214 protein-coding genes, 8 tRNA genes, 3 rRNA genes, 3 pseudogenes and 1 riboswitch (2 of these 229 running past the window's edge) are annotated in these 230,686 nt (G+C 38.8%); of the genes and pseudogenes, 52 read left to right on the top strand and 176 right to left on the bottom strand.

What is annotated here, in order from left to right; genetic code table 11:
- From ELX58_RS02620 to ELX58_RS02605, 4 genes are all read left to right on the top strand, one after another.
- Positions 1–127, top strand: partial view of a hypothetical protein gene (locus tag ELX58_RS02620; RefSeq protein WP_133441617.1) — the 3' portion only. 68 nt of this gene lie to the left of the window's left edge; the window shows 127 of its 195 coding nt (coding positions 69–195); the start codon falls outside the window, past its left edge; the stop codon is at positions 125–127.
- A gap of 166 nt (positions 128–293) precedes the next feature.
- Positions 294–659, top strand: a complete 366-nt coding sequence (locus ELX58_RS02615; protein WP_133441616.1) for a hypothetical protein — start codon at positions 294–296, stop codon at positions 657–659.
- A gap of 2 nt (positions 660–661) precedes the next feature.
- Positions 662–1,093, top strand: a complete 432-nt coding sequence (locus ELX58_RS02610) for a MarR family winged helix-turn-helix transcriptional regulator (RefSeq protein ID WP_133441615.1) — start codon at positions 662–664, stop codon at positions 1,091–1,093.
- Positions 1,094–1,187: 94 nt separating this feature from the next.
- The gene (locus tag ELX58_RS02605) at positions 1,188–2,060 is read left to right on the top strand and encodes a GRP family sugar transporter (protein WP_133441614.1); all 873 of its coding nucleotides are present in this window, start codon (positions 1,188–1,190) and stop codon (positions 2,058–2,060) included.
- 65 nt (positions 2,061–2,125) lie between these two features.
- On the opposite strand, the gene ELX58_RS02600 is transcribed toward ELX58_RS02605, so the two are convergent.
- Positions 2,126–2,200, bottom strand: a tRNA-Val gene (locus ELX58_RS02600).
- 71 nt (positions 2,201–2,271) lie between these two features.
- On the opposite strand from ELX58_RS02600, the gene ELX58_RS02595 reads away from it, so the two are divergent.
- The 8 genes and pseudogenes from ELX58_RS02595 (at position 2,272) to ELX58_RS02560 (ending at position 6,692) form a co-directional block, all read left to right on the top strand.
- The gene (locus ELX58_RS02595; protein ID WP_133441613.1) at positions 2,272–2,802 is read left to right on the top strand and encodes a hypothetical protein; all 531 of its coding nucleotides are present in this window, start codon (positions 2,272–2,274) and stop codon (positions 2,800–2,802) included.
- On the top strand, positions 2,792–3,154 hold the full coding sequence (locus tag ELX58_RS02590) for a hypothetical protein (protein WP_133441612.1): 363 nt from the start codon (positions 2,792–2,794) through the stop codon (positions 3,152–3,154). Before ELX58_RS02595 ends, ELX58_RS02590 begins: the two co-directional genes overlap by 11 nt.
- 12 nt (positions 3,155–3,166) lie before the next feature.
- Positions 3,167–3,613, top strand: coding sequence for a GAF domain-containing protein (locus ELX58_RS02585; RefSeq protein ID WP_133441611.1), 447 nt, complete (start codon positions 3,167–3,169; stop codon positions 3,611–3,613).
- Between the two features lie 152 nt (positions 3,614–3,765).
- On the top strand, positions 3,766–4,551 hold the full coding sequence (murI, locus tag ELX58_RS02580; RefSeq protein ID WP_133441610.1) for a glutamate racemase: 786 nt from the start codon (positions 3,766–3,768) through the stop codon (positions 4,549–4,551).
- 4 nt (positions 4,552–4,555) lie between these two features.
- Positions 4,556–5,120 (top strand): annotated as a pseudogene (locus ELX58_RS02575) (DNA-3-methyladenine glycosylase I).
- A gap of 70 nt (positions 5,121–5,190) precedes the next feature.
- Complete coding sequence (locus ELX58_RS02570; protein WP_133441609.1) at positions 5,191–5,643, top strand: DUF805 domain-containing protein; 453 nt, start codon at positions 5,191–5,193, stop codon at positions 5,641–5,643.
- 83 nt (positions 5,644–5,726) lie between these two features.
- On the top strand, positions 5,727–6,365 hold the full coding sequence (locus ELX58_RS02565; protein ID WP_236747697.1) for an MgtC/SapB family protein: 639 nt from the start codon (positions 5,727–5,729) through the stop codon (positions 6,363–6,365).
- A gap of 72 nt (positions 6,366–6,437) precedes the next feature.
- Entirely contained in the window at positions 6,438–6,692 is a 255-nt protein-coding gene (locus tag ELX58_RS02560) for a hypothetical protein (protein WP_133441607.1), read from the top strand.
- Here ELX58_RS02560 and ELX58_RS02555 read toward each other — a convergent pair.
- Positions 6,689–7,429, bottom strand: coding sequence for a C39 family peptidase (locus tag ELX58_RS02555; RefSeq protein ID WP_133441606.1), 741 nt, complete (start codon positions 7,427–7,429; stop codon positions 6,689–6,691). The two genes, ELX58_RS02560 and ELX58_RS02555, sit on opposite strands and share 4 nt — an antisense overlap.
- Before the next feature lie 34 nt (positions 7,430–7,463).
- Positions 7,464–7,937, bottom strand: a complete 474-nt coding sequence (locus ELX58_RS02550) for a CHAP domain-containing protein (protein WP_133441605.1) — start codon at positions 7,935–7,937, stop codon at positions 7,464–7,466.
- 130 nt (positions 7,938–8,067) lie between these two features.
- A riboswitch (Lysine riboswitch) is annotated at positions 8,068–8,244 on the top strand.
- A gap of 143 nt (positions 8,245–8,387) precedes the next feature.
- Between ELX58_RS02550 and yjeM the strand changes: the two genes are divergently transcribed.
- Positions 8,388–9,881 carry a glutamate/gamma-aminobutyrate family transporter YjeM gene (gene yjeM, locus ELX58_RS02545; RefSeq protein ID WP_133441604.1) on the top strand — a complete coding sequence of 498 codons (1,494 nt, stop codon included), beginning with the start codon at positions 8,388–8,390 and terminating at the stop codon, positions 9,879–9,881.
- 78 nt (positions 9,882–9,959) lie between these two features.
- Here yjeM and ELX58_RS02540 read toward each other — a convergent pair whose 3' ends face one another.
- The 3 genes from ELX58_RS02540 to ELX58_RS02530 are packed head-to-tail and all read right to left on the bottom strand — an operon-like array spanning position 9,960 to position 11,491.
- Positions 9,960–10,871: a DMT family transporter gene (locus ELX58_RS02540; RefSeq protein WP_133441603.1), complete on the bottom strand. Its 912-nt coding sequence runs from the start codon at positions 10,869–10,871 to the stop codon at positions 9,960–9,962.
- A gap of 17 nt (positions 10,872–10,888) precedes the next feature.
- Positions 10,889–11,170, bottom strand: a complete 282-nt coding sequence (locus ELX58_RS02535) for a zinc-ribbon domain-containing protein (RefSeq protein WP_133441602.1) — start codon at positions 11,168–11,170, stop codon at positions 10,889–10,891.
- Positions 11,171–11,173: 3 nt separating this feature from the next.
- Entirely contained in the window at positions 11,174–11,491 is a 318-nt protein-coding gene (locus tag ELX58_RS02530) for a hypothetical protein (protein ID WP_133441601.1), read from the bottom strand.
- Between the two features lie 315 nt (positions 11,492–11,806).
- Here ELX58_RS02530 and ELX58_RS02525 point away from each other — a divergent pair, with 315 nt between their 5' ends.
- Entirely contained in the window at positions 11,807–12,976 is a 1,170-nt protein-coding gene (locus tag ELX58_RS02525; RefSeq protein WP_133441600.1) for a tyrosine-type recombinase/integrase, read from the top strand.
- A gap of 17 nt (positions 12,977–12,993) precedes the next feature.
- Positions 12,994–13,290, top strand: a complete 297-nt coding sequence (locus ELX58_RS02520; RefSeq protein ID WP_133441599.1) for a helix-turn-helix domain-containing protein — start codon at positions 12,994–12,996, stop codon at positions 13,288–13,290.
- 2 nt (positions 13,291–13,292) lie between these two features.
- Here ELX58_RS02520 and ELX58_RS02515 read toward each other — a convergent pair whose 3' ends face one another.
- Positions 13,293–13,685: a hypothetical protein gene (locus tag ELX58_RS02515; RefSeq protein WP_133441598.1), complete on the bottom strand. Its 393-nt coding sequence runs from the start codon at positions 13,683–13,685 to the stop codon at positions 13,293–13,295.
- A gap of 96 nt (positions 13,686–13,781) precedes the next feature.
- Between ELX58_RS02515 and ELX58_RS02510 the strand changes: the two genes are divergently transcribed.
- From ELX58_RS02510 to ELX58_RS02500, 3 genes are all read left to right on the top strand, one after another.
- Entirely contained in the window at positions 13,782–14,042 is a 261-nt protein-coding gene (locus ELX58_RS02510; RefSeq protein WP_133441597.1) for a hypothetical protein, read from the top strand.
- Positions 14,043–14,137: 95 nt separating this feature from the next.
- Positions 14,138–14,851, top strand: coding sequence for a gamma-glutamyl-gamma-aminobutyrate hydrolase family protein (locus tag ELX58_RS02505; protein WP_133441596.1), 714 nt, complete (start codon positions 14,138–14,140; stop codon positions 14,849–14,851).
- A 69-nt stretch (positions 14,852–14,920) separates the two neighbouring features.
- Positions 14,921–15,328: a hypothetical protein gene (locus ELX58_RS02500; protein ID WP_133441595.1), complete on the top strand. Its 408-nt coding sequence runs from the start codon at positions 14,921–14,923 to the stop codon at positions 15,326–15,328.
- On the opposite strand, the gene ELX58_RS02495 is transcribed toward ELX58_RS02500, so the two are convergent.
- Both ELX58_RS02495 and ELX58_RS02490 read right to left on the bottom strand, forming a co-directional pair.
- The gene (locus ELX58_RS02495) at positions 15,329–15,658 is read right to left on the bottom strand and encodes a hypothetical protein (RefSeq protein WP_133441594.1); all 330 of its coding nucleotides are present in this window, start codon (positions 15,656–15,658) and stop codon (positions 15,329–15,331) included.
- Between the two features lie 53 nt (positions 15,659–15,711).
- A complete protein-coding gene (locus ELX58_RS02490; protein WP_162614601.1) occupies positions 15,712–16,482 on the bottom strand; it encodes a Cof-type HAD-IIB family hydrolase in 771 nt (256 codons plus the stop codon).
- A 145-nt stretch (positions 16,483–16,627) separates the two neighbouring features.
- Between ELX58_RS02490 and ELX58_RS02485 the strand changes: the two genes are divergently transcribed.
- From ELX58_RS02485 to ELX58_RS02460, 7 genes are all read left to right on the top strand, one after another.
- Positions 16,628–16,715: transfer RNA gene (locus tag ELX58_RS02485), tRNA-Ser, on the top strand.
- Between the two features lie 300 nt (positions 16,716–17,015).
- Complete coding sequence (locus tag ELX58_RS02480) at positions 17,016–17,255, top strand: hypothetical protein (protein ID WP_133441592.1); 240 nt, start codon at positions 17,016–17,018, stop codon at positions 17,253–17,255.
- A gap of 12 nt (positions 17,256–17,267) precedes the next feature.
- A complete protein-coding gene (locus ELX58_RS02475; RefSeq protein ID WP_133441591.1) occupies positions 17,268–17,618 on the top strand; it encodes a hypothetical protein in 351 nt (116 codons plus the stop codon).
- A 12-nt stretch (positions 17,619–17,630) separates the two neighbouring features.
- Entirely contained in the window at positions 17,631–17,792 is a 162-nt protein-coding gene (locus ELX58_RS07815) for a hypothetical protein (RefSeq protein WP_162614600.1), read from the top strand.
- Between the two features lie 97 nt (positions 17,793–17,889).
- Positions 17,890–18,171, top strand: coding sequence for a hypothetical protein (locus ELX58_RS02470; protein WP_133441590.1), 282 nt, complete (start codon positions 17,890–17,892; stop codon positions 18,169–18,171).
- A 521-nt stretch (positions 18,172–18,692) separates the two neighbouring features.
- Positions 18,693–19,118, top strand: coding sequence for a hypothetical protein (locus ELX58_RS02465; protein WP_133441589.1), 426 nt, complete (start codon positions 18,693–18,695; stop codon positions 19,116–19,118).
- An 18-nt stretch (positions 19,119–19,136) separates the two neighbouring features.
- The gene (locus ELX58_RS02460) at positions 19,137–19,412 is read left to right on the top strand and encodes a heavy metal-binding domain-containing protein (protein ID WP_133441588.1); all 276 of its coding nucleotides are present in this window, start codon (positions 19,137–19,139) and stop codon (positions 19,410–19,412) included.
- Between the two features lie 312 nt (positions 19,413–19,724).
- Here ELX58_RS02460 and msrA read toward each other — a convergent pair whose 3' ends face one another.
- On the bottom strand, positions 19,725–20,261 hold the full coding sequence (msrA, locus tag ELX58_RS02455) for a peptide-methionine (S)-S-oxide reductase MsrA (protein ID WP_133441587.1): 537 nt from the start codon (positions 20,259–20,261) through the stop codon (positions 19,725–19,727).
- A 274-nt stretch (positions 20,262–20,535) separates the two neighbouring features.
- Here msrA and ELX58_RS02450 point away from each other — a divergent pair, with 274 nt between their 5' ends.
- From ELX58_RS02450 to ELX58_RS02440, 3 genes are all read left to right on the top strand, one after another.
- Positions 20,536–21,081: an RNase H family protein gene (locus ELX58_RS02450; RefSeq protein ID WP_162614599.1), complete on the top strand. Its 546-nt coding sequence runs from the start codon at positions 20,536–20,538 to the stop codon at positions 21,079–21,081.
- Between the two features lie 372 nt (positions 21,082–21,453).
- Entirely contained in the window at positions 21,454–22,614 is a 1,161-nt protein-coding gene (locus ELX58_RS02445; protein WP_133441585.1) for an aminotransferase class I/II-fold pyridoxal phosphate-dependent enzyme, read from the top strand.
- 34 nt (positions 22,615–22,648) lie between these two features.
- Complete coding sequence (locus tag ELX58_RS02440) at positions 22,649–23,992, top strand: APC family permease (RefSeq protein ID WP_133441584.1); 1,344 nt, start codon at positions 22,649–22,651, stop codon at positions 23,990–23,992.
- Between the two features lie 81 nt (positions 23,993–24,073).
- On the opposite strand, the gene ELX58_RS02435 is transcribed toward ELX58_RS02440, so the two are convergent.
- The 4 genes from ELX58_RS02435 to parE form a co-directional block, all read right to left on the bottom strand.
- Complete coding sequence (locus tag ELX58_RS02435) at positions 24,074–24,715, bottom strand: hypothetical protein (RefSeq protein WP_133441583.1); 642 nt, start codon at positions 24,713–24,715, stop codon at positions 24,074–24,076.
- 203 nt (positions 24,716–24,918) lie between these two features.
- Positions 24,919–25,857 (bottom strand): manganese-dependent inorganic pyrophosphatase, encoded by a 939-nt coding sequence (locus tag ELX58_RS02430; protein ID WP_133441582.1) that lies wholly within the window; start codon positions 25,855–25,857, stop codon positions 24,919–24,921.
- A gap of 67 nt (positions 25,858–25,924) precedes the next feature.
- Positions 25,925–28,357: a DNA topoisomerase IV subunit A gene (gene parC / locus ELX58_RS02425; protein WP_133441581.1), complete on the bottom strand. Its 2,433-nt coding sequence runs from the start codon at positions 28,355–28,357 to the stop codon at positions 25,925–25,927.
- A gap of 16 nt (positions 28,358–28,373) precedes the next feature.
- Positions 28,374–30,341 (bottom strand): DNA topoisomerase IV subunit B, encoded by a 1,968-nt coding sequence (parE, locus tag ELX58_RS02420; RefSeq protein WP_133441580.1) that lies wholly within the window; start codon positions 30,339–30,341, stop codon positions 28,374–28,376.
- Between the two features lie 157 nt (positions 30,342–30,498).
- On the opposite strand from parE, the gene plsY reads away from it, so the two are divergent.
- Positions 30,499–31,143 (top strand): glycerol-3-phosphate 1-O-acyltransferase PlsY, encoded by a 645-nt coding sequence (gene plsY, locus ELX58_RS02415; protein WP_335878648.1) that lies wholly within the window; start codon positions 30,499–30,501, stop codon positions 31,141–31,143.
- 76 nt (positions 31,144–31,219) lie between these two features.
- Here the strand turns inward: plsY and ELX58_RS02410 are convergent, their stop codons facing one another.
- The 25 genes from ELX58_RS02410 to ELX58_RS02290 all read right to left on the bottom strand — a co-directional run bounded on the left by ELX58_RS02410 (position 31,220) and on the right by ELX58_RS02290 (position 60,503).
- Positions 31,220–32,098: an aldose 1-epimerase family protein gene (locus tag ELX58_RS02410; RefSeq protein ID WP_133441578.1), complete on the bottom strand. Its 879-nt coding sequence runs from the start codon at positions 32,096–32,098 to the stop codon at positions 31,220–31,222.
- 101 nt (positions 32,099–32,199) lie between these two features.
- On the bottom strand, positions 32,200–33,621 hold the full coding sequence (hslU, locus tag ELX58_RS02405) for an ATP-dependent protease ATPase subunit HslU (RefSeq protein WP_133441577.1): 1,422 nt from the start codon (positions 33,619–33,621) through the stop codon (positions 32,200–32,202).
- Positions 33,622–33,711: 90 nt separating this feature from the next.
- Positions 33,712–35,844, bottom strand: a complete 2,133-nt coding sequence (gene topA / locus ELX58_RS02400) for a type I DNA topoisomerase (protein WP_133441576.1) — start codon at positions 35,842–35,844, stop codon at positions 33,712–33,714.
- Positions 35,845–35,920: 76 nt separating this feature from the next.
- Positions 35,921–36,529: a DNA-processing protein DprA gene (gene dprA, locus ELX58_RS02395; RefSeq protein ID WP_257791758.1), complete on the bottom strand. Its 609-nt coding sequence runs from the start codon at positions 36,527–36,529 to the stop codon at positions 35,921–35,923.
- 316 nt (positions 36,530–36,845) lie between these two features.
- Positions 36,846–37,616 (bottom strand): ribonuclease HII, encoded by a 771-nt coding sequence (locus ELX58_RS02390; protein ID WP_133441575.1) that lies wholly within the window; start codon positions 37,614–37,616, stop codon positions 36,846–36,848.
- The gene (gene ylqF, locus ELX58_RS02385) at positions 37,616–38,470 is read right to left on the bottom strand and encodes a ribosome biogenesis GTPase YlqF (RefSeq protein ID WP_133441574.1); all 855 of its coding nucleotides are present in this window, start codon (positions 38,468–38,470) and stop codon (positions 37,616–37,618) included. Before ylqF ends, ELX58_RS02390 begins: the two co-directional genes overlap by 1 nt.
- A gap of 18 nt (positions 38,471–38,488) precedes the next feature.
- A complete protein-coding gene (locus tag ELX58_RS02380) occupies positions 38,489–38,731 on the bottom strand; it encodes a YozE family protein (RefSeq protein WP_133441573.1) in 243 nt (80 codons plus the stop codon).
- Between the two features lie 23 nt (positions 38,732–38,754).
- Entirely contained in the window at positions 38,755–39,246 is a 492-nt protein-coding gene (locus ELX58_RS02375; RefSeq protein ID WP_133441572.1) for a dihydrofolate reductase, read from the bottom strand.
- A gap of 24 nt (positions 39,247–39,270) precedes the next feature.
- Positions 39,271–40,239 (bottom strand): thymidylate synthase, encoded by a 969-nt coding sequence (locus ELX58_RS02370; RefSeq protein WP_162614598.1) that lies wholly within the window; start codon positions 40,237–40,239, stop codon positions 39,271–39,273.
- 14 nt (positions 40,240–40,253) lie between these two features.
- Positions 40,254–42,173 (bottom strand): ABC-F family ATP-binding cassette domain-containing protein, encoded by a 1,920-nt coding sequence (locus tag ELX58_RS02365; protein ID WP_133441571.1) that lies wholly within the window; start codon positions 42,171–42,173, stop codon positions 40,254–40,256.
- 20 nt (positions 42,174–42,193) lie between these two features.
- Entirely contained in the window at positions 42,194–43,399 is a 1,206-nt protein-coding gene (locus ELX58_RS02360; protein ID WP_133441570.1) for a CCA tRNA nucleotidyltransferase, read from the bottom strand.
- A 63-nt stretch (positions 43,400–43,462) separates the two neighbouring features.
- Positions 43,463–44,722, bottom strand: a complete 1,260-nt coding sequence (locus ELX58_RS02355; RefSeq protein WP_133441569.1) for a tetratricopeptide repeat protein — start codon at positions 44,720–44,722, stop codon at positions 43,463–43,465.
- Positions 44,723–44,896: 174 nt separating this feature from the next.
- Positions 44,897–46,204 carry a ribosome biogenesis GTPase Der gene (gene der, locus ELX58_RS02350; protein ID WP_133441568.1) on the bottom strand — a complete coding sequence of 436 codons (1,308 nt, stop codon included), beginning with the start codon at positions 46,202–46,204 and terminating at the stop codon, positions 44,897–44,899.
- A gap of 114 nt (positions 46,205–46,318) precedes the next feature.
- The gene (rpsA, locus tag ELX58_RS02345) at positions 46,319–47,590 is read right to left on the bottom strand and encodes a 30S ribosomal protein S1 (RefSeq protein WP_133441567.1); all 1,272 of its coding nucleotides are present in this window, start codon (positions 47,588–47,590) and stop codon (positions 46,319–46,321) included.
- Positions 47,591–47,661: 71 nt separating this feature from the next.
- Positions 47,662–48,339 (bottom strand): (d)CMP kinase, encoded by a 678-nt coding sequence (gene cmk / locus ELX58_RS02340; RefSeq protein WP_133441566.1) that lies wholly within the window; start codon positions 48,337–48,339, stop codon positions 47,662–47,664.
- A 15-nt stretch (positions 48,340–48,354) separates the two neighbouring features.
- Positions 48,355–48,918: a hypothetical protein gene (locus tag ELX58_RS02335; protein ID WP_133441565.1), complete on the bottom strand. Its 564-nt coding sequence runs from the start codon at positions 48,916–48,918 to the stop codon at positions 48,355–48,357.
- A gap of 45 nt (positions 48,919–48,963) precedes the next feature.
- Complete coding sequence (locus tag ELX58_RS02330; RefSeq protein ID WP_133441564.1) at positions 48,964–50,424, bottom strand: RecQ family ATP-dependent DNA helicase; 1,461 nt, start codon at positions 50,422–50,424, stop codon at positions 48,964–48,966.
- Positions 50,417–51,463 (bottom strand): helix-turn-helix domain-containing protein, encoded by a 1,047-nt coding sequence (locus tag ELX58_RS02325; protein WP_133441563.1) that lies wholly within the window; start codon positions 51,461–51,463, stop codon positions 50,417–50,419. Before ELX58_RS02325 ends, ELX58_RS02330 begins: the two co-directional genes overlap by 8 nt.
- 36 nt (positions 51,464–51,499) lie before the next feature.
- Complete coding sequence (locus tag ELX58_RS02320; RefSeq protein WP_418620993.1) at positions 51,500–52,210, bottom strand: pseudouridine synthase; 711 nt, start codon at positions 52,208–52,210, stop codon at positions 51,500–51,502.
- A 39-nt stretch (positions 52,211–52,249) separates the two neighbouring features.
- Entirely contained in the window at positions 52,250–52,759 is a 510-nt protein-coding gene (scpB, locus tag ELX58_RS02315) for an SMC-Scp complex subunit ScpB (RefSeq protein WP_162614597.1), read from the bottom strand.
- A 14-nt stretch (positions 52,760–52,773) separates the two neighbouring features.
- Positions 52,774–53,478, bottom strand: a complete 705-nt coding sequence (locus ELX58_RS02310) for a segregation and condensation protein A (RefSeq protein WP_133441560.1) — start codon at positions 53,476–53,478, stop codon at positions 52,774–52,776.
- Positions 53,468–53,836, bottom strand: coding sequence for a hypothetical protein (locus ELX58_RS02305; RefSeq protein WP_133441559.1), 369 nt, complete (start codon positions 53,834–53,836; stop codon positions 53,468–53,470). Before ELX58_RS02305 ends, ELX58_RS02310 begins: the two co-directional genes overlap by 11 nt.
- Positions 53,837–53,862: 26 nt before the next feature.
- A complete protein-coding gene (locus tag ELX58_RS02300) occupies positions 53,863–54,753 on the bottom strand; it encodes a CvfB family protein (RefSeq protein ID WP_133442557.1) in 891 nt (296 codons plus the stop codon).
- A gap of 122 nt (positions 54,754–54,875) precedes the next feature.
- Positions 54,876–56,639 (bottom strand): pyruvate kinase, encoded by a 1,764-nt coding sequence (gene pyk, locus ELX58_RS02295; protein ID WP_133441558.1) that lies wholly within the window; start codon positions 56,637–56,639, stop codon positions 54,876–54,878.
- A 150-nt stretch (positions 56,640–56,789) separates the two neighbouring features.
- Positions 56,790–60,503 carry a DNA polymerase III subunit alpha gene (locus ELX58_RS02290; RefSeq protein ID WP_133441557.1) on the bottom strand — a complete coding sequence of 1,238 codons (3,714 nt, stop codon included), beginning with the start codon at positions 60,501–60,503 and terminating at the stop codon, positions 56,790–56,792.
- 186 nt (positions 60,504–60,689) lie between these two features.
- On the opposite strand from ELX58_RS02290, the gene ELX58_RS02285 reads away from it, so the two are divergent.
- From ELX58_RS02285 to ELX58_RS02275, 3 genes are all read left to right on the top strand, one after another.
- Positions 60,690–60,890: a DUF2929 family protein gene (locus ELX58_RS02285; protein ID WP_133441556.1), complete on the top strand. Its 201-nt coding sequence runs from the start codon at positions 60,690–60,692 to the stop codon at positions 60,888–60,890.
- A gap of 146 nt (positions 60,891–61,036) precedes the next feature.
- Positions 61,037–62,476 carry a C69 family dipeptidase gene (locus ELX58_RS02280; RefSeq protein WP_133441555.1) on the top strand — a complete coding sequence of 480 codons (1,440 nt, stop codon included), beginning with the start codon at positions 61,037–61,039 and terminating at the stop codon, positions 62,474–62,476.
- 46 nt (positions 62,477–62,522) lie between these two features.
- Positions 62,523–62,882 (top strand): DUF4097 family beta strand repeat-containing protein, encoded by a 360-nt coding sequence (locus ELX58_RS02275; RefSeq protein WP_133441554.1) that lies wholly within the window; start codon positions 62,523–62,525, stop codon positions 62,880–62,882.
- Here ELX58_RS02275 and ELX58_RS02270 read toward each other — a convergent pair whose 3' ends face one another.
- Entirely contained in the window at positions 62,883–63,725 is an 843-nt protein-coding gene (locus tag ELX58_RS02270) for a DegV family protein (RefSeq protein ID WP_162614596.1), read from the bottom strand.
- A 114-nt stretch (positions 63,726–63,839) separates the two neighbouring features.
- On the opposite strand from ELX58_RS02270, the gene uvrC reads away from it, so the two are divergent.
- A complete protein-coding gene (gene uvrC / locus ELX58_RS02265; protein WP_133441552.1) occupies positions 63,840–65,663 on the top strand; it encodes an excinuclease ABC subunit UvrC in 1,824 nt (607 codons plus the stop codon).
- Between the two features lie 190 nt (positions 65,664–65,853).
- On the top strand, positions 65,854–67,164 hold the full coding sequence (locus ELX58_RS02260) for an MFS transporter (RefSeq protein WP_133441551.1): 1,311 nt from the start codon (positions 65,854–65,856) through the stop codon (positions 67,162–67,164).
- A gap of 76 nt (positions 67,165–67,240) precedes the next feature.
- On the opposite strand, the gene ELX58_RS02255 is transcribed toward ELX58_RS02260, so the two are convergent.
- From ELX58_RS02255 to ELX58_RS02190, 14 genes are all read right to left on the bottom strand, one after another.
- On the bottom strand, positions 67,241–69,655 hold the full coding sequence (locus ELX58_RS02255; RefSeq protein ID WP_133441550.1) for a Xaa-Pro dipeptidyl-peptidase: 2,415 nt from the start codon (positions 69,653–69,655) through the stop codon (positions 67,241–67,243).
- A gap of 150 nt (positions 69,656–69,805) precedes the next feature.
- Positions 69,806–72,409, bottom strand: a complete 2,604-nt coding sequence (locus ELX58_RS02250; RefSeq protein WP_133441549.1) for an ATP-dependent Clp protease ATP-binding subunit — start codon at positions 72,407–72,409, stop codon at positions 69,806–69,808.
- Between the two features lie 109 nt (positions 72,410–72,518).
- The gene (locus ELX58_RS02245; RefSeq protein ID WP_133441548.1) at positions 72,519–73,322 is read right to left on the bottom strand and encodes a Nif3-like dinuclear metal center hexameric protein; all 804 of its coding nucleotides are present in this window, start codon (positions 73,320–73,322) and stop codon (positions 72,519–72,521) included.
- Entirely contained in the window at positions 73,323–74,015 is a 693-nt protein-coding gene (locus ELX58_RS02240; RefSeq protein ID WP_133441547.1) for a tRNA (adenine(22)-N(1))-methyltransferase, read from the bottom strand.
- A gap of 69 nt (positions 74,016–74,084) precedes the next feature.
- Positions 74,085–75,194 (bottom strand): RNA polymerase sigma factor RpoD, encoded by a 1,110-nt coding sequence (gene rpoD, locus ELX58_RS02235; protein ID WP_133441546.1) that lies wholly within the window; start codon positions 75,192–75,194, stop codon positions 74,085–74,087.
- A complete protein-coding gene (gene dnaG / locus ELX58_RS02230; RefSeq protein ID WP_133441545.1) occupies positions 75,187–77,025 on the bottom strand; it encodes a DNA primase in 1,839 nt (612 codons plus the stop codon). Before dnaG ends, rpoD begins: the two co-directional genes overlap by 8 nt.
- A gap of 80 nt (positions 77,026–77,105) precedes the next feature.
- Positions 77,106–79,184, bottom strand: coding sequence for a glycine--tRNA ligase subunit beta (glyS, locus tag ELX58_RS02225; protein WP_133441544.1), 2,079 nt, complete (start codon positions 79,182–79,184; stop codon positions 77,106–77,108).
- 1 nt (position 79,185) lies between these two features.
- On the bottom strand, positions 79,186–80,130 hold the full coding sequence (gene glyQ / locus ELX58_RS02220; protein WP_133441543.1) for a glycine--tRNA ligase subunit alpha: 945 nt from the start codon (positions 80,128–80,130) through the stop codon (positions 79,186–79,188).
- Positions 80,131–80,437: 307 nt separating this feature from the next.
- Positions 80,438–81,199 (bottom strand): DNA repair protein RecO, encoded by a 762-nt coding sequence (gene recO / locus ELX58_RS02215; protein ID WP_133441542.1) that lies wholly within the window; start codon positions 81,197–81,199, stop codon positions 80,438–80,440.
- An 18-nt stretch (positions 81,200–81,217) separates the two neighbouring features.
- Positions 81,218–82,126: a GTPase Era gene (gene era / locus ELX58_RS02210; protein ID WP_133441541.1), complete on the bottom strand. Its 909-nt coding sequence runs from the start codon at positions 82,124–82,126 to the stop codon at positions 81,218–81,220.
- 21 nt (positions 82,127–82,147) lie between these two features.
- Positions 82,148–82,540 (bottom strand): diacylglycerol kinase family protein, encoded by a 393-nt coding sequence (locus ELX58_RS02205; RefSeq protein ID WP_133441540.1) that lies wholly within the window; start codon positions 82,538–82,540, stop codon positions 82,148–82,150.
- Positions 82,524–83,012 (bottom strand): rRNA maturation RNase YbeY, encoded by a 489-nt coding sequence (gene ybeY, locus ELX58_RS02200; protein ID WP_133441539.1) that lies wholly within the window; start codon positions 83,010–83,012, stop codon positions 82,524–82,526. The genes ELX58_RS02205 and ybeY overlap by 17 nt, the downstream gene beginning before the upstream one ends.
- 11 nt (positions 83,013–83,023) lie before the next feature.
- Positions 83,024–83,992, bottom strand: coding sequence for a PhoH family protein (locus tag ELX58_RS02195; protein WP_133441538.1), 969 nt, complete (start codon positions 83,990–83,992; stop codon positions 83,024–83,026).
- A 125-nt stretch (positions 83,993–84,117) separates the two neighbouring features.
- A complete protein-coding gene (locus tag ELX58_RS02190; protein ID WP_133441537.1) occupies positions 84,118–84,561 on the bottom strand; it encodes a GatB/YqeY domain-containing protein in 444 nt (147 codons plus the stop codon).
- Between the two features lie 202 nt (positions 84,562–84,763).
- On the opposite strand from ELX58_RS02190, the gene ELX58_RS02185 reads away from it, so the two are divergent.
- On the top strand, positions 84,764–85,567 hold the full coding sequence (locus ELX58_RS02185; RefSeq protein WP_133441536.1) for a pyruvate, water dikinase regulatory protein: 804 nt from the start codon (positions 84,764–84,766) through the stop codon (positions 85,565–85,567).
- A 36-nt stretch (positions 85,568–85,603) separates the two neighbouring features.
- Here the strand turns inward: ELX58_RS02185 and ELX58_RS02180 are convergent, their stop codons facing one another.
- The 6 genes from ELX58_RS02180 to hisS form a co-directional block, all read right to left on the bottom strand.
- On the bottom strand, positions 85,604–86,830 hold the full coding sequence (locus tag ELX58_RS02180; protein ID WP_133441535.1) for a CDP-glycerol glycerophosphotransferase family protein: 1,227 nt from the start codon (positions 86,828–86,830) through the stop codon (positions 85,604–85,606).
- Between the two features lie 21 nt (positions 86,831–86,851).
- Positions 86,852–87,610 (bottom strand): ABC transporter permease, encoded by a 759-nt coding sequence (locus ELX58_RS02175; protein WP_418620992.1) that lies wholly within the window; start codon positions 87,608–87,610, stop codon positions 86,852–86,854.
- A 52-nt stretch (positions 87,611–87,662) separates the two neighbouring features.
- Positions 87,663–88,748, bottom strand: a complete 1,086-nt coding sequence (locus ELX58_RS02170) for a CDP-glycerol glycerophosphotransferase family protein (protein ID WP_236747694.1) — start codon at positions 88,746–88,748, stop codon at positions 87,663–87,665.
- A gap of 216 nt (positions 88,749–88,964) precedes the next feature.
- A complete protein-coding gene (locus ELX58_RS02165; protein WP_162614595.1) occupies positions 88,965–94,022 on the bottom strand; it encodes a bifunctional glycosyltransferase/CDP-glycerol:glycerophosphate glycerophosphotransferase in 5,058 nt (1,685 codons plus the stop codon).
- A 199-nt stretch (positions 94,023–94,221) separates the two neighbouring features.
- Entirely contained in the window at positions 94,222–96,015 is a 1,794-nt protein-coding gene (gene aspS, locus ELX58_RS02160; protein WP_133441531.1) for an aspartate--tRNA ligase, read from the bottom strand.
- 21 nt (positions 96,016–96,036) lie between these two features.
- Positions 96,037–97,332 (bottom strand): histidine--tRNA ligase, encoded by a 1,296-nt coding sequence (gene hisS, locus ELX58_RS02155; RefSeq protein WP_133441529.1) that lies wholly within the window; start codon positions 97,330–97,332, stop codon positions 96,037–96,039.
- 372 nt (positions 97,333–97,704) lie between these two features.
- Between hisS and ELX58_RS02150 the strand changes: the two genes are divergently transcribed.
- Positions 97,705–98,553 carry a fructosamine kinase family protein gene (locus ELX58_RS02150; RefSeq protein ID WP_133441527.1) on the top strand — a complete coding sequence of 283 codons (849 nt, stop codon included), beginning with the start codon at positions 97,705–97,707 and terminating at the stop codon, positions 98,551–98,553.
- Here the strand turns inward: ELX58_RS02150 and dtd are convergent, their stop codons facing one another.
- Both dtd and ELX58_RS02140 read right to left on the bottom strand, forming a co-directional pair.
- Positions 98,554–99,000: a D-aminoacyl-tRNA deacylase gene (gene dtd, locus ELX58_RS02145; protein WP_133441526.1), complete on the bottom strand. Its 447-nt coding sequence runs from the start codon at positions 98,998–99,000 to the stop codon at positions 98,554–98,556.
- 61 nt (positions 99,001–99,061) lie between these two features.
- On the bottom strand, positions 99,062–99,382 hold the full coding sequence (locus ELX58_RS02140) for a hypothetical protein (RefSeq protein WP_133441523.1): 321 nt from the start codon (positions 99,380–99,382) through the stop codon (positions 99,062–99,064).
- A 165-nt stretch (positions 99,383–99,547) separates the two neighbouring features.
- Here ELX58_RS02140 and ELX58_RS02135 point away from each other — a divergent pair, with 165 nt between their 5' ends.
- Positions 99,548–100,528, top strand: coding sequence for a LacI family DNA-binding transcriptional regulator (locus ELX58_RS02135; protein ID WP_133441521.1), 981 nt, complete (start codon positions 99,548–99,550; stop codon positions 100,526–100,528).
- Positions 100,529–100,607: 79 nt separating this feature from the next.
- Here the strand turns inward: ELX58_RS02135 and ELX58_RS02130 are convergent.
- From ELX58_RS02130 to ELX58_RS01990, 29 genes and pseudogenes are all read right to left on the bottom strand, one after another.
- Positions 100,608–101,350: pseudogene (locus tag ELX58_RS02130) on the bottom strand (DUF6198 family protein).
- Positions 101,351–101,650: 300 nt separating this feature from the next.
- Positions 101,651–103,954: a bifunctional glycosyltransferase family 2 protein/CDP-glycerol:glycerophosphate glycerophosphotransferase gene (locus ELX58_RS02125; protein ID WP_236747693.1), complete on the bottom strand. Its 2,304-nt coding sequence runs from the start codon at positions 103,952–103,954 to the stop codon at positions 101,651–101,653.
- A gap of 22 nt (positions 103,955–103,976) precedes the next feature.
- Positions 103,977–106,259: a bifunctional glycosyltransferase/CDP-glycerol:glycerophosphate glycerophosphotransferase gene (locus ELX58_RS02120; protein ID WP_133441519.1), complete on the bottom strand. Its 2,283-nt coding sequence runs from the start codon at positions 106,257–106,259 to the stop codon at positions 103,977–103,979.
- Positions 106,260–106,284: 25 nt separating this feature from the next.
- Entirely contained in the window at positions 106,285–107,199 is a 915-nt protein-coding gene (locus ELX58_RS02115; RefSeq protein WP_133441517.1) for a hypothetical protein, read from the bottom strand.
- 57 nt (positions 107,200–107,256) lie between these two features.
- On the bottom strand, positions 107,257–109,095 hold the full coding sequence (gene lepA / locus ELX58_RS02110) for a translation elongation factor 4 (RefSeq protein WP_133441516.1): 1,839 nt from the start codon (positions 109,093–109,095) through the stop codon (positions 107,257–107,259).
- Positions 109,096–109,197: 102 nt separating this feature from the next.
- Positions 109,198–110,373, bottom strand: coding sequence for a molecular chaperone DnaJ (dnaJ, locus tag ELX58_RS02105; RefSeq protein WP_133441514.1), 1,176 nt, complete (start codon positions 110,371–110,373; stop codon positions 109,198–109,200).
- Positions 110,374–110,483: 110 nt separating this feature from the next.
- The gene (gene dnaK, locus ELX58_RS02100; protein ID WP_133441513.1) at positions 110,484–112,349 is read right to left on the bottom strand and encodes a molecular chaperone DnaK; all 1,866 of its coding nucleotides are present in this window, start codon (positions 112,347–112,349) and stop codon (positions 110,484–110,486) included.
- Between the two features lie 50 nt (positions 112,350–112,399).
- Positions 112,400–112,999: a nucleotide exchange factor GrpE gene (gene grpE / locus ELX58_RS02095; RefSeq protein WP_133441512.1), complete on the bottom strand. Its 600-nt coding sequence runs from the start codon at positions 112,997–112,999 to the stop codon at positions 112,400–112,402.
- A gap of 18 nt (positions 113,000–113,017) precedes the next feature.
- The gene (gene hrcA, locus ELX58_RS02090) at positions 113,018–114,061 is read right to left on the bottom strand and encodes a heat-inducible transcriptional repressor HrcA (protein WP_133441511.1); all 1,044 of its coding nucleotides are present in this window, start codon (positions 114,059–114,061) and stop codon (positions 113,018–113,020) included.
- Positions 114,062–114,173: 112 nt separating this feature from the next.
- On the bottom strand, positions 114,174–115,118 hold the full coding sequence (gene ribF / locus ELX58_RS02085) for a riboflavin biosynthesis protein RibF (protein ID WP_133441509.1): 945 nt from the start codon (positions 115,116–115,118) through the stop codon (positions 114,174–114,176).
- Positions 115,119–115,132: 14 nt separating this feature from the next.
- Positions 115,133–116,038, bottom strand: coding sequence for a tRNA pseudouridine(55) synthase TruB (truB, locus tag ELX58_RS02080; RefSeq protein WP_133441508.1), 906 nt, complete (start codon positions 116,036–116,038; stop codon positions 115,133–115,135).
- A 76-nt stretch (positions 116,039–116,114) separates the two neighbouring features.
- Entirely contained in the window at positions 116,115–116,471 is a 357-nt protein-coding gene (rbfA, locus tag ELX58_RS02075) for a 30S ribosome-binding factor RbfA (protein ID WP_133441507.1), read from the bottom strand.
- Positions 116,472–116,491: 20 nt separating this feature from the next.
- The gene (gene infB, locus ELX58_RS02070; RefSeq protein WP_133441506.1) at positions 116,492–118,759 is read right to left on the bottom strand and encodes a translation initiation factor IF-2; all 2,268 of its coding nucleotides are present in this window, start codon (positions 118,757–118,759) and stop codon (positions 116,492–116,494) included.
- A 7-nt stretch (positions 118,760–118,766) separates the two neighbouring features.
- Positions 118,767–119,051: a L7Ae/L30e/S12e/Gadd45 family ribosomal protein gene (locus ELX58_RS02065; RefSeq protein WP_162614594.1), complete on the bottom strand. Its 285-nt coding sequence runs from the start codon at positions 119,049–119,051 to the stop codon at positions 118,767–118,769.
- Positions 119,052–119,082: 31 nt separating this feature from the next.
- Positions 119,083–119,382: an RNase P modulator RnpM gene (rnpM, locus tag ELX58_RS02060; protein ID WP_133441504.1), complete on the bottom strand. Its 300-nt coding sequence runs from the start codon at positions 119,380–119,382 to the stop codon at positions 119,083–119,085.
- A gap of 13 nt (positions 119,383–119,395) precedes the next feature.
- The gene (gene nusA, locus ELX58_RS02055) at positions 119,396–120,610 is read right to left on the bottom strand and encodes a transcription termination factor NusA (RefSeq protein ID WP_133441503.1); all 1,215 of its coding nucleotides are present in this window, start codon (positions 120,608–120,610) and stop codon (positions 119,396–119,398) included.
- Positions 120,611–120,624: 14 nt separating this feature from the next.
- On the bottom strand, positions 120,625–121,101 hold the full coding sequence (gene rimP / locus ELX58_RS02050) for a ribosome maturation factor RimP (protein WP_133441501.1): 477 nt from the start codon (positions 121,099–121,101) through the stop codon (positions 120,625–120,627).
- A gap of 120 nt (positions 121,102–121,221) precedes the next feature.
- Positions 121,222–121,836 carry a PolC-type DNA polymerase III N-terminal domain-containing protein gene (locus tag ELX58_RS02045; RefSeq protein WP_133441500.1) on the bottom strand — a complete coding sequence of 205 codons (615 nt, stop codon included), beginning with the start codon at positions 121,834–121,836 and terminating at the stop codon, positions 121,222–121,224.
- Between the two features lie 38 nt (positions 121,837–121,874).
- The gene (locus tag ELX58_RS02040; RefSeq protein ID WP_133441499.1) at positions 121,875–123,590 is read right to left on the bottom strand and encodes a proline--tRNA ligase; all 1,716 of its coding nucleotides are present in this window, start codon (positions 123,588–123,590) and stop codon (positions 121,875–121,877) included.
- 34 nt (positions 123,591–123,624) lie between these two features.
- Entirely contained in the window at positions 123,625–124,899 is a 1,275-nt protein-coding gene (rseP, locus tag ELX58_RS02035; protein ID WP_133441498.1) for an RIP metalloprotease RseP, read from the bottom strand.
- A 21-nt stretch (positions 124,900–124,920) separates the two neighbouring features.
- Entirely contained in the window at positions 124,921–125,709 is a 789-nt protein-coding gene (locus ELX58_RS02030; RefSeq protein WP_133441497.1) for a phosphatidate cytidylyltransferase, read from the bottom strand.
- Between the two features lie 19 nt (positions 125,710–125,728).
- The gene (locus ELX58_RS02025; protein WP_133441496.1) at positions 125,729–126,472 is read right to left on the bottom strand and encodes an isoprenyl transferase; all 744 of its coding nucleotides are present in this window, start codon (positions 126,470–126,472) and stop codon (positions 125,729–125,731) included.
- Positions 126,473–126,497: 25 nt separating this feature from the next.
- Positions 126,498–126,917, bottom strand: a complete 420-nt coding sequence (locus tag ELX58_RS02020; RefSeq protein WP_133441495.1) for a hypothetical protein — start codon at positions 126,915–126,917, stop codon at positions 126,498–126,500.
- 31 nt (positions 126,918–126,948) lie between these two features.
- Positions 126,949–127,512 carry a ribosome recycling factor gene (gene frr, locus ELX58_RS02015; protein WP_133441493.1) on the bottom strand — a complete coding sequence of 188 codons (564 nt, stop codon included), beginning with the start codon at positions 127,510–127,512 and terminating at the stop codon, positions 126,949–126,951.
- A gap of 15 nt (positions 127,513–127,527) precedes the next feature.
- Positions 127,528–128,244 (bottom strand): UMP kinase, encoded by a 717-nt coding sequence (gene pyrH, locus ELX58_RS02010; RefSeq protein WP_133441492.1) that lies wholly within the window; start codon positions 128,242–128,244, stop codon positions 127,528–127,530.
- 134 nt (positions 128,245–128,378) lie between these two features.
- Entirely contained in the window at positions 128,379–129,203 is an 825-nt protein-coding gene (gene tsf / locus ELX58_RS02005; RefSeq protein WP_133441491.1) for a translation elongation factor Ts, read from the bottom strand.
- A gap of 162 nt (positions 129,204–129,365) precedes the next feature.
- A complete protein-coding gene (rpsB, locus tag ELX58_RS02000; protein ID WP_133441490.1) occupies positions 129,366–130,142 on the bottom strand; it encodes a 30S ribosomal protein S2 in 777 nt (258 codons plus the stop codon).
- Positions 130,143–130,364: 222 nt separating this feature from the next.
- On the bottom strand, positions 130,365–131,366 hold the full coding sequence (locus tag ELX58_RS01995; RefSeq protein WP_133441489.1) for a D-2-hydroxyacid dehydrogenase: 1,002 nt from the start codon (positions 131,364–131,366) through the stop codon (positions 130,365–130,367).
- Positions 131,367–131,453: 87 nt separating this feature from the next.
- Positions 131,454–132,206: a tRNA1(Val) (adenine(37)-N6)-methyltransferase gene (locus ELX58_RS01990; protein WP_133441488.1), complete on the bottom strand. Its 753-nt coding sequence runs from the start codon at positions 132,204–132,206 to the stop codon at positions 131,454–131,456.
- 69 nt (positions 132,207–132,275) lie between these two features.
- On the opposite strand from ELX58_RS01990, the gene ELX58_RS01985 reads away from it, so the two are divergent.
- On the top strand, positions 132,276–132,923 hold the full coding sequence (locus ELX58_RS01985; RefSeq protein WP_133441487.1) for a lysophospholipid acyltransferase family protein: 648 nt from the start codon (positions 132,276–132,278) through the stop codon (positions 132,921–132,923).
- A 56-nt stretch (positions 132,924–132,979) separates the two neighbouring features.
- Here ELX58_RS01985 and ELX58_RS01980 read toward each other — a convergent pair whose 3' ends face one another.
- From ELX58_RS01980 to rpsO, 13 genes are all read right to left on the bottom strand, one after another.
- Positions 132,980–133,198 carry a YneF family protein gene (locus tag ELX58_RS01980; protein ID WP_133441486.1) on the bottom strand — a complete coding sequence of 73 codons (219 nt, stop codon included), beginning with the start codon at positions 133,196–133,198 and terminating at the stop codon, positions 132,980–132,982.
- A 59-nt stretch (positions 133,199–133,257) separates the two neighbouring features.
- Positions 133,258–133,503, bottom strand: coding sequence for a DUF896 domain-containing protein (locus ELX58_RS01975; RefSeq protein ID WP_133441485.1), 246 nt, complete (start codon positions 133,501–133,503; stop codon positions 133,258–133,260).
- Between the two features lie 18 nt (positions 133,504–133,521).
- Positions 133,522–133,908, bottom strand: coding sequence for a hypothetical protein (locus ELX58_RS01970; RefSeq protein ID WP_133441484.1), 387 nt, complete (start codon positions 133,906–133,908; stop codon positions 133,522–133,524).
- Positions 133,909–133,933: 25 nt separating this feature from the next.
- Complete coding sequence (locus ELX58_RS01965; protein WP_133441483.1) at positions 133,934–134,452, bottom strand: adenine phosphoribosyltransferase; 519 nt, start codon at positions 134,450–134,452, stop codon at positions 133,934–133,936.
- A 16-nt stretch (positions 134,453–134,468) separates the two neighbouring features.
- Positions 134,469–136,784, bottom strand: a complete 2,316-nt coding sequence (recJ, locus tag ELX58_RS01960; RefSeq protein WP_133441482.1) for a single-stranded-DNA-specific exonuclease RecJ — start codon at positions 136,782–136,784, stop codon at positions 134,469–134,471.
- Between the two features lie 18 nt (positions 136,785–136,802).
- Positions 136,803–137,756 carry a ribonuclease Z gene (rnz, locus tag ELX58_RS01955; protein WP_133441481.1) on the bottom strand — a complete coding sequence of 318 codons (954 nt, stop codon included), beginning with the start codon at positions 137,754–137,756 and terminating at the stop codon, positions 136,803–136,805.
- Between the two features lie 133 nt (positions 137,757–137,889).
- Positions 137,890–139,182, bottom strand: a complete 1,293-nt coding sequence (obgE, locus tag ELX58_RS01950; protein ID WP_133441480.1) for a GTPase ObgE — start codon at positions 139,180–139,182, stop codon at positions 137,890–137,892.
- A gap of 25 nt (positions 139,183–139,207) precedes the next feature.
- Entirely contained in the window at positions 139,208–139,801 is a 594-nt protein-coding gene (gene yihA, locus ELX58_RS01945; RefSeq protein WP_133441479.1) for a ribosome biogenesis GTP-binding protein YihA/YsxC, read from the bottom strand.
- Positions 139,802–139,864: 63 nt separating this feature from the next.
- Positions 139,865–141,145 carry an ATP-dependent Clp protease ATP-binding subunit ClpX gene (gene clpX, locus ELX58_RS01940; RefSeq protein ID WP_133441478.1) on the bottom strand — a complete coding sequence of 427 codons (1,281 nt, stop codon included), beginning with the start codon at positions 141,143–141,145 and terminating at the stop codon, positions 139,865–139,867.
- 164 nt (positions 141,146–141,309) lie between these two features.
- Complete coding sequence (tig, locus tag ELX58_RS01935; protein WP_133441477.1) at positions 141,310–142,641, bottom strand: trigger factor; 1,332 nt, start codon at positions 142,639–142,641, stop codon at positions 141,310–141,312.
- Between the two features lie 160 nt (positions 142,642–142,801).
- Entirely contained in the window at positions 142,802–143,728 is a 927-nt protein-coding gene (locus ELX58_RS01930) for a hypothetical protein (RefSeq protein ID WP_133441476.1), read from the bottom strand.
- 5 nt (positions 143,729–143,733) lie between these two features.
- Positions 143,734–145,419 carry a ribonuclease J gene (locus ELX58_RS01925; protein WP_133441475.1) on the bottom strand — a complete coding sequence of 562 codons (1,686 nt, stop codon included), beginning with the start codon at positions 145,417–145,419 and terminating at the stop codon, positions 143,734–143,736.
- A gap of 165 nt (positions 145,420–145,584) precedes the next feature.
- Positions 145,585–145,851 (bottom strand): 30S ribosomal protein S15, encoded by a 267-nt coding sequence (gene rpsO, locus ELX58_RS01920; RefSeq protein WP_133441474.1) that lies wholly within the window; start codon positions 145,849–145,851, stop codon positions 145,585–145,587.
- Positions 145,852–146,068: 217 nt separating this feature from the next.
- On the opposite strand from rpsO, the gene rpsT reads away from it, so the two are divergent.
- Positions 146,069–146,323, top strand: coding sequence for a 30S ribosomal protein S20 (rpsT, locus tag ELX58_RS01915; RefSeq protein ID WP_133441473.1), 255 nt, complete (start codon positions 146,069–146,071; stop codon positions 146,321–146,323).
- A gap of 48 nt (positions 146,324–146,371) precedes the next feature.
- On the opposite strand, the gene holA is transcribed toward rpsT, so the two are convergent.
- From holA to typA, 10 genes are all read right to left on the bottom strand, one after another.
- Positions 146,372–147,406 (bottom strand): DNA polymerase III subunit delta, encoded by a 1,035-nt coding sequence (gene holA, locus ELX58_RS01910; protein WP_133441472.1) that lies wholly within the window; start codon positions 147,404–147,406, stop codon positions 146,372–146,374.
- 15 nt (positions 147,407–147,421) lie between these two features.
- Positions 147,422–149,440 carry a DNA internalization-related competence protein ComEC/Rec2 gene (locus tag ELX58_RS01905; protein ID WP_162614593.1) on the bottom strand — a complete coding sequence of 673 codons (2,019 nt, stop codon included), beginning with the start codon at positions 149,438–149,440 and terminating at the stop codon, positions 147,422–147,424.
- A gap of 200 nt (positions 149,441–149,640) precedes the next feature.
- A complete protein-coding gene (locus ELX58_RS01900) occupies positions 149,641–150,126 on the bottom strand; it encodes a ComE operon protein 2 (RefSeq protein WP_133441470.1) in 486 nt (161 codons plus the stop codon).
- A gap of 44 nt (positions 150,127–150,170) precedes the next feature.
- The gene (locus tag ELX58_RS01895; protein ID WP_133441469.1) at positions 150,171–150,842 is read right to left on the bottom strand and encodes a helix-hairpin-helix domain-containing protein; all 672 of its coding nucleotides are present in this window, start codon (positions 150,840–150,842) and stop codon (positions 150,171–150,173) included.
- A gap of 93 nt (positions 150,843–150,935) precedes the next feature.
- On the bottom strand, positions 150,936–151,985 hold the full coding sequence (locus ELX58_RS01890; RefSeq protein WP_133441468.1) for a SepM family pheromone-processing serine protease: 1,050 nt from the start codon (positions 151,983–151,985) through the stop codon (positions 150,936–150,938).
- Entirely contained in the window at positions 151,975–152,463 is a 489-nt protein-coding gene (gene coaD, locus ELX58_RS01885) for a pantetheine-phosphate adenylyltransferase (protein WP_133441467.1), read from the bottom strand. The genes ELX58_RS01890 and coaD overlap by 11 nt, the downstream gene beginning before the upstream one ends.
- Before the next feature lies 1 nt (position 152,464).
- Complete coding sequence (rsmD, locus tag ELX58_RS01880; RefSeq protein WP_133441466.1) at positions 152,465–153,022, bottom strand: 16S rRNA (guanine(966)-N(2))-methyltransferase RsmD; 558 nt, start codon at positions 153,020–153,022, stop codon at positions 152,465–152,467.
- 2 nt (positions 153,023–153,024) lie between these two features.
- A complete protein-coding gene (locus ELX58_RS01875) occupies positions 153,025–153,297 on the bottom strand; it encodes a DUF2129 domain-containing protein (protein WP_162614592.1) in 273 nt (90 codons plus the stop codon).
- Positions 153,298–153,303: 6 nt separating this feature from the next.
- Complete coding sequence (locus ELX58_RS01870; RefSeq protein WP_133441464.1) at positions 153,304–154,533, bottom strand: FtsW/RodA/SpoVE family cell cycle protein; 1,230 nt, start codon at positions 154,531–154,533, stop codon at positions 153,304–153,306.
- A gap of 120 nt (positions 154,534–154,653) precedes the next feature.
- Positions 154,654–156,501 carry a translational GTPase TypA gene (gene typA, locus ELX58_RS01865; protein ID WP_133441463.1) on the bottom strand — a complete coding sequence of 616 codons (1,848 nt, stop codon included), beginning with the start codon at positions 156,499–156,501 and terminating at the stop codon, positions 154,654–154,656.
- A gap of 199 nt (positions 156,502–156,700) precedes the next feature.
- Here typA and def point away from each other — a divergent pair, with 199 nt between their 5' ends.
- Positions 156,701–157,264, top strand: a complete 564-nt coding sequence (gene def, locus ELX58_RS01860; RefSeq protein ID WP_133441462.1) for a peptide deformylase — start codon at positions 156,701–156,703, stop codon at positions 157,262–157,264.
- 64 nt (positions 157,265–157,328) lie between these two features.
- Here the strand turns inward: def and ELX58_RS01855 are convergent, their stop codons facing one another.
- Complete coding sequence (locus ELX58_RS01855; RefSeq protein ID WP_133441461.1) at positions 157,329–157,805, bottom strand: hypothetical protein; 477 nt, start codon at positions 157,803–157,805, stop codon at positions 157,329–157,331.
- A gap of 156 nt (positions 157,806–157,961) precedes the next feature.
- On the opposite strand from ELX58_RS01855, the gene ELX58_RS01850 reads away from it, so the two are divergent.
- The 3 genes from ELX58_RS01850 to ELX58_RS01840 all read left to right on the top strand — a co-directional run bounded on the left by ELX58_RS01850 (position 157,962) and on the right by ELX58_RS01840 (position 160,868).
- Entirely contained in the window at positions 157,962–158,177 is a 216-nt protein-coding gene (locus tag ELX58_RS01850) for a DNA-directed RNA polymerase subunit epsilon (protein ID WP_133441460.1), read from the top strand.
- 31 nt (positions 158,178–158,208) lie between these two features.
- On the top strand, positions 158,209–159,894 hold the full coding sequence (gene rnjA / locus ELX58_RS01845) for a ribonuclease J1 (protein WP_133441459.1): 1,686 nt from the start codon (positions 158,209–158,211) through the stop codon (positions 159,892–159,894).
- Positions 159,895–159,974: 80 nt separating this feature from the next.
- The gene (locus ELX58_RS01840) at positions 159,975–160,868 is read left to right on the top strand and encodes a diacylglycerol/lipid kinase family protein (protein WP_162614591.1); all 894 of its coding nucleotides are present in this window, start codon (positions 159,975–159,977) and stop codon (positions 160,866–160,868) included.
- Positions 160,869–160,939: 71 nt separating this feature from the next.
- Here ELX58_RS01840 and ELX58_RS01835 read toward each other — a convergent pair whose 3' ends face one another.
- The 23 genes from ELX58_RS01835 to ELX58_RS01725 all read right to left on the bottom strand — a co-directional run bounded on the left by ELX58_RS01835 (position 160,940) and on the right by ELX58_RS01725 (position 185,809).
- Positions 160,940–161,941, bottom strand: a complete 1,002-nt coding sequence (locus ELX58_RS01835; RefSeq protein ID WP_174919236.1) for an aldo/keto reductase — start codon at positions 161,939–161,941, stop codon at positions 160,940–160,942.
- A gap of 77 nt (positions 161,942–162,018) precedes the next feature.
- Positions 162,019–164,520, bottom strand: coding sequence for an SF1B family DNA helicase RecD2 (gene recD2, locus ELX58_RS01830; RefSeq protein ID WP_236747692.1), 2,502 nt, complete (start codon positions 164,518–164,520; stop codon positions 162,019–162,021).
- 30 nt (positions 164,521–164,550) lie between these two features.
- Entirely contained in the window at positions 164,551–165,309 is a 759-nt protein-coding gene (locus ELX58_RS01825) for a tetratricopeptide repeat protein (protein WP_133441456.1), read from the bottom strand.
- A gap of 17 nt (positions 165,310–165,326) precedes the next feature.
- Positions 165,327–165,983, bottom strand: coding sequence for a histidine phosphatase family protein (locus ELX58_RS01820; protein ID WP_133441455.1), 657 nt, complete (start codon positions 165,981–165,983; stop codon positions 165,327–165,329).
- Between the two features lie 74 nt (positions 165,984–166,057).
- Positions 166,058–167,188 carry a tRNA 2-thiouridine(34) synthase MnmA gene (gene mnmA, locus ELX58_RS01815; RefSeq protein ID WP_133441454.1) on the bottom strand — a complete coding sequence of 377 codons (1,131 nt, stop codon included), beginning with the start codon at positions 167,186–167,188 and terminating at the stop codon, positions 166,058–166,060.
- 63 nt (positions 167,189–167,251) lie between these two features.
- The gene (locus ELX58_RS01810; RefSeq protein ID WP_133441453.1) at positions 167,252–167,575 is read right to left on the bottom strand and encodes a cysteine desulfurase; all 324 of its coding nucleotides are present in this window, start codon (positions 167,573–167,575) and stop codon (positions 167,252–167,254) included.
- Entirely contained in the window at positions 167,572–168,744 is a 1,173-nt protein-coding gene (locus ELX58_RS01805) for a cysteine desulfurase family protein (RefSeq protein ID WP_133441452.1), read from the bottom strand. The genes ELX58_RS01810 and ELX58_RS01805 overlap by 4 nt, the downstream gene beginning before the upstream one ends.
- 17 nt (positions 168,745–168,761) lie before the next feature.
- On the bottom strand, positions 168,762–169,430 hold the full coding sequence (locus ELX58_RS01800; protein ID WP_236747710.1) for a 5'-methylthioadenosine/adenosylhomocysteine nucleosidase: 669 nt from the start codon (positions 169,428–169,430) through the stop codon (positions 168,762–168,764).
- A 348-nt stretch (positions 169,431–169,778) separates the two neighbouring features.
- Positions 169,779–169,994 carry a cold-shock protein gene (locus ELX58_RS01795; protein WP_133441450.1) on the bottom strand — a complete coding sequence of 72 codons (216 nt, stop codon included), beginning with the start codon at positions 169,992–169,994 and terminating at the stop codon, positions 169,779–169,781.
- 71 nt (positions 169,995–170,065) lie between these two features.
- Positions 170,066–172,876, bottom strand: coding sequence for an isoleucine--tRNA ligase (ileS, locus tag ELX58_RS01790; protein WP_133441449.1), 2,811 nt, complete (start codon positions 172,874–172,876; stop codon positions 170,066–170,068).
- 293 nt (positions 172,877–173,169) lie between these two features.
- On the bottom strand, positions 173,170–173,787 hold the full coding sequence (locus ELX58_RS01785) for a DivIVA domain-containing protein (RefSeq protein ID WP_133441448.1): 618 nt from the start codon (positions 173,785–173,787) through the stop codon (positions 173,170–173,172).
- Positions 173,788–173,802: 15 nt separating this feature from the next.
- Positions 173,803–174,585, bottom strand: coding sequence for a YlmH family RNA-binding protein (locus ELX58_RS01780; RefSeq protein WP_133441447.1), 783 nt, complete (start codon positions 174,583–174,585; stop codon positions 173,803–173,805).
- Positions 174,582–174,866 (bottom strand): YggT family protein, encoded by a 285-nt coding sequence (locus ELX58_RS01775; RefSeq protein ID WP_236747691.1) that lies wholly within the window; start codon positions 174,864–174,866, stop codon positions 174,582–174,584. Before ELX58_RS01775 ends, ELX58_RS01780 begins: the two co-directional genes overlap by 4 nt.
- Positions 174,867–174,884: 18 nt before the next feature.
- Complete coding sequence (gene ftsZ, locus ELX58_RS01770; protein ID WP_133441446.1) at positions 174,885–176,144, bottom strand: cell division protein FtsZ; 1,260 nt, start codon at positions 176,142–176,144, stop codon at positions 174,885–174,887.
- A 27-nt stretch (positions 176,145–176,171) separates the two neighbouring features.
- The gene (gene ftsA, locus ELX58_RS01765) at positions 176,172–177,518 is read right to left on the bottom strand and encodes a cell division protein FtsA (RefSeq protein ID WP_133441445.1); all 1,347 of its coding nucleotides are present in this window, start codon (positions 177,516–177,518) and stop codon (positions 176,172–176,174) included.
- A 126-nt stretch (positions 177,519–177,644) separates the two neighbouring features.
- The gene (locus ELX58_RS01760; protein WP_162614590.1) at positions 177,645–178,460 is read right to left on the bottom strand and encodes a cell division protein FtsQ/DivIB; all 816 of its coding nucleotides are present in this window, start codon (positions 178,458–178,460) and stop codon (positions 177,645–177,647) included.
- A 21-nt stretch (positions 178,461–178,481) separates the two neighbouring features.
- Positions 178,482–179,594 carry an undecaprenyldiphospho-muramoylpentapeptide beta-N-acetylglucosaminyltransferase gene (gene murG / locus ELX58_RS01755; protein ID WP_133441443.1) on the bottom strand — a complete coding sequence of 371 codons (1,113 nt, stop codon included), beginning with the start codon at positions 179,592–179,594 and terminating at the stop codon, positions 178,482–178,484.
- Positions 179,595–179,597: 3 nt separating this feature from the next.
- Entirely contained in the window at positions 179,598–180,980 is a 1,383-nt protein-coding gene (murD, locus tag ELX58_RS01750) for a UDP-N-acetylmuramoyl-L-alanine--D-glutamate ligase (RefSeq protein ID WP_133441442.1), read from the bottom strand.
- A 23-nt stretch (positions 180,981–181,003) separates the two neighbouring features.
- A complete protein-coding gene (mraY, locus tag ELX58_RS01745) occupies positions 181,004–181,960 on the bottom strand; it encodes a phospho-N-acetylmuramoyl-pentapeptide-transferase (protein WP_133441441.1) in 957 nt (318 codons plus the stop codon).
- A gap of 26 nt (positions 181,961–181,986) precedes the next feature.
- On the bottom strand, positions 181,987–183,963 hold the full coding sequence (locus ELX58_RS01740) for a penicillin-binding transpeptidase domain-containing protein (RefSeq protein ID WP_133441440.1): 1,977 nt from the start codon (positions 183,961–183,963) through the stop codon (positions 181,987–181,989).
- On the bottom strand, positions 183,963–184,370 hold the full coding sequence (locus ELX58_RS01735; protein WP_133441439.1) for a hypothetical protein: 408 nt from the start codon (positions 184,368–184,370) through the stop codon (positions 183,963–183,965). The genes ELX58_RS01740 and ELX58_RS01735 overlap by 1 nt, the downstream gene beginning before the upstream one ends.
- Before the next feature lie 20 nt (positions 184,371–184,390).
- Positions 184,391–185,332, bottom strand: a complete 942-nt coding sequence (gene rsmH / locus ELX58_RS01730) for a 16S rRNA (cytosine(1402)-N(4))-methyltransferase RsmH (protein ID WP_133441438.1) — start codon at positions 185,330–185,332, stop codon at positions 184,391–184,393.
- A 120-nt stretch (positions 185,333–185,452) separates the two neighbouring features.
- A complete protein-coding gene (locus ELX58_RS01725) occupies positions 185,453–185,809 on the bottom strand; it encodes a DUF3397 family protein (RefSeq protein ID WP_162614589.1) in 357 nt (118 codons plus the stop codon).
- Positions 185,810–185,941: 132 nt separating this feature from the next.
- Here ELX58_RS01725 and ELX58_RS08110 point away from each other — a divergent pair, with 132 nt between their 5' ends.
- Entirely contained in the window at positions 185,942–186,034 is a 93-nt protein-coding gene (locus ELX58_RS08110) for a hypothetical protein (protein WP_418620990.1), read from the top strand.
- A 15-nt stretch (positions 186,035–186,049) separates the two neighbouring features.
- On the opposite strand, the gene ELX58_RS01715 is transcribed toward ELX58_RS08110, so the two are convergent.
- The 4 genes from ELX58_RS01715 to ELX58_RS01700 form a co-directional block, all read right to left on the bottom strand.
- The gene (locus ELX58_RS01715; protein ID WP_133441436.1) at positions 186,050–186,565 is read right to left on the bottom strand and encodes a tRNA (cytidine(34)-2'-O)-methyltransferase; all 516 of its coding nucleotides are present in this window, start codon (positions 186,563–186,565) and stop codon (positions 186,050–186,052) included.
- Between the two features lie 12 nt (positions 186,566–186,577).
- The gene (locus ELX58_RS01710) at positions 186,578–187,381 is read right to left on the bottom strand and encodes an RluA family pseudouridine synthase (protein ID WP_162614588.1); all 804 of its coding nucleotides are present in this window, start codon (positions 187,379–187,381) and stop codon (positions 186,578–186,580) included.
- 83 nt (positions 187,382–187,464) lie between these two features.
- Entirely contained in the window at positions 187,465–188,271 is an 807-nt protein-coding gene (locus ELX58_RS01705) for an NAD kinase (RefSeq protein ID WP_133441434.1), read from the bottom strand.
- Between the two features lie 14 nt (positions 188,272–188,285).
- A complete protein-coding gene (locus ELX58_RS01700) occupies positions 188,286–188,891 on the bottom strand; it encodes a GTP pyrophosphokinase (protein WP_133441433.1) in 606 nt (201 codons plus the stop codon).
- 177 nt (positions 188,892–189,068) lie between these two features.
- Here ELX58_RS01700 and ELX58_RS01695 point away from each other — a divergent pair, with 177 nt between their 5' ends.
- Complete coding sequence (locus ELX58_RS01695; protein ID WP_133441432.1) at positions 189,069–189,671, top strand: DsbA family protein; 603 nt, start codon at positions 189,069–189,071, stop codon at positions 189,669–189,671.
- Here the strand turns inward: ELX58_RS01695 and ELX58_RS01690 are convergent.
- The 3 genes and pseudogenes from ELX58_RS01690 to ELX58_RS01675 all read right to left on the bottom strand — a co-directional run bounded on the left by ELX58_RS01690 (position 189,668) and on the right by ELX58_RS01675 (position 192,161).
- The gene (locus tag ELX58_RS01690) at positions 189,668–190,765 is read right to left on the bottom strand and encodes a competence protein CoiA (protein WP_133441431.1); all 1,098 of its coding nucleotides are present in this window, start codon (positions 190,763–190,765) and stop codon (positions 189,668–189,670) included. The genes ELX58_RS01695 and ELX58_RS01690 overlap by 4 nt on opposite strands.
- 44 nt (positions 190,766–190,809) lie before the next feature.
- A pseudogene (locus ELX58_RS08005) lies at positions 190,810–191,400 on the bottom strand (adaptor protein MecA).
- A gap of 14 nt (positions 191,401–191,414) precedes the next feature.
- Positions 191,415–192,161 (bottom strand): MBL fold metallo-hydrolase, encoded by a 747-nt coding sequence (locus ELX58_RS01675; protein WP_133441429.1) that lies wholly within the window; start codon positions 192,159–192,161, stop codon positions 191,415–191,417.
- Positions 192,162–192,230: 69 nt separating this feature from the next.
- On the opposite strand from ELX58_RS01675, the gene ELX58_RS01670 reads away from it, so the two are divergent.
- Positions 192,231–192,707, top strand: coding sequence for a hypothetical protein (locus tag ELX58_RS01670; protein WP_133441428.1), 477 nt, complete (start codon positions 192,231–192,233; stop codon positions 192,705–192,707).
- A 53-nt stretch (positions 192,708–192,760) separates the two neighbouring features.
- On the opposite strand, the gene ELX58_RS01665 is transcribed toward ELX58_RS01670, so the two are convergent.
- From ELX58_RS01665 to ELX58_RS01600, 14 genes are all read right to left on the bottom strand, one after another.
- Positions 192,761–192,835 (bottom strand) — tRNA-Asp (locus tag ELX58_RS01665).
- Positions 192,836–192,859: 24 nt separating this feature from the next.
- Positions 192,860–192,933: transfer RNA gene (locus ELX58_RS01660), tRNA-Met, on the bottom strand.
- An 8-nt stretch (positions 192,934–192,941) separates the two neighbouring features.
- Positions 192,942–193,014: transfer RNA gene (locus ELX58_RS01655), tRNA-Glu, on the bottom strand.
- A 9-nt stretch (positions 193,015–193,023) separates the two neighbouring features.
- Positions 193,024–193,113: transfer RNA gene (locus ELX58_RS01650), tRNA-Ser, on the bottom strand.
- An 8-nt stretch (positions 193,114–193,121) separates the two neighbouring features.
- A tRNA-Asn gene (locus ELX58_RS01645) sits at positions 193,122–193,194 on the bottom strand.
- 6 nt (positions 193,195–193,200) lie between these two features.
- Positions 193,201–193,317, bottom strand: a 5S ribosomal RNA gene (gene rrf / locus ELX58_RS01640).
- A 69-nt stretch (positions 193,318–193,386) separates the two neighbouring features.
- Positions 193,387–196,311, bottom strand: a 23S ribosomal RNA gene (locus ELX58_RS01635).
- A gap of 231 nt (positions 196,312–196,542) precedes the next feature.
- A 16S ribosomal RNA gene (locus ELX58_RS01630) occupies positions 196,543–198,118 on the bottom strand.
- Together the 16S, 23S and 5S rRNA genes with 5 tRNA genes alongside form the textbook arrangement of a ribosomal RNA operon.
- A 421-nt stretch (positions 198,119–198,539) precedes the next feature.
- Complete coding sequence (locus tag ELX58_RS01625) at positions 198,540–200,594, bottom strand: LTA synthase family protein (protein WP_133441427.1); 2,055 nt, start codon at positions 200,592–200,594, stop codon at positions 198,540–198,542.
- A gap of 26 nt (positions 200,595–200,620) precedes the next feature.
- Complete coding sequence (locus ELX58_RS01620; protein WP_133441426.1) at positions 200,621–201,634, bottom strand: lysylphosphatidylglycerol synthase transmembrane domain-containing protein; 1,014 nt, start codon at positions 201,632–201,634, stop codon at positions 200,621–200,623.
- A gap of 3 nt (positions 201,635–201,637) precedes the next feature.
- A complete protein-coding gene (locus tag ELX58_RS01615; protein ID WP_133441425.1) occupies positions 201,638–202,660 on the bottom strand; it encodes a glycosyltransferase family 4 protein in 1,023 nt (340 codons plus the stop codon).
- Between the two features lie 23 nt (positions 202,661–202,683).
- The gene (locus ELX58_RS01610) at positions 202,684–203,850 is read right to left on the bottom strand and encodes a glycosyltransferase family 4 protein (RefSeq protein WP_133442550.1); all 1,167 of its coding nucleotides are present in this window, start codon (positions 203,848–203,850) and stop codon (positions 202,684–202,686) included.
- A gap of 119 nt (positions 203,851–203,969) precedes the next feature.
- Positions 203,970–205,724, bottom strand: a complete 1,755-nt coding sequence (gene ptsP / locus ELX58_RS01605; RefSeq protein ID WP_133441424.1) for a phosphoenolpyruvate--protein phosphotransferase — start codon at positions 205,722–205,724, stop codon at positions 203,970–203,972.
- A 2-nt stretch (positions 205,725–205,726) separates the two neighbouring features.
- Positions 205,727–205,993 carry a phosphocarrier protein HPr gene (locus tag ELX58_RS01600; protein ID WP_133441423.1) on the bottom strand — a complete coding sequence of 89 codons (267 nt, stop codon included), beginning with the start codon at positions 205,991–205,993 and terminating at the stop codon, positions 205,727–205,729.
- A 313-nt stretch (positions 205,994–206,306) separates the two neighbouring features.
- On the opposite strand from ELX58_RS01600, the gene ELX58_RS01595 reads away from it, so the two are divergent.
- The gene (locus ELX58_RS01595) at positions 206,307–208,547 is read left to right on the top strand and encodes an ATP-dependent Clp protease ATP-binding subunit (protein ID WP_133441422.1); all 2,241 of its coding nucleotides are present in this window, start codon (positions 206,307–206,309) and stop codon (positions 208,545–208,547) included.
- A 75-nt stretch (positions 208,548–208,622) separates the two neighbouring features.
- Here ELX58_RS01595 and ELX58_RS01590 read toward each other — a convergent pair whose 3' ends face one another.
- From ELX58_RS01590 to ELX58_RS01575, 4 genes are all read right to left on the bottom strand, one after another.
- The gene (locus ELX58_RS01590; RefSeq protein ID WP_133441421.1) at positions 208,623–210,047 is read right to left on the bottom strand and encodes a C69 family dipeptidase; all 1,425 of its coding nucleotides are present in this window, start codon (positions 210,045–210,047) and stop codon (positions 208,623–208,625) included.
- A 14-nt stretch (positions 210,048–210,061) separates the two neighbouring features.
- Positions 210,062–211,648 (bottom strand): peptide chain release factor 3, encoded by a 1,587-nt coding sequence (locus ELX58_RS01585; RefSeq protein WP_133441420.1) that lies wholly within the window; start codon positions 211,646–211,648, stop codon positions 210,062–210,064.
- Positions 211,649–211,736: 88 nt separating this feature from the next.
- Positions 211,737–212,150, bottom strand: a complete 414-nt coding sequence (gene tagD, locus ELX58_RS01580) for a glycerol-3-phosphate cytidylyltransferase (protein WP_133441419.1) — start codon at positions 212,148–212,150, stop codon at positions 211,737–211,739.
- A gap of 65 nt (positions 212,151–212,215) precedes the next feature.
- On the bottom strand, positions 212,216–213,331 hold the full coding sequence (locus ELX58_RS01575) for an AI-2E family transporter (protein WP_133441418.1): 1,116 nt from the start codon (positions 213,329–213,331) through the stop codon (positions 212,216–212,218).
- A gap of 105 nt (positions 213,332–213,436) precedes the next feature.
- On the opposite strand from ELX58_RS01575, the gene ELX58_RS01570 reads away from it, so the two are divergent.
- On the top strand, positions 213,437–213,892 hold the full coding sequence (locus ELX58_RS01570) for a flavodoxin (RefSeq protein WP_133441417.1): 456 nt from the start codon (positions 213,437–213,439) through the stop codon (positions 213,890–213,892).
- A gap of 47 nt (positions 213,893–213,939) precedes the next feature.
- On the opposite strand, the gene ELX58_RS01565 is transcribed toward ELX58_RS01570, so the two are convergent.
- Together ELX58_RS01565 and wecB are read right to left on the bottom strand one after the other, a co-directional pair.
- Entirely contained in the window at positions 213,940–214,791 is an 852-nt protein-coding gene (locus ELX58_RS01565; protein WP_162614586.1) for a YihY/virulence factor BrkB family protein, read from the bottom strand.
- 10 nt (positions 214,792–214,801) lie between these two features.
- On the bottom strand, positions 214,802–215,926 hold the full coding sequence (wecB, locus tag ELX58_RS01560) for a non-hydrolyzing UDP-N-acetylglucosamine 2-epimerase (protein WP_133441415.1): 1,125 nt from the start codon (positions 215,924–215,926) through the stop codon (positions 214,802–214,804).
- 157 nt (positions 215,927–216,083) lie between these two features.
- On the opposite strand from wecB, the gene ELX58_RS01555 reads away from it, so the two are divergent.
- From ELX58_RS01555 to rbsU, 3 genes are read left to right on the top strand one after another with little or no spacing between them, the layout of a single operon-like run.
- Complete coding sequence (locus tag ELX58_RS01555; RefSeq protein ID WP_133441414.1) at positions 216,084–217,022, top strand: glycosyltransferase family 2 protein; 939 nt, start codon at positions 216,084–216,086, stop codon at positions 217,020–217,022.
- Between the two features lie 10 nt (positions 217,023–217,032).
- Positions 217,033–217,530 (top strand): GtrA family protein, encoded by a 498-nt coding sequence (locus ELX58_RS01550; protein WP_133441413.1) that lies wholly within the window; start codon positions 217,033–217,035, stop codon positions 217,528–217,530.
- Between the two features lie 28 nt (positions 217,531–217,558).
- Positions 217,559–218,437, top strand: coding sequence for a ribose/proton symporter RbsU (gene rbsU / locus ELX58_RS01545; RefSeq protein ID WP_133441412.1), 879 nt, complete (start codon positions 217,559–217,561; stop codon positions 218,435–218,437).
- A gap of 64 nt (positions 218,438–218,501) precedes the next feature.
- Here the strand turns inward: rbsU and ELX58_RS01540 are convergent.
- The 4 genes from ELX58_RS01540 to ELX58_RS07810 all read right to left on the bottom strand — a co-directional run bounded on the left by ELX58_RS01540 (position 218,502) and on the right by ELX58_RS07810 (position 220,635).
- A tRNA-Arg gene (locus tag ELX58_RS01540) sits at positions 218,502–218,574 on the bottom strand.
- Positions 218,575–218,616: 42 nt separating this feature from the next.
- The gene (locus ELX58_RS01535) at positions 218,617–219,900 is read right to left on the bottom strand and encodes a DEAD/DEAH box helicase (RefSeq protein ID WP_133441411.1); all 1,284 of its coding nucleotides are present in this window, start codon (positions 219,898–219,900) and stop codon (positions 218,617–218,619) included.
- 19 nt (positions 219,901–219,919) lie between these two features.
- A complete protein-coding gene (locus ELX58_RS08035) occupies positions 219,920–220,408 on the bottom strand; it encodes a GH25 family lysozyme (RefSeq protein WP_257791767.1) in 489 nt (162 codons plus the stop codon).
- Between the two features lie 56 nt (positions 220,409–220,464).
- On the bottom strand, positions 220,465–220,635 hold the full coding sequence (locus tag ELX58_RS07810) for a hypothetical protein (protein ID WP_162614585.1): 171 nt from the start codon (positions 220,633–220,635) through the stop codon (positions 220,465–220,467).
- A gap of 150 nt (positions 220,636–220,785) precedes the next feature.
- Between ELX58_RS07810 and gntK the strand changes: the two genes are divergently transcribed.
- Positions 220,786–222,321 carry a gluconokinase gene (gene gntK, locus ELX58_RS01525; protein ID WP_133441409.1) on the top strand — a complete coding sequence of 512 codons (1,536 nt, stop codon included), beginning with the start codon at positions 220,786–220,788 and terminating at the stop codon, positions 222,319–222,321.
- A gap of 82 nt (positions 222,322–222,403) precedes the next feature.
- On the opposite strand, the gene rlmD is transcribed toward gntK, so the two are convergent.
- From rlmD to pcrA, 7 genes are all read right to left on the bottom strand, one after another.
- On the bottom strand, positions 222,404–223,771 hold the full coding sequence (rlmD, locus tag ELX58_RS01520; protein ID WP_133441408.1) for a 23S rRNA (uracil(1939)-C(5))-methyltransferase RlmD: 1,368 nt from the start codon (positions 223,769–223,771) through the stop codon (positions 222,404–222,406).
- A gap of 79 nt (positions 223,772–223,850) precedes the next feature.
- Positions 223,851–224,864: a diacylglycerol kinase gene (locus tag ELX58_RS01515; protein ID WP_133441407.1), complete on the bottom strand. Its 1,014-nt coding sequence runs from the start codon at positions 224,862–224,864 to the stop codon at positions 223,851–223,853.
- Positions 224,865–224,875: 11 nt separating this feature from the next.
- Entirely contained in the window at positions 224,876–226,300 is a 1,425-nt protein-coding gene (gatB, locus tag ELX58_RS01510; protein ID WP_133441406.1) for an Asp-tRNA(Asn)/Glu-tRNA(Gln) amidotransferase subunit GatB, read from the bottom strand.
- Positions 226,300–227,766, bottom strand: a complete 1,467-nt coding sequence (gene gatA, locus ELX58_RS01505; protein WP_133441405.1) for an Asp-tRNA(Asn)/Glu-tRNA(Gln) amidotransferase subunit GatA — start codon at positions 227,764–227,766, stop codon at positions 226,300–226,302. The genes gatB and gatA overlap by 1 nt, the downstream gene beginning before the upstream one ends.
- A gap of 10 nt (positions 227,767–227,776) precedes the next feature.
- Positions 227,777–228,091, bottom strand: a complete 315-nt coding sequence (gene gatC, locus ELX58_RS01500; protein ID WP_133441404.1) for an Asp-tRNA(Asn)/Glu-tRNA(Gln) amidotransferase subunit GatC — start codon at positions 228,089–228,091, stop codon at positions 227,777–227,779.
- A gap of 45 nt (positions 228,092–228,136) precedes the next feature.
- Positions 228,137–229,246, bottom strand: coding sequence for a CamS family sex pheromone protein (locus ELX58_RS01495; RefSeq protein WP_418620989.1), 1,110 nt, complete (start codon positions 229,244–229,246; stop codon positions 228,137–228,139).
- A gap of 42 nt (positions 229,247–229,288) precedes the next feature.
- Positions 229,289–230,686 carry the 3' portion of a DNA helicase PcrA gene (pcrA, locus tag ELX58_RS01490; RefSeq protein ID WP_133441402.1) on the bottom strand. It continues 864 nt past the right edge of the window, so 1,398 of the gene's 2,262 nt are visible here — the last part of the coding sequence; its start codon lies beyond the right edge, outside the window; the stop codon is at positions 229,289–229,291.

Genomic DNA, 230,686 nt, shown 5'->3' with positions numbered 1-230,686 from the left:
TCGGACAACCCGATATTTAATAAACGCGATCTTTTATTTACCAAAAGAAGTCTGTGAAAATATTAAGCACATTTCAAATAACTTTAAGCGTGACTATGGCCAAAGACGAGGCAACCAAATCAATTGAAGAAATGGAATAGAAGTAAAATATAACGATCATCAACCGTTGCTTAAAAAGCAACGGCATTTTTTGTCAGCGTCTTAAAATGACATATGTTATAATTAAATTGCGTAACAGGCAAGCAAACGACACCTCTTGAGGTGCCTTATTTTTGCTATAAAGGAGCTTTTTAATGAAACCTAACAAGAAAACAGTTAAAAAGATGCTTCATAAACCCGCTATTAACCCTAAAGTTCAAGCGAATATCAAACATTTCGATTTAGGCGCTAATCTCCGTTCTCATCAATATAAAGCATTAAAGAGTGATCGTTATGACGCTTTGTCTTTGTTAAAGGAATTAGTTAATGAATCTAATTACGACTGGCGTGTTTCAACAAGCCAGAGTCATTTAATCAAAATTCTAAAAACTAACCAAAATTCCTTAAACTTTGACTTACTGTCATTAGATCGACTTGGCTTAATTCATATTGATATTACTCAATTAGCATCGGGACACGATAATTTCAACTGTGAAATCATTCCTCATAAGGTCTTTTAAAAATGTTACGAATTAAAGATCGTTATAAATTGATCTCATTACTTTTAAAAATCGCGAATTCGATTAACCGAAACCGGAATTCACATCTCCGTAAAGTTGGTTTAACTTCACGTCAAGCAGACGTTTTGTTTTACACCAATAAGTACCCAAACAGTACTATGACGGACCTAGCCATTTTCATGGGCTGTGCTCATCAGACCATTCAGGAAGTCGTTAAGAAAATGGTTAAAAAGGGTTTATTAGAAATGAAACGCTCAAAACGTGATGGACGTTGCCAAATTATTAAACTGACCAAATCCGGTAAAACCTATTTATCAGCTTACCGAAAGAAAGGCTTAATTACGGGGACTGAACTCTTAAAAGGAATGAGTAATCAATCCCAGAGAATTCTTTTAAAGCTCTTAATTCAGGGCTTTAATAACCTTGATAACTAAGATTTTATTTATTTCTTAATCAGGTAATATACTTCATAACAGTGTAATATTGGACCTATTCGAACCCAATTAAACACCAAGGAGTGATTGACAAATGAATATTTTAATTGCGTTGTTACCAGCGTTCTTCTGGGGCTGTACACCACTATGGACGCATATATGTAGCGGTAAACCAATTCAACAGTTAGTTGGAACCACTTATGGTGCTTTAGTCGTTGGGATTTTGATCTATTTAATCAAACAGCCGCTGATGACACCATCAATTTTCTGGTGGAGTTTCTTAGGTGGTGTGGGCTGGTCATTAGGTCAATTAGCCCAATACCGAGCATTCATTAATTTAGGTGTTGCCACCACATCCCCAATTACCGCGGGAATTCAACTACTTGGCGTTAATTTTATTGGTGTTGCATTCTTTGGTAGTTGGAAAAGTGCAATCGCTAAGACCATTGGTGGAATTGCGATTGTCCTAATTATCCTTGGAGTCTTTCTAACGACCCGCACCGGTAAAAAACACCAATCCATTAAAAATAAAAAGAAGTTCATCAAGTATGTTCTGGAACTAATTATTGGAACGGGAATTGGTTACACTGCTTGTTCCACGTTGCCAAGAATCCCAGATGCTTCGGGCTGGTCAACGTTTCCTGGCCAAACGGTTGGTATGATTATCAGTGCTGTATTGATCGCTTTAATCTTTTACCCACGTTCCCATGCTGTTTTGAGTAAAGCAACGTTTACTAACGTTTTAACTGGATTTAACTCTGGCTTTGGAACGTTATCGTACTTGATTTCAATGATCTTAAACGGTGTCTCAACTGGATTTACGTTATCTCAGATGACAACTGTCGTTGCGACATTCATCGGGTTAGTGGTTCTCCGTGAGCACAAGAGTGGTAAATCGCTTGCATACACCTTATCAGGTGTTGCGTTAGTTGTTCTCGGTGGTGTTATGACCGGATTTATTCATTAATCAAAATAACGAGATAAGAAAAAGACTTATCATAAAAAATGATAAGTCTTTTTTACTAACTGTTATGGCGGATGTGGGATTCGAACCCACGACCCCTTGCGTGTGATGCAAGTGCTCTGGACCAACTGAGCTAATCCTCCATCGATTTGACAAATTAATTATAACATAAGATATTAAGGACAGAAGATACTTTACTTTAAAGGAGACTACAATGCTAAATCTCGAGAATTTAACGGATGACATGAAGAAACAACCTTACGGATTGAACGTAAGGTTATTACCTCTAGACGCATATCATTACGTCGTTACGTTAGTCAATTTTGCTCATCTTCAGGTTAGCGACACTAAGGCTTTAGGCTTTAGCATCAATTTACACTTTACTGTTGATGATCACAATGATATTCATTTTAACGATGACGGTAATTTACTAAAAGTCGCTGTTGAATCCGTTAAAATCATCTATAATTTACAGCTCAAACAAACCAAGCTTCAAAAAATTAACGTGATCCCAATTTACAGTGGCGGGCTAGTTCGATACATGAATAATCCTCACAGTATGTTCAGCTATTTAAAGCCGATTAATAAACGGGGAACCATCGTTCAGCATTTCAAAACGCACGGTTACCCGAATTTAAAGAAAGCGATTGCTGAATATGCCGTCATGGCTTTAAGCATCATTCATTACGCAGAAGTGGTAATCAAGAATAAAGCCTTAGAAAGTGGTAATCACCATGAGAATTAGCAGAAAACAATTAAAACGAATGGCCAAGAAGCCCAAAATTCGACCTCGAATCGTCAACAGTTTAACGAATTTTGATGAAAACATTAACGACGACCAGAACGCTAAATTAACGGAAAAGACCCAGACTTCGGATACATTGGGTTTGCTTAACTTTTTAATTAAACATATGGATGACCAAGATCATTTTAAAGTTTCTAAAGCAGCAGTTGTTAAACAGTTCATGTTTAACAAGCCATCATTAAACTTTAATTTTGCCGCATTACACCAACTAAAGTTAGTTGATGTAGACTGGAAGATTTTTAAAACGACTCCAGACGTTCAGGGCACCATTAATAAAACGACCGTTTTTTAAAAGGTGATTATTATGGATTCAATTTTAATTTCTCAAGCCAACGCATTAACGACCAGCGTTGACAACGTCGTCACTAATTTAGCTAACGTTGCGGCGTTATTAATGCAAACTAACGATAAAGTAAGCTGGGCAGGGTTTTATAAGTACCGTCCCAAGACTAACGATCTTTTATTAGGACCATACCAGGGCAAATTAGCTTGCAACATCATTCCGAATGGAAAAGGTGTTTGTGGAACCGCTGCTCAGACTAAAAAACCACAATTAGTAAAGGACGTTAGCCAGTTTCCTGGTCACATTGCTTGTGATAGCGCTAGCCAATCTGAAATTGTGGTTCCGTTATTGAAAGCTGATCAAGTTCTCGGTGTTCTCGATCTTGATTCTAACCAACTAAATGCATTCACCGCACAGGATCAAAAGATTCTTGAAAAAATCGCGAACGTTTTAGTAAAGAATTGTTAAACAACTAAATTGATTATGTTTACCGGCCGTTCACTAATAAAACGGCTTTTCTTTTCATTTAATTACATTCGTTATTTAACTATAATAAGGAATTGAACCAAATAATGGTTATTTCTAAGTTATCGAATTTACTTTACTAAGGAAGTAATTATATGAATAAGAATCAAGAACCAATCGGTGTTATGGATTCAGGTGTTGGTGGTACTAGTACGCTTAAGACATTAGCTAAGATGCTACCTCACGAAGACTTTGTCTTTTATGGTGACTCTAAGAACGCACCGTACGGTGAACGCAGCAAGCAAGCTGTCGTTCACTTGACCAACAATGTCTTTAACGATTTAACTAAGCATCATCACATTAAGGCGTTTGTAATTGCCTGTAATACAGCAACTAGTTCAGCTAAGAGTGAATTAGTTAAAATGCATCCCAATTTACCGATCTTTGGGATTGAACCCGCTTTAAAGCAAGCTGTTGACAATGGTGGTCAGAACATTGCCGTAATGGCAACGCCGTTGACAATGAGTTTACCAAAGTACAATCGTCAGTTAGATAAGTATCAGTCATCCCACCGGATCTTCTCAGTTCCTTGTCCTGGTTTAGCCGGTTTAATCGAAGGTGGCTCCAAGAACTTACCCCAGATTAAAGCACTCGTTCATAAGTTACTGGACCCACTTAAAAAATATCATATTGATTCGGTCGTTCTAGGCTGTACCCATTACCCGTACATCCGCTCAATCATCAGTCATGAATTTAATGATCAACCCGCGATTTACACCGGATATGATGGCTTAGCTCGCTACGTTGGTTACCAGTTAAAGGCTAAAGGCTTAGCTGCGCCAAAAGATCAGAAGCAGATCATTAAATTTACCAGTAGCAATAATACTCCGCAGCAGATTAAGTTCTACTCGGACATGTACCATGGCAAAATTTTGAAGTGATTTGATGTCAACTAGACTTAACCGATGTGCATGGGCAAACGTTAATGATCCATTGATGCGACATTATCACGATCATGAATGGGGACATCCGTTGCATGACAACCGAAAGCTATTTGAATTATTGTCATTGGAAATCATGCAAGCGGGCTTGAGCTGGCGAACCGTTTTACATAAACGGCCGGCGTTTGAAGTTGCCTTTCATAATTTTGACTATCAGAAAGTTATGAAAATGACTCCAGAGTTACCTAAATTACTTAATAATCCCAAAATTATTCGTAACCAGATGAAGTTAAAAGCAATTATTAATAACGCCAAAGTAGTTAATCGATTAAATCAACGATCCATTGACTTAAATCATTACTTATGGCGTTTTGTAAATAATCGACCGGTCATTAATCATTATCAAAATCATGCGGAAGTCCCAACCCAGACCGCACTTTCTAAAAAAAATCAGCAAAACCATGAAACGAGACGGTTTTAAATTTACCGGTCCCGTCATCATTTATGCATTTATGGAAGCTAGCGGAATGGTGAACGACCACACGATGGACTGCTTTTTAAGGAACTGATTTGAAAATTGATTTTGGATAATCTAATCTAAAGTTATTGATGTTAAAGGTTAAAGGATGATAATTACTAATGAGTACAAGACACGTAAATTTATTTAAAGCATATCAATTATTCTGGAAAAATTACTTTAATTTTAAAGGTAACAGTAGTCGAACCGAATACTGGTGGCCATTTATGTGGAACTGGTTAATTCGATTTGTATTTCTAATCTGGGCATTAGTGGGACATCTAAAGGGTGAACCGCACGTTGAATTAACTGGATTGGTATTATTACTGGCCTACTGTTTAGTAGCTCTAATCCCGTGTATCAGTATTACGATTCGTCGATACCGCAACGCCGGGATTAGTGTTTACTGGATTTTCTTAACTTATGTCGCACCGTGGGTTCTACAAGCCATCGTTCATGAATCGGTTGGTAAGACTTGGCCACGGATCATCATCGAAAACACCAGTGCGTTTCTTGAATTTATCTGTTTCATCTGTGCCATTGTTTTGGCATTATTTCCTACGAAGCATGATTAATTTATAAAACGTAAAAGTGAACGGGGAGTGATAATATTTCAGCGTCAACTGAAATTGAATGGATTGTCCGTCTGCTAGTCGCATTGCTATGTGGTGGTGCAATTGGTTATGAACGTTCTCGACAATTCAAGAGTGCCGGAATTAGAACCCATATTGTAGTGGCTGTCGGTGCCGCGCTAACAACACTAGTTTCTAAGTACGGCTTTTATGATGTCTTAGCTATGCATAACATCAGCCTTGATCCATCACGTATTGCCGCGCAGATCATCAGTGGTGTTGGATTCCTGGGTGCCGGAATGATTTTAACCGGCCATACGAAAGTCAGTGGCTTAACCACCGCCGCCGGTATCTGGGGTACTGCTGCTATTGGTATGACCGTTGGTGCCGGGATGTACATCATTGCGATTGCCGCAACGATCATCATCGTAACGATTCAGTTTATGTTCCATGATGACTCAATCGCTGAATGGCTAGTTAACAACGTCAGTATTAAAATGCAGATTAGAGCCGTTAATAAATCTGATTCGCTAGATCACATCAAACGGATCCTTAAGAATAATCACATTGTTCATCCGCAGTTAGAAGTAACGGCCATTAACGAAAAACATATGCTAATCCAGGCCGAAGGAATGATGAATCATCGTAAAACTTCAGTTACCAAAATTATCTTGGATTTAAACCGTTGTAAAGCCGTCGTTCGGGCTCGTCTAAGCAGAAGATAACTTAAAGATAAAAATAAAGGACTTAATTTATAAATTAAGTCCTTTATTTTTTATGTAAAGAAGGTTACTAATATGGAATACGTTAATTTAACTAATCACAACCGTGACTTACAAGCTCATCCCATTGCAAACCGAATTAATGAAATCATGCACGATGGCTCAGATAATTCATGTATCAATTACTTAGATCAAAAAACGCTATTAAATCGTCTTGGCCATATAAAAGCAAATCAATTTAATAACGCCATTCATTATCTCGTTAAACACAAGTACCTCGAAGTCCAAACCAATCATGGTCTAACTTTCTATAGTTTAGGATCTCGTTAATGATAACTAATCGTTCGCATGCCATCTTTACTTCGACGTTTACGAATAAACGATAATGAACGTTTAATTCGGGCGTTTGCCCACGGGTCATTTAAAAACAGGTGATGTTTATCGTATCCATAAACCGTTAAGGCGTGCGTTGGAAAGCCATCGATGTCAGTCATCCAGATGACAACGGGATGATTACGATCAATTTGCTTTTTAATATCAGTAATTGTGCATCCCGTCATGTTCCATGCTTTATCATGGGTATATTGATTTACAACGCTCATCAAGCCACCAGGATATACACACCAACCACTGGTCTTATAAGGGCTACCGACAAAACCTCTATTAGGGTTAGTACTCCTTGGCATTTCACGAACTAATTTCATCTTATCTAATTTTTTACCAGTTGCATATTGAAGCATCATGGTGGCGGCAACTAATTCACATCCCGTGGGTAATTCCGGGCGTTGGCAAATTAGTGGGACACCTTTAAACCAGCGAACATCGTGATCAAGACCATCATAATTAATCCAGCCAGAAATCTTACCATCAATTTTAGCCCAAGTTTGATGAGTAGATTTAACCATCTTAGTAACATGGACGATTTGATTACGATATTGGTGTTGAGTGGCAATTACTTTACCTGAAGCACTCTGTTTTGGATAGGTTGCATAAATGGGTGTACCGACATGCTTACCCGAATTAGCAATTACCGTATAAAAATCAGTTAGCTTTGAATTAATAGTCATTATTTCACACCTTTATTATATTTTTATAAATTAATTAAGGCTTAGTTGGGTGATAGAACCGAGTTTTACCGCCAGCTAAATCAGCAAAGCTAGGCCCAAATTCTTTGACGTTAACGTTCTTAAGATCATGATAAACACTTTCCTGAAGAACCTTAGTATGTTTCCCGTACTTTTTCCAAGGCTGTAATAAAAAGGCGGTGTGACCATTCGAATTATATCCATCACCCTTATTAACGATAACGACATCACCAACCGTTGCTTCATCGGGTTTAATTCGCTTTAAACCTGGTTCAGCATCCATAGTGGGTGTACTGGCTTGATGAACTTTATAACCATCATGTGCTAAGACACCTAATACGAAGGCACTGCAGTCACCTGATGCTGGTTTCTTTCCAGCCTTCAATTTATGATAACAATCAGCGTGTCCAGCCATGCTATAAGGGATGTTGCCAACCCATTTTTTAGCATATGACAAATATTTTTTTGTATCAGGACTTAATTTACTCATAGTAATTGCTCCTTTAAACGAACATTAGTTAAATTTACGTATAATTTAACTATATAAAGTTAAACATTGATAGTCAATATCAATAAATTGGTTTGACAAAAATACCATAAAGTTATAATATATTTAATATAAAAATCAAAGAGGTTGCAACTGACAAGAGTAGGTTAATTGAACTACTACTTTAGTGAAGAAGTTAGCTGAAAGGGAAAGTTGCCGAGGTGCTAGTAAAAGTGGTTACTGGTGATCTGGGGCGTGATTCAATAGATCGCGAACTGTCGTAGATAAACTGCGGAGAGCTTTGAACGTTGGACTATATGTTAAGTAGGTAAAATTGATGCCATCGTTTTAAGCTATCTTAAAATGATGGCTTTTTAGTATATAATTCAACAAATAAATGATTTGTGTCTCTAACCTCTTTGAATTAATAAAAGTTGGAGGCTTCATTTTATTATGTCAAAAGATGGCAACATTTCTTTGACTAGCTTAGTTCTAATGATTCTTGCTACCGCATTTGGCTTTGTTAATACCGCTACGGCATATGAACAAATGGGCTACGCTAGTATTATTTGGTATTTAGTTGGTGCGTTCTGTTTCTTCATCCCAACATCATTTATGTTTGCTGAATATGGTTCTGCTTTAAGTGATAAAAGTGGTGGAATCTATTCTTGGATTAAAGTGTCAATCGGTGAACGTTGGGCATTTATTGGAACGTTTATTTGGCTATTAGCTTGGATCATTACCAATATTTTCTGGATTCCCAATAGCTGGATTTCCTGGTCTGCTATGATCTTTGGGAAAGATACCACTCAACAATGGAGTATTTTGGGACTAGATAGCACCGAAACTTTAGGTATCTTATCCATTATTTTTCTAATCTTTGCTACATGGTTAGCAATTAAAGGTTTAAAGTCAATTACATGGATTGCTTCCATCGGTGGCTTTATGGCAACTTTATTAGTGGTAATCTTTTGTACTTTATCAATCATTTTGATTTTTACTAACCATGGCCATTTAGCTCAACCAATCACGGGTTTCAAGAGTTTTATCGTTCCACCGAATCCACAGTTTAGACACACCGCTTCAATGATTTCGTTCGTTGTATACGCGATCTTTGCTTACGCTGGAATTGAATCATTATGCGGTGTTATTAATCATTTAAAGAACCCTAAGAAGACTTTCCCGCGTGCAGTTATGATCTCCATGGTCATCATGGTTGTTCTATATACAGCATCTATTCTTCTCTGTGGTGTAAGTATCAATTGGGCTCACATTATGGGTCGCAAGTCAGTTACTTTAGGTAACGTTATGTATGTTTTAATGGCCAACGTTGGCTTCGCTTTAGGTCGTAGTTTAAACTGGGCTCCTGGAACCACATTAGCCTTTGGTCATTTCTTAGTTCGTTTTGAAGCTTTTGCTACCTTAGCTGGTGGAATTGGTGGTTTCTTCGTTCTACTTTATTCACCAATCAAATCATTTATGTTTGGGTCATCAACTAAATTATGGCCTAAGTGGGCATTGCATCTTAATAAGCATGGGATGCCAAACCATGTTATGTGGATTCAGACGGCTTTAATGAGTGTTGTACTATTCTTCACTTCATTTGGTGGCTCAAGCGCTAAGATGTTCTATCAGATTTTGACAGATATGAATAATGTATCCACGACGTTGCAATACGTATTAATTGTTTTTGCATTCCCATTCTTTAAGAAGATTATTAACATGAACCGACCATTTGAAATTTATCACAGTAAGAGGGTCATTTGGTCATCAACCGTTATGGTCTTGATTGTCTTAATCTTTGGAATTGTCTTTAACTTTATCCAGCCATTATTGACACACGACTATATTGATGACTTCTGGACATTCATCGGACCCGTATTATTCGGTGGGTGTGCTTGGATCTTCTATGATTATGATCTCAAGAAGCATCGTGTTGAAGATTAACGTTAATAAATCTGAATAAACTAAAAGGCTCTTCACAGATATTATGTGTGAAGAGCCTTTATTTTACTCAGATCAATTTTAAAATAATTTAATCAATATTACTCCGCATATCATAATCACGAGGCCTAGATACTGACGCCAGCCGATTTCTCGTTTTGGCGTCCCAATCAGGCCGAACTTATCGATTACGACGCTACCGGCAACATTACCTAAAATCGTTAAGACGATCGTGGTTCCAGCACCAATAATCGGTGCCAAGCTAAGGTTACAGAAAGCGTAGGTAGCACCAAGCGGACCGCCAATCCAGATCCACCAGCGAGTGCCGTAGCCAACAGCTCTTAGATAATGACCAAAGTCATGTTCAAAGATACCCACGGCCAAAACTAAAATAATGGATCCACTGGTGAATGAATAGACTCCGGCACTAATCGGTGCGTGAATCGTCCGACCTAAGGCGCCGTTTGATGACGTCTGAATAGCTAACGCAAAACCAGCAATAATTCCTAGTAATTGCCACGGAATTGGGTTACCTTTCCGAATTTTATCTTCACTTTTCTGGTAAATTACGGCTAAGACTCCACTTAGCAATAACAGAACTCCGAATAAACGAACGATGTTAAAATGGTTGACCGGTAGATTAAACCAACCGAAGTTATCAATACTCATGCTCATGATGATCTGGCCGATTAGCGGCATAATGATCGTTTGGACAGCACCTAAGTGCGGCAACAATAAAACGTTAATCGTAAAGGCAATGGCACCCATTAAACCACCAAGGCCTAACCACCAGTGATCATCATCAAAAACAGATAACGATGGTAATAATTCCTGACCAAACAGGCAAGCGATGACCATTAAAAATAGCATCCCAGTCACCATCGATGCCGTAGATGCTAAATAGGGCGAACCCACTTTAAACCGCAACTTTGAATTGATCGATGTCTGAATCGGTAATAGTAAGCCCGCACCGATTCCAATCAAAAATATCATGATCGAGCTTCCTTTACTTATTGATTTTTCAGCATGTCATACCCGCAGTAGTTACAATACCGGTTGGTGCCACTAATTTTATGATGACATTTTGGGCACGTCTGGGTATCCCTCATGGTCGGAAAGCTGTGCTTACCAGCATCCACCACGGCGCAACGAGCGTGCTTCATAAAGTTCAATCCGCAGTGATAACAATACCTTTCGTGAACAGGTACGATGTAATGACAGCTGGGGCAGACTTTACCCAACGTTAATTTCTTAACGTTCGTGACGTTTTTTAAGTTCGGATTTAATTTCATCGATTAAGCCTTCTTGCTTAATAATTTAGCGATGACGTTTCTCAAATCAGCTGGAGTTGATAAATCACGGCCGTTTTGACGCAATAATTGCCACTTCTGGTTCTGATACAAATATACATACGGAATCGGGTACTGATTAAGAAATGACTTCAAATCTGTAAACGCTATGGATAATCGTTGTTTACTTAGATCCCTTGAAAACGAGATCGTGCAGTCCTGGATTTCACCAGTTAAGTGTTTCTTCGGTTTAGTCGGTAGTTTCTGAAATTTAGGATTATTCTCGAAATCACGACCGTATTTTAAAGCACGGGGTGCCTGCAAGTAATGGGCTACTGACAGGCAGTCACCCAACTGACTCAGTTTTTCAACTTTAGCTGAATTTGCATAGTAACCCAGTAAAATGATTCCAAGATTAATTAATTCCGGTATTGAGCAGCGTGTTTCACGATGATCAATGCTTTGGGCTTCAACTTAGTTATGTCTTGGGTTAATAATTCGTTTAATTTCATAAATGTCACTTTCTGATGTAAAAAGGTTATTCAGCTACATTTTATAAGATAATTCCGTCATTTAAAAATTGGTTTCGTCGTTATGATAAAATGAAAATAGATTAATTTTGGTTTTGAAGGTTTTCGCATGGCAAAAACGTATCATTTAAAAAGCTATCCGCACATCTTTTATGTCCATAAGAACGGGCATAAACGCTTTGGATTTCGCTATACTTACATTGATAGTAGTCATAAACGCCACGAGATCTCACGGCGTAATTTTGGTTCGGTTCAGGAAGCTAACCTGGAGTTAGACCAAGTTCGTCGTCAAGTCATGAAAGGTAACGCTAATTCGCTGAAGTTTATTAATCTAACAATCAGCGAATGGGTTCATAGCTTTATTGAAGCTAACCGTTCCCGGTGGAAGGTATCAACTTACCACACGTATCTATATACGTTTCGTAATTTCATTATCCCGACCATTGGCAACGTGAAAGTCCAGCAGATCAACAAAAATATTTACCAACGGTTATGCATCAATAAGCTAATCGATAAGGGGTTGAAGCACAGCAGTATCGTTAACGTTCATCACCGCATGATTACGTTAATGAATTCAGCGGTCGATAACGACATCGTCAGCCGGAATAAACTGAGCGGAACCAAGATTCCCACTATCACTGGTAAGCTAAAAAAGCGGTTGATGACGGCTGATGAACTGGCTAAGTTTAATCGTCAACTAAAACATGAACCAATTCTGTACCAGACGATTTTTCATGTTCTGGAAGACACCGGGATGCGTGAGGGTGAACTCTTAGGTCTAACGTGGCAGGATATTATCCTAACTAAATTACGGATTCATATTAATCATACCCGTGACAACAACGGTTTACGGACACCAAAGACACCGCACAGCCGTAGAAGTATCGGAATCTCAAAGCAATTAGCTCAATTATTAATCAAATACCAGACTTGGCAAGTTAAACTTTTTAAGCACCTGGAACAGCCATGGAACGAAAAGACGTTTGTTTTCACGACGCATAAGGGTGTTCCCATGTCGAATACCACCATTTCCAGAAATTTATCAAAGATTTTAAAGCAAGCTGGGCTTGGTTACTTAAGCGGTCATTTTACGGCCCATACGTTTAGACATATGTTCGCCAGTTATCTATTGAATAACGGGATGCCATTAACCGAGGTGTCACATGCGTTAGGCCATGCCAACCCGCAGATTACGTTGGCAATTTACACTCAGCGTAATCCAGCTAGTAATAAGAATCTCGGTAGTAAAATTGAACAAATTTATCATAATAAGAAGTAAGCAAAGGAGCTTATATCATGAAATTTAGTGATTTACTTAATAAAAACACCGTCAACAACATGAAGAACAAATCCGTCAAACACGCTAAGCATCAAGCTAAACATGCCCAGGGCGCTCGTTCTAAATTAGCTGACCGTCGAATGGCCAACATGTGGACATTATATGAAGCCGCTAAGGAATGCGGCGTCACCCAGGGTGTAATTCACCGTTGGGAAACGACAGGAACGACGCCAAACGATACCATGTATTCCATTAAAAAGTACGCTAAGGTCTTAAAGATGAACGTCGACGACCTATTAAAGATTTTAAAGTAAACTCAGTAAACGTACTTAAAGGTCATTCCGGTGTCACACAGCTTTCTAATGAAATGAATGTAATCCATAACTGCTGAATTGAGTTCCTTTTTAGTGGGATGCTTAGTGAATATTAAGTTAGCTAAGTCAGTTCCGCTAAGGATTTGGAGATTATTATGCTGAGTAATGGCGTATTTATTTAAGCCATGCCGATAAACGGGTGGATTAATCCGGCTTCGGGTCTGACTGATCGATTTAAAGATCTCGCCATTATCGTGAAAAAGGACGTAAGTCGGCTTGGTAACTCGTGTTAAAACCAGGCAGTTATCAGGAAAACCGTATCGTTTCGGCACCGCGACATGAAGGTTAACCCGGTTGTGATAAAAACTATTTCCATAAGTTCGAATTTTTAACAAAGTTTGGCCCCTTTAAATATTTTATTAATCAGGTGTGAATTATATAATTTTGGCTTATAATTGTAAATGAAATAAGCAAGCAGGAGGCGCTTGAGTATGTTCATGTTAGCTGTGGCTAAAGTTCCAGCTTTATTTGGTAAATGGCTTCCATTTATGGAAGGTTTAACTCCTGGAGTCAGCGTCAGCGTTATTTTAGGTTTCTTTATCTTCGCTGCTGGTTTCGTCATGACCTTAATTTCAACCTTAAAGGTTCAATGGGGTTGGAGCAAATCCGGAGAAGGTAAATTTATCATTTCTGGTGTTGCATTACTAGTACTTAGCTTCTTAGTAATCGGAATCAGTTCCGGAGTTTGCTAAGATATTACTAACCGATAATTTAATTAAGGAGGGAATGTTATAGAATATTCTCTCTTTAATTTTAGCTGAAAGAACATTATTAAGGAGAGTCTTAATTGAAAATTGGCGTTACGATGTACGAGACTTCATTCCCGACATCGAAGACTAATATTCGCATTCCGCATTATGGCGCTTACCCGTTAACCGATGCTTTGATTTATAATCATGTCACACCATTATTATTGCCATCGGTAATTAATCCATCCCAACGCTTAATTAAGCAGATGGTGAGCCAGTTTAACGGTTTAATTTTAGGCGGCGGTGACGACATCGATCCCGGTACCTATGGCGAACCAGCCATCATGCCGGAATTAACGTATCCAGAACGTGACCAGTTTGAACTAGCAATCATTCACGAGACGATCCATGAACGTAAACCGATCCTGGGTGTTTGCCGGGGCAGTCAAATGATTAATGTCGCTTTAGGCGGTAAATTATACCAAAACATCTATACCCAAATTACTGATCGTCAGTTAATCGATCATGAAGGCAGTTTTCATTCGGTGACCATTAGTCCAAAAAGTCGCCTTTATCGTGTCTTAGGTCCTAAACAGATCGTCAACTCACGTCATCACCAAGCAATTAAGACGCTTGGTCATAATTTAAAAGTTGTTGCCAGGGCCAGTGATCAGATCATCGAAGGCATCGAAAATCATGACGCTTCAATCCAGGGTGTTCAATGGCATCCTGAAAACCTCTGGCAGTCTAAACTCGCTCAGAATAACTTATTCAAGGACTTCTTTAAGCGGGTTAAAACGAGAATGCAGTAAAAAGACTTGCTTTTAACAATATTTTACTTATCATTGTAGTTATCTATAATGATTTGAGGAGGCAATATTATGAAAACGCTATACAAGATCATTTTCGATCAACTATCGACCTTTAAAAAGAAGCCCATTAACGAACAGACCATCATTCAGATTTATTGGTTAACTAACATGGCTTGTAAGATCGTTTATATCGATAATCATTACCACTTAGGTGAAGCTAAACAGCTTGATTATTTCGTTAAGATTTACAACAGTATCATCACGTCTAAAGTTGTTGATCTCCAGAATTACATCGCATACAAAAATAGCTTCCGAACGGAAAATTCCACGTCCGGAAGCTTTATCAATAGTACGACGTTTGATATTAACACGATTAATACCATCCGTGGTGTCTTTCAAGTTTATTACCAGCAGACCGGTAATAAATTAAAGGTCGTTAACATTCCGAAGATTAGCATCAACGGGATGTCAATCTAATTAGAGTATAAAAAGTAAGAAAAAGATTAAAGCGATTAGGCCGATTACTAAAATTATGGGTAGGATAAATCCAATAAATAAGAACAGGAATACACATACTGCGATAAAAACAATCAAGCCTAAAACGAATAATCCGATCATTGCCAACACATCCTCGAAGTAATTGCTGAACCGCATTAAATGCATCCAGCGGAATGGAAATTCAAACGTAAACACTTGATGACCAATCTGCCACCGAATGGTCTGAGGGTGCTTAAATTGGTAAGCACGTAAGATTATTAAACCAATTACGATGACTAATAACACCGCAATCGTTATTGTAAGTCCCATCTAAATCAATCCTTTTAATGATGACTAATTAATTTAGTCATTTTTATTTTACTTTATTTTACTAAGCCAAAATGAGCTAAGCCTTTAAAGATTCCGCCACGGTCATTCGTATCGGTAACGAATTCACTACGTTCCTTACATGGCTTTAAACCTTCGCCCATGGCAATCGGGTGATCGACCTGATCGAACATCTGAACATCGTTTAAACCGTCACCAAAGGCATAGGTTGGAATCCCTGCAATATGTAACTTTTTAAGTAAGATCTTAATCCCAAGCTGCTTACTGACACCAGCCTTAGTAACGTCTAAGCATTTGGTACTGTTACAAACGATCGTTAACTGATTCTTAAACTGGTTGACGTAATAGTACCCATGATTAGTTGTGAACAGATTAATAAAGTTAATCGGGTGGGTTCGGTAGAAATCAGGTCGAACCGTTGGATTAACACTGTGGTGTAAATAGGCGGCATGCGTTAACGGATTAGCTCGGTTTAATACGATATGATCACGAGTCTGAAAGGCTAAGGCCTTACCGTTTTGACCCGAGAGTTTGATTAAGCGTTCAATTATGTCGGTCGGAATTGGGATAATATTCAATGGTTCATTCTTATACTGAATATAACTTCCGTTGGCACAAATGGCCGTGTGAATCTGGGTCTTAGTCATGATTGATCTGATCATTAATAGGCTTCTGCCAGTTGAAATAACGGGCAGGATATGATTAGCCCTTAATTCCTGTAAAGCCTTTAAACTACTGCGTTGAACTCGTTTATAAGAATCCAATAGGGTTCCATCTAAATCAAAAAATACGACTGCTCGATACATAGATTTATTCATTCCTTTAATTAATAACTACGTAAAAGGTAACCCGGAAACTCAGTCAAAGTCAAGAAATTTTTGGCAACCCCTAGACAAATCCCAGAATAACGTATTAAAATAATAAGTGTCGAGTGATATAAATATCAATTATGGAGAGTTACTCAAGTGGCTGAAGAGGCGCCCTTGCTAAGGGTGTAGGTCATCAATTTGGCGCGAGGGTTCGAATCCCTCACTCTCCATCGACCCACCAAAAAGTCATCTTTAGTTAGATGGCTTTTTTTAGTGTCGTAATTACAATCTTTTGTAATTAAAAAGGGATTAGTTTATCATAATAACTGAAACAGTAGAAAGCCATACCATAATAGATTTTATTGTACGCATTTTATGTAGATACAATATAGGTAGAGTTTTGTCATCTTATAGATATTGACAAAAATTTATTTAATAGAACACTTATGGCAGTTTCGGGCCAATGTAATTCGCATTGGTCTCTTTTGTTATCCGTTAGATTATCGAAAATGAAAAGGTTGGATATTATTATGCAAAAAGAAATTCATATTAATTCACACATTTTTAGCCGGAATTTAGCTGCTAAGTTATCTGAAAATGACTACGTAATTTTTAACTTATTAAACGTAAAAGGACAACCAACGTTTGAAGTCACTAAAACCAATAGCGATGTCTTAAAGAATTTCTGTAAAGATCATGGTACTAAATTCGATATCAGTAAGCAGCGAATTATTAACATTAATGACCAGTTCAATTTAGTTTTCGACTAAAAGAGGGATCAAATGCCAAATCGCGCTTTTCGATTATTATTAAGTTTGAGCAGTGTGTACCTTTGCTGCGTAACGTTATTCAATATCTATGTCGGCAGTTTTAGTAATTCGATTAATATTTCTTTATTATCAACGGGATTATTGACAGCACTTCAATTACTTAATTTATTATTAATGTACAAGTATAACGCTAAATTATTGAAATTATCTCTTGTGGGCGAAGGTTTATTAATTATCAGTTCCATCTGGACCATGATCGTATTCCCATATTTGTTGGGACAGTTAATTTTTGGTTTAGTAATTACGTTATTAACGAGTGGTCTGATTTACGTCGCCAATAAAGATCTAGCAAAAAATAATTAAGGATGATTATAAATGTCGAAAATTTTATGGTGGACCAGTACGATTTTCTGGATTATTATGTTTATTATTGGTTTTTCATTCTTCAGTAATCATTTATTAAGAATTGGCTTGATTATTTTATTAATTATTATTGCTGGATTACAAATTACGTTATTCAAAGCTATTCATCAGTAATCTTTTTATTTTGTAATTAGAAATATGACTGAGTAGCAATTAAAATTTTGCTGCAATATATAACGGATTACAAGTTAAGATCAGAAAGGTCAAAAATATGGATGATTTAAGCGAATTCCAAAAAAGCTTGGTCGATAATAGCATCGAACAAGTTAAAGAAGTTATCGATAATGATTATTCAATCGGTAAAATGCATAACGCATTAGCTAGCTTGCATGAAGAATTAACAATTTTACCAAAGTATCATAAATACGCCGTTGATAAAATTCATCAAGTTGCTCAGCATTACCGAAATTTAGATAAAGAATATTATCGTCGGTTTAAGAAAATGGATCCGAAGTTTATTGAAATTACGCTAAATCTGGGTAATTTTAAATGATTCAATGTGTAAATAATGCACATAACTCAATAGGTTATGTGCATTAGTAGTAGTATTGCCATTATATAGGCATTTATAGCGTATATCTATTTATGGTACACCACATTTACACCACAGATTAGCAATTACTTGAAAACGTAACGTTGCTTAGTATAAATTTATGAAATAATTAAATTTTTAGAATTGATTTTATGTTTATTATCAAATATCGACAAAATCCAATCCAATATCATAATTTAGATTCCACTGAAATCAATCATGCTAAAAAACAAATTATTAAAAGTTTGCACAATATTAATTATAGAATAATTTGTCTTCGTAAACATCGATCATGCCATCTTAATGTTGATAAAAATTACCGACGAATAATCCGTGGCTTAAGTTATATTTATGGATTTAAACCTAGATCATTTATCAATGATAATTTTGTTACACGTAATCATCATACATATCTAAAAGCAACTCATAAATTATTAACGATTGCATCCTGGCTTCAAGTCATTCATGAAATATCCGTTCAATTGAAACGAATCTGGTCAGTTGATGATCTTAAACAAATTCATGCAATATATCATGGATTTGTATTTATAAGTGGAATTCACGTTAAGAATAATTATCAGCTTGTTGATCACGCTCGAAAACGATTAGCACAACTTGGCAATAATCAACGTTATCAATTTATTGGTGATTACGCTCGATTTGGTCGTAAAAGTAATGGCCAACTATCATTATTACTAAAACACATTACATATCGTGGTAAGGAAATTACTGGTCATTTATGGTTCAGTTATACGCAAGGCTTTCGTAAACTTGGTCATCTAAAAGATCATCAAAAAATTAAATTCGAAGCTCGTGTCAAAAAATATCATAAAGGATACGTACCAACCGATTTTGTTAAACACTATGATTACAAACTTAGTTATCCTAGCAAGATTGCTAAGGTCTAATTTATTGGAGGTTTCATTATGAAGGTTCTCAATAACAATCTACCTAAACAGGCATACAAGATTCTAGGTCACGTTAAAGGCGCTAAGTCTGGTAAATTAAGCGATGCTTATAGAATCGCTAAAAATGAAATGATGCAGCAAGCTAAAGATATGCACGCTGACGCCCTGCTTGGTGTTCGCTATTCACAGACACCTACAGATAAGAATCAATGCGCAACTGTAACCACTTCTGGTGTTGCCATTAAGATTACCAATCAAAAATACGTTGACGAACTTTTTAAAGGTGTTTGTTAAATATCAGAAAAATAATTTATAATTAATTATTTATTCAGTTTATAAAAAAGATACCCTAAATATTACGTTTAGAGTATCTTTTTAATTTTAAGGATAGATGTTATTAGTTTATTAATTATTGAGATCTTATTTACACTCAACATTTGATATACAATTGTTATTATATTCTTAATCTTAATTATGTCAACTTATTATCAAATTAATTTGAATATGTTTCTATATCTATAGAATATCACTTAAATTAGCCACGTTAGTTACTTTTGTTAATATATAACTGTATATTTATCGCTATAGAACGCTCTTTAGCAAAAATTATTTATTCTGGTTATGCTTCCAGTATTTATCAATAAACTGTTTACGGCCGCCTAATTCTTCCATTGCATCCCTAAGCGGATTCTTCTTGTAGAATTCCTGATGATAATCTTCGGCAGGATAAAACGGCTTAGCAGGTTTAATCTGGGTTACGATCGGTTTATCAAATAACGGACTAGCCTGTAACTTGGCTTTGGACGCTTCAGCAACCTTTTTCTGTTCAGGACTATTAACGTAAATTACCGGGCGGTAGCTACTGCCACGATCCTGAAACTGGCCTGAAGCGTCAGTTGGATCGGTCTGCTGCCAGTAAATCTGGACTAATTTATGGTATGAAATCTTACTGGGATCATAAGTAATCTTAACGGCTTCAGTATGTCCCGTTTTACCTGAACAAACCTGTTCATAGGTTGGATTCGGAACGTGACCACCGGTATATCCAGAGACCACCTTCTCAATTCCTGGAATGGTATCAAATGGTTTAACCATGCACCAGAAACAGCCACCAGCAAAAATAGCGGTATCAAACTTTGCCATGCTATCACCTTTCCCTTTACATTAAATCAGCAACATATCTTACACGATATATTTTAATCAGATTAATCAAGTTTGCAAGTTACATCACAATAATTTAGACGTGCGTTACTCGCATTCTATATAATAAACGTGGAGGTGTAATTACATGGCTCCCTATTTCGCAGTTAGGTCAGGTTCAGTGATTAAAATTGATCGGACATCATCCCTCCCGAATCATCTATACCCTGAGTCTCAGCTTCATTATTTTAAGACCTATCAAAGTGCATATCGTTATGTGTTTCGTCCCACCTTTGCGACCTTATCAGAACGACGCTTGATTAAACACCATCGCCTTAACTTGGTTGTATATACCGACGGTGGTCAACGGAACTCTAACGACGGCGCTTGGGCATACAGTATTAACGATGCCAGTCATCAATTAGCATTCAATTCAGCCTACTTTAACACCAAAAATAATAACTACTGCGAATTAGAAGCCGTGATTCAGGTCTTAAAATTCTTGATTAATCATCGGATGTATAATCACAAAATTAGGCTAAACACTGATTCAGTATCGGTTAAAAGCATTACCCATAACGTCAGGCACAGTATCTCCATTCAATCGATCGCCCGAAATACTGACTGGAAGATCGGTCAGCTTAGAGTCCTTAAGCAATACTTACATCGCTTTACTAATCTCCACATTCGACAAATTAAAGGCCATTCTGGAATCCTCGGTAACCAACTGGTTCACGAACTCTGCAGTAAGGCGATGTGCTTCCGATATAAAGATAGTTATGATCCCTTCAAGATTAATCCAAAAGATTTAAAGTACCGATAATTTCACCTAAATCAGCACATTCTTTAGGAAATTTCCAAAATAATTTTATATTTATTGGCACAACCTATTTACAAGTCGTTAATTATGTTTATAATTTTTAGGTGAAAGGAAGTTAATGATGGTTAACATGTATTGCGTAGAACACGTGAATATTCAGGCGGCTGCGCTAGCTATTGCGGCAAATAGCTATCGTATGCCTGTGCGAATATCTTAATCATCATTGATGATATCCACACGGGAATTATTAACTGTGTGGATTAATCCAATTAGACTCGAAAATTAAATCGGTAGCCAAATCCTCACGGTTAATAATTAATCGTGAGGATTTTTTAATGCCAATTATTCTATAAAAATGAAAAGGGATTGATATTTATGGATTTATCTAATCGTATGAACACATACGTTAATCAAAAATGGCCTTTAGGCATTTATAGTTTTAACGATGACATTGCTAACATCCCGGACGTCGTTAAATTAACCGTTGGCGAACCGGGTTTTCATACTCCCGCTCATATCAAAGAAGCTGCGATTAAAGCGATTCAAAATGACGACAGCCATTACACTAACCCGCGTGGCCTATTGTCCCTTCGAATCAACGCGAGCAAATTCTTCAAATCTCACTATGGATTAAACTACGATCCAAAATCGGAAATGCTCGTTACGACCGGTGTCAGTGAAGGCCTAGGTTCTGTCTTAGCCGCCATTATCAACCCTGGAGATGAGGTTATCATCCCAACCCCAATTTATCCATTCTATATCCCGAACGTATTAATCCACGACGCTAAACCCATCTTTATCAATACCGATAGTACTAACTTTAAATTATCACCGAAAGTGTTAGCTAAGACTTTAAAGACACATCCTAAAGTTAAGGCCGTCATTCTTAACGACCCTAATAACCCCACTGGAGTCGTTTACTCGAAAGCAGAACTCCAGCAGTTAGCAGACGTTATCAAACAGTACCCAATTTTCTGTCTATCCGACGAAATCTACAGTGAATTAACCTATGGATGCAAACATTATTCCATGGGCACAATGATTCCAGATCAAGTCATCATGTTCAACGGTGCATCCAAGACTTTTGCCATGACTGGTTGGCGGATCGGCCTCGTTTGTGGCCCTAAGAAAATTATTGATAAGATTAATAAGGTCCACACCATCACCATTACAGCCGCTACGACCTGTTCCCAGTACGCCACTAACGAAGCCTTTAAGAACGGTGCTGATGACGCTCTACCAATGAAAAGAGCTTATCGACATAACAGCCAGGTCCTATGTCACGGCTTAGATAAACTCGGCTTTAAATGCCCAAAACCCGAAGGTGCATTCTATACCTTTGCTAAATTACCGAAAAAGTATCAGAATGATAGTGTCGGATTTGCTTTTACACTAGCTAAAAAGGCCCACGTCGGCGTCGTTCCCGGAAGCGTCTTTGGCCCCGGTGGCGAAGGCTACGTAAGGGTTAGTTATGCTGCTAGTCTAAGTGATATTAAGGAAGCTTTAAAACGGATCCGACAATTTATGCAAAAATAACTAATTAATCATTTTAATACGAGGTAATTTTCAGATGCATAATGATCGGAAAAAATTAACGTTGCTGGGTCTCTTTGCTTTGGCAATTTCAGGGATGGCACCCACAGATTCACTAGCCTACACCACTGCGGCCACGACTAAATTTGCTGGGTACAACATCCCCGTTTCTTTTCTATTGGGCGGTTTAGGTATCCTCTGTGTTGCTGTTTGTTTTGCGGCAATGGCGAAATACATTGCCGGTGCCGGATCCGTGTACGCCTACAACCGAAAAGCGTTCGGTGAAAAAGGTGGCTTCATCACCGGCTGGATCCTGATCCTGGCGTACGTGGCAATCATGCCGGCCCATGCCGGACTAGTCGGGAATTTCGCAAACGTCTTTCTAAAGCATTTCGGGCTTCACATCTCAAACCGGATTTTACCATTCATCCTAATCCTAATTATTTGGATTATTTTAAGTCTGGGAATCCGGTTCACCAGTAAAATTGCGCTAGTGACAGAATTAGTATCGTTACTAATCCTATTAATTCTATCGGTTACAATCTTCGTTAAGGTTAGTGCCGCTGGTAATTTAACGTTAAAACCGTTTATGCCGAAGCATAATAATTGGAGCGGGATTGGCCAAGGAACCGTCTTTGCGGTCCTGTCCTATTCTGGATTTGAAGAAATCTGTTCAGTATCCGAAAAGTCCAACGTGCCGAAGAAGACCATTCCAAAGGCTTTATTATGGACGGTCGTTCTAGCACCAATCTTCTTTGTCTTCGTTACCTTTATCCAGGTCAACGGTTTTGGTTTAGGCAACATGAGTGAATTTGCTAATTCGGCATCCCCGTTAGATGCCCTATCCGTTAAATATCTGGGCCAGCCGATGGCAATGGTCATGGACTTTGCAATCCTATTGAGTGCCTTTTCAGCATTTCTAGGCTGTGGTAACGCTTGTGCCTATATGCTATACGCTTATAGTGAACAGCATTATTTACCGCATCAGTTAAGTAAGCTTAGCCATAAATTTAACGGTCCTGAAAATGCGTTTACCTTTACCGCGATTTTGACGGCCGTAATCTACGCAATCTTTGGTTTGCCGTATGGCTACCGAACGGTTTACATCAATGCGTCGACATTAGGAACGTTAGGCATGTTGATTACATACATTATGATCTGTATTGGTTGCTCAACGTTCTTTGCTAAAAACAAAAAGTACAGCCATTCCGCTTTTCACATGATTATCGGAATCCTTGGGGCTTTGATTTTAGTCTTTCCGTTTATCAGTAACGTTTATCCAATCCCTAAGTTCCCGGCTAATCTATATCCATACTTGATCGTTGCTTGGATTATCATCGGCTTTGTAATGCAGCACCATAGTCAAAAGGCAATTCGATAGTTATATCTTTAGATAATAAAAAACACTCGATAATAATTAGATTTTATAATCTAACTATTATCAGGTGTTTTAATTTTGGGCTTAATTTAATTTATTAACTAGTTTATCGAGACGCTGGAAGTTCTTCATCTGGAAATGTTTAGCTTGCCATACTTTAGGCACTTTAAACTTCATCTTTTGCTGATCGTTAACGTTCATGACCAGTTTCTGATTTGACGGGTCACCCTGTAAATCAGCTTTCTTAATCTTCGATTTTGGAATGAAGCGATTATGATGGGTAAAGTGGAAGTTATAATCGTTAAAGTCGTACTGACCGTTTTCTTTATAAATGGCCTGACGAACGAATTCTACGACACCCATAATCAATAGTCCACTGTCTTCAAACGACAGAATGTATTCATTCTTTTGTGGAATGGTCGTATCATTTTCAGACTGGTAAACATTCTTCAACGGGTCTGGTAAATGATCATACTGAAGATCCGGGTTCCGTTTCGAAGCGTGAACGATGTTCTTTTCGTTAAATGGAAAGCCCATTGCGTATTTGTAACGGGCAATGTATCTAGCACCCATTCGTGATTGTAATTCCGGTTTCACTGGTAACTTGGCGTCCAAACGATAACCTAAATTATCATTCGAATTAGTTTTCCCGTGCAGCTGATACCCACAATTCGGGCAATAAACATCGTGACCAAAGATAACATTATAGCAATTAGGACAAATCATGGGAATCCCCCTCCTTAAACACTTAAACATTAGTAACGTGTATTCATTTATCAGTGAACACAACTCTTTATCTTAATCATTCCTCATGCTTCATTATGTGGATATTTCAGAAAATTATGGTTCATTTATCAGGTAAAACAAAAAGACATGATTCTGAATAATCATCAGAACCATGCCTTAAATTAATGGTTAATAAATTTAAATTACTTATCGAAAGCTTTGTTTAACGGTGGTACGACCTGCTTCTTACGGGATACAACACCAGGTAAGTTAACGGAACCATCAGCACCTAAAGGCTTACCAAAGGCGGTGTCCATAACGCTGACGTCACCAGTAGCAATTAACGTGGAATTGGTGTCTAAAACGTTGGTAACCATAACTAAGAATAAGTCATAGCCTTTAGCTTTAGATTCGTCTTCCATAGCCTTCTTGACTTCGGATTCACGCTTCATAACGTCATCTAAGTCAACCACGTTGATCTGGTCAATGCGAACGTGCTTGCCATTCATAACGTATGACTTGGCATCATTATCGATTAAGTGCTTAGCACTCTTACCGGCAACGTTGGTACCAGCCTTTAATTCTTTAATACCATAAGTCTTGTAATCAACGCCACAAATCTTTGATAATTCCTTAATGGCTTTGACATCATACTTAGTGGTGGTTGGTGACTTTAAGAGTAAAGTATCAGAAATGATAGCTGACATCATTAAACCAGCTAACTGTTTAGGAATTTCAACGTTATGATGATGGAACATAACGGTTAAAATCGTGCTGGTACAACCCCAAGGACGAGCCGTGTAATAAATTGGGGCTAAAGTGTCAAAGTTAGCGATCCGGTGATGGTCAACTACGTGAGTAACGGTAACCTTCTTGATGTCTGGAATCGTCTGCTGAGGTTCGTTATGGTCAACTAACATAACCTTTTTAACTTCTGGATAAGCGTGGGTAATTACACGTGGTGCCTTATGGTTAAAATACTTTAATACCCAGCTAGTTTCTTCATTTGGATGACCTTGGGCAACGGCTTCAGTGTTATAACCTAACTTATTCATTAAGTATGAGTAAGCAATTGCAGAATCAATGGCATCCGTATCTGGATTACGGTGACCAAAGACTAATTGTTTATCTTTATCAATCATATAAAATTCCTCTTTCGCATAGGTTTTCTATCTGTACATTTTATCATGCTTCAAAAACATTGTGAACTTAATACATCATGAGAATTGGCGTACCCTCTTGAGCGGTCTTAACCACAAACTCACCATTTGAGGTCAAGTTGTTCATCGGGTAATCACTTGGTACGATGACGTGTTTGCGACGGTGATCCGTATAAATCTTAATTGGTTGATCCGGATTATCTGGGTTTAATTTGATAAAGTCGGCCAGGTAATGCGGATTACTCTTTAATTTCTTAAGGACACGGGTTCCACGACGGTCACGACTGGTAACCGGGATTTCATTAACGGGTTGCTTCTTAAAGGCGCCACGCTGGGTAATCATCCCTAAAATATCGTTATCATTAACCAACTGAACGTTGACGACCCGATCGTGATCCTTAAGATTTATTCCGCGAACACCGGCACTTCGTTGACCACTGACCGAGACCTGAGCTAAATCAAATCGATCGGCATAGCCAAATTTCGAGATCATCATGACAGTACATTTCGGCAAGTCATCAGGTAAGTAACTAACGTTAACAACTCTCGATAACGGTGTCTTGAGATTAACGACTGGTGATGCATGACGACGGTAATTACGGCCTGGTTTCAAAGTCTTAAAGAGACTGCGTTTGATGTAACCATCACTGGTGGCAATCATAAACATCCCGTTGGCCTTTAATGACTTGAACGGATAAATCGCAATGATGTGTTCATCTAAGTCAAGACCAATCGCCTGTGAAATGTGCTGTCCAGTATCCTGCCAACGAGCGTTCGTAATTTCATTGACCGGTCGATAGATCATGTGGCCTTTATTAGTGAACATCAATAAATGATTACGCGTATTCAGTTGCTTTTCGAAAATTGGGTAATCACCCGGCTTTAAACCGTTCTTGTTTTTCGGTGAAGCTTTATAGGAACGTAAGCTGGTTCGCTTTAAGTAGCCATCGTGACTAACTAATACCACAACGTCTTCGTTTGGCACGGTAACTTTTTGAGAAATGTGTAAATTCTGAATATGCTGCTGGATTGTCGTTCGACGTGGTGAATTAAATTCTTTCTTAATGCCTAATAATTCATGCTTTAAAACGGCATCCAATTTCTTATGACTATCCAAAATGGAATGGAAGTAATTGATGTTATGAGTTAATTCCTTATTTTCGTTGTTTAGTGCCGTTACGTCAGTATTAGTTAAACGGTATAACTGTAAAGCAACGATTGAATCGGCTTGGCGCTGAGTAAAACGAAAGGCTTTCTGTAAATTACGGCTAGCGTCAGCACGGTTTTTACTAGCACGAATCGTCTGAATGACCTGACTTAAAATCGACATGGCTTTAATCAAGCCCTTGACGATCTCTTGACGTTGACGAGCCTTCTGCAGATCAAAATTAGTTCGACGGTAAATAACCTGGCGCTGGAATTCCAAGTAAGAATTCAGAATGGTCTTTAACGGTAAGCGCTTTGGTTCCATGTGATCAATCGCAACCACGTTAAAGTGATAAGCAATCTGGAGATCCGTATTCTTATAAAGATAATTCAAGATCCCTTTAGCATCGGCATTCCGTTTTAATTCGATCACGATCGTCAAACCACTGCGGTCGGTTTCATCACGGACTTCAGCAATTCCGTTAATCCGTTTATCTAAACGAATAGCGTCAATCTGTTTAACCATCTGCATCTTGTTAACGCCGAACGGAATTTCAGTAATCTTTAATTCTTTTCGACCGCCACGAACTGGCACGATTTTAACTCGAGAACGAACAATAATCCGGCCTCGACCAGTCTGATAAGCCTTCTTGATTTCATTTAAGCCCTGAATAATTCCACCGGTTGGGAAATCAGGCCCCTTAATGAAGTGCATTAATTCGTCTAAAGTGGCGTCGGGATGACTCTGGAGATAAATAATGGCGTCGATGACTTCACCTAAATTATGCGGCGGAATCTGGGTAGCGTAACCGGAAGAAATCCCACTTGCACCGTTAACTAGTAAATTAGGGAAACGGGATGGTAAAACGGTTGGTTCGTATTCAGTATCATCAAAATTTAGAACCCAACTGACGGTATCCTTGTTGATGTCACGAAGCATCTGACCAGCAATCTTACTGGTACGAGATTCGGTATATCGCATGGCGGCAGCTGGATCACCATCCATTGAACCGTTATTACCATGAAGTTCAATTAACGGTTCACGCATCTTCCAGTCCTGGCTCATATGGATTAAGGCTTCGTAAATGGAACTATCACCATGGGGATGGAAATTACCCATAACGTTACCAACGGCCTTGGCAGACTTTCTGAAGGCTTTATCATAGGTGTTACCATCCTTGTTCATAGCATACAGGATTCTTCGTTGAACCGGCTTTAAACCGTCTCGAACGTCCGGAAGCGCACGCTGCTGAATGATCGATTTAGAATAGCGGCTAAACCGTTCACTCATCACGGTTTCCAGATTTAAACGTTTAATCTTTTGTTTATCTTTCAAGCGGAGTCCTCCTTAATTAATTATCCGATTTCGTGTTATCCAGGATACTGCCGTTGGCACCCATCGTGAACTGAATGTGATGATCGATCCAATTACGACGTGGGGCAACTTTATTGCCCATTAACGTCGCGACTCTGCGTTGAGCTAACTGGGCATCGTTAATCGTAACCTGAATGAGGGTTCGTTTATTTGGATTCATCGTGGTTTCCCATAACTGGTCAGGGTTCATTTCCCCTAATCCTTTAAATCGTTGCAAAGTATAGTTCTTACCAAAGCTCTTGACCTTCTGATCAAGTTCGCCTTTCGTCCAGGCGTAGGCAATCTTGGTCTTCTTACCATGTTTAGTCTGAAGTTTATATAACGGTGGTAAGGCAATGTAAACCCGGCCGTGCTCGATCATCGGGCGCATGTAATTATAGAAGAACGTCAGTAACAAAATTTGGATATGAGCACCATCATCATCGGCATCGGTCATGATAATGATCTTATCATAATTGGCCTTTTTAATGTCGAATTCGGTTCCGGCGCCGGCCCCAACGGTATAAATTACGGTACTTAATTCTTCGTTCTTCATAACGGCAGGTAACTTAGCTCGTTCGGTGTTCAAAACCTTGCCTCGCAACGGCAAAATTGCTTGGTGACGACGATCACGGCCCTGCTTGGCCGATCCACCGGCAGAATCACCTTCGACTAGGAACAGTTCATTTTCGCTGGTGTCTTTCGACTGAGCCGGCGTTAACTTACCGGACAGTAACCATTGCTGCTTTTTACTCTGTTTATTACCACGACGGGTGGCATCCCGAGCCTTTCGAGCGGCTTCACGAGCCTGCTTAGCCTTCGTTGACTTCATAACTAACTGCTGGGCAAACTTACCGTGTTCCATTAGGTAGTAACCGAGTTGTTCAGTAACGATCTGATCAACAACCGATCGAGCTTCGGGCGTCCCTAACTTTTCCTTAGTTTGACCTTCGAATTCCAGTAATTCTTCAGGAATCCAGAGTGCAATTACCACGGATAAGCCTTCACGAACGTCACTGCCACTTAAAGCTTTCCGCTTGGATCGGATCAAACCAACTTTTTTACCGTATTCATTAAAGGTCTTCGTCCAGGCGTTTCGGAAGCCGATTTCATGAGTTCCACCTTCAGGTGTTCGAACGTTATTAACGAACGACAAAATGTTTTCGGTGTAGCCATCATTGTATTGAGCGGCAACTTCAACGGTAATTCCCTGTTTCTTACCTTTGAAGTACATCACGTGGCCTAAAGTATGTTTACCTTCGTTTAGATATTGAACGAATTCACGGATTCCTTGATCATATTTAAAAACGTCCTGACGCTTTGGTTGCTTACGTTCATCGGTCAGAATGATCTTAATGCCTTTAAGCAGAAAGGCTTCTTCACGTAAATGTTCACGAATGATTCCATAATTTAAAACGGTCGTGGTAAAGAGGCTGGCATCTGGTTTAAAGGTGACGGTCGTTCCAGTATGAGCACTGGTTGGACCTAAATCTTTTAAAGTACCAACGGGATGACCACCATTTTGGAATTTTTCTTGATAGCGATGACCATTACGAACGATCGTAACGGTTAGATGAGATGACATAGCGTTGACGACACTGGCACCAACACCATGTAGACCACCTGAGGTCTTGTAGCCACCGTTTTCAGTAAATTTACCACCGGCATGAAGAACCGTGAAGATGACTTCTGGAGTTGGTTTACCAGAGGGATGCATCCCCACCGGAATTCCACGACCGTGGTCGACGACGGTGACACTGTTATCTTTATGAATCGTGACGCGGATTTCTTTACCGTAGCCCGCTAAAGCTTCATCAACGGAGTTATCAACGATTTCATAGACCAATTGATGAAGTCCGGAACTATCGGTGGACCCGATATACATTCCAGGCCGTTTACGAACCGCGTCTAATCCCTTCAGGATTTTAATTGAAGACGCGTTATATTGTTGTGTATCTTTCGCCATTGTGTTGACTCCTTTTTCTAACATACTTATTTTAATCAAATTATTAACGGGACGCTAATTTTATTTTGAAATGCTAAGTTCATGCAAGTTTGGAACGGATTGGGCATTCAAAGCAAAAACTGATAAAATTAATTTGGATTTCATTTCAACTTCGAAGGTGAATATTTTGAAAATTACAATTTTTTTAGTGATTGCGTATCTTTTAGGCGCAATCCCGAATGGCCTGTGGATCGGTAAATTATTCTATCACAAGGACATTCGTAACTACGGTTCGCATAATATTGGTGCGACCAACGCTTTACGTGTTCTAGGTGTCTTCCCTGGTGTTGTTTGTATGATTCTGGATATTGCTAAGGGTAGTATTGCAACGCTCTTACCCATCTGGTTCAACATTGATTTCTGGAACATCAAACCAACGATGCTAATCTTCGGAATCATGGCAATCCTTGGTCATTCCGCATCGATCTTTGATCATTTCCATGGTGGTAAAGCTGTGGCAACCAGTGCCGGGATGCTATTAGTATATAGTCCCTGGCTTTTTGTATATTGCTTTAGCATGATGGTGATCATGACGTTATTAACCAGTATGGTTAGTTTTGCCAGCCTATTTTCTTTTACGACTGTTACCATCATTATTTTATTAATTCATGACTGGTACTTGTTCCCACTAGCCGTAATTTTAACGATCTTTGTTTATTATAAACATCGAAGTAACATCATTCGGATGGTTCATGGCCATGAAAATCTCATCCACTACGGATTAGTATATTGGCACATGAAGAAAAAGCATGCCACTAAATAAAGATTAAAATTAACGTCAATAAAACTCCCTAATTAAATTAATTGATTAGGGAGCTTTTTATTATTCTGAATTAGCTTTAAAAAACGGTAATGTCAAAACGAGCGGTAAAGTCCTGATGAGAACTCAACTTATTAATTGCGGTCTTCTTCGTAAATTCACCGTGATGATAATAATTATCAGCTAAGCCCCACCAAGGTTCAATACAAGCAAATGGTGCTCGCTTCGGATATGGTGACCAGACACCAACGTATGGACAATTATAGACCGTAACGGCAACTCCATTGTTATCCTTAAACGTAGACAACATCAATGTTGTCTGGTGTCCATGTAATGATAACACAAATGCATCATTGTTAAATAATTTATGGGTTAGATTAAGTGGTGTCCGCATGTCCGCTTTAATTGGATGCTGAACATCGTTCAATGAATTCTTAAGAATGATTCGTGGATAAACTTTCTTAGGCGCAACTGTTAAATGATAATCTTCAAAGGTGGCTCCATCGTGACGAAGCGGTAAGTTAAAGCCGGGATGAGAACCGGTTGAGAACCATAATTCTTTATCACTGACGTTGTTGACCTTAATCTGAACCTGAACGGTGTGGGCAACTAATTTGTAGCTAACTTTTAGGTCAAAATCAAATGGATATAACTTATGGGTCCTTGTTGATGACTTTAATTCAAACGTCACCTGAGTGTCAGATGCACTATCGACTTTGAATTGACTCTGTCGAGCAAAACCATGTTGATGCATTTGATACGTGTGGCCTTGATAACGATACTGATTATTGACTAAACGACCCACGATTGGAAACAAAATAGGTGCGTGCCAGCCCCAATAATCAGAATCGGCTTGCCATAGGTATTCCGTCTGGTTAGGTCCCTTGATACTGTTTAATTCGGCACCTTTAGTATTATCGACAACGTTTAAATAACGATTATGTAAAGTTACCCTCACTGTTATCAGTCCTCAATTTATGTTCATCTTTATTTTAGCAAAAAAGAGCTGGTGATATTAATAAAATCACCAACTCTTTTTGGTTTTATATTCTTTTCTTTTTAAAGCAGGAAACGCATCCACTTCTTATTCTTGGCAAGATTACCGACCTTGTCATCGACATACTTCCGGGTAATCGTAATGTTGCCCATTTCCATGTCAGGACCTTCGTACAACAGATCTTCCAATAGCTTTTCAAGAACGGTCTGTAAACGACGGGCACCAATGTCTTGAGTATTCTTATTAACGTCATAGGCAATCTTAGCGATTTCTCGAATTGATTCGATGGTGAACGTAACCTTGATGTTATCCGTACCAATCAAAGCAATGTACTGTTTAACCAGTGAATTCTTCGGTTCGGTCAAAATCTTAACGAAATCGTCCTGTGATAATGAATTTAATTTGACACGAATTGGGAAACGGCCCTGTAATTCAGGCATTAAGTCACTCGGTTTACTGTCAGCAAAAGCACCCGCGGCAATAAATAGAATGTGACTGGTGTCCACTAAACCATACTTGGTCTTAACTTGCGTTCCTTCAACCAGTGGTAATAGATCTCGTTGAACACCCTGACGTGAAACTTCAGCTTGGTTCTTGGCTTTGGTACCACAGATCTTATCAATTTCATCAATAAAAATGATTCCTGAATTTTCGGCCTTTTTAATGGCATCATGATATAGATCAGCCGTATTAATTAATTCATCAGCCTGCTGACGGGTTAAGACTTTCCGTGCTTCAGAAACTTTCATACTACGCGGAACCTTTCGCTTTGGCATAATGTCATTCAAGTTGATTCCCATCTGGCTCAAAGCATTGTTTTGCGGGCTAACAGCTTGATTTGGATCGTTTACCCAAACTTTAACCACGTCGTTTTCTAAAAGGCCCTGGTTAAGTTTCTGGGAAACGTTCATCCGTTTTTCTTTCACGTCATCACTAACGTGAGGAGATTGCGCATCATTATTCATCTTAGAATAATCCGGCATTTTACCTTTCTGGAGATCTTTAAACATCCCCATTAGATCATTAAGGCCCTGTTGCTTAGTCTGTTGCTGCTGAGCTTTTGACTGAGCTGGTACCAATAATTTTACTAATTCATTATTAGCACGACGAACGGCTTCATCATGGACCTTTGCGTAATATAACTTCTTTTCGTTATGAACCGCCTGATAGACTAAATCACGAATCATCGATTGAACATCGTTACCAACGTAACCAACTTCAGTAAATTTAGTGGCTTCAACCTTGATAAACGGCGCCTTAACAAGTCGAGCTAATCGTCGAGCAATTTCAGTCTTCCCAACACCGGTCGACCCGATCATTAATAAATTTTTAGGAGTGATGTCTTCTTGAATTGACTTAGGCAATTGTAATCGTCGGTAGCGGTTACGCAATGCAATTGCAACGGCTTTCTTTGCTTCAGTTTGGCCCACAATATACTTATTTAATTCCTTAACGATTTCACGAGGGGTCATCATATTATCCATATTAATAGCAGCCTTTCTTAAATTCGATTTCTTGTAAACAAAAGCAGCATCCCTTAAAAACGATGCTGCTTTTATTAAATCATATTTAGCTTATTTCTGTAAAGCTTCTTTATAATCATGGTTCGGACATACGACCTGATAACCACCACGGGTTCGCTTTTCAACTAAGAAGTGACCGTCTTTAGGACACTTTCGGCTAATCGGCTTGTACCAGCTGACGAAATCACATTTTGGATAACGTGAACAGCCGTAGAACTTTCGGCCACGCCGAGATCGACGAACGATGACCTGACCTTTCTTACATTTTGGACAGGTTACGCCGATCTTCTGAACAATGGCTTTGGTGTTTCGACAAGCTGGAAATCTCGAGCAAGCATCAAACTTACCGTAACGACCCATCTTGATGACCATTGGTGCACCACAGATTGAACAATTGAAACCAGCTAATTTATCCTTGACCTGAACATCTTTTAACTGCGACTGGGCATGATCAACTTCTTTAGAGAATGGTTGATAGAATTGGTCCACAACTCGGACCCAGTTCCGTTTGGCAGCCGCAATCTGATCCAGCTTATTTTCTAAATCAGCTGTAAATTTGATGTTAACGATGTCAGGGAAGTACGTTTCAACGATCTTATTAACGATTTCACCTAATTCGGTTGGTACAAATCGACGAGCTTTCAAACGAACGTAATAACGACGCTGAATAGTACTCAAAGTTGGTGAATACGTTGATGGACGACCCACACCGTTCTTTTCTAAAGTATGAATAAGATTAGCTTCACTGTAACGTGCCGGCGGCTGAGTAAAATGCTGATCAGGATTGATACTGTCAATCTTAACGGTATCATTAGCCTTTAAATCAGGCATCAAGTTACTATCTTTGTTGCTCATTCCGTATACCGTTAAAAATCCAGGGAAGATTAAACGAGAACCGTTGGCACGAAAGTCAACGTGATTCTGTTCCATACTTAACGTCATGGTGTTAATCTTGGCCGGAGTCATTTGACTGGCGACGAAATGGATCCAAATCAAAGCATAAAGACGGTACTGATCACGAGTCAGATAACGCTTAATACTACTAGGGGTCCGGAAAACCGAAGTTGGTCGAATAGCTTCATGAGCATCCTGTTCACCCTTGGATTCTTTACCCTTAGCCGGTGGATTAGCTACATATTCTTTACCAAACTGATCATGAATAAATTTAGCGGCATGGTGTTCGGCCTGAGTTGCAATTCTAGTCGAGTCGGTACGCATATACGTAATTAGACCTTGATTACCGTGACGGCCAATCGTAATTCCTTCAAATAACTGTTGGGCAGCCATCATAGTACGACCCGTTCGGAAGTGTAAACGACGGTTAGCAGCCTGTTGCATCGTACTGGTCGTGAATGGTCGAGTTGGCCGACGATGACGAATGCGTTTCTTAACATCGGTAATCGTTAACGACTGTTTAGCGTTGACGTTCTTCATAACTTCCTGAACGTCATGATTGTTATGCAATTCACGTTTCTTACCGTTAACACCCCAGAAGCTACCCTTAAATTTAGAGTTAGCTTTACTAAGATTTAAATCAATCGTCCAATATTCTTGTGGCTTAAACTTCTTAATGGCACGTTCACGTTGGATAACCAGCCATAAGGCAATTGATTGGACACGGCCGGCACTTAGGCCTTTCTTAACCTTACGCCACAAGACTGGTGAAATGGAATAACCAACTAAACGGTCAAGGATTCGACGGGCCTGTTGAGCGTTTACCAAGTTCATGTCAATGGTTCGCGGATGTTTAAATGAATCACGAACGGTGTCTCGAGTAATCTGATTAAAAGATACTCGGTTCTTATCCTTAACGTTTAACTTCAATAAATGTGCTAAATGCCAAGAAATGGCTTCTCCTTCACGATCAGGGTCCGATGCTAAGTAAATTTTTTTAGCCTTTTTAGCTTCGGACTTTAGCATCCGAATGGTGTCACCCTTACCACGAATTGAAATGTAGTGAGGTTTGTAATTATGTTTAATGTCGACACCCATCTTACTCTTTGGTAGATCTCTAACGTGGCCCTTACTGGCAACGACCCGGTAAGTTCGGCCTAAAAATTTACCAACGGTTTTAGCTTTCGATGGTGATTCGACAATTACTAATTTTTTACGGTTACGACGTCGAGTCCGTCGACGCGTTGTCCGCTTCTTTCTGGTTTTAGTTGTTTTTGTTTTTGTAACCATTACAAAAATCGACCTTCAATCAAATTCAGGTTAAAATCTCTGATTAATATCGGTCAACATAATAGGGCACATAATCCTATTTTGTCAAATTATAGAACTCTTCCAATATATCTTTTGCGCAACAAACGGGTTTGGCACCCTCCTGAATCAACTCGTTACACCCGTTTGATAAAGGACTCATGATTGAGCCTGGAATCGCCGTCACGTTACGGTTATCTCGCAACGCCAAATTAGCAGTGATCAAACTCCCTGATCGCTGCTTTGCTTCCACGATCGTAATCGTTTCGACCAGTCCAGCAATAATTCGGTTCCGAGCTGGGAAATGAAAGCCACGTGGTCCCTCACCCAACGGATACTCGGTAATTAACAATTGATACTTTTCAATATATTTCTGCAGATCATGATGAAAACGTGGATAAATCTGGTCAAGACCGGTTCCAATCACCGCAATCGTATTGCCTTGATTAGCGATTGCGCATTGATGACCTAACGTATCAACGCCTTCGGCTAATCCCGCCACAATGGTAATGCCCTTTTTAATTATAGCTGGCAAAACTTTACCAATCGCTTCAATTGAATACTGACTGTTTTTACGGGCACCGACAACACCCAAACACCGTGACTTCAATAACTCAATCTGACCACGGTAAAACAAGATGTTCGGTGGGCAACTCGACTCCCTCAACCGTTATGGATATTTATCATCTAAAATGCAAAGCCATTTCTCCTGTTGGTTCTGCTTAATTCGATCTTTTAAACCTTGGCTAGCGTAATCCTGCTTAAACATCGTTTTAAAACGAGTTGATATCTTTGCGATTTTAATAATATCCTTCACGGATAAATCTATCAGTTGTTTATTCTTTATCAAAGATTTAATTTTTAAATAAACGTTGTGTTCACCGTTAATCCCAATTCCATGACACAACCTCAACTTAAACAAAAAATTTCGTATATTCACTTTAAAGTCACCTCTAAAGTTATATACGAAAAATTTCGCTAATTTATTTTAAATATTTTGGAACTGGGTTAAAAGTTCGTCGATGAATTGGTGTTGCCCCATACTTTTTCAAAGCCATTAAATGTTCATGAGTACCATAACCCGCGTTATGTTTAAAATCATACTGGGGATATAACCGGTCATATTTATTCATTAAATGATCTCGATACACTTTCGCAACGATGCTAGCAGCACCAACGGAAACACTCTTAGCATCCCCGTGATACAGCTTTAACTGTGGAATGGACACGGCAATGTGCATGGCGTCCACAATTAAACAATCTGGTTGCGGATCTAGTGTTAAGACAGCATGCTTCATGGCAACTAAATCAGCTTGATAGATATTAATCTTATCAATTAGTTCGCGTGACCCAATTCCGATGCTGTAGTCCAAAGCTTCATCCAAAATTCTGGGATATAAAGATTCCCGTTCTTTTGGTGTCAGCTGCTTTGAGTCATTGACTTTAATCAAATTAAAGTCGGTTGGTAACACGATGGCACATGTAACAACGGGTCCCGCTAAAGGACCTCGACCAACTTCGTCAACACCGGCAATTCGTCGGTAACCCTGTTTACGTAAATGATGTTCATACGATTCTCGAACGTGAAACGATTTGACCATCTGTTGGCGTCGTTTAGACTTTCGTTGCCAGGTCTTTAACACTTGACGAACACCTTTACGTGAATCAGTAGCGAGACGTGTAACCATTTCATCTGATAAGTGACGAGTGGCCTTTAATTCCTGTCGAATGACCTTAATCGACTTGCGTGCCATTATGCTTCGACCTTAGCAACGTCATCTAACGTGAAACGACCTAACTTTTCCTTTCGAGTATCGAGAATCACCCGTAAGGAAGCCCGATCGTAATCATCGCGCATCCCAACATTTTTAGTAATCTTAAGCAATAAATCAACGTCATTTAAATTAAAATCAGCCTTCGTTAATCGGTAACGTTTAGCCAATTCATCGGGATGATGATTACGGAAAAATTTTAGAGCGTATAGAGCTACATCATCGTTATAGTATTGCCCTGCTTTAACGGAGCCAACCAGTGAAATCTTATCCGCAATCGTCTGGTTCTGGAACTTATGCCATAAAATACCTGGCGTATCCAGTAATAATAAACCGTTTCCGGAACGTAACCATTGAGTTCCTTTAGTAACACCAGGTGTGTTACCAACCTGAGCGGCTCGACGATGGACTAACTGGTTTAATAACGTTGATTTACCGACATTTGGGATACCTACACAGATGGCCCGAACGTTATTACTCTTGATCCCTCGTTGATGACGATGTTCGAGTTGACCACCTAAAATTTGGCGAGCCGCTTTAGCAATCTTGCCTGATTTTACGTGCTGCTTGCTATCGATTGCAATCGCCGCGTAACCATGATGACGGAAATAATGTAGCCAACGTTGAGTCATCTTAGGGTCAGCTAAATCGGATTTGGTAAGGATCAATAAATGTGGTTTATCTTTACTGATCTTTTTGATTTCTGGGTTAATGGAACTGTATGGGCACCGAGCGTCGACCAGTTCAAAGACGATGTCGACCTTTGGCAAGTTTGCTTTGAACTGCTTTAAAGCCTTAGCCATATGTCCCGGAAACCATTGAATATTTACGGGCATTTCATTCACTTCTTTTCCTTAATGAATGTTATCTTGATATTGCTGCCAAACCTTATCAAAAATGGTCATGTTTGGTAGATAACTCCCATATTCTTCTAGATAATTTGAGATTTTATTATAGTTCTTAGATTGCTTCGGAAACGATTCATCATAAAAAGCGTTGTTCGCAAAATTTGCGATTGGGTCATCAACTTTTTTAAGGTTCCGACGCGACATCAAATACTGGTAAAAACTTTCCTGCGGTTCATTTTTCCGTAGCATATTTCACCTCATCCTAACAAGCCTTAAATTCGGCGATAGGTTTCAAAACGGTATGCGTAGTGATTCTTTTGATCCGGTTGACCATTAACAGCTTTAACTAGTTCAAATTTACTATAATCAATCTTTGGCATCTTTGTATCACCGTCGAAAGTACCGTTAATTACAGTTCGGCACAGAAAATCAACGTATGGTAAAAAGAGCTTAAAGATCTGGGCACCACCAACGATACAGATCTTATCGTCAGGATGGGCGTCTGCATACTTCAAGAAACTGTTTGGCGTGTTAAAGACCGTTACGTTATCTGGAAAATCTTTTTTGGGATGACTAGTCAAAACCATGTTTTTCCGGTGCGGAAGCGGCCGGCCAAAGCTTTCAAAGGTTGTCCGGCCAGCTAACATGGCGTGGCCCGTCGTCAATTTCTGAAAATGATGCATATCAGCTGGTAAATGCCACGGTAGACCACCGTTTTTACCAATGGTACCGTTTTTATCCTGAGCCCATACATAAGTTAACATTTCAATTTTCCTTTCGAAATTCGATTAAATTGCGACAGCGCCCCTGATTTTGGAGTGATGATGATAATTTTCGATTTTAATATCATCCATATCGTAATCAAAGATACTGCGCTTCTTCGGGTTAAGCCATAATGTTGGTGCCTTATAAGGTTTCCGGTTTAGTTGTTCCCTGATCTGACTGATGTGATTCAGGTAAATATGCGCATCACCTAAGTCATGAATAAAGTATCCTGGCTTTAGTCCACATTCTTTAGCGATTAAGGACGTTAATAAAGCGTAGCTGGCAATATTAAATGGTACGCCTAGGAAGATGTCACCACTTCGTTGATATAGCTGACAGCTTAATTTTCCATCGTTTACGTATAACTGCCATAAAGTATGGCAAGGTGGTAAAGCCATACTTGGGACATCTTCTGGGTTCCAGGCACTGACTATCATTCGTCGGGAGAACGGTGTCTTTCGAACCTTATTAATGACCCACTTCAACTGATCAATCTGGCCACCGTTGCGTTTTTGCCAGTGACGCCACTGAGCACCGTAAACGTTGCCTAAAGTTCCCCACTTTTTAGCAAAGGCCTTGTCATCAATAATCCGTCTGCAGAATAAATGCTTTTGGTGTAAGTAAACCTTTCTAAAGTCAGGATCAGTTAAACGCCGCTTTTCAAAGTTCGTCATATCAGGACCCTGGTATGCGTCAGATTCAACATAGCGCTTGAATGGCCATTCAACCCAGATGTGGTTATTCCGCTGTAAGAGATAACGAATGTTAGTTCCACCATGAATGAACCATAATAATTCACTCTTAATTAAACGGAACGGAACGAATTTCGTGGTCAATAACGGAAAGCCTTTGCTTAAATCAAAACGCATCTGATAACCAAAGGTACTGATGGTTCCCGTTCCGGTTCGGTCGGCCTTTTTATGACCGTGATGTAATACGTAACTGGCTAATTTTAAATATTGTTCTTCGTTTGGATTAATTTGGTCTGACATTCGTTAGATCTCCTTTAATTATTTTCAGCGAGTTCACCTAGCTGCATCCACTTGTCCATCTTCTGATTACCCGATTGATTAAGTTGATCAAACTGTTTCTGAAGTTTAGCTAATTTGGTGTAATTATCACCGTTTTTAGCCATTTCTTTTTGCAGCTGACTCTTCTTTTGGTCAATCTGATCGATTTGCTTGCCAAGTTTATGGTATTCAATCTTTTGAGCATACGTCATGTGCTTATGCTGTTTAGGCTGCGTCTTTTTCTGCTTGGTTTGGTTATTAATCTTTTCGGCCTGAACATGAGCTTTATGATCAGCTAATTTTTCTTTCCGAGCCTTTTTCTTGCGGTTAACTAAAATGGTCGTAAATTTACCAACGTGCTGCTCAATCACTCCGTCACCATCAAAAATCAGAATTCGATCAGCGACTTGATCCAAGAAGTAACGATCATGTGAAACCGTAATCACGGTCCCGTTAAAGTGCTTAATGTAATTCTCTAAAACGGTTAATGTACTAATATCTAAATCATTGGTTGGTTCATCAAGTAATAAGACGTTGGGTTCCTGCATCAATAACTTTAATAAGTAAAGTCGACGCTTTTCACCACCAGATAGTTTACGGATTAACGTCCCATGCATAAACCGCGGGAACAGAAACTGTTCCAATAATTCTGAGGTACTGATCCGGTTACCATCTTTATCGGTAACGCTGTGACCGACTTCATCTAGATAGTTAATAATCCGTTTATCGCCAGGAATCGGTTCAGTCTGTTGGGTATAATAACCAATCTTGACTGTGGGCCCGATAATGACTTGTCCAGAATCTAACGGCAATTTTTTAGCAATTACATTTAATAAACTGGTCTTGCCGGCACCGTTTTGACCACTGATTCCGATCCGTTGGCCACCCTGAACCAATAGGTTAAAGTCATGCAGGATCCGATGATGGCCTAACGTTAGATTAGCGTGCTTTAACTGAATAACTTTTTTACCCAATCGTTTCTGACCAAGTGAAATATTAACGTTCTTATGGACCTTTAAGTTACCCACATTTTTCTTGGTCTCGTTAAATTGGTTAATCTTAAAGTTCTGACGGGTCCCTCGGGCTTTAACACCCTGGTGCATCCAAGCTAATTCTTTCTTGTACTTTCGTTCTTCTTTGTGTTCACCGGTTACGGCACGACGAACCCGTTCGTTTTTCTCACGGACGTAGTCACGATAATTACCTTGATACTGGTAAATTTTACCAAATGACAATTCCCAAATATTATTAGCAACTTCGTCCAAGAAATAACGATCATGAGTAACAACAACTAAAGCGCCATGATATTGGGCTAAGTACTTCTGTAACCAGTCAACCGAGTCAAAGTCTAGATGGTTAGTCGGTTCATCAAGTAATAATAAGTCTGGCGATTGAATCAAGACCTGAGCCAAACCAACTCGACGCTTCTGACCACCGGATAAAGTCCCAACTTTTTGTTTCATGTCATGGACTTTTAACTGAGTTAAAATCGTTTTTACTCGATTTTCGGCATCCCAGGCGTCTTCCTTATTCATCTGAGCCGAAATTCGTTCGTACTGATCCTGAACCTTTTTATCCAGCGGGTGTTTTGAATATCGCTTCAAAATTGTTTCATATCGACGAATCGTCTTAAAGACGGTCTGCTGGCCAGCAAAAACCGCATCCAGAATCGTTAAATCATCGTTTAAAACTGGATGTTGTTTTAGGTAGCCGATTGTATATGAATTTGATGTAATGATTTTGCCCGTCGAATCATGGTCTAATCCGGCTAACATGTTCAGAAGTGAACTCTTACCACTCCCGTTAACACCGATTAAACCGATTCGGTCGTGTTCCTTAATAATAAAATTAAGGTCGCTAAACAGTGTTTTCTCACCATAGCTCTTGTTTAGATGCTCAGCTCTCAGAGTTTGCATTACTAGTTATCACACTTTCGTTATTTCGATAATTTTTTCGCTGCGGTTAACAAAGCCGGTTCCTGGTTCGGAATCTGACGGTTAATGACCATTAATTCTAACTGATTAATAACCTGCCCTAATTTAGGTCCAGGGGCTAAGATATGACCTTTGATTAAGATACCTCCATTAATCTTAAGCTGGTTCTTTCTAGCGATCGGAATCTGCTTAAATTGTTTCTTTAAATCAGCATCCTGATCACCAAAGCCCAATAATATAGCTAAATGATTAGCGTCCATTAATCTAGTCAAACCCGCTTTAAAAATCACGATCGGAGTTAACTTATGATCGTGAATTGCACGTAACGTTCTGGTCGTAGTGATGGTATCGTCAATAACCTTATCGGCTGATTTCCACTGCCGAAGTAAATGATTAATCTGATGACGATTTAAGCCAAACTCATAGCTAATTAATGACCAAACCTGACATTCATTAGTTAATTTCAAGTGCGGAATTTTGCTAATTCGTTTTAAAGCATCTAATTGATCTTTAAATTCGGGAACGTATCGATACAGATTAGTTTCAATCATGTAATCAAGGCCCATCCGTGGCTTTAGGCCCATCATCATTTTGACAAATTCTGAATGTACCCGTTCGATTGCAATCTTCGTTAATAAGAAACTGTATTTCTTAATTGCTTCTAACGTCTTCGGTTCAATTTTGAAATCTAATTTACTAGCGAACCGAACCGCGCGCATCATTCGCAACGCGTCTTCGTGGAAACGACGATCCGGATTGCCAACGGCCTTAATGACTTTTCGTTTAATATCACCTAAGCCATCGAATAAATCTGTCACTTCACCGTTTTCACGCATCGCTAAAGCGTTAATCGTAAAATCACGACGCTTTAAATCCTTTGGCAATGATCTAACAAAGGTAACGTGATCAGGTCGGCGATAATCCTGATATCCAGATTCCGTTCTGAACGTCGTGATTTCGTAACCATGGCCATGATAAAGGACCATGACAGTTCCATGCTTAATTCCGGTATCAACGGTTCTCGGGAATAACTGCTTAATTTCCTGCGGGTACGCACTCGACGTAATGTCCACATCGTGAATCGGCACCCCGATAATGGTGTCCCGGACACTGCCACCAACGAAATAAGCTTGATATCCAGCTTTTTCAATTCGTTGAAGAACCGGTCGTGCTTTTTTAAATTCAACTGGTAAGTTTGTTAATCGCATTCGATCATCCTGTTTTATTTTTGATCTAATTTAATTCTAGTGGAAATCACTTGATTTGGCTAGTTAATGCCGATACTCGTCCAACAGGTTAGCCATCTCGATATCGTTTGGAACTTGTTTAACGTATAATTTCAATAGACGATATGATTCCTTCATGTTACCAGCTTCACGGTAGAATAATCCGGCTTCCTTTAAGAAGCTTGGAACATCAGCAAAGTATGATTCAGCATGATGGTAATAACCGCTGGCGTTCTTAAAGTCATGTAAGTAACGGTAAGAAGTTGCTAAATTCCACAGTAAGCGGGGATCTAAATTATCATCCTTAACGTAACTGGATAAGAATTTAACGTTATCACGATACCGACGAGCTTGAACCAATAGATTCGAGTACTTAACGGCAATGATTAAGTTATCCGGTGCAATATGATGACCCTTTAGATAGTACTTTTCAGCTAACTTCGGCTTTTCTTTACGAATAGCGGCATCCCCAGCTTTAGACCAGAGATTTTCGTTGTATTGGTCGACCCGTAAACCTTCTTGGTAAATCTTTAAAGCTTCGGTATCCCGGTGAAGATGCGTTAATGCGTCACCCCAATATGGGTATAACGTTGCGTATTGATCATCACGCTTATGTAGTTGCTTAAAGCCATGGACGGCTTTTTCATAATCACCTAACTGAAGATACGTAAAAGCAGTTTCAAATTGGGTATCAGGCGACGAATGTTTCATGTCAATCTGTTTTAAGTAACCGATGGCATGGTTAAACATCCCGGCATTTGCGTAGGCGACCCCAATTCGTTGAACTAAATTAACTTCAGCGTATTCTGGGATTCCTTTTTTAATTAAATGTAAATATAACGGGATGGCATCGTTATAACGACGCATCGTGAAGTAAAGTTCGGCCAACGCAAATGTAATTACGTTTTCGTGCGGTGCGATCTTCTTAGCCGTCAACAGTTTCTGTAGACTGACCCCTAATAATCCTTGAGTTTGATACAAATCTGCAGAAACCATTAAAGATTGAACATAATCAGGTGAATTCGGTTTGACCTGGCTAAGGTAATTTAAAGCTTTATTATCCTGCCCATCATCAATGGCAATTTCTGCTAAATCACTCTTCAGTTCATCTTCATCAGGATACTTTTTTAATAATTTCTGATAGATCTTTTTAGCCTGAACTGAAAAGCCAACGTTATATAGCTGTGAAGCTAAGGCATATAAATCATCATCACTGTCATGACGTAAAGCTAAAATATAATTAGCTTTAAAGCCCTTCAGCTTTTGATGATGTAATGCGGCTAATGCTTTTTGGGAATAGTTCATATTAAGCTCCTTAATTGATAAAAAAGACCAGCCGACTATTAAGCCGCACTGATCTTTTACATTCAATTCTTGTTTTTCTTTAACGATACTTGTGAATTAACGGTAAAACTGCCAATGCGGCTAATTACCATTTTAAATTTATCACATGGATATTGTTAAATCAATCATTCAATTTTAACTACGACGGCGACTGATAAAATGAATCGGCGTTCCCATAAAGTCAAAATGCTCACGAATCTGATTTTCTAGATAACGAGCGTATGAGAAATGCATCAGATGGGGGTCATTTACGAAGAATACGAACGTCGGTGGACCAACGGCAACTTGAGTAGCGTAATAAACACGTAAACGTTGGCCTTTAATCGTCGGCGTCGGCGTTAATGAAATGGCATCGGTAATCACATTGTTCAAAACTGATGACTTAATTCGAATATTTTGGTTATGGTAAACACGTTTAATTAGATCAAGTAACTGACCTAAATGGAGCCGTGTCTTTGCAGATACAAAGATTACCGGAGCATAACTTAGATATTTAAATTCGTTATAGAAATTAATTCGGAAATTATGCTGGCTGGACGTCGTCTTTTTAACGTCATCCCATTTATTAACGGCAACGATAACACCCTTCCAGGCATTATGTGCATATCCAGCAATTTTTTTATCTTCTTCACGAATTCCTTCGTCAGCGTTTAATACGACCACCACAACGTCACTGTTATCAATGGCCTTCATGGCGCGAAGATCACTGTACTTTTCGGTACTTTCGTAAACCTTGCCACGTTTTCTTAGACCAGCGGTATCAGCAATCGTAAAGACATCGTGTTTACGTTTAAATGTCGTATCAATGGCATCACGTGTAGTCCCAGGAGTTTTCGATACGATAACTCGATTTTGGCCTAAAATGGCGTTAACGATTGATGATTTACCAACGTTAGGACGACCAATTAAACTGAAGTGAATACTATTGTCCTTATGATTATCCATTCCCGTTGGGAATTTACGGAGAACTTGATCCAGTAAATCACCTAAGCCTAAACCATGTGATCCAGAAATTGGAAATGGCTTGCCAAAGCCTAACGAGTAAAAATCATAAATGTTAGCTTTATATTTAGAATTATCCATTTTATTAACGGCTAATACCACAGGCTTATTAGTATGATATAGAATTCTGGCAATCTGATCGTCACCACTGGTGATACTCTGACGGCCATCGACCATGAAAATGATTACATCAGCTTCGTCCATCGCAATTTCAGCTTGCGCCGTAATTTGCTTAGCAAACGGAGCATCGCCCATCGTAATCCCACCGGTATCAATGACGTTAAATCTAGTTCCTAACCAATCAGCATGGGCATAAATTCGATCTCTGGTAACACCGGGTTCATTATTAACGATTGAAACTCGGTGACCAACCAATCGGTTAAAAATGGTGGACTTACCAACGTTGGGGCGACCAACGATTGCGACTGTGGGTTGACTCATATATTACATGCCTCACTTTCGTTTTAAAAACATTAGATAAAAAATTATCCCTCAACTGTAACGAAGACAATTGAAGGATAATTGAAAATTAATTAAAATTATTTGTTATTTTAATTATTTGTTGTTACGTAACTTCTTAGCAGCTTCTTTTAAGGCTTGACCAGCTTCACCAGTGTCACCAACGGAGAATCCTTTGTCTTCGCTAGGTGCGTTACGAGTGGAGTTGTCGTTAACTGCGTTACGGTTACGACGATGACTTGCGCCACCATTGTTATTACCATTACGGTGAGCAGGTGCCGGTTCTAAGGCTCTCATTGATAATGATAAACGATGGTTTTCAGGTTGTACGTCTAAGACTTTAACCTTAACTTCTTGACCAACTTTTAATACGTCGCTAGGAGTATTGATATGTTTGTGAGAAATCTGGGAAATATGGAGTAATCCTTCAACACCAGGATATACTTCCACAAAAGCACCAAAATCAACTAAACGTTTTACAACACCTTTAACGATACTACCCTTAGGGGCCTTTTCTTCAACCTGTTCCCAAGGAGATGGTAAGGTCTGCTTAATTGATAAAGCAATTCGGTTACGGTCTGGGTCAACATTTAAGACTTTAACCTTAACTTCTTGGCCAACCTTTAATACATCTGAAGGTTTGTCAACATGCTGGTATGAAATCTGAGAAATGTGAACTAAACCATCAATGCCACCTAAATCAACGAAGGCACCAAAGCTTACTAAACGAACGACCTTGCCTTTAACAACATCGCCGGCCTTTAAGGTAGACATAACTTTGTCTCTAGCAACTTTGCGCTTGTCTTCAACGATTGCTCGGTGAGATAAGATTAAGCGGTTCTTCATTGGAACTACTTCAACAATCTTACATTCTAAGGTCTTACCTTCGAACTGCTTTAAGTCACGAACAAAATGATCAGTGATCATTGATGCAGGAATAAAGCCACGAACACCAGCGTCAACAACTAAGCCACCACGTACGGCACGCTTAACCGGAACTTTAATGGTTTCTTTGTTCTTAGCCTTTTCCTGAATCTTAGCCCATACTTTACGAGCCTTAAGACGACGGATGGACAGTAAGAAACTGCCACCTTCGTTATCATCACCAATATGTTCTAAGACAACTACCTTTACGGTGTCACCTTTATGGAATTTCTTATGAACATCATCAATCGGCTGCGTAGATAATTCACGGCGAGGGATAACACCTTCAACACCGGAATCTTTAATGCCAACAACAACTTGGCCACTGGCATCAATAGCTAAAATGTCACCTTCAACAACATCACCAACATGAACAGTCTTGATGCTGTTAAGAGCTTTCATTAATTGTTCGTTCTTATTTCCATCAGTATTTTCTTCACTCATCCAATACTTCCTCCTTGCGACAACACTGGTTATTATTTTATACTATAAATTCGCTAAATGCTAGTTTTAAATTACTTTAATTTTTTATCTATGATTTCCGCGATCTTGTCAACGACACCTTGGATTGAAACATGAGTCGTATCAATCCGGATTGCATCCTTTGCTTGAGTCAGTGGTGAAATCTTTCGATGAGAATCTTTATAGTCTCTAACTTCAATTTCATGAGCTAACTTCTTAATCGGGGTATGAATACCCTTTTGAGCGTTATCTTTAAAACGACGCTTAGCACGTTCTTGAACGCTGGCAACCAAAAAGATTTTAACTTCGGCATGAGGCAATACGGTCGTTCCAATGTCTCGACCGTCCATTACGATGCCACCATTTTCAGCAATTTCACGCTGACGGTTACTAAGGTCTTTACGGACATCTAGTAGTGCCGCAACGGTGGATACTGAATTAGTAACGGCTTCACTTCTGATGGCGTTCGTTACTTCATGACCATCAATAAAGACCTTTTGCTGTGGTTTACCAGGTGCAAAACTGATGTCAGTATGCTTCATCATCTTCATGATGCGAGCTTCATCAGTTAACGGAATGTTATTACGCATGGCTTTTAACGTTACGGAACGGTACATTGCACCGGTATCACAATAAACGTACGAAAACTTTTTGGCAATTAATTTAGCTACGGTACTTTTACCGGCCGATGCAGGGCCATCGATTGCAATTTGTAATCCATTTTTATGCATTATTAGATAATCTCCTTATTGATTATTACCAGATTTTTGAGAATCTGAACTTGGCGTAGTGGATCCTGATTTAGCACCTGACTGTTGACTAGATGGCTTACTGGATGCTGAACTAGCAGAACTACTAGCACTTGAATTTGAAGATTTTGAACCGTTATTACTATCACTGCTACTGTCTTTCGAGCTAGCGTGACTAGAGTCACTGTCTGAACTAGTGGCCGGCTTACTAGACTCACTGGTACTAGTACTAGATTCACTGGTAGCTACGTCAGTGTCACTAGATTTTTTATCTTTATGTTCATGATGCTTTTTAGCATGGTGTTTATGGTGCTTATGTGAAGTGCTGACCCGGCTAATTCGAGTTGCATGATGACTAGCGTTGTCATGGCCAAACGTATTACTGGCTAAGCCATAGATCAAAGCAAAGACCGCAATTAAACCAATAATAACAACCAAGATTACGGTAATTACGTTGTTATTATGATTTTGACGATGAAGTTTCGTTCGTGATAAGTGTCCGGACGAATCACGGTCGTCACTAAAAGTCTCGTTCCATGGCTGTTTTTGATTTCGTTTCATCAATAATACCCTCCTGAATTCCAGCAATAATTATAACATTCATGATCATTTTTTAACATTGAACAATTGATCGAGAATCGGTTGCCAATCAAAAGTAATCAACGATCGTTTGGAGTGATGATTAACATATAACCCTAATGACTTTAGATTAAGCGCATTTTTAAAGTCACAGCATTTCTGATTATGGCCGTTAAATTTTTGGCCAAAATGATGAAGTAAATACTGCCTGCGACAGGTTTTACAATGTACATATTTCACCATTATTTTTAGCTGCAAACTTTTCTCACGTCGACGTTTAGTAAATATCGATAACGTTTGTGGTGGTGAAAAATGATGTTCAAAATAATAGCTAAGGACGCCAATCTGTAGTACGTTCCGACGATACTTCATCAATTGATGCGGATTACGATAGAATTCTTCGATCATCGCCCGATTAGGAATCTCGCCAACGGCTAGGGTATACGGTAAATCTTCATCATGATCCTGATAAAGAATAATGGCGATACTCTGCTTACCATCCCGTCCAGCACGGCCAATTTCCTGGGTATACTCACCTAAATCAGCTGGTAAATGGTAATGAATTACAAAGCGAATGTTATCTTTATTGATCCCCATTCCAAAAGCACTGGTTGCACAGATAACGTCAATCTGATTATTCATGAATTGATGCTGAATTTTGTAACGTGACTCCTGATCCAAGCCAGAATGATACGCCTCAACCCGTAAATTACAATTTTTCTGTAAATAATCAGCAAGCTGATTAGCCTGCTTCTTACTGGATAAATACACAACACCTGGTAACTTCAAATGATTAATCAAATTTACCAGTTGCTGATCCTTGTCTTTTTGATTATCAACCTGTTTAACGGCTAAAAAGATGTTGGGGCGATCAACCGAGTAATCAACTCGTTTAACCAATCTTGGATCTAAGCCCAGTTTATGCAAAATATCGTGCTGAACCGCTTGAGTAGCGGTCGCTGTAAGCATCAACGTTAACGGATTACCCAGTTGACTTAAAACTCGTTTGAGGTTTAAATATTCAGGACGAAAATCGGGTCCCCACTGTGAAATACAATGAACTTCATCAATCACAAACAGGCCGATTGACAGTTGCTGTAACCGCTGAATTAATTCATCGTTAGCGAGCATTTCAGGTGACACATACAAGTAGTGATATGACGATAAATGATGCATGACAAAGGACTTTTGCCGATAATTTAGCAATGAATTTAGAGCAACCGCACGCTTAATTCCTAAATACTGCATTCGACTAACTTGGTCCTGCATCAGCGACAAAAGTGGTGAAACGATAATAATCAGGTTTTTCTGCAGATAGCCATACATCTGATAAATCAGACTTTTCCCCGATCCAGTCGGCAAGACTGCTAAGACATTATGATGATCCAGTAATTCATCAAGAACCGTTTCTTGGCCTTCTCTAAAACAAGTAAAGCCGAACCGTTTTTTCAAAATGGCTATCAATTGTTGATGACGTTGATCATTCATGCTGCTTGCTCCTTAAGATCTGAAAAAGCCGAAAGTAAAAGAAATCTAAATGTTGCCCGGTTACAGACTGATATTTAGAATAATCCCATTTATCAGGATTACCTTGATATAGCTGATTTAAAGATTTCATCATTGGTTCTGAAATAAACGCTTGATACGGAAATGATGCTCGTTTAATAAAAACGGCAACACCTAATAAGTGCTCCTTTACTGTCGATAACCGAAGTCTCTGAATATTACAGATCTGATTAAAATGACAATGCTGCTGAGCTAGTTGATACGTCCGAATGGCGCTATCACTTATCGGTGAATTCCGTAATTGAAATAGCAACGGCGAAAAAACGTTATTTTTCTGATTAAGCATTGCTACAAAAGCACACAAAATATCAAGCTGTCGAAAAAGCATTTCAGTAACGGGCTGATGAAGCTTACGGCCCTGTTGATCCAGGGTTTGGCCAGGATCATTATGGCCAACTAATAAATTAGCGGCTTGCCATCCCAATGTCGGATCCAATTGATTAAATTGCTGAAACGCATTCACTAAAAATTGATAGCATCGTTTCGTTAAATAATGATCACGATAATGATAAAACCACTGTTTAACGAATTCAGCGTCCCGATAATCAATTTGCACCGGATAGTAATTTCGGTTGTGATAACTATATTCAGAAGCTACCTGGACAGCTAATAATAACCGAGCTTTAAATCGTGGTAAATCATAATTCAAATGATACTTTAGATATTTAGGGACGTACCATTTATTCCGTAATTTAACGGCTTTCTGGTAGCCCCTAGGAGTTAATGAATACTCCCGATAATCTGGAGTAATGACATCACCGTTATTAATTAATTGCTGTAAAGCGTTTTGATCAGTTTGTTTATTAACTGATTTTAAAGCTCCCAAATAGTCCAGAATACCGTAGCGCATTCCCCAATATAAATTGGACACCGTCTTATGCCCCACCAAAACATTTTCAATCACCCGAATTCGTCGGGGCTGGCGTAATGATAAGAATAGCAATAACGACTGTGGATCCATATGGAAATACTCCTATAGCAACGATCTAATTAAACGTTAATGTTCACGTGGTTTGCCAGCTAACGTCTTTAATTTATTGACTTCGGCTTTCCGTAAGAAACGGTACTGACCCGGTTTCAATTTGCCAATGGTTAAGAAACTGTATTGGGTACGAGTCAACGTTTTAACTGGATGGCCAATATATTCGAATAACTTCTTAACTTCATGGTTACGGCCTTCATGAACAGTAAGCTGAATAACGGCATTTTTGGTCTTAGGTGCTGATGCAAGAATCTTAATGTGGTCAGGGACAACCTTTCGACCACTGACTTTGGTTCCCCAGCGAAGGTGTTCCAATTCAGAATTATTTGGAATTCCTTCAACTTTAGCAACGTAAGTCTTCGGGACTTCATATTTAGGATGGGTCAAGCAATTATCTAATTCACCGTCATTGGTTAAGATGATTAAGCCAGAAGTATCATAATCTAAACGACCGACGGGATAAATTCGCTGGGTAACGTCAGGGAAGAAGTCAACGACGGTCGTCCGATGCTTCTCATCCTTAACCGATGAAATTACCCGACGCGGTTTGTAAAAGAGATAATAAACCTGACGTTCTTTAGTAATCGGAACGTCATTAACTTCGATTTCGTCACTGTTTTTCACTTTAGTACCTAATTTAGTGACGACTTTACCGTTCACCTTTACGTGACCGTCTAAAATGATTTTTTCTGATTTTCGCCGTGAAGCAACTCCAGCATGAGCCATAACTTTTTGTAATCTTTGCAAATTATATCTTCCTCGATCTTATTTTTTGATTTTAGGTAATTGTTTAATGTTCTTTAGGCCAAAGAGATTAAGAAATTCATCAGTAGTCTTAAACATGATTGGGTTTCCTAACGTCTTTTTACGACCGGCCTTTTTAATTAATTTTTGTCGTAATAATTTTTCAATCGTTACCGAACTGTTAACGCCCCGAATATCATCGACCTCAATTCGGGTCACCGGTTGATTATAGGCAATAATGGTTAACGTTTCTAGAGCAGCCGACGTCAGAATTGACGTATGAGTATTTTTAAAATACCGCTGAATATCAACGTTTAATGCCTTTTTAGTGATTAATTGGTATCGACCATGAATATTTAGAAGTTGAAATGGGCAATCATCGTCATTACTAAAACGTTGATTAAGCTTCTTAAGGCTTAACTCAATTCGATTCTTTGATAAGCTCGTTACGGAAACTAATTGATTAACGGTTAATCCCGTATCACCAGTAACGTAAAGTAAGCCCTCAACTCTAGCACATTTAGTAATCACAAGACTGTCCTCCCTCATTTATTTAAAACGACTATATAATCACAGTTAATTCGAATTCGTTGTTCCTTAATTAAATCTAAAAGCGCCAAAAAATTAGTAATTAGTTCTTCTAAATCATTATTTAACAAAAAAAGCGCGTGTAACTTTAAACCGTGACGAAGTTTAATTGCTTGAAGAATCTTAGTTCCTTGTCTCTTTACGGAATAGTGCCATTCCGTCACGTTCTCACTGATCGGCTTTTGTTCAACCCGGCGTTTAATAACGTTTTGAAAAACTTTTCCCAGGATTTGTGAACTCAATTGATCATGTAAATTAATTAAGTGATTACTTTTGCTAGGAACGATTGCTGGCCGAGTATAATATTGTTTTCGGTTCAGTTCTAAATCCTGGAGCTGGTTAGCCGCTCGTTTATACTTCTTATATACAACCAGTTGATGGACTAGGCCCTTTCGTGGATCAGATTCATCATCGTTAGTCTTTCGTTTTGGTAAGAGCATTTTTGATTTAATGGCCATCAGCTTAGTTGCCATGATTAAAAAATCACCGACAATATCTAAATCTAAGGACTTTAATTGATGAACATACTTAAGGTATTGACTCGTAATTGCCGAGATCTTAATATCATAAATATTCATCTTATTTTTTTGAATCAACTTAAGAAGTAATTCTAAAGGCCCGCTAAATTTATTTAAATGAACGTTTGGTTCATCATTTACCAACCGAATGACTTCTTTCCCATACCTGGCAAATGGCCGTCGTTTCAAAATCACCCATGAACCGTTGCTTTGAGTACCGCTGTCTTAAATCATCAAGCATTTGAAAATAACTAAGGCTTCGGTCATTAATTTCAGGAACTAACACTAGCTGCCGAATGATGATTAACTTTGGTCTGACTTCGACCCCGATCAAACCTAACCAATTATTGGAATGACGTTTCCATAAGTATAAATGTCGGTTACTGGCATCGTGATACCACTGAAACGTTTGGTTAATCCGGGAAATCTGACCCATTTCCGGAAGTAACGACAGCATATCGAAAACGATTTTTTTATAACGATCCTGAAATTTCAGCAGCATGTTCACACGCTTCCTCTAATTCGTTATTAATCTCCCGGATGGTATTGCTGACCTTTAGCAGTAACGTCAAGGCCATCCTTGGTTTCTTTAATTAGATCATACTTAAGCAAGTGACCAACGCCACGCTTGAAGCGACCTTTACTGATTCCAAAGAATGTCTTAATCTTTTCTGGATCACTTTTATCAGTAAAGTTCAAATGATGGGTTGGATCATGCTGAAGCATTGCTAGTAACATTAAGGCATCCCCGTCAATCGCTTCATAAGCTCGTGGTCGTAAAGAAAAGTTAAAGGAACCGTCATCATGATAGCCAATTACACGGGCGTTAACGACTTCACCTAGTCGTGGTTCAACATCACGCTGACTAGGATCGATAAAACCAATGTGATAATGATTGGTTATGACTTTGGTCCCAGCCTTCATAACCCGAAAGACCAATGCTTTAGCGTTATTATTAAGCATTTTTCTCTGACCAGGAACCGCTAACGTTTCATAAATTTCTTCATCCGCAAGATGACCCCAAAGGCGGTGCTTTTTATCGGTCGTTAAATCGATCATTAATTTATCACCGCGTTTTGGCCATAAAGCATGAATTAACGGTAAATCATCCATTGATACAGCAATATCCTTATTTGGCAAGCCAATGTCGACAAAGACACCTAAATTATACTTACTGCTGACTACGGTTCCGAAGCCATAATGATCAACCTGAACCTTAGGTGCGTCACGGGTGATCTGTAACTTATGATTTTCATTAATATAAGCGAAACCTTCGAACTGACTACCGATATGCATCGGCTTTTTAATTTCTGATTTATCTAATTCAAAGGTAATTCCTTTGATCTGAACATAGTAATTTTTATCGTTCTGATCAGTAACTTTACCAGGGACGACCCGGCCTAATACGTTTCTTAAAATAGAGTTGGTGTCCAATACAAAGACCCTTTCGTTCAACTACTCTAGATAATATTGTACACAAAAAGAGGTACGCTTTAAAAGGCGTACCTCTTAAAAACAAGTATCTAGATTTTTAATTTAAATTATTTTGAAGCACCATGATAAACGACACCACGACGAGCATCAACGGTGATTAAATCACCATCTTTAATGTGCTTAGTGGCATCGGTAGCTTCAACGATGACTGGGATATTCATCGAAATGCCGACGACAGCAGCATATGAAGTTAAGCCACCATTTTCAACGACCAAGGCACTAGCTTTCTTAATGGCTGGTAAGTAATCTTTGTTGGTGTCTTTAGCAACCAGAATACCACCTTTAAAGGCTTTCTGATTAGCTTCCTTAGCGTTATTAGCTAAGAAGGCTTTACCAATAATGGCTTTATCACCGATTCCTTGACCTTGAGTCATCTTGGAACCGATTAACTGAACCTTGACTAAGTTAGTCGTACCCTTTTGAGCAGCTGGAGCACCACCAACAATCAATATCATGTCACCTTCCTTAGCTAAGCCCGTTTCAACAGCCTTATTTGAAGCTTCTTCAAATAATTCGTTAGCGTTGTTCGGACGGTTAACTAAGATTGGCTGAACGCCCCAGTTAATGGTTAAACCACGACGAACACGATCATCAAAAGTCATTGCCAAGATATCAGCATCCGGACGGTATTTAGAAATCATTCGAGCGGTGTAACCAGATTCAGTTACACAAACGATAGTATGAATACCCAAGTCCTTAGCTAAGATAGTTACGGTGTGGCCAATTGCTTCGGTAACATCACCGTTCTTAAATTCTGGACGTGAGTAAGCATACTTATCGTATGCTGATTCAGCTTTTTCATCGATACGTGCCATTGATGCAACGGCATGGACGGGCCAGTCACCATTAGCGGTTTCACCAGAAAGCATCGTAGCATCGGTGCCATCAAAGACGGCATCAGCGACATCGGATACTTCGGCACGGCTAGGACGTGGGTTCTTAGCCATGGAAGCTTCCATCTGGGTAGCTGTAATAACCGGTTTGCCTAAACGGTTACATACGTGAATCATGTGCTTTTGTACTAACGGTACGTTTTCAAACGGAATGTTAACGGCCATGTCACCACGGGGTACCATGACACCATCAGCAAGCTTCATGATTGGCAGAAGATTATCAATACCTTCCTGGTTTTCTAACTTAGGGAAGATCTGAACGTCTTCCATATGTTCATCCTTTAAAATCTTACGGATGTCACGAACATCCTGTGGCTTACGTAAGAATGATGCGGTAATGAAGTTGATATGCATATTTTCACATGCAAATCGGATATCATTTTCATCTTTTTCGGTAACACCTGGTAAATGAACGATGGCACCAGGAATATCAGCGGTCTTACGTGAACCTAATGTAGCGGTGTTTTGAACCTTAACGTGTAACTGACGTTTGGAACTATCTTTGCTGATACAGATCGTATCTAAGATCCCGTCATCAAAGAGAACGTGACCACCAATGTGAACATCACCGAACAGTCCATCATAAGTAGACTGAACTAAGTCCTTAGTGGTTTCTTTCTTGCCATCGGGATCCATAGCGATATTAAAGGTATCACCAGGATGATAAGTAAAGTTCTTACCGTCTTTGTTAGCAGTCGTTCGAATTTCGGCACCTTTAGTATCACAGTCAATTCCAACTGTCATTCCAGTCTGCTTTTCAGCCTGAACGACCATCTTGTAACGCTTTAAGTGTTCAGGATGGCTTCCGTGTGAGAAGTTGAAACGGAAAACATTAGCGCCCGCTTTAATTAACTTTGCAATTTTCGGAACTGTAAAGCTGGCAGGCCCTAAAGTACTTACGATCTTAGTTTTTTTCATAAGCAAAATCTCCCCTTTAATAAAGGCATTAAGCCGCTACAATCCGCAACGGTTGGAACGTATATCTTGCGAAACTTTAATAAGCGATAACTTACCGATGGCTTCGTGATTTCATCAGTTATTGTATCACGTCCCGATTTGGATATTCTACTATTTGTATATTACGTTATGATTTCCAAGTAACTTGATTAACTGATTCTGAGCTTGCCTCGACACGGTATATCGACTGCTCAACAGAAATTTGTTCCCGTTAGCGACGTTAAAAATTAAGATCGGGTATGGACCCCGATTTTGATTAATCACTCGATACAACGACTGAAGAATATCTTGATTATTAATTCTGATGTAACAGCAATGTTGTCTCCAGTTATACCGTTTATATTGACGAGTCCTTAACTGATACTGACGCATTAGATTGGCAGCCGGCCAGATATGATCAGCGACCAGCTGCAACTTCGGTGATTTTTCAACCCGACCGTTAACAACAATAATTCGGCTAAACTTTAGAAGGTTTTTAACGGATTCATATACTGACGGGAAAATCACGATGGATATATTATCAATTCCATCAGTGACGTCCGCAAAGGCCATTAATTTACCGTTTTTTGTTCTGACTTCGTGAACCCGTTTAATCGTCGCCATAATCCTGGCAAACTTCTGAACGGATTTTAGTCCTGAAATTGGAATTAAATTAAGCGGTTCAACCAATGATGAATATAAATTCATCGGGTTGAAATTCAAATAATAATACTCAGCTCGTTTCAAATCCAACGGACTGTGCCGAACGTCAGGCGTAATCTTCAGACCAAGACTTTCAAAGGTCTTGATTTTCTGTCGAATCAGTTCAATGTGTTTTTGTAAACCCTGTTGGGCATGAATTTTAAAGACCTTTACAGCTTGTCGATATTTTAAATAGTCGGAATACTTAATTTTATCAGCCGTTTTCTGATAAGTTTTAGCATTCTCACGATATTTCTGAACAGCATGATATTCCTGACTATATGTCTGTGATCCAGAAAAGCGCTGGTAATAAACGTTAATGGTGTGAAAAATACGGTAGCATGCACTTCGTAATTCATATCGAGGTAAACGATCTCGATCAGTGGCATTGATTTTATTAATTCTGTCCAACGCCCCTGAATAAATCAACGGGAATAACGAAGGTGTCGGATCATCTGACCCTAACAAATCACGTCCGGAATCACCCTTTTGGTTAGGTGCTCGGTTAGATTTAGCTTCTAGTAACAAATATGGGTACGTTTTAAAGATAAAATCATTTAAATCGGCAAAACAGTTTCCGCGATTTTGCTCAATCGTATTGACTAATTCCGTTGAGATGTCGTGCAGGAAATTTAAGCCTAACTGTAATTTGCCATTTTTAACGGTACAACCTTTCGATCCTGAATTAATATCTGGAGCAACTATTTTAACACCCAAACGATGAGCGCCAGCTAAATAGCGTTTCGTCTTTTTAATGTTACCCATCACGGAATTCAATAATGCCGCGAAGAATGCCGTACTGTAGTGAGCTTTTAAGTAAGCTAATTGAAAAGCTAATTTACTGTAAGCCACCGCATGTGATTTATTAAAGCCGTAACTAGCAAACCGGTTCATGTAATCAAACATCATCTTGGCGACCGATTCTTTATAACCCTTTTTCTGAGCACCAATAATAAACTTAGTTCGTAAGCCACTCATCAAGGCGTGGTTCTTTTTACTCATTGCTCTTCGGAAGATATCGGCTTCACCTAACGTAAAGCCACCCATAACTTGGGCAATTAGCATAACCTGTTCTTGATAGACGATGATCCCATAGGTTGGCGCTAAGATTTTTTCGACGGCTTTACTTGGGTAACGACTTTGTTTTTGCCCGTTTTTACGTTCAATAAAGGTATCAATATTATGAATCGGTCCTGGACGATATAAAGCGTTAACCGCTACGACTAAGCTAAACCGATCGGGATGTAACTTTCGGAGAACCTGGCGAATTCCACTGGATTCAAACTGGAAGACCCCGTCGGTATCACCTTTCTGGAATAGTCGCAACGTCCTAGGATCATTTAAATTAATCTTACGGATATTAAATTTGGGATTAACATGATCTCTAACTAAACGTAAAACATTACCTAATAACGTCAGGTTTCTAAGGCCTAAAAAGTCGATCTTTAATAACCCGACCTGTTCAGCATAATTCTTGGAATACTGTGTCATTAATAAATGTTCGTTACCGTTTTGAAGTGGCGATAATTTAACTAACGGTTGATCACTCAAAATCAAGCCGGCAGCGTGAGTTGAATAGTGCCTGGGTAGACCTTCAACTTGGTGAGCCGTCTTTAACAATAACTGATTTAACGGTGCACTAGGATTTTCGGGAGTCCCTGAATTATATAGATTTCGTAACATCTGGGATTGCCGATAAGCTTCACGTAACGTAATTCCCGGAACGCTTGGGATTGCTTTACTCCATTGGCGTAACTGATGACTATTAAGACCAAACACTCGACCCACGTCCTGAACCGATTGCTTAGCGGCCATTGTATCAAAAGTAATGATCTGTGAAACGTGTTCATGTAACGGATCATTACGATATTTAGGATCTGAGTCCTGATATTTATCATGAACGTACTGTAAAACTTCATCCCGTCGAACGTCCGGGATATCCAAATCGATATCAGGCATCTGAGCTCGTTCTTTATTCAAAAATCGGGCAAACAATAAATGATATTGAATTGGATCAACATCGGTAATATATAACACGTAGGCGACTAACGAACCGGCGGCAGATCCACGTCCGTCACCTGTTGTAATGTGACGACTGCGAATAAAACGAACAATGTCCCACACAATCAAGAAATAATCATCAAAGCCCATATCACGAATAATTGATAATTCATGATCCAGACGTTTTTGATACTTAACGGGTGTCTGTTCATACTTGTTAACGTGAAAACGATTTGCTAAGCCTTTTTCACTTAAGTATTTCAGATATTCTCGAGAACTCTGGCCGTGGCCCGATTTAGCTTCAGCTTCGTCATAGAAATGCGGCAAACGCATTTGCTGTTTTTTAATGATAAAACGACAATCATTAGCAATATTTGCCGTTTCCTGAGCAGCTCTAGCAAGACCAACCCTAGTAAAAGCCTCGGCCATATTAGCTTCGCTCTTTAGCCACTGTCGGCCTAGGTTTTGGCTGTGGTATTCCTTAACTGGGCTAGGGATTTGCTGACCCTTTTGAATGGTGTCCAACACTTTTAAGGCAAAAGCTTGGTCAGAACTTAAATATTTTACGGGTGATAACGCTAGTAAGTTGACCTGAGTCTGTTTGCTGATTAATTTAAGTAGTCGCAGATACTTATCATTGTTAACTACCCCAACACCAATCTTTAACTGATCCTTAGGGATAAACTGCGTTAAATTATCTAGATAACGTTCGGCTAGAGTTTGCTGACCGATTTGAACCAATTTACTAAATTCCTGATTCAACGGTGTAATCAAGTAGAGGCCCTTTAAATGTTGGTGGATCTGGTCCCAGGTTAACTGCTGGTGTTCACCAACCGTTCGTTTAAGGGTCGAAATTTTCATCAAATTACGGTAGCCAAGCAAATCTTTGGCCAACAAAATGACATCGTAATTCTCGTCAGTATTAATAACGCCATTAATGGTTAACGTTAAACCAATCACTGGATGAATACCGTGGGCTTTGCAGAGGTTATAAAAACGCACGGCACCATACATGACGTCGTGATCAGTCAAGGCCAGTGATTTATAACCTAGCTTTTTAGCTTGGGTAACTAATTTCGGTACCGCAATGGTACTCTGTAGTAAGCTATATGCACTAATGACCTGTAATGGAACGAAGCCCATTGAGATTCACCCTCCTTTAAGATAATTATAACAAACTATAGATACGCAAAATATCTTGGTATTCAATCTTTAGAAATTAGGTTATAATGAATTTGTAATCTAATGATTACGATTCATTACACTAATTAATTTGCATGCAGTTAATTACGAACCGTTAGTTAGGTTAAAGAATGCGAGGTGGATAAAATGCGTTTTATTGCTGCAAACTTAACCGTAATCGTCTGGGCATTTATCTTCGGCATGATTATTGGCTACATCGGTAGTGCCTTGGTTGGTACACCGTTAGTAATGCCAGTATTCATTAAAGCTGGAATTATTGCCGTCATTGTTGCGGTTGTCGCTACTAATGGACTTCAATGCTTTATCAATAAGTCCAAGAATTCTTAAATCTCGTGAATTAATTTAAATTCATCGGTCGCGAATAATTTCGTGACCTTTTTTATTACCAAAATTACCTAAATTTTCTGTAAAAAGTGTACTATACTTATGTATTGTAAGTAAAACGTTAACTTATAGTACAGGAAGTCGAGATAATGTTAAAGAAACGTTCATCATGCACATCAATTTTAGTTGGAAAAGACGCGTCGCTTGACGGTTCAACCATGATCGGCCGAGACGAAGACAGTTCTTATCCAGTTGGACCACAGGCATTTACCGTCCGCCCCGCATTAGATAAGAAACATAATTTCTTAGTATCAAAATTAACTGGATTAAAATTACCAGTTCCGGAACACACCCAACGCTACACCTGTGAGCCAAACGTTCCCGCTAGTGCTCGCGTTTCTGAAGAAGGTGGCTTCAACGAACATAACGTCGCCATGAGCGCTACCGAAACTCTTTATAATAATTCGCATTTTTTAGGCTATGATCCATTAGTTAAGAAGAACAGTATCAATGAAGATTTGATGCTGTCTTCTACTTTGCCGTACATTACTAGTGCTCGTGAAGGTGTTCAGCGCTTAGGCCATTTAATTGAAAGGTATGGCACAGGCCAAAGTAACGGCATCGCCTTTGCTGATAAAAACGACCTTTGGTATATGGAAACTGCGGGTGGTCATCACTGGGTTGCAGTTCGAATCCCGGATGACTGTTACGCGATTGCGCCTAATCAGATCAGCATTCGGAAAATCGATTTTACTGATACTCAGCATAAGAACTACATGTGGTCAACCGGCTTTAAAGATTTCATCGTTAAAAATAATTTAGATCCTCACCATGGCAATCATAATCAAATTAACTTCCGTGAAATTGTTGGCACCCATACCGAAGCCGATTCGCACTACAATACGCCCCGAGTTTGGTACGGTCAAAAAATGTTCAATCCTGAAATCAAACAGTCACCGTTTAGCCAACATTTACCATTCTTCAGAAAACCTAATCATAAACTATCGGTTGAAGATGTCGAACATTTTCTGGCATCCCATTATCAACGAACCCCTTACGATCCATTTGCTAATAAGCAAGAACACATAAAGCCGACCCTACGCTCCATCGCAATGGCACGAAACCAAATCTCTCATATCTTACAACTTCGAAACAACGTTGACCCTAAGTATGCCGCTTTAGAATGGATTTCATTCGGCTTTACTAACTATAGTCCTTATGTTCCGTTCTACGCTAACATCAACGCAGTCCCTGAGAATTACGAAAATATTAGTAATACGGTCAACCTAAATAATGCATATTGGCTTTACCGCTTATTGGACGTTTTAATTGCTCCGCACTACAGCAAATTTATCAACGAAGTCAATGTTTATCGCAAGCATTGCCAAACTTACGGCATTCATCGAATTCGAGAAATTGATGTGAAAGCTAAATCGTTAACCGGTAAATCATTAATTAAATTACTAACTAAACAATCGACTAAGACTGCTAACCACGTCACTAAAACTACTTGGACATTAATTCACAAATTAATTAAGAAATCACTAAATCTCTCTCACATCGATTTAGCTAAGTATTATCCCTATTAAATCTTTTTTCAAAGAGAAATTCCGCTAAGAGAAAGTATTAAAAATAATGAAGGTGAAAGCCATAAAGACCAAAACACTCACACTTACCCAATCGATTAATAACCTCAGAATTAACCTCGATAATTTTGACATCACCATTAAACTTGGCAACAAGCCCAAAATCAAATATTCAGCGAATGAAAATGATGTCCCGATCATCCAAACGAACGATGATCAATTAATGGTTAAAAGTCCAAAGCATCACTTTAGTTTATTTAACTTCGTTAAAATTAATCGAATCTGGCGCAATAACAAGTTATTACTGGTTCTGCCTAAAACAACGCATTTAACGGACGCTAAACTTAATTTGGATACCGGTAATTTATCAGTTAACCACTCAAATATTCAAAAAGATATTAAGAAATAACTATTTAGTACACGTCATAACTGCGTAGGCGTTTTCACCGGTATGACAGGTAATCGTTGCTGAAGTGTGACGTAAAATCATCGGTACCTTTGGGAACTGATGTTGCATTTTTTGAGCTAATAATTTTGGAAATTTGACGTCACCGGTATAGCTAATTCCCATATATTTAATTGACTCACCCTTCAGTGAATTCAGGTATCTAGGCATCCAGCGTAAGAACGTCTTTTTGCCACGACCCTTTGCGGCGATGTGCAACTTCTGGTTAATGTCCAAGTTAACCACAATGTATAGATGAAAGATAAACGACAGGACACTCGCAAACATGTGAATTCGGCCGTTTTTTCTTAGATTACGTAAGGTACTAACACCCATGTATAAAGTACTGTGCTTCCGGATGTCATCAACTTTATTAATGATCTGATCTATGGAGTACTTTTGACTGTTGGCCATTTGAGCAGCGGAGACAACCATATGTCGAAGACTCTGGTCGGTAGTTTTACTGTTGATGACATTGATGTTCCCTTTAACCATTTTACTGGCTTTACAAACGACGTTGTAAGTTCCGCTGAAGTTGTCACCGATCATGATTGCTAATACTGAGTCACCGTTTTTAGTTAACTTCTTAAAGGCTTCAACAAATTTACCAATCGGTGGCTGACTGGACCGTGAAATATCATTTCGGTGGGTATCATTATAGTGATCCACTAGATCACTATCAGCGGTTACACCATCTAAATAGGATTTATTACCTAAAGCAATCGTTAACGGAATTACCGTGATACCGTATTTTTTAGCGTCAGCTTGATTAACAACGGATGTGGAATCAGTTAAGATTTTGATCATGATTAAAAGCACTTCCTTAAATTTCATAATAGTTATTATTGTTGACAAAGTACAAATGAAAGCTATAATTATCGTGCTAAATTTATTATCATTTAATCGTAAAGGTGGGATTTAATGGCCGTACCGTTGGTCGAACACAAATTAAAATTACTTCTTGATAAACCTGGCTGCTACGAGATGAAAAATTCCCACGACAAAATCATCTATGTTGGTAAATCCAAGGATTTAAAACATCGAGTTCGTTCTTATTTTAAAGCTCGACACTATGGTAAATGGGGTAAATTAGTCTCTGAAATCAGAGATTTCAACGTCTTTTATTGTGCTAACGATAAAGAAGCCTTTTTACAGGAAATCACGCTGATCCAGAAATATCGACCGTACTTCAATATTCAACTGAAGCAAGGTCGTGAAACCTACCCGTATATCGCAATCACTAAGCAACGGGATCCCCACATGAAAATGACCCGTGATCCCAAGCCGAAAAAGGAATGGGTCTTTGGTCCCTACCCAAACGAAACGGCCGCTCATAAAACTTTAGACTTCTTACAAAAGTTATACCCATTGCGTCGTTGTCACGGTCGAACTAACGGTCGTCCTTGCCTGTATTATCATATGGGCGAATGCTTAGGGGCTTGCTTCAAAACAATCCCAAAGAGTGTTTACGCTCGTCAGATTAAACGGATTAAAACGTTCTTAAGCGGAGATCTAACGCCTGCTAAGCACATCTTGATTAAGAAAATGAAGGATGCCGCCCATGACCTTCGCTTTGAAGATGCGGCTAAATACCGTGATCTCTATCGGTTCATTAAGATCACTGTTGAACCACAGAAGATTATTTCGAATGATTACACGACCCAGGATATTTTTGCTTACTACGCTAAAAATAGCTGGATGTGCATCAGTGTCTTCTACATTCGTCAAGCTCGTTTAATGAAACGAATTAAGCGATTCTTCCCAATTATTCAGTCACCGAAGGACACGATGCTAAGTTACATCGTCCAATTCTATCGGGTTAGTCATAACATCACGCCACAAACGATCTTAGTACCAAAAGACATCCCTAAACATATTTTACGTGATGCCTTACATACCGAAGTTAAGACACCTCAACGTGGTCAGAAGCGTGGTTTGTTACTGATGGCCCAGAAAAACGCTAAGATTTACCTTCGTGATCGTTTCAGATTACTTGAATTAAATAACCGTAAAACTAAGGGTGCTGCTGAAGAACTTGCAAAGGCAATGCACATCCCCTATCCAAAGCGAATTGAAGCCTTTGATATCGCTGATATTCAAGGCTTTGATAATACTGCTGCGGACGTTGTCTTTGTAGACGGTCGTCCAAATAAGGATTTGTACCGCAAATATAAGCTACACACAAAGCATGCTGATGAAAATGCCGGAATGCACGAAGTTATTCGCCGTCGTTATACTCGACTATTAAAGGAACATAAGAGTATGCCCGGTTTAATCCTTATGGATGGTGGCAAAATTCAGGTCAACGCTGCTTTAGACGTTCTGCACAATGAATTAAACTTAAACATCCCGGTTGCCGGAATGGTCAAGGATAATAAGCATCGAACCAACCATTTAATTCAACGAATTCATGGCGTTTTCTACAGGGTTCCACTGAATTACCGTAGTGAAGGTTTTTACCTAATCACCCGAGTCCAGGACGAAATCCACCGTTTTGTAATCGGTTATCATCGTAATGTTCATTCTCGTCACGAAATCCATTCTGAATTGACCGAAATTCATGGTGTCGGTCCGAGAACCCGTAACAAACTCTTCCGTCATTTTGGAACTTTAAGTAAAATTCAAAAGGCTCCCATTAAATCAATCTGTGATTTAGGCATCCCTCATAAGACCGCTGTTAACATTAAATTATCGTTTGTTCATACCAATACCGAGAAAAAGCGACATCCGTATATTAAAGGTTAAAAATATAAATTATTTTGAGGCATAATTGATTTTATGCCTTTTTTCTTCACCCAATTTTGCGAATTTTCTTTACAGAAACATCAAAAAAAAAACTATAATTAGTCATGTTATTTACAATAATGTTAAGAATATAAACAAAATATGTATAAATTATTAATTATTGTTACCAATTATGGAAAAGAACTGACCTATGCAAACTGTAAAAATCTCTGATCATCAATCCAATCAGCAAATTATAAAAGCAGTTATCAGTGATATCGTGAGTTCACTAAGTGGCACAATGCTCGGCTATGGAATGGGTTTTATGTTACTACACAATACTCACTCGCCATTAAGCTTCGGTTTGGACGTGGCAATCGATCCAATTATTGATTTCTTGTTATTTATTCCGATTGGTAACTATGTTGATCGCCATAATCATAAACATATTTTAATTGTAAATTACATCATGAGATTACTTTTATTAGTATTCTTCGCAATGCTTTTACCAATGTTTGCTAAAAGTCAGGAATTAATCCCGGTTATGATCTTCGTAGCTTTTTCTGAACTATTTAGTAACGTGTCTGGAACTACCTATACGGCTTCAGTTCATGAATTAGTAAATCAACACAAAATTGCATCTCTAAATTCTTACGAACAAGCCTGCAGTGCTGGCGCCAGCTTCTTTGCTCCAGTCTTCGATGCTGTCCTGTACAGCTTAGTTAGTATCAATACTTTCATTACGATTGACTTTTTAGCAACGGCTTTCGCATTTAGCATGATGTTAACGATGCACTTCTTTATTAAAAAAGAGCCTGCTAAAGCAAAAGCTAAACCGATTAAGCATCAACAGTTACATGACTTTAAAGTTGGCCTCAACTACATCAAGAAACGGAAATTAATTCAGGATTTAATGATCATTGCCTGTGTGGCCAATTTATTAGGTAGCCTTTTGACAGTTGCTCCGTCATACGTAATCGTTGAAAAACTGCACTTACCTAATGAAGTCGTAAGTTTTCTGGATTCTGGACTGATCTTTGGTATCGTTATCGGTAGTATTTTAGTTAATATAATTATCAAGAAAACAAGCTCATTGTCAAAATTATTAACTTTATCCAATATGCTTGGAATGAGTGCGATTGGAATGTGTACGATTGCCTTAGGATTTATATTTAATTATGTAACCGGATTCTGGATGGTAACTATTTTAGGTATTCTGATTGCGTTAATCATTGGTCTATTTTTAGGTGTGATGAATGTTTCAACCGGTGTCAGAATGCAATCCACCATCCCAACTAAATTGATGGGCCGTGTATCTTCAGCTAGTTCCGCTGTCAATACAATCTTTATGCCAATTGGTACAATTATATTCAGTTTCTTACTTAAACACTTTACCAATGATATTTATATTTTTGTTATCACTGGAGTATTATTAATTGTTTACTTTATGCTCTATACCCATAAGTTTTCCAAAGATGTCAAAATTAACGATAAATTTGTCGCCAGTGCTGAAAATAATTAATATTTATTAACAATTCAAAAAAGAGCACAATTTCATTTCTCTGAAGTTGTGCTCTTTTTAAATTTAGTTTATTCTATTATTTCTTATACACCGGCAAAATCAACTGTGAATGTTTTGGATCAATAGTGTACCGAATCTTCTGATTGCCACGAATCGTCCACACAAAGTCAGTTGCACAGATTACTAAACCAACCCGATGATTTGGCAAAATGTGGAAAAATGTTGGTTGAAATTCTAAATCAACATCAACATATTGATTAGGCTTAAGGTCATCAACTCGATAATAATTATGTCGATTCTGCATATTAAGGTGTGCCGTAACGATCTTTTTATACGGTGTCGGGTGTTCTTGATACTTATAATCTTTAACGACCATCTTTTGGTATTGATAATTCATGGTCGTTCGCTGTGGTTGTAAATATTGTGGTGCAGTTGTCAGACGTTTAGCCTTTCCATAATCCACTAAGAATGCTGTTAACAAGCCAACATCAGAACTACTCTTGACCCGTAATTTCAAGTGTGCTGCGCCGTCAATGATTAGATTAGACTTTAACTGATCACTTGTGAATAATAAGCGGTTATTTGACATTGGGTTTAGCTTTTCACTAAAGACATCATGATGCCAAGCACTATGATAATCACAATAGTGTTTGAACGTCTTTTTATCTAAATGATCTTGAAAAGATAACGGTAAGGACGATGATTCCCCAACGACGAGTTGATTATTATTTAGCTGATAAGTAACCTTCTGACCGCTATGACCCCAGTTACCATAAGTATTCCAGGTCTGAGGCTTGGTATTATCCTGAATCAAAACCTTTGGCAGAACTTGGTCAGCGTGATTATCAACGTCATAAAGCTTATTACTAAAAAATAGATTGGCCATATCAATAAAATCAAGCGATTGTAAATCATAAACATACATGTGCTGGCCTTGATGCAATAATAGTTTTTTATTTGTCGGAACATTTTGCAGGTGCTGCCACAGATTCCAAGCGTTGCGTGGTTTAACGTTCCAATCATTCAAACCCTGAACGATCAACATGCTAGCTTTTGTATTATGAACGTTCTTTAAGTAATTTCGATTATCCCAGAATTGGTTGTAATCACCAGTCTGACGATCTTCACCCTTTAAGAGATGTTTTAACTGGTGATGCCAAAGCACTTTGGATCGATGATACTGACCGGCACTCTTACGGCGACTGAATGTATATTCGGCCAATAGATCACAATCTTCACCACCGATTACTAATCCACTATCTCGGTAATAATCATAATAATTAGAAATGCCAGCTTCGGCAATTCCAGCCTTAAAACCTTTAACACCCGTTCCAGCAACGGCTTCGGTTAGAGTTCCTAAATATGAAATTCCGGTCATCCCAACGTTATGGTTAGACCACCAGGCTGGAATTGCGATGTTATCCACGGGATTAGTAAACGCAGTTCGATTACCAGCTAACCATTCAATGACTGCTTCAGCGCTTACGACTTCTGATTGGGCACCGGTTGATCGAACGCCTTGTGAATCAAAGGTCCCCACACCGGATGAATAAACAACCGCAAAGCCGCGAGCAAGAAAATAGCGGTTCAATTCGTAAGTCAGGCCACCTGCATAGCAATTAGCTTCCGCGACTTTACTTGTCTTTCTAATCTTTCGGGGTGCAGGAATGTTCTTGGTGGGATCAAAATGAGATTCAACATCCTTATATGTATAATGATTAGGCTGTTTATGCTTTAACGGAACGTTAACATTATGGATCATTTTGTTATAGATACGGTCGTTAGTTCCTAAATTATAAGGGTTAGCAGTAAATAACGTGGGAACTTTCACACCTTGATTAGTTTCACTTGGTCGAATTACATCGGTTCGTAAAAGGTCACGTTTACCGTCATGATCTGTGTCTAGCGGTGCTTCAACATAAACGACTTCATGGATCATGTGTCGGGTGTCAAAAACTGGCTGGGCTTTACCATTAAAGAACAACGGCTTCGGCAAATCTGAGAATTGGGTATAATAACCCGCACTCGCTAGTTCATCTAAGTACGTCTGGCCTAATTTAGTGTGCGTATTCAGGAGTAAGTACCAAGCTTTTAGAACTTCTTCTGCAGTTAATTTAGCTTTATTCTTAACATGAATATATGGAAGATTACTCTTCTTTAAACATTTCAGCGGATCCGATAACTTAAAATCGTAATCAACATCAAAACGCAACAATTCTAAAGCAACGTTATAGAATACGTTAAACGACAAGTTGTCATGCTGATCTAAATATTCATCAGCTTCTTGATTTGGCGTTGCCATATAATCATGAAGTCGGACCAACTTCATGGTTTTACTGTGCTCATTAGCGAATGCTCTTAGTAACAATTGTTTAAATAATTTAGCCGGCTTTAACTTCGCTAATTGATCATTATAAAAATGAATCGTTTTCAGTTCTTTTAACATCTGTGAAAATTTAGTGGGCTTGATAGCAAATTGATGGTCTTTCATAACGATTACCTCTTCATAATTAGAAACATAATTTAATTATATCATCTATAAGTTTCTAGTACATATCTATTTTATAAGATATAAAATAAAAAAGCGATAATTTCAGCATTAACTGAAACTATCGCTTTTTAAATTATTTTAAAGGTTTAATTATGCATTTACAGTCTCTTTAGCCGGCACGGCGTTAAAGGTTAAGTGATCATCCTTTAAGCCAACGATGATCTGCTGATGAGCCTTAGCCTTTTCAGCAATAATCATCTTAGCGATCGGCGTTTCGACGTAGTTGGTAATGAATCTCTGAAGTGGACGAGCACCATACTGTGGACTGTAACCACCCTTAGCAATCCATTTACGAGCGTCAGACTGAATATGAATACTCATGTCCTTAACTTCTAGACGAGCGTTAACTTCGTTAATTAACTTGATGACAATGTGTTCAATATTATCAAGAGTTAATGGCTTAAACATGATCTTTTCGTCAATTCGATTCAAGAATTCAGGCTTGAAACTACGCTTTAGAAGCATTTCGACTTCTTTCTTACACTTTGGTGTAATATTGCCTTTGTCATCAATGCCTTTGAGCAGTAAGTCTGAGCCTAAGTTAGACGTCATAATGATGATAGTGTTCTTAAAGTCAACCGTGTGGCCTTGACCGTCCGTTAAACGACCATCATCTAAAACCTGTAACAGGATATTGAAGACGGCTGGATTAGCCTTTTCAATTTCATCTAGTAAAACGATCGAGTATGGATGACGACGAACAGCTTCGGTCAACTGACCACCTTCCTGGTAACCAACGTAACCAGGTGCAGCACCAACTAAGCGTGATACCGAAGCTTTGGACATGTATTCAGACATATCGATTCGGACCATTTCACGATCAGAGTCAAACAGATTCTGAGCCAAAGCCTTAGCCAATTCAGTTTTACCAACTCCAGTGGGTCCTAAGAACAGGAACGACCCAAGTGGACGGGTTGGATCTTCCAAGCCGGCACGAGCACGCATTACGGCATTAGATACAGCTTGAACGGCCTGATCTTGACCAATTACTCGTTTATGCAAGTTTTCTGGTAAGTGAAGTAACTTTTCACGTTCACCAGTAACTAAACGAGTAACCGGAATCCCGGTTTCTTCACTGACAACCGATGCAATTTCGTTGGCGGTGACCGATTGACTTACTAACCAGTCTTTAGAGTGATCCTGGTTAGACATCTTCTTTAACGATTCTTCGATCTTTGGCATAGTTCCATGTTTTAAGACGGCAGCCTTGTTGTAATCGTAATTACTTTCAGCCTGCTTCAAATCGTTCTTAGCTTGACGTAATGCTTTCCGTTCTTTACCAACCCGGTCAATGACCTGGCGTTCGTCTTGCCAACGAGCGTTTAAGTTATTAACTTTTTCCTGCGTGTTGGCAATGATTGGCTTTAACTTCTTCAAACGCTTCTTAGAAGCATCATCGGTTTCACCTTCCAAGGCTTTACGTTCAACCTTTTCACGGAAAAGTTTACGGTTAGCCTGGTCTAACGAAGCCGGCTTCGAGTTCATCTGAACACTGATGGTGGCACAAGCTTCATCAACTAGGTCAATCGCCTTATCAGGTAAATAACGGTCAGTGATATAACGGTTTGACATCTTAGCGGCTGCGACGATGGCGTTATCATGAATTTTAACACCATGGTGAACTTCAAAACGTTCCTTTAAGCCACGAAGAATCGTAATGGTATCTTCAACTGAAGGTTCTTTGACCATTACCCGTTCGAAACGACGATCCAATGCCGGATCTTTTTCCATGTACTTATGGTAATCATCTAAAGTTGTGGCACCGATCAAATGCAATTCACCACGGGCTAACATTGGCTTCAAGATGTTACCGGCATCCATACCACCGGCACTGCTGCCAGCACCAACGATGGTATGAATTTCATCGATGAACATGATGATTTTACCCTTAGACTTACGAACAGCTTTCAAAACAGCCTTTAAACGACCTTCGAACTGGCCACGATATTTGGCACCGGCAACTAACGAACTCATATCTAATTCATAAAGTTCTTTATTCTTTAAGTTGTCTGGAACATCATTAACAGCCATTCGACGAGCTAAGCCTTCAACGATCGCAGTCTTACCAACACCAGGGTTACCTAAGAGTAATGGGTTATCTTTAGTCATTCGAGAAAGGATTCGAATTACGTTTAAGATTTCCTGATCACGACCGATGACCGGTGCTAATTTACCTTCACGAGCCATTTTAACTAAATCAACACCGTAACGTTTTAAGGCGTTGTAACCTTGTTCTTGGTTTTTAGAAACCACTTTTTCACCCCCGCGGATCTGCTTCATAATCTTTAATAGTTTGGCGTACGTTACACCTTGTTTTTTCAAATAATCAGTTAACGGATCATCAATCTTCATTAAAGCTAGCGCTAAAGTATCAATGGCAACGTATTCGTCACCTAACTTAGACTTGATCTGGCTAGCAGCTTGGAGTAACTTATACAGATTTTGCGAAATCGTTCGGCCATAAGCTACGCCACTGACAACCGGAATTTCATCCAGTCGTTTATCTAGGAATTGATCCAATCCGTTTAAATCAACGTTTAATTTGCTGTACATCTGACGAACCAGGTTACCCGGCTGAATTAAAAATTTAAATAGTTGAGTAACGCCGATTTGTTGCTGCTTACGGTTAACACAAATTTGTTGTGCTTGACCTAAAGCCTGTTCAACAGCATCTGTTAAATCGTCTGGATTCATATTTTTATCACCTGATTAAATTTTCGTTTACTTAGATATCGATCAATTAGTATATTAGCAAAAATTTAACCTTAAGTGAAATAGTTTGACCATTATTGACCAATTAATTTTAAATAAATGTAAATGGGTCCGTATTGACTTTAGATTCAACAACTTTCACGTTCCAGCCGTATTGATGATTCCATTGATCAAACAATTTAGCGAGGTGCGGAATACAGATGGCTTCGATATGATGACCTGGGTCAACGACCGATAAACCGTTGGCCAACATGTCATGTGCAGTATGGTAATAAACGTCCCCAGTCACGTACAACTGAGCCTTAGTGCGCAAGGCATCATGATAGAAGTCGTCACCGCTGCCACCTAAAATCGCAACCCGTTGGATCTTTCGGTCTGGGTGTAACGTAATCAGGCGTAAACCACTAACGTTAAAGTACTTCTTACACTTTTTAGCAAATCCCATTACCGAAATCGGCTGACTTAAATTACCGACTCGACCCATGTAATAGGAATGCTGATCATCATGGTACATTGGCACTAAGCCTTTTACATCATGGAGATGAATGCGTTTAGCCAACCAATCGTTCATCCCACCGTTAGCACTATCTAAATTACTGTGAGCCGCGTAGACCGTAATGTGATGTCGAATTATTTGGGCATACATTTCATTTTGTGGAACCGATAAATCTAAATTGTGAGCTGGATGAAACATCACTGGATGGTGAGCAAAAATAAAGTCAACGTGCTTTTTAATAGCTTCATCTACCGTTCGGGGACGAACGTCCAACGTCGTCATAATCTTATGAACCGGTGCATCTAAGGAACCAATCTGTAAGCCGATTGGATCACCCTTAACGGCAATTTTCGCTGGTGCAAACTTCAAAAATCGATTAACTAAATCACGAACACGCATTTATAAGACCTCCTTGATCAACTGGCAACGGTGCTGAATCGCTTTAATTCGTTTTAGCGGTGGCTTTGATGATCGATTCATTTGTTTAATTACGAATTCCAAATGGCGGCGTTCATCATGCCACTTTTTAATAAAAACGGGACTCTTCTGCTTTAATAAGAACGGCCCAAAGAATAACTGTTGATGATTATACTTAAATGACTGGGTCGTCCATTTAGCAACCATAATTTCGTAAATCTCATGATGATCGTCAACGATCGTTTCGTGGATCAATTGATAATGATGCATCATTAGCCACTTTCGTAAAATGTAAGCATCAACGTTCGGTTGCAGAATCAATAAGGGATGATTAGCTAACTTAGCCTGACCTTGATCCAGAATATCTTTGATCAATTCACCGCCCATCCCAGAAATCGTGATGACGTTAACGTGATCAGATAACGTAATGGCGTGTAGGCCGTTAGCTAACCTCGGCGTTAACATCTTTTCTAAACCGGTTGACTTAATCTCATTCACCATGTTGGTATATGGGCCTTTAGCAACTTCACTAGCGATCCCGTGCTGAATAACGTGGTGAATCGCTAGGTATGCTGGTAAATATGCGTGATCGGAGCCCACGTCTAAAAGTCGGCACCCGTTTGGTACGTATTTAGCGATCGTTGCCAACCGCTTTGACAATTGTTTACTATCCAAATCTCTTACCTCACAAACGAAAAGGGAAGCAAATTAATGCTTCCCTTCCTTTTTCTAATTTATTTCTAATTATAAGAAGTCTCGTAACTGTTTACTACGGGACGGATGACGTAACTTGCGTAAAGCTTTGGCTTCGATTTGACGAATTCGTTCACGAGTGACACCAAAGACTTTCCCAACTTCTTCTAAAGTTCGGGTACGGCCATCATCTAAACCGAAACGAAGACGTAAGACGTTTTCTTCACGGTCGGTCAAAGTATCCAAGACTTCACCTAACTGTTCTTTCAACAGTTCGTATGAAGCGTGGTCTGCTGGACTGGTAGCATCCTTATCCTTGATGAAGTCACCCAAGTGAGAGTCATCTTCTTCACCAATTGGGGCTTCCAAGGAAACTGGTTCCTGAGAAATCTTTAGAATGTTACGGACTTTAGATGTTGGCATGTTCATTTCAGCACCAATTTCGCCAGGTGTTGGGTTACGGCCCAAGTCTTGTAACTGTTGACGCTGAATTCGAATTAACTTGTTGATAGTTTCAACCATGTGAACAGGAATTCGAATCGTACGAGCTTGATCGGCGATAGCACGGGTGATGGCTTGGCGAATCCACCAAGTAGCGTAAGTTGAGAATTTGAAACCTTTACGATAATCAAATTTTTCAACGGCTTTCATCAGACCCATGTTACCTTCTTGAATCAAGTCCAAGAATGACATGCCACGGCCAACGTAACGCTTAGCAATTGATACCACTAAACGAAGGTTAGCTTCGGCTAACTTTTGTTTGGCCTTTTTATCACCTTTTTCGATCTGCAGAGCAAGCATAACTTCTTGATCAGCAGTTAAAAGTGATACACGACCAATTTCCTTTAAGTACATTCGAACCGGATCATTAATCTTAATCCCGGTCGGTGCCTTTGATGAATGCTTTAATTCTTTTTTGGTAACCTTACGTGAAGCCTTTAAAGCTCGCGGATCAGGGTTACCCTTTTCATCAACGATACTGATTCCGGAATCTTCAACCTTTTCGATTAACTTATCTAATTGTTTAGTGGTCAACTTAAATGGCAATGCGATACTATCACTTAAGATATTGTAAGTGATATGGCCAACATTTTTGTATTTTCGAATTAAAGTCCGAACGGACTGTTTAAATTCTTTCTTGTTAGCTGACTTTCTAGCCATTCTTAAGCCCCCTGAGTTTACGAATAATTTCAATAACTTTCTGCGTATCTTGCTGCTCACGCGTGGTATCACCACGGCTTGCAGCATCTTGTAGATCTTGTTTGACCTTTTTTAGCTTCTTTTTGAGAGGAGCCATCATTATTATTTTAACACAATCTTGAATTCCTGAATTATTAATCTGTTTCGATAAGTCCAATGAATTAATTTGTTTTGCCAACGGCGTTAAGTTTGCCCGATCAGCAAACTGCTCAAATCCATGAGGATCATATTGATTTTTATGCAGTCGTAAATAGCCTTCAGCTACTTCATATAGCATCTGATACTTTAAATCAAAGAATTTAAAGCCACTTCGACTGGTTACTTCGAGCCAGATATTGTGGTCAAACAGCATTCTTTTCAGTAAGATCTGCTCAGCCAGTTCTTCCCTGGCCGCTGGCTTCGGTAACTCCGTAACTTGAGTCTGCGGAGCTCGACCAACCGAAGATTGATGATGGACATGCTGATATTGATTTAATTTCTGATAATATCGAACCAGATTTGCAATCTGGCCTTGCAGATCCTGGACCTTAACATGAAAAGTATGAGCCAGACCATTTAAATAAACGTCTCGGTTTACGGATGATCTAACTTGAGCAATCACTCTTAGAGCATCCTTCAAATAAGCCAACTGGTCATGTTGATTATTTAAGTTTCGGCCACGCTTTAAGAACCGAAGTCGGAACGTTGTCGGTGTTTCCTGAGCGCTGTGGACATAATGGTAAAATTGTTTTTCACCATATTTTTGACGGTACTCATCAGGATCAATTCCATTCGGCATCTGAATGACACCAACCTGAAGCCTCGTTGGCATCAGGATGTTAACGGCTCGATTGATCGCCTTTTGACCAGGTTCATCACCATCGTAGCAGACCAACACTTTTCGGCTAATCGCTTCGATATCCTTGATTTGATTACCCGTCAAACTGGTCCCCATCGATGCAATCCCGTTTTTGACACCCGATTGATAAGCCGACATTACATCCATATAACCTTCAAACAAAATTACAGTGTGAACTTTCTTTACGGTCGCTTTCGCCTTATCAAGGTTAAAGATGACGTCTCGTTTATGAAAGATGGGTGTTTCAGGACTATTCAGATACTTAGCTGGACTCGCCTTTTTATTCAATACTCGTCCAGAAAATGCAATCGTTTGACCATTTTGATTCCGAATCGGGTACATAACTCGATTAAAGAATCGGTCACGCATTTCACCGTTCTGTCGTTGAATAAATAATCCGGACTTTTGTATAATCGTTGGGCTTAATTGCTGACCCGCGAAAAGGGTTTTCAGTAACGGTTGCTGCGGAGCAAAGCCCAAATTATAAGCATTAATGGTGTCATCAGTTAAGCCACGGCGATGAAGATAATCTAGAGCTGGCTGACCCGCTTCGGTATCGATCAAAATATGATGGTATAGTTGAGCCACCTTATCGTACATCTTAATTAACGTTAACTTAAATTTATTAACGGGTCGTTTTGGTCGACGCTGTAAATATCGACCTGATAAATTAATGCCTTCATCTTTGGCAACCGCTGTTACCGACTGTGGAAACGACATATTCTTCATTTCCATTAAGAAATCAAAGACGTTGCCACCACGGCCACAACTGAAGCAGTGAAAAATCTGACGCTGAGGTGATACACAAAAACTGGGTGTTTGGTCTTCATGAAATGGACAATGAGCAAATAAATTCTTGCCGGAACGGCTTAAATGAACGTACTTACCCACAATATCTTCAATTTTAGCTTGTGATCGAACCTTATCAATCACGTCGTTTGGAATCATTGCCATATCAACACTCCATACTCTACATAAAAAGTCGCACTGAAACCGGTGCGACTCATCATATCATAATTACGATAACTTATCAGTTATTTAACGACTAATTTATCCAAGTTACCAAGATGTAAAATCATTCGAGAAATAATGGTTAACTGCTTCAAACGATTAGTCTTTAATGACTTATCCTTAGCCATAACCATTGTCTTATCGAAGTACTGATTAATAGCATCTTTTAAGCTGGTTAAACGCTTATAAGCATCAGCCGGCTTTAACTTCAGATAACCAGGAGTAATCTTGGCAACCGCCTGATTCAACTGTTTTTCAGTATCGTTCTTGAATAATCCAGAATCTACTTTGATGGCACCGTTAAACTTGGCTTTCTTAGAAATCCGTAAGACACGGGTTAAGGAGTCAATGGCGTCTTTAAATCCAGATTGTTCCTTAGCTTGATTCAAGACTTTAGCGGTATCCATAATGAATAATAAATCATCACTAGTTCCGCCAGTAACGGCATCGATAACGTCGTAACGAACCTTATCAGCCTGAAGAACCTTAACAATTCGATCATTCATGAACTTCAAGATGTTCTTGGTCTGAGCAACTTGATCCAGATGGTTTGGAATTACGGAAGCTTGATCTTCATCAGCAACGATCTGTTTAATGAAGGCATGTAATGGTAAGTGCCAACGACGAGCCTGGATAATTCGAACCATCCCGTTAGCCTGACGACGTAATGCGTATGGATCACGAGAACCACTTGGGATCATACCCGCAGCAAAGAAGGTCATAATACTATCGATCTTATCAGCAAATGATAATACGGAGCCTTCTGGAGACTGTGGTAATTTACCAGTGGAAGACGTTGGCATGTACTGTTCACCGATGGCTTGGGCAACATGCTTATTTTCATGTTTACGTAGAGCATATTCATAGCCCATAACACCCTGTAATTCAGGGAATTCGTTGACCATCTTGGTTTCTAGATCGAACTTATAGATTTGACTAGCACGCTTGACGTCTTTTAATTGAGTGGCATTTAAGCCAACCTGTTTACCTAAACGTTGAGCGATGACCTGAACACGCTGCATCTTTTCGTACATCGTCGAGATCTTGTCGTGGAAACTAACCTTCTTCAAACGGTTAACGAAGTAATCGATCGAATGGGTCATGTCAAAGTGGTAGAAGAAGATCGCATCATCTAAACGAGCGGTAAGAACACGTTCGTTACCCTTGATGACGTTTTCTAAGTAATCAGTCCCACCGTTTCGAACCGATACAAAGTGGTTCAATAAGTGACCCTGATGATCTTCAACCGAGAAGTAACGTTGGTTATCACGCATGGATATAATCAGAACTTCTGGAGGCATCTTTAAGTATTCTTTCTTAAAGTCACCAGAGAAAGCGGTTGGCCATTCAACCAAATTAGTTACTCGTTCCATTAACTTTGGGTCAGGAACGATTTTCCAGCCGTGCTTCTTTTCTAAAGCGGCAAATTGATCCTTAATCCGCTGCTTACGGTCCTTTTCATCAACCATGACGTACTGGTCATATAACGGTTTAACGTAATGATTGGCGTCCTTTAAAGTGATTTCTTTACCTAAGAATGGGTGACCATAAGTCTTCCGACCGGTTTTAATGTCTAAGATCTGGAACGGAATAACTTTATCATCTAATAAGGCAACTAAAGTATGAATTGGTCGAATGAACCGGAAGTTATAGATGTTCCAACGCATCATGTCTGGGAACGTCATTCCAGTGATGACCTGCTTCATACCTGTTAAAATCTTAGATACGGGCTGACCTTGAATATGTTTTTCGATAAATACGTAAGGAACACCTTTAACATCCTTAAAGGTAATGTCCTTAACGGAAGCACCCTGACCTTTAGAAAAGCCAATCGCAGCTTTGGTCCAGTTACCGTTAGCGTCCTGGGCGATCTTCTTGGAAGGCCCTTTAACGGACTTGTTAACGTCAGGTTGCTTATCAGCTAAGCCGGTAATCCGGATTGCCATGTGACGTGGTGAATAGTATGGTGTAATCTTATCAAAACTAATGTGCTTTGATTTCAGATATTTACCCGCACGACGAACTAACTGTTTAGCACTGGAAGTTGCTAGCTGGGACGGGACTTCTTCTAAACCGATTTCAAGTAAAAACGTATGTTTCATTTTACTTATCCCCCTTGTTGTTCTTCAGCGGATCTTTTTTACCAAAGATTTTACGACGAACTTTCGGGTCTTTAATCAACGGGAAGCCGAGTTGCTTACGTGCTTTAATGAATGCGGATGCTACGGCATGTGCGAGTCGACGGATCCTGTGTAAGTAACCGGCACGCTGAGTAACTGATACGGTGCCTCGAGCATCCAATAAATTAAAGGTATGACTGCACTTTAAGATGTAGTCATAAGCGGGATGAACTAAACCTAAATTAATTTGAGTCCAAGCTTCTTTTTCACAGTCATCAAAACGCTTTAAAAGCATCTGCTGATTACTGGTTTCAAAAGCGTACTTAGAGTGTTCGTATTCGGGTTCCTTAAAGATATCACCATAACTGACACCATAGCCCCAGTCTAAGTCGTAGACACTGTTGACATTTTGAATGTACATTGCCAAACGTTCTAAGCCATAGGTAACTTCGGAAGCAACCGGGTGCATCTGGTGTTCACCGACTTCTTGGAAGTACGTAAATTGGGTAACTTCCATGCCATCGAGCCAGACTTCCCAGCCGACACCGGCACAACCCATTGACGGGTTAGACCAGTTATCTTCCATGAAACGGATATCATGTTCCTTAGGATCAATTCCTAAAGCCTTTAAACTACCAATGTATAACTTCTGGATATTCTTCGGAGCGGGCTTCATTAATACCTGGAACTGATGATGCTGGTATAAACGGTTCGGGTTCTTACCATAACGACCATCGGCCGGACGACGTGAAGGTTCAACATAAGCAACCTTCCACGGTTCTGGCCCTAAGGCACGTAAGAACGTGAACGGGTTCATGGTTCCGGCACCTTTTTCAACATCGTAAGCCTGCATCAATAAACAGCCTTTGGATGTCCAATACTTTAGCAAGGTAAAAATAATCTCTTGCAACGACAATTTCTTTTTCATTGGTGTATCCTCCTTAAAAAAGAAACTTGGCATAAAAAAAGCCTATGCAAAGTTCAAAACGACTTTACATAGGGACGATTCTTTTTCGCGGTTCCACCCTACTTCTAGTTAATTAAAACTAGCACTTGATTTATAAAATAAAATCTCTCAAATAAAATCGGTTCAAAAAGCGCCAAAGTTAAATTTAATCTCGATCAGCTCTCATCATCCTGATCTCGCTTTAAACGATTAGATTTAGCCATCTTTTCTCACTACCGATAACAGTAATTTCAATTTAATAGTAAGTTAACTGGTGATTTTTGTCAAACTAGAGCTTAAACCGCTGCATCTGATCTAAAAAGCGCTTGCTCTTCAATCGCAAACCTACGGAGTTATCATATATATCGTCTAATTGGCGACGTAACTGCTGTTTAGTTCGTTTACTAACGTTGATCCGACCGATTTTTTTCAACGGGACCTTTGATAATACCCGAAGATAATAAACTGTTTTGGAATCCAGATGCGAGCGATGCGGATCATGATCCCAGTGATGAATACATAGTAAGCCACCGTATTTATCCGAATAATCCATTGGTAAGTCGTGACGACCGCAAATTACACAGCCCTTTAAATCTGGTGCAACTCCAAAGACCGACAATAATTGAATTTCAAAGATATTAGTAATAATTTCCGGGTCCAAGCCATCGTTAATCAATTTCAGGCCGTAATATAATTTATCAAACCATTTCACGGCCGGATGACTATCAGGAAATGCGGCGTCGATTAAACCCATAATATACGTGGCGTAGGCATTCAGATTGATATTATTAATGATGTTCAGGTAGTGATGCGTTGATTCGGCAGACTTCAAATAAGACAGACCGTGATAGGCGATACTTCCGGTATACACACCATACGTGAATGGTAAAATGTCAGCCTTCATTTTAAAACGGCTGCGAGTCGCACCCCTGACTAAAAACATTTTTTTACCGCATTCAGCAGTAAAAAATTTAATTAGCATCCCGTGTTCACCATAATATTTACGATAAAGTAAAATTCCGTGAAAAGTAAGTTGCCGACGGATGCTCATCAGATCACCTGAATTAACTTAATAGTCACTACGCTTATAGCCTAACTGGTTAAGGATTGACTTGTTATCTCGCCAGTGTGGGTAAACCTTAACCCATAACTTCAAATAGACACCCGTACCGAGTAATCGTTCAATATCTTGACGGGCTAACGTCCCGATCTTCTTCAGCATCGAACCACGGCGGCCGATAATAATGCCCTTTTGTCCAGGACGTTCAACGATAATTAAAGCTCTGATCAATAATTTATTACCAACTTTTGAGTTCATGCTCTGGACTTGAACTGCAACCGAATAAGGAATTTCCTGACGGGTTAACTCAAAGATTTTTTCACGGATCAATTCGGAAACGATAAACCGTTCTGGATGGTCAGTAACCTGGTCACTTGGATAATATTGTGGGCCCTTCGGTAAGTGTTTCTTTAAATCATCCAATAGTTCATCAACATTGTTACCCTGGAGAGCAGAAATCGGGAAAACATCCGTCCAATTCATGGCGTTCTTGTATGAATCCATAATTGGTAACAACTTATTTGGATTAACCTGATCAATCTTGTTAATGACTAAATAAACGGGAACTTTAACCTGTTTTAACTGCTTGATAATAAAGTTATCACCGGCACCACGTGGTTGAAGCGCGTTAATCATAAATAAGATCCCGTCGACACCCTTAAGTGCTGACATCGCTGAATCTTCCATGAAGTCACTAAGTTTATTCTTGGGCTTCAAAACTCCAGGCGTATCAACAAAAACAATCTGATGACCTTTGTCCGTATAAACACCCTGGATTTTATTACGAGTCGTTTGTGGCTTATCCGTCATGATAGCAACCTTTTGACCGATCATTCGATTTAATAACGTTGATTTACCAACGTTTGGCCGACCAATAATTGCGATAAATCCAGATTTATAGTTAGGATCTAATTTCATTTATAATTTCCTCTCGATAATTTATACCAATCTTAATAAAACGGGTATGAAAACAATGCAACCAATGATTGCCGCAAAAAAAGAAGTAACTAGCACACAACCAGCAGCAATGTCCTTGATGTGTTTAGCACGCAGGTTATAGTGATGACCGACTTCTAGATCAACCATGTTTTCAACAACCGTGTTAACGCCCTCCATAACGAGAACGGCGAAGATTGCGACCAGTAACCAGGACCAATCTTCTAAGCTCACATGTAGAATCAGGCCAATGACTACCACCGTCATTGCCGCACACGTATGGAAACGAAAGTTACGTTCCTCTTTAAACAGGTCAATAATGCCATCCCAGGCATGACCTAATGACTGACAAAAATTCTTATTCTTTGTTATTTGATGATCATTTTGTGAGGCCATAGCTATCCAGGATCTTTCTCTGCAACGGGAACATTACCTTTTGGTCTTCAGGCTTAATATGATCATAGCCGTTTAGATGTAAAAAGCCATGAACGACTAAGTAGCCTAGTTCACGAGCTTTTGAATGCTGAAGAAATTCAGCTTGTTCGGCAACCTTATCAATCGAGATAAAGATGTCACCTAAATTCTTGGGTAATTCGGCTTTCATTTCAGGCGTTAACTTTAACGGAAAATCCTTACCGGACGAATTAGATTCGTTGATTGGAAAGCTAATCACATCGGTTGCCCGGTTGACCCCTCGATACTTTTTATTCATCCGCTGCATCTGGGCGTTATCCATGATCGTAACGGACATTTCAGTATTATCCTTTAATTTTAAGACCTTGCCAGCATGCTGGAGAAGGCCCCGAATTAAATCAATATCTTTCTGTGGTACGTTTTCTTTAGTTCGTTTGTATATTTCTAAATCCATAAAATTCCTCGTTACTTATGATATTTTTCGTATGCATTGATAATTCTGGCGACGATTGGATGTCTGACTACATCCTGTGAAGTAAATTGAACGAAATGAATCCCCTTAACGTTCTTTAAAATAGTCCTAGCTTGAACTAGGCCACTTTCTTTACTCTTAGGTAGATCAATTTGCGATATATCACCATTGACAATCATTTTAGACCCAAAACCTAAACGAGTTAAGAACATTTTCATCTGAGCGTTCGTGGTGTTTTGCGCTTCATCTAGAATTACAAATGACGAGTTTAAAGTTCGACCACGCATATAAGCTAACGGTGCAATTTCGATAATTCCACGGTCCATTAACCGACGGGTATGATCAGCACCGATAACTGAAAACAATGCATCGTAAATCGGTCGAAGATATGGGTCAATCTTTTCTTTTAAGTCACCAGGCAAATAACCAAGACTTTCACCAGCTTCAACAGCTGGACGGGTTACAACGATTTTATCAACCTTACCAGTCTTGAGTTCGTTAACGGCCATAACGACGGCTAGATAGGTCTTACCAGTACCGGCAGGCCCGATCCCAAACGTAATGTCATTATTTTTAACGGCCTGAACATATTCACGCTGGCCAAAATTTTTGACCCTAACGGGATGACCCTTATGATCATGGATCAGGACTTTATTATATAAGCCTTCAAAATAATCTAGAGTATCACCCTTTGCCATCTTCATTGCACTAATGAAGTCGCTACTATGCAAAGTAATCCCCTTATGAATAAGGTTCAGCATATGCTTAAAGATGGCTAGGACTAAACTTGTATCACGAGTATTTTTACCAGCAACTTTAATGGTAGTTCCCCGTAAATTGATCGAAACGTCCATCCCATCTTCTAAAAGTGACGCGAATTTATCACGAACGCCCAATAATTTAGGCGCATCGTTCAAATCTTCTAAAGTAAATTTTTTAACTGATCCAGCGCTTTCTGCCAATCTTACAATGACCCTTTCATTAATAATTTATGCTTATGTTAGCATAATCCGATAATTTTATGAACTATATCTATTTATGTATCAAAGTACTTCATAGAAGAAGTTCTTTGATGAAGATTTTTTAATTACTTAAGTAACTGACGAACCATCTTATTAATTACGGTACCATTAGCACGGCCTTTAGCCTTACCCATAACGGTTCCCATAACTTTACCAAAGTCTTTCATGCTGGTGGCATGGACCTGCTTAATGGTGTCACTGACCAACTTTTTAACCTGGTCAGAAGTTAACGGCTTTGGAGCATATTTCATAAGAGCTTTTAAGTAGGTTTCTTGTTCCTTAACTAAATCAGCACGCTTACCCTTTTTGAAGGCATCGATTGATTCCTTATGCTGCTTAACTTCGTGCATGACAACGGCAGTTTCGTCTTTTGGTGTCAAGTCACGACCTAAGGCAATCTTCTTATTGGTTAAATCAGTCTTTAACTGACGGATAACTGATAAAGAAGAATTGTCTCGAGCCTTCATAGCTTTGATCATATCTTTAGTTAACGTTTCATTTAAACTCATAAACGTTACTCCCCTGTAAGTTTAATTTAAAAACGCCCCTGAGAGTTGCAACAGAGACGTTTGAATATGTCTAAACGAATTTAAATTTATAAATAGTTTCCTTATAATTATACAAAACATCTGAATTTAGGTCAATTACGACGCAATGACACCCGTCACAAATATCGCTATAATATAAATAACACGTAAGGAAATGATATTAATGTCAGAACTAAATCTATTTGTTATTTCAGATTCCAGTGGTGGCACAGCTTTAAGAGTCGCCAAAACTGCCATTTCTCAATTCAAAGATATCAAAGTTAATTATCAACGGTTCCCATTCATTACGACCGAATCTTTACTGAACGGAATCTTAAAATTGGCAATCCAGAAAAGCGCCATGATTTTTTATACCTTGGTCAGTCCAAAGTTAAATGACATGATTAATGACGTTGCTAAATGCCGTCACTTATATACATTCGATTGCTTGCACGCACCGGTAACCATGATTAGCCAGAAGTTAAACGTTAAGCCTGTTATGAAGACCGGGATGATCCACCAATTAAACCATAACTACTTCGACCGAATTGCCGCAATGGAATTCGCCGTTGCCAACGATGATGGTAAGGATCCACAGGATTTGGATAAAGCTGACATCGTGATCTTAGGTGTTTCCAGAACGTCGAAGACCCCGTTATCACTCTATCTTGCCAATAAAAAGTTAAAGGTCGCTAACGTTCCGATCGGTCCAAAGACTCAGTTACCAAAACAGATTTGGAATGTCGACAAGAACCGTATCTTTGGTTTAACCAATTCAATTAAGATCTTACAGCGAATCCGAAGTGCTCGAACCGTTGCCTATGGATTAGGCCCTAACACGCCATACTCGGATCCTAAGCAAATTAAAAAGGAATTGGACTACGCCATTCAGCTTTACCGAAAAATCGGCTGCTTAATCATTAACGTTGCTGATAAGTCAATCGAAGAAACGGCAACCATTATTATGGAAAGCCTTGGCATTAATTAATTGAATTTAAAGCAATAATAAAAAAGTTGGTAAATACTATTTACCAACTTTTTTTAGTAATTGAACCACTTTTTCTGACGAATCAGCGGATTCCCATGTACAGTACTTATGCCGGAATTGTTTCATCTTTTCAGCATACTCTGGGAAGCCGTGATGTTTAGTATACACATCTAGATCTTTATATAACTGATCCGCAGTCGTTGCTAACGGTCCTGGAATATCCTTTTGATAATCGAAGTAGAAGCCGCGTAACGTATTTCGATAATGCGCTAAATCATAGCTAAAGAATAGCATTGGTCGATTAAGGTTAGCATAATCAAACATTACGGATGAGTAATCCGTAATCAGTAAATCACTGATTAGATATAACTTGCTAATGTCAACGTCGCGCATGACCTTAACGCGATCCTTAAACTTACCAACGTCAATCTTGCTCTTGATCAAGTAATGCGGTCGAATAATCAAAATCGTGTCTTTAGGAACGTGCTTGAAAAATTCCTTTAAACTGAATTTCAATTCAAAACGGTACGCACCACGGGTAATGTAGTCATCGTCCCGCCAAGTCGGTGCATACGTAATTACATGAACATCAGAACGACCCAGTAATGATTTCTTTAATCGCTTAATAACTTCCGGTCGATCATCACGATATAAAACGTCATTTCGCGGATAGCCAATCTTTAGGAACCGGTTCTTAAAAGCAAATGCACTCTTGAAGATTTTTTCTGAGTATAGGTTTGGTGCGATTAAATAGTCCCAGCGCTGAGTTTCCTTCTTAAAATGCTTTTTATAGCGTTTGGTACTGGTCCCTGGCATTTCAACTTGTTTCATATCCAGGCCTAACTTCTTAAGGGGCGTCCCATGCCACGTTTGAATATATACAGTTCCCTTATTCTTGCGCCACCAAGTTGGCATCCTAGAATTAAAAATCCAGAACTGAGCTCGAGCGGTACAGTAAATCCACTTGGGCATAAACCGCTTCAAGAGATGAACGTTCGGGTACTTTTCATGTAATTCCTTATACATCCCCGGTTTAACCCCAAAGTAAGCCCGATCACGAGTTGATGGATCATCATGGACCAGTTGCTTATAAATTGCGGCAGGATTATCACTGACGTCTTTCCCGTTAAAACTTTCAAAGAGATAATAATTCTTCTTAACAGGTAAGCAAATAAGCCCATCGTTTAAAACGATGAGCCCATTCCGAATTATTATTTTAATTAACTTGATTAAACGATAAATAATTCGATGTGTAAAATTCATTACGAACGAGACTTCCTTAAATTAGATCAAATCAACAAACCGAGCACGGAACTTGTAATGCAAGTGTGATCCAACTAGCAGGAAGAACAATACCATCAACCAGAAGACGATCGTTAAAATCGGTCGCTGCCAGAACCAGTATTGTGAGAACATCGAATCACGGAAGCCTGAAATGACGTAGAAGAATGGATTTAACTGTAAAATTCTAGCAAATGGTGCTGGAAAGGCATTCGTTTCAAAATTAAATAGAACTCCGGACATGTAAAATAGAACACGCATTACTGATTGTAAGAAGATTCGGTAATCACGAATCAGGACGGTAATGGTTGAATTAAAGATCCCAAATGCTACTAGCCACATGATCATAGCGAAGAAGTAGTAGAACCACTGGAGCCAATAAATCGTCGGCATTAAGCCACCACGGAAGTACGCGATCACGATTGAGAAAGCCAGCATGGTCCAGAACGAACTTAAATTACTGATTAATTTAATAGTTGGTAAAACGCTGACTGGGAACTTCATTTTGGAGACCATGCCAACCTGCTGGTAGATACTCTTACTAGCTTGGTTGGTTACACTATTCATATAGAACCACGGCGTAATGCCGATAACCATCCAGGTCAGGTAATCAACACCCGTTGAAGTTCCTTTTTTTAGGCCAATCCCAAAGACTAGCCAGTAAATACCAATCTGAATTAGTGGATATAGATATTCCCAAACTAACCCTAGATAATGACTTTGATAATCCGACATGTCCTGGTATTTGGAAATCCTGAACATAATTCCTAAATTACCCAGTTGTTCCTTAATCAACACTCCGATGTCTTTCAAATCAATTCCTTCTTCTCAATGGTTCTATATAATGATGAATAAATCTATCAGATGCATGGCCATCGTTATACGTATTCCAGCGTAAATTAAAGGCCTTAAGATTTGTCTTCTTATTTTGTTTAATGACTCTCGCCAAATCTTTCACGTTCTCGACCGGCGAATCCGGTAACCAATTCAAGAAATTAGGCTGGCAACCTGGCATTTTCTGGTACTTTGCTAGATCATACATGAAAAAGATCAGTGAATGAGCCCGTGGCAATAAACTATAGTCGAACGCTACTGACGAATAATCCGTGATCAAAGTATTGGTAATCGTCAATAACTTAGCGGTCGACGCGTTATTTAGATAATACAACCTTGATGAAAAGCCAATTTCTTGTTCAATCCAGGAAAATTGATCTCGTAACGCGGGATGAAGTCTAACAATGACGATCGCCTTTGGATCACTCGTTAATGACTTTACCAACCCAATCGGTGGATTATACTTAACGCCCTTTCGATATGTCGGGGCGTATAAAATAATCCGGCGCCCTCTAAACTGTGGATATCGCTTTAGAACTTGTCTTCGCGATCGTTCAATCCATTTTCGATTAAAAAAGATATCCGAACGTGGATAACCTAATAACCGAATCCGCGAGAACGGGATATGATAATCATTAACAAATACCTGTCCCATCGCTTTTGATGCAACGACATAATTATCAAAATGATTATATACGGATTGGTACCGATGTTGATCGCTACGACTTTGATGAGCTGTGTCAGGATCACCCCAGCCAAACTCTTTAACGGCACCGTCAGCATGCCACAATTGAATCACCTTGACGTTTTTAGGTAACTTTAAGCCGCCCAAAAACGGATAGTAATTATCACAAATAATCAATCTTGCACTCAAGATAATTGGCAGTAGCTTAAAAACAAAACGCAAGCCATCTTTAAAACAGATTGCTCGGATGCGTCTTCTATGTAACGCCAAAATAGCTCTTTGGTGCGGATTGATCCTGGTGTAAAAAACAATTAAGTGGTGACCTTCTGGCATCGCTTTTGCAATCTTATAGATCAGGTTCATATTATTGTCAAAACTCATAATATAAACAACGTTTTTTCGATCTTTATGAAAATGCAAAAGCGAGATGACTTTAACGAGCCATAGGTACAGGCTTTTTATCAAAGAAATTTTTATCACCAACTCATTTTAATATTATACCATTTACGCATAATAAGTTGAAAGTCCAGATCGATCATGGGCAAAAAACGGGGCCTGATCATAAAATGATTAGGTCCCGTTTTTAATCTTAATTTATTACTTATTAACCGGCTTTAAATCATCAAGGTTAACCCATACTTGATACGACTGGTCTGGATCTTCGATCAGAACAAATTTCATTCCAATCAATTCATTAAAGGATGCTGACTGTAACTGCATGCCCTTAATAACTTTAAAGGTATGGTCATCATTGTCGTAATTCTTGTAGAAGTTAACTTCGAACCGCTTTCGAAAATCTTTATCAGGCAACCACATTGCGGCACCATCTTTAACCTTGACTTGACTAGGTAAGCCAAACGGCTTCTTGGTGAAGTAATGTTGGTGAACATTGTCCCCCGTAAATAACTGATGGACAACTCTGGCCGTGGCTTTACCGTCCATCCACTTATTGAACTTAGCAGAGAATTGACGGTATTTATCGCTCATGTGCCAGTGACCTTCTAAAATTGGGTCCAATTTCTGAATTACTTGATCAGTCGTCGTAACAATTGGACCTGGAGCAATCTTACGGAAGTCAAAGTAGAAACCACGGGTGCTCTTAGCATAGTTATCAAAATCATAATCAAAGAAGATGATCGGTCGCTTCAGAATTGCATAGTCGAACATGACGGATGAATAATCAGTGATCAAAACGTCACTGATCAAGTATAAATCAGCGATATCCTGATAATCACTAACGTTAATTGCAATGTCCTTATACTTGGATAAATCCAAGTGATTCGAAATCATGTAATGGGTTCGAACTAATACAACCACTTTGTTGCCATAATGCTTCTTAAATTTGGATAAATCTAAATGTAAGTGAGCAACGAATTCATCACTTTTTACGAATTCATCATCACGCCAGGTTGGTGCATAAAGAATAACCTTTTTATGCGGATTGATACCTAAACGCTTCTTAATCTTCTTAACGTAGTCTGGACTAGCGTTAACTAAGATATCGTTTCGTGGGTATCCCGTTAGCATTAATTGAGAAGTATCTTCTCTAAATGCTCGTGGCATAATCTTTTCAGAATACATATTAGGAATTAATAAGTAATTCCAGCGGATATTATCCTGATAGACCTGCTGATGATACTTAGCAACGTTATTACCAGGCATGGTAACCAGGTTAACATCACTACCGATCGTCTTTAACGGCGTTCCGTGCCAAGTCTGTAAGACAATCGTATTTCTCGGCACGATCCAACGGAATGGACGACGCGCATTAGTAATCCAGTATTTAGCCTGAGCCTGTTTAAACATTCCTCGATAACTAAATCGGACGACATATGGAATGTGATGCTTCTTAAAGAACGGTACGTCTTCAGGATTAACGTTCCAGTATAATTTATACTTCGGATAATGCTTCTTAATGTATAGATAGATTGCCTTTGGATTATCTGAATACTTAGTACCAAAGAAACTTTCAAACATAATGATGTTACGCTTTGGCAAAACCTGACCCAGATAATTCAGTAAGAATGACTGGAAATCTTCGATCTGGAACCAATGCCAGAACTTATTGAAGATCACATGACGATCCGGTGCTTGATCTAATTGACTATCCTTGGTGTTTAAAACGGTATTAACTACCTGTTGGGTAGCATTGCCCTTGCGACCAAATTGAGCAAATCTATCATAGAAGTGGATCAATTTATCATGATATTGATCTTTAACTTGATCCAGATTCTTAATTGCATGAATCAAACTATTTTCGTTCATAACGATTGGACCGGGCATACTTTCGTCATAGTTTAGATAAGTTCCACGGTTCCGGTCATCCAAGTACATCTTCTTATCATAAGGATAGAAGATCATCGGCCGCTTTAAGTAGGCATAATCAAACATTACTGACGAATAATCCGTGATCATGACATCACTGATTAAATACAGATCATTAATATCAGGATAATCACTGACGTCATAAACAAAGCCTGGATTATCAAAGAAGCTGTCCGAATGAGCAACAAAGTAATGCAGACGAACCAAGAAAACGTATTTATCGCCTAATTCACGCTGCAAACGATCTAAATCCAACGTGAAGTTAAAGGCCATGTTCTTACGGTACGTTGGAGCGTATAGAATAACCTTTTTATCAAGCGGAATGTTTAACCGTTTCTTAATGGCGTTAATATACGTCTTGTTATCATGAGTTATTAACGTATCATTTCTTGGAAAACCAGATTCAATTACCTTCTGATGATAATCGAAAGCCTGGGAAGCGGTTCGTTTCATGTAATTGGAAGGAACCACCATATAATCCCAGCGGCGGTTTCGACGGGCAAAATTGTCCTGAATCTTTCGGGTTGCGTTCTTAAAATGAGGCTCATCAAAGCCCATGTGTTTTAAGAACGTTCCGTGAAGAGTTTCAACCTCAATTTGGCCGGCTCGTTTAAAGTACTGGTCAGGGAAATTAGCGTTCTGAACTAAATACTTGGCGGTAGCTAAGTAATACCAATACTTTAACGAGAAGACCCGAACTCGCTTGGCGTTTCCATCAATCGGTGTCAAGCGGTTCTTAAAGAACCAAACGGTATTCATCTTTGGGAAATGTTTTCGAATATACTCATACATTGACCGCTCATTACTACTGAACTGACTGGCCCAATAGGAATCAAAGACGATGGTGTTCCGTTTGATCGGTAACATTCTCATGAGTGGATAAATCAACGTGTAAGCAAGGGCTCGATAACTTCTGGAACTATCTAGGCCAACCCACGGTTGCTTGATCTTAATTCGGAATGAACCGTTATCACTCCGGATTACCTGGTACGTAACCTGATCCCTGGTATTCATGGATAACGTTTTTGGCGTGTCCATGTTTAAGGATGGAGCTAACGTTAAGCCAGTCTTCACAACGTGGTTACGATCGGCTGGTAGATACACCATAAAATGATATTTACCTTGAAGAACCCGGAGCTGCTTTAAATTACGGGTTAATAATGGGATCGTGAAAATCATCTGACGACCGTTAAATTTGACCTGGTGCCTCTTAATCGTTAATACATAACGATTCTTTAATGACTTATTGACTAGCACGATCTTAGCGTGGTTATATTGATATTCATGTTCGTGATACGGCATCCCAAGCGTACTAATAACCCGCAAATTACGACCATTCACTAATGAATACTTATTAACCTTAAATTGAGCAAATCGATAAGCAACGTTAATCGCGTTTCGGTCAAGATATGAAACTAGAACTTCTTTTTGATCATTGACTGACTTCAGATCAAAATTATGATCCGTATTAAATAAATACGGAACTTCTTTATTGGTTTTATTATGAATTAATAATAATTGATAACGCTTCTGAGCGTACTTTAACGGCCATTTACTCAAATCGAATTTAATGTAAACCTGGTCATTATCGTTAATTACCTGGCCAGAAAGACGGTGGTAAGCATCAAAAACGATGGTTGGCGTAATATAATCATTGTTCAATTGAGCATCAAAATATAATGCCCCGTCTTTAATTTGAGGATTACTAATTCGATTAATTTCGTTATTCTGTTTCATGGCTTGCTTTGAACGAGCCTTAAACACTAACTGCCAGTTAGTGTTAAAGTCATCGGTAAACTTAAACTGATGACCTGAAATTGGGTTAAATAATGCTTTTGAAGCTTTACTTGGTGCACAGATATAGTCGTTGACCCAGAACTTATTATCAAGAACGTCATGGACTTCAATTAACCAATTCCCAGAGCCCAAGGCCTTAATCGCTTTCTGATAGTTAAATTTAAACTTGTATCGTGAATTAGTCCACATCGTAGCTGGATGAAGAACTCGTTTATAGGATGCGGTTCGCTTACGTAAGAAGTGAATTGGGTAAACCTTATGGTTATCAACGTTGACTAACTTAGCCGAAATATCTTCATTCCGATTTTGATCGCTGAACGGTTTCTTAAACAACCGAACGTTCCTGATTCGGAACATCCCTTTACCAGAGATGGTGTGCTTATCTTCATCCACCGTCAATCCGGTAAAACGCTGGGTAGTTGGTAACGTCCCGGCACTGTAATTAATGTGGGAGTTAACCGATGAATCGTCTTCAGAAATTTCAAATTTATAATGGTGTGAAAACTTGGTTGGCTTTAAGTAACCAATATCCTTATTCTTTACGTATGTAAACTTCTTAAGAAGTTCAAAGTTAGCGGTTTTAACTGCGTAATACATGATTTGATCTTTGATTGGTAATTTCTTCATGTAAGGTGATGTCCATAAATGCCAATCTCGCATAAATTTATAGATCATTTCCTGAGCTTTATAGATATAATCTTCCTGAGAATCACCAATGTTTTCTAGAAAGATATGGATATCTAAGCCCATGACCTTCTTACGAAAATCCACCATTAAGCTATCAGAATCTTTATAGCCAGCTTTGACCAACATCTGTCGGCAAATCTTCAATGAATTGATTCGGCTCTTAAAGTTAGATAATGCGCTGCGACTCTGCGTGATTGACTGCGGACGCCAACGCCAATAGTAAACAACATCTTTAATTAATGACGTTCGCTTGGAATGCAGATGGACATCTAAGGTAAACGGCAAATCTTCATATAAGATATGAGGAATAAAACGAATGTTATTTTTAACTAAAAAGCTTCGTAAATAGACCTTGTTCCAGGTCGTGGTGTCATATAAAAGACTGTGGGTCTTGTCTAACGTAGTGTTAATTTTAGTGTCTTTAACAGCAAATTTATGTAGATAGGAACCGTGGCAACGTAAATTATCAAAACGTTTAACGAAGCCAACGACAACTTGAGAATCATGGACTTCAGCAGTATACATTAAGTCTGTATATGCATTTGGTGGAACGATATCATCACCATCAACAAACGCAATGTACTTACCGGATGCATGGTCCATCCCATAGTTTCGGGCTAAACTCACACCACCATTGGTTTTATGTAAGGCCTTAATATATGGATATTTATTAGAATATTCATCAACAATTTTAGGTGTCCCATCGGTTGATCCATCATCAACTAACAGGATTTCTAAATTTTCTTTTGGGAAAATCGTTTTATTTAATGAATCTAAACAATCTTTTAAATAGTGTTCGATATTATAGCAAGTAACAATAACACTTAAATCAATTTGTTTCTTCATAAAATTCCGCTCCATTTATCGATACTTAACACGTATTCTCTGATACATTAATGAAATAACGCATCATTTTATATTTTAAAATTAACTCGTTCAATTTTAAATGGATTGGATATAATTTTTCAATTAAAAACAAAAAACTAGGTTATAAATAAATTTATAACCTAGTTAAGAAAATTAATATTAAATTTCAAAAAATGATTTACTTATCGAAATGAATTCCGTGTTTAGCAAGATCAACCTTGATGTGGGCATCTTCTAATTGACCCTTAGTTACTGGACGCGGAGCACCGGTTAACGGTTCGGAAGCCTTTGAATTCTTAGGGAATGCAATGACGTTTCGAATGTTAGGTGCCTGTGCCAATAATCTAGCAAAACGATCTAAGCCGATTGCTAAACCACCATGCGGCGGGAAGCCATAGTGTAATGCACGTAAGAAGTAACCAAAACGCTTCTTAGCACGTTCAGTCGTAAAACCTAAGGCATGGAACATCTTCATCTGTAATCCTGGTGTATGGATACGGATGGATCCACCACCTAATTCTAAACCGTTCAAGATAATGTCATAACTTTGGGCATGAGCCTTATACGGATCTTCGCCCTTGTTTAAGTAATGAGCATCTTCGTAGTTAGGCATCGTGAATGGATGATGGGCTGGAACCCAGCGTTTAATACCATCATCGTATTCAAATAATGGCCAGTCAGTGATCCATAAGTAGTTAAAGACGTTCTTTGGTACCATGCCTAATTCAGCGGCGATCTTTTCACGAACGGCACCTAATGAACCAGCAACTACCTTTGGCGTATCAGCAACAAATAGTAATAAGTCACCAGGGTTAGCACCCATCCGCTTAGTAATGGCATCGTAGTCCTGCTTGAAGAACTTAGCGATTGGACCTCTGAAGCTACCATCAGTAACTTTCATCCATGCTAAGCCTTTAGCACCAAAACGTTTAATATAACTAGCGAAGCGGTCAACATCTTTACGGGAATAATGCTTAGCACCGTTTGGAACCGCAATTCCTTTAACTTGACCGTTGTCACTGTTTAAGACGTTAGCAAAGATCTTGAAGCTGGTACCCTTCATGATGTCAGAGACATCCTTTAATTCCATCTTGTAACGGGTATCAGGTTGGTCAGTACCAAAACGATCCATGGATTCCTGCCAGGTTAAACGTGGGAACGGAGTCTTAATGTTGATGCCCAAGGTTTCTTTCATTACTCGAGCGATCATCTGTTCAGTTAAGGACTGAATCTGGAAACGGTTCAAGAATGAAGTTTCCATATCGATCTGGGTAAATTCAGGCTGACGGTCACCACGTAAATCTTCATCACGGAAGCAACGGGCCAACTGGTAAACACGGTCAAAGCCGGCACCCATTAACATTTGCTTAAACTGCTGTGGTGATTGTGGTAATGCGTAGAAGGAACCTGGGTGAACACGGCTTGGTACCAAGTAATCACGAGCACCTTCTGGACTAGAGATCGTTAAATCAGGTGTTTCAACATCAATAAAGCCATGATCATTAAAGAAACTACGGACGGATTTAGCAATCTGGTTACGGATTAACATCCCACGTAATACAGGACGACGACGTAAATCTAAGTAACGGTACTTTAGACGTAATTCCATAGAAGCATTGATGTGATCCTTGATTTCGAACGGTGTAGTATCAGCCTTGTTGAAGACCACGATCTTGGTAACGTGAACTTCAACCTTACCCGTCTTCATATCAGGATTAACTTCTTTTGGCTTACGGGCAACAACTTTACCAGTAACACCAATAACGTATTCGCTACGTAGATCTTGAGCAATCTTTAAGGCGTCTTCGTCGATCTGCTTACTAAATACTAATTGAACAACACCTTCACGGTCACGTAAGTCAACGAAGACTAACTTACCTAAGCTTCGCTGATACTGGACCCATCCAGTAATAGTAACTTCATGACCTAGATACTTTTCAGTAACTAAGCCTGCATATGTGGTACGTTTCATATCTGTGAACTCCTTCTGATTTTATTCATCAAAATCCTTGTTAACGACGTCACTAAAGTGTTTAGCAACTTTATCGAGTGGCACGGTAACCTGTTTACCGCTATCCATCGATTTAATGCTGACGGAGTTATTCTTAAGTTCCTTATCACCAATTGTTAACGTGTAATGAGCATCTAACTTGTTAGCCATCTTGAATTGAGAGCCTGGTTTACGACCGGTGTAATCACGATCAGTTGAAATCCCCTGATTACGTAAGTCTTGAACCAGCTTTAAACTAGCAATATCAGCCTTATCACCAATATTAACAACAAAGGCGTCTAATGGATTAGCCTTTGGGAATGGTAGGTGCTTAGACTTCATAACTAAGATTAAACGTTCAACACCTAAACCAAAGCCAATTCCAGGGACTTCAGGCCCACCTAACTGATGAACTAACTTGTTGTAACGACCACCGGCGCATACGGTGGTGAAGCCGTTACCAAAGGCGCTGGATTTAACCATAATCTCAAAAATCGTGTGGTTATAGTAATCTAAGCCACGAACAACATCTGGACTGACGTAGTACTTAATGCCCAAGGCATCTAATAACTGCTTAACCCGATCAAAATGAGCCTTAGCTTCCGGAGTTAAGTAATCCAGGATCGATGGCGCACCAGCAACGAATTTCTTATCGCGAGGATCTTTACTGTCTAATACACGTAAAGGATTCTTGTGCATCCGCTTCTGTGAATCTTCACTTAATTCGTTAAAGTGCGGTTCTAAGTACTTAATCAAAGCTTTGCAATAGGTATCTTTAGTCTTCCGGTCACCTAAGGTGTTTAAAGCTAAGTGTAAGTGCTTTAAACCGTATTGGTGAAGTAAGTCCATTGCCATTGCAATGACTTCAACATCCATTTCGGCACTCTTGGAACCAAAAGATTCTACACCGATCTGATGGAATTCACGTTCACGGCCGGACTGTGGATGTTCATATCTAAACATTGGGCCCATGTAATAAACTTTGTATGGTTTTGGTGTATCTGGTCCGTAAAGTTTATTCTGAATAAAGGCACGAACGACACCGGCAGTCCCTTCTGGACGTAATGCGATATGTCGACCGCCCTTATCATGAAAGTCATACATTTCTTTTGAAACAATATCAGAGGTATCACCAGATGATCGAGAGAAAACATGATAGTTTTCGATCATTGGCGTTCTGATTTCACGATAACGATAATCTTGAAAAAGCATTCGTGCAGTATCTTCAATGTACTGCCACTTTTCAGTTTCACCAGGTAATATATCTTTTGTGCCACGTGGGCGTTGATACTTTACCATTAGAATCCTCCTCGTAATTCGCTTATAAACGCATTAATGTATTAAAAAAGCGTCCTCATCATTAAATCGACGAGGGCGCATAAGGCGCGGTACCACCTTTTCTTATATCTCTTGATAACGTCTTCGAAACGAATAACCTTAGTTATTAGCCTCAAAAGTGTCTTTTAGAGGATTTCAATGCACCGTTTCACCAAAGCCGATGCTCTCTAAGCTTGAAAGTCGCTCCTACTAATCTTTCTCATGGGCCTTTATATATTACAAATTTAGAATAGAATACTTGACTTATAAAGTCAACAGCGTTTAGTAATCCTTTTAGAAAATCGTCACAATTCGATATAATTTAATTAGACATCAAATTTGAGGTGATTAATCATGACCGTTAATTCTGAATGGATTACTCATTTACCAATCAAAGGCATCAAATCCGTCTCCCCCGTTTCAGGCGGAGATATAAATGAATCCTATTGTGTTAAGACCAGCCAAAAGAAGTACTTTATGAAGGTTCAACCTAATCGTGGCAAGGGCTTCTTTGCTCACGAAGTTGAAGGCTTAAAGCTATTGAGTCAAGCCGCACTTACACCAAAAGTCATCACCTATGGTCAAGTCGGTAAAGATGGTTACCTAATCCTTAACTGGATCGATTTTGGAACCGGAAGTCAATATCAACTTGGCCAAACCGTAGCAAAGGTTCACCAGATCCATAATAAAAAATTTGGTTTGGACCACGACTTTAAATTAGGTAAGATCCCTAAAAACAATCACTGGCAAAACAGCTGGACAAAATTCTACATTAACCAGCGACTTGATCCACTGGTTAACTTAGCCAAAAAGAACCACGTTTGGAACTCGTTCCGTGAAAGGCATTACCAGAACCTAAGAACTACTTTCATTAAGTATTATTCCAATCCAAAACACAAAGTGGTCCCGAGTTTATTACATGGTGATCTGTGGTTTGGTAACGTTGGGTTTACCGCTGATGGCAAGCCAATGTTAATCGATCCAGACGCCTTCTTCGGTGACCGTGAAATGGATCTAGCCATGACGACGGTTTTCGGTGGCTTTAACGATCAGTTCTATAAAGGTTACAACAGTATTTACCCAATTAAGCCTGGTTTTCAGCAACGATTACCGTGGTATCAGTTCAACTACTTAATGGCCCACCTTAATTTATTTGGTGAAACCTACGGAAGCAGCGTTGATAGTATCCTTAGTCAATACTGATTATTTATGATCAGTATCTAAAATAAATGTCGATGGGCCATCATTATCTAATTTAACTTGCATGTCAGCTCCAAAGACACCGGTTTCAACGTGTAATCCAGCATCACGAAGTGCCTGGTTGAACTTTAGATAAATCTGTTTAGCGTGAGCCGGTTTACCAGCATGGAAGAATGACGGCCGATTACCCTTTTTAGTGTCGGCATAAAGTGTGAATTGAGAGATGGAAAGCACCTGGCCGTGAACTTTAAAGATGTTATAATTCATCTTGCCGTTTTCATCAGAGAAGATTCGTAGATGGGTGACTTTGTGAACTAAATAATTAATTTCATCGTCACCGTCAGAATCTTCAACACCAACTAAAATCATAAAGCCCTGCGGAATTTGACCGTGAACTTGACCATCGATGGTTACTTTAGCGTGTTTAACGCGTTGGATTACAATTCTCATTGTGTTCATCCCTTATTTTTAAAAAATTGTAAAAATAAAGAAGCATCATATTTATGCTTCTTTATTTTTTTAATTTCTTTAGCATCTGTAACTTTTTTTCATGTTCTAATAAATGACCCTGGAGATAATGAAGTAAACCATTTTCATCCCTAAAGATTCGTGGATGCTTCTGTTTATGAAGTCTCAAGTCAATTTCATTGATCTTTTGACGTCCGGTCCAGCGATGTCCATATCGAATTATTAAGCGATTATTTAGACGGTAGCGACCAAAACGGAACACATAAACATTATCAGGGGCCATTAACGGACGAATATAAGTCTTCTTATAATAATATCCGTTCTCTTTTAAATATCTTTTAGTTTGACTCAGCACATAAAGCACCCCCTATTAAATAACATGTGTTACTTAATATCTTAATCAATTTTTAAAATAAAAACAATTAAATGAACATAAATAATTCATAAATCGTCATACCGGTAATATTAGAGTTCGTGTATTATAATATTACATGCAATAAAGAAATTAAATTCATAAAAAGATGATTACATGAAAAAACAGATCACGATCGAAGAAGTTGCCAAGCGCGCTGGCGTATCAAAGGCAACGGTTTCTCGAGCCATTAATAACAGCCCCAGAGTTAGAGCAAAGACTAGAAATTTAATCAACGGGATTATTAAAACGTTAGGTTATCACCCTAACACAGCCGCACGAGAAATTCGAACCAAAGTGTCACGGACGATTGGGATGATCTTGCCTAACATTACTAACCCGTTCTATGCTGAATTAGTCCGTGGTGCTGAAGATCAAGCCCGTCTAAGTGGCTATCAAATCATGATCACCAACACTGATGAAAAACCTGAGCATGAATATGCAGATATCAATAACCTATTAAATCAGATGGTCGACGGCTTAATTATTATTAGTACCGGCGTTATTGATAATTATCAGCAAATTCTGCGAAACACGCCAACGATCTTTGTTGACCGACTTCCTAGTAAAAAAGAAGTTAATCACTTTGACACGCTCTTAGTTGATAACGTTAAAGGCAGTTTTGAAGCCGTTAATACATTAATTCACAATGGTGCCGAACGAATCGGTTTTATTAACAGTTCCGTCCCTGACGTCAACACCAGAAGAATGATTGGCTACAAAAAAGCTTTAGATGCTAATAACATTACTTACGATCCTGATATCATTCAGGAAAGTAATCGCAAAGCGACCAACGTTGAAAAACTAACCGGTCAATTAATCATTAACCAAGCATGTGATGGTCTTTTTGCTGCTAATAACACGATCTTTAAGCAGATTTTACTCAAAATCAAAAAATCACACATTAAAAACGTCAAGTTAGCAACGTTTGACGATGATTTCTTCTATCAATTCCTAGATCACGGGATGACAGTAATTCAGCAGCCAGCTCATCAAATGGGTTCTAAAGCTGTAATTAACCTCATCTATCGAATTAATACACCAAAGTTACCGATCAAACACACGTTGTTAAAACCGACCTTAAAGCGATATTTCTGATTAACCATACTAAAGCCATACAAAAAGAGCGCTTCAAAATTTGAAGTGCTCCTTTTTTATTTATGATTTTAATCTTTAATTAATCTTCAATTTTACCAACATCAAGTGCCTGATGCTTTAAACTAGGGAAGATATGTTTATCGGACCAACCGGTAATACCACCCTGGAATAAGAATGCGAAGACAGTACCAAGTCCAAAGTTAGCTAGTCCGTTAAGAAACTGCCCTGGAAAATACCATCCATAACAACTGCAGCAATAGCAATTAAAGTCGGTGGAATGTATGAGCACCACATTGCTTTTGCAGCACTACCGTCAAAATACTTAAAACGCAGGATCTGCATAAGATCATCGGCTGGATGCAATGCTAGATTGACACGCTGATAAATCGAAATCGCAACCGCAATAAACGTTACACCTAAGAAGTTAACAAAGACATAAACGATAGTTCCTAAGATACTACTGGTTGCCGGGAAATAATTGCTAAATACGCCATCAAAAAATTGAATTAATGATGAGAACGGAATTAAGAAAATTAAGTTCCCGATTAAACGGCTCCAGCTCCAATGACCAATTAAAATAAAGTTAAGCATGGTCGTTAATAAACCTAAGCCTAAGAAAGCCCAGAATAAGCTCCAATGGAACGCAAAGCCGAAATTATTTTCAGCAGCGGTCCAGTAAGCAGATCCTAAGATCTTAACATGGATCTTAGCACTGCTGACTAACGTTAAAACGTTACCCGCAGAATTAAAAATTAATGAAACCACAAAATAAGTAATTGCTGTAGTCATTGAAATTGTACGTTTTGGTTTAGTACTCTCCATAATTATGACTAGCCACCTTTAAGCATTAATAAAATTAATCTAAATTTGCGTTGTCGATTTAGTGAAATCGATAACATTTAGTATTATAAGGAACCCACCCCGTCTTTTAAAGGGTTATATTTGACATATCGATATTTATTTAAATTTTATGTTTATCACCATGCCCAAATCCAGAACCCTATTGCAATGGGTCTCTTAACGATATTATGCTGTCGTCATGAAACAAATGTAAACGATTACACTAATTCTAAAACGAAACGGGATGAAAACTAATTCATCCCGTTCAATCAAAATCTTGAATTATTTATGATTTAAAATCACGTCGACGACTCGCTTAGCAGCATGACCGTCATCCCAGGAATTAAACCGTTTGTTAAACTTCTGGTAACGATCATGGTACTTAGCTTTAACCTGGCCAATGTGTAAAATTGCGGATAAGACCTGATCACTGGTCTTTAAAATCGGTCCAGGTAGATCTTTCTGCATATTCAGGTAAAATCCTCTCAGGACACCGGCGTATCGATCATAGTCATAAGCAAAGTATAAAATCGGTCGCTTCAAGTTGGCGTAATCAAAGAAGACGCTTGAGTAATCGGTGATCAATAAATCAGCAATCAAGTATAATTCTGAAATATCATCATAGCCCGATTCGTTAAAGACGAAATTGCCATAGTTAGCTAGGTTCAAATGGTTGGTAACGAAGTAATGAGTACGTAGAACCAGAACGTAGCGGTCACCTAAGACTCGTTTCATCTTGCCAATATTTAACTTTAACTGGAAGTTATACTTACCAGCGCCTAGATACTGATCGTCACGCCAAGTTGGTGCATATAAGATTACTTTCTTATCTAGCGGAATCCCTAACTTCAACTTGACCTCACGAGCGATTCGATCACGATGTGGATTACTTAAGATATCGTTTCGTGGGTAACCGGTCTTTAACATCTTGTTCTTTGGATACATAAAGGCATGACTAAAGACGTTATATGAAAATTCATTATCAGTTAATAGGTGATCCCATTGCTTGGTTTGATAATAGAAGCCCTTTTTATATAACGGTGCGTTAGCAATATTATCTTCATCAAATACCAAGTGCTTTAACGGTGTTCCATGCCAGGTTTCAATAAACGTTGTTCCAGGTCGCTTAATGAACCACCGTGGCTGACGCATGTTGAAGATCTGATACTTAGACGTAGCTAAGTAATACATGTATTCAAAACCGAATTTACGAACCACGATCGTGTTTGGTTCAGTCTTTAATTCACGTTTGATCTTGTCATAGTTTTCATCATCAGCGATCCAGACATGAATAAATTGATTTGGATAGTGCTTCTGAATATATAGATAAATGTACTTCGGATTATCAGCATAGCTTCGACCAATAAATGATTCATAAATAATAACCTTCGGATTAACTGGCAAATGACGAAGAAGTAAACGATATGATTCGTAAATTGCCGTTTGGTTATCATCTTTGATAAAGCTACGAACATCACGACTGGCAACCAATAATGACATCTTACGGCGAGCCAGATTAAAGTGACCATTTTCAATATTAGTTAAAATATGCTTACTCAACGGATTAATCGGTTCATAAGCGGCATCATCTAATTCAGTCAAATAATGCTGGAGCAACTTAAAATCATGATGAATCGAGCCAACCGAATGTAAGTCCATCGCAATGGCTTTATAAAAGTAACGGTGAAGATAAATGATGGTGAACTGACTAAAGGCCCGCTTTAACTGATAGTTATTACTGTGGTTTAAAATCTGAATCGACGTCAGGCAAGCGTTTAACCACTCTGACCAACGGTGTGACGAGTTAATCTGACACAATGATGGATCGTTAATTGGATCGTTATGACCTACTAAGACATAGTGATAATCACTTAATTTTAAGATTCGATCCGTTTGTAAAAGGATTAGGATCATAAAATTAACGTTCGGATACAAGTGATTATACGGATCAAACTGGGCACCAGTAGTCTTAATCATTGATGCCGGGATAACTTTCCCGGCCATCATCAACGTCGGTTTCATCTGACTATATAAATCCGTACCTTCATAAATCCAATATTTGTCTTTTAACCAGGTCTGGTAGTCAGGATAATCGTTCAAGTTATTTAACGGAACGTTAGCATAACTAAATTCACGATAAACCGGATGAAAATTATTGATTTTATACGGAGTCTGCGGAAGTGCATCTTCGCTAGAATTATTTTTCTGAATTGAATTTATAAAAATGTTCTTAGGTTCATAAGTATCATAGGTATTTAGGTCAATGATCGTATGATTGTCTAACTGGTTAGACATCGCATCTAAATCTTTGATAGCGTCTAGAGTCATGTAATCATCAACGTCAACAAAGATCAAATCTTCACCACTAGCTGCTTTAACAGCTTGATTTAAAGCGGCTCCCAATGTATCTGGTGAGAAATGAACCTGTTTAATTTTAAAATTAGTCGAATGTAAATCAAGGTTCGACTGATTGCACGCAATTATCCACTCAAAATCATGATCACTCTGAGCTTCTAAATTACTTTCTAAATCGAGTAATCGCCGAGAATCACGTCGACTACTTGCGGTGATAATACTAAACTTCATTTGACGTTTCCTTTTACTCTAATCAAGATTTCAACAAGGCATGAGCTACACGAGCCGAGGCATGACCGTCATCCCACGTATTAAAGCGATGATTAAACTGGACATAACGATCATGATATTTTGACTTAACTTCATCAATATTTTCAATCGCGTTTAGAACGCTTTTACTGGTCTTTAACAACGGGCCCGGTAAATCTTTCTTCATATTGAGATAGAAGCCACGCAGAACATCAGCATAGTCATCATAATCATATACGTAATACAAAATTGGTCGTTTCAAAATGGCGTAATCAAAGAAGACACTTGAATAATCGGTAATTAAAATGTCGGAAATCAAATACAATTCGGCGATATCATCATAATCAGATTCGTTAAAGACGAAATCACCAAATTGGGATGTATCAATATGATTGGCGATAAAGTAATGCGTTCTCAAGATTAAAACGTATTGATCACTTAAATGTTTCTTTAATTCCGCTAAGTTTAGGTGCAACTTAAACTTATACTGTCCAGGGCCATAGAATTGATCATCACGCCACGTCGGGGCATATAAAATGACCTTCTTATTTAATGGAATGCCTAGCTTTTGCTTAATGTGTTTAGCGATCTGATCTCTTCGTGGACTGTTTAAGATATCGTTTCGGGGATACCCGGACTTCAACATCTTATCTTTAGGATACATGAAGGCCCGATGGAAAATATTATACGAATACTGATTAGCCGTTACTAAATGATCCCATTGACGAGATTGATAATAAAACGTCTGTTTATACAAGTGCGATGCACTAGCAACATTATCCATATCAAATACTAAATGCTTTAATGGCGTCCCATGCCAAGTTTCGATGAACCGCATGCCAGGTCGTTTAACAAACCATTTTGGCTGCCGCATGTTAAACACAAAATACTTAGATGTTGCTAGATAATACATGTATTGAAAGCCAAATCGGCGAACAACTTTGGTGTTAGGCTGAGACTTTAATTTAGATTTAATGTGATCAAAATGCTCAGCATCAGCAATCCACACGTACTTATATTTACTGCCGTAATGCTTTTGAAGATATCGATAAATATACTTAGGACTGTCAGAATAATTACGGCCCAAGAACGATTCAAATAGAATCACGTGTGGATTGACTGGAACGTGCTTAAATAACGTGAAATAAGTATCCTTCGTTATTCCACGACCACGATTAACAACCAATTGATTAGCGTTTCGTAAGCCGATTACGACCTTCATTAAATGACGAGCTGAACTAAAATTACCACTCTTAATGGCGTTAAGAACTTTCTGATTAATTCGTTTTAAGTTACTGTACGTCCGCGGATCAATTAACTGTAAGAACTTTTGAATCTCTAGTAACGTTCGAACCTCATTATTGCCAATTGACTGATCTTTCGTAACTAAATTCTTATAGAAGTACGTATTAATGTTATTAATTACGGTCTTGCTAAAGACGTTCATCAGGGTCTGATCGTTTAATTTTAATAATGCTCGGCATCCCGCGTTAGCCCATAACTGCCAACGATCATTACGAGGTATCTGACTTAACGATGGATCATTAATTGGATCATTATGATTAATTTTAATGTAATGATAATCACTTAATTTAATCAATTGAGCAGAAAATTCCGTTACTAAGAGCATGAACTGAATATCTGGATACAGTGAGTTATCTTCATTGAAATGAAAATGATGATCCTCGATAAACTGCTTTGAAATAACTTTGCCACGTGAAAACAACTGATCATCTAAATCAGTGTATCGATATTCCTTATCATAAATCCAGTACCGATTTTGAAGCCATAATGAAAAATGAGTGTCGATATCATTATTCTTCACGTCAAAATTAAAGTATCGATCTTCAGGCTTATCATACTTTGAGCCACCCCAATCAGGTAACGCATCATTAAAAGATGACTCTTTAGCCATTTCAATCTGTGAAGATTTTTCAGGCTCGTACGTCTGATAACAGTTGACGTCATAAACCGTGTCGTCCGAATATTCGCCAACAATGTGATTTAATAAGTTAATGGTTCCTGACTCAAGATAATCATCTGCATCGATAAAAAATAGATACTTGCCTTTAGCAATCTTCATGGCTTCATTTTTAGCAGCACCAACCGTATTGGGCTGAAATTTAACGATTTTAACTGGAAAATCAACGGATGGCAATTCTAATGATTGATTACAGGCAATGATCCATTCAAAATCATGACTATTTTGTTTTGCTAGATTACGGGCAAGTTCTTTAATTCGATTAAGATCATGACGCCCACACGGCGTAATAATACTGTATTTCAATGGCGACCATTCTTTCTAATGCGATTTACTTAGTCTGTAATAAGACCCTACCGATTCGGCTGACTTTAGACATCAGATGATGCTTAATAAATCGAGAATTCTTGGAATGGAAGATCTCTTTTTTAACGTGAGTGATCTGGTCGTTAACGAATTTCTGGTACTGGTTCAATAACACGGCATCACCAATATAATTAGCTGCGTTACCTACTTCTGAGAGCCATTCAATCCGGTTCTTTAAACTAAAGCGACTAAGAATAACCGTTGGTAAATTAATCTTGACGATTTCAGGTCGGTTAATAACCACGTTAACTAGCGTATTAATCAAGCCGTTCTTAAAATCAGCAACCATTACCGGTGTACAGTGAATCAGGAAATTGGTTCCTAGGTAAACGTTGTTTAATTCGCTATAACGCTGAATGGTGTCCATAACTTTATAATTCTGAAGTCCTAACAAAATTAATAACTGAGAAGACAAGGACAGATTAAATAACGGAACGTTAAGGGGTAAATGAAGTACAGCTTTCACGGTATTCAACCGAACCGGGTATTTTTGATTGATTTTGTTAATAACCTTTTCCGTCTGCTTGATCAATGACGTTTCATTATGTAAATACGTGAGCTCGATTACATCGCTGGAGTGACGATCGATCACTTGCTCCCACTGGGTAATAGCGTTAGGTAATAAACAATCCGTAACGTGTAGATTGATCCAGTAATTCTGCTGATTATTATCCAAGTGAATCTCGGCATAATCATCAACCACTAACGTGTCCACATCAGAGGCCTTGATAAAATCAATGATCGATGAAGTCAGAGATGGCACCTTTTTGAAAACTAAACTTACGTTTGAATTATGCTGACTCTCAATGTTCAGAATAAATTGCCTAACGTTATCTTCAGTAAAAATATTATTCGGTAGTACGTTAATAAGAAATTTCACTTTTCTCACCCTTAAATCTAACGATAATCATATGATAAATAACAAACTTAGGATAAATTATTTACCACCTCGTTCAGCTTCATCAGTCTTGAAGACAGCCATGAAAGCAGATTGCGGAATGACAACTTTACCAACGGCCTTCATCCGCTTTTTACCTTCTTTTTGCTTCTTAAGTAGCTTATCTTTACGGGTCTGGTCGCCACCGTATAACGGACCAGTAACATCTTTTCGGTATGGCTTAATGGTGGCTCGAGCGATGATTTTGGCACCAATTGCGGCCTGAACCGGAATTTCAAAGTTTTGCCGCGGAATTAACTTCTTTAACTTAGTGACCATTTCACGGCTTCTGCTGTACGCAAAGGATCGATGGGAGATAAAACTCAACGCATCGACTTTGTCACCATTTAGTAAGATATCAATCTTAACCAGATCACTAGGCTTATAACCTTCTAATTCATAAGTGTAAGAAGCATATCCACGGGTCTTAGACTTTAAATGATCATAGAAATCATAAATAATTTCACTTAATGGCATGCTGTAAACGATGTCAACGTGATATTTGTCTAAGTACCGCATCGTCTTATATTGACCACGGCGATCTTGACATAACTTCATAACGGCACCAATGTACTTACTAGGTGTCATAACGGTAACCTTAACGTATGGTTCTTCGATTTCCTTGGTCGTACCAGGATCGGGCATATCATACGGATTTTCGACTTTCTTGACTTTACCATCATTTAGAATCGCTTTATAAGTAACTGATGGTGCCGTGGTAATTAGGCTCATGTTAAATTCTTGTTCCAGGCGTTCCTGAACTACACTCATGTGGAGTAAGCCTAAGAAACCACAACGGAAACCAAAGCCTAAGGCCTTTGATGATTCCGGCTTAAATTCTAAAGCGGCATCGTTTAACTTTAATTTTTCAAGTGATTCACGCAATTCTTCGAATTTACTGTTACTGGTTGGGTATAATCCAGCGTAGACCATCGGTTTCCGTTCTTTATAACCTGGTAACGGATGTTTAGCTGGTCGGTCAACTTTCGTAACGGTATCACCAACACGGGTCGTGGTAATATCCTTAATGCTGGCGGTAATGTAACCAACATCCCCAGCCATCAAGTATTTCTTAGCAATCGGCTTTGGTGAGTTAACACCAACTTCGGTTACGGTAAATTCATGTTTTCCGTTCATCATCCGAATTCGGTCGCCGACTTTTACGTAGCCACTATATAAGCGGACGCTAAGAACAACGCCTCGGTAATCATCGTAAGCAGAATCGAAGACTAAAGCCTTCAACGGACCGGCGACGTCACCCTTTGGCGCAGGAATATCGTGGACGATCTTTTCCATTAAATCAGGAACTCCGGTTCCATACTTAGCACTAGTTTCCGCAGCGTTAGAAGCATCAATCCCGATCACGTCTTCGATTTCTTTCTTCGTCTTTTCAGGCTGAGCAGACGGTAAGTCAATCTTGTTAATATCAGGAATGATCTTTAAGTTATCTTTAATTGCTAAGTAAACGTTAGCAATCGTCTGAGCTTCAACACCCTGAGAAGCATCGACGACTAAGATGGCCCCTTCACAGGCCGCTAAGCTTCTCGATACTTCATAAGAAAAATCAGCATGGCCGGGAGTATCAATCAAATGGAAAATATAATCATGACCGTCTTTAGCATGGTACGTTAATTGGACCGCATTTAATTTAACGGTGATTCCACGTTCACGTTCAACGGGCATGTTATCTAATATTTGATTCTTCATATCTCTTTTAGCAACGGTATCAGTTAATTCTAAAATTCGATCAGCTAACGTCGATTTGCCATGATCGATATGCGCAACAATTGAGAAGTTACGAATGTATTTTTGTCGTTGCTGCATCTTTTTTAAATCCATTTTTATTCTCGACCTCTTCAACATGTTATTCTAAGTCTATTTTAACAAAAAAAAAGAGTCGAATTGAACCAACTCAACTCTTTATTATTCAGTTAAACCATTTTATTTATTAAAGGCATCCTTCATTTTATCGAAAAAGCTACCACCTTTACCGTCGTTAGTTTCACCACTAGCTTCAGCAAAGGCCTGCATAGCTTCCTTTTGACGCTTATTCAGGTGCTTTGGTGTAGTTACGGTAACAGTAACTTTTTCATCACCACGAGAACTGCCATGAATATATGGCACACCTAAATTACGTAAATTAAAGGTCGTATCAGTCTGGGTCCCAGCAGGAATGTTCAACTGAACTTCACCATCTTCACTCTTCTTTTTACTATCAAGAGCTTTGACGTTAACCTGACTGCCCAACGCAGCCTGAGCGAACGAAATGTTCTTATGGTAGTAGATATCTGAGCCACGACGCTTAAAGTTCTTGCTTGGTCTAACACGGAATACAATGAATAGATCACCATAGGATCCACCATGAATTCCGGCTTCACCTTGGCCTTGCAGACGCATCTGTTGACCATTATCGATTCCAGCTGGAATATCAACTTCAATTTCATGACTCTGGCTTACTTTACCGGTTCCGCCACAGGTCGAACACTTATCTTTGATTTCCTGACCGGTTCCGTTACAAACTGGACAAGTTCGCTGACTCTGCATCTGACCTAATGGTGTATTGGCAACACTAATAATGTAGCCAGTACCATGGCATCGAGGACAAGTTACGGGTTTTGTACCCGGCTTGGCTCCCGTCCCATGACAAGTTTGACATTCTGCTTGACGATTATAACTAATCGTAGTCTTCTTACCAAACACAGCATCGGTAAAGCTGATGGTCATCGAATATTGAAGATCACGGCCACGCTGCGGTGCGTTCGGATTTCGACGTTGCGTATGTGCTCTAGCACCGCCACCGAAGAAATCATTAAAGATATCACTGAAGCCACCGGCTCCAAAGCCTTGACCGAAGCCACCAGCGTTATTAAAACCGCCAGCTCCGCCAAAGCCGCCACCAGCATCTTCTGATCCAAACTGATCATACTGCTGACGTTTCTTTTTATTACCTAAGACACTATATGCCTGGTTAATTTTAGTAAATTTCTTACCGGCGCCGGGAGAGTGATTAATATCTGGATGCCATTTTTTAGCTAATTCACGATAAGCATGGTTAATTTGACTTTGAGTTGCATCATGCGGCACGCCCAAAATCTTGTAATAATGCTTTGGGTCCATAATTAACCTCCCAACATGTAATTAATCATTATAACGATAGCATATCTTAAACAAAAAGCCAAAGTCCATTTGGCAGACCTTGGCTTCCTGCAAAACATTGATTATTTCAATTATTTGTTGTTGTTATGAACGGTATGGAAGTTTCCGTTAACGGTCTTACCATTACCACCGTTACCGTTGTTGTTATTATTAGATCCATTATTGCCGTTAGCATTAGAGCCGCCTTTTGCAGCACCACCCTTATGCTTGTATAACTGAACATCTAAGTTTTGTAAAGCCTTAGTTAATGCGGTCTTCTTGGACTTCATGTCATCAACGTTACCAGACTTACGAGCTTTCTTTAAGTCATCTTCGGCTGCGTTGGCCTTGTCGATTAAGTCTTGGGATACCTTACCCTTAACTTCTTTCTTGGTCTTATCAGTCTGGAAGATTAACTGGTCAACACTGTTCTTTAAGTCAACCTGAGCTTTACGCTTCTTATCGGAAGCTTCGTTTTCTTTAGCTTCGTTACGCATCTTCTTAATTTCAGCATCGGATAAGCCATTAGCATTCTTGATGGTAATGTTTTGACTCTTACCAGTACCTTTATCCTTAGCGGATACGTTGACGATACCGTTCTTATCGATATCAAAAGTGACGGCGATCTGCGGAACACCACGTGGTGCCGGTGGAATGTTAGTTAACTGGAATTGACCTAAGCTCTTATCATCAGCGGCCATTGGACGTTCACCTTGTAATACGTGAATGTCAACACCAGTCTGATTATCAGCGGCGGTTGAGAAGACCTTGGTCTTAGATGTTGGAATGGTCGTGTTACGATCGATTAACTTAGTGAATACACCACCCATGGTTTCAATACCTAAGGACAGTGGAGTAACATCTAAAAGAACAACGTCTTTAACGTTACCAGTTAGAACACCACCTTGAATAGCGGCACCTAAAGCAACGGCTTCATCTGGGTTAATGGAATGGTCAGGTTCCTTACCGCTCCACTGCTTAACAGCTTGTTGAACAGCAGGAATACGAGTAGAGCCACCATTTAAGATAACGTGGTCGATGTCAGAAACTGATAAGTGAGCATCCTTTAATGCTTTCTGGAATGGAATCTTAGTCTTGTCAACTAAGTCAGAAGTTAATTCGTTGAACTTAGTACGGGTTAAGGTTGCCTGTAAGTGTAACGGACCAGTCTTACCAGAAGCGATGAATGGTAAGCTGATTTCAGTTTCTGATTCACTTGATAAGGCTTTCTTAGCTTTTTCAGAAGCGTCCTTTAAACGTTGTAATGCCATCTTATCTTTGGATAAGTCAACATTATGAGCACTCTTGAAGCCTTCGATTAACCACTTCATGATGCGGTGATCAAAGTCATCACCACCTAAGTGGGTATCACCATTAGTAGATAGTACCTGGAATACTCCGTCACCTAACTGAAGTACGGAGACATCAAAAGTACCACCACCTAAGTCATAGACCAAAATCTTTTGGTCCTGCTTCTTATTTAAGCCATAAGCTAAGGAAGCAGCGGTTGGTTCGTTGATAATACGCTTAACATCTAAACCAGCGATCTTACCAGCATCTTTAGTGGCCTGACGCTGAGCATCATCAAAGTATGCTGGGACAGTGATGACGGCTTTGTTAACCGTAGCACCAATGTACTTTTCAGCGAAGTCTTTGATGTATCCTAAAATCATAGCGGAAATCTGCTGAGGAGTATATGATTTGCTACCAACATGAACACGGTAATTAGGGTCACCCATGTGACGCTTAATTGATGCAACCGTGTTTGGATTAGTAATCATCTGACGCTTAGCAACATCACCAACTTGATGAGTACCATTCTTAAATGCAACAACTGAAGGTGTGGTACGACCGCCATCAGGATTAGTAATAATCTTAGGTTCTTTGCCTTCTAAAACGGCAACTGCAGAATTAGTAGTACCTAAATCGATACCAATAATCTTGTTACTTACTGCCATAATTTACAACCTCGATTCATAAAATTTTTATAAATAATTATTAATTTAAATTATTTAGCAACAACGACCATTGCTGGACGTAACGTCCGGTCGTGGAGTCGATAACCTTTTTGTAAGACTTTAACAACCTGAGCAGCAGGATGCTTTTTAGTGGCGGGAACGGTTTGAACAGCCTGAGCATATTCTGGATTAAATGGCTTGCCAGCAACTTTAACTTCTTTAATACCATTTTCTGATAATGCTTGAGTCAAACGATCATAAACCATCTTGACACCTTGCTTTAACTGCTTGCCACCCTTATCAGGTGTCTTAACTGCTAAAGCACGTTCCATATTATCAAGGCCTGGTAAAATACTTTTAGCTAGCTTCTGACCACTGTATTTCCGAATCTGTTGAGCATCCATTGCATCATGCTTTTGAACATTTTGCATTTCAGCTTCGGCACGAAGATATTGATCATCTAACGAGCCATTCTTCTTTTTTAAATCAGCAACTTGTTTTTTGAGTTGAGAAATAACTTCTTTTGATGACGGCTTTTTAGCTGCTTTCTTAGTAGCTTTCTTACCAGTCGCCTTAGTAGCTTTTTTATCAACTTTCTTAGCTGATTGTTTCTGTTGCTTCAACTGCTTTTTGTCTTTCTTTTCAGCCAAATAGATCCCTCCTATCTATTACTGATCATAATAATTTCTAAAGTAACCTAGCAATCGTTCGGCAAGATCTTTACGAAATGCACTCACAATTCCAATAATCTTAGAATAAGGCATTCTGGTTGGCCCTAATACCGCGATTAGGCCTTTACCATAATTGCCGACGTTATAAGTACCGGTGATCACACTGTAGTGCCTCAGTAAATCATTACTGAGTTCAGAACCAATCTTGACAGAAATCGGTTGATTAGGATCGCCAATAAAATTGGAAATATTATTAGTCTTATTAAGCAAAGTGTATAACGGTTTTAAATAACCAATATCACTACTGTTAGTGAAGTTAAGTAAATTCAATTCACCACCGATATAGAAACGATCACGTACAGCTTTATTAAGGACATCGTAGAACGTGTCCAAGAAGCCATCAGGTGTTCGAATATATCTTGACACTTCAGCAGGAATCTGAGTCTTTAACTGATCTAAGACTGTAGAAATCGCTTCACCTTTCAAGTGGCTATTAATCAGTCTAACGATCATTTCCAGCTGTTCACCAGAAACATCACTAGTGATATGAAAGACTTGGTTTTCAATTTCACCATTATCGGTAACCAGGATTGCCATGACTTCAGAATTACCTAACGGAACTAATCTAAAGCCACTCAGCTTCCGTTTCTTAGATTGTTCAGGACGTAACGTCAATGCTGTATAATGTGTCAAATTTGATAGGATATCAGCAGATTGTTTAACAATCTCATCAATCTTATGAAAATGGCCATTTAAGGCATGTCTGATAATTTCCTGATCAGTCTTAGTAACCGGATTGGGTGAAATCAAATGATCAATGTAGTAACGATAACCGTTAATCGACGGTAACCGTCCTGACGAAGAATGAGTCTTTTTGATCAAGCCTTTTCTTTCTAAGTAAGCCATCTCGTTACGAATTGTCGCCGAACTAACTTGGAAAGGTAATTGATTTGCTAAAGCCTTGGATCCAACTGGATTGCCGTTCTTAATGTAATCACGAACGACAGCCAATAAGACTTTCTTTTGTCTGGACGTAAGCATAAATCAATCACTCCCTCATTAGCACTCTTAGCACTCATATGTCCTTAGTGCTAACGTACATTTATAATATACCAAATGGCACATCATAAATCAAGAGAAACACTCGATTTAATTACTTATTGTTAGAAAAATATTGATGGGTAACAACTTGATCCTTACGCATCTGCTTAATCAAGCCGTCGGCATCAGAGAATTTAATCTGATCCCGAATTTCCTTTAACCAGTTAATCTTTACGGTTTCACCGTAAACATTCTGGTGGAAATTCAACAAATTAATTTCAATCGTAATGGGGTTGTGATTACCAAAGGTAACGTTGTGACCAATCGAAGCCATCCCTTCGTAGCAATGATGATTAATAATCACGGACGTTACGTAAACCCCGATTTTAGGTAGCCATTGATATTCATCATAAGCAACATTAATGGTAGGAAAACCTAATTTACGGCCACGTTGATACCCTCGAACCACGGTCCCGACAGTCTGAAACGGTCGACCCAGTAATTTATCCGTTAGTGCAACTTGGCCATCATCTAAACATTTTCTAATCCGAGTTGAACTAACTCGACCACCGGCAACGATTAAACACGGCACAGAAACAACATTAATTCGGTTCCGTGTATATTTAGGTAATAACATCATGTTAGCCGTATCTTTGGGCCCATATGTATGGTTACTCCCAGCAACTACTGTATTGGCCTTAAACCGGATCAAGTAATTATCAACAAATTGCTGTGGGGTTTGACTCTGAAAACTATAGGTGTAATCGATCATGTACACGATCTGAACACCCCACCGCTTCAAGATTTGAAGCTTCATCTTGTTAAGGGTCAAATACCGTCGATTATGATCATTTAATCGTTGATAAACCACTTTGGGTGAATGATTATACGTTAACAAGGCCAACGGCATGTGCTTTTTTTGAGCAATCTTTTTAGCCGTCATAATAACTTGACGATGACCTAAATGAAGCCCGTCAAAGAAGCCCATCGCTAGAACGACCGGACCTTTAAATTTTAACTTCGGATTTAATGGGTGATGTAAATGAATAACTTGAATATTAACACCCCACTTTATTTGATACTAAACATCGTAATCGGTCGATAACATTTCTGCTTAACGTCATGGCCATATAACGCTTTAGTATCATGATTATATTTCAAGATCAACTTGTTGTAATTAGGTACTTCATCTGGATACAGAAAGGCACCATTTTTAACTCGAGCCCACTGACTTGATTTTAAATTATAAACTGGAATTTCAGGTAAAGCATGCTCAATCGGTGCCAGAAAAGACAGGTCGTGATCTTCAAGATCATGTTTAATTTGACCAAACGTGACTGTCTGATCAAGATGAAAATTACCACTTTTGACTCGGGTAAGGTTGGACATTACCGCCGGCACACCTAGTTTTTTACCAAGATCAACAGACATGCAACGAATATAAGTGCCCTTGCCACAAACAATCCTAAAGTATATGGTTTGCTGCTTTTTATCACGATCATATTGAGATGGCTTAATCTGTTTAAAGCTCTTAACACTGACGATATGTTTGGGTCGATCAACTTTAATTCCCTGTCGAGCGTATTCATACAGGTGTTTACCATTAACCCTGACAGCAGAATACATTGGTGGAACCTGAACTAGACGATCCTTCTCAAAGGTCTTCATTTGTTTATCAATTTGCTTATTAGAATACGGTTTCGCAATGGCTTCCGTTTTGATTACGTTACCAGAAAGATCAGCCGTATCGGTAGCTAAACCTAACGTCACGGACCCTTGATAAACTTTACCAAAGTGCATTAGGTAGCCAGCTACTTTAGTTGCACTGCCCACGCAAATCGGTAAAACACCGTCGACATCGGGGTCTAAAGTCCCACTGTGGCCGACCTTTCGAATGTTTAAAAGGTGTCTAATCTTACTAACGCAATGAAAACTGGTCATCCCACGAGGTTTATATAATGGAATAATTCCGTTCACATTCATCACTTTCCTCATAAATGACAACAAAAGGGATAGGCATTTTTAGTTACCTATCCCTTAATTTCAAAATTAATTATCGATTTTCTTTTTTTAATTTAGAGATAATTTTATCGATTTTACTACCATATTCAATCGATTTATCAAGTTCAAAATGAATCTTTGGCGTGTGGTAAACATGTCTTAACCGAGAACCTAATTCACTTTGAATTAAGCCGGTGGCATGATCCAAGCCTTCTTGAGTCTTCTTACGGTCTGATTCTTTATCAGAAAGAATACTGTAATAAATCGTTGCTTGCTGTAGATCACCGGTTGCTTTAACACCAGTAATGGTTACACCTTGAATTCTAGGATCCCGGATCTGCTTGATTAAAATATCATCAGTATATCGCTGAATCTCAGTTTCAAGTCTACCAACTCGGTATTGAGCCATAATTAAGTCTCCTTAGAACATTACTTTCTTGGAATGGCTTTCATGGTATAAGCTTCGATTACATCACCGACTTTAATGTCGTTATAGTCTTCGATCGTCATACCACATTCAAAGCCTTGCTTAACTTCTTTAGCATCATTCTTAAAACGCTTCAAGCTTGCTAACTTACCAGTGTAAACAACTTTGTTATCACGGATTAAGTGAATTCGGGTACCGTTGCCAATGTAACCTTTCGTTACCATACAACCGGCAATCGTACCAACGGCAGAAGCTTTATAAAGTTGACGGACGTCAGCATCTCCGGTAACAACTTCTTTATACTTAGGAGCTAACTTACCTTTCATAGCTGATTTAACTTCATCGATTAAATCATAGATAACGTCATAAAGTCGAATATCAACTTTATAGTTTTCAGCCTGAATCTTAGCCTGCGGTGTAGGTCGAACATTAAATCCTAATACGATTGCATTAGTAGCTTGAGCTAAGGTAACATCACTTTCGTTGATTGCACCAACACCGGAATGGACGATACTTACTAGAACCCCCTTGACTTTAATATCTTTCAAACTTGAGTCAATGGCTTCAACGGAACCTTGAACATCGGCTTTGATGATCAAGTTAACTTTCTTCATATCGTTCTTCTTCATGGTACTGAATAAGTTACTCAAAGTAACAGTATTATCCTGCTTACGACGTTCCATCTGAGCTTGTTCAGCACGCTGTTCACCAGCAGCACGGGCATCCTTTTCGTGGTCAAAGACAACGAAACGATCACCAGCTTCTGGAACGCTACTCAATCCAGTAATTTCAACTGGAGTGGACGGACCAGCAGACTTCAAAGGCTTACCATTTTCGTTAGTCATGGTACGAACTCGACCGAACGTATCGCCAACTACGATTGGATCTTCGATGTGCATGGTTCCTTCTTGAACTAAGACGGAAGCAACGGGACCTTTACCCTTATCTAGCTTTGATTCAATAACAGAACCGGCGGCATTTTGCTTAGGGTTAGCCTTTAATTCCATGACTTCAGCCTTAAGAATAATCATGTCCAGTAATTCTTTAACGTTAGTACCTAACTTAGCGGAGATATTAACGAAGATGGTATTACCACCCCATTTTTCAGGGATTAGGCCGTATCGAGTTAACTGGTTAGTAACCTTCTTCGGGTTAGCACCTGGTTTATCGATCTTGTTAATCGCAACGATAATTGGGGTCTTAGCAGCCTTAGCATGGTCGATGGCTTCAACGGTTTGTGGCATAACACCATCATCCGCAGCAACAACTAAGACAACTAAATCGGTAATTCTAGCACCACGAGCACGCATTGCTGAGAATGCAGCATGACCTGGAGTATCTAAGAACGTAATGGTCTTACCTTTTTCTTTAATCTGGTAAGCACCAATGTCCTGGGTAATACCACCAGCTTCATGTGCAGCCACATGAGAATGACGAAGGTAATCTAATAACGTAGTCTTACCATGATCAACATGACCCATGATGGTAATTACTGGTGGACGAGGAACAAGGTGTTTCTTGTTATTGATTTCTTTCTTGAACATCTTATCGATATCAGAAATGTTAACCTGTTTCTTTTCTTTAGCCTTGATATGGTAAGCAACAGCTAACAATTCAATGGTATCCTTACCCAGAGATTTATTCTGGTTAACCATAATCCCTAAATCAATTAATTTTTTGACGATTTCAGCAGGAGCACGGTGTAAAATCTTACCAATATCCTGAGCGTTCATCCCTACCGTGTAGTACAAAGTCTTCGGTAACGGACGAGCTTTTCGTCTTGGGGCATGATTATGCTTATGAATCTGACGAATTCGCTGATTAGTGCTGTAACGGTTGTTGTTACGGTTATGTCGACGGTTCCATCGACGACGCTTCTTATTGTTATGACGGTGATAATTGTTATTACCATTTTGGTTCGAGTAGCTCTTCGGACGATGAACAAATTTAGAAGCATTCGATTTATGATTGTTATTGTGATTATTACCATTATGGGAATGCTGATTGGATTTATTTACGTTCGATTTGTGATTATTGACTCGATGTTGATTATTGCGATTATTACCGTGATGATTATTTGATTTGTGATTATTAGCGGGCTTAGAATTTCGGCTTGCTTTAACAGCATGTCGGACTTGAGATTCTTGTTTAGAATCAAGGGTTGCCATATGATTCTTGATATGAATCCCTTTCTTATTTGCCTTAGTAATCAGCTGTTTACTACTCATATGAAGTTCACGAGCTAATGTGTAAACGCGTTTTTTACCCATATCATCACTATCCTTTAGTATTCTGATTCAATTCGATCAAATGATTTACAAATCCACGATCCTGTAAACCCATCACAATTCGATTTCTACCAATTGCGTGACTAAGTTCTTTCTTAGTAAATTGATCATTTAACGGTATTTTGTGAGAACTGGCTTTATCATGAAATTTCTTACTGGTGGCTTGACCGGCATCGGCAGCTATAATAAGAAAGCCAATCTGGTGAGCTTTAATCTTCATAATCAAAGTGTTTTCACCACTGATAATTTTACCAGCTCCCTGGGCAATTCCCAAAAAGTTTAGGAACTGCTTCTTATTATTTATCTTATTTATCATGACTTAATAATTGTTGACGGGCCTGTTCATGATCAGCATATTTAATTAACTGGTCATAGAATTTGTCATCCAAATCGGCTGAAAATACTTTATTGAATGTCTTTTCAGCTTTAGCCTTTTTGGCTTCGGCGACACTCATGCCAACGTATGCTCCACGGCCGGACTGTTTACCAGTTTTATCGATGAACACTTTGCCATCTTTCTGATGAACAATTCGAATCAATTTTTTCTTCGGAGCCATCTTACCCGTTACGATATCTTTACGCATCGGTACTTTTCTGCGACGCATGGTTAATCACTCCTTATTTATCTTCACTGGAAGCATCACTATCTAAATCGGAATCACTACTTACATCGTCTGAATCATCATCAGTATCTGCAGATGTGTCAACATCAGTAGCTTTTTCATCAGAGGAAGTATCCTTTGAAGATTCTTCAGAATCAGCAGCAACTTTATTAACTTTGCTAATAATCTTATCCTGATCCGATTCTGGTTCAATATCAATCTTATAGCCTGTTAATTTAGCAGCTAAACGAGCGTTCTGGCCTCGTTTACCAATGGCTAATGATAACTGGTTATCCGGTACGATTACGGTACAAGCATGATCGTTATCCGGATCAAAGATAACGTTATCGACTTCAGATGGATTTAAAGCGTTAGCAATATACGTTGCCTCATCACTGTCCCATTGAACGATATCCATGTTTTCGCCACCTAGTTTATTAACGATGGCTTGAACACGTTCACCACGGGGACCAACGGTAGTACCAACTGGATCGATATTCTTGTTAGTAGAACGAACCGCAACTTTGGCACGGTTACCGGCTTCACGAGCAATTGATACGATTTCAACTGTTCCATCATAAATTTCAGGAACTTCTTCTTCGAATAAACGCTTTAATAAACCAGGTGCGGTACGACTAACGTATACTTGAGGGCCTTTTGAAGCATTTTCAACTTTAGTAACGTAAACCTGAATATCTTCATGAGGTCGGTAATCTTCGTCACGGATTTGGCCACTCTTAGGCATTACCGCAATAACCTTACCTAAATTAACGTATACAAATTTATAATCTTCACGTTCGACAGTACCAGTGATTAATTCATCCTGGTATTTACTGTATTCGTCGTAAATGCTCTGACGTTCAGCTTCACTGATCTTCTGCATTACGACCTGCTTAGCAGTCTGGGCAGCAATTCGACCAAAGTTACGTGGGGTAACTTCAACCTTAATTTCGTCACCTAATTCATAACCATGACTACGCTTAAGTGCATCATCCAAGCTGCATTCTAAACGTGGATCTTTAACGTCTTTAACAACTTTTTTGATAGCGTAAACCTTTAAAGTTCCGTCATCACCAAAATCGACTTCGACGTTTTGAGCCTGATGGAAATTACGTTTATATGCTGAAGCTAAAGCTGCTTTTAAAGCATCGATAATAGTACCTTTTTTAATCCCTTTATCTTTTTCTAAGGAATTAAAAGCACTTACTAATTCCTGTTTCTGTTTATTCATTATGGAATCTCCTTTTATAACTTAACCGCTAAACGAGCTAAGGCAATTGCTTTCCTAGGAATTTTAACGTCTCTCATAACGCTCATGTCATTATATTTAATGACTAAATCCTTAGAATCATAGCTCTGTAAATATCCTTCATACATTTTTCGATTCTTAATTGGGTAGTACAACGTAACGTGTACATATCGATTAATGGCGCTCTTAAAATCTTGAGGCTTTTTAAGAGGACGTTCGGCACCGGGAGAAGAAACGTCTAAATTATAGGCGTGTGGAATTGGATCCGGGTCTAAACTATCTAATTTCATTCCCAGCTTGTCACTAACTTTCGCACAATCATTAATCGAAATCCCGCCTGCGGGCTTATCGACATAAACGCTTAAGTACCACTTAGGGCCTTTTTTCGAATAATTTACATCATATAAACTAAAATGAAGATCTTTTAAAATCGGTTGCAATAAGTTAGTGACAATCTTTTCAACTTTGTTCATCACGTAACCCTCCTAAAGAGCCCAATAAAAAGAGCGAGCATTTCTGCTCACTCTTTTACCGAGTTTCTATTTCAATTAAATCATATCATATCCACTATCTAATAACAAACGATCCCTTAATTATTTGGGCTTTTCGTCGTTATCTAAGGCTTTAACGGCTTCACGAGCTAATTTAACGTCACTCTTGGTTTTCTTAATCGGAAAATCAACAACTTGAGTCGGCAAATTCCTTTTAGAACTAACGCCAGCAACATGAATCTTAAAATTCGGAAAGCCTAGTTGATGATACGTATCTTCAAGATCAACTAAAGCACCGTCCATTAAGAAACTGCGAAGAGATCTTTCTTTGGTATCTAGTGATACTTGACCGTTAGTGACTTTAAGCTGACTGTTTTTGGCTAGCTGTTGCTTTAGGATTGATGAAAGATGGCAATTATTAACGACCCATAGCCAATAATCCTTAATCAAAGAATCGGTAACCTTAGGCTGGTCAATATGGAACGTAACCTTTAAAGATGAACCGGCAAAGACGTTATGCAGACGTTGCATAAAATCTTGAAATATCTTATAAGGCATAATCGAAGCCAACGTAATTTGAAAAGACCACAAATTGGATCGATCATGAATAACTAATTCGGTTAGCAAACCGTCCTGCAAAGCTTTTTGCGCAGATGGAGTCGTTAACTGTAATTTTTCGATTAGCTTCTTAAATAAATCATGCTGATACGAGGCCACGTTGCAATCCTCCTAAATATGATATGCTTAACGAATTTTTACTTGTTATTACTTAATTCTTTTCTAAAGATTGGAATGGTGTTTTCTAGTTCGTCTTTACGAACCTTTACCGTTTCGCCGGTCTTTCTGATCTTAACTTCAACGACACCTTGTTTAGCGTCACGGCCAACGGTAATTCTTAATGGGATTCCGATTAAATCAGAATCAGCGAACTTAACACCAGCACGCTTCTTTCGGTCATCAAGTAAGACTTCATAGCCATCCTTAGTTAATTGTTTATCTAAGGATAATGCCAAGTTCATTTGAACATCATTCTTAACGTTAACTGGAATGATATGAATATCAAACGGAGCAACTGAAATTGGCCATACTAAGCCATTATCATCAGACTGCTGTTCAGCAATTGCTGAAAGTAAACGACTTACACCAATTCCGTAACATCCCATAATAACTGGTACTCGCTTACCATTTTCGTTCAAAACGGTAGCACCTAAATCTTTAGAATAACGAGTGCCTAACTTAAAGATATGGGCAATTTCAATTCCTGGTGTAAACTTCAAATGACCAACACCGTTTGGTGCAACGTCGCCTTCCTTAGCTAGACGGAAGTCACCATAAGCATCAACCTTAAAGTCACGGCCTGGGTTGACGTTGACGTAATCATAGTCATTTTCATTAGCACCAGCAACGGTATTAACCATGTACTTAACGTAATCATCAGCTAAAATCTTGACGTTAGTATTAACTGGGCCTACGTAACCAGGTACACAGCCCACAAGCTTTTTAATCTGGCTAGGAGTAGCTAAGTCTAAGAAGTCAGCGCCTAAGAAGTTCTGGATCTTAGTTGGGTTAACATCATGGTCACCACGAACTAATACCAAGACTGGTTTCTTCTTATTAGCAATAAAGAGAACACTCTTGATAATCTGTTTTGGTTCAACCTTTAAGAACTTAGCTAACTTCTTAATCGTCTTGGTGTTAGGACAAGATTTCTTAACTAATTTCTTTGGTGCAACGTCAGGCTTTTTAGCAATGCACTTACTAGTAGCCATTTCTAAGTTAGCTTGATAATCACCCTTATCAGAATAAACGATGGTATCTTCACCAACTTTAGCTGGAGCGGAGAATTCTTGTGAATCAGATCCGCCCATGGCACCACCGTTACCAATGATTGGTCGGTAGTGTAACTGCATCTTATCAAAAATCTTTCGATAAGCGACATCCATATTGTGATAGATTCGGTCTAAATCTTTATCATTTAAGGAGAATGAATAAGCATCCTTCATAAGAAATTCACGGCCTCGTAATAAGCCATAACGAGGACGGTTTTCATCACGGAACTTAGACTGGATTTGATAAAGAATTAATGGTAAATCTTTATAGGAATTAACGGTATCACGAATTAAAGCCGTAAAGGTTTCTTCATGGGTTGGTCCTAAGATATATTCAGTACCACGACGGTTCTTTAACTTAAATAATTCGGGTCCGTAAGTACTTAAACGGCCGGATTCTTTCCATAACTTAGCGGGTAATAAGGTTGGTACCAACATTCGAATGGCACCAATCTTCTGCATTTCGTCATTAATAATCTTTTCAATCTTTTCAAGAACCCGATAAGCCAATGGCAAGTAGGCATATATACCAGCAGAAACCTGATGGATATAGCCACCTCGTAACATCATAATATGACTTAAAGCAACGGCACCTTTCGGGTTCTGCTTTAACGTCGGGATTAACATTTTGGATTGTCTCATAAAATAGCGCTCCCTAATTTACTTTTAATTAATATCAATGAATAAAATAGCGTTCAATATCATTCCAGGTCACTAACACCATTAAGACTAAGATCAGAGCAAAGCCAATTAACGTAATGGTGGCTTCAACATTTTCAGATACAGGACGACGACGAATGGCCTGAATAAGGTTCAGTATTATTTTACCACCATCTAAAGCTGGAATTGGTAACAGGTTCATAATTGCAAGGTTAATTGATAAAAATGCTAAGAATTGCAATAGACCTGTAATCCCTAATTTAGCGGCTTGTGACGTCGTTGCAAAAATGGCAACGGGTCCGCCTAAATCATTTAAACTAAAGTGACCAAAGATCATGTGGCCTAACGCATGGAACAGTTGTTCAGTCATGCTCCAAGTCTGAGTAAAGCCAGAAATCAATTTGGCACTGACACTATGGTCTAACGTCTGCTCAATACCAATCATCCCGTATCGTTTGTGGCTAATAACTCTTGACTTAGTTGTAAACGATAGTGTCTTAACGTGATGATCACGTTTAATCATTAGATTAATTTTTTGATGTGGTCGAGTTGCGATTTGTTTTTGAAGACCAATCCAATTCGGTGTCTTATGATGGTCAATCGATATAATTCGATCACCATTTTGAATCCCAGCATCCCTAGCAACGGAATTATGGGGTAAAACATTAACCTGATTGGAATTCGTTAATACGCCACCCTGAACAAAGGATAGCAGCATATAAACAATTACCGCTAATAAGACGTTGTTAAAAACACCGGCAAAATTAGTCATCAATTTCTTGGACACACTTGCTGTCTCATATTGAACATCAGCTGGTGCAATCTGGACTTCAGTACCATCCTGTTCAACAATCGTGGCGTCATGGTCAACATTAAACGTCTTTAAATGATTTTCATCACCATTTACGTAACCGGTAATGGTTAATTGATGCTCTAAATCAGATTTAACGACCTCTATCGGTAACCCCTTAAATAACATGTGTTTGTTACTGGTATTGATTGACTGGACTAAACCGTTAGTTCCTAGTTTTAAATTAACGGCACGCCCAGGACGCATTTCTTCGTTATCGTCATCAGCACTGCCCGCCATTCTGACGTAACCGCCTAATGGCAATAATCGCAAGGTATATGTTGTGCCGTTATACCGATGATAAAATATTTTGGGCCCCATTCCGACCGAAAATTCACGAACCATAATTCCCGACTTCTTCGCAACGATGAAGTGGCCAAATTCGTGAACGATCACTAGGATCCCAAAAATAATTATAAAGGCTATTATTGTAGAGATCATTATCGAGATTACCTTCTAAACTTAAATAATACCTAACAGATGTAAGACCGGTAATACAAACAGTAAACTATCAAATCGATCTAAAATTCCACCGTGACCGGGTAAGATTTTACCAGAATCCTTTACGCCATAATGACGCTTAATTGCCGATTCAACTAAATCACCAAATTGACTGACGATCGAAAGGAAGATCGTAATGATAAACATGGTGACAAAACCGTAAGCATGGACTGGGAAGTAATATAACCAAATCGTGCCGACAATCATGGCAAGAATTGAGCCACCAAATGAACCTTCCCATGTCTTATGTGGACTAATGTGTGGTGCTAAACGATGCGTACCGAATTTTTTACCAATTAGGTAAGCACCGGTATCGGTTGACCAGACAATAAACAATGCATAGAAAATGGTGTCGATGCCATCAATTCTAGCATTAAGGAAGTAATGGAAGCCCATCCCGATGTAAAGAGCGGTTACCGCAATCACACCGGCATCCGAAAACGAGAAAAGGTTCTTAGTAAAGACCATTCGTAATAACAACAGCATTACCATCACGTAAAACAAAAAAGTCTGATTTAAAAATGACGGTAAAGAACTAAACCAACGGTCCGGAGTTATCAAAATAATTACCGCAATGTACGCAATAATGGCTTCCGGTGAAACTAAGATTCGTTTGTCCATAATTAAAATTTCAACGGTAGCAGTTAACCCTAAGAAATATGCCAAGAACGTTAACGGCGAACCACCATAAATTACAAGTGGAATAAAAATTAATAAGGCAACGATTGCCGTAATCAATCTTTTTTTCATAATTAAAAACCTCTTAAAATTATTTAAGGCCGCCAAAGCGACGATGTCTTTGTTGATATTGATATATTGAGTCGACTAATAGATCCTTGTTGAAATCCGGCCAGTATTCAGGACGAAACAGAAATTCACTATAAGCTAATTGCCAAAGCAAAAAGTTAGAGATCCGTTGTTCACCACTGGTTCGAATTAACAGATCCGGGTTAGCATACTTACCCAAAAAGCCGGTCATTAAATGTTTAGCAAAATATTTAGGTGTAATATCACTAATCTTAATCTGGTTATTTTTAACCTCTTGCGCAATGTTCTTGGTTGCGGTAACGATTTCATCCTGGCCACCATAATTAACGGCAAAATTCAGGATCATTCCAGTACACTGGGATGTATCCTGAACAGCTTTATTAATAGCTTTTTGAGTGGATGCTGGGATCTTATCTGTATAGCCCATTACATGGACTCGGACATTATCATGAATCAACTGCGGTACAAAAGTGTTAAAAAACTTTTGTGGCAAACTCATAATGTATTTGACTTCTTTACTGGGCCGTTTCCAGTTTTCCGTTGAAAATGCATATAGCGTCAAAACTTTAATCCCTAAATGACCAGCGGCAGAAGCAACGCCTTTAATGGCTTCCATTCCTTGATGATGTCCAGCAATTCTAGGTAAATGACGCTTATGAGCCCAGCGACCGTTACCGTCCATAATAATGGCAACGTGTTTAGGAATATTATTAGGGTCTAGTTCACGTTCATCAGTATGTAACATCTATTAAAAACTCTTTCTCTCTAAATTATTTAACTAAACGCCATTTACCGTACTTGGCTTCAATTAGCGTCTGGAAATATTTTAATACATGATCAGCTGATTTAGGGCTTCTTGATCCAAGCATGTTCAAACCCATCCCCGTTGGGAACGGATCTGATAAATCAGTAACTGCGGTAACATCTTTATGATGCTTAACTTTTGCAAGTGAAAAAGCAGCGACCCAGTCTTTTGCGACCAAGCGACCTACAATCATAAACAAATTGAATTTACCTTTTACGTAAATCGGCATTACAAAAATCCCCTTTTGGATTTCTTGTAAATGTCGACCTTTATAATCCATTGCTTGAAGCAAGGTATCACTCATCGGCTTGGTGATCTGAAACACCATGTTATTAAATTTGGATGAGCCTGGCGTGATCTCAAGTATGTGTTGCTTATTAGCCAATTTACTCTAAACCCTTTCGTTATCTAACGTATTATTCCGTTTGAATTTCGTGCTGCTTAGCTTTAACGGCATCGTCAACACCTTTAGTCGATTGATTAGTGAGCTTCTGAACCTGATCTTCTAACCGGTGCATTTGATCATCGGTGATGTCACTGTTCTTATCACCTTTTTTAATGGCGGTCATGGCATCACGACGAACGTAACGGATCGTAACTTTACTTTCTTCACCCATGGCTTTGACCTTCTTAGATAACTGATCACGACGTTCATCAGTTAACTGAGGAATAATGATTCGAATTACACTACCGTCATTCGTTGGATTAAGACCAATGTTAGCCTTCATGATCCCTTCGGCAATGTTCTTTAAGGAACTCTTAACGTATGGGTTAATGGTTAAGACCCTTGGTTCAGGTGTTGTGATTGATGCCATCTGACTAATCGGGGTTGGAACTCCGTAATATTCAGCTTTAACACCGGATAAGATACTGGCATTGGCACGGCCCGCTCTTACGGTCCCTAACGTATGCTTTAAATTACGGATGGCTTTTTGCATTTTCTTTTTACTATCATTTAAAAGATTATTTGGATTTAACATAACGAACCGTCTCCTTTAATCAACAAGAGTGCCGACGGAAGCACCTTTAATAATTTTAGTAATATTGTCAGCAGCTTTAAAATCAAATACGATCAACGGGATGTGATTTTCCATTGCTAATGAACTAGCTGTGGCATCCATCACCTGAAGATTCTTTTTAATTAAATCAACGTAGTTTAAATGGCTATATTTAACGGCTTTTGGATCCTTGTTAGGGTCAGCTGAATAAATACCATCAACTCCATTCTTAGCCATTAAAATGACGTCTGCGTGAATTTCTGCAGCTCTAAGAACAGCTGTTGTATCAGTAGAGAAGTAAGGATTACCAATTCCACCGCCAAAGATAACAACTTGATGGTGATTAAGATGATTTAAAGCGGTGTCTAAGTTATATGGTTCAGCAACCTGTCTCATTGAAATCGACGTCTGAACATAGGCTGGGACATTAATTGCTCGTAAACCGTCCTGTAAAGCTAAACTATTCATAATTGTGGCTAACATCCCGATGTAATCAGCACGGCTTCGTTCCATACCAACTTTGGCACCGGTAACGCCTCGCCACATGTTACCACCGCCGACAACGATGGCAATTTGAATTCCGGTTTGGTAAGCAATCTTTACTTTCTTAGTAATTGCTTTAATAACGTCAGGATTAATCCCTAAGCCTTGGTCCCCGGCTAGGGCTTCACCACTTATTTTTAAAACGATTCGTTTATATTTTAAATCAGACAAGATGTTTCCTCCATTATCTACAGAATCTACAGATCTACGTTGATTTTATCATACTACGCTAATTATTAACATTTACAACAAAAAAGATGTGCCAAAATATTATCTGGCACATCTTTAATCATAATATTAATAAATTAGTCTTCACCAATTTGGTAACGAACGAAGGCAGCTAACTTACCTTTTTTAGAAGCAACGTACTGGGCAACGGTCTTCTTGTCATCCATTACGAACTGCTGATCAGCTAAGCAAATCTGTGATAAGTGCTTTTTCATACGGCCCTTAACGATGAACTTTACGATCTTGGCAGGCTTACCAGAATTAAGAGCTTCTTTCTTTAATTCGGCAGTTTCATGAGCCATGTCTTTATCAGAAATATCTTTAGAGCTCATGTAAGTTGGGTCCATAGCAGCAACATGCATTGCAACGTTTTCAGCAGTGTTATCATCAGCACCGTTTAAAAGAACTAATGAAGCGATCTGACCACCATTATGAACGTAGGCACCAAAGTGATCATCATCGGTCTTTTTAAGTAACTTAAAGCGCTTTAACTTAATGTTTTCATGAGTAATCTGAATGATGTGGTTCATGCTGTCTTTGATAGTACCATCTTTAGATGATAACTTTAGAACATCATCGACAGTCTTAGGCTGATTAGCTAAGATTGCGTCACTGATTAACTTAACTAAGCCCTTAAAATCAGAGTTAGCAGTTAAGGTATCAGTTTCACAGTTAACTTCAACGATTACAGCAAAGTTACCCTTTGTAGCAACGTTAACTAAACCATTTTCAGTCTTATTGTTACTCTTGGTAGCAGACTTTTTAGCACCCTGTTTTCTCAAGATGTCCATTGCCTTTTTACTATCACCATTAGCAGCATCTAATGCTTTTTTAACGGCAACGATTCCAACATTAGTTTCATCACGTAATGCTTTAATTTGAGCAAAACTAACTTTAGCCATTTTTTAACCTCCCGAAATTTTAAATCATCTTAAATCAATGACCTAAAATTTCTTATTTTATTTTGTAAATCAATTATATCATAACTACCCTACGAACACACGACCAATAAAAAAGCTGTTTATTCATAATGAATAAACAGCTTTCTTTTAAGATAATTTCAATTATTTATTGTCGTTATCGTCTTTGCTATCGTCAGACTTCTTGGCAGAAGCATCGGAATCACTAGCGGCTTTAGCGCCAGCATCCTTACCTTCTTTACCCTGGTTACCTTCAATGATAGCGTCAGCCATCTTGGAAGTGATCAACTTAACGGCACGGATAGCATCATCATTGGCAGGAATGACAACGTTAATCTGGTCAGGGTCAGTGTTGGTATCAACCATAGCAACGATTGGAATGTTTAACTTATGAGCTTCGTTAACGGCGATGACTTCTTTACGAGGGTCAACGATGTACATAACATCAGGAATCCGAGGCATGTCTTCGATACCGCCTAAGAAGTATTCTAATTTCTTGGCACGTTTAGTAAGTACAGAAACTTCTTTCTTAGGTAAACGATCGAAGGTGCCATCTTTAGCCATCTTCTTTAACTTCTTTAAGTAAACGATACGTTTGTGAATAGTTACCCAGTTAGTTAAGGTACCACCTAACCAACGATGGTTAACGTAGTACTGACCACAACGAGTAGCTTCATCATGAATGGTGTTCTGGGCTTGCTTCTTAGTACCAACAAAAAGTACAACTGCACCTTTTGAGGCTTCGTTCTTCATGAACTTGTAAGCATCGCCTAACATCTTAACGGTCTTCTGTAAATCAATGATATAAATACCGTTACGTTCAGTGAAAATGTATTTCTTCATCTTAGGGTTCCAACGACGGGTTTGGTGACCGAAGTGAACTCCAGATTCTAAGAGCTGTTTCATGGTAACAACTGCCATATAAAAATACCTCCAATTTAGTTATATCCTCCCCGCCAGTCTTTTAATCCAACAACCCAACTTCCAATTGAGCACTTATCAGATTATCGTGACGAGTGTGAATTGGCGCATAAGCACCAATAAACATGTTAACCGATTTCATCGTCGATTTCAATCCAAAATAAAAAAGATATGATTAACTTAATGACCATATCTTTTTTATAAAAATTTTAATAATTAATATTAAAACTTAACTAACTTATCGGACTTGCCAGTTTCAAGTAAGTCTTTGTTAGCGCTCATGGAGAATTCAACCATGTTCTTAACGGCAATCTTAGTGTAGAAAGCGATATGTGGAGTAACGATTACGTTATCACGCTTGATTAAGTTCTTTAAACGAGCATCTGGAATAGCATCAAGGCTGCCCCAGTTCTTGTTAAAGTTACCAACTTCGTTTTCATAAGTATCTAAGCCGGCACCTTGAACTTTGCCGCTGTCTAATGCTTTGATTAAAGCATCAGTATCAACTAAAGTACCACGAGCAGCGTTGATTAAGTAAACGCCATCCTTCATTTCGGAGAATGCTTTAGCGTTGATCATGTGGTAGTTAGACTTTAATGCTGGTGCATGAATAGTAATGATATCAGACTTAGCATATAATTCCTTAGGGTTCTTTACGTAGATACCTTCCTTTTCTAACTTCGGGTTAGGGTATGGATCGTAAGCAATAATCTTGGATCCGAAACCACGTAAAATCTTGATTACCATACGGCCAATGTGACCAGTACCAAAGATACCAACGGTCATCTTGTCCATTTCATCGGCAACGTCTGGAGCCCAGCGTAAGTCACCATGCATAATCTTCTTATCAAAGATCTTGCCACGACGTACTAAACGAAGCATGTCAGTAACAGCTAATTCAGCGATGGCTTCTGGAGAATAAGAAGGAACGTTGGTTAACTTCATGTTGTTAGCCTTTAAAGCTTTAGCATCAACATTATCAACACCAACGTTACGTAATGATAATGCGTGGATACCATAACTGCCTAACTTGTTTAATACGGAAGCAGTGTATGGTTTCTGCTGATATGCATCAACACCGTCAAAACCTTTAGCTTCAGAAACAGTGCTGTCATCTAATAACTTAGGTTCAGTTTTAACCTGAACATCAGAGTTATCTTCAGCCCACTTTTTAAAGTATGGCATTTCATCTTTACGGACACCATATGCAATAATTTTCTTCATATGAATACCTCCAAATCTATGAACACATGTATTATAACATTCAGCCATATAAATTATAATATTAAGAACTAATAATCTTCGGCATTTTCACGCGTTCCATGACCCGAACATGATTTGATGCATAAATTTACTGTACCCCGAATTATTTTCATTCCTCACAATAATCGGTGGCAAAATTTTTACGCCAGGTTTACCACATTTAACGGCTTTAATCAGTACTAATTGCGATGGCTGATTTAATCTCGGGTGAGCAAATTGAATTGCTTTAGGGACTAATTTGTTCTTCTGTAACGTGTTTAACATTTCAATTAACCGATTGGGTCGATAAACGATAAACGCCGTTCCACGCGTGTTTAATAACTTGCTAATTGTTGAGATAACCTGATTTAAATTGGTCTTAATCTCACTTCTGGCAATTGCTAAATAAGGGTTGCCACTAACTTTAGTAGTTGGTAACGTCTTAAAGTACGGTGGATTACACAGCACCACGTTTGCAGAGTTCGGCTTAATGAATTTAAAAACGTCCTTTAAATCAATTGGTAAAACCTTAATTTGTGAAGATAAGTGATTCAATTCAACGCTTCTTTTAGCCATATCGGCTAACTTAGGCTGAATTTCAACCCCGATGATTTTGCCACGAGTCTTATGACTGGCAAATAGACCCACGGCACCATTACCTGCACAAAGGTCAACCGTTAATGATTTTGAAGATCGTTTCAATTGAGCAAAGTAAGCTAACAACACGGCATCCAAAGAAAACGAGAACGTCTTTGAATTTTGAATGATTTTAATGCCTAAACTGTATAATTCATCAATTCGTTCGTTTGGCTTTAATCCCATTTTAATAGGCCCCTATTTACATTTTTATGAATAAATAATAAAATACATTTAGTTTGGGAGGTATACTAATTGCTTTATCCATTTCTAAGAAAACTCGCTCGATCAATCGTCCATTTAATTAACGGTAAAATTGACGTAAGAAACCATGAATTAATTCCAAAGGGAAATTATATTTTAATTGCACCCCATCGGACTTGGTTAGATATCATTATGCTAGCTTTAGCCGCCAGTCCAAAAGGTTCACCAAAGGATTTTGGCTTCCTAGCTAAGAAAGAACTTTATAAGAGCAAAGTCCTTAAATACATCTTAACTAAGTGTCACGGCATCCCCGTCAACCGTGAAAATCCTGGGCCGTCAGTCATCATTAGACCAGTTCAGCTTTTAAAAAAGACTAATCTGTCGTTTATGATTTTTCCGTCCGGAAGCCGTCATTCTAGCAAGGCTAAAAGCGGTGCCGCATTAATTGCTCAATTATCAGGATTACCTTTAGAACCAGCTGTCTATCAAGGTCCGTTAACTCTTAAGCAGTTATTTTCATCCCATCGAACGACCCACGTTGCGTTTGGTAAACCAATCTACGTCAGTCGAAAATTAAAGTTAAATAGTAAAGCAGGTCAACAAGCAATTGATCAAAAGATGCAGGATGCTTTTAACACACTAGATAAGTCACTCAACCCTAATTTCCATTATTCGGATGAATACTTAAAAAATAAATAAAGCTAATTAAAATAAAATTAAAAGGCAACATAGAAATATTATGTCGCCTTTTCTTTTTAATAATTTTGATGATTTTTCATAGTGTTCATCATTTGACGTAATTTCTTCTTAGAAGGACGACGTCCCATCTGAGACATCATTAAACTCAACTGAGTTTCGTTAATTGGCGGATTATTCTTTAAGTAGGTCTTCATGTATTTACGAGCAGCATAAAAGCCAACAACAATTCCACCTAAGAAAAATACAATAATTAGTAAAATCCAAAGCCACGTCATCGTAACGCCTCCCTTTACTTTAATTATAATGAATTAATTCGTTTATTACGATCCTCTACTTATTTACGCCAGCCATGTTCTCGCTGAATCTTTTTAACTTTATCTGACGTAACGTCATTCCCGTTCTGATCAATGAATTTGGTGTGAATAAGTCGACTTCTTAAGTTAGCACGAAAACGCGTGATGTACTTTAACCGCAGGTGTTTCTGTTCTTTTTTCTCACTTGAGGTTAAATTCCGTTTCTTTTCAATTTCAGCTAACTGATTAATTCTTGGAAGTAAACTGTCAAGATATTTATCTGACATGGAATCACTCCTTTATTTTTATTTACGATTACCTAAATAGTGAAATGTCCGATCTCTACCGTGGGTATACAGTGCATAAGCTCGAGTCGTTTCATCTAAAAACGTGATGACGATACATGGTGTTCCCCATGGCGAATACGCCCAGAAGACGGAATCAATGGCATTGTACGGACTATTCGGATGAAGATGATAACCAATCCGATCGTCCCAGATAACGCCATTGGTGTCTAACCAATCTTCAGCGATTCCGGCTTTTACCTGGGCCATTAATTCACTGTTATCAGTAATTAATTCTTTTAACCGGGACCAATCAAGTTGCCAGTCATGGTAATGATGGTCACAGGCATAAAAATTTTTCTTTTTAAATACCCGTAATTTTACTGGATGCAGATCAGAAATCTTCATAACTAATCAACACCTTTGATTAAGATTAATATTTAATTAAACTCATGGTATCAACGTCACCAATCTTATTACGGCCCTTCAAAGCGGACAATTCAATAATAAAACCGGCGCCAACAACGTTACCCTTAAGTTGTTTAACCAATTTAGCGGTAGCAGAATAAGTACCACCAGTAGCCAATAAATCATCAAGGATAACAACTCGATCGCCAGGCTTAATGGCTTTCTTTTCCATGTATAACGTTGATTTACCATATTCCAAACCATAGGAAGCTGAAACGGTGGCCGTCGGTAATTTGCCTTTTTTACGGGCTGGAACAAAACCAATTCCTAATTTATAAGCAACGGGACTTCCCACGATAAAACCTCGGGCTTCAGGAGCTGCAATTAAATTAGCGTGTTCCTTTTTAGCAAAGGCAGCAAGCCGATTAGTAGCTTCACGAAAAGCGTCTGGATTTTCAATTAATGGTGAAATATCACGAAATAAAATGCCTTTCTTAGGAAAATCCTTATAAGAACTAATGTACTTAGTTAAATCAACAGCCATTAAAATTAACTCCCTTTTAGTCAGTAATTAACTGACAAACATAATGAATCAACTGACTAGAACTTACACCCAACAATCGTTTTTCAACATCAATTTCATCTAGTCTCGAACGATATGCCGGTGCATTTTGTAATGAACGTTTTTGTGGATTTTTAATTGGATTCATTATCCCATTTTTAATCGATATGAAATGAAGTTCATAAAAGACCTTAATCATAAAAATTAAGATATCATACGGAACTTGTAAGTAAGACGCCAGCAATTTTGACTGGTGTCGGACATCAACATCTTGATGCGTACATTCAAACTTAAATAAACGAATGTATTGATCCTTTGTCGGCATCCCATAATTAATTGCTGGACGTTTACGGTATAAATATAACGTCAATTGGTGAACATTCAGTTTTTTGATTAACGAAACAAATTGCTTAATGTTGTCTGGACAATCAACAAGTATAATATTATCAAACTGATCTCGCGGCGACAAATTTTTAGCCAATTTAAATTTAGAACCATTATTTAAATATCCATGAATTAATTTAGCTAAATCCGAATGAAAGAATACATACACCGTTGATGGCCTAAACATATTTTGCGTAAGATAACGGCTTCGTCGATCAATAACTCGTATCCCCGTCACCATAATATCCTTAGCCACTAACTGAAAAGTCTTTCGGTTCCGCCAAACGTTTAAACCGATCGATCCGACAACATTAACCTGATACGGCATTGCTTTAAGTGTATTTGCCATCGGTCCTTGCTTAAACGCAACGACATTCAGTTTACTATTTTTACCACAAGCCTTAAAACGTAAATGCTGATTTGTCTTACCCATCTGGAAAACACCGTTAACGACGTCTGGACGGATCTCAAAATTAGGTTGCAGATTGTTGGTACCGAACGGTCCTAATCGCCTTAATTGATAATACAATGACGAATTAACGTCTTGAATTGGAATTACCGCATCAATATTTAAATTTGGTTTAGACAAGCGATTTAACTGTTGGTATTTACCGCTTAATTCTAAAGCTTTCGATACGGCTACTAACTGATTTTTACCGACCGTTAAGCCACAGGCCATACTGTGGCCACCAAATGATACCATTTCATCCTTAACTGTGTTTAGCGCACCAAAAAGGTTAAATCCTTTAACACTGCGTCCGGATCCCTTAGCCTGTTTCTTATTAGGATCATAATCCAGAACTAGCGATGGTTTATGAAACTTCTCAACTAATCGGCTGGCAACGATCCCAACGACACCCTGATGCCAGTGCTCACCAACGATCATTAACGTTCGTCGACGACGATTTTCAGGTCGATTGGCAATTTGAATTGCTTCAGTCGAGATCTTGGCCACCAGTTGTTTTCGTTTCTGGTTCTGATTTTCAACAAATTTAGCTAGATGAACGGCGCGATCAGGATCCAAAGTGGTTAAGAGCTCAACACCAACATTTGCGTCGCCCATTCGGCCCAAAGCGTTAAGTCTGGGAGCAATTCCAAAACTAATGCTTTGTTCGTTAAGGCTCTTCAGATTAATTCCAGCAGTTTTAATCAACGCTTGAAGTCCCGGTCGTGACGAAATTTTAATTGATTTTAAGCCAAACTTTACAATCGCTCGATTTTCATCGGTTAACGAGACCATATCAGCAACTGTACCAATGGCCGCTAAATCTAATTTATCCTGAGGAATTTCACCTGTTAAGGCCGTTGCGACTTTTAAAGCAACACCAGCACCACAAAGATCACTAAACGGATAATGACCCCCTGGAAAGCGGGCTTGAATAATGGCGTATGCATCCGGTAACGGGTCAGGTAATCCATGATGATCCGTTATAATCACGTCACAACCTAATTTATTAGCCAAAGCGATTGCGGTATGTCCCGCAACACCGTTATCTACGGTAATAATTAACTTAGTCCCGTTTTTAATAATCCTTCGGTATGCATCTGGATTAGGGCCGTAACCATCACGAAACCGATTTGGGATGTAATAATCGACATTGGCACCCAATTCTTGAAGGGTTTCGTACATTATCGATGTACTCGTGATCCCATCAGCATCGTAATCACCATAAATGGTGATTTTTTCAGAATTTTCAATTGCTTTTTCAATCCGGGTAATGCCCTTTTTCATATCATGCATCAAAAAAGGATCATGAAAATCCTCTGGCGACGGTGATAAGAAATGACGAATCGAGTCGACATCACGATAACCTCGCTGAAAAAGAATTTTGACTAAAATCGGGTTGATTTTTAATTCCTTAGCAAATTTCTGAACCTGGTCCGGATGATTAGAATGAATTAATTTCCAGTTAAATCTAGCGGATTGCATTAAATTCTTCCCTAATAATTACTTTTTGGAAATAACGTAGTCGTGTTTATTAAACGGAACGTTAATCATATCAAAATCGTTAACCACACGGGTATTACGGAAGACTTTCTGAGCCTGCTTCTGTAAAACTCGATTCATATGGCCGGTATAACGAGCTGAAATGTGAGTTAAGATCAAACGTTTTACGTGAGCACGTTTAGCTAACTCTGCAGCCTGAACGTTTGTTGAATGGTAATAGTCATGGGCTAATTTACTGTCTTCTGCAGCAAACGTACTTTCATGCACCAACACGTCAGCATTTTTAGCTAAGCCATATGAATGGTTGTTCTTCCGGGTATCACCAAGGATCGCAATGATTCGACCCTTTACCGATGGCCCTAAGTAATCTTTACCGTTGATTTTTCGGCCATCTTTTAGCTGAACCGTTTTACCCTGTTTTAACTGTCCATAAATTGGACCCGACGGAACGTGATCCCGCTTAAGTTTATTGACCAAGAGCTGGCCAGGATGATCGTGTTCGACCACTCGATAACCGAACGAAGTAATGCCATGATCCAACGTATCCATATAGACCGTAAACTTATTATTTTCCATGATCTTACCGGGTTTGGTTAATTCAACAAAATTGATGTGGTAAGCAAGTTTAGTCTGAGAAACACCTAGGCTCACGCAGACGTACTTTTTGATCCCTTTCGGTCCGTATATCGTAAGCGGTGTATTACCGCCTTGAAATGACCGACTACTCAATAATCCTGGTAATCCAAAGATATGGTCACCATGCAGATGAGTAATAAAAATTTTGTTGATCTTTCGGGGCTTTAAATTCGATCGAAGGATTTGCTGCTGGGTACCTTCACCACAATCAAATAACCAGACAGAATTACATTCGTCTAGTAATCGTAATGCAGTACAAGCAACATTTCGGAATTTACCTGGAACTCCTGATCCGGTACCTAAGAATTCTAATTTCATATGTTTCTCGATTCCTTTATCTTATCTACTAGTAAAATCGCAGGTTCAATTATATCATACTGACTTAGCGTTTTTAGATTACCAAAAGTAAAAGCCTGGATTTAACCAGGCTATTTGTTTTATCAAACTTAATTTAATTTTGGAAAGTAAACGCATGACCTTGAATTAAGATGGTGTCACCGTTTTTGGCACCAGCTTTACGCAATGCTTTATCAACACCCATTCCTTTCGCTTTTTTGGCAAAACGAATCAGGCTTTGCATATGCGTTGTATCAGTCATATCGAATAACTTATTAATTTTCGGTCCACTTACGACCCAGTTGCCATCACGGTTGCGCTTAACGGTAAATGGTGGCTGTTCCCTAAACTTATGAATAACTTTCGGCTTTGGTGAAGCAACATCCGTAATTGGGAAACGAGGTGTCGTTTCAAGCAACTTAGCGGTTGCACGAATCAAATGCTTGAGGCCACGATGGGTAACCGATGAAATTGGAATAATTTCACGATTCGGTAAATCAGATTTAGCCAAGGTTTCCTTAAATTTCTTTAAATTAGCCTTAGACTGTGGCATATCCATTTTACTAGCAACGATAATTTGCGGTCGCTTAAGCAAATTCGGATCATAATCCTTAAGTTCTTGGTTAATCTGATAATAATCCTTAAACGTATCTCGAACTTCTATCCCACTCATGTCAACTAAATGAAGTAAAACTCGGGTTCGTTCAATATGTCGAAGGAATTTAAAACCAAGGCCAACTCCTTTTGAAGCCCCCTTAATTAACCCTGGCATATCAGCAATTGCAAAATCACGACCGTCCGGTAATTTAACCATCCCTAAATTAGGAACCAATGTTGTGAAGTGGTAACCCGCAATCTTGGGATTAGCACTGGTAATTGCTGACAATAAAGTTGATTTACCAACGGAAGGAAAACCAACTAAACCAACGTCAGCAAGCATCTTTAATTCAAGACGAATATTACGATGTTGACCAGGTTCACCATTTTCGGCAATTTCAGGGGCCGGATTCTTAGCACTCGCAAAATGAATGTTACCACGGCCACCACGACCGCCTTTAGCTAATACACAAGAATCATTCGGGTGAACTAGATCACAAATGGGCTCATTCGTGTCATTATCATAGATTGTGGTGCCTGCTGGAACTCGAATTACAGCATCATGGGCGCTTCGGCCATGCATTCGTTTCGGCATTCCATTGCCACCACTTGGAGCTTTAAACGTATCGTTATAATGAAAGTCCATTAATGTGTTAAGACCTTCATCTACTTTAGCGACCACGTCACCACCGTGGCCACCATCACCTCCGGAAGGTCCACCAAATTGGACGAATTTTTCCCTTCGGAAGGCAACAATACCATTACCACCGTTACCGGCTTCAACTTTTACTTTAGCTTCATCTTTAAACACATTAATTCCTCACTTTAATAACGATTTATAACTTGGCGACCTTGGTAATCCATTGCCAAATTCGATGCTGGCCAATCTTTTTACTAGCAGAAAATAAAGCTAATGATGAATCATTGATTGCCATTGCGTTTTTCACGAATTTCGCTTCGCGGTTCCATTGACTATGTTTGACCTTATCCATCTTAGTAGCAACTACTAAGGTTGGAATCTGGTAGTAATTTAACCAGGTCTTCATCTGCGTATCTAATTTTGATGGCCAGCGACGACCGTCAACCAAAAGAATAACACCAGATAATTCATGACGCTTGGTTAAATACGTATCGATCATATTGGCCCACGTTTCCCGTTGTTCTTTTGGGACTTTGGCATAACCATACCCGGGAATATCAACTAGATATAACTGATCATTAACATTATAAAAATTAAGCGTCTGAGTCTTCCCAGGCTGTTTTGAGGTATGGGCATAATTCTTTCGGTTCATCAAGACATCGGTAAGTGACGACTTACCAACGTTTGATCGACCAACAAAAGCGATTTCAGGATACCGTTTTCGTGGATATTGCTTAGGTTCAACGGCACTGATTTCTAAATTCACAGATTTAACGTCTGTAGTATCCATAATTATCCACTTCTTTAGTTTAACAAAAAAGTAGGTTAATTAACCTACTTTCATTTCGTTAATTTATTTATTTTTCTTTAAAACTAACTTCGGCTTAGTATGTCGGTTAACTGTCGATGGTGTAATGATAACTTCAGCGACATCATCACGACTTGGTAAGTCAAACATAATATCACGCATCGTATCTTCGATGATGGATCGTAAGCCACGAGCACCGGTATGGCGTTTGATAGCTAACTTAGCAATTGCTCTTAAAGCTGACTTCTGAAAATGAAGCTTAGCGCCATCAAATGAAATCAACTTTTGATACTGCTTAACCAAGGCATCCTTAGGTTCAGTCAGAACTTTAATCAAATCAGATTCATCTAGCTTATTTAAACCGGTTAAAATCGGTAAACGACCAACGAATTCTGGAATTAAACCAAACGATACTAAATCTTGAGGAATAACGTGCTGCATAACGTTTCGGTCGGTAATCTTAGCTTTACGGCCGGTCTTAGAACTTCCTGATTTCGGATTAAAACCGATCGTGTAATCACCTAATCGACGTTTAACGATGTCCTGAATGCCTTCAAAGGCACCACCGACGATGAACAGAATATTACTCGTATCAATCTGAATAAACTTCTGCTGCGGGTTTTTACGACCACCATTCGGTGGAACGTTAGCGATCGTACCTTCTAAGATCTTCAGTAATGACTGCTGAACACCTTCACCAGATACATCACGTGTGATTGATACGTTATTAGAAGTTCTAGCAATCTTATCAATTTCATCAATATAAATGATGCCGTGTTCAGCCTTCTTGATGTTGTAATGCGCATTCTGAATTAACTTTAACAGAATGTTTTCAACATCTTCACCAACGTAACCAGCTTGAGTAAGTGTAGTTGCATCGGCAATTGCAAAGGGTACGTTTAAGATCTTGGCTAACGTTTGAGCAATATAAGTTTTACCAGATCCAGTTGGCCCGACCATTACGATATTACTCTTTTTGATCTGGGTATCACCGGGCTTTAAATGAGCTAAATCACGGATTTGCTGATAATGATTATATACGGCAACCGCCAACGTCTTTTTAGCTTCATCCTGGCCAATTACATACTCATCTAATTTATCAACGATCTGAGCCGGGGTTAAAATCTTATGATTTTTAGCCTCTTCACCCTTCTTCGAATCAACTACTTCATTTTCAGCAGCTTCTTCATCCAGAATGTGTTTGCAAAGATCAACACATTCATTACAGATGTAGACACCGGGACCTGCGATTATCTTTTTAACCTGATCTTCGGTTTTCCCACAAAATGAGCAGGTGATGGGGCCTTTATCAGTATTTTTACGCAAATTAATCACCCCTTAAATAGTTCAAGCAATTATTGGATTGCTTAAAAACTATAACATAATTTCGTTAACACATTAACTAATTCAACTTTCAATTCATTGAACAAAAGGATCCAATTTAACCAACCGTTAAAATGGATCCCTTACTCATAAGTTTTGTGAGTTAATTACTTTTTGCTTGCTTTAGATGATTTTTTATCATCTTTAAAGTAAGACTTAGGTTCTTGCTTTGCTGACTTAGTAATCATCTGAACTGCTTTTTCGATAGCAATATCATGGTTAAGCATGTCAGGAGTTAAAGCACTACGAACAGAACTTGCTTTCATACCATAAGTCTTGGCAAGGTTCTTAATTTCTTTATCACGGTCAGCCTTAGTAGGGTTAATCTTTTCAGCTTTAACGATGGCTTCTAATACTAAGTTAGTCTTAACACGACGGCTAGCACCATTTGCGAACTGTTTCTTTAAATCAGCTTCAGTAGTACCAGTTAACTTGTAATAAGTCTGAGCGTTGATACCCTGCTGCTGCATGTTAGCTAAGTACTGGTCCATCTGACGACGGGTATCTTCTTTCATCATAACTTTAGGAATGGACTTTACAGTAGCGTTATCAACAGCTTTACCAATGGCTTCATCTTCTAAAGCGTTCTTGGCGTTGGAAGCTTTACGGTTCTTAAGCTGTTTCTTGATCTTATCCTTTAATTCGTCTAAGGTGTCAACATCTTCATCAACATCCTTAGCGAATTCATCGTTTAACTTAGGTAACTGTTCTTCCTTGACTTCGTGCATCGTAACTTTGAAGGTAGCCTTCTTGTTACGTAACTGCTTAGCCTGGTAATTCTTTGGGAAGGTTACGTTAACGTCAACCTTGTCGCCATCTTTGTGACCAACTAACTGGTCTTCAAAATTACCAACGAAAGAATGAGAGCCTAACTTCAAGCTGTAGTTAGTGGCTTTCCCGCCCTTAAATGGCTTACCGTCAATGTAACCAGCAAAGTCAATAATTACAGTATCACCTTTAGCAGCAGGACCCTGCTTTAATACTAATTCAGCCTGGTCATGACGCTTACGGTTTAATTCAGAATCAACATCTTTCTTGTAAACACGAGTATCCTGTTTGTGAACTGGAACACCCTTGTAATCACCTAACTTAACGCTAGGTTCAACAGTAACCGTGGCTTCTAATACCCATGGTTTGCCCTTAGCTAAAGATTTGATGTTTAAGCGAGGCTGATCAACTGGTCGAACCTTAGCTTCTTTCAAAGCTGCTGGGTAAACTTCTGGTAAAAGAATGTTTAATGCATCCTGATATAATGCTTCTTCACCATACATGGCATCGAAGATTGATCGGGATACCTTACCCTTACGGAAGCCAGGTAACGTGATGTTCTTCTTGTTCTTGGCAAAGGCTTTGTCTAAGCCTTCCTTAATTTTATCGGTACTAATACTAAAGGTTAATTTACCAACATTAGTACCAGTCTTTTCCCATTTTGCTGACATAATGTTCCCTCCGATATTTCTAACATTAATTTTGTCGTGAGTTTTACGTTAATAATTTTAACGTAATGATTGCTAAATGTAAATGTTTAAGGAAGTTTAGGGATTTAGATATGAAAAAGTCCTGAAATAGACATTGCAATTTCAAGACTTTATTTCATAATTATTTAATTAAATTTTTGGTTAATTGATCTAATTTAACCTGTAAATAATAAATTTGTTTAATTTTTAAATTTTTAAATTCAGGCTGTTTTCCCTGCATTCTTAATACAGCGATTCTCACCCATAACTGTGGATCCTTGATTTCTCGATCATTAAATGGGTATAAGTAAGATAATCCTAAACGTAGATTTTGCTTAAGCGCTAACGTCTGCTGAGGATCATGATAATATCTATCGTTAACGACCTTAATAACCTGATGATAGCTCCGGGTATCGGTTACAGCCTGTAAATCACCGACGTTAATCAAGTATACCTGATCATTAATCCATCGATACTTAATTTTAATCTCAAGATCCATTTTGCGAAGCGCATCCAAAATACTTAGACGCATAATCGGTACCAAAAACGGATCAACCAACAACGTTTTTGAAATTTTCAAAAACGTTTTAAGGGGAAGCTTCTGTGACTTCCGGAAAACAATTCGTTGCTGGATCAAACTAAAATTAGATAAATGATAAAAGCGCTTTGCCAATCGCTTTACTAATTTAGTCTGATCATCAAAAGTTGCTTCCTGATAAATTATCTGTTGATTCAAACGGGTCTTTAACGGGCTCGCTTTGAACGACGCAACGATCTCTCGACAGATAATAAACTCGTGATTCTTTAACAAAACGTTGACCATAAGCTTAATTAATTTATCCTGCGTCGTGTATGAATTAACGTCAGATAATAAGACTTGTTCAGCATCTTGATACGATTTCTGTCGATATAAACAAGCCACCAACAAGTGATTAACGTCATCATTCTTAGTGATCAGGTCAAGTGATACTAACTTATCAATCGCTAATTTATAGTGCCCTCGTGAATAATCATCACGAGCACTTAAATATTTTTTAAATGCTTGCTGATTCGACCAAGGTTCTTTCATGAAGTTTAATCAGATTCCTTATTAACATGATTAATTTCCATAATTACTGGCATAATTACAGGGTGATGAGTCGTTGCCTTGTATAGATAATTACTCAAGACATCGCGAATGTCTTTCTTAAGATAACTCCAGTCATACTGACCATTGCTTAAATCCTTTTGAACAATGTGCTTAACTAATTGAGCACTCTTGTTCATTAAAGCCCTGTTCAAACTGACGTAGATAAAGCCACGTGATTTGATCTGGGGGTCAGCAACGACTTTACCCGTCTTATGATCAATCGTAACGACGGCAATAAAGATCCCGTCTTCAGATAAGACTTTACGATCACGTAACACAATATTACCAACGTCACCAACGCCACTGCCATCAACAATGGTATCACCAGCAGGGACTGACTTACCATAATTCATTCGGTGGCCGTTATAAACTAGCGTGCTACCTTTAGACGGTGTAATGATGTGATCCTTTGGAAAGCCCATTTGAATAGCTAATCGCTTATATGCTTTAAGAACTCGATATTCACCTAATACTGGAATTAGGTACTTCGGGTGCAGTAAATCAATGATCATCTGCATATCACGACGACTAGCGTTATCAGTAACGTTAAATTCATCGGTGATCATTCTAAAGATGCCTTCAGCTCGGCAAATAGCATCCTTAGTTTCAGCAACCTGAACTTCCATCGAATGATTAGGTTCGGTCGCAATGATGACTAAATCATTGGGCTTAATATTAACGGAACCGTTCTGTTGACTGGCCATTCTTCTGAGGGCTTTTAGAGATTCTCCCATTTTACCGGTTTCTAAAATAACTAATTTAGATTTATCAATGGAATTAATGTTCTTCGGGTTAACCAGCATCCCTTTTGCTGGTAACGTCAACTGATGATACTTCAGACCGATTATAATCGGTGCTTCTAATCTAGGGTGCATCAAGCAAACTTTACGATGAGCTTTAAAGGCCGCGTTAAAGATCTGTTGGATCCGAAGTAAATTACTGGATTGACAGCCAACGATGATCCGGTTCTTACGGTGGCTAAATAAGTACGTCAGGTACTGATCAATCTTTAATTCAGGCACGTTTTCGTGATAATTTTCAGCATTTGCTGAGTCACTTAATAATGCTAAGACGCCCTTTTTACCAACTTCACCAATTCTAATCAGGTTTGATCGGTAATTCTTGTAAACCGTCGGGTCAAACTTAAAATTACCGGTATAAACGATTTGACCCTCTTTAGTATTCAAGACGATTCCCATCGATCCAGGGATTGAATGCGTAGTATTGAAAAATGTGACGACAACGTCTCGGAAGATAATTTCACTATTAGGATTAATTACATTAAATTTGTTAAATTTACGAGTGGCGCGATGACTGTGGACTAAATGTTCAGCCATAGCGATTGTGAATTTCGATCCAAAGACTGGTACGTTAAATTCTTTTAAGAAATAAGGTAAAGCACCAATTGCTTCTTCATGACCGTGAGTTAAAAAGACACCCACGATTCGATTTCGATTCTGTTTCAAGTAAGTAACGTCGGGAATAATAACGTCAATCCCGAGCATTTCATTTGTAGGGTATCTTAATCCACAATCTAAAATATAAATGCCGCCATTAACGACGACTGCGTATAAATTTTCGCCTTTTTCTCGTATACCCCCAAGTGGGAGAATTTCAACTTTACTTTTCATAGTTCACCCCAGGTATTTTTCTTTAATTTTATTTATCCGAACATGTAATATAGCTAAATACAGTTTAGCATATAATGTTTATTGATCGCACGACTTTACAAAAAAATGCGGAATTACTAAACAGTAATTTCGCATTCATAAAAAATAAATTAAAATTTAATAAAATTAATGACGTAAGCCTAAGCTCTTGGTCAAATTATGATATTTCTTAAAGTTATTGTTACGAAGGTAACGGAGTAAGTTACGACGGTGACCAATCTTCTTCATTAAACCACGAGCAGAAACGTGATCCTTCTTATGGGTCTTGATATGGTTACTAATTTCGTTAATGTTAGCAGTTAATAAAGCAATCTGAACTTCAGTAGAACCAGTATCGCCATCGTGCTGAGCATACTTCTTCATAAGCTTAGCTTTTGTATCTTTACTTAACATAAAATAAATCCACCTTTCAAAAAAGTGCCACGAACTGAGTAATGGGTCAGTGGAATCCCAAGACCAAGTCCGGGTTAAAAATATACAACATTTATAATATACTACGATATGGGTATATTCGCAAGAACTACTGACGAGTGCATTGCATTTTAAGCCACTATTCTGTATAATATTCTTGTTGAATATATGGATAAATTTTCCATATGGAGGTGAAAATATGCCAGTCATCAAATCTGCTATCAAACGTGTTAGAACTAATGCTAACGCTAAGCAGCGTAACGTAGCACAACGAAGCAAGGCTAAGAGCGCCATTAAGAAATTCTTAACAGCTAAAAAAGCTGGCTCTAAGGACTTAGGTGCTTCTTACAAGAGTGCTATCAGTGCTATTGATCGTGCTAAATCAAAAGGCTTAATCAAGGCTAACAAAGCTAAGCGTCAAAAGTCTCATTTAGCTAAGCAATTTAACAAATAATTTTAATCTTAAGTGATTAAATCTATAAATAAAAATAGTCAATCTGACTTATTCAGATTGACTATTTTTTTTAGCAAATTTTAACATAAATAATTCAAAAAGCATTTCAGGCGATTGGTTCGTTGATTTCATCTGAATTTCCATATGGATTAAGCCTAGATCAGCGGCCATTAGCTGTTCCATTGAGAAATTATTGATCAATCTCAACGCAATCTTAATTCGAAACGGATTCGTCTTAAGCATTCTTGATAAACTACCCTGGCTATATCCATATCGATATAAGATCATCACTTGTAACAATAATCTAAATTGATTGACCAAGATCGCGTTAATTTGTAATGATGGCTGACCCTCGATAATTAAATTATGGTATAGCGAAATCGCCTGTGTCGTTCGCTGATATAAAACATCGTTAACTAAATCAAAAACGTTTTGGTTCAACGATTTCGTGACCAGCGTGTCGATAGCCTTTTTAGAAATCACCTTAGTGTTTCGACAATATAGCAGTAATTTCGGTAAATCCCCCATTATTGACGAGAGCTGACCTTCTGTTCGTTGCAACAATAAACTTAAATTACTTGGACTAATTTTGTACCCATGCTTTGTAATGACACTTTGGACAAACCGATTAGTCTGTGCTTCAGAAAAATAATTCAAATTAACCGTGGTTGCCGTATGTTTAACCGTCTTCGTAATCTTTTTACGACCGTCCAGTTTCGAATATGGAGCAAAAAAGACTAAGATCGTTGACGGCATCGGTCGCTTTAAATACTTAACTAATTCATTGATGTGATTCTTATTAACCTTTTGGGCGGGCTTACCAGTCAAAAAATCAGGATTATCCACAAAAATTAAGCGGTGACTGCCTATAAACGGTGTTGATGTAGCATCATTTAAAACGCTGTCTAACTGAACCGTATGCATATCATATTCCGCAAAATTCATGGCTCGTTCGCCATCTGGGATTAACTTAATAAATCGATTCCGGATCAACCGATTTAAATACTCTTGATTACCCAGGATTAAATATATCGATTGAAATTTCTTGTGCGTTAAATCATTAAGCAATTTCTGAATGCCCATAAAGAAGCCCCTTAATTAGTTATTAGTTGACCAATATCCGTTATTACCATGATAATTATACGTTATCATACCATTATTTTGCGTGTTAAAAATTTTAATTCCATGTCTACGTACTAACTGAACTATCTGTGGATCAGGATGATGATAGCGATTATGTCGACCAGCCGAAATAATCGCGACCTGAGGATTAACTCGAGCTAAAAATTCTTGGCCCGTCGACGTTGAGCTACCGTGATGCCCCAATTTTAAAACGTTAGTCCTTAAATTAGGATAATGATGAATAATGTCCGTTTCACCATTTTTATCTAGGTCACCCATAAATAGCCATTGCTTACCACCAAATAATCCATGGAGTACCATTGAATCAGCATTAGTACCCAGTCCACCCGTAAACGGATGAACCACCTTTAGAGTTGTTTGCGGAATTACATCATCATTCTTAACGGGAATTAATTGGGTACGATTCATATACGGACGAATTCGATTCATAAACCGGATATTTTTGTTCATCCCTAACGGAATAAACAAGCGTTTAACGTTCATTTTCTGTAAAAACGCGGGAACATCCCCGCAATGATCCGCATCCTGATGACTAAGGCATAAATTGTCGACTGTGTGGATCCCACGACTATTCAAATAATTAATCGACGTTCTTAATGCCTGATAGTTGGTTGGCTGATGACCAAAATTAAGTTTTCCACCGGTATCAATGATCGTTACCGATCGATTAAATGGCGTTCGAACTAAAAAGCTGTCCCCCTGACCGACATCAAAATAACTTACTTCACCATTCAACGGAAAATGAATTACCGTAAACATCAATAAATATAAACTAAATAACGTCCAAATTAAACGCCAGCTGGGTTTACCAACCATTAATAACGTTATTAAAAACGCAATAATTACTAATCCAGCATTTGGTTTACCAAAATATATGTTCCCCGGCAAATTACTGATAACGTTCAGAAATTTATCAAAGAAATTAAGAAATAAATCAGCAAGTTGTCCCATCACTGTTGAAACATGACTAATGATCGCCCCAATGATTACCACCGGAAAAACAATCACCGAAAACAACGGTAAGATTAATAAATTTGCGGCAATTGTCAAAACGTGCCAGTTATAGATATTAAAGATGATAAACGGAAAGCTCACCATGTTCATAAAAATGGTTTGCTTCCAAAATTGATAGTTACGCGTGAAGATCAACGCAAATGACAAGACATAACTTAATTGACAGCCAAATTGAATTAAGGATTGCGGAGCTATCATCAGGTTAGCCATCAGAGCTAAACTCCAGACATTTAGTGGTGAGATCCTAAAATTCATCGATCGGCTTAGCAGTCCAATTTCCACCATTAAAATCGATCTTAATAATCCGATTGACGATCCAGCAAAAATATAATAAATCGGCAAGAAGCCAAAAATTAATATTCGGTATCGCTCACGAGTTAACCTTAGATGAACCAAAATAAATTCAAGAATCCCCACCAAATAATAGACGTGAAAACCTGAAATACTAAATAAATGAATTAGACCTAGTTGCTTGATCCCACTTAATTCGGGTGATGATTCTTGATCAGTTTCACCCAAAATTAGACTCAATACGTATATCTTTAACGATGGTGGCAGATTCTGCGCTCGAGAAATTAATCGTTGCCTAAATGAATGAATCCAATTTACTAAGTCAATTCCTTCAAGATTCGAAATTTTGTGAATTTGATTAATCTTTAACGAATTAGTTATTCCGGTACTTTGGTAATACCGGTTCGCATCAAACTGGTTAACATTAGTGGGCTTTTCAATGCTGTCAACATCTCCGTTAACCTGCCAAAGTTGCGCATGATGGTTAGTTTTGAGTTCCTTTAACTGTGCTGATGAGTTAATGACCCCGTGAATTAGGATTTTTTGATGAGGATGAATTAATATCCCCGTACCATGAACGTAATTCTCGTTAATCTGTAACTCATCTGGATACACTTTAAGGATTTGCGTTGTTTGTTTAGCGGGACTTAACCTTCGTTGATGTAGCACATAAACATTAGCCCCGCATATCCCAGTGATGATTAACGCCATTAATAAATTCTTAATCAAAAAATTGGGTATTTTTAAGGAATAAATCCGAAATACCCAAATCATCGTTAAAAGAAATCCTAACCAATGACTAATAAAAAAAGTGGCTGTGATTAGCACCCACAATAACGCTGGAAAAAATAATAAGTCCTTTTTAATTACTATTTAGATAGATAGGATTTGAATGGGATTTGTTTGATTGTTTTCATCGTCAATGGAATCTGCTTCAGGTTAATATGCTTCAATTTGATTAAATGCTTAGCATACGGACTATCATGATAATTTCTTAAGTAGTTAATCTCTGTGATGCCGCCTTGAAGTAACATCTTCGTACACTGTAAACATGGAAAGTCAGTTACGTATAACTGAGCGCCATCCATAGATTCACCAAATTTAGCACATTGAACAATGGCATTTTGTTCAGCATGAATTGTTCGAAGACAGTGGCCACCGACCATGTAGCAACCTTTATCCGTACAATGATAGTCACCAGATACAGAACCGTTATAACCTTCAGCAATGATCCGACGATCTTTGACTAAGACCGCACCGACCGAAAGTCGATTACATGTACTTCGGGTCGATAATAAAACGGCTTGAAGCATAAAAAATTGATCCCACGGGATGCGATGATCTTTCTTTACCATATTAATTACCCCTAATTTATTAAGTATTTCTGTTGTTTATTATATCAAAGTGTGACGTGAGCCTTTATATTAGCTAAGAATTTATCTCCGATGCCTGAAATGTTTTTGACATCGTCAATCTTACTAAAGTTACCATGACTCTTTCGATAATCAATAATCTTTTCGGCTCGTTTTTCACCAATTCCGTCAATTGTCTGGAGCTGCTTAACGTCAGCAGTGTTCAAATTAATTTTACCAGAACCATTACTAGAATCGGTAGAATTTGATCCACTCCCGGAATCACCATTATCATTAACGGACTGAGGGATCCCCTTAATTTCACCTTTGACAGGAATATACACAGTCTGTTGATCGATTAATTTTTTAGCTAAATTAATGTGCTTTCGATCTGCTGATGAATTCAAGCCACCCGCTAAATTAACGGCATCGTCAATCCGCATATTATTAGTAAATTGATAAACGCCCGGCCGTTTAACAGCACCTTCGATATCAATAAATTCAGATTGATAATGTCTGTGCATCCCTTCAGACGTTTGATTGGCATGTTGCATGTTATTAGTTGATGACATCTGGCTATTTTGAACCGAATCACTTTGATCACTATGTTGACCTGTCATCATGATAAATAAGGCAATCAACAAAATTCCAATGATCACAAATAACGTAATAATAATTTTTAGCTTATACTCATCAATAATTTCCTTAATCCTATCCATCCATTCACCCCGTTTCTATATATAACATACGAAAAAAATTCGGTTAATTTTGAACAAATTAACCGAATTTCAAATTAATTGATTTTTATATTTTTAAGTTCGAATTAAGTACTTCAATGCCTGATGAAAATTACTAACTGGGACAATTTTCATGTTTGGTGCATACTTATGCGCAGTCCGTTTAGCCAATTCATAATTAGTTAAGTGACCTGGCTCATACTTCAATACTTTTTTAGTTGGCTTGATATACGGAGCAAAGAAGATCGTGGCACCCTGACGTTTAGCTGCAATAATCTTTTTATCAATGCCACCGATTTCACCAACGTCACCTTTTGGATCAATCGTTCCGGTACCCGCAATCTTACGACCCTTAGTTATATTAACGGGCTTAATCTGACTATACATTTGAAGCGTCAACATTAAACCTCCCGAAGGACCGCCAATTTGTTCCGAATTAACGTGAACTGGAATCTTGGTCTTAATGGAATCATCATCGGTTAAGATAACACCAATCCCCCACCGATTACTACCAGGTAAATGTGTTAAGTGGGAAATGGCCCGATGTTCCACATTATTATGAAGATATTGAACCGTAACTTTAGAATGATGGTTGAGATGAGCCAGATATTCTTGATAGCCATAAGCATTATTAAAATGACGACCATTGATTTTAGTAATTACGTCACCCACGTGAATTATGGAATGGAAATGTGACGTTGGCATCACACCCAAGACATAAATCCCGTGATAATTTGGCTTTACAAACCGATGCGCATTTCGATACGCAACGTATTTAGCGTCATTAATCGCACTAGTCATATAAAATTTTTGGATCTTATTATAAGTAGCGTCATTTTGACCACCGGTAACGTTTTGCTCACTCTCAATTGAGTATTTAGGGTTTAATTTTGCCCAAACATAAGTGATTGGATGAACCGGAGCAATTTCAACTGAAGTCAACATTAATTTACCAGGGTATCGACCAAAGTGATGATTAACTTTAACCATATGATTAAGATTATTGGCTTCACCTGGACCCTCAATATAGTCTGGCATTGGCCAAAATAACAGCCATAAAAAGATAAGAACACCAATGATTGCTAGTAACCATTTCGAAAGTTTAGATAGTTTCTTATTCTTCATGATTCTTTTGGACTCGATTCATTGCTTTTAATACATTTTTAGGGACCCAAGCTGAGATATTACCGCCATAGTGAAACGTTTCTTTTAAGATACTCGATGAAATTGCCTGATATTTAGGTCTAGCCAATAAGAAAATCGTTTCAACGTCGGGATCAAGATGGTGATTGATATTTGCGATCGACTGCTCATAGTCTAAGTCACGTGAATTACGTAGACCACGAATTATGATGTGTGAGTCAAAATGTTGAGTTAGTTTAATGGTTAGTCCCTTATCAGGAACCACCTGAACATTTTTCATCGACTGGACGTTAGCTTTAATCAAATTAATTCGCTGTTCTTGAGTAAACATGTATTTCTTGCTCATGTTATTGCCTACGGCAACGATTAATTTGTCAAAAAGCCGATGAGAACGCTTAATCAGATCAATGTGGCCCAGTGTAACCGGGTCAAAACTTCCTGGATATACGGCAATTTTCATTCTAATCCCCTACGTATTGATAAATCGTAATTAACGTGATTCCATACTTTCGTTGCTTTAGTAATCGATAATTTTCAACGTTATCAGATAATTTCACGTTTGTATCAGTTTCACAAATCACTAAGGCATGATGATTAAGAAGATTTAATTTCGACAATGTCCCCAAATCCTTTACCATTTTCTGTAAACGATAAGGTGGATCTAAATACACCAAGTCAAATTTTTGATCCTGCTGCGATAACTTGTGTAATGCCGCACTAGCACTCATTTTATATACCGTAAAGGCTTTCGGGTCACGCGTCAGTTTTACGTTAGCTAAAATCGTTTTGTATGCTCGATACTGACGATCAATCAAGGTTGCATGTGAACAACCCCTTGAAACGGCTTCAATGCCAACATTACCTGATCCAGCAAAAAGATCGAGGAATTTTTGCTGATGGAAATAAGGTCCAATCATATTAAATAATGATTCCTTAACCTTATCCGTTGTAGGTCGAGTTAAGTGACTAGGGACACCCTTAAGCGTTCGTCCACCAAATTTACCAGATATTACTCGCATGATTAGTCGCCTTCCTTAACGGATTCTTTAATCGTCCGATCTGCAAGTTCTTTTGATAAAGCCGATAATGATGAATCATATATCTTTTTAACAAAATTTAGGTGACTAATTCGTTTCTTAATTGGTGATAATTGTGATTTATCTACATACAGAATAACGTAGTGCATTCGTTTTGACACATACTTCAAATCACCATACTTCTTTAAATTAGAAGCCTGTCTCAATGAATATACGTATACGATTAAACTAACGCGATCTTTAATTTTTAACTTCAACTTAATTCACGACTCCTTTACTTGAACGGCAAATTGACGTCGACGCTGAGTTCGATCAATATTAAGAACCAGTCCTAACGCCGCCGACAAAGTTATCATACTGGATCCCCCATAACTTATAAACGGGAATGTAACTCCCGTAATGGGCAATAAGCCGACGACACCACCCATATTAAACAGCATTTCGACCGTCATATAGGTAGCTACTCCATAACAGATCAATGAATAATAAGCATCATGATCACGAATTCCAATTAAAACCGTTCTGGCAACGATGATCCCTAACAGAACCATAATGATAATAATTGCAATTAAACCCAATTCTTCGGCAATTACGGCCATAATAAAGTCGGTATTGGGTTCAGGTAAATAACCGGTCTTTTCGACACTGTTACCCAGGCCAACACCAAAGACACCACCATTACTTTGGGCATAAAAGGAATTCACTAATTGTTTACCAACGTCCTGAGCATGTTGAAACGGCTGTAACCAAGCGACAATTCTTTGATACTGATAATTATTTTGACCAGCTGGAGATAATGCTTTCGGAATATAATAAAATGATACGAAGCTAAGTAATCCAACAATACAGACACAGGATGTTCCAACGGCTTGTTTCCAATTAAATGCCCCACTAGCCATAATCAAGACGATTACAATTGCAGCGTTAATAATTGATCCACCTAAATCAGGCTGAACATAAATAAAGCCGACGATCACAATCGAATATACGATCGGTGGCAACATGGATTTAGCCCATTCTTTTGTTGATCGATGTCGCCAAAACGTTAGCCAGTGAAAGCGATGCAACCCACCATTATCATCTATCAGATACTTATAATTCTTACTCAATTCGTTTGAAATATAAATAATTAGAAATAACTTAGAAAATTCAGACGGTTGCAAACTAAAACCAGCAATAGTAAACCATCCAGCGGCTCCATTAATTGATTGGCCAAAAAATTTTAAGGCAAAAAAAGCAATTAGGAACAATGCCGAAAAGCAGCCAATCACTGTTCTATTCATCAATTTATGAATTCGGATGTGACTGCACCCAACCAATAAAATGATCCCGATAATGACGTATATCAACTGTTTAAGCATAAACTTCAAGGGACTGCTACCAAGATTAGAACTCGCGGAATAGACCATAATAATCCCCGTTGTACACAGGATTAAATATGGCATGACGATCCATAAATCCAAGTTATAAAGATTGTTGATTATCTTTTTCATCTAATCGATTCCTTAATTGTTAGATATAAATATTATAGCATATCCAGAAATTTCAATTGATATGGTACAAAAAAGACGAAGGAATAATTCCTTCGCCTTTTAATATTTTAATTTTAAATTTTAATTATGTTTATGATGCTTAGCAGCCTTCATACGGGCGTTAGTGTTTAGAATTCGCTTACGTAAACGAATGTGGTGTGGAGTAATTTCACATAATTCATCTTCGTTTAAGAATTCTAATGATTCTTCTAAGGATAAGTGCTTAGGAGTTCTGATCTTAGCAGTTTCATCCTTGGCAGCAGCACGAACATTGGTCATTTCTTTACCACGAGTGATATTAACTGAAATATCATTTTCACGGCTACTTTCACCAACGATCATACCTTCATAAACATCGGTACCAGGGTCAGTAAAGATCGTACCACGATGTTCAATACCCATGATAGCATAAGTAGTAGCCTTACCCTGATTAATGGATACTAATGCACCGTTACGACGACCTGGGTGCCAACCTTTGATAACTGGTAAGTACTTGGAGAATGAATGACTCATAATACCATAGCCACGGGTCATGGTCATAAAGTCAGTCGTGTAACCAATTAAGCCACGTGATGGAACTAAGAACTGTAACTGGTTCATTCCAGTACTGGTGTTACCCATCTTCTTCATCTTACCTTTGCGCTGAGATAAAGTACTAATGATGGTACCAGCATATTCTGGCGGTGTTGAAATTTCAACATCTTCGAATGGTTCACATAACTTACCATGAATGTTACGAAGAATAACCTTTGGACGGGATACTTGTAGTTCGTAACCTTGACGACGCATGGTTTCAGCTAAGATGGATAAGTGTAATTCACCACGGCCAGATACTAACCATGCACCAGGGTTATCAGTATCTTCAACCTTTAAAGATACATCAGTATGAAGTTCGCTCATTAAACGATCATGGATCTGACGAGCAGTAACTAATTTACCATCCTGGCCAACAAATGGAGAAGTATTGGCACCAAACGTCATCTGTAAGGTCGGTGGATCAATACGTAACTTCGGTAATGGTTCTTGACAACTTGGATCAACGATCGTTTCACCAACGTTGATATCTTCCATACCGGAAATAGCAATCAAGTCACCAGCTTTGGCTTCTTTAATGTTAACTTTCTTTAAACCAACGAAGCCCATTAACTTAGTGACGGTAAAGTTTTGAGTCTTACCATTTAATTTCATAACGGTAACCTTGTCACCGACTTTGATATGACCACGGAATACACGACCGATACCAATACGACCTAAGAAATCGTTATAATCTAAAATAGCAACTTGGAACTGTAACGGTAAATCAGAGTTATCGATTGGAGTTGGAATGTACTTCAAAATGGTATCGAATAATGGTTTCATCGTGTGCTTCTGAGTAGAAACATCAGGACTGTAACTAGAAGTACCATTCATTGCTGAAGTATAAATAACTGGGAAGTCGATTTGTTCTTCATCGGCACCTAAGTCAATGAATAAGCTCAAAACATCATCGACACACTTCTTAGGGTTAGCACCCTTACGATCAACTTTGTTGATAACAACGATTGGTGTTAAGTGTTGGTCTAATGCTTTCTTTAATACGAAACGGGTTTGTGGCATTGGACCTTCATAAGCATCAACAACTAAAAGAACACCATCAACCATTCGCATAACACGTTCAACTTCACCACCGAAGTCAGCATGTCCTGGCGTATCTAAAATGTTGATTTGCTTACCTTTATATTTAACAGCCGTATTCTTAGATAAAATAGTGATTCCACGTTCACGTTCAATTGGATTATCATCCATTGCACGGTCTTGTAGATGAGTATGCGAAGATATGGTATCCGATTGTGCCAACATCTGGTTAACTAAAGTAGTCTTACCATGATCGACATGGGCAACAATCGCAATATTTCTAATATCTTGTCTTGTCTTCAACAATATCTTCATTCCCTTCAGTCAGATTAATTAAATGAATTACTAAGATCATATTTATCTACGATCTAAAGTAAATTATTCGCGTAATGTACATTTAAAAATCGTATCACATAATGTAAATATCATCAATAGCTATAAGCTATATCATCATTATTCAAGTAATAATATATGGTAAACTATGCTTAGTACCAATTTTCGAGGAGGAATTGTCTTGATCTTAATGAAGGACATTGTTAGAGATCCGAACCCGGTTTTAAGAAAACAATCCAAGCGGGTTCAATTTCCATTAAGTAAAAAAGACCAAAAATTAGCTAAAGATATGATGCAGTACTTAGAAGTCAGCCAGGATCCAAAATTATGTAAGCGATATGGCTTGCGAGCCGGTGTTGGTTTGGCTGCACCTCAGGTCAACGTTAGTGAATTAATGGCTGCCGTTTTAGTTCCTGATGATAATGATGATCCACATCATCCCCAGTTCAAGGCCGTCATCATTAATCCCTTAATCATCGCTAATTCCGTTCAGCGTGGTGCCATGACGGAAGGTGAAGGTTGCTTATCCGTTGATAAGGATATTCCTGGACTTGTCCACCGAGCCGACCGAATCACTTTACAGTACCAAGACATGACTGGTAAAAAGCACATTGTTAGATTAAAGAACTATCCAGCAATCGTTTGTCAACATGAAATTGATCATCTTCATGGTACCCTATTTTATGATCACATTAATATGAAGGATCGTTTTGCTAAACAAGGTGACGAAGTTCTATTTAGTTAAGCTGAATATAGACTACATATGAAAAAAGCAGATCTTATTGAATATAAGGTCTGCTTTTAATTTTCTAAAGACGATGAATATCCTTTAAATAATCGATGGTCGCGGAATTATATATGCATGCAATATCCAGATGAGTCATTCGACGATATTCCCAGATATCTGCCACAATATATAAGCTCATTCCCGATTTCGTAGTTATCTTATGCTGACGGCAATATGATAGCAACGTATCATTAAAATAATGCTTAAAACGGATTAATTTTGAATCATCTTTAAAGTGTAAATTCAATACAAATTCGTAAGCAAAGATATCACGGCCCCAAATCTTCGACAGGAGCTTTGACGTAATCAAGTATTTCTTCTTTTTAGGAATTAAATGATCGCCTTTTAATGAATCCATAATCATGGGAACGATTCGATCAATTTTATGTTTGACGGTTAACTGTCGCTTGTGATTGGGCAATTTAACCAAGAAATGATGAATCAAATTGTAAAACGCAATTGCGACAATCAGGCCCAGTAATATTTCTAAAATCCACATTTACCTATAAGATCCTCCAGAATTGTCTTAACATTATTCATTCTATACTTATTTAGCCATGTATGATAAAATTATATTAAGTTACGTGTATTATCGAAATAATTAGAATAAGAAATTTAAAGCAAAATTAAGAATAAATTAAAGGAGATTACTGTAATGATTTTTAAAGTTTTGTACCAAGCTGATAAAACTCGAATCCCTAGAAGAGAGACCACTCAGACATTATACCTAAAGTGTGATACTGAAATGCAAGCTCGAATTCAATTAGAAAAGTATACCAACTACAATATTGAATACGTTGAACCGCTCGCGGGCAAGCACTTAAAGTACGAAGAAAACGAACCTGATTTTAAAATTACTAAGTTTAATTAATCACTAAGTTTAACTAGGAGTTTAATACAAAATGAATAAACTTAACGTCAAAAATAACGAAGTAGCTATTTACGGCGTTGGTGGACTTGGTGAAATTGGTAAAAACACCTACGGAGTTCAATTCCAGGACGAAATCATTTTAATTGATGCCGGAATTAAATTCCCTGAACAAAACCTATTAGGTGTCGATTATGTAATTCCAGATTACCAATACTTAATAAAAAATAAAGATAAAATTAAAGCTCTAGTAATTACCCATGGTCATGAAGATCATATCGGGGGAGTACCCTACTTATTAAAATACATCAACGTACCAGTTTATGCTGGCCCACTAGCAATGTCTTTAATTAAAGATAAATTACAAGAGCACGGTTTATTAAGACAAGCTCATCTGCATGTTATCGAACCTGATTCCGTTTTAAAGTTTGACAAGATGAGTGTTACTTTCTTCAGAACCACCCATTCAATTCCAGATACCGTTGGTGTAGCAGTTCATACACCATGCGGCGCTGTCGTTGAAACCGGTGATTATAAATTTGATTTAACACCCGTTACTCACGAGCCACCGGACCTTCAAGAAATGGCTAAATTAGGTAGAGATGGTGTCTTATGCCTCTTATCTGATAGTACCAATGCTGAAAAGCCCGGTTGGACTAGATCGGAAAAATGGGTTCGGTATTCAATTCGCCGAATTTTCGATAAAGCTACTCATGGTCGGATTATTTTCGCGACCTTTGCATCCAACATTTCCAGAATTCAATCGGCATGTGATGCTGCCGTTAGTCATGGCCGTAAAATCGCCATCTTCGGCCGAAGTATGGAAACGTCTTTAATCAACGGCCAAAAATTAGGCTACCTTAAGATTCCAGATGGATCATTGGTTACAGCAGAACAGTTGCATACCATCCCTGCAAATAAGACCTTAATTATTTGCACCGGATCCCAAGGAGAACCATTAGCCGCCCTATCGCGAATTGCCAATGGAACGCATCGTCAAATTTCAATTCAGCCTCATGACACCGTTGTATTTTCAAGTAATCCAATTCCTGGAAATACCATTAGCGTCAATAAGGTTATTAATGAACTGGAAGAAGACGGAGCCAACGTTATTCACGGTAAAATTAACCGAATTCATACCTCGGGACATGGTCGCCAAGAAGAACAGAAGTTAATGCTTCGTTTAATGAAGCCTAAATTCTTCATGCCAATCCATGGTGAATACAGAATGCTTAAGATTCACGTTCACATGGCACAAGAATGTGGCGTTCCTAAGCAAAACTGCTTCATTATGCAAAACGGAGACGTTTTAGCATTAACGAAGGATTCAGCTAGAATTGCCGGCCATTTCGCCGCCGGAGATGTCTATATTGATGGCAACGGAATTGGCAATGTCGGCCACGTCGTTTTACATGATCGTCAGTTATTATCCGAAGAAGGATTAGTACTAGTCGTCGCAACCATTAATAGTAAATCTGGTAAAGTGGAAGCCGGTCCTGATTTACTGTCAAGAGGTTTCGTCTATATGCGTCAGTCCGGTAAATTATTGAGTAAAGGCCGTCAGATTTGTTACGGTGCCATTGCATCATTAACTAACAATGGTGACACTAATCAAGTCCACATTAAAAAGGTCATTATTAATAACTTACAGCGATTCCTATATCAAAAGACGAGACGACACCCGTTAATCATCCCGATTTTAGTTATGGATAATCATTAATTATATTTTCCTATTCATTAGTGGATTCATTAAGTAGATTATGAATGGATCCACTTTTTTGTTCGAGGGAGAATCATAAGTTGAAAAGCAAATATTTAATTATTGTAAATAACTTTGCCAATGGTGGTGCGACCAAGAAGATTTGGCCTAAAATTCAAGCAACGCTAGACCATCGTCACGTCAATTACACGGCAACCATTAGTAAATATCACCGTAATGCAATCCTAATAATTGAAGAATACGTTAAATTAGCTAATTCCGATGATGTCCTATTGGTGGTCGGTGGCGACGGCACTTTAAACGAAGTCGTTAACGCTTCTGAAAAAATGATTAGAATTCACCCTGACTTATCTAAGTTGCCGATTGCTTATATTCCAACCGGACATCGACATGATTTTGCCCTTCGTCATCACATTTCACTGGACTGGCAAAAGGCTTTGGATAACGTATTGGGCCAAGGTCATCATGTGCATCAAGTCATGATCGGATACTTTGATGAAATCATAAAGAATCAACGGGTTTATTTCCTAAATAACGTTGGCTTAGGTTTAAATGCAGATCTAATAAACACACTCCATCATTCTAAGATTGGTTGGAAAGCACTGCGCTATTTCATGGCGTTCTTTAGTTTACTTTACAATTTACAGTCTTTTACAATGGAAATTTATCATCCCCATAAGACCACCATTTATCCAAATGTCTTTTTAGCGGATATTTCCTTAAGTAATAATCCAAAGGATCATCATTTTAACTTAACCATCATTGAAAGACATAATTTGTTGATTATGTTTTACATCTTCTTCAGGGTTCTCTTTAAACATAAAATTAAATTGAAGAGTGTTCATTACGTCAAAGTTAATGATCTACACATTGGCATTCCAACTTTAGAATATGGGCATGCCGATGGTGAAGAACTTGGTGATCGTTTTTACGATTCGTATTATCATACGACCAAATACCCGTTCATTTACTAAATCAACTAATACAAAAAGAGCTGATGATATTAATTTATCATCAGCTCTTTTTTAATGTTTAGAATTATTAATTAGCCCTTAACGATCTTATCGATTTCATCTAATTCATCTTGGGTAAATTTCAAGTTATTTAAGGCGCCTAAATTGTCTTCTAAGTGCTTTACTTTAGAAGCACCAGTAACAACACTAGTTACAGTTGGATTATGCAGTAACCATGCTAAGCCCATCTGAGCTAAGGTCTGACCACGGTGCTTAGCCATGTCATTTAACTGATTAAGCTTCTTAACGACCTTATCTTTACCGTTCTTAAAGACAAAGTTATTACTCCAATGAACATGAACGTCATCAGGCATACCATGTAAGTACTTGCCAGTTAATAAACCTTCAGCTAAAGGACCGTAAGCAACTAAGCCATCCTTGTTCTTAGCTAAAGTCTTTAACGTGCCATCTTCTTCTGGAGCACGATTAAGCATGTTGTATGATGCTTGATTTACAACGAATGGCGTATGGAATTCCTTAAAATACTTAATGATCTGGGCAGTCTGCTTACCATTATAATTAGAAATTCCAATGTATAATGCCTTACCAGATCGAACGATTTCATCTAAAGCTTCAGCGGTTTCTTCTAAACTGGTGTTAGGGTCAAAACGATGACTGTAGTAGATATCAACGTAATTTAGGCCCATGCGTTCAAGGCTACGGTCTAATGCAGCCACTAAAGTCTTCTTGGATGAGAACTGACCATAAGGCCCAGGCCACATGTTATATCCAGCTTTAGTGGTAATGATCAATTCATCACGGTAAGGCTTTAAGTCTCTGCGGTAAACTTGGCCGAACATCCGTTCAGCAGCACCTGCGCCTGGCCCATAATTATTAGCACAGTCAAAACTAAAAATACCTTTATCAAAGGCTTTAAGCATAACTTTTTCGCTATCTTCAAAGTTAGCGTCATCACCAAAGCTATGCCACATCCCGAAGGAAATTGCTGGTAACTGTAAACCAGAATTACCGGCACGACGAACTTTCATATGATCATAGCGATCATCAGCAGCTCTATACACACCTTTATACATCTAAATCACCTCATAGAAATAACTCTCTTAACAGTTAAATTGTAGAATGGGCTTAGATTTTAAGTCAATTAAATGGCCTAGTGATTTGACTTCATAAACGTCATTGGCGAAATGCCCTTCATACCAATCATCGGGTCAATGGCTCGGGACTGAATTAATTCGGGTGTCAAAACGTGTGACTTCGGCTTTTGAGGCTTATGAATAACTTTAAACTTCTTAGGCTTAGTTTTTAATGCAAGTTCAGTAGAAGACTGTGTAGAAATATCTTCCGGTTTCTTATGACCAATGACTTGCTGGAGACGAACAGCTAAAGTCGTATTACGGTTAACCGACGCGGTATCAACACACTTCAGGAAAGAATTATAATCACCAATCAAGACCAGCATTTTAGATGCCCGGCTGACCGCAGTATACAAAAGGTTACGCTTAAGCATGACGTAATATTGCGGAACCATCGGCAGAATAACCATCTTAAATTCACTACCCTGGGCCTTATGAATCGAGGTACAGTATGCCAATGAAATTTGGTTCCAACGGTTACGAGAATAGGTAACCTCGGCCTGATCAAAATCAATCGTAATTTTATCTCTAGACTGCCGACCTTTAGAATCTTTATCAATCCCAACGATTTCACCAATATCACCGTTAAAGATATCATTTTCAGGACTATTGACTAATTGAAGGACCTTATCCCCAATCCGGTATTTCATCCCGTTATACTCAACCTGAACTTGATCACTTGACGTTCTCGGGTTCATGATTTCTTGAATAATCTCGTTTAAGTGATTAATTCCAGCTTCACCACGGTACATTGGTGCCAATACTTGCATGTCTGTTGATGTAAAGCCCTTCTGCTTTGCTAATTCAACGATCTGTCGAATAACGGAACCAATTTGAGCTGAATTACAAGCAATAAAACTTCGATCCGGCATGTGAGACGTGAAATTCTTGGGTAAATAGCCGTCTTTAATGCTGTGGGCTAACGGAATAATGGTCGAATTAGAGTCCTGGCGATGAATTGTGTTTAATTCTAATTTTGGGATTTCGTTTGAACTCAATAAATCGCTAAAGACCTGACCAGGTCCTACGGATGGCAACTGATCTTTATCACCAACCAGAATAACTTTCATATCACTAGGAATTGATTTGACCAAAATCCGAAATAGGTAGGTATCAACCATCGACATTTCATCAATGATCAAAATGCCACCCTTTAATTCTTTAGTCACAGTATTTCCAGTGCCATTATCGTCATATGAATTTAAGCCCAATAAACGATGAATAGTGCTGGCTGGAATGTGAGTCGTCTCGTTCATTCTTTTAGCGGCACGACCCGTTGGTGCGGCCAATAAAACAGGATACGGTTTATCCTTATACTTAGTTAAATCTAATGATAAATGATTTAAGTCAGCAAATAACGACACAATACCTTCAATAATGGTCGTTTTACCGGTACCTGGGCCACCCGTTAACAGAAAGACCGGGTTCTTCATGGATTGAACCAACGCACTGACTTGGGAATCATCATAGTCAATATTGAGTTTTTGCTCAATTTTACGGATGCTTCCCATAATATTATGCATTGAGAAAGTCTGGCATGCTTGCTGGTTAGCTTCATCACTCTGAATTCGGTTTAAATTATCAGCGATTTCCCATTCAGCATTATATAACGAAGCTAAATAAATTCGTTTGCCATCACCCACGATTTTATGATCATGAGCCAACTGAACCATTGCAGTAGCAAGCATATCACCATTGATTTGATCATCCCGACTGGTGTTTAAAAGCTTCATTGACTGTTCAAGCAACGGACCCGTGGTGGTATATGTACCACCATCTTGAGACGATAGTTGACGTAAAGCCGTCATCAAACCAGCTTTTAAACGGCCTTTAGAATTATCCGAAATCCCACTCTTTTTTGCAATTCGATCCGCTTTTTTAAAGCTAACTCCGTTAATATCTTCAACCAAACGGTATGGATTATTATGAATTACGTCGAGCGTATTTTCGTGATACTTATTAAAAATTTCAGAAGCTAAATGACTTCCAAAGCCATAACTATTTAATTCAATAATGATTTGCTCAATTCCGTTATTAGCGTTGATTCCGTCAACAACGGATTGGTATTGATTTTTCCTTAAATTTAACGGCTTTAAGATTTTAGGGTCGGAAAGAACTTCTTCAATTAAATTTAAGCCTAAAGCGTCAACGATTCGTTTGGCAGTTTGCTGGCCAATTCCAGGAAAATCGCTGCCAGAAAGGTAAGCAATTAATCCCTTTCGCGAATCAGGCGTGTCGTTCTTGTAACTAGATGCCTTAAATTGAGTCCCGTATTTGGGATGGTGAACCAAATGACCCTTAAAAATATATTTTTTATCTTCGTCAATATCACCAAAGTTACCAGTGATTACAATCTTTTCTTGGTCCCAATCTAAATTGGTTTTGGCAATCTTTACTAACAAAACTTTATAGAAGCTATCAGGACTCTTGAAAAAGACTGCAATAACTTGGCCTTCAACAAAAGGCGTTTTTGATTTTTTGGGATTATTACCCTTTGGCTGTTGATCTAATAAATTCATTGAATGGACCATTTTAATTCACCTCCATTTTTATTTTTTATCTTTCTTTGTGGATCTCTTTTTACCTTTACCATCGTTAACTTGAATAAAGCGTTCAATATCAGCTAACCGTTTTTGACCCTTCTTTACGTATTTAGGATTATACTTTTCAGCCAACTCAAAGTCCTTACTAAACGGGATCCCTAAAACCATGTGACAAATACCCTGATTAAAATAAACGGGACCGTTGGTTGGATCTGCTTGTAAAGCGACCTTATAAAAACGTGCGGCGTCACGGAAATTACCTAACGCCTGTAAGTTTTCACCTAATAAACGATTAATTACGGGATCCTGTTTACGGAATCCCTGGGCGGTTAAAGCAAATACGACTGCACGCTTATAATCCTTTTTAGACATATAGCTTTGAGCCAGCATAATATACGCATTTAACTTTAATTTAGGTTCTTTTACCTGATTAAAGTATTTGATGGCCTTATCAAAACTACCTGCCGCATAATATACATTAGCTAAGCCATAAATCAACGTATCCTTGGCTTCTTGGCTACGATTCTTAAAAAGACCTAAAGCCTTCATAAATAATTCTTCAGCTTGGACATAGTTATGCAGTTCAACTAAAAACGTTCCCAAATCATAATACGTATGATAATTATGCGGATGGGTATCGATGTCCTTAATTAATCGATGTAGAGTAACGGCGGCTCGATGCTGAGCCTGCTTACGTTTCTCAGCGACCCTTTTTTCGTGAATTTGATTTAAAGCTTGTTTTCTTTGGATTTTCTTATTATCCATTCGATCACGTCCCTTATTTATATTACGTCAGTTGGGTCTAATTTCCGCGAAATATATGCGGTATTATTCCATTTAATCAAATGGAACGTTTTACCTTGATCCATCGTTCTCAAAATCGTGGTACTAGTGTTAGCTAAGCCACCGCGACGACGTAAATTAGCTAACGATGTCCCAAGCAAAGCGTTAATTTCAGCGTTTAACGCAGCACCATGACTAACGACCATGACATTAGAATGCAGTGGATTGCATTGGGCCATCAATTTAATTGCGGGTGTCATTCGGTTGATGACCTGCATAAAGCTTTCACCACCGATTTTAGTTGGATTATATTTATCGGGGTGGTTACGAAAGGCATCAAATTCTTTTGGATACTTGGCTTTAACGTCTTTAAACTTCATACCTTCCATTTTACCTAAATGAAACTCTTCTAATCGGCTCCATAAACTAACTGGCGGATGACATTTTAAGCCCCCACTAATCTTCATGGCCGTAACTCGAGCTCGCTTAATGGGACTAGCGTAAATTCGTTCAAACTTAACGTTATAATAATACTTCGCTAATTCTTTCATTTCTTTATAACTCTCAGGAAGGAGCGGTGAATCACCACCGGCACCCTGATAACGACTTTGTAAATTCCACTGTGTTTTTCCATGACGAACAAAATAAATATCCACGAAATCACCTGATTCTTAATTAATTAAGAAAAGCACTAACGCCTATTATTGACGGTTAGTGCTTTAATTTCTATCTATAGATACGGTAATTCTTTACCATTCTTATAGGCTGAGTCAATCGTAGCACAACCTAGGCATTCTTTACCGTCATAAAAGACAACGGTCTGTCCGGGTGTAACAGCACGAGCTGGATCATCAAAATCGACTGTTAAATGTTTACCATCAGGATCGAGTTTAACGGTTACTCCACTATCTTTCTGACGGTAACGGAATTTAGCGGTGCAACGGAATTTGTTACCACGGCTGCTAATGTCGTTAACCCAGTGAATATCATCGGCAACTAAGCTGTTGGCGTATAGGTATGGATTATCAAAGCCCTGGCCAACGTACAAGACGTTCTTCTTTAAGTTCTTACCAATGACGAACCATGGCATATTACCTCGGGGACCACCGCCACCGATACCTAAGCCACGACGTTGACCAATCGTGTAATACATTAAACCATCATGTTTACCCTTTACCTGGCCATCAAGTGTCATCATTTTACCAGGTTTAGCAGGAATGTAGTTACTCAAGAACTTCTTGAAATTTCCTTCACCGATGAAGCAAATTCCAACAGAATCCTTCTTATTAGCAACCACTAAGCCGGCTTTTCGGGCAATTTTACGAACTTTTGGCTTTAACATCCCACCAATCGGGAACTTAATTCGATCTAATTGTTTATAAGATAACTGGCTTAAGAAATAGGATTGATCCTTATTCCAGTCTAAAGCTCTCATCAAATGATTATGACCATTAGCATCTCGTTTTAACTGTGCATAATGACCAGTCGCAATGTAATCAGCACCTAACTGTAAACCATAGTTTAAGAAAGCTTTAAATTTAATTTCAGTATTACATAAAATATCGGGATCCGGTGTTCGACCCTTCTTGTATTCCTTTAAGAAATACTTAAAGACCCGGTCCCAGTATTGCTTTTCAAAATTAACAGAATAGTATGGGATGCCAATCTGAGCCGCAACTTTAGCGACATCTCGATAATCACTTGTCGCTGTACATACACCATTTTGATCAGTGTCATCCCAGTTTTTCATGAAGACACCGACAACGTTATATCCAGCTTTCTTTAAAAGATAAGCTGAAACAGACGAATCAACGCCTCCGCTCATCCCAACAACAACTCTAATTTTACTTTTATCTTTCACTTTTAATCACCATCAATCTGTTACCAGAGAAAATCATCGATTGAAGGTCGAGACACTCTAGTCTTACTTGCGTACTAACACTTTTCTGAGAATTAAATTACTCATTAAATATTTAAACTGTTCAACTGCCGATGCGTGCTTACCATCAAAAATATTAACCTTGCGTAAACCGGCATGATCAGTAATATCCATTTTAAACGTCTTGAGATCCGTTCGAATCACGATCTTTAAACGGGGCCCATTAAGTCCCAACGGATGTCTCATGACAAAGTCACCTGCATTGGACTTACCAAAGCCGACATCACGCAAGGTAAATAGCTTAATGCTTGGACTCAATGTATACACGGTGGAGTCACCATTAATTTGGTTAGCCGTTTTAAAAATCATTTGATTTCATCTCGCTTTGTCTTTTTGGTGTGGCGAACTACTTTAGCAATATTCTTAATCAAGGCGTCAATATCCGATTTAGTGGTAAAACGACCGAAACTAACTCGAATCGATTCGTGTAACCGCGGACTGTTCTTACCAAACATTGCAGTTAGGACATGAGAAGGCTTTAAACTGCCCGCGGTACATGCCGATCCACCCGAAATTTCAATTCCAGCCAGATCTAGATCGGTTTGCATTACGTAAGTTGAAACGCCCTTGATCCATAAATTAAAGACGTGTTGTAAATTATCCTTGGATAAGGAACCGTTAATTTCAAAATCAACGTGTTCTTTCTTTAGGCCAGCGATGATTTGTTTTTTGAAACCGTAGTAACGCTTCTGCAGCTTATCTTTCGTAGCCGGCGGTAAATTCTTTACGGCAGTCGCAAACCCTGAAATCTGTGGGATGTTTTCGGTTCCAGCACGACGTTTGTCTTCCTGATCGCCACCCTTAATAAAGCTTGGGAAGTTGATTCCATCTCGCTTATAAAGGAAGCCAATCATTTTAGGGCCGTTCAGTTTATGTGCCGAAGTTGAAAGCATATCAATATGATCACGTTTTACATCAATATTTAATAAGCCATATGCTTGAACAGCATCGGTATGGAACCAGGCCTGATGGTTCTTTAAGATTTCACCAATTTGGTGGATTGGCATCCGACTGCCCACTTCATTATTACCAGTCATAATGGTAACTAAAATGGTCTGGTCATCCAATGCGTTCTTAAAATCATCTAAGGAAATATTACCGTTTTCATCAACGGGGAGATACGTAACCCGAAAGCCCTTTTTCTGTAGAAATTGAAGTGGACGTAGAACCGCTTCATGTTCAATTGAAGTCGTAATAATATGATTGCCTAAATTCTTGCGGGCTTCAGCAGTTTGCATAATCGCGGTATTATCACTTTCGGTACCACCACTGGTAAAGATAATTTCATGATCCTTAGCGTTGATACTTTTAGCAATAATATGACGGCTATGATCTAAAATTGCGTGTGATTTTCGACCTAAGCTATACATCGTTGAGGCGTTACCATAATCATTCTTAAATTTATCCATTAAATCTGCTAGAACCGGCTTGGAAATCGGGGTCGTCGCAGCATTATCTAAATAAATTTTTTTCTTCAAGATATAAGCTCCCTTAACTAATTTAATGCTTTACATAAATTCAATAACATCTGAGCGGATTGTTTACCAGCTTTAATAATAAATTTATCAAAACTCATTTCAGCATCACCGTTACCGACATCGGACATTGCTCTAATAACGACGTAAGGTGTCTTAAACTGATGAGCAACTTGGCCAATGGCAGCACCTTCCATTTCACAGGCTAAGGTATCTGGAAAATGATTCAGAATTTCTTTAATCCGTTTGTCACTAGCAACAAATTGATCACCAGACACAATTAAGCCTTTTTTAGCAGTTAAGCCGACGGCCTGGGATGCATTAACGACTAAATTAGCCCACTTTGGACTAGCTTTAAAGATTAAAGGCTGGTTAGGTAATTGACCATATTTATAACCAGACGTGGTAACGTCGACGTCGTGATAAGCCGTTCCGGTTGAAACCACTAAATCACCAACTGACAAGCCAGAACCAATTCCACCGGCTGAACCAGAATTGATAACGACTTTCAAATCGAAATGGACGATCATAATGGCTGCCGTAATCCCGGCTTGAACCTTACCGATTCCGGACTGGACTAAAACAACGGGCTGGGACGCAATTTTACCAACGTAAAAATGAATCCCTTTAATATCAACCTGCTGTTCATCCTGTAATGCTTCGTGCAAAGTCTTTAATTCTTCAGACATTGCACAAATTATGCCAATTCTTTTCAAAATTTTATTCACCTATCTTTAAAAATTCACAAAAATTAATACTAAATATACGATGACAATTAATAAAATCAGGATTGCGATAATTTTATCTAATCGCTTTGAAAGTCGCTTGATTTTATATTCTCTAAGTGGCGAATTACGCGTTCGTTTAACATGTGGACGTGATCCACCAAGTTGATTATAAAACGAATCATGCTGATTCTTCATATGTCGATATTGTTGTCGGGTTATAAACGAATGATCATTTTTCACGGAAATTATCCTCTAACCTTTAGTTAGTATAAATTAGTAGCATGATCTTATTTTAATAATAATTAAAAATTAATGCAATTCATTATTCTTTACAGGATTTACTTTAACAGCTTGCGGACCCCGTAATCCAGGTGCTACAGCAAATCTTACCGTTTCACCGACTTTTAATGAACGGCTCGTCTCATTTTCAATGGCTTTATAATTTACAAAAACTTCTTTACATGATTTAGGTTTAATAAAACCAAAGCCACGTGATTTATTATAGCGAGTTACTTTTCCAATCATTTTAAATTCCTTTCCTAATGAATAAAAAAAGCTGGGATTAATCCCAGCTTTATAAACTAGATTTTTCTTAATTATTTAACGTCACTGAAACCAGTTTTAACAGTTTCTGGGAAGTTCTTACGAACAATCTTAGCACAACGTGCACAGAATGTTGGGTAAGCACTATCAGTACCGACGTCTTTCTTAACCATTCGGCAACGCTGACAAGTCTTACCTTCGGCCTTAGAAACCTTAACGGCAATTGATTTACCATACTTATCAGCATCTGCAGGTGCATCAGATAATGGATGAACTTCTAACTGAGAAACCATCAGAACCTGACGAACATTAACCTTCAAGGAGTCCAATAACTTCTGGGTGTCATCATCTAAGTAAAGATCTAACTTAGCTTCGGATGGTTTACCTAAGTTACTGTTTTCACGAACCTTTTCTAATGACTTCAGAACGTCTTCACGAAGGCCGCTCATAAACTTCTTCCAGTTAGCGTAGAACTGCTTGTACTGACTGAAGTCCTTAACCTTTGGCATTTCAGATAATGCGACGTACTGTTCAGGTTCCTTTAAGAATTCCCATACTTCTTCAGTGGTGTGCGGTAAGATCGGTGTCAATAACTTAGTTAAACCAACTAATACCGTGTAAATTACCGTTTGCATCCCACGACGAGAAGTACTGTCTTTAGGATCAATGTATAAAATATCCTTAGCAACGTTCATGTAGAATGCGGATAAGTCATTGTTGATGAAGTTGATCATGCGCTTGTAAACATCCATGGAGTCATATTTATCATAATCAGCCTTAACGTCATGAACCAAGTTGTTGTAATCCATTAACATGTACTTATCTAATGAACTTAACTTATCGAACGGAACGGTGTTCTTCTTTGGATCGAAGTCAGTAGTGTTGGCTAACATGTAACGAAGGGTATTTCTGATCTTCTTGTAACGGCCGGCAATCTTAGTGAAGCCACCCATTGAAGCACGAACATCAGCGGATGTATCAACAGATGCTACCCATAGACGAACGATTTCAGCACCTAACTTCTTGATGACATCGTTTGGTGCAATGGTATTACCAATTGACTTACTCATCTTATGGCCATGCTTATCCAAGACAAAACCTTGGGATACTAACTGTTTGTATGGAGCTTTGTTAGCATAAGCAACACTAGTGATGATACTGGAGTTGAACCAACCACGGTACTGGTCAGAACCTTCTAAGTACATATCAGCTGGGTAAGTTAATTCTGGACGTTCAGCACAGACACCCTGATGAGAAGTACCAGAATCAAACCAAACATCTAAAATGTTGGTTTCTTTACGGAACTTACCATGTGGTGAATGCTTATTGGTATAACCCTTAGGTAATAAGTCTTTAGCAGGCTTTTCGAACCAAATATCAGAACCATATTTGCCAACTAAGTCAGCAACGTGGTTAATGGTTTCTTGAGTCATGATTGGGGTCCCATCTTCAGCGTAGAAAATCGGTAACGGAACACCCCAGACACGTTGACGAGAAATTACCCAATCTTGTCGGGCTTTAATCATATTGTAAAGACGACGTTCACCCCAACTTGGGAAGTATTTAACGCTCTTAACAGCCTTTAAAATATCATCCTTAATCTTATCCACAGAAGCGAACCATTGTGGAGTAGCACGGTAAATTACCGGCTTCTTAGTACGCCAGTCAAATGGATAATCATGTTTATAAGGCATGAATTTTAGTAAGGCGTTAACTTTCTTTAATTTGTCTAAAGAAATCTTGTTGGCATCATCATAGAAGACACCTGCAAAGTCTTTACCAGCAGACTTATCCATGTAACCTTGGTCATTGACGTTAACGTAAATTGGTAATCCATAACGACGGCTGACGTTATAATCATCTAAACCAAAGCCACCAGCAGTATGAACTAGTTCAGTACCAGAATCTGCAGTAACGAAGTTGGCGTTCATAAATAATAACTTACGGTCTTTAATGTATGGATGTTGAGCAACAGCCTTATCTAACTGTTCACCAGAAACATGCTTTAAGGTCTTGACGCCCTTCCAACCGATTAATTCGGCAACACGTGGTAACCGTTCGGTACCGACGATGAATTTACGATTGTCACCATCAACTTTAATTACTGAATAGTCAAACTTTGGGTTAACGGTAATTCCTTCAGAAGCAGGGATGGTCCATGGGGTAGTAGTCCAAACTACGGCATAAGTATTCTTATCATCCAAAAGGCCATGACTGTTTAACATCTTTTCAGCATAGAAAGCCGTTGGTGAAGTTACCTTATGATATTCAACTTCAGCTTCAGCTAATGATGATTCGGAGGACCATGACCAAACGACTGGCTTACGGCCACGGTAAATTAAACCTCTTTGAGCCATCTTGCCGAAGACCCTGAGTTCAGCAGCTTCGAACTTTGGCTGAAGGGTTAAGTAAGGATGTCGCCAATCACCCATAATGCCTAATCGCATGAATTCTTTCTTCTGACGTTTAACTTCCTTAAGTGCATAATCATGGCATAACTTACGGAAGGCGTTAGTTGACATTTTCTTACGGTTATAACCTGCTTTAGTTAATTTTTCTTCAATCGGTAAACCATGAGTATCCCAGCCAGGTACATATGGTGCTCGATAACCATTCATGGATTTGTATCGGATAATCATATCTTTCGAGACTTTGTTCATGGCATGACCCATATGAATGTCACCATTGGCATATGGCGGTCCATCATGAAGAACAAATGTAGGTTTACCCTGATTCAACTTTTGACGCTGTTCATAAACGTGATTGTTCATCCAGTCTTTTTCACGTTTAGCTTCACTGACTGGAAGATGACCACGCATCTTAAATTTAGTTTTACCTAAATTTAACGTATCTTTAACACGCACAGTAACAATCTCCTTGTTTTTAAAATCCTTAATATTATTTAAGTAAGTAGACAAACAAAAAAGGCTTCGTCTTTTGGGACGAAGTCTTTTCCGTGGTACCACCCAACTTTAGGATCCATTAAGAATCCCCTCGTTGTTTGCTGGAATTATCCGGGCATTTAAGCCTTTCAAGACGATCTGTAAACCATGAGTGACCACTGATCTTTCATCAACATCAGCTCGCTGTAGATATCATAATTTACGCGCTATTCTCGACCAGCTAATATTTAAATTAGCTTAAAATAGAAACAAAATTAGAAGTTGCGGTATTTACCGTTCGGATAATATACTACCACACCTTGAGCAGTTTTATCCGTTCGTTGATCATTTAAATGATTAATATCCTTAGATAATTTCTGGAAACCTGCCTTATGGCCACTGTTAAGGACAGTTGACCAACGTTTACTGTCTAATAAAGCTAACTGGCTCTTTAACATAACCTGAACTTTATGTCTGAAGTCATTCGTACTCTTTCGTAAATCAGTTGTTTCGGCAATTAACTGATCAGCTCGGTGGATTGAATTTTGAACAATCTGATCAGCCTTTTTCTTAGCTTGATCAACCACTTCATTAGCTAATTTAGTGGCCTTTTGATTACTAACCTTAGCCTGTCGATCTGACTTAGCTCTAACTTTATTAGCAGCTTCCTGAGCTACTAAAATCGATTGATTCAAGGAATTCTTTAAATTATTGAAGTAATTAACCTTACTGTTGGCACTCTTCAAAGATTTCTTTAAATCATTATTTTCGATTAAAGTATGCTGATAATCCTTTACAATCTGGTCCAAGAAATCATTAACTTGATCAATATTGTAACCACGCATCTTAACAGAAAATTCTTTATTATGGATATCTTGTGGGCTTAAAGCCATGACTATCCCTCCAAATTACTTTTTAATAACAGAAATCACAATTCTTAATTTACCCTTTCGGCTTCTGCCTTTTACGGTCTTAAGCTTAAGGCGTCCGTATTGTCTTACCGACAAAATGTCATTAATCTGTACATCCAAATTTGGTTGATTTACTAATTCCCAGTTAAGTCTGACGTGATTGTGCTTAATCAAATCTTTAGACTGATTCCTTGAAACATTAAATCCTGCAGATATTATGGCATCAAGTCGTAAAGATACAACCACTGAATATTTATCTTGCCAATCATTAGTTGGCTCAATTGCATCAGACAATGGCAAGGCCTGTAACATAACGCGGTTTCGATTAATTTTAGTAATCTGAAACTTTAAATAAGTTGCCATAGAACTTTCGGTAAAGAATTGCCACTGATGATCATCAGTATCAATATCACCAATCACATTCCGCTTAATTCCACTGCTCATTAAAGTCCCTAAAATCTGGCTATGCTTTAAGTGGACAAATTTACTTGGATATTTAATCCCAAACAGCGTAATTTTAAAATCACGATTAGTTGGCTGAAAATACTCGGGATATATTAATCCCCGTTTCATCTCAGCATTTAAATGTCCACCAAAAAATTTAACGTTAATTCCAGAATAACTATTCGTTATTACCGTCAATAAGTATACTTGTCGTGGATTTAAGAAACTTGTCAATATCGGCCGATATTGATTTAAAGCTTGATTACAAAGCCCACTACAATAATCTAAGTAAGGGGCTTCGTCTTTTCTAAAATGCTGTAAGACATTTTGATTCATGATAAGATCCTTACAAGAATGGTTGGAATCCAACTAACTAAAGCCCTTTGCAGAATGTATAAAACTGCTAAAGCCAATACGGGAGCAAAACTTATCATTCCAATTGACGCAAAATCAAAACATCGTTGAAACGGAATTACTAACTTACCAAGAAAACGTCCCAATTTTGAATCATATGCCCCTGGTAGCCAGCTCATTAACGCAAATACAACGATGATCATCATATAAATATTAACGACATCCGCCAGAAGATTAAGGATTGAAATAATAATATTCAACATAAATTATTAAGCCCTCAATTAATGCTTACGACGGAACTTAAAGAACGGCGGTAAGTTATCACTTGATGAATCATGCTTTGATTCATTAGACTTATGAACTTGGTTGAAGTTAAAGGGATTAAACTTATTCTTATCTGGAGTTGAATGAAGATTACGGCCATGATTAGAGTCATTTACGTTCCAATTCTTTAATAATGATGAATTACGACGATTATGACGTGGCTTAGCGACGTGATCCTGGTGGCCTAAAGTATCAGAATGCTTATGAGCCTTAGCAACATGATCCTTTGAAGAATTAGCGTTGGTATTGTGGCCGGCTCGGTTCTTTTCAATTCCTGTAGCGATTACGGTAACTCGAACACCATCACCTAAGTTCTTATCAATTGATGTACCAAAGATGATGTTGACATCATTACTGGTAGCTTGGGCAACGATATTAGATGCATCCTGAGCTTCAAATAGTGATAAATCAGGACCACCGGTAATGTTCAATAGAACCTGCTTAGCGCCACTGATTGAAACTTCTAATAATGGTGAGGAAATCGCTTTCTTAGTGGCTTCCGCAATTCGGTTTTCGCCAGTAGCGGTACCAATACCCATCAGAGCTGAACCTTGATTTTGCATAACGGTCGTAACATCAGCAAAGTCTAAGTTAACGTAACCAGGGTTAGTGATTAAGTCAGAAATGCCCTGAACACCTTGACGTAAGACATTGTCGGCTTCTTTAAAGGCTTCCATCATTGGCGTCTTTTTATCAACCATTTCTAATAAACGATTATTAGCAATGACAATTAAAGTGTCAACGTTCTGCTTTAATGCAGCGACACCTTCAGCAGCATATTTAGCACGACGCGGGCCTTCAAAACTAAATGGCCGGGTAACAACACCAACGGTTAATGCACCCTGGTCTTTGGCAATTTTGGCAATGATCGGAGCAGCACCGTTACCGGTACCACCGCCCATACCAGCAGTAACGAATACCATGTCAGCACCTTGAAGGGCTTCACCGATGGCTTCTTCACTTTCTTCAGCAGCCTTACTACCAACTGCTGGATCGGATCCAGCACCTAAACCTCGAGTTAATTTAGGCCCTAATTGAATTTTAGTTTCAGCCTGTGATGCTTCTAATGCCTGAACATCCGTATTAGCAACGATAAATTCAACACCACTGACTTTATCAGCGATCATACGGTTAACGGCATTACCACCGCCACCGCCGACACCGATGACTTTAATTTTTGCGTTTTGACTTCGGTTAGAGTCTAACGAAAATTTCATATTGTTTTTCCCCCGTTCAAAATAATGTTAATCAAAGAAATCGCTAAAGAATCTCTTAATACCTTCACCGTTGATTCGGTGACGACGCTTTTTATTTTCTGATTTATGTGCGCCAACTTTATTCGGCTGTTTTTCATGATCATTAGAATTCACGTTAGCCACTTTGTGATCGTTATTTGCGTTAGATGCATTGTCATTAGATGGTCCAACGTTAACTAACGTAGCCGAGCGAACTAATTTTTCAATTTGACTTAATTGAGCCTGATAAGCAACTAATGAGAGTGGCAATGCAAATGACGGATGCCGTAACCCCATTTGGTTCGGAACGTAAATTTTTACGTTTGAATCAAAATAATCAGCGGCTAATCCGGAAATGCCAGGTAGAGCTGCTACTCCACCCGTTAAAATAATGCCACCTGGTAAATCTAAAGCGGATACTTGATCTAAGCCCTTTTTAATTCGACCAAAGATCTGTTCTAAACGAGCTTGAATGATTTCTGATAATAGCTTTTCAGACACATTAACCGGTTTACTCTGACCAACAACTTTAACCGGAAATTCATTATTCTTTGAAATATCCAGCGAGTCAGCGTATCCATAATCACGTTTTAATTTTTCAGCATTTTCTAAAGACGTATTCAAAACTTCAGAAATATCTTTAGTTATGTATTGGCCACCTTCATGATCAACAGTCATATACTTTAACTGATGATGATGAATAACTGCGGCGGTAGTCTGTCCGCCACCGATATCAATTAAGACGGTTCCAAATTCCTGTTCACCATCGTCAAGTAAGATCTGACCTTCAGCTAACGGATTAACTTCAAGGGCCTTAATCTTTAAACCGGCTTGATGAACAGCTTTTCTGGTGTTATGAATAATGGTCTTGGGTCCAGTGATGATGTGGCCATGCATCTCTAATTTAACGCCGACCATCCCTCTAGGATCTTGAATCCCGTCAAAGCCATCAACGATAAATTCATCTGGGATTGCATCAATAATTTCACGTTCCGGTGGAAGATTCTTGATCATAGCTGAAGATGTAACTTTACGGACATCTTCGTCATTAATTTCTCTAGACTGGTCAGAAATTTCAATCATTCCACTACACGGTCTAATTTTTAATAAGTCAGATGGAATACCAACGATTACTCGGTGAATCTGGACACTGGCTTTTTCTTCAGCTTGCGATATAGCACGTCGAATCGCTTTAGCAGCTTTATCGATATTAACGATAATGCCACGCTGAGCCCCCATAGAAGCAACGTTGCCAACGCCTAATACGTTAATTTGGCCCTTCGCCTTTTCGGCAACGATAACTTTGATTGAGGTTGAACCAATATCAAGACCTACATATATTCTTGAATTGTCCATAACAACTAAGGGAACCTCCCGTATTTTTATCTAAATAATTATTCATTAAAAAACGATAATATTATCCGTACGTTAACTATAATTTTAACATAAACACTTATTCTTAGAAACATGATTTAATTAAAATTAATGGCGAAACGCCTTTGAATAAACACCTAATTCCATATTTATAGTACCGCGTTTCTTCATCGATTTTGAAATTGCCGAATAGTATTTCATCTTGCGCTGCCAATTTTTATAGTTAGCGTAAATTTGATTTCCATCACTCATATAAACATGGATGCGATCGGGATCGATATTAGTGGGTGAATAAACGATTTTATCAATATCCGGTTTTACACTATTAGGTAATTGCCGATACGTTTTTACAAAGGACCGTAATTTCTGACTAGCTTTAAAATTAACTAAGATTGGATAAGCCTGATTTACTTTAGTACACTGATAAGCCGTCCGGCCGTTATTCGTTACGGCATAGTAATGATTATGACGTGAAAGATAAGCTATTACCGGATATTCAGACATTTTAACGTTAACGTGGTTCCATTTATGAATCCGAACGTGAATTGATTTTAATTGGGCATTTTGTTCAAAAGCATATTTTTTAAAACGACTAGTATGTGCCATTAATCTAAATACCGAATCGCCGGGTTTGGCATTCATATTCCTTATCATGCTGCTTGCTAAGATCGTTCGGTTACCTCTCACAGATACCGATGAAATCCGGTTCAGTGGTGACACAAAATAAAAAGCAATTAAAATAATTACTAAAAGCTCCGCCAAAATTAGAGCAAAATTAGCTAATAATCGTTTTAATCGCTTATAACGAGCCTCTTCACGAGACTTGCTAAATTTATATTGATTATGAAAGTCATTATCCTGTGAAATTTGATGATTAACACGAAAATTATTTACGTTTTCACGATTATTAAAATCAAACTTCATAGTAATGCCCTTCATTCAAATTTATTTATTATTTTTAATTAATGAATTCATAACCTTTAATAATCGATCAGAAGCATCTGGCATCCCTAATTTTTTGGAATTCATGCCCATCTTTTGTAACTTTGAACGATTATCAATTAAGTCATCAATCATATTAACTAATCGTTTCCCGGTTAAATCTTTTTCGGTTAAGATTTCAGCAGCGCCACGTTTTACCAAACTCATTGCGTTCTTAGTTTGATGATCAGCAGTAACGTATGGACTTGGGATTAAAATTGAAGGAATCCCCAATGCTGTGATTTCAGCTAGACTAGTGGCACCGGCTCGGCCAACAATTAATGAAACCTTTGGTAATACCTGTGGCATGTTGTAGATATAAGGCTTTACGATTACATTTTTACCAACTTTAACGTTAGCTAGCTGTTTTTTAACGTAATCATAACGTTTTTGTCCCGTTACGAAAACAACCTGGTACGGTTTTTGATTGAATTCAGGAATGGCCTTCATCGTTGCCGAGTTAATCTTTAAAGCACCTTGGCTACCACCAAAGATTAATACCGTTGGCGTATTTGGATCCAAGCCGTATTCTGACCAACTAAAATTACTCTTGATGTGTGCAGCTTGCTGAGCTCTTGGATTACCTGTAAAGACAATCTTATCCTTAGGAAATTGTGAAGCCGCCATATGAAATGCAATCGCAATCTTATCAACAAAATGACTTAAGAATTTATTGGTTAAGCCCACTAAACTATTTTGTTCATGAATCATGGTTGGGATATGTTCTCGAGCAGCAGCATAGACAACGGCACCAGAAACATAGCCACCTGTTCCAATCACAATGTCAGGCTTAAACTGCTTAATTAATTTCTTAGATTCATGGACACTTTTTAAGAATAAGTAAAGAGTCTTAAAATTATCGCAGATGCTACTTAAGGAAAATGACCTCTTAAATCCTTGGATCTTTAATTCTTTAAATGGGATCCCTTTCTTAGGCACGATGTTCTTTTCAAGACCTCTAGTTGATCCCACGTATAATACCTTAGAATCGGGTTCTTTTTCCATTAAATCTTCAATTAAAGCTAGTGCTGGATAAATATGACCACCAGTACCGCCACCGGAAACCATTAAACGCATAATTTATTTTTGCCTCTTTTTACCAGTTAATTTTTCAATATCTTTAACATAACGAGCGCCACGAACTTCAAAATTAGGGTATTGATCCCAACTAGCGTTAGCTGGTGACAAGAGAATGATGCTACCCTTAGAACTCATCTTATAAGCTGCTGGAACGGCTTGGTCGATGTTATCAACGACTTTAATCTGTGAAATCCCAGCTTTTTCAGCAGCGTCTTTCATTAACTGTTTAGTCTGACCAAATGCCACTAAACCTTTGACGTACTTCTTTAAATCAGGAACTAGTCGATCAAATTTGTAACCACGATCAAGGCCACCACAAAGTAAAATGATTGGATGATGGAAACTTTCTAAAGCCGCTTCTGTCGAATCAATATCGGTTGACTTAGAATCGTTAAAGAAGATGCGACCGTCATAGGTCAAAACATACTGGTTACGGTTACTAGCACCGCTAAAGGTTGCTAGAACGTGATGAATATCCTGATCAGAACGATGATTTAACTTTGCGACAGCAATCGCAGCTAATGCATTTTCAACGTTATATTGACCATGAATCTTAATGTCCTTAGCGTCCATTACATAATGGCCTCTGAAGTAAAGCTTGCCATCCTGTTCGTAGGCGCCGGCTTTAGTATATCCATCGGTACAGAACGGAACGATTTGGGCTTTACTTGATTTACTCAATTCACGCATTTCAGGAGAATTGAAATTCAAGATTAGGTAATCATCAGAAGTCTGATTCTTAGTGATTCTCATTTTGGCACGAACGTAATTGGCACGAGTCTTATGATAATCTAAATGATTGGACTTAATATTAGTGATTACAGCGATATGTGGATGCAAAGTCGTAATGCCTAAAAGCATAAAACTAGAAATTTCCATCACCATGGTGTCTTTAGGAGACATTTTCTGAGCAACCTGTGATGCGGAAATTCCAATATTACCGGCATCATAAGTTTTACCTTCAGGGCGATGCTGATTGAGCATTCTGGTGATTAACATCGTGGTAGTGGTCTTACCATTACTGCCGGTGACGTTGATCAATTCACCAGGATTAATTTCACTAGCAATTTCCACTTCGACGATCATTGGTAAATTAATTGCGAGGGCCCTCTGGACAACGGGATTATCATATGAAATTCCTGGGTTCTTAACCATTAAATCATAATGATTATCTAAAATATCAGGGGTCTGTTTACCAGCAATCAATTTAGCGGGTGTAGTGTCAGCTAAATGCTTTGCTTTTGGAATCTTAGATACCGGCTGATTGTCACTTAAAGTCACATCTGCACCCAATTTCATCAGTAACTTAGCGGCATTAATACCACTCATACCAGTACCTAAAATTAATATCTTTTTGTTTTTATAACTAGTAACTTTTCGCATAGTAATGTCTCCTCAAATTCAAGCTAAATAATAGCCCAAACACCAGTAATTGCAACAAATAAAGCAACTCCCCAGAAGGCGAAGTCGATCTGCCATTCGTTCCAGCCCATCATTTCGAATGAATGGTGAATTGGAGTCATTGGAAAGATTCGTTTACCAGTCGTCTTATAAGAAGCAACTTGCAAAATGACACTTGCGGTTTCAATTACGAATACTAATCCAATCCATAGTAATGATAATTCATGATGTAATAGAATCGAAACGGCGGCTAAAGCTCCACCTAAAGCAAGGGATCCCATATCACCCATAAAGATCTTAGCTGGTTTATGGTTGAAGATTAAGAAGCCTAATAAGCCACCGACTACGGCTGCACAAAAGATAAGAATATCGATTCGACCTTGATACATGGCTACGACACCATAAGCTGCAAAAGCAATTGTAGCTAAGCCACTTACTAAGCCATCGATACCATCAGCTAGATTGACGGCATTTGAAAAGCCCGTTAACCAGAAAATAATGAAGATAACGTACCAAAAGCCTAAATGAAGATCACCGTAGCCAGGAATCCTTAAGGCCATCGGGAATTTAAGGCTGTAAACCCACGTAAAAATAATGGCACCAATTACCTGACCGGAAAATTTCTGCCAAGCTTTTAGTCCCATATTTCGTTTGTGGAAAATTTTGATGCTGTCATCACACATTCCTAATAAGCCATAGAGAACGAAGATAAACATCAGAATCCACAGCGAACTTGATAAATTATGGGTAATTAATCCATAAATAATGGAAGCAATCACGATCGCAATAATAAATAAGAAGCCACCCATCGTTGGGGTACCGTTCTTACCCTTCTGCCATTTAGGGCCATCCATTAAAATGGTTTGACCTTCATGCTTGCCCCTAAAATAACGAATTAAACTGGGCATAAATACAACTGTAATTACAAAACTAATCATGATTGGGACTATCCAACTCATCATATAACATCATCCTCAAAATTTTATATTCATTTGTTATCAACTAATACGACTCGACTGCCCTTAATAACGTGTCTACCACCGGTAATTGACTGTTCTTTAACGGTCCCAGTGGATTTATTACCATGAATTAAGACCGTTAAGCCTAACCGGTTCAAAATTTTCTTGGCATGTTTAATCTTATCACCTTTTACGTTAGGCATTATATTTTCATCGTTTCGAACAAAATGATTGTCATCATTTAAAGCTCTAATCATAACGGGTTTAAAAATCGAAGATATATCCTGATCCGCAGTATGGCCATTTAATTTTGGCTGCTTCATGGTTATATATAATACGTATTTTGGATTGTTAGCAGGAGCCATCCCAACTACTGAATACAGATAATTATCAAAGCCTTGTGAATAGCCCTTGCCATTACTTATCTGGGCAGTTCCGGTTTTCGCAGCGATTGGATAACCATGAATTTGGTAATCATGACCAATTCCATATGGCTTATACACAACGTCTTCCATATGATGACGAACCTGACTAGCCGTGTTAGCTGTGATTGGACGACCAATTACTTTTGAATTATACTGGCGAACAACCTTATGCGTCTGTGGATTAACAACCTTGGAAATCAAGTGTGGACGAAGCATCTTCCCATTATTAGCGATTGCTGAGAAGCCTCTCATCATCTGCATCGCTGTTAATTCAATCCCTTGACCAAAAGCCGTATTAGCTTGATCAATTGGGTATTTAAACGGCATCTGACCGTCTACGCTGTCACCCAAGCCAATATTAATGGGCTTCAAAAGTTTAAAACGTTCAATATACTTCTTCCAGGTTTGACTACCCATGTTGCGTTCTAAATGAGCCATTGCAACGTTACTAGACAATGCAAAGCCCTTATTAAAACTAATTCGACCCCAGCCATTTGGATCCCAGTCAGGAATTTCTTTTCCGTCAATGAAATATTTACCAGATTCAAATGTATCGTTACCGTTATAATGGTGGCTGTTAATCGATGCTGACATCGTAAATGGCTTCATCGTGGAGCCTGGTTCATACAGATCTTGGGTTAAAACGTTGCGCCAGATGCTGTTAACACCCTTTTTGGTGGTGGCGTTAAACGAAGGCCGCTGGGTCGCAGCTAAAATATCACCATTTCTAGCATTCATTAATACGGCACCCATTTCGGAAGGATGAACGTTATTATAAATTGCTGACATTCGACCTTCTAGCAATGTCTGTAAACGATAATCTAATGTTGTATATACATCATCACCGTTTTTAACCGATCGATTATGTTTATTATGACCATCAAGATCATTTTGCTGAACTTCACGATAACCAGTGCGACCGGCTAACAATTTATTAAAGGCCTTTTCAATGCCCATTTCGCCAGCTAAATGCGTACCGGTTTTAGTGTTAACCGGTGCAGCTAGACCAATTAAATGCGATGCAAAAGTACCGTTTGGATAAAGACGTGCTGGCTGCTGGGTAAAATGGACACCGTTTAAATGATATCGTTGAATTTTATTTTTGGTTTGTTCAGAAATATTTTGACCATAATTACCTAATGAGACCTGAAAAGCACTTTGCTTTGGGGATAAAGCCTTTAAAATCTCATGATCCTTAATTGGTAAATAATGCGAAAGGACTCGTGCTACCTTATGTTTATTAGTAACGTATAGGGGACGACCTTTGATGCTCTTTTGTTTATGATTCAGGACCAAATAAACTGAATAAGTGCTAATGTTTTCAGCTAATGGTTGTCCGTTAGCATCATAAATTGCACCTCGTCTAGGTTTGATAACGTTACTCTGAGTGTAGAGATTACGAGTTTGCTGAACTAAATTAACGTTATGCGCACTCTTAAAAATCGATATGTATGAACTTCTTAACGCGACGATTAAAAATACAAAAATAAACAAAAAGAAAAGAATCTCACCGACAACCTTTTGATTTCGGTGAAGAAACTTCTTGTTCTTAGCTATTGTTGTTTTGCGACCATTGTTCATTATTTAACATTCCTAACGTCATGACTTGAAAAACTAAGGCGATTGTGATGAGCAATTTTTTGTAATCGATCATTACTTTGTAAATCGCTCACCAATTGTCGAGAATTATTATTCAAATTATGAAACTTAGAAACTTTAGCATCAACGTTAACGATTTGATATTGATAAACGTCATTCGTTAATTTGGTACTAACTAAAACCACCATTAACCCAAGGGCTACGATTACTCCAATTACTAACGCATATTTTTCAAGATTATTAAGGAGTAGCCGAGCGTGTTCACCCTTTAAATGGCGTCGTTTATTACTTCTTATTAATTTGAGATTTAGATTAGTATGACTAGCCTGTTTATTATGGCGATATTTAGGAACTTGTTTATATTTCGGAGCCACATTACCTTGTAGCATGTATAATTCTTCCCCTAAAATTATTTAATTCGTTCAATGGTTCTTAATCTTGCACTGTGTGAACGGTGATTTCTAATTAATTCAGCTTTACTTGGTCGAATAGGTTTTCGGTTAATCAATTTAAAATGCGGCATTAATGATTCAGGAATGACTGGTAAACCACGGGGAACATCTTGAACGGTTGACCGTTCTTTAAACATGTTTTTAACTAGTTTGTCCTCCAACGGTTCAAACGTAATCACACTGATTCGGCCGTGCATTGCCAATAATTTAAATGCCGATTCTAAAGAACCTTCTAAGGCCCCTAATTCATCGTTAACCGCAATTCGTAAAGCTTGAAAAACCTTTTTAGCCGGATTACCGCCATGACGACGAGCTGCTGCAGGAATTCCTTCTTTAATAATTGAAACTAATTCCTGAGTTGTATTAATGGGGCCATCAGCTCGATGGATCTTAATCCGACGAGCGATTGATTTAGCAAACTTTTCATCACCGTATCTAAAGAAGATCCTAATTAATTCATGAACGCTCCAACGATTAACGATCGTCCACGCCGTTAATTTATTATCCTGATCCATTCTCATATCAAGTTTAGAGTCCTTACGATAACTAAACCCCCGTTTAGCATCGTCAAACTGAGGTGATGAAACGCCTAGGTCATAAAGGATTCCATCAACATGATCAACAGAATATTTACTAAGTGCTGACTTAATATTCCTAAAATTATCATGAATCAGGGTAATTTTATTTGCTTTAATTTCACTATTTAACTTAATTTGATTATATTTAATGGCTTCCCAATCTTGATCAAAAGCATATAAATGACCGTTTGACAAATGGCTTAAAATCTTTGACGTGTGACCACCACCGCCTAATGTACAATCAACGTACGTTCCATTAGGCTTGATATTTAAACTTTTGACCGCTTCATGTAATAATACTGGAACGTGTTTGAAAGTCATTAAATAAATTTCTCCTTCTCAAAATTCAGATAAGATAAACAGCTCTACGATAATAAGTGTACCACCATAAGAAAAATAAAAACAGCGAACTTTATCGATCAAAGTGCGCCGTTTTAAAAATTATAATGTACTCACAATTCCGGCAAATATCCATGCAACCAAGAAATATAAATCGCCGATTCGCCATAACGTTCGGTAAAAATTCTTGTGGCTTAATTGATGTTTTGTGAATGCTTTATGGATCAAAACTAAAATTCCGATGAACATCCAGCCAATTATTAAGACCGGATCCCACGAAAAGCCCTTCGGATTAATTGTTAACTGGTGAATAAAAATCAAAGCCAATATCGGCATGGAATCAATTAACCGTAACTTAAATTCCTTTTGATGAAATTTATTAATAATTAATCGTAACCAATCTAAAATTATGCAGATGGCGAATAAAGCTACGATCTGTAAAAAAAATAATTTTATCACCAGTTATCAACCACTTTCGTGAATTAAATTTGCAATAATAAGTCGTGAAATGTAAACTATCAACGAGAACTTAAATATACAAGGACGGTGTATATTTTGAAGAAAAAGCGAAGTAAGTTTCAAATTATTACTATGACCGCTGTTTGGGCAATGATTATTTTCACTCTATTAGGTATGATCTTGCCACCAGTAGTTCAATTACTTCAACAATATTTCAACTTTTAAACTTGGATTAAATAATTATTTTAATTTATCATGCGGGTACTTATGAACTCGTTCTAAATTCAAGAAGTTTTGTTGCCGTACAGCTTCATAAATGACAATTGCACATGAGTTAGATAAATTTAAGCATCTAATATGTGAATCATCCTGGGGAATGCGAATTGCTTTCTCAGGATTTTTTCGCATAAACGGTTCTGGTAAACCAGTCGTTTCCTTACCAAACATGAAGTAGTAGTCACCTTTAATCGGTTTACTATAATCATGGTCCGTATAAATATGGGTCGCAAATTTAGATACTAAAAATAAACGAGAGCCGGGCTTCATACTTTTCATGAATTCTGGTAAGTTATCATGATAATGAATATCAACGCTGTTCCAATAATCTAAGCCAGCCCGCTTTAGCCGTCGACTGTCAACAGAAAAACCTAATGGTTTGATTAAATCTAGAACGGTATCGGTACCAGCACAGGTTCGAGCAATATTTCCCGCATTACTAGGCATCAACGGTTCAAATAATACAATGTGATTTTTCATTTTATACTTCCTTTATTTATGTTCAATATCATAAAAATGCTGAATCCAAAACGGAACTGGATCAAATAACTTTAGCCGTTTTTGACGAAATACATCATAGAAACTTAGATAATAGCAATGCAATGCTAGTCGTTTTGATGGGATCGGTTTGCCATACAACCAATCACCAATAATTGGATGACCAATGGTGCTAAAGTGAACCCTAATCTGATGGGTCCGACCCGTATACAAACGAACGGAGACTAATGTATAATGATTAGTTTCATCAATGACTCTAAAGCCCGTTTTAGAATACTTGCCATTAACGGATACTCGCTGCTTAACTAACGAATTAGAATCTTGACCGATCGGTAAAATAATTAAACCGGTTTTAGGATTTAATCTACCTTTTATAACGGTTATGTATTTCTTTATAATTTGATTATTTTTTAGTTGATAATCCAGCACCGAATGCGCAAAGTGATTCTTAGCAAAGATCACCATCCCGCTCGTGTTACGATCCAACCGATTAACAATGTGAATCCGCAAGTTGGAATACTTTTTGCGAATAAAATAGCCTTTGACTCGGTTCGTCAAAGTATCCTGCTTATATCGGCTATTTGGAATTGAAGCAATCCCGCCCGGCTTGTGAACGACAAGAAAATTATGGCTTTCATAAATAATCTTAATCGGCTTGTCAGACGGCACCACGTTCGGATTAGATGGTTCTGGCGGTAAAATCATCGTAACTAGATCATTGGGCTGCAAATTATAGTTAGTCCGCCGAGCATGATTATTTACTAAGATTCGACCACCATGAAATTTTACTTTTTTCAATAAAGTATGGCTAACTAATTTACCATATAAAAAATTCCCTAGCTTTTTAGGTCCAATGAATTTATATCGCCACGTAAAACTAGTCAATTATTATCAAGTCCAATGAATGAATTGCTGACTCGTTCCCAAAAATGAATGTGCCGATAACGAGCAAAATAAATTCGATGGTTAGAGATTTGATATTCGATGGAGCGAATCGGTCGATCATGAACCATCATCTGATCACAAGTTAAAACGTTATGATAATGATCTTTAGGAATGATGGTGACGGTCTGCTCAGGAGAAATTATCATCGGTGAACCAAGGGTCCTGAAGACCCGATTATTAATGGACGCCATTTCAGATACCTGAATAGCGTTCAACGACGGGTCCAAAATCGCACCACCAATTGATTTATTGTATGCAGTCGACCCCGTTGGTGTTGAGGTGCATAATCCATCACCACGGAATTTTTCAATAAATTGATGATTAATGTAGATATCAGTTACCATGGTGCTACTAACTCGCTTTAAAACGGACTCATTTAAAGCCAATAACTTATCCGAACCACCGCCATCAGAATAATTGATCTTTAATGACAATAATGGATAGCTGACACTTTGGCCATTATCCCGTTGTAAGCTATGAACTAAATGATCGACCTCATTATCGCGCCAATCAGTGTAAAAGCCTAAGTGACCCGTATGAATACCAATAAAGCGAATCTCATCAATTGAATCGTTATAATGATGAAATGCTGATAATAGCGTCCCATCACCGCCAATTGAAATCACTAATTCAGGATTCAGGCCATCTAATTGTAAATTTCTGGCTTTAAGGATACCCTGTTTTAATTTAGTCGCCACAACGTTTGACGACTTGCCATTGTTACTAAAAATGGCAATTCTCATAAATGGCCCTCCTTTTACTTTTTATTTTTAATTCGCATTAACGCGTGTTTGATTTTAGACATGCTTTCATCAAGATCAAAGGACACCCTAGCGGTATCCTGTAACTTCTTTTCCAGTTCAACAGGAAATTTACCTTCATGTTTATAATGCAAGGCATGGTCAACTGTTGACCAGAAATCCATTGCCATGGTTCTTAATTGGATTTCAAATAAAAGTGAACGCGGGCCATGAATCGTCTGAACGGTATAGTTAAAGACCATGTGATACGAACGATATCCGCTGGCCTTTTGGTGCTTAATGTAATCCCGCTCTTCAACAACTTTCATATCAGTCCGCTGTCTGAGTAAGTCCACTAAAAAATATACGTCATCAATCAACGGACAGATGATTCTTACACCGGCAATATCTTCCATATCTTGTGAAAGTCGATCTGGTGAAATATATCGACGACGCATCTTTTCCTTAATGCTAGGAACACTTTTTACACGGCCCGTAACGGTTTGAATTGGATTATGCTGATCACAAATCGCAAACTGTTGTTTGAGACTATTAAGTTTAACTAGTAATTCATCAACGGTTTGATGATATGGCAACAAATATTCTTTCCAATTACGAACCATGATATCGCTCCTATTAACAACTATAATACTTTCTTTAGTTTACCACATCCCCAAATTAATATAGAATTTTTAAAACTAAGCAAATCAATTTGTATCTAAAAATAAATTTGGTATTCTAACACTGAACGTAAATATACTGTCGGTTATTTATAGGTATTAATCGGGGGAAATAAAATAATGCTGGAAGCATATTTATTTGTCGATCCATTATGTAAACAATGTATTAAATCTGAAAAAATAATTAAAAGATTGGCTAAAAATTTAAATACACATTTTTTGTATCAGTTTATTCCAATGCTAAACATTAAGATTCTAAACAATACTAGGGTGCCGAAAATGGCGAGAATTCACCAGCAACTTTATTATCAAATCGTTATGGATTATAAAGCTGCTTTGTTTCATGGCAAAAAACGTGGTCAGAATTTTTTTATCACACTTCAGGAGGAACTCTTGAATGATAAAGATCGGTACAATAATCGATTGGTGTTAGCAACCGCTGAAAATTCTAAATTAGACCTAGACATGTTTAAAGAAGACCGTCGATCACAATTAGCCAAGAAATCATTTGAAGCCGATCAGCAATTGGTTCATGAAATGAAAATTACTAAGCCCTCTTCGGCAGTTATTTTTAACTGGGCCATGTTCAACTACGGAATCTTGTTTAACAACGTTAATTACGATGATCTATACCGAGTTTGTCATTCCCAGCCTGAACGGATTAACCGTAAATCAATCCGCGATAACCATGGAATTCCGGTCCCGCACGTTAGCATTAATTAACGATGCCGTTTTAAATATTGGATCTTATCATAATAACTATTGAACCAACGAGGTTGTTTAAACCTCGTTATTTTTTTATGGTCGGGACTAACTTCTAAATAATGATGCTGAATTAACAAAGCAACGTATTTATCAAACGCCCTTTTATACAAGCTTTGATAATTATTTATCTGGCAAAAAGAAAGCGGTAAAACAAGTTTACTGTTCGCTACTTGATAAATTTTTTGAAGATCAGAATATTTGTTCATTAATAATAAGATTAAGATCCGCCAAAGCAAATACCGCTTCTTAAAAATCGGGTATGTGTACACCGGTAAATGACAAATTATGGGGCATCCCATAATCGTATTATGCCTTGTGCCCAACATTTGTTGAATTCGCATTATCTGTAAATCACCATGAAATAATCGTTGCTGATTAACGTGAATTTCATGAGAAACTAAACCTAGCCATCTCGAATAAGTAATGGCCCGGGATTTAATTCGAGTATAATTGATAAAATTTATTAATTCGGCATACGTAAAGATCCGTCTGGTTCGATAAAATATTCGGCTACCGCATTCACATTGTTGATAATGGATCTCTAAACATTTTTGAGAAATTTTCCAATATAGCATAAAGAAACCTAAGCGACTTGAATAATTTAAGAATTTAGCGATATATTTAGGCCTTAAACGCCTTTTTTGATATGGACTGCCTAATATCCACCATGATTTAATACCTAACGATGTATATCCAGCAATTATTTGTCGTAACTTCTGGACGCTAATCGGGCTACATTGAAATTCAATCACGGTGTTATTCACCATCAAATCTGGCCATTGGTTGATCTTAGGCAAATATTTTTCAATCACAACTGAATTATCTTTAGTCTTAAAGAACTGATACAATTGTTGTTTTCCTGCTAAATGTTCTGACGTTTCTCCAGGATTATTAAAGCTGTTATCTGTTAACACATGTGAAAAATAAGCGCTGTGATGATTGGTTGAGTTATGATAAACCATCCGTTTACCACAAAAAGGACACTTATATCTTAAATGTCCCTTAGCTAACTGTGTACTTATAATTTTATGGTTATACATTGCAAATTTCATAAATACTTGATCACCCAATAGTATTTACGAAATTTGATTAGATTTTAATGAAAATAATAACGACCCTGCGCTAAAGCGTTATTTTTCATAATTAATTTTCCATGATTCTTTAATGTTGACGGTTGAATTGATGATTTATGACCATATTCATAAGCAAGTGATAATTGATCCTTGACTTTATCCTGTTCGAATTTAGTTAATCGATCATTAAACGTTAATTCAAGATAATAATGACCTTGATATTGGTATAAATTGGAGTTACCCTGCTTCGTTTTTAATAGATGTGCAACCTGAATAAAATCTTCAAAAGTCTTTAAGTCAATTACGTAACAATTTAATGTGGGTTGATTGGATTTGACTGCCGATTTGACCTGATTATTCTTGATTACAATTGTCTTTTCATGTCAACTAATAATGATATTTAAGCCTAACTTATCAGGAATGACACGGAACGTTAACGGTTCATGATCAGTAAATAAATGTTGTGTGTCTACTTGGTCCAAGATTTTATAGAAGAACCTTTCAATTTGATTATGGTCACCAAGCAAATCCAGTGCCGTAATCCCGTTTCGTTTTAAATCATCACGGGTGACAAACACTTTTATCGTATGATCATCAATGATTCGCTTCTTCATAATCTGTAACCTCTTTATATCTCAACGACTTTTCCAACGTGAGCTAAACCGATTCTTGGCTTAGAGCCCGCAGTCTTACGAGCTTCAGTAATTAACTGCTTTAAATCACCATACTGTGGCAAATGACTGAGTAATAATTTTTTACAGTTTGATTGTTTGGCTAATTTACCACACTCTGAAGATGTCATGTGCCATCGTGGTTCAACAGAATTTTTATTAGCATAATAATTAGTGTCAGTAACTAATAAGTCAGCATTTTGAGCAAACTTTGCCAAACCTTCAAAATAATTACTGTCTGCAGTATATACCAAAACATGTTTGGTATGATTATCTTCAATCCGCATTGCGTATGCCGGAACCGGATGAATGGTTCGCTTAAAAGTAATGGTTAACGGTCCCAGATTCAGTTTACTGTTACCGTTATAACCTTCGCCTTTAGTTGAATTAGGCCATGTTAAGCTACCTAAGTTCAAAGGATCAGCACTATTACCGTAAATTGGCAAAACCGATTCTTGACGACCTTCTGTGTGTAGCTGCCAGTAATACTGTAGGACACCGACATCAGCAATATGATCCCAATGATAATGTGATAAAACAACAGCATTCAATTTTAAAGGATCAAAATACTTTTCCAAGCTTAATAAATCACCACTGCCGCAATCAATGAGTAAATGGTAATCTCCGGCCGTTAACAAGTAGCTACTGGTCCCAACACCCTTTGCAGGATATCCGCCATAACAGCCAATCACACGTAACTTCATAGTTAACACCTCGTCTGTTTAATTTTAAAATTAGTAATGATAACGATTATATCTAAAAAGGACTTTGTTATGTCACAATTAATTTCATTAACTTCCGGATCTAAGTCTATTTTAACTAAAATCATGGCTAAATATCCAGAACACCATTTAGCAATGTATAAATCACTAACCGAAAATAACTTTCAACTAATTGACTGGTTCACGAATAAATCGATTTTTAAATTACCAATTTCTTATCGGATTATTCAATCATCAAAATTAATTAGAGAAGCACCTTTTATTAATTTAATCTTTTTAACTTTGAGTCCAAAACAAAAAAAACTTTTGTTTGCCTACGTTAAATATCAGTTGTTACATTCGATGCCTAATGATATGACGAGTTTATTTGAACTCCAAAATATTGATAATTCTTCTAAAATGATTATCGGAACCAGTTGGACCGCTAATACAAAATATCTATCTTGGGTAATTCACTCATTTGTCCAGAAGTTTTTGGAAGACCCTAATAATGATTGCTTTCATAATAATTTAGAACGAATTAGGTAAAACAAAAAGATCACTTAATATTTTTAAGTGATCTTTTTTCTCAATTTATTTAGCGGTTCGTACCGGACTCGAACCGGTGATCTCTTGCGTGACAGGCAAGCGTCCTAAACCAAGTAGACCAACGAACCATAAATCTCTAATTTATATATTAATTGCGGGGGCTGGATTTGAACCAACGACCTTTGGGTTATGAGCCCAACGAGCTACCAAACTGCTCCACCCCGCGATAATTGATGACCCGTACAGGATTCGGACCTGTGTTACTGCCGTGAAAGGGCAGTGTCTTAAACCACTTGACTAACGGGTCATGGGTTAATGGAGAGTGGGGGATTCGGACCCCCGAAACAGGTACTGCCCGTTTACATCATTTCCAATGGTGCGTCATAAACCACTCGGCCAACTCTCCATAAATAACTCCGGCAGGCGGGCTCGAACCGCCGACACTCTGATTAACAGTCAGACGCTCTGCCAACTGAGCTATGCCGGAATAATCGCGTGGCAACGGCCTATCCTCGCAGAGGGCGATCCCTCAACTACTTTCGGCGCGCGGAAGCTTAACTTCTGTGTTCGGCATGGGAACAGGTGTATCCTTCCGGCTATCGCCACCACACTATATTTTCAAGAGAACTTCGTTCTCTCAAAACTGGCTAATATTCATACTTCTCCGAGGATACCTTTTTGGGTTAAGTCCTCGACCGATTAGTACTGGTCGGCTTCACGCCTCGCGGCGCTTCCACGTCCAGCCTATCGAACTCATCATCTATGAGTGGTCTTACTTCCCCGAAGGGAATGGGAAATCTCATCTTGAGGTGGGTTTCACACTTAGATGCTTTCAGCGTTTCTCTCATCCATACATAGCTACTCAGCAGTGCCCCTGGCGGGACAACTGATACACCAGCGGTATGTCCATCTCGGTCCTCTCGTACTAAAGACGGCTCCTCTCAGATTTCCTACGCCCGCGACGGATAGGGACCGAACTGTCTCACGACGTTCTAAACCCAGCTCGCGTACCGCTTTGATGGGCGAACAGCCCAACCCTTGGAACCAACTACAGCTCCAGGATGCGATGAGCCGACATCGAGGTGCCAAACCTTCCCGTCGATATGAACTCTTGGGGAAGATAAGCCTGTTATCCCCGGGGTAGCTTTTATCCGTTGAGCGATGGCCCTTCCATTCGGAACCACCGGATCACTAAGTCCGACTTTCGTCCCTGCTCGACCCGTTGGTCTCACAGTCAAGCTCCCTTGTGCCTTTACACTCGATGAATGATTTCCAACCATTCTGAGGGAACCTTTGAGCGCCTCCGCTACTCTTTAGGAGGCGACCGCCCCAGTCAAACTGCCAACCTGACACTGTCTCCTGCCACGATCAGTGGCATGGGTTAGAGTGTTCGTACAACAGGGGTAGTATCCCAAAGACGCCTCCACCGAAACTAGCGTTCCGGTTTCCACGGCTCCTACCTATTCTGTACAAGTCATATGAACACCCAATGTCAAGCTACAGTAAAGCTCCACGGGGTCTTTCCGTCCTGTCGCGGGAAACCTGCTTCTTCACAGGTACTTCAATTTCACCGAGTCCTTCGTTGAGACAGTGCTCAGATCGTTACGCCTTTCGTGCGGGTCGGAATTTACCCGACAAGGAATTTCGCTACCTTAGGACCGTTATAGTTACGGCCGCCGTTTACTGGGGCTTCATTTCAGAGCTTCGCCGAAGCTGACTCATCCATTTAACCTTCCAGCACCGGGCAGGCGTCAGCCCATATACTTCATCTTACGATTTCGCATAAACCTGTGTTTTTAGTAAACAGTCGCCTGAGCTTTGTCACTGCGGCTGCACTGACGTGCAGCGCCCCTTCTTCCGAAGTTACGGGGCAATTTTGCCGAATTCCTTAACGAAGGTTCACTCGCTCACTTTAGAATTCTCATCCTGACTACCTGTGTCGGTTTGCGGTACGGGCGGTTAATCACTAGCTAGAAACTTTTCTTGACAGCGTGACGTCAGTAACTTCCTTACTAAACTTCAGTCCTCGTCACTGCTCACGTGAACGGGAACAAGCATTTGACTCATTCCCTGGCTCGCAGCTTGAACATGCACAACCAGCGGCATGCATTACTTAGCCTTCTGTGTCTTTCCTTCGCTTAAAACGCAATTAACCGGTACAGGAATCTCAACCTGTTATCCATCGCCTATGCCTTTCGGCCTCGGCTTAGGTCCCGACTAACCCTGGGCGGACGAACCTTCCCCAGGAAACCTTAGTCATCCGGTGAACTAGATTCTCACTAGTTTCTCGTTACTCATACCGGCATTCTCACTTCTAAGCGCTCCACAGGTCCTCACGGTCCTGCTTCAGTGCCCTTAGAACGCTCTCCTATCACGCGCACCTGACGGTGCGTGTCCACGATTTCGGTAATGTGCTTAGCCCCGGTAAATTTTCGGCGCAAAACCACTCGGCTAGTGAGCTATTACGCACTCTTTAAATGATGGCTGCTTCTGAGCCAACATCCTAGCTGTCTATGCAATTTCACTTCCTTTTCCACTCAGCACATATTTAGGGACCTTAATCGGTGGTCTGGGCTGTTTCCCTTTCGACCATGGATCTTATTACTCACAGTCTGACTCCCGGATATTTAAATCAATGGCATTTGGAGTTTATCAGAAATCAGTAGCTCAAGACGAGTCCTTCATTCTAACAGTCGCTCTACCTCCATGATTCTTCATCCGAGGCTAGCCCTAAGGTTATTTCGGAGAGAACCAGCTATCTCCAAGTTTGTTTGGAATTTCACCGCTATCCACATCTCGTCCAAGCAATTTTCAACTTACACTGGTTCGGACCTCCGGTCCGTATTACCGAACTTTCATCCTGGACATGGATAGCTCACTTGGTTTCGGGTCTACGGCAACATACTCAACGCCTGATTGAGACTCGCTTTCGCTGCGGCTCCGGCTTTTCGCCTTAACCTCGCATGCAACTGTAACTCGCCGGTTCATTCTGCAAGAGGCACGCTATCACCCGTTAACGGGCTCTAACTGCTTGTAAGCATATGGTTTCAAGAACTGTTTCACTCCCCTTCCGGGGTGCTTTTCACCTTTCCCTCACGGTACTGGTTCACTATCGGTCACTAGGTGGTATTTAGCCTTGGGAGATGGTTCTCCCGGCTTCCGACGGAGTTCCACGTGTTCCGTCGTACTCAGGATCCTGAACTGAGAAGCATCAATTTCGCCTACGGGGCGTTCGCCCTCTCTGGCAGATCTTTCCAAATCTTTTGACTATTAATGCTTTTGGTAACTCAAATGTTCAGTCCTACAACCCCATGAAGCAAGCTCCATGGTTTGGGCTCTTCCCCGTTCGCTCGCCGCTACTTAGGGAATCGAAATTTCTTTCTGTTCCTGCTGCTACTTAGATGTTTCAGTTCACAGCGTCTTCCCCTCGCCAGCTAATCAATTCACTGGCGAGTAATCACCGACTGAGGTGATTGGGTTTCCCCATTCGGAAATCCCCGGATCAAAGCTTACTTACAGCTCCCCGAGGCATATCGGTGTTTGTTCCGTCCTTCTTCGGCTCCTAGTGCCAAGGCATCCACCATACGCTCATAATAACTTAACCTAAATGTTTGTCACTTGCGTGACAACGGTTTTGGTCATTTTGAATAATTTTAGAATTCAAAAATAACGCGGTGTTCTCGGTTGAAATTAAAATTTAAAATAAATAATAATTTCAATAGGAAATATAAATATTATCCAGTTTTCAAAGAACCAAGTAAGAGACCATAGGTCTCTCAAAACTAAACAAGATTTCGATATCTGTACAAGTTTCCGATTGAATGTAAATCCTTAGAAAGGAGGTGATCCAGCCGCAGGTTCTCCTACGGCTACCTTGTTACGACTTCACCCTAATCATTCGTCCCACCTTAGATAGCTGGCTCCCCAGAAGGGGTTGCCGCACTATCTTTGGGTGTTACGGACTCTCATGGTGTGACGGGCGGTATGTACAAGACCCGGGAACGTATTCACCGTGGCATGCTGATCCACGATTACTAGTGATTCCAGCTTCGTGCAGTCGAGTTGCAGACTGCAGTCCGAACTGAGAACAGCTTTATGGGATTAGCTTGACCTCGCGGTTTCGCAACCCATTGTACTGTCCATTGTAGCACGTGTGTAGCCCAGGCCATAAGGGGCATGATGATCAGACGTCATCCTCACCTTCCTCCGGTTTATCACCGGCAGTCTGACTAGAGTGCCCAACTGAATGCTGGCAACTAGTCACAAGGGTTGTGCTCGTTGCGGGACTTGACCCAACATCTCACGACACGAGCTGACGACGACCATGCACCACCTGTAGATCTGTCCCCGAAGGGAACAGCTAATCTCTTAGCCTAACAGAAGTATGTCAAGGCCTGGTAAGGTTCTTCGCGTAGCATCGAATTAAACCACATGCTCCACCACTTGTGCGGGTCCCCGTCAATTCCTTTGAGTTTCAACCTTGCGGTCGTACTCCCCAGGCGGAGTGCTTAATGTGTTAACTTCGGCACTAAAGGACGGAAATCCTCTAACACCTAGCACTCAACGTTTACAGCATGGACTACCAGGGTATCTAATCCTGTTTGCTACCCATGCTTTCGAGCCTCAGCGTCAGTGACAGACCAGACAGCCGCTTTCGCCACTGGTATTCTACCATATATCTACGCATTTCACCGCTACACATGGTGTTCTACTGTCCTCTTCTGTACTCAAGTCGCTCAGTTTCCAATGCACTTCTTCGGTTAAGCCGAAGGCTTTCACATCGGACTTAAACAACCGCCTGCGCTCGCTTTACGCCCAATAAATCCGGATAACGCTTGCCACCTACGTATTACCGCGGCTGCTGGCACGTAGTTAGCCGTGACTTTCTAACCAGATACCGTCACTACCAAGCCATTTCCTACTTGGTACGTTCTTCTCTAGCAACAGAATTTTACGAGCCGAAACCCTTCTTCATTCACGCGGTGTTGCTTCATCAGGCTTTCGCCCATTGTGAAAGATTCCCTACTGCTGCCTCCCGTAGGAGTCTGGACCGTGTCTCAGTTCCAATGTGGCCGATTAACCTCTCAGTTCGGCTATCCATCATCGTCTTGGTAGGCCTTTATCTTACCAACTAACTAATGGACCGCGGGTCCCTCCAAGAGCGACGCAAACGCGCCTTTCAAACTGAAACCATGTGGTTTCAGTTGTTATCCGGTATTATCATCCGTTTCCAGATGCTATCCCAGACTCAAGGGCAGGTTACCCACGTGTTACTCACCCATCCGCCGCTCACTCGAATGTAGAATCATTTGATGCAGAGCATCAAAATCATCTACGGGAGTGCGCGCGACTTGCATGTATTAGGCACACCGCCAGCGTTCATCCTGAGCCAGGATCAAACTCTCATGTTAAAAATAACATAAGAACTTAATTACAAGCTCTTAAGATTAAATTACTAGTTTAGTTGTACGAACGAATTTATTAAAAACGCACGTAAAGTTAAAAATCTCATTATAAAATAACGAGACCACTTGCACTTGTGATGTCAAAATCTTGTTCAGTTTTCAAAGACCTACAATTACTAGCCACATGAGCTCTCGCTCACGTGACAATTATTAATATATCACTCACGTGAAATATTGTCAAGCAGCATTTTAAATCTTTTAATTAAGATCAATAATTAATTGAGATAACTACTCGTTGCTCTCACGCGACGACAATTAATAATATAGTCTTTAGTACGATAAATGTCAATCAGTTTTTCAATATTTATAAAAAAAGATCGAAACCTTTTCAGATTTCGATCCTTATAATTAAATATTAAGTCTATACTTACTTCAATTCGGGGGCATCAGTATCATAAGTAATCGAGTGACCATGATTCTTATCGATCAAGCTCGTATGCTTCTTATGATTAGCCTCTTTTAGCTTCTTAAGACCGTAACTAGGCTTATAGTTATAATCCTTCTTATTGACCTTCTTAAAGCCCTTAGGCTTGTAAAATCTTAACAAGTCACCATAAATAACTTGATCAGATAGTGATAATTCTTCATCGACGTAATGACGATCAGCTTTAATCTCTTTCTCTTGTTGAGCATTCGGCTTAATCTTCTTACCAGTCTTGGTTAAGTAGACATCACTACCCATCACGGTAAATTTAGGTGTTACAAAATTACCATTTCTAAAGGCAACGATCTGATTACGGTGATTAGATAACAAATCATTACCGAACTGAACGGTATTGTTATCCTTATAGCCTAACAAATGCATTAACGTTGGCAGAACATCAATTTCACCACCGTAAGTATGATCAATCTTACCCTGTAAGCCACGGTAATTAATCATAAACGGTACCTTCTGGAACTGGGCTAGATCATAACTATTGATGTTACTCTTATGAAGCAACTGAGCAATTGCTGGACGATGGTTATTAGAAATCCCGTAATGATCACCATAGGCAACCACGACACTATTCTTGTCTAAACCAGTCTTATGCAAGTAATGTAAGAATTCACCAAAGGCCTGATCTAGATAATGAGCCGTCTGAACATATGGATCAACAGTCTTATCACCAGTCTTAGTAGCTGGGAAACTTCGGTTCTGCTTATCCAATAAGTATGGATAATGGTTAGTCAACGTAATTAACTTAGCGTAGAACGGTTGTGGCAATCTCTGGATATACTTAGATGCATCCTTAAAGAAGATCTTATCTTTCAAACCATAACCAACGTTATACGATGGTTTTTCTTTGTAGTACTTAGAATCAAAGAAGTATTGATAGCCCCATGACTTATAAGTATTATCTCGGTTCCAGAAACTAGGTACATCCCCATGTAATGCTGCAGTGGAATAGCCATGCTGATCTAAGAATGCTGGAGCAGCTTGGTACGTGTTTTGAGTACCATAGGTAACCATTGCAGATCCTTGTGGTAGACCAAATAATGAATTTTCCAACATCATTTCGGCATCAGACGTCTTACCTTGTGATACTTGATGATAGAAATTATCAAAGGCAATCGTATGATCATTATGATAGAACTTATCAATATTCGGCGTTACTAATCGGCCGTGAACACGATAATTAATTAAGAACTGCTGGAAACTTTCTAAATGAATGATAAAGACGTTCTTGCCTTTGGCTTTACCATAATATTGAATATTAGGTTTAGTACGGTGCTGGTTAATGAATTTCAAAACCTTTTTAATATCCTTAGGCTTAGCTTTGGTACGGGTCGCACTTTCTTTATGCGTCTGATAAGCATTAAAAGCTGCGTATTCATTGAAGCCCAAGTACTTAACGATATAGTTGTTATCAAAAGTTCTGGTTAATAATCCGGATCGGTTAGCGTTTGACATCCCAAATTCAGCAAACATCAAGACCAACGATACAACCGTCATCGCAAAAGCGTTTCGCTTACTAAACTTACGATGATCGACCTTAATAATCTTAAACAATAACAGCAGAATTAAGATCAGGACATCCAGAAATACTAAGAAATCTGATGGATGCATAATACTGGATAAACTTTTACTTAAGTTATTACCAGCGGCACCGGAACCCTTAATGATCCCAACTGACAAAAAGTCTGAAAATTCACGGTAATACAGGATATTGGCAAAGATCCATATTGACTCCAAAGCGTCGATAATAATCATTAGCCAATACGATAGATTACCGTTAAAATACAAAGCAATTCCAAAAATAAGCAATGCTGCAGGCACCGGATTAATCAGCAGTAAGAACTGTTGCACACCACCCTTGGCACCTAGAGTAAAGTAGGTCCTATAAGCATAATAGATCTTGATCCAAAACAGTAAGATGACTAACAAAAAAAAGCCAAATTTAGTGTTAAGGAAGTCCCTACACTTTTTAAGATGACTTGACATTACATTTATGCCTCCACATAAAGAATTTATGATTTGATTCTATTTGGCTTTAAAAATAAAGCAATCGCCCCTAGAAACATCCCGAGGTAATAAGTCAGTAACCGCCAAATAACCATGGCAAGCAACAACTTACTTGAACTGGTGATATAGCTCTTGAACAACGTTTCAAAACTATATTCGGCTCCACCGGAACCGCCAGGGATTGGAAATAAAGAAATAATCATCAGAATTAAAACGTGTAAACTAACGATCATCACAATATTAATCTTAGAATAACCTAAGCCTAGCATAATAAAATAAGGGATTAAATAGTAAAAGAACAACTGAAAAAACGTAACGATAATTAATTTAACCAGCAGTTTACGATGATGAGCGATCCGCATACTTTCTGCATAAAAAGTATCAATTTTAATCGCAAGGGTTTGCTTCATTTTAGAATAACGTTTTTCACGCATGAACCATTTTAGCGGTTTGATCACGATTGACATCAATTTCTTAGTGAACGCGTGCCAGTACATGATCATTAGTAATGACACGATCACGAACAAATGAATCATGAACCCAAAGATCACGAATAATGACAGGTAGCTCATCTTTTCAGCGATGTAATTAAAACCGATGATCAAGCTGATCAAGAAATTGATCACGATCATGGCTTGGAAAACGATGAACTTCATTAACAATGCTGAACTGGCACGACCACCATCGACACCCGTCTGAAGCATTATAAATAGCTGAGCCGGCTGACCACCAGTCGAAAACGGTGTAATCCCGTTGAACAATTGCTCAACCAGTGGAACTCGTAAGGCATCTTTAAATGAGAAGCCACGGGTCTGATCGTTCATCAAAATCTTAGTGACCACACCTTCTAAGCCCAAATACAACAGGACACAAAGCGTAGCTACAGCGATCCACCACCAATTTAAATTATCGAAATCGTTAATCAGAAATTTAACGTTAACGTCCCTTAATAAGTAAGCGAAGATTAAAACGCCTAATAATATGACGCCAATAAAGGATATAACGTTTCGCCTTGGCATTCATCAGGACTTCTTTGCTTGTTCTTGATAAAATCGATACCAGATTTTAGCTAATCGATCTTCAGAATAATAATCAGCAATTTTTAATGATTTGGCTCGAAGTTGCTTTTGTAAATCTTGACTATTAACAATTTTTTCTAGTTCTTTTGATAATTCTGAGAAATTATTAAAAGATGCATAACTATCTTTAAAGATATTTTTATACAAATCTAAATTACGTAATAGAACCGGAATTCCACACGAAAATGCTTCCATTACGGACATCGGGAATAATTCATTGTAGGACGGCAACAGGAATAGATCGGCCATGTTGTAGTATTCGGCCATTTTACTCCGATCGACAATTCCTGGAAACGCAACGTTCTTGGGTGGATTATCCACGATCTGTTTTAATTGTGGGTAGCCGTCGGTAATCTTACCAAATGAAAAGCCGCCAACCCAGATAAATTGATATTGGGGATACTTTTTAGCTAATTTAACAAAATCCATAACGCCCTTTCGCGTTTGGATCTGTCCCGTTCCAATCACCGTAAATCGATCAACGTCATAACGATATTTGATCCGTAACGCTCTTTTGACATCTTTATCAACCGGATAAAATTCATGCCGACTAACAAAATTTGGAATATACGTGATCTTTTTCTTCGGGATTCCGTAAGCCATCAATTTAGGAATGAATGCCGGATTAACCACCACCAGCTGATCCATTCGTTTGTAAAAAGCAATTACGTATCGATAAAAAATTGCTTTGACCCATTTCGGCATTTTTAAGCTTTGGTCCAGAGTCTCTGGTAAAAAGTGGACCATGCCAACCTTACGACCACGGCGCTTTGAAAATGTTGAAAGGTAATAAGGAAAATTAATGGTGTGGTAGTGGCTCACATCGGCCTTACGATAATGGTTAACATCGATTTTAAGCTTTGACTGAAAATGCCGATGAAGCATTGCCATTAATTCATCGTAAACACTGCCAACACCTTGACCTTTCACGGTATCAGCCTGCGAAAACATTTCAATTTTTAACATAGTAGCTCCCCTATATTTAAATCCTAGCTATCTAGTTGTTGCTCAAAACGCAATTGGCAACTATGGTAAAAAGCAACTACTTTCTTCTCAAAATTAGATGAAGAAATTTCGTTTAACTTTAATTTTCTTAACTCTGAATTCTTTAATTGATATTGGTCACCATGCTTTAAGTAGGTAACCACATCATGAACATATTCCGGAATGGTCGTGAACGTCATCCCTAAAGATTTATGATCCAAAAGATCCTTTGTATAGGCGCTCTTGTAGACCACGACCTTTACTCCGGCGGCCATCGCTTCAATGTAAGTCAACCCCTGCGACTCTGAATTAGATGTCGATACAAAGACATTTGCCATATGATAATACTGGTTAACGTAATCATTGTTAACTTCCCCAACAAAATAAACGTGATTTGTAATGTGAAGTCGATGAACCTGAGCAATCAAATGCTGCTTTGATGGCCCATCACCAACGATGACTAATCGAACGTCCGGGACCTGCTTAATAATCTTTGGCATCGCAGCAATCAACGGTCCCATGTTCTTTTCATAAGCTAATCTACTCACCGATAGCATTACCGGAGTATCTTTAGTAAAGCCAAATTGGGGACGTAAATCCTTGTACTTTGGGCAATCATAATGTGAAACGTTAATTCCGGTTGGGATCACCCGAATTGGGCTCTTCACGCCATAAGAAGTTAACTTATCAAGAACTCGCTTACTGGGTGCGATCACACCGTTCATATGATGACAAAAAGCTAAGGTTCCTTCCTTAACGTGAATCGGTTTTAACAATTTGCCGTTAGCCACATAGTGCAGATAATCTTCGTACATCGTGTGGTAAGTATGGATACACGGAATCTTTAGTTTCTTGGCAACGAATCGACCAATAATGCCCATCGAGAATTCCGTTTGGGTATGAACAATATCTAAATTTAAGCGCTTGGCAATTCGGTAAGCCTGAAAAAGGCCTCGAATCGCAATTCGACGATCAGAAAACGAAATAAACGGAATACTTGAAAATCTGAAGATGTTCCGTTCATATAAGCCTTTAGCAACATGTGGATCAGTCGTCGTAAAAATGTAGACTTGGTGACCATGCGCCCTGAGCTGTTCCGTTAATGTCTTAATCGAAGTGGCAACACCACTAACTTGTGGAAAATAAGTATCAGTAAAAATTCCAATATTAATGGTCATTACCGCCTTTCATTAATAAAATCAATAAATATAGTCATTTTAAATTATAATCCTTAAGAAACTAAAGAAAAAGAGGCCTACCGGGTAGGTCCCCTTTCTACAATATCTAATCTTTAATGACGATTTCTTAGCTTAGCAATCGAACTATGAACTAGACGAATAACGTCGATTTCACTACTTGCAGATTTAACGATCTTGTTAACTAATCGGCGCATGGCTTTTGCATTCAAATTCTTGATCAAGGATCGTGAACGCAGAATTGACATGCTGCTCATCGACAGTTCATTAACGCCCATGCCTAATAATAATGGGATGGCAACCGAACTAGCCGCCATCTCACCACAGACACAAGCCTTAACGTTATTTTGATGGCAACAGTCAACGATATATTTAATCATTCTAATCACTGACGGATCAAACGGCAAATAAAGATTTGCTACTAAACTATTGCCACGGTCAGCGGCCATCATAAATTGAATTAAATCGTTAGTTCCAATATTAATTGGGTTAGCAATCTTAGCAAACTTATCAGCTAACATCGCAGCCGCAGGTGTTTCAATCATGGTCCCAACGTGAATGTGACCAATCTTATAACCCTTTTTAACTAAGGAATGTCTGACTTCTTCATAAATTTCCTTGGCGTCTTTAAATTCTTGAATCGTAGAAACTAACGGAAAAATGATTGAAACATTGCCATATCTAGACGCTCTAATCAACGCTCTTAATTGAGTTTCAAAAATATCTAAATGATCAAGGCAAAATCGAATCCCTCGATAACCTAAGAATGGATTATGTTCATGTGGCAACTTCATATAAGGTAACGTTTTGTCCCCACCAATATCCAAAGTTCTAAAGGTTACTGGTTTACCGTGCATTGATTTAACGATGTATCGGTAGGCCCTGAATTGTTCTTCTTCGGTTGGTAAATGAGTGGCGTTCATGAACAGAAATTCGGTTCGGTATAAACCAATTCCTTCAGCACCGATACTGATTGCAGAACTAACGTCTCGCAAATTATTGATGTTAGCCGCGATCTGTAACGGAAAACCATCTTTGGAAACGGTGGGTCGCTTCTTTAAATTCTTTAACTTTTTAAGCTGTGACCAGTACTTTTTGATTCCGGCTTCATATTTTTTGATTTGTTTAGGGGTTGGGTTGATCATAACGGTACCGTTCGACCCGTCAACAGCTAAGACATCATTATTCTTAACCATTGACGTGATCGTATGCATCCCTACGATTGCAGGAATCTTTAAATTTCTGGCCATGATTGCGGAATGGGCCGTTTTTCCACCTAGATCAGCAACGGCGCCTCTGACGTATTTTGTGTTTAATTGAGCCAAATCACTAGGTACTAAGTCATGGGTCACTAAAATTACCGGTCGGTGAATTAAAGCTAAATTGGGTAGTCCATGGCCCAATAAATGACTTAAGATCCGGTTCGTTACGTCACGAATAAAATTAATCTTAATCTTGACCGTTTTCTTAACTACATGATTATTCTGATCCTGATTTTGATGAATCAACAATTGAATCATGTTTTTAGAAATGGTGCTCAAAGCCCATTCAGCATTCAATTTATCGTACTGAATCTGTCTTTTTACCGCATCGGTAAACTTGTTATTAGTTAAAATATCGATATGTGACTGAAAGATGTGAGCATTTTGATTCCCGAGGTTACTTAAGACGTTTGCTTTAATGATCTTCAAATCATGAAGCGATTCTTTTAAGGCTTTAATGAACCGCTGAGTTTCGCCATCGGTATCAGTAATCTTTACCTTTTTAAAAGATAAATTGGGAGTAGTGATCTTATAGGCCTTTGCAACCGCAATTCCGTTACTGGCGGAAATGCCTGCCAAACGTTTCATAATTAATCAGACAAGCCTTCCTTTTTCATGGCCTGGCTAATGTCTTTAATTGCAGCGTCTTCATCTTTACCATTCGCACTGACGGTAATTTCTGCGCCTTGCCCTACTCCTAATGACATGACGCCCATGATGGACTTTAAATTAACTGATTTATGGTCATACGTAAGGGTTATTTTTGAATCATACTTAGTAGCAGTTTGAACTAATAAAGTTGCGGGTCTAGCGTGAATACCCGTTTCAGCAACGATCTTAAATTTACGTGTTTCCATAATTATTTTTCTCCCCATTAGTATGTATATAAAACGAATTCGATATTTATGAATAACTTAAAGGATTTATAACTATTATATCATAAGTTTTATTTGCAGCGGAAATGTTGCCATATGATCTAAACAAATTACTTGAATGATCTCATGCAAGTGGTATTCTAATTCTGAAAGGTCAATATTGGTCAAACAATATAATTACATCAAGATAAACGGTGTTTTTGGCCTTTATCCCGTTGATTAGGTATAATGAATAGTAATTAGAGAAACTATCATGAATATTTAATAGTTTATAATAAAAGAAGGGAAACAAGCGATGCTTTGTCAAAATTGTCATAAAAATCGAGCAACCATCCATCTTTACGTAAACGTAAATGGACAAAAGCGTCGAATCGATTTATGTCAAAATTGCTATCGACTTTTAACCCATCGTAAAAATAATTTGAACGACAGATACGGAGGTGCTAACGATATGGCACAAGATCCATTCGGATTTGGTAATTTAGATAATATCTTCCGTGCTATGCAAGGTGGCGGAAACCCTAACGGTAGTTTCGGCTTCAACCAAGTACCACCGAGCCAGAATGGCGGATCTCAAAACAATAACAATCAGAATAACCGTGGTGGCAACAGTCGCCTCAACAAGAACGGTATCTTAGCCCGCTACGGTGTCAACATGACTGAATTAGCCCGTGAAGGTAAGATTGATCCAGTCATCGGTCGTGATAAAGAAATTTCGCGTGTAATCGAAATTTTGAACCGCCGTCGTAAGAACAACCCGGTCTTAATTGGTGAAGCCGGTGTTGGTAAAACCACGGTTGTTGAAGGTTTAGCCTTACGGATTGCTTCTGGCAATGTCCCAGCTAAATTAATGCATAAGCAGATTATTCGTCTAGACGTTGTATCCCTAGTTCAAGGAACTGGAATTCGTGGTCAGTTCGAACACCGGATGCAGCAAATTATTGATGAAGTCAAGGCTAATCCAGATATTATCCTCTTCATTGATGAAATTCATGAAATCATGGGCGCTGGTAACGCTCAAGGCGGTATGGATGCTGGTAACATCTTAAAGCCAGCATTAGCTCGTGGCAGTTTCCAGTTAATTGGTGCCACTACCGTTAAAGAATACCGAGACATCGAAAAGGATGCCGCATTAGCTCGTCGTTTCCAGACCGTCATGGTCAACGAACCATCCCCTAAGGAAGCCATCAAGATTCTTAAAGGGATTCAGAAGAAATACGAAGATTACCACCACGTTCACTACACGGATAAAGCTATTAAGGCTGCGGTTCTTTTATCAGATCGTTATATCCAGGGTCGTTACCTACCGGATAAGGCCATCGACCTATTAGATGAATCTGGTTCAAGAAAGAACTTAACCATTAACGTGGCTGATCCACAAACGATTGATAAACACATCCAAGCTGATGAAAAAGACAAGCAAACGGCTTTGAAGAAAGAAGACTACGAAAAAGCAGCCTACTATCGTGATCAAATCCGCAAGCTTGATCAAAGTAAGAAGAACGGCAGCGTCAAGAACCAGAAAGTTCCTGAAGTTACCAGTCATGATATGGAACAGATCGTTGAAGAAATCACGGGTATCCCCGTTGGTAAACTTCAGCGTAAACAGGAAGAACAGCTTAAAGATCTTGCCCCTGACTTAAAGAAACACATCATCGGTCAAGACAAAGCTGTTGATGACGTCGCTCAAGCCATTAAGCGTAACCGAATCGGCTTTAACGGCTCCGGTCGTCCAATTGGTTCGTTCTTGTTCGTTGGTACCACCGGTGTTGGTAAGACTGAATTAGCTAAACAATTGGCTAAAGAACTCTTTGGTTCTGAAAACGCCATGATCCGATTTGATATGTCAGAATACCGTGACCCACAGTCAATTTCGAAATTAATTGGTTCTGCCCCAGGTTACGTTGGTTATGAACAAGCTGGTCAGTTAACCGAAAAGGTTCGTCATCATCCATACAGCTTGATCCTGTTAGATGAAGTTGAAAAAGCTAATCCTGCTGTTCTTAACATGTTCTTGCAAGTAATGGATGATGGTCGTTTAACCGATTCACATGGCCAGACGGTTTCATTCAAGGATACCGTTATCATTATGACTAGTAATGCCGGAACTGGTGACTCTGCTAATAACATTGGTTTCAACGCCACGGCTAACAACACAACTCATGATGTGATTGGTCATCTTACTGATTACTTTAAGCCTGAATTCTTGAATCGTTTTGATGGCATCATTCAGTTCAACCCATTGAGTAAGAAAGACTTAATCAAGATCGTTGGCTTAATGCTTGATAAAGTTAACACCATGATTAAACCTCATGGCTTCCACATCCACGTAACTAAGGCTGCCCAGAAGAAATTAGTTGACTTAGGTTACAATCCAGCCATGGGTGCCCGTCCGCTTCGTCGAGTTATCCAGGAACAGATCGAAGATAAGGTTGCTGATTACTACTTAGATCATCAGGGAACTACTGATTTAACTGCTGATGTAAATAGTAAGAAGCAAATCTACGTTCGACCCACTAAATCAGTCGTTAAGTAAATCCAAATCTTAAGATAACAAAAAGCGCTTGTGATTATTAAATCACAAGCGCTTTTATTTTTACTTAATTAAAGATTATAAATTCTTATCCATATCGTAGGTCAACTTCGATAGCGTTAAGCCTTCAGCCATCAAATGATGACAGAATTTAACCGTTGACTTACGCATTTCAGCAACAATCTTATGATTTTGCTTAGTTAAGTAATCGGTTAATTTAGCGCCGGATAAATCCTTTGAATCTTTAATGGCACCGTTCACATGTTCACGGAACTTCTGATGAACTGAAATTAAGAAATCAGCATCTTCCGGTGAAAACTGTGGATAGTGAGATTCAACTAACATGGATAATTTACGATACATCCAGTAAGCACTCTTATCATCCAAGTGTAACGGTGTGTGGGCATAGGATGGATCCGTATCATTAGCGTTGGCAAAGAACGGAACGTATGGACTAAATGCTGGAACACCAAAGCATAACCACATAACTGCGGAACGGTCACTTGGAACGTCGTTTCTAATCTGTAAAACATGTGAATTCTGAGTTCGGTTCATAGCAATCGGACGGAACTTTAATTTCAAGTTCTTAGGACCCTTGCCTAATGGATCGTATGGAGTTTCGTTATAGTGAGAACCTAAAATCCGTTCAATATCTTCAACACTAATCTTGTGGGTAGTGTGACAAATAAACGGTAAATCACCGGAAACTGGTGACTGTTTGATTTCAGGATTTAATAAATGCTGACCATACCATACTCGTGGCGTATTGTAGTAACGATCCTGACGGTTAAAGGTTCCAAAAATATGACGGAAGTTAAAACCGGTCTTATCAGGATTCAAATGGTTCTTCTTTACGAATTCACGAATGTTTGGTGACCACATGAAATGATCCGGATCATTAAAATTAACCTGCTGAATAGCAACTTCATTAGCACAGACTGCGTAAGCATCATCTGGGATCCGTTCAGCGACCCACTGATGACCAGTTACGATTTCCATGTACCAGACTTCGTCTTTATCACCAAATAAGACACCGTTACCTTCGGGTGAACCATACTTCTTGATTAACTTACCAAGGTATTTAACACCATCTTTAGCGGAGCTGATATAAGGTAAAACCATGGATTGTAATGAATCTTCAGCCAAACCATTCTTAACCCAAGGATCACAAGCTAAGGCCTTTTCATTACCATACACACTTTCGGTCGCACTCATGGCAACGTTCTTCTGGTTAAAGCCACTTTCAGCGAAGACACCTTCGTGCTTAACATCAGCGTTTGGCGTCAACATGTAACGTTGAGCCTTTTTTGGATACGGGGCTTTAAAACCGTTTTGGTTAGATACCCACGTACCATGTTGATGATCGTTAGCAGGCTTTACGAAAAAGCGCTGCGGGGTTAACGGTAAAAAGGTATCATCGTTTCGGGCGATCATAGTTGAGCCGTCAATTGAAGCGTCTTTACCAACCATGACACTGGTACAGGCAGTTAAATGATTCTTCATAAAATTATCTCCTTTTATAGCTTACTGGTTAACTTAACGTCTGGATACTTATTCTGGAACCAACGCATGGCAAAGTCATTATCGAACAGGAATAACGGCTTCCCCTTCTGATCCTTTACCAATAAGTTTCTAGATGACGACATCCGAGGATTAATCTGCTTAGGGTCAACCCAACGAGCGGTCTTGTGACCCATTCGTTGTAAATTAATGTCAGAATGGTATTCATTCTTCATTCGGAACTGGAAGACCTGGAACTGTAAATCACCAACGGCACCTAAAATATAGGCGTGGGTTGAAGAATCACGGAATAACTGAACCGCACCTTCTTGAACCAGTTGATGAATTCCCTTGTAGAAGGTCTTCTGTTTCATAACGTTTTTAGCACTGACTCTAGCAAATAATTCTGGTGTAAATTGAGGTAACTTAGGGAACTTAACATCCTTCTTACCCGTGTAAATCGTATCACCAATCTGTAAATTACCGGTATCATATAGGCCGATAATATCACCAGCAACGGCTAAGTTAATGTTTTCTCGAGTGTTCGCAATGAATTCAGTAACGTTATTCAGACGCATTTGACGCTGGGTTCGTTGTAAAGTAACCGTCATTCCTTTAACAAATTTACCTGAGCAAATTCGAACGAAGGCAATTCGGTCACGATGATGTGGATTTAAATTAGCCTGGATCTTAAAGACAAAACCGGTGAACTGTGGATTAGTCGGAATGACTTCACTCTTATGTGAGTTGATCATGGCTTCATGCGGTTCCGGTTTTGGTGCAAAGTCTAAGTAACCATCTAAAAAGGTCTTAACTCCAAAGTCCTTTAATGCAGAACCAAAGAAAACTGGTGTCTGTTTACCATGAAGGATCTTGTCTTCACTAAACTGGTTCCCAGCTTCGTTGATTAACTGCATACTGTCTTTAGCTTCTTTGTACATCCCAGTTTTGGTAATCGGTGTCGGTTTGATTGGGTCACCATTTTTACCTAACGGAATGTATGTCCGATCCTTAGCTTTATTCGCATAGGTCGTTAACCGATGGTTATATCGATCATATAAGCCCTGTAAGATTCGGCCAGAACCAATCGGCCAGTTCATTGGATAGGCTTCGATGCCTAAGACATCTTCTAGCTGACCAATTAAATCCATTGGATCTCTAGTATCACGATCGATCTTGTTCATGAACGTGAAGATCGGGATTCCACGCATACTACAGATCTTAAATAATTTTTTAGTCTGTGCTTCGATCCCTTTTGCAGAATCAATTACCATGACGGCAGAATCAACAGCCATTAACGTTCGGTACGTATCTTCAGAAAAGTCCTGATGTCCTGGCGTATCCAAGAGGTTGATTCGTTTGCCACCGTAATCAAATTGCATTACTGAACTGGTAACTGAGATTCCACGTTTCTTTTCGATCGGCATCCAATCTGATTTAGCATAATGACCAGTTTTACGAGCCTTAACGGATCCAGCCTGATGAACGACACCACCAAAGAGTAATAGGTTTTCAGTAATGGTCGTTTTACCAGCATCTGGATGCGAAATGATCGCAAATGTCCGTCGCTTATTAATGCTTGAACTTAGGCTAGGTTTCTTCATACTGTTTGTTTAGTCCCTTCATTTTCGAATTAGTATCAATTAATACACGAAAAGCCCCTAGTACTTAACTACTAGAGGCCATAACATTTTATTTGGTTTTCCACACGTTCGGGTTCGTTAAGCCTAGATCATGTTTAATTTTACTAGTTGAAATTCCTTTGGTTCGAGGTAGATAAATGACTTTACAATATTTCTTTAAGAAGTCGAATTTACCTTTCCAGTCACTGCCCATGACGAAAATATCTGCATGATATTTCTTAACGTCGTGAATCTTCTGGCCCCAATCCTTTTCAGGAATTACTTTGTCTACGTATTCGATAGCATCTAAGACATACTTTCGATCTTTATATGGTGTGTAGGCTCGTTTGCCTTTCACGGCATTAAATTCATCAGTCGAAAGGCCAACGATTAAATAATCACCTAATGCTCTAGCTCGTTTTAGTAAACGAACGTGTCCATAATGTAAAAGATCAAAAGTTCCGTAAGTAATTACGGTCTTCATAATTAATCACCTGATTCGTAATTTAATATCGATAATTTGATTTTAGTTAATTCGCGTGTTTTTCATTAATTTTTAGTCGATTTGGTCCTACCAATGAGCCAAATGGTATAAATATATTGTACAACAGTTTTTACTACTGCATATAGGGGTATGGCTAAAATCATCCCTATTAATCCTGCAATGTGTCCAGCGGCCAACAAGATAATGATGATCGTCAACGGATGGATCTGAAGGGTCTTACCAATCACGTTGGGATAGATGAGATTCCCGTCAATCTGCTGAACGATAATCACGACAACGATAACCCAAATCACTTGGGTGATGTTAACGGACAACGCAACCATTAACGACGGTGCAATCCCTATATATGGGCCTACATATGGGATGATGTTACAGATCCCAGCAAATAACCCGAGCAGAAACGCATAACGCTGGCCGATCAATAGATAACCAATTGTCGTAAATGTCCCAACGAATAGACATTCGATCATCTGGCCACCGATATATCGGGAAATAGTCTGGCTCATTCGATTTAAGAGTCCCATCACTCGAGAACGATGCCGTTTTGGCACCCATTTTGAAATTGCCGGAGCCAACTTGTCCCCGTCCTTTAGCATGTAGAACAGCATCACCGGTACCGTAATGATGATAATAATAAAATTGGTGGCCATTGAGATGACTCGACCGAGACTCGCCGTGATCCTGCTTAGCAAGCCCTTAATATTACCGGCAACATATTCCTGGATCCGGTGAGTATACTGCTTCATCGGCAGATGACTCATCCAACCGTGTTTGGATAGATGATCCATCAGGCCTTCAGTTTCTTTAGTGAAATGAGGAATGTGCTGGATTAGATCACTAATCTGGGCAACTAGATTAGGAACAAACGACGTAATCAAATAATACAAAATGGCAAGAATGCCAATAAAAATCACCGCGACGGCAAAGGTTCGTGATACATGATGATGATGGAATCTAATTTTTATCATCAACTTAACGACCGGATTCAATAGGTAATATAAAGCACCCGCAATAATTACGGGAACGATAATTGATGAAATAAAAACACCAACTGGTGAAAATAAAAACGAAATCTTGGTCCCAATCCAGACGATCAGAAAAACGATTAATATTTCCAGCGACCAAAAAATAACTGGGGCCTTTTTAAATTGACCAAACACTCTCTATCACCCGTTCTTTAATTAATTTAAATCACAATGTTGGTTAATCTTGACGTGTATTTATGCTATAACTAGATTTAGAAATTTCTTGAAAGGAACGATCAAATGTTAAAAGCTCACGTTGTATTCGCAACCATCACTGGACATAACGAAGACGTTGCGGATATCGTAACTGAAGGTCTAGAGGGTCTTGGTGTTCAAACGATCGAAACCGAAATCTCACAAACGGATCCTGAAGAATTCAAGGATGTGGATATTTGTGTAGTCTGTGCTTACACCTACAATGAAGGTCATCTACCTGAAGAAGGCCTTGATTTTTACGAAGATCTGCAAAAGTTAGATCTATCTAAGCAAACGTACGGTGTTGCCGGATCCGGTGATACGTTTTATAAAAATTATTATAACGTAGCTGTCGATAAATTCGACCACGCATTCCAACTGACTAACGCTAAGCATGGTGCCGCGAACGTTAAAATTAACCTGGAACCCGATGCAAAAGACATCAAGACTTTAGATAATTTCTCGAAGCAGTTAGTTAATGTTGCCAAGAAAAATAAATAATATTTAAACATTATCAAATAAAAATCACTAGTCATTAATCAAAATGATTAGTGATTTTTTGTTTCCCGTTCTTTAATCAAACCGTTACGATTAAAGTAATCTTGATTAGTAGCGTTAATGACGGCACCAAATAAAATGATCAGACCAAAAAAATATAACCAGAACATTAAAATGATGAAGCCGCCTAACGCCTGATAGGCACTAAAACTACCTGAAAAATACTTTAAGTACAGGGAAAAGACTTTAGATAGAAGAATTAAACCGATCGTTGCAATCAACGTTCCAAACCAGATGTACCGAAATTTAACCCTAAGTGTTGGGACAAAATAATAGAATGAACAAATTACTGAAAACAAGACGATTAAAACGGTCGGGGCCTGAATTCGGTTGATCATTCTCAAAAGGAATGGTGATCCATGAGCATAACGAACGGCAATCTTGACGATCATCTGATCAAAGATCAGGAAGAACGTCAAGCCAACGATAAAGATGATGAATAAAATCATCCACATTAGGGACCCAATTCGATTCCTGATTACATTAGGCTTATGAACACCGTACGCTAAATTCACGGTTCGCTGAAACGCAGCGATCATCCGGCTAGCTGACCATACGGTAATTAACAAGCCCAAAGATAACTGGGCTTTACCACCGTCACTTAATGCCGAATAAATAACCGGTCGCAACAATTCAAAAATTTTAATGGGCAGTAAAAACCTTAGTGAGTTAATTAAATGACCGTAGCGGACGTTAATGATCTTTAATAAACTACCCAAAATAATTAATAGCGGAAATAACGAAAAAAGGACGTAATATGCCAAGACAACGGCCGAGTCAGAAATATTCGCTTTCTTACAATGATGGCTTAAAAGGATAATCCATTCCCGTATTCTTGGCATAATTGACATGTTACTTATCACCATTAATTTCTTTATAAATTGCTGATAAGATGCGATTAGCGGCCTTTCCATCTCCATAAGGATTCTTAGCGGTACTCATCTTATGATAAGCTTTCGGGTCATCTAGAAGCATTTCCATTCCGGCTTTAACCCGCTTTGGATCGGTACCAACTAATTTCAAAGTCCCAGCCTTAACACCTTCAGGACGTTCAGTCTGATTTCTAAGGACTAATACAGGTTTGCCTAATGATGGGGCTTCTTCTTGAACCCCACCGGAATCCGTCATAATAAAATAGCTTTTAGCACAAATGTTATGGAAATCCACAACGTCCAACGGTGGAATTAAGTGAACTCGATCTACCGAATCAAATTCTTGATGCGCAGCTTTTTGTACGGCTGGACTTAAGTGAACTGGATAAATGACTTCTGTATCGGAATGTTTAGCCAATTCTTGTTTAATGGCCTTAAAGGTTCGAAGCATCGGAACACCCTGGTTTTCACGACGGTGCATCGTTAATAAAATGATCCGGTGCTTATCATCAATTTTATCTAGAACCGCATGATGATAATTAGGATCCACCGTCTTCTTTAAAGCGTCAATTGCGGTATTACCGGTAACATAAATGTGCTTATCACTATGGTGTTCAATCAATAAGTTGTGACGGCTTAAAGGTGTCGGTGCAAAATACACGTCAGCTAACGTATCCGTTAACTGTCGATTCATTTCTTCAGGGTACGGTGAATACTTATTCCAGGTCCGTAAGCCCGCTTCAACGTGACCCAACGGAATCTTATGATAAAAGGCACTGATTGCCGCAGACAATGTTGAAGTCGTGTCACCATGCACCAAGATAATGTCTGGACGATGTTGATCTAAAATCGGGTCCAGCTTATTAATCACGGTCGTGGTGATTTCACTCAATGTTTGGTTTTTACGCATAATATTCAAATTACAATCGGGATGAATATTAAACACGTGCAGGACCTGCTGGAGCATTTCTCGATGCTGGCCCGTTACGACCGTAATGGGATCAAAGCGGTCTGGTTCTTGCTTCATTTTTAAAATAATCGGGGCCATCTTAATGGCTTCTGGACGGGTCCCGAAAATTGTCATAACTTTAATTGGTTCGTTCATATTTAACACCTTTACACCCTTTTTACTTGCTTTAATTATAACAAAATATTTTTATAATTCCGATTTTCAGTTAATAATTAACAATGTGTTATTATTTAGGTACTATTATAAATAAATTCTAATATTAGACATTTGAAATTAAATAAGGAGCTTTGTAATGAAAAAGATTGGTCTAGTAGTTCCATGCTACAACGAAGAACCCTCAATTCGACTCTTTTATAAAACCGTAGAAAAAGTCTTTAAGCAAATGAAAGCTCATGGGATGCATTATGATTATGAATATTTATTCATTAATGATGGGTCCAGTGACAAAACATTACCCATTATAAGGGACCTTCACGCAAAAGATCCGCAGCACGTTCATTATATTTCGTTTGCCCGTAATTTTGGTAAAGAAGCTGCTATGGCCGCCGGCTTTAACAATATTACTGGTGATTACGTCGCTGAAATGGACGTTGACTTACAGGATCCCCCGTCTTTATTACCCAAAATGCTTAAGTACATCCGGGATGACGGTTACGACTGTGTCGGTTGTGTTCAAACATCCCGTAAGCAAGGCCCCATCAGAGCATTCTTATCCAAACACTTCTACGGAATTTTAAACCGGATCTCGTCCGTTAAAATTCAACCTAACGTTCGTGACTTTAGATTAATGACCCGTCAATTCCTTAATACGTTCCTTAAATTAAAGGAACGGAACCGTTTCACCAAGGGATTATTCAGCTGGGTCGGCTTTAAAGTTAAATTCCTTAAATACAAGGGCCGACCAAGAGCTGCTGGTAAATCTGATTGGTCATTACACTCCCTATTTGAATATTCGCTGGAAGCTATTATTGATTTTTCTGACGTCCCGTTAAAAATCGCTACAATCATCGGCGGCTTTTCCTGCTTCTTAGCATTTTTAGGCCTGATCTTCGTTGTCTTAAGAGCCATCTTCTGGGGCGGCGCCGTTGCTGGCTGGCCGTCATTAGTTTCAATTATTCTTCTGATCGGTGGTATCCAGCTCTTCTGTCTAGGAATTATCGGGAAATACATCGGGAAGATCTACCTGGAAGTAAAGCACCGCCCGTTGTACACCATTAAGGAAATGAAGTAAGTAAATCATAATGACAGACCTAATTCATAAACTTATTTTTAACGAGAAAATTGAATATCTATTTTGGGGCGGAATGACGACCCTGGTTTATTTTGTCGCTCGTTTTACGTCAATGGCGATGATGACCAGTGAGATGATTCCGGTTGCAATTGCTCAGACCATTTCAACTGTTTTTGCATTCATCGTGAATAAGTATTTAGTTTTTAACAATAGTAACCAATCAAAAAGTGTTACGGCACAGTTTATTATTTTTTTAATCGGTCGTGGTATTAGCGCCGTTTTCGACTTTTTGCTTACGTCCCTAATGATTACCCATTTTTATGAATTCTTTATCCATATCTTTTTGTTGAACCGAATTAATTACCAAACGTCGCTATTAAAGATGACAATAATTCATAACTTCGTTGGCAACCCGATCCTAATGAATAAAGTCATTTGTGTAATTCTTATTCAAGTCATCATTATCGTAATTAACTACATCGTCTCAAAATATTTTGCCTTTAAATAATAATTAAAATCGCTAAGGAATGATTAATATGAACATTGCTGCGCTTCTGGTTGGCTTAGGTCCCCTATTAGGCTGGGGCTTCTATCCAACCGTTGCTTCCAAATTTGGCGGTAAGCCAACTAACCAAATCTTGGGGTCAACCGTTGGAACCCTAATCTTTGCCATCGTATTTAATATTGTTGATGATATTAGTGTCCCAACTGGCAAAGCCCTAATCTGGTCCATTATTTCCGGATGTGGCTGGGCCTTTGGACAGATCATGTCGTTCAAAGCCTTCCAGTACGTAGGTTCAAGTCGAGTCATGCCGATCACAACCGCATTTCAGTTATTGGCCACTACCCTCTGGGGTGTTTTTGCGTTAGGTGACTGGCCAGGTCTCGCCAATAAAGTATGGGGTATGGTTGCCTTACTCATCATCATTATCGGTGCAGCAATGACCGCTTGGCAGGAACACAAGAGCAAAGCTAACAGTAGTGATATGACCAAAGCCGTTATTTTACTGTTAATAGGTGTGATCGGTTATTGGTTATATTCAGCTGCTCCACAAGCCGCTCACATTGACGGTCAGCACGCATTTATGCCACAGGCTGCCGGAATGGTTTTGCTAGCTTTGATCTATTGTATAAGTCACATGAATAAACAGAACGTTTTTCGTGAACCCGTTACCTATAAACAAATCATCAGTGGCTTCTTCTTTGCCTTTGCAGCATTGACCTATTTAATTTCTGCACAACCGCAGATGAACGGTCTAGCCACTGGATTCGTTCTATCACAAACGTCCGTAATCCTAGCTACTCTTTCAAGTGTCTACGTTTTACATCAAACCAAGACCCGAAAGGAAATGACCGTTACGGTTGTCGGTTTAGTTTTAATCGTTGCGGCAGCATCAGTCACCGTTATGATTTAAATTTATTAATAATAGAAGCAAAAAGAGCCAAATTAATTTGGCTCTTTTTTATTCCTTCAAGTAATGGTCCTACTCGGATTCGGACCGAGATCGACCGCTTAGGGGGCGGTCGTCCTATCCAATTAGACTATAGGACCATGACATGAATTATTTTCTCACGTTAATTTAATAAAGTAAAGCTAGTGTTGATGACGGCGATCTTCTTTTCGCCACTTATGCCACATGCCTTTGTTTTTAGAATTCTTGCGCTTTCGCTGATGATGTTTGTGACTGTGGTAATGACGGTGCTGATTAGGCTCAGTTATGTGCTTTTTCTGTGGATGTTCAGCATGATCCTTAGCTCGAGCTTTTTTAAGCTGTTCACGGTTCAGGATCTGTTTATCGTAGAAGTAAATCAATTCAAAATGATAACCTAACCCCTGGCATTCATGCCTAAGATCACGAAAGTCATGACTATCACCAAAGTTAATTACTAATCCCTTGTGACCCATTCGACCGGTTCGGCCAATTCGATGAATGTATTCAATTTTATGCTTAGGGACTTCGTAGTTAATCACTGCGGGTAATGCAGGAATATCCAAACCACGGGCGGTAACATCGGTCGTTAAAAGTAACTGGATTTTGTTCTTACGAAAACCACGCATAGCTTTAGCTCGTGGAATCTGACCTTGGTATCCAGCTAATTTTGCAACACGGTGAATGTTAAGGTGCTTAAAGTAACTATACGTCTGGTTAAGTTCCTTTAGATTATTAAAGAAGACTAATGCTTTAAAATGCGGAACGTCCATCAACATCTTAAGCATTAGATTGCGTTTTCGCATCCCGATTCGTAATAAACCATGAAGAACGGGGCCACGGGTCTTATCCTGACGACGAACATCGATCCGTTCAACATCTTGGGCGAACCATTGCTTTAAATGATGAAGAATGTCAGTATCCGTGGCGGAGAAAAAGCTTAATTGAACGTGGGATGGACCGTGATCCAAAATCCCACGAATGACTTCAAGTGTATTACCAGTCAATAAATTATCGGCTTCATCGATCACGACTGACTGCAGGTGCCCTAATTTTAAGTGGTTACTATCAACTAAGACCTGAATTCGGCCAGGCGTTCCAACAACGATCTGCGGGTGGCGTTTCTTCAGATTTTCCTTCTGTCGACGTAAATTAGCACCACCAATTAGAGATAACACCGTAAGATGAAGTAGATTAGCCCATTCACGAGCAACGTGACTGGTTTGAATCGCTAATTCTTGCGACGGTTCAAAGATTACGAGTTGAGATTCAGAATCCCTCGTCACGTTTTCCAATAACGGTAACAGGAAGGCAACCGTTTTACCAGAGCCCGTTGGCGATAAGCCCACAACGTTATGACCCGTGGATAACGGTTGATAAACCTTCTGCTGAATCAGAGTTGGCTTATGATACAGTTTATAAAAATGTTCTTTAAATACTTTTAACATTCAAAATACCTCGATTAACTTAATTAATGTGGTTTAAATCCGAAAACTCACGCCAGTTACGATGATTACCATTAAATACAAATTGAGTAACGTTATTATCCTGACCGTTTAAATTCAAGGTTTCCTTTGGATTTAAGACCATCAACCATTCTTGAGGACTTGGTGAATTATTAATCCAAACGTGTCCTAATTTCAACTGATTAGCGATCGGACGTGATGTCCAGATGATCACCGGCTGATGATAATGCCGTTTAACGTCATTAACAAAAACTTTTAGTGATGCAATCCTGGACTTAGTTAGCGGTCGTTTAGAACTAACTTGAACAGCGATCGGTAATGAACCAACCCTGGTCGCAATCTGATCTTTAAAATTCTTAAATTGATCTTGCGGGTGGCTAGCAAAACTAAAAACGTGGTAAACACCAATATCTAAGCTAGAACCTTCCGCTCTTTGATAATTATTATCAAAATCATTATCAGTATAGATGGAACCTTGAGTTGCTCGAATATATACACGAATTTTTGACCGGTTTTCGCCAACGAAAAGAAGTCAACGTACCCATCCTATTGGGTTACACCAACGCCTCGATATGGATATTGATTAAGCCGTGACATCTCATAATGATGATAAACCGAAACGCTGCTTATTAGGCCGATTACTAATAAAATGACAATTAACATCGGCCATAAATATCCTGACGATTTAAAATTATTCTGATCAACTCGTCGACGCAAATGGTTCCATCCCCCGTTAGCGCGCTCAACTTCTTGGACGATCAACAATTATCAAGTATAATTGAGTTGAGCGGCTGACGCTACTCAGTAATTTTTATCATATAACTTTTATCTAAAAAGATAAAATTTTGAAAGGAACGCTAATTTATTATGGATTATGTTATTGGTGCCGATATTGGTACCACTAGTATTAAACTGGTCCTTTATAACACTAAAGGTAAAGTACTAGGGTATGTAAATAACGGCTACAAATTGTATCAGGATGCTCCTGGAATGGCCGAAGAAGATCCACATGAAATCTACTTGGCAATGTTAAAGGGACTACATGATTTAACCAGTAAAGTTGACAACCCAAGTGACATTAAAGGAGTTTCATTCTCCTGTGCCATGCACAGTTTAATTTTATTGGATAAGAATCACCGTCCATTAACCAGAGCTTTAACATGGGCCGATAACCGAGCATACAAATATGCTGATCAACTTAAGCACAGTGATTTAGGTCCCAAGCTTTACCAAGCCACTGGAACCCCGATCCATCCAATGACACCATTAACTAAAATTATGTGGTTCCGCAACGAACGCCCCGACTTATTCAAGAAAGCTCATTGGTTCGTTGGCTTAAAAGAATACATCATTTACCTATTATTCGGTACGCTTAAAGAAGATTACTCAATCGCTAACGCCACCGGAATGTTCAACATTCACACCATGGATTGGGATCCAACCGCATTAAAAGTTGCCGGCGTTAAACGTGACCAGTTACCAGAATTAGTTGATACCACCTACCAATTAAAAGGTTTAAATTCTCACGTTGTTAAATTGACCGGTCTTGATCCAAAGATGCCATTCGTTATCGGTGCATCTGACGGACCTTTAGCTAATTTAGGTGTTAACGCTATTCAACCCGGTGTATTAGCAATCACCATTGGTACTTCCGGTGCCGTTCGTGTAATTACCGATAAACCGAAGACTGATCCTAAGGGCCGTGTCTTCTGTTACTACCTCTACCATCACATGTGGGTAGTCGGTGGACCCGTTAACAACGGTGGAATCGTCTTCCGCTGGATTCGTGATCAGATCTGTGGCTCCGAAAAAGTTACCGCTAAGGAACTTAACATGGATCCATACGACCTGTTAACTAAGATCGCTTCAACCGTTCCTGCTGGATCTGATGGTGTTATCTGTCATCCATTCTTAGGCGGTGAACGTGCACCAATTTGGGATGCTAACGCCCGTGCATCATTCTTCGGTTTGACCCGTCAAGACGGCATCCCGCAGATGATCCGTGCCGCTTTAGAAGGTATCGTATACAATTTATTTGCTGTTAATAAAGCCTTAGAAGACGTCGTTGGTAAGCCGAAGAGTATTCAAGCCACCGGTGGCTTTGCCCGTTCTGGTTTATGGCGTCAGATGTTAGCTGATATCTTCGATCAGGAAGTTACCATTCCAAAGAGTTTTGAAGGTACTGCTTTAGGTGCCGCCACTCTGGGTATGTTAAGCTTAGGCTTAATTGATAACTTAGGTGAAGTTAAGAACTTCGTTGGTACTACCCGTTCATTAGAACCAATCAAGAAGAACGCCGACGTTTACAAAGAATTAATCCCAATTTACCTTCGTCTTGGTAAGAAACTTGAAACTGAATACAAAGCAATCGCTGATTTCCAGCGTGAACACCACGAAGGTTAATTTACAAAATTAATCTTAATCATACAAAAACACCGTTTAATTATGATAATTAAACGGTGTTTTATTTTACATTAATAAAGAATTACTTTCGTTCCAATACCGTAACCGATTCGATTTGAACCGTTTGCGGAAACTGGTCAACCGGCTGAACCGGTTGAGTAACATGATAGCCCAACTGGTTAAAGCGACGAACGTCACGCACTAACGTAGCTGGCTTACAAGAAATATAAACGATCTTTTTTGGTTTGACAGAGGCCGCACTCTTGATAAAGGATTCTGCAAGGCCCTTTCGTGGCGGATCCACAAAAATCACGTCAGGTCGAATCCCGTGTTTTGCCCATAATGGCATTTGGTCTTCGGCTCGATTAGCAACAAACTTGACGTTATCGATATGATTTAACTTAGCGTTAACTTTTGCATCTTTAATTGCTTGTGGAACAATTTCAACACCGTAAACCCGTTTAACGTATTTCGCAATCGATAATGAAATCGTCCCGATTCCACAATAGGCATCAATTGCAATCTGATTTGGCTTTAACTGGGCTTCTTTAATCGCAATTGAATACAGCTTTTGAGTTTGGACCGGATTAACCTGATAAAAAGCGTTTAAAGAGATTCTAAAGGTTAAGCCCATTAGTTGGTCATCGATGTATGGTTTACCATATAACAAACGATTTTTAGTCCCTAGAAGAACGTTATTGTCACGTAAGTTAATGTTGTGGATAACACTCTTAACTTCGGGACACTTATCCACAATTGCTTTAGTAATCTCTTCAGCATGCGGTAATTTCTTGGACCGGGTAACCAATCCCACCATAATTTGATGCGACTTTCGACCACGGCGGACCATGACATTACGAATCACACCTCGATGAGTTCGCTCATTATAAGGGACAATCTGATACTTTCGTAAGATATTACGAACTACCAAAATCGTTTGATCAATCTTTGGATCCTGAATATAGAAATCAGTGATCGGGACCAAATAATGGGAATGTCGTTTATAAAAGCCGGTCTCTAATTGACCTTTAACCATCTTAACGGGAATCTGAGCCTTATTACGGTATTGATAAGGTTTCTTCATTCCGATGGTGGGCTTTACCTGAACCTTTAAGCCAGCCTTTTTAAATAATTCAGCCACCTGATCATGTTTAAATTTTAACTGAGCAGGATATTTTAAATGTTCTAACGGCGCAATCCCCGTTTGTAAATATTTTTCATCAATTGAATGAACACGATCGGGACTCTGTTGATAAAATTTTAGGACTTTACCAAAACTAAAGTGACGTTTAACCCGAATAATTCGTGTCAACACATCTTCACCTGGTAAAGCATTATTAATAAATATTGGAAAATCCTTATAAATCCCAACGCCTAAGCCCTGATAAGTCAAATTAACAATCTTAACTCGATAGGCCTGGCCTTGTTGAACTGGTGCTTTTACTTTCATGATTGATTCACCTTTGTATAAACAAAAATTTTGCCGTTGAGTTAAGCGACAAAATTTTCTCAATCTAATTCGAATTAACTTAAAACTTAAATAAATGATTAACTCGCTTTAGAAAACGCTTTTCAGTCATCTTAGGACCATTTGATTTTGGTTGACGAGTGATGTGTTTACCAACTAAAGCGTGTTGAGGCATTTGATCAATATTAGCGTAAACTTCGATGTGCTGCTTTAAATTCTTAAATGTCATCGGTGCGTTACCACCATATTCACCATCTAAATTAATTTCCATTTTATTATTAATCGGTTTAGCAACTAATTTACTAGTCTTCTGAATAATAACCCGTGGATCATTTAGATGTTTACCATTGATGGCTTCAGTTAATAACTGGATAATCTGTAAAAGGTTACTGGTCTTAACGATAATTAAGGTAAACTCGCCATCATCCAATGATGCGTTTGGAACAACGCGCTCCAAACCACCAATGGAATTCGTCATTGCCAATAAGAACATTGAAGCTTTGCCCCTAAAATGACCACCATCGTATTTCAAATCCATCTTAATGGGCTTAATCCTGGGTAACAATTCAGCACCCTTAACCAGATAAGCCAAATAACCGAAGACCGTCTTTAGATCAGACGGAACGTCATACGTTAATTCGGTCAACAGGCCACCGCCAGCAATATTCATAAAGTAATTCTGGTTAGCCTGACCGATATCCATCTTGAACGTTTCGTCCTTTAAAACGACCTTTGCAGCTGCGACGGGATCATCCCGAGGAATTCGCAATGCACGAGCAAAATCATTCGTCGTTCCACCAGGAATAATGGCCATCTTAGGCCGTTTTTTTAACGGTGCTAAACCATTCACTACTTCATTAATGGTCCCGTCTCCACCGGCGGCAACCACTAAATCAAAACCTTCCTTAGCAGCTCTGATCGCTTCGTTCTTAGCGGAATTCGGGGCTGGAGTGGTGGCATAGGCACTCGTTTCGTAACCGGCCTTTTCAAAGACGCCTAAAATATCAATCATTTTAGACTTTAAAAGTTCACGGCCTGAGGTTGGATTATAAATTACTCGTGCACGTTTACGCATAATCAAACTCCTTATTTATTTAAAGCTTTATCAAGCATCTTACTTACCATCTGTGGGTTAGCTTTACCACGGGTAGCTTTCATAACTTGACCAACTAAGAAGCCTTTAGCACGATCCTTACCATTTCGGTAATCAGTAACTGATTTCTGGTTCTTTTGCATAACGGTCTTAACCAAGTTTTCTAGCTTATTAGGATCTGATAATTGAACCATTCCATTAGCCTTAACATAAGCTTTAGGATCTTTACCTTTAACTAGAGCGTCCTTAAAGACTTTCTTGGCGATCTTAGTTGAAATAACGTTTTTATCGATTAATTTAAGTAACGCGGCAACGTTCTCTGGCGTTAACTTAGTGTTCTGGATTTCAACCTGTTTACTGTTTAAGTAAGAACTGATATCATCCTGTAAGTAGTTGGCAGCCATCTTTGGTTTAGCACCGGCTTTAACGGTTTGATCAAAGAAGTCTGACATTTGCTTAGTTTCAGTCAAAACATCCACGTCTTCTTTAGTTAAGCCAAAGTCATGAATGTAGCGATGTTCACGGCTGGCAGGCATTTCAGGCATGTTCTTCTTGATCTTATTGATCCAGGCATCAGAAATTGTTAACGGTGGAATATCTGGTTCTGGGAAGTAACGATATTCATCATTGCTTTCTTTATAACGTTCTAAGTAGGTCTTACCATTAGCTTCATCTAAACGACGGGTCTGTGGCAAAATCTTACCACCGGACATTAGAACTCGTGCCTGACGTTTACTTTCATAACTAGCAGCCATTCGAATGTAGTTAAATGAACTGACGTTCTTCATTTCAGCACGAGGTCCTAACTTCTTACTGCCAATCGGATGAAGCGATACGTTGGTATCAGCACGAACGCTACCTTGTTCCATCTTGGCATCAGAAATGCCTGTGAACATAATAACCTTTCGTAAGGTCTTGATGTAATCATAAGCAACTTGTGGTGATGGAATATCAGGTTCAGAAACCACTTCAAGTAACGGTGTGCCCTGTCGGTTCAAATCAACGAAAGAATAACGAATTCCATGACTGTTTTTACCGGCATCTTCTTCGATATGCATTTCATGAATGCGAATCTTGTAATTTTTGCCACCACTCTTGACCATTAAATAACCATTTCGAGCGGTTGGCTTATCAAACTGAGTAATTTGGTAAGCCTTTGGGTTATCTGGATAAAAGTAGTTCTTACGATCAAAACGTGGGTGATGATCAATCTTAGCGTGTAAAGCAATTGCGGCTTTAACACCATCAGCAACTACCTGACGGTTAATGGTTGGTAATGTCCCAGGATAACCCCAGTCGATGACGTTCGTATCTTTGTTTACTTCGTCACCATATTTAACAGGAGCTGGACTAAAAATTTTTGATTTAGTATTTAATTCAAAATGAGTTTCTAAACCGATATTAACTTTGAAATTCATTATTTATTGCCTCCCATTTTTGGTACTCGTTTATGAAAATCAGTATTCTGTTCAAATGCATAACCAGTACGGTAAACCGTCTGTTCATCAAACGGACGACCGATTAATTGCATTCCAATTGGAAGGCTGTCTTTAGTAAATCCATCTGGAATTGACATACTTGGTAAACCAGCTAAGTTAACCGGAACGGTTAATACATCGTTCATGTACATCTTAATCGGGTCAGAAATTTCACTACCAAGGTCATATGCTGGTGTAGTACTAGTTGGTGCTAAGATAACGTCATGATTCTGATAAACTTTCTTAAAGTCATCAATAATCAAAGTTCTTACCTTAGCGGCTTTCTTAAAGTAGGCATCAACGTAACCAGCGGATAAGCAGAACGTCCCTAACATGATTCGACGCTTAACTTCATCACCGAAGCCTTCTGAACGACTCTTAATGTATAACTGTTCTAGGTTCTTAGCATCTGGAGCACTGTATCCATAACGGATCCCATCGTATCGTTCTAAATTAGATGAGGCTTCACTTGAAGATAAGATGTAGTAAGCGGAAACTCCATACTTAGTGTGTGGTAAAGATACCATGTCGACTTTAGCACCCAGCTTCTTGTACACTTTGATGGCATTTTCAACGGCATCCCTAACGGCAGGATCAATCCCTTTAGCCATGTATTCTTTTGGAACCGCAATTCGGAGCCCCTTAACACCGTCTTTAATGTGAGCAGTGAAGTCAGGAACCTTTTTATCGGAACTTGTTAAGTCATGGACATCATGACCTGCAATTGCGTTAAGCATAACGGCGTTATCAAAGACGTTACGGGTCATCGGACCAACTTGATCCATACTGGATGCAAAGGCGATGATGCCCCAACGGGATACTCGACCATAAGTTGGCTTCATACCAACAATTCCGTTAAAGGCAGCTGGCTGACGAATCGAGCCACCGGTATCAGTACCTAAAGCAGCTAAAACGTCACCACTGGCAACCGCAACGGCGGATCCACCAGATGAACCACCAGGAACCTTTTTGTGATTCCAGGCGTTATGAGTCTTTTGGAAAGCAGAGTTTTCGGTTGAACCACCCATAGCAAATTCATCCAGGTTGGTTTTACCAACGTCAATGGTACCGGCTTTCTTTAATTTCTTAATGACGGTTGCGTCAAAGATTGGGTTAAAGTTATATAACATCTTAGAAGCGGCAGTGGTCTTAACGCCCTTCGTAAGAATTAAATCTTTAATTGCAACCGGAATTCCACTTAATAAATTCTTTGGATCGATACCCTTTTTATCAACAGCTTGAGCACGTTTGATTGCCTTATCTGCATTAACAGTAATGAAAGCTTTTAATGCTGGTTCAGTTTTCTTAATGTTAGCTAAAGTCTGACGGGTTAGATCTTCAGCTGAAATATCACCATTAACTAGTTTTTGGTGGACGCTAGTTAAGCTTTGATTTAAAAAGTTCATTAGCAAATCCTCACTTTCGTTCGTTCTTCTGCTGTTTAACAATTACAGGAACCTTGATGAAGCCATCGGCAATCTTCGGTGCATTCATTAATAATGCATTTCGTTCGCCCCAGTCTTCAGGAACGTCCGGTCTAGTAACGTCTAACTGATCAGTAACACTGTAGGTTGGCTTAACGTTAGATGTATCGACCTGACTTAAGGTCTTGAACATCTTCATGATGCTTTGGATCTGTTTAGTAAAATATGGTAATTGCTTAGCACTAAAATTCAATTTAGCTAAATGAGCGACCTTTTGAACTTCTTGGTCGTCAATCTTTTGAGTCATACCGATATCCTTCTTTCATTTTATTAATTGATTATATCTATTTAATTAATAACTGTTAAATACGTGTGCAGAGAAGCTCTTACTACCACTCTTTCGAGCTAGGAAGCTTTGAACACCTTCTGTTGATTTAACGGTAATATCAATCGGCATCCCACTTGGTAAGTACTTCTTAGCAGCCGTCTGTAAGTATTGCGTAAACGCAATGATTTCGGTCTGGCTATAGAACTGCGTTGTAATATTAACGTGCATTCCACTTAACGAACCATTAATATAATGAGCCTGAGCAGTAACTCCACTCAAATTAGGGAAGAAGTTCTGAACTCGTGACTTAAAGTTACTAAAGTCATTAGCATCGTTGGCGTGCTTACCTTTATCACCTGAATTAGACGGGAAGACGTAATTTCGTTCATCAATTGGCTTCCAGCCATCAATGCTGGAACCTTTGTTTACGGAATAGGCAAAGAAATTACCACCAACTAAGCTATCATCAGAACCTTGACGATATAAGCCGATTACGATCGGAATGTGCTTTAAGCCTGGTTTACGTCGTAAACGAGCCAAGACTTTGGCACCGATCTTATGACCTTCGGCTTTAACGGTAGCGTTACTAATTGATTTCTTATAAGTCGGTCCATATTTCTTCTTTTTGTAGTAGTAAATCGAATTAATACCTAACCCAACCGTCATGCCACTTAACTTTAAGTGTTTACCATGCTGGGTTAAGAAATCCTGTTCATCCATTTGTTGTAAGTATAACGGGACTTTGGTTTCTTTCCCGGACGGGTTTAATCCCTGAGAATTTTGACTCTTTCGATCAAGCCAATGTTCAGTCGTCTTGGTGGAAATGTGCTGGCCTTCCTGGAAGATGTACTTATTAGTCGGGAATTCTTTCTTGGAAAGGTCTAGCAGACCATTTTCAAAACTCTTTAAATTAAGTTGATTAGCGTCTTGCTGAACATCAACCCCACGGGATTTACTGGTCAAGTAATGACCGTGCTTAATCACGCTCTGATAATTACTATTATTCGCGTGACCGGTTAATTGAGTGCCGTTGTTAGAAGATGGTCTTGATGATAAATTACCAAGTCCACAACCTCCTAGAATCAAAGCACTCGAGGCAATAGCTAAAAACACTTTTAGCTTTTTCAAAGCAATTACCTCCATGAATATGTTTAAAAATTGCTCTCTTAATATATTTTACTTAACTTTGTGAATTGGCGCAAACGCAGCAAGTAGCCGCTTAATTCCACGATCAGGAAATGCGATATCCAATTCCATATCTTCACCAGAACCATTCACTTTAATAACGGTGCCAACGCCCCACGCACGGTGCTTTACACGATCACCAATGTGCCAGGGTTTCTGATCAGCTCCCGTTTCCTTAGGCTTTTCAACTTTAGCCGTATGATACGGCTGCTTAAATGCCGTGTGGTCACGACGCCGATCAAACGGTGTCCTGAAGTAATGCTTTCGGAAACCCGGTTCAGATCTGTTCTGATCATCACCGACTTTTTCAATTAAACTCGGGTTAATTTCCTTAATGAACCGCGATGCTGGATTGGACTGAAGCCGTCCATAAAGCATTCTTGAATAAGCGTTTGTTAGATACAACTTCTTCTTAGCACGGGTAATTCCAACGTAAGCTAATCGGCGTTCTTCCTCTAATTCGGAATGATTGCCCATAGCACTAGCTAACGGAAAGATACCTTCTTCCATCCCGATAATGAAGACAATCGGGAATTCCAGGCCCTTAGCTGCATGTAACGTCATTAAGGTTACCTGAGGTTTCGATTCATCAACGTCATCCTGTGCGGATACCAATGATAAATCAGCCAGGAACGTTGCTAGTCGATCCTTTAACGGAACTTCACGATGATTCTTATCAAACTGAAGTGTAACTGAGATGAATTCTTCAATATTTTCCACACGGGTTTTAGCTTCTAGAGAATTAGAAGCTTTTAAAGTTGGTAAATAGCCACTGACGTCCAGAACCTTTTTGGTTAAATCAGTTACATTTAGCTTTGGAATTTGCTTTCGAAGCGTATTAATCATGGTGCCAAAACGAGTCATTGAATTCTTGGCACGGGTACTAATTTGATTAGCTAAGTCTAAATGACCGGTTGCTTTTAACAAACTCCAATGATTTTCACGAGCAAAATCAACTAATTTGCCAACACTGGCTTTACCAATCCCTCGCTTTGGAACATTAATAATTCGCTGTAAATTTAACGAATCACTAGGATTAGCTAATATGGTTAAATAAGCTAAAATGTCTTGGATTTCTTTTCGGTCGTAGAACTTGTTACCACCGACGATGTTATACGGGATATTAGATTTAAGGAACGTTTCTTCAATTACACGTGATTGGGCATTGGTTCGATAAAGAATTGCAAAATCATTATACGAATAATTATATTTTTTGTGATCTTTAATGATTTTGGACACCACAAAATGGGATTCATCTTCGGCACTCTGGCCACGATAATAACCCACTTTAGGACCGGTAGCGTTATCCGTCCACAGATTCTCGTCATCCTGGCCGTCATTATGCTTAATTACTGAGTTAGCAGCGTTCAGAATATTTTTAGTTGAACG

Source organism: Acetilactobacillus jinshanensis (assembly GCF_004359375.1).
In the GTDB taxonomy this organism is placed as follows: Bacteria; Bacillota; Bacilli; order Lactobacillales; family Lactobacillaceae; genus Acetilactobacillus; species Acetilactobacillus jinshanensis.
This window is presented reverse-complemented; position numbering and strand designations above follow the sequence as displayed.

Excerpts from the sequence above, each read along its gene's own strand:
- ELX58_RS01785 (WP_133441448.1), bottom strand. The coding sequence starts at position 173,787 with ATGGCTTTAAGCCCACAAGATATCCATAATAAAGAATTTTCTGTTAAG.
- ELX58_RS02360 (WP_133441570.1), bottom strand. The coding sequence starts at position 43,399 with ATGCGATTAACAAACTTACCAGTTGAATTTAAAAAAGCACGACCGGTT.
- ELX58_RS02185 (WP_133441536.1), top strand. The coding sequence starts at position 84,764 with ATGTCAGAACTAAATCTATTTGTTATTTCAGATTCCAGTGGTGGCACA.
- ELX58_RS01835 (WP_174919236.1), bottom strand. The coding sequence starts at position 161,941 with ATGTATAAAGGTGTGTATAGAGCTGCTGATGATCGCTATGATCATATG.
- ELX58_RS02470 (WP_133441590.1), top strand. The coding sequence starts at position 17,890 with ATGGATGATTTAAGCGAATTCCAAAAAAGCTTGGTCGATAATAGCATC.
- dnaJ (WP_133441514.1), bottom strand. The coding sequence starts at position 110,373 with ATGGACCCAAAGCATTATTACAAGATTTTGGGCGTGCCGCATGATGCA.
- ELX58_RS02205 (WP_133441540.1), bottom strand. The coding sequence starts at position 82,540 with ATGGCCTCACAAAATGATCATCAAATAACAAAGAATAAGAATTTTTGT.
- rseP (WP_133441498.1), bottom strand. The coding sequence starts at position 124,899 with ATGATCTCTACAATAATAGCCTTTATAATTATTTTTGGGATCCTAGTG.
- ELX58_RS01990 (WP_133441488.1), bottom strand. The coding sequence starts at position 132,206 with ATGGGATTAAAGCCAAACGAACGAATTGATGAATTATACAGTTTAGGC.
- ELX58_RS02390 (WP_133441575.1), bottom strand. The coding sequence starts at position 37,616 with ATGGCACGCAAGTCGATTAAGGTCATTCGACAGGAATTAAAGGCCACT.
- ELX58_RS02270 (WP_162614596.1), bottom strand. The coding sequence starts at position 63,725 with ATGATCAAAATCTTAACTGATTCCACATCCGTTGTTAATCAAGCTGAC.
- rsmH (WP_133441438.1), bottom strand. The coding sequence starts at position 185,332 with ATGACTTTCAAACACGTTCCAGTATTATTACATGAAGCGGTCAAAAGT.
- gntK (WP_133441409.1), top strand. The coding sequence starts at position 220,786 with ATGGATTATGTTATTGGTGCCGATATTGGTACCACTAGTATTAAACTG.
- ELX58_RS02595 (WP_133441613.1), top strand. The coding sequence starts at position 2,272 with ATGCTAAATCTCGAGAATTTAACGGATGACATGAAGAAACAACCTTAC.
- ELX58_RS02440 (WP_133441584.1), top strand. The coding sequence starts at position 22,649 with ATGCATAATGATCGGAAAAAATTAACGTTGCTGGGTCTCTTTGCTTTG.
- rnpM (WP_133441504.1), bottom strand. The coding sequence starts at position 119,382 with ATGCGTCGCAGAAAAGTACCGATGCGTAAAGATATCGTAACGGGTAAG.
- ELX58_RS02180 (WP_133441535.1), bottom strand. The coding sequence starts at position 86,830 with ATGAATTTTACACATCGAATTATTTATCGTTTAATCAAGTTAATTAAA.
- ELX58_RS02175 (WP_418620992.1), bottom strand. The coding sequence starts at position 87,610 with ATGTTCAGGATTTCCAAATACCAGGACATGTCGGATTATCAAAGTCAT.
- ELX58_RS01620 (WP_133441426.1), bottom strand. The coding sequence starts at position 201,634 with ATGCCAAGGCGAAACGTTATATCCTTTATTGGCGTCATATTATTAGGC.
- ELX58_RS02330 (WP_133441564.1), bottom strand. The coding sequence starts at position 50,424 with ATGAATGATCAACGTCATCAACAATTGATAGCCATTTTGAAAAAACGG.
- ELX58_RS01810 (WP_133441453.1), bottom strand. The coding sequence starts at position 167,575 with ATGATTTTTAAAACGGCTAACCAAATTAATGGTGACTCCACCGTGTAT.
- ELX58_RS02560 (WP_133441607.1), top strand. The coding sequence starts at position 6,438 with ATGGAATACGTTAATTTAACTAATCACAACCGTGACTTACAAGCTCAT.
- ELX58_RS01900 (WP_133441470.1), bottom strand. The coding sequence starts at position 150,126 with ATGGTAAAGAAAGATCATCGCATCCCGTGGGATCAATTTTTTATGCTT.
- ELX58_RS01585 (WP_133441420.1), bottom strand. The coding sequence starts at position 211,648 with ATGAAGAAACCTAGCCTAAGTTCAAGCATTAATAAGCGACGGACATTT.
- rpsO (WP_133441474.1), bottom strand. The coding sequence starts at position 145,851 with ATGTTAAGTAAAGATACAAAAGCTAAGCTTATGAAGAAGTATGCTCAG.
- rpoD (WP_133441546.1), bottom strand. The coding sequence starts at position 75,194 with ATGGCTAGAAAGTCAGCTAACAAGAAAGAATTTAAACAGTCCGTTCGG.
- msrA (WP_133441587.1), bottom strand. The coding sequence starts at position 20,261 with ATGGCAAAGTTTGATACCGCTATTTTTGCTGGTGGCTGTTTCTGGTGC.
- ELX58_RS01890 (WP_133441468.1), bottom strand. The coding sequence starts at position 151,985 with ATGAAGAATAAGAAACTATCTAAACTTTCGAAATGGTTACTAGCAATC.
- ELX58_RS02190 (WP_133441537.1), bottom strand. The coding sequence starts at position 84,561 with ATGAGTTTAAATGAAACGTTAACTAAAGATATGATCAAAGCTATGAAG.
- ELX58_RS02305 (WP_133441559.1), bottom strand. The coding sequence starts at position 53,836 with ATGCTGCTGAAATTTCAGGATCGTTATAAAAAAATCGTTTTCGATATG.
- ELX58_RS02610 (WP_133441615.1), top strand. The coding sequence starts at position 662 with ATGTTACGAATTAAAGATCGTTATAAATTGATCTCATTACTTTTAAAA.
- ELX58_RS02435 (WP_133441583.1), bottom strand. The coding sequence starts at position 24,715 with ATGATTTGTCCTAATTGCTATAATGTTATCTTTGGTCACGATGTTTAT.
- parE (WP_133441580.1), bottom strand. The coding sequence starts at position 30,341 with ATGGCGAAAGATACACAACAATATAACGCGTCTTCAATTAAAATCCTG.
- ELX58_RS01625 (WP_133441427.1), bottom strand. The coding sequence starts at position 200,594 with ATGTCAAGTCATCTTAAAAAGTGTAGGGACTTCCTTAACACTAAATTT.
- rpsB (WP_133441490.1), bottom strand. The coding sequence starts at position 130,142 with ATGGCAGTTGTTACCATGAAACAGCTCTTAGAATCTGGAGTTCACTTC.
- ELX58_RS02520 (WP_133441599.1), top strand. The coding sequence starts at position 12,994 with ATGAAATTTAGTGATTTACTTAATAAAAACACCGTCAACAACATGAAG.
- murI (WP_133441610.1), top strand. The coding sequence starts at position 3,766 with ATGAATAAGAATCAAGAACCAATCGGTGTTATGGATTCAGGTGTTGGT.
- ELX58_RS02445 (WP_133441585.1), top strand. The coding sequence starts at position 21,454 with ATGGATTTATCTAATCGTATGAACACATACGTTAATCAAAAATGGCCT.
- dnaG (WP_133441545.1), bottom strand. The coding sequence starts at position 77,025 with ATGGCAATGATTCCAAACGACGTGATTGATAAGGTTCGATCACAAGCT.
- ELX58_RS01705 (WP_133441434.1), bottom strand. The coding sequence starts at position 188,271 with ATGAGAATTGCCATTTTTAGTAACAATGGCAAGTCGTCAAACGTTGTG.
- ELX58_RS02570 (WP_133441609.1), top strand. The coding sequence starts at position 5,191 with ATGAGTACAAGACACGTAAATTTATTTAAAGCATATCAATTATTCTGG.
- uvrC (WP_133441552.1), top strand. The coding sequence starts at position 63,840 with ATGGCCGTACCGTTGGTCGAACACAAATTAAAATTACTTCTTGATAAA.
- glyQ (WP_133441543.1), bottom strand. The coding sequence starts at position 80,130 with ATGAAAAAGAAATTGTCGTTGCAAGAGATTATTTTTACCTTGCTAAAG.
- ELX58_RS02500 (WP_133441595.1), top strand. The coding sequence starts at position 14,921 with ATGAAAACGCTATACAAGATCATTTTCGATCAACTATCGACCTTTAAA.
- ELX58_RS02370 (WP_162614598.1), bottom strand. The coding sequence starts at position 40,239 with ATGTCAGACCAAATTAATCCAAACGAAGAACAATATTTAAAATTAGCC.
- ELX58_RS01925 (WP_133441475.1), bottom strand. The coding sequence starts at position 145,419 with ATGAAAAGTAAAGTTGAAATTCTCCCACTTGGGGGTATACGAGAAAAA.
- ELX58_RS02245 (WP_133441548.1), bottom strand. The coding sequence starts at position 73,322 with ATGCGTGTTCGTGATTTAGTTAATCGATTTTTGAAGTTTGCACCAGCG.
- ELX58_RS01930 (WP_133441476.1), bottom strand. The coding sequence starts at position 143,728 with ATGAAAGAACCTTGGTCGAATCAGCAAGCATTTAAAAAATATTTAAGT.
- holA (WP_133441472.1), bottom strand. The coding sequence starts at position 147,406 with ATGGGCATTCAGAAATTGCTTAATGATTTAACGCACAAGAAATTTCAA.
- ELX58_RS01615 (WP_133441425.1), bottom strand. The coding sequence starts at position 202,660 with ATGTTAAAAATTGAAATGTTTTCGCAGGCTGATACCGTGAAAGGTCAA.
- ELX58_RS02335 (WP_133441565.1), bottom strand. The coding sequence starts at position 48,918 with ATGAAACGAAATCAAAAACAGCCATGGAACGAGACTTTTAGTGACGAC.
- ybeY (WP_133441539.1), bottom strand. The coding sequence starts at position 83,012 with ATGGATTTAGAAATATACAAACGAACTAAAGAAAACGTACCACAGAAA.
- ELX58_RS01595 (WP_133441422.1), top strand. The coding sequence starts at position 206,307 with ATGCTTTGTCAAAATTGTCATAAAAATCGAGCAACCATCCATCTTTAC.
- ELX58_RS01555 (WP_133441414.1), top strand. The coding sequence starts at position 216,084 with ATGAAAAAGATTGGTCTAGTAGTTCCATGCTACAACGAAGAACCCTCA.
- recJ (WP_133441482.1), bottom strand. The coding sequence starts at position 136,784 with ATGCAATCCGCTAGATTTAACTGGAAATTAATTCATTCTAATCATCCG.
- ELX58_RS01850 (WP_133441460.1), top strand. The coding sequence starts at position 157,962 with ATGATTTTTAAAGTTTTGTACCAAGCTGATAAAACTCGAATCCCTAGA.
- yihA (WP_133441479.1), bottom strand. The coding sequence starts at position 139,801 with ATGGATACTACAGACGTTAAATCTGTGAATTTAGAAATCAGTGCCGTT.
- gatB (WP_133441406.1), bottom strand. The coding sequence starts at position 226,300 with ATGAATTTCAAAGTTAATATCGGTTTAGAAACTCATTTTGAATTAAAT.
- ELX58_RS01565 (WP_162614586.1), bottom strand. The coding sequence starts at position 214,791 with ATGCCAAGAATACGGGAATGGATTATCCTTTTAAGCCATCATTGTAAG.
- ELX58_RS02325 (WP_133441563.1), bottom strand. The coding sequence starts at position 51,463 with ATGGATCCACAGTCGTTATTGCTATTCTTATCATTACGCCAGCCCCGA.
- coaD (WP_133441467.1), bottom strand. The coding sequence starts at position 152,463 with ATGAAAATTGCCGTATATCCAGGAAGTTTTGACCCGGTTACACTGGGC.
- pyk (WP_133441558.1), bottom strand. The coding sequence starts at position 56,639 with ATGAAAAAAACTAAGATCGTAAGTACTTTAGGGCCTGCCAGCTTTACA.
- rpsA (WP_133441567.1), bottom strand. The coding sequence starts at position 47,590 with ATGAGTGAAGAAAATACTGATGGAAATAAGAACGAACAATTAATGAAA.
- ELX58_RS01965 (WP_133441483.1), bottom strand. The coding sequence starts at position 134,452 with ATGGCTGTTGATTTAACTAAGTACATTAGTTCTTATAAGGATTTTCCT.
- tsf (WP_133441491.1), bottom strand. The coding sequence starts at position 129,203 with ATGGCTAAAGTTAGTTTTGCTCAAATTAAAGCATTACGTGATGAAACT.
- ELX58_RS02525 (WP_133441600.1), top strand. The coding sequence starts at position 11,807 with ATGGCAAAAACGTATCATTTAAAAAGCTATCCGCACATCTTTTATGTC.
- hrcA (WP_133441511.1), bottom strand. The coding sequence starts at position 114,061 with ATGCTTACGTCCAGACAAAAGAAAGTCTTATTGGCTGTCGTTCGTGAT.
- ELX58_RS01760 (WP_162614590.1), bottom strand. The coding sequence starts at position 178,460 with ATGAAGTTTGATTTTAATAATCGTGAAAACGTAAATAATTTTCGTGTT.
- ELX58_RS02285 (WP_133441556.1), top strand. The coding sequence starts at position 60,690 with ATGCGTTTTATTGCTGCAAACTTAACCGTAATCGTCTGGGCATTTATC.
- ELX58_RS02320 (WP_418620993.1), bottom strand. The coding sequence starts at position 52,210 with ATGGCTCATGCTGGAGTTGCTTCACGGCGAAAATCAGAAAAAATCATT.
- ELX58_RS02030 (WP_133441497.1), bottom strand. The coding sequence starts at position 125,709 with ATGAAAAAAAGATTGATTACGGCAATCGTTGCCTTATTAATTTTTATT.
- hslU (WP_133441577.1), bottom strand. The coding sequence starts at position 33,621 with ATGGATAATATGATGACCCCTCGTGAAATCGTTAAGGAATTAAATAAG.
- ELX58_RS01695 (WP_133441432.1), top strand. The coding sequence starts at position 189,069 with ATGCTGGAAGCATATTTATTTGTCGATCCATTATGTAAACAATGTATT.
- ELX58_RS02125 (WP_236747693.1), bottom strand. The coding sequence starts at position 103,954 with ATGAAGTTTAGTATTATCACCGCAAGTAGTCGACGTGATTCTCGGCGA.
- dnaK (WP_133441513.1), bottom strand. The coding sequence starts at position 112,349 with ATGGCAGTAAGTAACAAGATTATTGGTATCGATTTAGGTACTACTAAT.
- ELX58_RS01740 (WP_133441440.1), bottom strand. The coding sequence starts at position 183,963 with ATGAACAATGGTCGCAAAACAACAATAGCTAAGAACAAGAAGTTTCTT.
- rbfA (WP_133441507.1), bottom strand. The coding sequence starts at position 116,471 with ATGGCTCAATACCGAGTTGGTAGACTTGAAACTGAGATTCAGCGATAT.
- recD2 (WP_236747692.1), bottom strand. The coding sequence starts at position 164,520 with ATGAATTTATTAGATCAACAGCCAAAGGGTAATAATCCCAAAAAATCA.
- ELX58_RS01690 (WP_133441431.1), bottom strand. The coding sequence starts at position 190,765 with ATGAAATTTGCAATGTATAACCATAAAATTATAAGTACACAGTTAGCT.
- ELX58_RS02135 (WP_133441521.1), top strand. The coding sequence starts at position 99,548 with ATGAAAAAACAGATCACGATCGAAGAAGTTGCCAAGCGCGCTGGCGTA.
- ELX58_RS02550 (WP_133441605.1), bottom strand. The coding sequence starts at position 7,937 with ATGAGTAAATTAAGTCCTGATACAAAAAAATATTTGTCATATGCTAAA.
- era (WP_133441541.1), bottom strand. The coding sequence starts at position 82,126 with ATGAAATTAGATCCTAACTATAAATCTGGATTTATCGCAATTATTGGT.
- ELX58_RS07815 (WP_162614600.1), top strand. The coding sequence starts at position 17,631 with ATGTCGAAAATTTTATGGTGGACCAGTACGATTTTCTGGATTATTATG.
- ELX58_RS01855 (WP_133441461.1), bottom strand. The coding sequence starts at position 157,805 with ATGTGGATTTTAGAAATATTACTGGGCCTGATTGTCGCAATTGCGTTT.
- ELX58_RS01590 (WP_133441421.1), bottom strand. The coding sequence starts at position 210,047 with ATGAAGAATCATTTAACTGCCTGTACCAGTGTCATGGTTGGTAAAGAC.
- ELX58_RS02490 (WP_162614601.1), bottom strand. The coding sequence starts at position 16,482 with ATGTATCGAGCAGTCGTATTTTTTGATTTAGATGGAACCCTATTGGAT.
- ELX58_RS01715 (WP_133441436.1), bottom strand. The coding sequence starts at position 186,565 with ATGAAAAATCACATTGTATTATTTGAACCGTTGATGCCTAGTAATGCG.
- ELX58_RS02615 (WP_133441616.1), top strand. The coding sequence starts at position 294 with ATGAAACCTAACAAGAAAACAGTTAAAAAGATGCTTCATAAACCCGCT.
- ftsA (WP_133441445.1), bottom strand. The coding sequence starts at position 177,518 with ATGGACAATTCAAGAATATATGTAGGTCTTGATATTGGTTCAACCTCA.
- frr (WP_133441493.1), bottom strand. The coding sequence starts at position 127,512 with ATGTTAAATCCAAATAATCTTTTAAATGATAGTAAAAAGAAAATGCAA.
- glyS (WP_133441544.1), bottom strand. The coding sequence starts at position 79,184 with ATGAAACATACGTTTTTACTTGAAATCGGTTTAGAAGAAGTCCCGTCC.
- ELX58_RS02275 (WP_133441554.1), top strand. The coding sequence starts at position 62,523 with ATGAAGGTGAAAGCCATAAAGACCAAAACACTCACACTTACCCAATCG.
- ELX58_RS02535 (WP_133441602.1), bottom strand. The coding sequence starts at position 11,170 with ATGAAATTAAATCCGAACTTAAAAAACGTCACGAACGTTAAGAAATTA.
- ELX58_RS01895 (WP_133441469.1), bottom strand. The coding sequence starts at position 150,842 with ATGGATAGGATTAAGGAAATTATTGATGAGTATAAGCTAAAAATTATT.
- hisS (WP_133441529.1), bottom strand. The coding sequence starts at position 97,332 with ATGGTAAAGTATCAACGCCCACGTGGCACAAAAGATATATTACCTGGT.
- ELX58_RS02590 (WP_133441612.1), top strand. The coding sequence starts at position 2,792 with ATGAGAATTAGCAGAAAACAATTAAAACGAATGGCCAAGAAGCCCAAA.
- der (WP_133441568.1), bottom strand. The coding sequence starts at position 46,204 with ATGAGTCAACCCACAGTCGCAATCGTTGGTCGCCCCAACGTTGGTAAG.
- ELX58_RS02150 (WP_133441527.1), top strand. The coding sequence starts at position 97,705 with ATGACCGTTAATTCTGAATGGATTACTCATTTACCAATCAAAGGCATC.
- ELX58_RS01970 (WP_133441484.1), bottom strand. The coding sequence starts at position 133,908 with ATGAAGATTTCTGATCTGCATCCAGTAAAATTACGGGTATTTAAAAAG.
- ELX58_RS02365 (WP_133441571.1), bottom strand. The coding sequence starts at position 42,173 with ATGCAAACTCTGAGAGCTGAGCATCTAAACAAGAGCTATGGTGAGAAA.
- ELX58_RS02605 (WP_133441614.1), top strand. The coding sequence starts at position 1,188 with ATGAATATTTTAATTGCGTTGTTACCAGCGTTCTTCTGGGGCTGTACA.
- ELX58_RS02510 (WP_133441597.1), top strand. The coding sequence starts at position 13,782 with ATGTTCATGTTAGCTGTGGCTAAAGTTCCAGCTTTATTTGGTAAATGG.
- ftsZ (WP_133441446.1), bottom strand. The coding sequence starts at position 176,144 with ATGAAATTTTCGTTAGACTCTAACCGAAGTCAAAACGCAAAAATTAAA.
- ELX58_RS01870 (WP_133441464.1), bottom strand. The coding sequence starts at position 154,533 with ATGAAAAAGATAATCAACAATCTTTATAACTTGGATTTATGGATCGTC.
- ELX58_RS01600 (WP_133441423.1), bottom strand. The coding sequence starts at position 205,993 with ATGGAAACACGTAAATTTAAGATCGTTGCTGAAACGGGTATTCACGCT.
- ylqF (WP_133441574.1), bottom strand. The coding sequence starts at position 38,470 with ATGCCCGTAAATATTCAATGGTTTCCGGGACATATGGCTAAGGCTTTA.
- ELX58_RS02555 (WP_133441606.1), bottom strand. The coding sequence starts at position 7,429 with ATGACTATTAATTCAAAGCTAACTGATTTTTATACGGTAATTGCTAAT.
- ELX58_RS01775 (WP_236747691.1), bottom strand. The coding sequence starts at position 174,866 with ATGTTGAATATTATTATTTCAATCCTTAATCTTCTGGCGGATGTCGTT.
- ELX58_RS01700 (WP_133441433.1), bottom strand. The coding sequence starts at position 188,891 with ATGGTTCGTAATTGGAAAGAATATTTGTTGCCATATCATCAAACCGTT.
- gatA (WP_133441405.1), bottom strand. The coding sequence starts at position 227,766 with ATGAACTTTTTAAATCAAAGCTTAACTAGCGTCCACCAAAAACTAGTT.
- ELX58_RS02170 (WP_236747694.1), bottom strand. The coding sequence starts at position 88,748 with ATGAGTTTTGACAATAATATGAACCTGATCTATAAGATTGCAAAAGCG.
- rbsU (WP_133441412.1), top strand. The coding sequence starts at position 217,559 with ATGAACATTGCTGCGCTTCTGGTTGGCTTAGGTCCCCTATTAGGCTGG.
- ELX58_RS02165 (WP_162614595.1), bottom strand. The coding sequence starts at position 94,022 with ATGAAGAAACAAATTGATTTAAGTGTTATTGTTACTTGCTATAATATC.
- ELX58_RS02280 (WP_133441555.1), top strand. The coding sequence starts at position 61,037 with ATGTTAAAGAAACGTTCATCATGCACATCAATTTTAGTTGGAAAAGAC.
- yjeM (WP_133441604.1), top strand. The coding sequence starts at position 8,388 with ATGTCAAAAGATGGCAACATTTCTTTGACTAGCTTAGTTCTAATGATT.
- ELX58_RS01995 (WP_133441489.1), bottom strand. The coding sequence starts at position 131,366 with ATGAAGAAAATTATTGCATATGGTGTCCGTAAAGATGAAATGCCATAC.
- ELX58_RS01735 (WP_133441439.1), bottom strand. The coding sequence starts at position 184,370 with ATGCTACAAGGTAATGTGGCTCCGAAATATAAACAAGTTCCTAAATAT.
- ELX58_RS02355 (WP_133441569.1), bottom strand. The coding sequence starts at position 44,722 with ATGAACTATTCCCAAAAAGCATTAGCCGCATTACATCATCAAAAGCTG.
- ELX58_RS01670 (WP_133441428.1), top strand. The coding sequence starts at position 192,231 with ATGTCACAATTAATTTCATTAACTTCCGGATCTAAGTCTATTTTAACT.
- ELX58_RS02250 (WP_133441549.1), bottom strand. The coding sequence starts at position 72,409 with ATGAATCCAGACGATTTAACAGATGCTGTTGAACAGGCTTTAGGTCAA.
- typA (WP_133441463.1), bottom strand. The coding sequence starts at position 156,501 with ATGAAGATATTGTTGAAGACAAGACAAGATATTAGAAATATTGCGATT.
- rsmD (WP_133441466.1), bottom strand. The coding sequence starts at position 153,022 with ATGCGAGTAATATCTGGTAAATTTGGTGGACGAACGCTTAAGGGTGTC.
- rpsT (WP_133441473.1), top strand. The coding sequence starts at position 146,069 with ATGCCAGTCATCAAATCTGCTATCAAACGTGTTAGAACTAATGCTAAC.
- lepA (WP_133441516.1), bottom strand. The coding sequence starts at position 109,095 with ATGGATTTAAAAAAGATGCAGCAACGACAAAAATACATTCGTAACTTC.
- dtd (WP_133441526.1), bottom strand. The coding sequence starts at position 99,000 with ATGAGAATTGTAATCCAACGCGTTAAACACGCTAAAGTAACCATCGAT.
- rimP (WP_133441501.1), bottom strand. The coding sequence starts at position 121,101 with ATGAACAAAGTTGAAAAGATTGTCACTAACTTATTGCAACCGATTTTA.
- ELX58_RS02540 (WP_133441603.1), bottom strand. The coding sequence starts at position 10,871 with ATGATATTTTTGATTGGAATCGGTGCGGGCTTACTATTACCGATTCAG.
- rnz (WP_133441481.1), bottom strand. The coding sequence starts at position 137,756 with ATGAAATTAGAATTCTTAGGTACCGGATCAGGAGTTCCAGGTAAATTC.
- mraY (WP_133441441.1), bottom strand. The coding sequence starts at position 181,960 with ATGATGAGTTGGATAGTCCCAATCATGATTAGTTTTGTAATTACAGTT.
- ELX58_RS02585 (WP_133441611.1), top strand. The coding sequence starts at position 3,167 with ATGGATTCAATTTTAATTTCTCAAGCCAACGCATTAACGACCAGCGTT.
- nusA (WP_133441503.1), bottom strand. The coding sequence starts at position 120,610 with ATGAATAAACAGAAACAGGAATTAGTAAGTGCTTTTAATTCCTTAGAA.
- ELX58_RS01535 (WP_133441411.1), bottom strand. The coding sequence starts at position 219,900 with ATGTTAAAAGTATTTAAAGAACATTTTTATAAACTGTATCATAAGCCA.
- ELX58_RS01570 (WP_133441417.1), top strand. The coding sequence starts at position 213,437 with ATGTTAAAAGCTCACGTTGTATTCGCAACCATCACTGGACATAACGAA.
- ELX58_RS02290 (WP_133441557.1), bottom strand. The coding sequence starts at position 60,503 with ATGGGCTTCGTTCCATTACAGGTCATTAGTGCATATAGCTTACTACAG.
- ELX58_RS02380 (WP_133441573.1), bottom strand. The coding sequence starts at position 38,731 with ATGCTACGGAAAAATGAACCGCAGGAAAGTTTTTACCAGTATTTGATG.
- ELX58_RS02025 (WP_133441496.1), bottom strand. The coding sequence starts at position 126,472 with ATGTTACATACTGATGAACGTGAACTAGACCCTAATAATATTCCTAAA.
- ptsP (WP_133441424.1), bottom strand. The coding sequence starts at position 205,724 with ATGAAACGTTTGGCAGGCATTTCCGCCAGTAACGGAATTGCGGTTGCA.
- ELX58_RS01780 (WP_133441447.1), bottom strand. The coding sequence starts at position 174,585 with ATGAATCAAAATGTCTTACAGCATTTTAGAAAAGACGAAGCCCCTTAC.
- rnjA (WP_133441459.1), top strand. The coding sequence starts at position 158,209 with ATGAATAAACTTAACGTCAAAAATAACGAAGTAGCTATTTACGGCGTT.
- rlmD (WP_133441408.1), bottom strand. The coding sequence starts at position 223,771 with ATGAAAGTAAAAGCACCAGTTCAACAAGGCCAGGCCTATCGAGTTAAG.
- ELX58_RS01550 (WP_133441413.1), top strand. The coding sequence starts at position 217,033 with ATGACAGACCTAATTCATAAACTTATTTTTAACGAGAAAATTGAATAT.
- ELX58_RS01795 (WP_133441450.1), bottom strand. The coding sequence starts at position 169,994 with ATGATTGGAAAAGTAACTCGCTATAATAAATCACGTGGCTTTGGTTTT.
- murD (WP_133441442.1), bottom strand. The coding sequence starts at position 180,980 with ATGCGAAAAGTTACTAGTTATAAAAACAAAAAGATATTAATTTTAGGT.
- recO (WP_133441542.1), bottom strand. The coding sequence starts at position 81,199 with ATGAGCATCCGTCGGCAACTTACTTTTCACGGAATTTTACTTTATCGT.
- aspS (WP_133441531.1), bottom strand. The coding sequence starts at position 96,015 with ATGAAACGTACCACATATGCAGGCTTAGTTACTGAAAAGTATCTAGGT.
- ELX58_RS02495 (WP_133441594.1), bottom strand. The coding sequence starts at position 15,658 with ATGGGACTTACAATAACGATTGCGGTGTTATTAGTCATCGTAATTGGT.
- ELX58_RS02040 (WP_133441499.1), bottom strand. The coding sequence starts at position 123,590 with ATGAGACAATCCAAAATGTTAATCCCGACGTTAAAGCAGAACCCGAAA.
- ELX58_RS02480 (WP_133441592.1), top strand. The coding sequence starts at position 17,016 with ATGCAAAAAGAAATTCATATTAATTCACACATTTTTAGCCGGAATTTA.
- ELX58_RS02475 (WP_133441591.1), top strand. The coding sequence starts at position 17,268 with ATGCCAAATCGCGCTTTTCGATTATTATTAAGTTTGAGCAGTGTGTAC.
- tagD (WP_133441419.1), bottom strand. The coding sequence starts at position 212,150 with ATGAAGACCGTAATTACTTACGGAACTTTTGATCTTTTACATTATGGA.
- murG (WP_133441443.1), bottom strand. The coding sequence starts at position 179,594 with ATGCGTTTAATGGTTTCCGGTGGCGGTACTGGTGGTCATATTTATCCA.
- ELX58_RS02375 (WP_133441572.1), bottom strand. The coding sequence starts at position 39,246 with ATGTTAACTTATGTATGGGCTCAGGATAAAAACGGTACCATTGGTAAA.
- gatC (WP_133441404.1), bottom strand. The coding sequence starts at position 228,091 with ATGACTCAAAAGATTGACGACCAAGAAGTTCAAAAGGTCGCTCATTTA.
- ELX58_RS01800 (WP_236747710.1), bottom strand. The coding sequence starts at position 169,430 with ATGTCTGAAGAATTAAAGACTTTGCACGAAGCATTACAGGATGAACAG.
- ELX58_RS02460 (WP_133441588.1), top strand. The coding sequence starts at position 19,137 with ATGAAGGTTCTCAATAACAATCTACCTAAACAGGCATACAAGATTCTA.
- ELX58_RS08110 (WP_418620990.1), top strand. The coding sequence starts at position 185,942 with ATGACCGCTGTTTGGGCAATGATTATTTTCACTCTATTAGGTATGATC.
- topA (WP_133441576.1), bottom strand. The coding sequence starts at position 35,844 with ATGGTTACAAAAACAAAAACAACTAAAACCAGAAAGAAGCGGACAACG.
- ELX58_RS01980 (WP_133441486.1), bottom strand. The coding sequence starts at position 133,198 with ATGACGTGGCTTTGGATTTTACTAATTATTGTATTTTTCTTAGGTGGA.
- ELX58_RS02260 (WP_133441551.1), top strand. The coding sequence starts at position 65,854 with ATGCAAACTGTAAAAATCTCTGATCATCAATCCAATCAGCAAATTATA.
- cmk (WP_133441566.1), bottom strand. The coding sequence starts at position 48,339 with ATGCATAAAAATGGATTACAAATTGCAATCGATGGCCCTGCATCGGCC.
- ELX58_RS01825 (WP_133441456.1), bottom strand. The coding sequence starts at position 165,309 with ATGGATAATAAGAAAATCCAAAGAAAACAAGCTTTAAATCAAATTCAC.
- ELX58_RS01675 (WP_133441429.1), bottom strand. The coding sequence starts at position 192,161 with ATGAAGTTACGTGTGATTGGCTGTTATGGCGGATATCCTGCAAAGGGT.
- wecB (WP_133441415.1), bottom strand. The coding sequence starts at position 215,926 with ATGAACGAACCAATTAAAGTTATGACAATTTTCGGGACCCGTCCAGAA.
- ELX58_RS01975 (WP_133441485.1), bottom strand. The coding sequence starts at position 133,503 with ATGTCAGATAAATATCTTGACAGTTTACTTCCAAGAATTAATCAGTTA.
- ELX58_RS02430 (WP_133441582.1), bottom strand. The coding sequence starts at position 25,857 with ATGATTGATAAAGATAAACAATTAGTCTTTGGTCACCGTAATCCAGAT.
- ELX58_RS02255 (WP_133441550.1), bottom strand. The coding sequence starts at position 69,655 with ATGAAAGACCATCAATTTGCTATCAAGCCCACTAAATTTTCACAGATG.
- ELX58_RS01515 (WP_133441407.1), bottom strand. The coding sequence starts at position 224,864 with ATGCGTAAACGTGCACGAGTAATTTATAATCCAACCTCAGGCCGTGAA.
- tig (WP_133441477.1), bottom strand. The coding sequence starts at position 142,641 with ATGTCAGCAAAATGGGAAAAGACTGGTACTAATGTTGGTAAATTAACC.
- infB (WP_133441506.1), bottom strand. The coding sequence starts at position 118,759 with ATGGGTAAAAAACGCGTTTACACATTAGCTCGTGAACTTCATATGAGT.